Origin of the sequence: Halobacteriovorax sp. GFR8 (assembly GCF_050955245.1) — a bacterium.
In the GTDB taxonomy this organism is placed as follows: domain Bacteria; phylum Bdellovibrionota; class Bacteriovoracia; order Bacteriovoracales; family Bacteriovoracaceae; genus Halobacteriovorax_A.
Genome location: NZ_JBPBLR010000002.1, coordinates 1,671,623 through 1,855,000, shown reverse-complemented (window position 1 = coordinate 1,855,000; position 183,378 = coordinate 1,671,623). Strand labels below are relative to the sequence as shown.

The window sequence follows — 183,378 nt, the reverse complement described above, 5'->3', positions numbered from 1 at the left end:
CCGTAGGGAAACCGAGTCTTAATAGGGCGAATAGTAGCAGGTCGTAGACCCGAAACGGGATGAGCTATCCATGAGCAGGTTGAAGCGAGGGTAACACCTTGTGGAGGACCGAACCCATATAGGTTGAAAACTGTTGGGATGACTTGTGGATAGGGGTGAAAGGCCAATCAAATTCCGTGATAGCTGGTTCTCTTCGAAATGCATTTAGGTGCAGCGTCTGACGAATACTGACGGGGGTACAGCACTGAATTGGCTAGGGGGCTCACCAGCTTACCAAACCATATCAAACTCAGAATACCGTTAAGTAATATCAGGCAGTGAGACTACGGATGCTAAGGTCCGTTGTCGAAAGGGTAAGAGCCCTGACCATCAGCTAAGGTCCCTAAATCGTGTCTAAGTGGGAAAGGTTGTGGAACTACTGTGACATCCAGGAGGTTGGCTTAGAAGCAGCCACCCTTTAAAGAAAGCGTAATAGCTCACTGGACTAGTGGTTCTGCGCCGAAAATGTAACGGGGCTAAAGATACGTACCGAAGCTATGGAATGAACTTTGTTCATTGGTAGAAGAGCATTGTGTTTATCGATGAAGGCGTACCGCGAGGAGCGCTGGAGATCCCACAAGAGCTGATGATGGCATGAGTAGCGATAAGGAGTGTGAGAATCACTCCCGCCGAAAATCTAAGGGTTCCTGGGCCAGGTGACTCCGCCCAGGGTTAGTCGGATCCTAAGGTGAGGCCGAAAGGCGTAATCGATGGGTAACAGGTTAATATTCCTGTACTTGGTTATATTCGTTTGACATGAGGAGTGACGGAGAAAGGTAGCAAATCCCACTGTTGGATGTGGGTTTAAGCGTGTAGGCTGTGTTGTAGGCAAATCCGCAACACGTGAAGGCTGAGGCGTGATGACGAGGGCTTGCCCGAAGTTTGTGATCCTCTGCTTCCCAGAAAAGCTTCGTATGAAGAATGTAATCAATCCGTACCGTAAACCGACACAGGTAGATGAGGAGAGAATCCTCAGGCGCTTGGGAGAACTCTTGTTAAGGAACTCTGCAAATTGGAGCCGTAACTTCGGGATAAGGCTCGCCCCTGTTGGTGACATCGCTTGCCGATGTAGCTGACGGGGGCCGCAGTGAAAAGGGGGTAGCGACTGTTTATCAAAAACATAGGACTCTGCAAACACGCAAGTGGACGTATAGGGTCTGACGCCTGCCCGGTGCTCGAAGGTTAAGAGGAGAGGTTATCCATTAGGAGAAGCTTTGAATCGAAGCCCGAGTAAACGGCGGCCGTAACTATAACGGTCCTAAGGTAGCGAAATTCCTAGTCGGGTAAGTTCCGACCTGCACGAATGGCGTAACGACTTCCCCACTGTCTCAACAAGAGACCCAGCGAAATTGGAGTGCGCGTGAAGATACGCGCTACCCGCGGAAGGACGAAAAGACCCCGTGAACCTTTACTGTAGCTTGACATTGGCTTTTGAATAGTAATGCGTAGGATAGGTGGGAGCTGTTGAGGCGTGCGTTCCGGCGTACGATTAGGCATCCTTGAAATACCACCCTTTGCTATTTGAAATCCTAACCTACCATCGTAATCCGGTGGGGGGACAATGTCTGGTGGGCAGTTTGACTGGGGCGGTCGCCTCCTAAAGAGTAACGGAGGCGCACAAAGGTTCCCTCAGGCCGCATGGAAACCGGCTGTAGAGTGTAAACGCATAAGGGAGCTTGACTGCAACACAAACAAGTGGAGCAGGGTCGAAAGACGGTGTTAGTGATCCGGTGGTTCCGAGTGGAAGGGCCATCGCTCAACGGATAAAAGGTACTCCGGGGATAACAGGCTGATCTCCCCCAAGAGTTCACATCGACGGGGAGGTTTGGCACCTCGATGTCGGCTCATCGCATCCTGGGGCTGGAGCAGGTCCCAAGGGTTAGACTGTTCGTCTATTAAAGCGGTACGCGAGCTGGGTTCAGAACGTCGTGAGACAGTTCGGTCTCTATCCTCCGTGGGCGTAAGAAATTTGAGTGAATCTGACCTTAGTACGAGAGGACCGGGTTGGACGAACCTATGGTGTATCGGTTGTGACGCCAGTTGCATTGCCGAGTAGCTAAGTTCGGAAGGGATAACCGCTGAAAGCATCTAAGTGGGAAGCCCATCATGAGATAAGATTTCTATAAGACAGCTTGTAGACTACGAGCTTGATAGGTCGCATGTGTAAGCGCAGTAATGTGTTGAGCTGAGCGATACTAATTAGTCTTTTTGCTTTATTTAACTTTTACTTTTAAGTTCACTTCTATTTGATATTGTTTTTTAAGTGTGAAAATATCGCTTAATAGACTTGCAAAGGTCGAAAAAAAGAATTAAATATACCAAGAATTAAATTTTTGGTGTGTCGATAGCGGCGGGGAAACACCTGATACCATCCCGAACTCAGCAGTTAAGCCCGCTTGCGCCGAAGGTAGTGCCAGGGTAACTTGGTGTGAGACTAGGAAGATGCACCTTCTATATAAAAAGCCAGGTCAATGATCTGGCTTTTTTTTTGCCTTTTTTTAAGATTAAATTAAATATGATATTGTCGATCCTTACTTTAAGGATTACTCGTTTCTTTTTATTTTGTATGAACTACAGGATAGAAGAAACTTTATCGAAGACTTCTTCAACGCTTATTAAGTTCATCATATCATCTTCTTTTACACGAAAACGCCATGGAACTTCATTTGGAGACTTATGGAAGTACTTTTCTAGAGCTCTAGGATAGGCATTAACACAATTATCTATTTGTCCGAATGGTCCAGTATATTCTGGAGGAACCGCCGTATAGAGACCTATTACTGGCCTATTTAAAGCAGCTGCCATGTGGGCCGGACCTGAGTCTGGTGCGATAACCATTTTTGATTTTAGAAATACATTCTTTAGTCCATTTAAAGATGTTTTTCCGCAAAGATTAATTATGTTAGCTTTTGACTCTTTTTCAATGGAGTCGCAAATATCCTTATCGCTTGGAATACCTGTAAGAACGATAGGAAGCTTTAAGTTTTCCTCAATTCGATTTGTTAACTCGATATAGCTTTTTGTAGGCCATGTTCTCTGAAGAGAAGATGCCTTCGGGTGGATAACGATAAACTTCTCTGAAGGAAGCTGTGAAACCTCTTCTTTTTTATAAGGAAGGTTAAACTCAATTTCTTTTGAATCGATACCTAAATAATCACTGAATCCAAGAAAAGCATTAACAGAGTGTTCTTTTTTGAAAGGGATTGATTCAGAGGTGAAGACTTTTTGGAGGTCACGTCCTCTTTTTGAGTCAAAACCAATCTTTCTCTTTGCTTTTATAAAAGGATAGATAAAGTTAATTCTTAAGTTTGCCTGAGTACAAAGAAGTACATCAAAATTATAAGGAGCAAATACTCTCTTTAATTTGAAGTAATCCTTTAACTTCTTTGGCTTGTCTATTTTTATAAGCTCAATATCTTCAATGCCTTCTATTAGGGGAGCAAAGGTATTGCTTGTAATATAGTAGATTTTAGCATTTGGGTAAGCTTTACGAATACGATTGAGCATTGGCAGGGTCCAAATGATATCCCCGAGGGCCGAAGTTCGCATGATGGCAATTGAGTTAATTTGATCAGATTTCATTTGGTTATTATAGTGATATTTTTTGAAAAAGAAAGGCCCACTTTTTAGCGGGCCTTAAAGTATTTAACTAATTTGAAAAATTAGAATTTTAATTGAACACCAGCTGCTGCCATTGATGCATCATTTTGAGTTGCACCAGCATCAACTTCGTATGTTAGGTAAGTGATATTGAAGTCAATATTCTTATTAAACATATATCTGTAGTGAGCTGCAATTTGAGTGTAGTCATTATTAAGATCTTTCTCGTCACGGTTTTGGTATGTTACTGTGAAAACATTTTTGTTTAGCATATAAGTGATACCAGCAAGAATACGATCGATTTCGTTATCAGCTGCAGTTGTATCATTATTCTCAATACTATAACCAAGGTTGATTTTGAAGCTTCCCATTCCAAGGTTTATACCTGCTAGTGTATAGTTACTATCTTCAGTTGCAGCACTTGCCCATTGGTCATAACCAGCGTAAAGGTCTAGATCAACCTTATCCATCTTTCTTTGGTATCTTAAAAGACCTGAGTAGTGAGTATCACCGTAGTTACCAGTTGGAGTGTTGTCATTACCATTTCCACGATCAGTTGAAAGAGCTATTGTAAGACCACCCATGCTTGGTGTTTCATATGAGAACATATCTGTTCTTGCACGGTATCTGAACCCTAGTCCACCAGATGCAGCACCATCAATTCTTGCACTTGTGTCAGAACCTGCCATTGAAGCTACTGTTGAGCTAAGTGGATCAGACTTAAGCATTACATAATCAAGTGGAGTATATGTTTGCCCCATTTTGAAAGTACCAAATGAAGTCTTCGCTCCAATTGCTGCTTGTCTCATTCTGATTCTGTAGTCATTACCAGCATTTCCCTTAGTTGAGTTAAGACCCATTTCTAGTACGTAAGTACCTTCAATTCCTTCAACTCCCCATTTTCCTTTAGCTCCAAGTCTAGACTCAGAAGAGTCAACGTCAACAAAACCTGAAAAAGAAGTTCTGTTTGAGTTTTCGTTGTCAGTGTAAAGTGCAACTCTGTTTAATTTTCCATAAATTGTTGGCGCATCAATTGTTGCTGTCGCCGCGATTGTTGGAATTGCAACTAGAGAAGCTGCAACTGTCATTAGTTTTTTCATAATTCTCTCCATGAATAAATAATCTAATATAAATATTAAAACGATAGCTAATAAGAATGGCAAGTTAAATACCTGAAAAATATAATGATGATTTAATGAAGAGGTCATGGTATAAGGCATCATGAAGAAAAATTTAGAAAATATGGTTTTACTTGGTACAGCAACTAGGCCCCATGGAATTAAGGGAGCGTTTGTATTCAACCTTGAAAATAAGGTTAATAGCGTTCTTGGAAATGGCTCGACGTTTATGGCCATGCCTCTTAGTGGAAGTAAAATTAGTAAAGATGGTGAAGAAAAAGAAATTAAGACAATCTCTTTTGGTAATAAAGTGATCGCTTATTTAAGTGGTGTTGATAATCGCAATATTACTGAAGAGATGCTTCCTTTTGAAATCTATGTGAGTCGTGATATTTTTCCAGATATTGAAGATGAAGACGAGTTCTATATGTCGGATATTGTGGGCCTAGATGTTTATGACTTAGAGAAAGAAGATATTGTTGGCAAAGTTGTGAAGTACTTCGATAATGGTGCCCATATTGTTCTCGTCACAAAAGTTAATGGAAAGCATGTGGATATCCCATTTGTTGATCATTTTGTTAAATTAGTTAATTTAGAAGAGAATCGTGTGGAATGCTATATTCCACATCTAATGTAATGAATAAAGTTTGGGTTTTAACATTATTTCCACAATTTTTCGCTGCTTTCAAAGATAGTGGCGTAATTGGTAAGTTTCTAGGAAATGAAGTTGAGTTTAATACTCTTTATCTTGGAGACTTCTCGCCTAAGAGTTTTAAAGGCGTTGATGGGGCACCGTATGGTGGAGGCCCTGGTATGGTGATTCGCGCTGATGTATTAGAGCGTGGAATTAATCATATCCTAGAGACGCAGTCGCTTGATAAGTCTCAGTTAGAGATAATATATACTTCTCCTCGTGGGGATGTTTTTGATAACGAAGAAGCAAAACAATTGGCCAAAGGCTTTCAACAGAATAATAAGCAATATGTTTTTATCTGTGGCCGCTATGAGGGAATTGATGAGCGCTTCATATCTCAGTATGTAACAAAAGTGATCTCGCTAGGGGACTATGTTCTATCTGGTGGAGAGTTGGCCGTCATGACTATTGTTGATGCCATGATGAGGTTTTTACCAAAAGCTCTTGGTAATGAAGATAGTGCAATTCTTGATTCTTTTGAGGATGGGCTAATTGAAGGACCGGTTTATACGAGACCGGCCGAGTTTAATGGTATGAAGGTTCCTAATGTCTTGTTAGAGGGAAACCATAAATTGATTGATGAATTTAATCATAGTAAAAAATTAGAATACACTAAGAAGTATAGGCCAGATTTATATAAAGCCTATATGAGAAATAAAGATTAAGGATATACTTAAAGATGAAAGATAATATTTATCTAGGACTAGTACACCACCCAATTAAAAATAAAAGAGATGATATTGTTACGACTTCTGTAACTAATCTTGATATTCACGATATTGCTAGAAGCTGTCGTACATTTGGAATTAAGAACTATTTTATTGTGACGCCACTTGAGGCCCAACATAAGTTAGTTAATCGAATCCTTGGGCACTGGGAAGAAGATGATGCTGGTGTTTATAATCCTGATCGTCAGGATGCACTTGCCATTGCGCGTCTAGTAAACTCAGTTGAAGAAGGGATTAATAAAATCAAGGAGATAGAAGGTGTTGAGCCTTTAGTTTGTGTTACTGGAGCAAATTTTGATTCAAATAACGGTGTAGAAACCGACCTGATCAATAATGCGCGCCTTGACAAAAAGCCTATCTTCCTGTTATTTGGTACAGGATGGGGTCTTCACGCACAAGTACTCGAACGGGCACATTTCGCGCTTGAGCCAATTTTTGGTGGAAGTGCAGATGGATATAATCACTTGTCTGTTCGCTCGGCAGTTGCCATCTATTTAGATCGACTGAATAGTGCCTCTGAGACTTTGAAATAGAACTTGCTTAAGAACAACACTGTGTTGGTCCTCTGAGAAGTTCAAAACGTTATTGTAGGAGTTCGTAATGAATTTAGTAGACGTTGTAAATGAAAATTACAAGAACGCAAATGTAGAGTCTTTCCCAACTTTCAAAACTGGGGATACTGTTGCTGTTCACGCAAGAATCACTGAAGGTCAGAAATCTCGTATTCAGATTTTCCAAGGTGTAGTTATTGCAATGAAAGAAGAAGGTAAACTATCTGGTCACTTCAGAGTTAGAAAAGTTTCTTCTGGAATTGGTGTTGAAAGGGTATTCCCATTCCATTCACCAAACGTAGAAAAGATTGAGATCGTTCAAAGAGGTAAATCTAGAAGATCTAAGCTTTACTACCTAAGAGATCGTTCAGGTAAATCTGCACGTATCGCAATTGACTACGATAGAAAGTAATTTAAAAAACTATTTAAGTCATAAAGAGGCCCGCTTTATAGTGGGCCTTCTTTTTTAAGCTATGTTTGAAAATCAATTTATTACAGATCATAAATTTATCTTAGCAACTGATGAAGTTGGCAGAGGCCCACTTGCTGGACCTGTTGTTACATGTGCAGTTAAGGTATCGATAGCTAACTTAGATACTCTAATTGAAACACTTAAGTCAGTTGGAGTAACAGACTCTAAGAAGTTAACACTCAAGAAGATGGAGAGTATCCTTGATCAATTAGGTGTTCAAAAATTTTTGAAAAAAAATGAACATGAATTATTTGAATATAGTGTTGAGAAAGTTACTCCTAAGAAAATTGATGAACTTAATATTTTTCAGGCAAGCTTACTAGGGATGAAAAAAAGCTGCCATAGTCTTCTTTGTGATTCAAAATCTGTAGTTCTAGTAGATGGGAAGTTTCCATTTTCATCTAAGAGAATTAAAGAGATTCACCCAATCATTAAAGGTGACTCAAAGTCGTCACTAATAGGTCTGGCCTCAATCATTGCGAAAGTATGTCGTGATCACATTATGATTAAAGAAGCTAAGAAGTATCCTCATTACGGATTTGAAAAAAATGCTGGATATCCTACCGCCGTCCATCGCAATGCCATTCAAGAATATGGTATTACCCCGATTCATCGTAAATCATTTAAAGGGGTAAAAGAATTTGTCACGCAAGAAAATTGTTAAAGGTATCTCATTAGAGATTGAAAAGTCTCGCATTGTTCACGGCGAATCTGTTCCTCTTTTGATTTGTCCTACGATGCTGCGTCGTCTGGGATGTGGCCAAGTCGATATTGCTGGGATCTATAAGTATAATGGAGAGTTTTTAATTAGGCTTTTTGAAGTAAAGTCCAGTGGCTTCATGACTAACACTCAGAAGCAAAGATTGTTAAATAGCGCTCATTTTATCTCTTCATACTTTGAAATATCGTGCACAGTGTCGCTAGTTTGAACAACATTTACCTTGCATCGAACGAGGCCTTCTTTTACAATTTTCATATGGTTAAAAAATTATTCTTAATTACTCTTTTTATTTCAACAACTTTTACTAGCTTTCAAGCTAAAGCAGACATGGATCCTCGTGTGAAAATTGTCGCATTAAATGCAGGATATGGAACTGTTGGTGGGGCGCTTCTTGGAACTGCTGCAATGGCATTCGGTTCTTCTGGCCGCTCTGTTGCGATTGGTGCATCTCTTGGACTTTATGCTGGCTTAATCTTTGGTGGTTATATTGTTGGAAGTCATGAGTATAGAAAGAATAATCGTATGCAACCAAGTCAGGAAAATTACTACTACCCTGATACGAATGATAGTCCTTATCAGGATTCTCGCTTCCAAGGCGGTGGTGGTTACAATTATCAAGGCTCAATTAATCAAGATGGCTTCTCTTTAGAAGGCCCGGCCGAAATTGGTTTTAAACAAGAACGTCCAGGCCAAGATTTTTATGTGAATCTTTTAAATTATCAGTTCTGAAAAGTACGCTTCTTCTGACCATAAAATTGTGAAAGTTCAGTATCGTCAGTTTCGAATTCGTTAATTAGGATTTCCATTGCATCAAAATTGTAGATTTTAAATACTTTTAAAAACTCTGGCGCAACATTTGAAAGTCTAACTTGGTCACGTCTTTTATTTAAGGCCTTAATTGTATCTACAAATACACCTATTCCAGACGAGCCAACAAAATTAAGGGCCGTTAGGTCAAGAGTGATTAATGAAGTAGGGTGAGTGTTAGTGATTGTTGCTAACTCCTGCTTAAGAGGAATGATATTTTCATAATCCATTCCACCTTCGATATGAACAGTGATATTTCCTGTTGAATCTGTACGTACTCTTGCTTGCATTGTCATTTAAACTCCTTCTTCTACAAAATAACAGCATCTAATAATTATTGTAACGCATGGCGCATTAAGATTTTAGATGGAAGTTATTTCTTATGTAAGTTATAAATAAAGAGAATCATTAAAAATTAGGATTGAGTTTGAGACTAACACTTGTAACAACACCAATAGGAAACCTTGGAGACATAACCGAGAATATGCGTCAGGCATTTAGAGATTGTGATCTTGTTCTTGCTGAAGATACTCGTGTTTTTCGCTCTCTTTTATCAAAATTGGAGATAGAGCGTTCAGATTTGAAAGTTGTCTCATTCAATGATCACTCTCAAGATAATCTTCCATACTTTCTTGGATTAATTAAAACTGCACAGATGCCAATTCTTGTTTCAGATGCAGGTAGTCCGATTATCTCTGATCCTGGACATATTCTAGTGAAAGAGCTTATTAAAGAAGGTGGTGAAGTAACATCGGTTGCAGGACCAAGTGCTGTTACTGTAGCTCTTGAGTTAAGTGGAATGGCCCCAAATCCATTTTGTTTTTATGGATTCCTACCACGAAAAAAAGGTGAGATTTCAACAAAGTTTCAGCAAGCTTACCAAGCAAATGTAACGTCTCTCTTTTTTGAATCTCCTCATCGTGTTCATGGTACTCTCGAGCAGCTGTCGCAAGAGTTTCCTGAGGCACAAGTAAGTGTTTGTCGTGAGTTGACAAAGAAGTTTGAAGAGTGTGTTCGTTTTTGTGCGAAGGACTTTGAAGAAGAAATGGTTAATGCAAAGGGAGAGTTTGTTCTTGTTATTTCTTGGCCTAAGTTAGAAGGGGCAAATACCGCTTCTAGTGAAGAGTTTGAGAAGTTAGCACAAAACTACCTTGGCAAGCAGACGCCAAAAAATCTTGCAAAATTACTGGCAAAAATAACTAATCGAAAGACACAAGATATATATCAAGAGCTTACTTCTAAATAATCCTTTTTTTCCAGTGTCTTATTACTAGTAAAAATTTCTAATCCAAGTTAAAATTAAATAAATTGGAGTTAGAATGATCGTTAAAGTCATTGGAGGCCACGGTGGGGTCTCTCCACAGTGTCGAGCAACATCGTATTTAGTGGATGATAAATTATTAATTGATGCAGGATCAATTGCAACAGGTATAAGTGTAAAAGAACAAACTGAGATAGATAATATTCTTATTTCACATTCTCACCTTGATCATATTTCTGATTTGGCTTTTCTGGCCGATAATTGTTTTGGTTTAAAAGATAACCCATTTTATATTTGGACTTCCAACGAAGTACAATCAAATATTCAAAAGCATTTATTAAATGACGAGATTTGGCCGGACTTTACAAAACTGCCAACCGAAAGTGATCCTACTTTAAAGTTTTCAAATATTGAATGTGGAGAAACGAAAAAGATTGGTGAGTATACTGTTCATGCGGTCAAGGTTAATCACTTCGCTGGCTCTCTGGGCTTTATTATTGAAAAGAATGACTGTGCCATTATCTTTACACAGGATACAGGTCCAACAGATGCTATTTGGGAAAAGGCCAAGACAATTAATAATATTAAAGCGATCTTTTCAGAAGTGAGCTTTCCTAATTCATACCTTCAACTAGCGACAGATAGTCGTCACCATACTGCTGAGACAATGGGGCTTGAAATCAAAAAGATGCCTAAGGATATTCCTATTTACTTAGGGCATTTAAAGCCAAATTACTTAGATCAGCTAACGAAAGAAATTGATGCTATTAATGGAGATGGCCGAATTAATATTCTTGGTTCTGAAAATAAGAGCTATAAGTTTTAAGAGATTTTTATAGTCAATTTTTTTATTTCGTGAGATATCTCTTGCCGTGAAAAATACAGATACTTTCCATTGTCAAAAACTAGAAAACACGTTTCTTACACGTCTAACTCAACTATGTGGCAAGGAGAGTTTTAGACCAAAGCTTGATCACATCAGAAACTTTCTTATTCATGATAGACGTGTCATTGAGTCGCGATCTAAGGTTATAATTGTCGGTGGGACAAATGGAAAAGGTGAAACTTGCCATAGCTTAAGCTACCTTTATAAGAGAGCTGGTTTCACGAGCTGTTTGTGGACCTCTCCTCATGTTCTTTCAATCACTGAACGATTTAAATTAAATGAAAATAATATTTCAATTGATGAGTTAACTGCATTACTTAATGAGCATGAAGAAGTTATTAAAGATCTCAAGCTATCTTTTTATGAAGCCTTATTTGTACTTTTTATAAAATTTGCTCTTAAGCATGAAACTGATTTTGTTATACTCGAGGTTGGCCTTGGGGGACGTTTTGATGCAACAAATATTTTTACAAGACCTGTTGCTGCAATAACTTCTATCGGTTTAGATCATACAGAAATTTTGGGTAGCACTTTAAAAGAAATTTTATTTGAGAAATACGGTATAACACGTATGGGTGGAAAGCTGTTTGAAAATGTAGAGCAAACTTTTCTAAAAGATATTTTAGCTCAATGGTGTGGACGTGATGATATTGCTTTAACTTCTGTCACTCAACAAAAGGATTTGCCTTACTTTGAGAAGAATAGACAAATGGCAATAGCTCTCTATCAGGAGTCGACTGGGAAAAAGCTCGATGAAGAAGTTATTTCTAAGATTGAGTGGCCTCTAACGCCTGGACGCTGGGATCGCATGAGTGTTGAAGGTAGAGATTTTGTTTTTGTTGGAGCCCACAATCAACTAGGACATAAAGAGTTATTAAAAAGTATTTCAGATTGCCAAGGACAAGAGACATATGATGTTCTCATAAGCTTTTCTTCTGGAAGAGAGGCCCAGATAAAATCCACGCTAAAGCTATACGAAACTTACCCTTGTGTTATTAAGTCCATTAATGTTTTAAGCTATGAGCACGAAAGGGCCCTTAGTAAAGAAACACTTCAACAAAACTTAAAGACAGGCACAAAAGTGTATGAATTGCACAATTTTCTCGATACAATATTAAGTACTAATGAGGAAATTGACGCAAAAAAACAATCAAATATCGAATCTCTTAGATCTGGTTCCAACAAAATACTTGTTGTGGGCTCTTATTACTTTATCGCTTGTATGCAAAAGTATCTTCGTTCTAAGTATTCAAACTAATATCTACGCAGACACTCCAAAGGTTTTGGCCTTTGGTGAAAATGATGAAGTCCAAATTCTTTCTGATAAAGCTTATCGTAAAAGTAGTGATAACTCGTATGAGGCACATGGTAATGTTATTATCAAACTTGGAACTGATACGATCTACGGTGAAAAGGCCAGTATCTCTCTAGCGACAAAAGTTGGAAAAATTTGGGGGAATGTACGTTATGCTGGGCCAAAGTTTAATCTCTATGGAACACAAATTTCATACTCTCTACAAAAGGCAGAGTTTTCTGTTAAGAATGCAAAACTAGTTGATGAAAACTTTGTTTTAAGAGGGAAGGAAATCGTTCGCCATGATAGTGGTGTCTTTAAAGCGATTGAAGCTGAGTTTACAACTTGTAAGGATTGTCCTGAGTCTTGGAGTATTCAAGGTCAAGAAGTGACAGTTGTTCCAGATGATTATATTAGCCTAAAGCATGCTTTTGTGAAAATTAATGGTGTAATCATTGTTTATATTCCATATGTTTCACTGCCAATCAGAAAGGTGAGGGAGTCAGGACTCTTATTTCCAACGATCGGCCTTGATTTTGATGAAGGCTTTTATTTCAAGCAACCAATTTTTTGGGCCATTAATGATAATAGTGACGCTACATTTTCTCCTACTGTTTTTGGAAAGCGTGGAAATGGATTAGCTGTTGAATATAGAAATACTCTTGGTAAATACTCTAATATTGAATTTGATGGAAAAACTGTAAATGATAAAATTTGGCAACCCGGAAAGCTAGATCTTGAGCCTAGTGGAAAAGATGAAATCAGAGGAGCCTACAAGCTTAATTATTTCTATCATCCAAATAATAAGTTATCATTCTGGGCAAACTCTACATACCTAACAGATCTAGATATTCAAAGTGACTATGAAGAGTATTTTGAAAAAAATATCTATATGGGAAGTGAGAAGGGATCACGACTTTCTACTGACTATATGGGAGACTCTGTTATTGCAAACTTATACTCAAGCTTTATGAGTAATAGTATCTTTAGTGACCCCGAAGGTTTTGATACAGACTATGTTCAAAATACAGCAACCCTTGGTGTAGGCCACAGGCCATTTAATATTTTTAATTCGAAAGGTATTCTATCTAAAATTAACTTTTATCAAAATTTAAAATTTGATTATTTTAAACAAGATGTTGTGAATGAAAACTTATATTATAGAAATATTCAGCGTTTCGATTATAATCCATCTTTAGAATTTGTCTTAAGACCTATTTCACATATTAATATAAAAATGGAATCAGGTCTTGATGCTCAATACTATGTCCTTCCAACTGAAAATACTGAGAAACAGAATGGGTACAAGTATGGGAACTACGTCAATACATCAATGTGGGTGGATATTGAAAAAGTTTACGGCCGTGCTTATATTCAAGAAGAGATCGTTAAGCCTGTTCTTATTGAAGATACAGAGAGAAATTTAATTGCTAAAATTCCTCGCTCAGAAAGTGAAGAGTTAGACGTAAGAAAATTATATCGTTCTTCTTATAAGCATAGTCTTAAGTTTGGTATTAATCACTTTTATTATAATGCTCAAAAATATCGTGGTAACGAAAGACTTGGTGATCAGTTCGCTCTTCTTGAGGATAATGGACGTTTTGATGAAAGAGATATTATTAGAGGTCGAAATAATACTCTTCAAGATGTATCTACTCGAACTGACCTGCCTGAGTCTAATACGATTGAATTAGTATTTAATAATAATATATTGAAGAAAACACCTAGGCCCAATTATCAGATGTTTAAGAACTTCAATTATCAACTTGATAATTACGAATATTCAAAGATTGCGTATTTTAATATCTCACAGGGTCTAATCCTTGAAGATAACGAAGAGGCAGCAACAGATACAGATGATAGATTAACAAGGCTTGCCATCTTAAGTGGACTAAATCTTAACAATTTTTCATTGAACCTCTCGGAGTATTACTTCCATACGGAGAGTAAACATATCACTTCATTAAGTATGAGACACGATTTAAAAAGGTTTCAGTATGAGCTTGGGTTTAATTATGATTCATTCTCTGAAGATCGTCGATACTTTACGATTGATGTGGACTTTGAGTTGAACGACATCTTTTCATTTAGAACAGGTTATTATTACGATTTTGAACTTGAAAGAGTTTATGAGTCCTATCTTGGTACTCGATATAATCCTTTAAATAATTGTTGGGTATTTGATATTGAATATAGGCAAAAAGATGAGTTCGTTAATAATAAGCTAAACCTCGATCAGTCGATTTCGTTAAAAATTCTTATCAATTATAACGCTAAGAATTTTGACTCTGTCTTTGGGGTAACTCTGTGAAGCTAGTCTTTATCGACTTTGAAGATAGTTTTACAAATAATATACTTTCTTACTTTAGTGAATTTGACTTTGAAATCGAAGTTATTAACTTTCGAAAACTTTCGCCTTCAAATATCACTCATTATCTTAAAAATAATTTTGTTGTGCTCGGCCCTGGTCCTGGTCATCCTGATGAGTATTTAAAACTGTTTAAAGATACGAAGATTGATTTTAAAGCTGAGCTACAAAAAGCAAGACGACTTATTGGTATATGTCTTGGCCATCAAATAATTCTTCACTTGTTTGATGAGTTAAAAGTTGTGAGAAGCTCTAGGCCGATGCATGGCCAAACAGTTGAGATGGAGATAGGAGAGGGCCAAATTTTATTTGATTGTTTTAGTGAAGTTGATAGGGAGGTTCTCTTGGGAGCTAAGCTTCAGCGATATAACTCTTTAACATTACAAATTGATAGTGGATGTTATTACTCGGGTAGCTGGGGAAGTGAAACTCAGTTTGTCTTTGATAAACACAATGAATTATTAATGGCATATAGGCCTAATCACTTTCTAACAATGCAGTTTCATCCAGAGTCTGTAGGGACTTCATGCAATAATATCCTCTTTCAAGCAATGAATAAGTTTTTCATGTAGAATTATTAAGATGAGATTTGTACTTGAAGGTATATACGATAAAAGAGGTTTTAAATTTGCCAATGAAATGGCAAAGGGAGTCTATGGTTTTGACTTTAGGCCAAGAAGCTTTAACTTCATTCAGGGTTATGTCATTGAAGAGCTTTTAAGAGAGTCTCTGCTTAAACTTGAAGATATTGTTGAACTTCACTTTGAAAACGATTCTCCAGTTATTATTGATTTGGTCATTGAACAAGTCTCAAAAATACATCCTAATATTAGAATAAACTACGGCCAAAGTGGACTGCACTCTAAAGAAGAATTGGAGAGGGCCGGTAGACCATTTTCTATTATTTTCGATATTTCAGATTCTCAAGTTTACGAAAAGATACAATCTCATTTATGTCAAAGTGTTGTTTTCTCATATGAAGATATTCATCGTATGGCAGATCAAGGCCAGCTTAATGCTTTTATTGTGAATTTCTATACAAAAGTGATGGCCACTAAGAATGAGAAGTTTGAGATAGGTGTTAAGTTAAATTGGGACTCAAACCTTTCAATTGGAATTATTGAGCAACTTGATCCTGACTATCTTAAGTATGAGATTTCATCACAAGTTGAACGATGCTATCGTAATATCGATGTTCCTAAGTTATCAGAATACTTTGGCGCTACGATAAAGGCCCTTGCTATTTAATAGCTTTTGATGAATAAATAATCTATGAATATTTTACTCTCAAACGATGATGGATACTCTGCTGAAGGAATTCAGTGTCTTTATGAAAGCCTAAAAGATATTGCCAATGTTGCTATTGTTGCTCCAGATAAAGAGCGCTCAGCGACTTCCCAGGCCCTAACTCTTCACGATCCAATTAGAGTCGAAAAAATAAATGACTATACATTTAGTTGTAATGGTTACCCTGCTGATAGCGTTTTAATTGGAATTAATTCTGTTTTAGACTTTAGGCCAGACCTTGTTATTTCAGGAATTAACCATGGTGCTAATCTTGGACAAGATATCTATTATTCAGGAACTGTCGGTGCCGCAAGGCAGGCCGTATTTCAAGGAATTAGGGCCATTGCTGTTTCAACAGTAATGAGATCAAATGATGAGGTCAGACACTTTCAGACGGCCGCTGAGATCGTTAGAAGCTTAGTAAAAGATAAGTCCGATACGCTTTTAGAAATGCCAGAGTGCTCACTTTTAAATATTAATGTACCAAATATGTCGGCCAATGATGTCGGTGAAATCGTTTGGACAACTCCTCAAATGAGAAGATACAGTGAGGAAGTGTATGAAAGGGTAGATCAAATGGGCCGCCAGTATTTTTGGATTGGTGGATCGCCTTTAGAGATCGATCCTGACACTACTTCAGATCACCATGCGATCATGAACGGAAATATTTCGTTTTCTTTCCTAAACCTTTTGAATTTTTCGTCCGATGTATTCCATGAATGGGCGGCAAAAATTTCCAAGTAATTTCTATTAGTTGATTAAATTTGTCCCCATTCAAGATTTAAACGAATGAGGACAAATGAAGAAGTCATTGCTATTTCTTGCGACATTACTGACGATACTTAGTTGTACGACCCTTAAAAATGGCCGCTATATTAAGCTAACAGATAATTATAATGCTGAGAAACTGGCAGATATTTTTAATATTCCACAATGGCAAATTGAAGAATTTAATAAGGGTGCAGCTTTTAAGAAGGGTGATACTATTTTTCTACCTTATAAAAATGGAATTCTTTATAATCGAGTTGAAGGTAGAACAATCTCTTCAATCAATTATCAAAAACTTCGCAAGAGTTCTCGTTTTCTTTGGCCGGTTCCTTCATCTAATCGTGTAACATCTGGTTATGGACATCGTTGGGGAAGACCACATGAAGGGATTGATATTGCCGCTCGCAAGGGAACCTATGTTGTATCAGCTGATGCAGGTGTTGTAGTCTTCAGTGGACGCAAGTCTGGTTACGGGAATATTACTGTTGTTTCACATGTTGGCGGGTTTTTTACTATCTATGCACATAATCATAAAAATTACACAAGAAAAGGTCAAAAGGTTGCTCGTGGCCAGGTGATTGCAGCAGTAGGTAATACTGGTAAGTCGACAGGTGACCACTTACACTTTGAGATTAGACACGATTCTAAGGCCTTTGACCCATTAGAGTTTTTTCACAAGCACTAGATCTAATAACTTAAAGTACATTAGTGCAGTGTTAACTGCGTCTTCAAGTGCTGTATGGGCAACATCTCCCATATTTAAAAACTTCATAAGCTTTGAGCCCGATTCACATTCAGCAGGTATTAATTCCATATCAATTAGGCCGTAAGCAATACATGAGAGGTCGAGTTGGCGGTGTTCAAAGTATTTTCTCATAAAGTCCCAACCAAGGTCTCTAGTCATGAATGGTAGATCTATTGCACTCATGGACTTACCAAATAATGTAACTTTCTTATTTCCAAAATAATCTTTAACTTCTTCAGACTCAAAATAGTTAATAAGTTCTTGCTTGAACCTTTCGAGTGTTAGGCCGTCAGTGTGGGCCTTATCGATTAATTCTTTATTGTGATCAATGACCCATTGATTTAAATTAGGCTTGAGCTCTTCAAAGCTAGGGCACTTTATATAGAAGTGTTTTTTTAGTTCTTTATTTATTGTTTTTGTTTTTGCACAAAAGGGAACCATTGCAAATTCGATGATTAAGTCTTTTTCTTCTAATCCTGTAGCTTCAATATCGAATGATAAATAACGCATAGTTTTTCCCTTTTTAAAGTTTATAAATATGAAATAGTAATAATTGAATTATACTTTTGAATGATATCTTTGACTAGTAGGGCACAAGCTAATAGGTCATCATTAATGATACAGAGTCTGCACACTTCCTCTCCATTACAGCTTGAGGCCACTGGTATTTCCTTACTTCTTAAGAACTCAAGTACTGTTAAGTTCATGTCAGCTTCATTAACAGGCAATGTCCAAGACTTTTGTGAAGCCTTGCCGTTTAGTGTTACTTGCATGTAAGTTGACCATTTCTAGGATCTTTGTAAGTACTTAATCCATTGTTAAGCTCAAGTATCGTAAGGTTTCCAAGTGCTGGAGTATAGTATTGAGCAGTGCCCTGCTCATTTTGTGTCACTCCATAGATTTCGGAAATTGTTCTTTTTGGATTTTGAAGGACAAGTGATCTTTTTGTATTCATATAGTCTTGAGCATTTGCAACCTGAGGGAAATTATTAATAAGCTCGGTTAAGACTTGAGCATTATAAGTAATGCCATTCATTAAAAGAAGGTATCTTCTACCTTGATTCTGCTCACTTATACATAGTGCTGTGTAATTATCATTTTCAAAATTTGATAAAAGAACATCTCCAATTGAGTCTCCAATTTCTGGGAGGGAACTTGTCACACCAATAACGTAGTTATTCTTATCTTTGTAATGAGAGAATGTATTGTAGTATGACTTTTTAGGCCTCTTTAAAATCGCCATTTTTGAGTCATGTAATTTAGAGTCAAATGAACAGCTATAGTTACCTCTTCTGAACAGATAGTTAGAGTTGTAACTACTGATGCTATTATGATTTTTTGTGTACTTTGTTAGTTTGTTAAGTCTCTTTAGGTAGCTAAGTCTTGCAAATAACTCGTTTTCTCGAACTCCTTGGGCCCCGCGAAAGTACAATCTCTTAAGAGCTTTGTTTTTGAATAGTTCTGCCTGATTATCTTTAATATATTGTTCGAGTGACTTTGAAGCATAGACATATTCACTCAAGTTACTCTCAATTAGTCTTAGTCTTGATCTTATGGATAATGGTTTTTTGTAAAATTTGGCCATTTGAGAAACAGCATTCATAAAGGCAAAATCATTTTGCTTCTGTGGAATACTATTGATAAAAAATTCTTTTCCTGCAACCTTTGCAATGAGTAGGGTGTGAGAGTTTAGTGTCGTCGCATGTGGTGCGAAGTAAAGTTGCGATAGAGTAAAGTTTAATATTTGATTGCGATAACTAGAGTTACTAGATTTAGAACTAATGAGCTTGCTAACTTCTTGTTCATTTTTTTCATTATCTAATAGAATATTATTATTCTTTTCAACAATTGGACATGTGTGGTTGATACTTTGTGAAGTATTGAGTTTCTTTTCAACCTCGGAGCAACTAGTTATTGCAGTCGTTGCTAGTATTAGCAATATCAAATTTTTAAATCTATTCATTTTAAGCTTTGTAATTGTCATCTTTATGAAACTCTTCATTTTCTTCGTAATATATTTCAAGCTCTGGATCATTAGCTCCAATATTATTTGAATTAAATGAATCATTAAGCTCTTGTATTACTTTCGTTACAACTTCTTGTCTTCCAGAGATCTCGACAATAATCCAAAGACCTTTCTCATTAACAGCTGTGTGGGTAATATTATAGGCCATTTCTTTTGAGTTTAAGAATTGAGTTACCTGATCAAATGCTTTTTCTTGATATGGTGTCGTTCTGGCCGGTGGAGAAGGAATAAAATACGTAAAAGTTTGTTTGTTATTTGGCGCTTTATTCCTGTTGAAAATACTCATCTATTCCCCGTAAGTTTTTGTGATTACGTTTAATTATAAACGTCCTTATTGTTAAATGGAAATGTTTACCCATTTATTTTTTTTCTGCTTTTTTCATTATTGTGCGTTATAATTTAATTGATCGACAGGATGTCGTAGCAAGAGATAGGCATGAAGCCGAAAAAATGGAGGGCCAGTTGCAGGGCCCTCTTTTTTTATTCAAAAATTTCGTTATCAAAACTCTTATTTAATTCTTTAATTGTTATTCCATCTGCTAAATTCAAAACTTTAAATTTTTCATTTTCAACTTTAAAACTTCCGCATTCAGTTACAACATAATCAACAACACTCTTTCCTGTAAGTGGCAGACTACATTGTGGTAAAAGTTTTGGCTCACCAGTTTTACTGAAGTGTCTCATCATTACAATGATATTTTTGGCACCATTTACTAGATCCATTGCGCCACCCATTCCGGTTATTTTCTTGCCAGGGATCTTCCAGTTAGCAAGTGATCCTTGCGTATCAACTTCCATGCCTCCAAGGACACAAAAATCGATATGGCCTCCTCTGATCATTCCAAAGCTCATGGAACTATCAAAGAAGCTGGCTCCTTTTTCAACAGTAATCGTTTCTTTACCGGCATTTATTAATGTTGCCGATACTTCAGATTCTGTTGGGTTGTCTCCAACTCCAAGAACGCCATTTTCACTATGAATGATATAACTATGATTCCTTGGTAGCTGTGATGGAATTATTGTAGGTAGGCCAATTCCTAAGTTTATTGTTGAATTCTCTTTGAAAAGAGTCGTTACTTCCTTTGCCATTTGCTCTTTTGTCCACATAACTAAGACTCCCTCGTTTTTAAGAATTCAATAGCATTCTCATAATCAGTACCTTGATAAACACGTTGAACAAAGACGCCTGGGATATGGACATCTTCAGGCCTTATATCACCGAGCTCGACAATCTCCTCAACTTCAACAATTGTTGTCTTTGCGGCCATGGCCATGAGAGGAGAAAAGTTACGTGCAGTTTCCTTAAACCATAGATTTCCATATGGATCAGCTTTTTGGGCCTTGATAATTGCAAAGTCTGCGTAAAGAGCTTCTTCTAGAATACAAGGACGATCAAACTTCTTTACTTCTTTTCCTTCGGCCACTTCGGTTCCGTAGCCTGTCGGTGTGTAGAAGGCACGGATCCCCATTCCTGCTGCTCTAATTCTTTCACTAAGTGTTCCTTGTGGTACGAGTTCGATTTCAATTTCGTTTGCAAACATGGCCGCCTCAAGGTCGGGATTTCCTCCCACATAAGAACAGAAGCCTTTTGAAATCATTTTCTTTTTTAAAAGCTTCACAAGGCCTCGCCCTGAGTTCCCAATATTATTTGAGATGACTTTTAGGTCATTTAATTCCATTTGAGCTAATTGATTAATTGAGTTTTCAGGGATTCCACAAAGGCCAAAGCCTCCACTCATAATTGTTGAACCGCTTGTTACATCCTTAAGCGCCTCTTTGGCACTTGGAAATATTTTACTGTACATGTGAGTCCTCGATTATTTTTAATAATTTATTTAAGCAATTTTCTAACTCAAGAGGAGAGTAGTTTAAGTACGGACAAAGTATAAGTGATCGGTTCGTCATATTAATAAATATGCCATTATCGATTAACTTATTCCATAATTGGTTAGTTTCAATAATATTATCATTAAGATCGATGGCCATAAGAAGACCAATATGCCTTACACCAGAGAAAGATTTTGAATTTTCAACCTGCTGTTTAAATGTACTTAACAATTGAAAGTTCTTATCTCTTGTTTTGATAAAATCTAGATCTGCAATTAATGTTAGAATTTCATCAAGTATACGCAGTCCAATTGGATGGCCTGCATTTGTTAGTCCACAACTTAGAGTATTATCATCAAAGAATGATGCATTCTCTTCACTAACAAAAACTGCTCCAAATGGAAAAAATCCTCCTGAGATATTCTTTGCAAGCGTAATAAAGTCAGGCCTTAGATTTTTGAAGTTTTGAAAACCGAAATTAGTTATTGTACGTCCAAAACCACAAACAACTTCATCTAGGATTAGCTTTATTCCTGTTTCTTGGCAAAGCTTAGAAAGTTCATCATAATAACTTTGCGGTGGGATAAATACGCCGTTTCCACCTGTTATTACTTCAAGGCAGATAGCTGCGATATTAGTGCTTCCTATTTTATTGATCGTTTCTCTTGTTCTAGTTAAGTCTGGGTCATTAAAGAAATTAGGAATGAATGCATGAAAGTTTGATGGGATACCGGCACCGTCGCGGCGCCAATCTCCTGTCAAAGCTAAGGCCCCTAAAGTGGCACCATGGTACGATGTTTCACATGAGAGAATGAATTGTCGACCTGTTATTTGTCTTGCCATTTTTATGGCATTTTCATTTGATTCTGCACCCGAAGTTGTGTAAAAAATTCGCCCATCAATTCCAATGAAGTCTAGAAGTTTTTGAGACACTGAGTTTTTTAAACTATATTGGCACTTAGGAATGGCCATTGGCATATTTTGGATTTGATCGATCATAGCACTTTCTATTTGCTTATTTCGAATACCAAACGATTGGTGGTAACTACCAGAGGAAAGGTCAAAAATTTTCTTTCCTTCAGGTGTGAGGTAGCCCCATTCAAACGTTTTGTAGATGTCGATTTTCTTGGCCTGGTTTTGTTTTGTCCATGTGTGAAAAAAAGGTAGGTGGGCCATAAACTCTCACTTTAAAATCTAATTTTTCATAAAATTAGGGGTAGATGAATTTCTACATATTCAAAATTTGTGTCATATTTTTTACAGCCTCTCCAGGCCTTAAATACTTGAGTCTGATAATTAAATAATGCCCCTCCGCAAGTCTGAGATGGGTCCTTTGCTCCTTCTGGTGCAAAGTGAGAACAGATTGATAAGGGATAGCCGTCGTGGGACATCAGTAGCTTCATAACGGAAGCTTCATCATTTATCTCATTTTTGTATTTATCAACCAGATTAAATCTTGCATGAGTGGTTTTACTAATATTATTTTGATCTTCAACTGTTTTTATCTTTTCACCAAGACAGTGGTTTGTATGAAAGATTAAACCTTTTGGATCAGAATTTAATATTTCTTTTTGCGTTGGTGTAATTTCATAGTTATAGGCAGATTTACCATCACTAATTAAATAGTTGTGTCCAGAAGTAATAGGTGCTTCCATAAGAAGTTTACCAATTTCTTCTAGTTTGTTTTGTTGGGCCACTTTTCTAATAAGTGCAGGCCAAATAATTCCATTAACACCATCAACGACATTAATATTATTAACGCCAATAAATTGCCCGTGATTATTTACCGCCATTAGCCCTAGGCATCCACAAACGGTATAAATTAGCTGACGTGTGCCTTTAGTCTCATCAACGATATCAATCAGCATGAGGTAATTCTTCGCACTTTGGTGCATATCCCATGTCTGAGCAGCAATACTATTAGTCTCATCAATATAAGAGACTGATGTACAGCCTTCATCTTGATTTTCATAATCGAGTTGAATGTCTCTAAAGTCTGTATAATTGTTGAGAATAATAATATCTCTAACTGATGTCTCACTTCCTTTAGCTATTCCTTCAATCTCTTGTGCTAGGGCAGCATCAAACTTCATTGTTTCTTCAAATTGGAGTTGTGCAAATTCATCGAGCTTATCTTTTAAGTGAGGAGATCTTTTTAATAAGAGGTTTGTTCGGATTTCAACTAATTCTTTGATTGCCTCTTTAAAAGCTTCACCATGCTTTAGCCCATTTTCATATGGGCCACTAGCATCGTACTTAAATATTGGTAGATTTAAATCTGTCATTAACATGTAAAATACCACTTCTTACTTGTTTGGTTACCAAAAATATTTGGCGCTTTTAGAGTGAAACTGTAAGAAGAGTCATTGATGATTTTAAACTCTTTGCTTGTCTGTACTGGCGACTTTAGATAGGCCACTGCTTGAGAAAGAGCGTAAGCATCTCCATCCCATGTTGAGATCATCATCAAAGGCCTTGATTCATAAACTTCTTCTTGAAGCATACAGATACCGATCTGTCCTGCAATATGAATATAACTGGCGTCAGGGATAATTCCATGCTCTTTTGAAAAGAGCTTCTTTTTACTGTGGAAGTATACACTCTCATTGAAGACAACTTTAGTTCCATTGTCGTGTGCTACTTTTATAACTTCTTTCAGCTCGTCGTGAGAGAAATTAACTAGAAGATCTCCAATGAAAACCGCTAAGTACTCTTTCGTTGTAAGTTTTTCTTTTAGTTGTCCTAGAGTATCAACTTTTGTATTTGGGTAGAAGTCTAAGACACCAGAAAGAGTAGCAGACATAAAACTTTGCTTACCAAAGTAGTCGTGATTAAAAGAGATTACTTTAGTTCTTTGTTTTTGATTTTTGATTAAAATTGATTTGAAGATTTTTTCAACGCATTCACTATGCCCACTTGCTGTAAAAAAGTGTTGTAGTTCCTTTGGCACAACTTCTTTAAATTCTTTTAGATTTGCCATGAAACTCTCGTCGATAAAGTTTGATAGACATACTTTGTTAACTAGTGTTGGCATACTCTCGAAAGATGCTGTATTTAAAATAGGTGAAGTTGAATATTTTAAGTCTTCACTTTTCCATTTAAGGTTTTGACGGTAGATGATGACGTCTCGATGTTCTTCATCATCCAGATAATTTTCTTTAAGTCTCATCTCAATAATTGCACCTAAAGAACAATTGATTGCAAGCATTGCTCCCGCATGGATGTCACGATTTCTTCCGTAGATATAATCATTCCCATTCGCACTTGCTAGCAGGGTTAACGCATACTTTAAATACTTACCCATTCCTTGAGACTGTTCCATATTTATAATAGTTGTATCCAACATATAAAGTGTTTTAGGGTTGTTGAAATACTTTACGAGCCTTAGTCCACTTTCATGTGGGAAGTGAGAGATTTTACCAGCGAAAGAAATACCTACTAATTGCTTTGTTTCACTTAGTAGAGCAATCGCAATTGAATCCTCGCAATGAGCGATTATCTTAAATTTTTCAATGCTTGTTTGTCTTGTCGGTTCGTAAGTATGACGTTGAATCTCTTCGATTTTATGCTTGTAGTAATCGAAGTTTTCACCATCAATTTTGATAATTTCTAAATTAAATTCTTTATTGAAAAACTCTTGAGCAAAGCTAAATGCATCTTTGTCTTGTACTTGTCCCTTGAAGGCTTCAACAAGTTTATTATGCCATAGATATTCATTTGGAGAGTTAACTTTTGTTTTAGGGTTATATTTAAGTTCAGTTGATTTGCCTTTATAAACACGATTAGCAATTTCATCGATTGCATCAAAGAGATAGTCAATATCTTCATTTGTCCAGGCAGTGTTAAGTCTAAAGCGTAGTGTATTATCTCCAGCTTGATAATAGAGTAGACCTAGATCAAAGCGATTTCCAATAAACGGAGCAATGTCTTTTGAATCTGATAAGTCAAAAGCAAAAGCAACACCAAAGCATCTTGGTGAAGAAAGTTGATCCCACTTGTTTACAAGTTCTGATAGCTTAGTTCTTGTATACTCTTCAATTGCTGCGATTTTGTAACGTAATTGATCAATAGCAATCGCTTGATAGTAACCTCTAATAACAGAGGATGTTTGAAATTCATTATTTTCCCAACATGGATTTTCCGTCAGAACAATTCCACTCTGGGCCTTTTTTGCACAAGTTATATATTCTGGGTTTAGTTGATTTCCTTGTGAGTCTTTAAGGTCAAATGTTCTGTGCCAAAAAAAATCTCGTCCTAGTCCAAAGCCTGTTTGAACCTCGTCATAGATAACTGACACTTTGTATGACTTAACAAGTAGATTAAGTGCCACATGAAAGCGATTTGTTGAGTAGCGGTCGCCACCCTCACATTGCATTGGCTCTACTAGGATTGCAAAGTGTGTATTCTCTTTTAGTACTTCATGAAGCTGTTTTAAAGATGCAATTTCTGATTTTAATAACTCATCTGCATTTTTTTCAAAGTTAGCAAGTTTTGCTTCAAAGTTTTGCGCAAATGGATTTTCCCATAGCTTTGTCCATTCTGAATCGATTTCTATAATGAATTGATCACTTTTGGTTTCTGGGTATTTAATAAATGTCGTTTCGTGACCTTCGATTTGATATGGCTCACGCTTGCTTGGGTTCCAAGTTGAAAAAAGAGTTGAAAGGAAGCGGCCGTGGAAGCTGCCTTCAAACGCAATTATTTGGTTTGCTTCTGTGTGCGCCCTTTTTTTGTAGGCCATAATTAGAGCAACCTCATTTGCTTCTGCACCTGAATTGACAAAAATAGGTGTTAGTTTTTCATTTGCGGCCTTGTCTCTTAGAAGGGCCCTGAATGAGTCAGCTATTTCAATAAATGTAGAATCAAGATAATTACCAGTCCACGCACTTTCATGCATTGTTGTACCAAAGAGTGCTGTCGCATTAAAACCAAGACCAAGTGTTGCAATTTGTGAAGCTGCATCGAGAAGGAATTCTGGCGAGTTTTTGTCGTTTGTCTCCATCGCAAGGTAAGGGCCTTGAGAGAATTTGTGATGTGGAATATATTCCTTCTTCTCAGCTGAAGTAAAGTTATCCTCATACATTGTCGCAAGTTTCTCTTTTGCATGTTCGTGGCTATTTTTTGTAATTAAGTTGATTTCCATATCTGTAACCCTTGAGTATTTTTAATTATCTAACTTCTTTAAGTATCTTCTCTTTTAAAAAATCGCTAAATTTTAGTCCAGTATTTTCCAGCATCTTCGGAAACATCGAAATACTTGTCATACCTGGAAACGTGTTGATTTCATTTAAATAGATATTGCCTTCACTTAAGAAAAAATCGATACGTGAGAGATGTCTTAGTTTGAGACACTTGAATGCTGTCTTTGCAATGATTTGCATTTGAGAGACTTGCTCATTTGTTAAGCCCGGTGCTTCAACAAATGTCTTGGCCTTTGATTGTTCACTATACTTTTGTTCATAGTCATAGAACTCATCATTTGCATTGACGATTTCACCTGGTCTAGAAGCATGGAGATTTCCATCTTGTTCGAATACTGCAATCTCTAATTCACGTCCTTTAAGTGTTCTTTCAATAAGAATGTCGTCGCTATATTCTAGGGCCTTGTTGATAGCATCAGTTAATTTTTCTCTGCTTGTTACATGATAGCAGCCAACTGAAGAGCCCTGACTTGCGGCCTTTATAAAAACGTCGTTATTCGACTTTTCAAAGAAATCGACAACTTCACTTCGCTCATAAGGTAGGTCTTTATGAATTGACATCCATTGTGTGTTTGGAATTCCTAAATGATCAAACCATAATTTAGTTGTTACTTTGTTAAAACAAATACTACTTCCTTCATGGCGAGGCCCAAAGTAGGGTAGTTTATGCATTTCTAAAAAGCATTGTATTTCTCCCGTTTCTCCAGGAGGGCCATGAATAACTGGAATGACATAATTAATATAAGGTCTTTCAGTTGCTGTTTCTAGAATTTGTCCGTTTAGGCTTACTTTTTGACCGTTTAGAGTGAGGTCACCTGACTTTGTCATTTCAACGACAATAGGATTGAGTTCTTGGATGAGGCCCACTTGTTCTTTTACGAAAGCTGCTGAGCGAAGAGAGACCTCATGCTCAGTTGAGCCACCACCACATATGATTAAGATATTTTTCCTTTCCATGGAAACCTTCTTTTAAAAGTGAATATAAAAAACCCTAAAGCTTATGCTTTAGGGTATTTTAAACTATCTAGTGCTGCTAGTTTCTCAAGCATTTCTGCATTCGTCCAATTGAACGAACCTTTCGCACCATGCTTACGTACTGCTACAGCATTATTCTCAATTTCGCGATCACCGATAACAAACATGAATGGAATTTTAGACTTTTGAATTTGGCGAGTCTTATATCCCATTGTTTCATTACGATCATCGACTTTTACACGGTAACCTTGTGCAAATAACTGATCTTTAAGTTTGTGGGCCGCTTCACCATGAGCATCATTATTAACTGGTACAATAACGATTTGTTCAGGCGCTAGCCAGAATGGGAAAACTCCCGCAACGTGCTCAGTGTAAACACCGAAAAATCTTTCAAGTGATCCAAGTAGGGCACGGTGAACAACAACTGGTCTTTCTTCTCCACCATCTGCTGTTGTAAACTTAAGGTCAAAGCGATCTGGTAGTTGAAAGTCTAGTTGAATTGTTCCTAGTTGCCACTTACGTCCAATCGCATCTGCTACTTCAATATCAATTTTTGGGCCATAGAATGCACCGTCACCTTCTTTAATTACATAATCGTGACCTGAAGCCTTTAGCGCTTCCTCAAGTGCGTTTTCTGCAATATCCCAAGTCTTATCATCGCCAGCTTTCTTTTCTGGGCGAGTTGATAAGTTAACTGTAATATTATCAAAACCAAATAGCTCGTAAGCAGTGAAGATCATCTTCATTGTTCTTTGAATTTCTTCTTGAACTTGATCAAGTGCTAGGAAGATGTGGGCGTCATCTTGGCAGAATGAACGTACACGAGTTAGACCTGCTAGTGCACCGGCCTTTTCGTTTCTATGAAGACGTCCAAAGTCTGCATAACGAAGAGGAAGATCACGGTAGCTATATTTATAGTGTTTAAACATTAGCATGTGACATGGGCAGTTCATCGGCTTTACTGCATACTCGCGATCATCAATCTTAGAAAAGAACATATCGTCTTTATAGTGCTCGTAGTGACCAGATGTATGCCAAAGTGAGCTATCTAAGATTTGTGGAGTGATAACTTCGTCGTATTCATAGATACGGTATAGTCTTCTAATATAGTTAACAAGTTCGTTAATAACGATTGTTCCTTTAGGCATGAAGAACGGAGCACCTGGAGCAACAGGCTCAAAGTGGAATAGCTCTAGCTCTTTTCCTAACTTTCTGTGGTCACGCTTTTTTGCTTCTTCAAGCATCATTAGGTGTTGCTTAAGAAGTTTCTTGTCTTGGAATGAGGCCGCGTAAATTCTTTGCATTACTTCACGCTTCTCATCTCCACGCCAGTAAGCGCCAGCGATACTTAGTAGTTTAAATCCTTGTGGAAGGTCATTTGTATTTTCAACGTGTGGCCCACGACAAAGGTCGATAAACTCACCTTGAGAGTAGCAGCTAACTTCTTCCCCCTCTGGGATTGCTTCAATAAGCTCTACTTTAAGTTCCTGACCTTGAGACTTGAAGAAATCAACCGCTTCAGTTCTTGTCATGACTTTTCTTTCAATTGGTAATTTTTCTTTGATGATCGTTTTCATCATATCTTCAATTTTTGGAAGATCTTCCTCGCCCAGGGTTCGATCCATCAGAATGTCGTAGTAGAAGCCATTTTCAATAACAGGTCCAACGCCAAATTGAACGCTCTCATTAGGGTAAAGTCTTGAAATTGCTTGCGCCATTAAGTGGGCGCTCGAGTGTCTGATTGTGTCTAAATCGTACTTGGGCATGTAATCTCCATAAAATTTTGGAATAATTCCTACTTTAAAGGCCCATAATATCAAATAATTAAAGGGTTCATCAATATTTTGAATGTAATTATTTTAGTTATTGTAAAGAGTTTTGACGGGCAGCGTGATGACATGTTATGAACATGTTGTGGTAAGATTCCACAAAATTCTCACAGCAGAATAGAAATAGGGAGTTGATATGCAGATTGTCGGGGGACAAGAATCTGGAAATAAAGTAAATGACGGCTTTAAGACTGAAGTTTTAGGCTTTCTTGGTCATGGGGAAGGGCTTATTCCTTCGCAAGATATTTTGACTAAGTTAGAAGTTGGTAAGGCATATTATCAACTTGGAAAGCTTCATTATGATAAGGCCGATCTTAATAAGGCCGAAGTAAACTTCTTAAAGGCCATCGACTGTGCTGAGTGTCCTCAGGATAATTATCGCGTTTTAAAAATTCTAAGTTTTCTTATTAGGATTGCAGCGGAGAAGTTAGAAGATGAGAAAGCTGCTAAGTATGTAAATCAAAGTGAGAATATCATTAACGATTTACAGATGAATTTAGGAAGTCTTTCAGCTGAGTATTTCTATTACGCTGGTTTGATTAAATCATATAGAAATGACTTTGCTGGTGCGTTTAGCGACTTAGAGCTTTCTTATAATAAATCCAAAGAAGAAAACGATCCAGATCTTCATTCGAAGTGTCTATTGGCCCTTGCTAATAATGCTTATAATAGAGGTGAATTTGATCTATCTCTTGATTATATGGCCCAACTAGATAACTTATTAAAAATCATTAATAAGGAATATCTTGGTGGATCAATGCATATGACTTACGGAAAAATCCTTATTGCTAAGGGTGACGTAGAAGCTTCTTTAAAGCATTTTAATCTTGCAAATATCACTCTTCAAAATAAGAAATGTTGGAACCTTTATGGTTATATCCTTTTAGGGATTGGACAGGTTGAAAAAGTAAAAGGCGACTATGATAGAGCAACACTTTATTACAACCTTGCAAAACAAGCTGTTGATTCAACAACTTTTAAACGTCTAACTAATGTACTTGATGCTGAAATTCATGAAGTAAATGATTCAAGTGTTGATATTTACCTTGATCGTAATAATAGAAAAGTAAAAGAAAAGAATATTGGTGTGATTGACTTTAAGCATCGCTTTGTTCTTCTTGAGATCCTTTTCTTACTTGCTAAGAATCGTGGTTCATTTTATGACAAAGAAGATTTAGCACGTGAGATTTGGAAAGATGAATACAACCCACTTATTCACGACAAGCTTATCTACACGTCAATCTCTCGTTTGAGAAAGCTAATTGAGCCTAAGGATAACAGTAATACGAAAAGAAAGTACATTATTCGTGGTAAAGACGGATATACTTTTAACCCTGATGTTAAGATCCGTTATCAAATGGAAACAAAGCTTACTGCTGGTAAAGCTGTTGCGAACGTTGACATTAGTTCTCCAGTTTAATTAGCATTATACTTAATGCGATTTATTCTTATTTCAATATTTATGATGAATATATGGGCCCTTAAAGATAGGGCCCTTTTCTCTGTTAATGGGCAGATTTATTTTGGCCATAATATCAATGAACTTTTAAAAGCGTATCATCAAAGTCTCTGTTTAATAGGCAAGGATAATTATATCGAAAAGTTGTCTGGATTGAGTTCAAGACTTGAGCAAGTAGAGATTGGCCCACGAAATTTAGTTGCTGGCGAAAAAGACTTGGTTTTAAGAGCATTAGTTTTATCAAAGTCATTAAATCTTGAAAACGAGTACATGGATAATCCTAAGTTAGGAAAATGCAAAATCTCAAAAGATCTGGTTGCTAAAGTATATGAAATCTACAACACCAATAAAGAACTAAAGAAGAGGTATAGTAGTTTTGTTGAATCTAGAAAGTTAGATGAAGCTTCTTCACAAGTCATTGAATATAAAGATTTCGTTTTTAAGAATATTAATGCGAGACTATTTCTATAATCATGAGTGGTTCTAATCAAAATTTACTTTCTAATATTGAACGGCCTAAACTCGAGGAACTGGCGAAGTTTGAGTCAAGTTTCTTTAATTGGCCTTGGACAAAAGAGAGTTGGCTTAGTTTGGCATCGAGTGGACGTGAGATCTCATGCATATGGGCCGGACAAGATGAAATTCAAGGAATTTGTGTTTTTGAAGTGAACGCTCCAGATTTTTGCCATTTATACAAAATAATTGTTCATCCTGACTTTAGAAGACGCTCTATAGCAAAGAAGCTGTTTAAAGACATGATGAGTCATTGCCAGAGAGCTTTTGGTGGCCAAACATTTCAGGTTTACCTTGAGGTTGAAGCTTCAAACGAAGGTGCCATCAGGTTTTATGAAGCTTTGGGACTTTCGAAAATTCATTTAAAGAAGAATTTCTATGCAGATGGAAGCAATGCTGTTATAATGCAGATAGTCGTAAATTGAAGTTGTTTTCATAAGTTATCAATGACAAACCTTGACAAGATTTCAAAATCTTTGATAATTAATAAGTACTTAGAAATTAGAAAAGTTTTTTCAATTTTTGAGTAAATAACGATTAGTTAAATATTTAACAAGATATAATCGGGTAGACTTTTAGGGCTACCCTTTTTTTTTATTTTTATAGGCTTTTTCTTAAAAGCATATGGGATGCGTTTAATGGATTTAGATATCTCTTATTCAGGTATGGAACAAAAGTTTTATGAACTTACTCAAGAAGTAGTAAGTGGCGAAGGTTATCTTCTATACGATATGGAATATATCAAAGGCTCTAAAACTCTACGTGTCTATATTATGAATAAAGAAACTAAGACGGCCGTTATCGAGGACTGTGTAAATGTTGACCGCGCTTTTAGTGAGCCAATGGAAGCACTTGAATGGATTCCTGATGATATCGTTCTAGAGGTGTCTTCACCAGGAATGTTTAGAAAAATAAAAACTAGAGAGCATCTAGAGTTAAGTCTCGGTGAGCGTATTTTAGTTCAATTGAATAAAAAATTTGGTGAACTTTTCCCAGGTGAAAAGTTTGATAAAAAGACAGCAAGTACCAAAAAGATTATTTGTGTTCTAAATAGCTTTGGTGATGACTTTATCGATGTGACTCTCGATAGTGATTTTGATTTAAAATTAAACTTAAATGATATTAATAAGATCGCACTTGAACCAGAAGTGTAATTGTTTGAGGTGAAAAATGAGTTTCTCAGAATTAAGTAAGATTATTGATGTTTTAGGAAAAGACCGTGGGATCGATAAGACAATTATCGTAAACGCTATTGAACAAGCTTTCTTAGTAACAGCAAGAAAGAAGTTTGGTATCCAGGGTGAGTACGAGACTCGTTATAATGAAGATGATGACGATGTAGAGATCTTCCAATATAAGAACGTTGTTGATGAAGTAAGAGATTCAATTATTGAAATCAATCTAGGTGATGCTAGAGAACTTGATGAAGATGTTGAAATTGGTGATCAATTAGGTATTAAGATTGAAAACCCTAATTTTACTCGTGTTGATGTTCAAACTGCACGTCAGATCATCATGCAAAAGGTTCGTGATGCTGAAAGAGAGATTCTATTCTCTGAGTTTAAGCACAGACAAGGTGATCTTGTAACAGGTATTGTAAGAAGATATGAGCGTGGAAATGTAATCGTTGACCTTGGAAAAGCAGACGCTGTTCTTTCAAGAAGAGAGCTGATTCCAGGTGAACAATTCAACCCAGGTGACAGAGTACAAGCATTCTTAACGGAAGTTGTTATGACTAACCGTGGGCCTGAAATTAGACTATCAAGAACTTCTCCTATGTTCCTTGTAAAGCTATTTGAAATAGAAGTACCTGAAATTCAAGACGGTACTATTGAAATCAAATCTGCTGCTAGAGAGCCAGGACAAAGAGCTAAAATTGCTGTTCAGTCAGTAGATAAAGATATTGATCCTGTAGGTGCTTGTGTTGGTATGAAAGGATCACGTGTTCAAAATATTGTAAATGAACTTCAAGGTGAAAAAATTGATATCGTAAGATGGAATGATGATCTGGCAACATTTGCAATCGCTGCTCTTGCACCATCTGAAATTGAAAATATCTCTATCGATCACGATTCTAAATCAATGGACGTTATCGTAGAAGAGGATCAGTTATCACTTGCAATTGGACGTCGTGGACAAAACGTTCGTCTAGCAGCAATGCTATCTGGTTATAATATTAACATTATCTCGAAGTCTAAACTTCAAGAAAAAGTTAATAAAGCAGTTGAAAACCTACTTCAAATCCCATCTGTTACAGATGCTATGGCACAAGTACTTGTTCAAAATAGTATCATGGCAATTGGTGACTTCATGGCAACTCCTGCTGAAGAGATTGCTTCAATGGCCGGTGTTGATGCTGCTGCAGCTCAAGCCGCAATTGATGAAGCTGCTAAGCTAGTTGAAGAAGGGGCAATTGAGCTTCAACCTGAAGGTGAAGAAGAATTAGTATCTGCCTCTGCAGTTCCTAAGTACCTAGGTATTATTAATAAAGAAGGTGCTGATCAGGATGAAGAAGGTGCTGATAAATTTAATGAAGCAGAAAGAAGATTAAGAGAAGAATTAGCTGCATTTAAAATTAAGTAATTTTAAAATAGAAAAGTGTAGTCATACTACGGAGAAAAAATGCCTAAGAAAATATTTGAATTGGCCAATGAACTCGGAAAGAAGCCATTAGACCTCGTAGAAGAGCTGAAGTCTCACGGATTCTCAGTAAGAAACCACATGTCTGTACTATCTGATGAAGATATTACTAAGTGGGAAGAGCTTGCTGGATCAAGTGCTGAAAAAGCATCTGCTGAGAAGGCAACTAAGAAGAAGACGGTCAAAAAGAAAGCTGCGAAAAAGGCGACAGTTAGAAAGAAGTCTGCAGCAAAAGCTGACGGTGAGAGCGAGGAAGATAAGCCTGCTAAGAAAACGGTTACTCGTAAAAAGAAAACTGTTGTACGTCGTAAAGCTTCATCAAAGTCTTCGGAGGCAACTTCTGATGATGAAAACACTGAAGCTGTAATCGAATCTTCTGAAGCTGTTGAAGTGAAAGCTGAAGAGTCTGTAAGTACTCCTGTAATGGAAGAGCCGGAGACTCCTGAGGTAAAAGAAGAAACGATTGAAGTTGAAGCTAAGGAAGTGAAAGAAGAAACTTCTATTGAAGCTAAGACTATAGAAGATGCTCCTAAGGAAAAAGAGGAAAAGAAAGAGTCGACGACTTTAGATGGTAAGCCATTTGGTCTTAGAATTGTTTCTGCTCCAACTAAGGAAGATAAAGAGAAAGCCGCTGCTCGCAAAGCGAAGAAAGCTGCTGGTAAAGACGAAAAAGCTGCAGATGATATTAATGCTAAAGCTGGTCCTGTTGGAAGTGATGAAGATCGTACAGCGAAAAAGGACAAGAATCGTCTAAGTGGTCTTGCTTCAATGTTAAGTGCGAAGAAGACGGTTAATCGTTCGCAAGCTCTTAACGAAGAGCGTGCAACAACCGAGCTTAAATCTTACTCTTCTCTTCAAGGTACTGGACGTCCAATGTACACTCAAGTTAAGAGAAAACGTCAATACTCGGGACCTTCGAAGTCAACTGAAATTACAGAAGTAAAAGAAGCAAAGAGAATCATTAAGCTACACGGTGGTGCTTATGCTGAGCAATTAGCTAAGAAACTTTCGGTAAAGCTTAAGGATATGATTGATAAGTGTCTCGATCTCAATCTACTTGTTAGAAATGGTGATTATATTGGTCTTAAATTAGCTGGGCAAATTGCAGCTTTATATGACTACAGAGTAGAAGATCAATCGTTTGATGAGGATGCAGCACTTGGGAAAGAAGAACTTTCTGAAGAGCAACTTAATAAGCTTCCGCTACGTGCTCCTGTTATCACGATTATGGGTCACGTTGATCACGGTAAGACAACTTTACTTGATTATATTAGAAATGAATCGATTGCTGCTGGCGAAGCTGGTGGGATCACTCAGCATATTGGAGCTTACTCGGTAGACGTTAAGGACTCTAAGCTGACTTTCCTAGATACTCCAGGTCACGCGGCCTTTGGTGCTATGAGACAGCGTGGTGCTGATATTACAGATATCGTAATTCTTATTGTTGCAGCAGATGATGGTGTAATGCCTCAAACTGTTGAATCAATTAAGTATATTCAATCTGCTGGTAAGCCATTGATTGTAGCGGTTAACAAAATGGACCGTGAAGGTGCTAACCCAGATCGTATTAAACAAGCTCTAACTGAGTTTAGTATTACTCCTGAAGAATGGGGTGGGGAAACTCAATTCTGTCACATCTCTGCTCTTAAGGGAGACGGTGTTGATGAGCTTCTAGAGGCAATTGCTCTACAAGCTGAAATTATGGAACTTAGAGCAGATCCGAAAGGTCCTGCCGAAGGTGTTGTTATTGAATCAAGAGTTGAGCATGGACGTGGTCCAGTTGCAACTGTTCTTGTTCAAACAGGAACACTTAAAAAAGGTGACTCAATCGTTGTTGGTGAGACTTACGGACGTGCCAGAAGTCTAACTGATCATAAAGGTAAGCAACATGCGAAAGTTGGTCCTTCAATGCCTGTCCAGATTATTGGTCTAGGTGAAGCTCCTTCTCCAGGTGATGCTCTTAACGTTGTTAAAAACGAAAGAGAAGCTAAGAAAATTGCTCAAAACCGTATTGATGAAAGAATAAGAATTGAAGCAGCTGCTCAAACTCAAGGGCCAAAAGTTTCTCTTGAAGACTTCTTTGCTACTGCTGCTACTGAAGAAGGACAAAAGAAAGATCTTAATCTTATCATTCGTTCAGATGTACAAGGTTCTTTTGAAGCAATCAAGTCTGCTATTGAAACAATTTCAAATCCAGAAGTAGAGGTAAAAGTTATTCGTGGTGGTGTGGGTCAAATCAGTGATTCTGACATTGAACTTGCGAATACTTCAGGTGCCTTCGTTCTTGGGTTTAATATGAGACCATCAACTTCTGCTCGTAAATTATCAGAGCAGTATGGAATTGATGTAAAGACTTACTCAATCATCTATGAACTAATCAATGATGTGAAACTTGCTGTTGAAGGTCTTCTTGATCCTGAGTTTACTGAAGAGTATATCGGGCGTGCAGAAGTACGTGATACATTCTCTGTACCAAAAATTGGAACGATTGCTGGTTCAGTTGTTGTTGACGGTAATATTCAAGTTGGTTGTAATGTTCGTCTTCTTAGAGAAGGTAAGATCATGTTTGATGGTAAGATGTCTTCACTTAAGAGATTTAAAGACGATGTTAAAGAAGTTAAGAATGGTTACGAATGTGGTGTTGGCTTAGAGAACTATGATGACATTAAAGTTGGCGACCTATTCGAAGCATATAAACTGAAAGAAAAGAAACGTAAGCTTGAGGATGTTTTAACAGCAGACTCACCAATTCTTTAATTCGGTTGGAGATGTCATGAGTGGCAATAAGAAAAAACTTCAGTATGAAGAACAAATTAAGAACGAAGTAAACCAATTACTTCGTCGTGGACTAGATAATTCAGCGTTTACTTTTTGTTCGATTACAAAAGTTGAAATAAGCCCAGACTTTTCTACGGCAAAGTTATTTTGGGATACATTTGATCCGGCCAAAAGAGGTGATATTGCTAAGGCGATGGACGCTTCTTTAGGTAAGATCAGAAGTCACCTTGCTAAGACTTTACAGGTAAGGCATACGCCTTCTCTAACTGCAGAGTATGACTCTCAGTTTGAAGATGAGCAGGAGATTGAAAAACTTCTGCAATCTGAAAAAGATAAAGGAAAGTCTTTCTAATGGCTTCAAGAAATAAGAAATTTAAAGGCCCAATCTTTGGGCCTTTCTTTTTTAAAGTGGATAAACCAAAAGGGATGACATCATTTGATGTGATTAGACGCTTTAAAAGAAACCTTCCGAAAAATATTGGAAAGATCGGGCACTTTGGAACTCTTGATCCATTTGCGACAGGTCTTCTCGTTATCGGTATTGGGCCTGCGACAAGACTCAATCAATACACGCAAATTGATTCTAAAGAATATATCGCAACAGGAGTCCTTGGTATCAATTCTCCAACTGGTGACTTTGATACTGAAGAAGGAACGATAGAAGAATTGGACTTCTCTGAAGTAAGTTTTGAGCAAGTAAATAAAGAACTTCAATCATTTGTTGGCCCGTATATGCAAAGCCCTCCGGCTTTTTCTGCTACTAAGCATGAAGGGAAGGCATTACATGAATGGGCCCGTGAAGGTGTCTTTATTGAAAAACCACCAGTAGAAAGAAAAATTCATGAAGTTGAGTTATTAGAAGTTCAAGGACGAAAAGTTACTTTTCGAGTATGTGTTTCTTCTGGAACTTACATACGCGTTCTTTTTGATGATCTTGCTAAAAAGCTTGGAACAAGAGGTGCTCTAGAAGATCTAAGACGAACTAATTCGGCCGGTATTGATTTAGAGAACAGTATTGATTTATCCATATTTGATGATGAAAATTTCAATGCTAACGAGTTTTTATTGAATTATACAAATCCAATTACTGAACTTATTGGCTTTGAAAAATTGGAATTAGATGAGGCCACAGCGCTTCGATTTATAAATGGCCAAACATTAAAAATGGAAGTGGCCGATGGACACTATTGGATAAGATCGCAAAATCAAACACTTGGGCTTGCTGCTGCTAATGGTGGTCTTATTAAAAGCTGTGTAGGTTTTAGTCCTGCCGCGTTAGATAAAATCGATTTAACTATGTGTAATTCCTTAGACGAATAATTTTAATTCGTGCTATACTCTAGGAAATTACAAGTGAAATTTAAGGAGATAAAGTGAATACTACTTTAATTGCATTAGCTATTGCATTATTAGTTGTAACAGGGATGGTTGTCCAACTAGGTGTTTTAAGCCTTCTTTCAGGTTCATTCTTCTTCCTATTTGGGAAGTCGAAGTTTGAAGTTCTAAAGTCTTCAGACGATGAAAGTTTTGCTTTTGGTTACCGTTGGAATAATTCGAGAGAGCCTGCAAAATTCAATCATGTTGTTGTTAGGCTATTCAACCCATTTGGTAAGAAAACACAAGTTACTGTTTCAAGTGACTTTGCTGTTCAAGATTCAGACTTCGGTATCGAAGTTAAGATGGGTCCTGCTTTTAAAGAAATTCTAGAGCTTGAGAATCTTGATTCTTCAACTGTAGAAATTGAACTTAAGTCTAAAGATGGCCTTACGCAATCTCGCACTATGAAGGGACGCAAGTTTATTGAAGCTTTCCGTGGTGCTGAGAATACTGTTGAGTCATTCAATGAGAAATATGGTTATGTAAAACCAAAGATGTTCTATCACCAAACAACTCGTTCATTTATTGCAGATTCAATTCCTCAAGGAGATATTCCTGTAGGTCTTAGAATTTCTGCTAATCCACAATTTGCTGGTGAATTCGCTGGTGCTGCTGGTGCAGGAGCTCCTGCTCAAGAAAACTTTGCAGTTTCTAAAGTGTGGATTGAAGAAGGTTGTATTGTTTGTAATGCTTGTGAAGGTATCTATCCAGAGGTCTTTGAAGTTACGGATACTAACTGTGTAATCCGTCCAGATGCACCTCTTGATAACGGACTCCTGATTCTTGAAGCTGCTGAAGCTTGTCCAACTGAAGTTATTAAATTCGATAAAGCATAATTCAAATTTAAAATTTTCAATTTATATTAGGGCCCTCTTTTGAGGGCCTTTCTGTTATACTTTTCTTATGGATAAGACTAAGTATTGTACTCTTTTAAAATCAGTTGATAATGAGCATTTTAAGCGTAGCTTTTTCTTAACAGAAGAAGCTATTGATGAATCTCTTATAACCAATGTTTTCTTTGTACCAAAGGTTGGTAATGAATGGTTATACCTCGTTAAAGACAATGGTAAGCTTGATTATCCTGGTGGTGAGCTTAAGGATGGTGAAAGTATTATTTTTGGCCTAGAGAGAATGTTAGGTCTTGAACTTGGCATTAGCATGAAAAGTATTAATAAGCTTGGGCACTGGATATTAGAAGATAAATACGAGACGCCTTTACGTGAGTATTTTCCTCATCCTGTCTCAGCTGCCGTCATCTTCACTGGAGATGTTAATTTCGTTAACTCTAATACTTTGAGAACTGCTACTATTGAAGAGGTTTGTCGAGCTTTAAAGTCAGAAGGCCGCCTCTTACAAGCAGATATTTACTTAGCCTGTGCTGAGCTTCTAAAGATGAAGGAGATACATGAATAAAATCACTCTTAGATATTTAACTCATGTGGATAAAGATGAATTCTTTGCTGCCTTACATGAGCATTGGGAAAACAATTTTGACTTTGTCCATTACTGGGAAACTCTAGCTAATAGAGAGTATGAAAAATATGTTTCGATAGCTCCGGATTTTGCAAAGGGGACTCATATTCCAAAAGAGCATGTGCCGGCGGCCTTACTCTTTGCCTTCAATGAAGAGGGGAAAATTGTAGGTCGTACTTCTATTCGCTTTGAATTAAATGATCATCTTTTAAAGGTTGGTGGCCATATTGGTTACGGAGTATGCCCTAGCTTTCGACGTCAAGGTTATGCGACTCAAATCCTTGCCGAGTCTTTAAACTTCGTTAGAGACAATATTAAGGGCCTTAAACGAGTCCTCGTGACTTGTGATGAAGGTAATATTGGTTCAGAGAAGACGATTCGTAAGAATGGTGGAGAGCTTGAGAATATTATTGAAGTTGACGGTGTGAAGAAGATGAGGTTTTGGATCGAGCTGTAGTGAGATTTGCGAAGTTGGTTACCCGAAGGCTCCCGTGGTGGTCGCCTCTGGGTTGAATTGCATCATTTTGCCATCGTGGCTTTAAATTATAACATTCTTTAATTCAATGAGTAGTCGTGAGATTTGCGAAATTGGTTACCCGAAGGCTCCCTTCGTGGTCGCCTCTGGGTTGTTCGGCATCATTTTGCCATCGTGGTTTTACACAATATAATTCTTGAGTTTAAAGAGTGTTCGCGAGGATTGCGAAGTTGGTTACCCGAAGGCTCCCGTGGTGGTCGCCTCTGGGTTGTTCGGCATCATTTTGCCATCGTGGTTTTAAATTATAACATTCTATAATTCAATGAGTAGTAGTGAGATTTGCGAAGTTGGTTACCCGAAGGCTCCCTTCGTGGTCGCCTCTGGGTTGTTCGGCATCATTTTGCCATCGTGGCAAATGACGCCTCCAAAAAGAAACCCGCCTGGACAGGGCGGGTTTCTCATTAAATGACAATTTTATCGGTAGATGGTCTGGATTATTTTCCTTCCATCGGGTTAATCATTCTGAAGTATAATCCAAGAAGTTTTACGTTTCTTTTCATATCTCCATAGAAGCTATCAACGTCTTTAGTAACTTTCATTTTCGTCATAGCTTCACCAACAAGCTGATCCATTTGTTGAATCTGAGCGAAGCTGTTTTCTTGGATATCTCTTAAGAAAACATCTCCTAGCTTGATTTGCTCGTTATTATTAAGACCTTGGATGATCTTAGTAATAACTGGTGCGAATAACTCAACTTGACCTTGCTCATTAACTGAAGGCATTGAGAAGTTATTCAGAAGGTTAGTGATCTTATTATCTAAGTATCTATCCTTATTTCCTGTTTTCGCCATTTGAATCATATCAACTGTTGAACAGTACTGCTCTGAAAGACGACATGCTTCTGCTTCAAAAGCGATTGGTACGATGGCCTGACTTAGCACTTGGTTGATATAGTCTAGTGTTACACCTTCAAGACCAATGTCATTCATCATCGCTGTAAACTGTGCTGATACAAAGTATGAACCAGCTTGCTTAACAAGTGCTCTTTGAGCAAGGAATCCAGCAATCATCTCTTTTTGATCTTGTGAAGCAAGAAGAGCATTGATTTGAGCGAAGTATTTCTGCATCTCAGATTTAATTGTTGCTGCATCTCCAAGAGCGGCTGCCATTTCAAGCTCTGTCTTTTGAGCTTTCATCGTATCTTCAGTTGCACCTTGTGCTGCTGGAGTTTGTGCAAGTTGAAGTCCTTCAATTTGCGCCTTTTCCCATTCTCCAAAGAATGTTGACCAACGCTCATCGTGAGAAATTAACTGCATCATACTTGCTTTCTGGATAACGTTACCAGCTACATATGAGTCTTGTGCATAAGGTACATATGCTTTTCTGATATCAGTTTTCTCAGCTACATAATCCTCTGGGATTTGGTAAGTTTGCCCTTCGTGCTCGAAAGTCTCAGTAAGTAGATCTCTTTGAGAAATATGGTTTACCCAAAATGCACGAGCAGGGTTAGCTGTTTGTTCAAATGTATCAATATTACCGTAAACTAGACCACCGATAGCAGCATAGTTAGTTTCAACTTCACCAACTTCAACTTTAAAAGCTCCGTTAGTTAGTGGGATATTACGTCCTGTTGCTGGGTCATATACTAGTGGAGTAACTTGACCAGAAAGAACCTCTCCAATTGTTGATTGTACAATTGAATCCTTAATATCAATTCCAAATAGGTACTGCTCTAGTAACTGGTATGGAATTCTTAGAGAGTTTGAACGGTACTTGTATGAGTACGACTCAGACTCTGTTAGTGCAATTAGAGCTGCTGCCTTATCATATTCAACACCACGGTTTTTCGCTCTATATGAATCACTATCAAGTGAGATTGCTTCATTCCACTTTGTTTCTACAACCATTGGCTTTTGAGTCGCTACCTGTAGAACTGTTCCATCATCAGCTGTAACTTCAGTTTGAGTTGGTACTAGAGTCGAAACAAATCTCTTATTTCTTTGTGCTTCAGTATCAAGTCCAGCACCTGGAGTGATATCTGGAGTCGCAACTACTGACTGTAGGAAGAATAGTGACTTGATTACACCATTTACTAGGTCGTTAGTTGTTGCATCATGAGTTGCTTGATCTGCTTGAGAGTACAACTCAGGAGTATAAATTAGGTGATAGAATACTTCTTCGTTCATCATTCTTAGCTTATAGAATTTATCCATTAGCCAACCAAATGCTGCTCCACCATAGAACTGCTTACGCTTTCCTGGGAAGTAGATATACTCGTACATCTGGCGGTAGTCTGCAATTTGGTAATCAACGATTTCTTCAAAAGATGAACCAAAGTCGTGTCTGTTACACTGTGGAGAGTTACCTGCGTCCTCATCTGAACAGAATCTAATTCTCTTAAGGCCTGCTTCTGCCATAAGTCTATGCTTAGAGATATTTGCAGGGTTACCGTTTTCTCCAACTAGTGCATCAACGACATCTTTAATTCTTACTAGGTGGTAGTATAGACCTGGTTCAAATTCAGATTCAACAGAAGATACCTTAACGTCAACACCATTGATCTCAATCGATTTCTTTTTCGAGTTAGTGTATCCTTCAAGTTCAACCATTCCTGTATAAGCTGCACGTAGTGCGTATACATCGTATGGAGCTAGACCATCGTAAGTTGCGTGGTCATCAATTGTGTAGTCCATAACTGAAGATGAAGTTCTCTTTGTTTCTTTCTCTCCTGGGAATACCCAGTTCTTCTTATCAAATGAACCAACGAAGTTGTGACGTAGACCAAGGTTGTGTCCGATCTCGTGTGCAAGAGTTGGCATCCAGATATCAATTAGGATGTCATTCTTTCCTTCGTCAGTTTTTGCCATTTCAAGAACATCGTAGTTCTTAGCAAGGTTGCTTAGAGCAAACTCAGCTGTTTCGTGGTTACAAATTGGGTTTTTATTACCCTTAGCATCGTACTCCATTGAATGCTTGATCTTCGCTTGAAGGGCCTCAATTGAGTTGTCACCGTGAATTGCTGCTTGTAGTGCAACGTCATCCTTATTAGCAATTGCTTGCCAAGCAGCATGTACTGCTTTTGCTTGTTTTTGGTTCGCTCTTGTGAAGTTAGATAGAACTTCATCTTTATCAAATGAGCTAGCTCTAAAGTCGTTCTTCATTAGACGATGAGCATCTTTGATTTTCCCCATATGAGAAGCGATATTAGGTCGCTTAATTGTATTAAGTAGATTGCTCTTTAAGTTAGTATGAGCAATACCATGACGGTGAGATTTGATCTCAGCTTTTTTCGTGCTTTGAGTTACTGTTTCACCTTCAATTTCAACTTCTACTTCATCAGAGTCAGCAACTTGAGTATCTTGTCCAGCAGCTTGAGTCTTGGCCTTGTGCTCTGCTAGAGCATCTTCGATTGCTTTCTTATTAAGCTCATCAGCAAGATTTTGAAGTTCTTTAGTAGGAGTAATATTTTTAACAAAGTTCTTCTCTGCGATCGCTTTATCAACCATCCAGTTAATTGAAGACTTCATGTTACCACCGTATAGGTAAACAGAAGCTGATTCAACAACACCGTTTCTTGGGTTGAATGATGGGCCACCAAGACCAATAATTGAGCTTGAAGTCGCTTTTTCTACCCAGTAGATATGGTTACGTTGTAGATCTCCTAAGTGAGTTTTTTCCACAACTTCGATATTTACTGAACGTGACACACCATCAAGATTGTGAGTTAGAGAAAGGTTCTTTGTTCCTGCTGGAATTGAATCATCCTTTTCAATCTTAAGAGTGATGACATCACCACGTCCTTCGTATTGAGTCCCTTTGAATGCACGCTTAAATCCAAGGTTGATATCATCAATAACTTTTTGAGAAGAAACAATAATCTTATTTCTTAGATCAAGTTCTGTTTGAGTTAGTTTTCTAATTAGTTTTCCATCTTTGTCATATTTATTTGATGGGATACCTGTAAGTACGTACTCGATATTCTTACCATTTCTGATATCAAATACCATTGGTAGATCTACAGTTGTATCAAAGTCACGAGTTTGCTCAGTGTATCCTTTTGGAACTAGCTTCGAACCTGTGAATAGACCAAAGTTAAACTTCTTCTGAACTTCGTAAGAAAGGTTTTGTTCTGGCTCTTCGAACTCTTGATTGTACTTCATGAAAGTAGTTCTTTCTTTGAAAGTCATCGTTTCATTCTGTTGTCCCCAGTAGTCTCCACCAAAGTCAGCACAATTAAATAGGTTACCCTTTTTATAAGTTGATTGAGTAGAGAAGTTAAGGAAATCATCCTTTCCATCAACAACCTGTACGATATCTCTTACTTCTGTCAGTCCGTGGGCCTTTCCGCCTCCACAAACACTCATTAGGTAAGGGTCTAGTGATGTAAGAACATCACCAATTTGGTCGTTACCAAGGTTTACAACAGCAATAGCTCTTTCATCATTGTGACTTGCTGGAACGTAAACGATTCCACCTTTGTCATTCTTACTTTCACGGAAGTATTCTGCTTCAAATGCTAGTAAAGGTTCTGTATCAAGATTTGTTGATCCTGTTTTATCAAGAAGCGGTTTTGATCTTTTAACAAGAACACGTCCTGGCTCAAAGTGGAACTTAACGATTTCTACGTGGAAAGTTGCTTTAGAACCAGCAAAGCTATAATTAAAGATGTTTGGAGAGTCTTCTAAAACTCTTCTAAAAGTAAATTCTTGGTTCTTGAATTTTTCAAGTTTTAGCCAAGCAGTTGAGAGTTCATTTCTAATTTCTGTTGGGTAGATCTCTTCAGGTTGAGAATCTTTTTCTAGTTGAATGAATTTTGCATCTTCAGCAACAGTGCTTGAAGAGATTTTTGTTTCAGCTAGAATCTCATCATTATCATCGATATCGTACTTGAATTTGACGTACTTAATCTTTTCAGAAATTTCTGAACGTAGGAAACAGTTATCAAGAGCGATCTTTGCTCTCTTTGCTGTATCAGCGTCACATCTTGAAAAGAGTAAGTTAAATCTTTCTGCACGAGCTAGCTGTTCTTCATTTTCAGTTAGGTCTTCTTTCTTAATAACTCGTGCAAAGTATGCCTTACTTTCATTGTCATCAAGAATAACCTTAATTAGGTCTTTGTTATCAAATACGTGACCATCATGCTTTGAAGTAGTGAAGGCATTTTCGTTATTAAGGATACGATCTTCAAGTTGACCTACTGTGAATAGGTTACTTTCAACCTTATCACGACGGTAGATCGTCGCGATCTCTTTTTGATCCATCCCGAAAACACCAGTATATGTTCTGTTTTCGATTAGGTAATCAACTTTATAGTGAGTTGATTCAGAGCGATCTTTTTCAACGTATCTAATGTGCCTTGTTTTTTCATCAAGGTCGTTTTTAACATTTTCTCTTTGGTAGAAGTCAACACCGTATTGAAATAGTGGAATACGGTCAAGCTTAGAAGCTTTAACAGGAAGAACGTCGCGAATAATTTTGTTTGAAACACTGAATGCTTTTGCACTTTTGTCCGCTGGTGCAATATAAGCTACAAGGTAGTTTGTCGTTAGATCAAATGTAATCTCAAATTTCTGACCTTCTTGTTCTGCGAAAACAAGGAGATCTTTTACAAGAACATTATATGTTTCATCATTAGAGCTAACAATCTTTGTCGAGTAGAGAGTCTTTGCTTCACTTCCAACACTTGTATCGATTAGATCTGTTGAAATATCGTTTTTCGAAAGCTCCTCTTGTGTAGCAATAGCTTTTGCTTCAATGACAAGCTTAGCTGCTGTAACAGAGTTCTTAGTACGGTAAGTTTCTTTGGCAAAATCAGGCTCTTTGTCCGGAAGAGTCTTTGCACAACTTGAAAGAATTGCGGCCAATGCGAATGCATGTGTAAGGCCTCTAAGCATTCCAAATTTGTTTTCATTTTTGATTTTCATTTTTTCTTCTACCTTTGTTCTTTTTGTCATTTGTTCTTCTTTCTCTTTGTCTTCGCTATGTGTGTTCTATATTTTTATTGTTAGTGATGCATAAACTGATGAATCTCTTTCATCAAATAGGTCGATCTCAACCTTTTTCCCATCAGGTGATAGGGGAGTTCCTCCAAATTCATGACCTACCTCTAGGTTGTATTTTGGCCCAAAGCTATATCCAATAGCTTGTGAGAACGAATAAGCATCTTTTGTGTTATTCTGATATGTCCAACCTTTCATATATGTTCCTCCAAGAGATAGGTATAGCTCATCCGACATGCTATAAGTCAGATATGCAACTGATGAAAGACTATATGAAGTGTTCGAGCTTCCAGTCATTGATGATTCATACTCATGGAAGTTCTTGGATGCACCAAGAATAACTAATGCAGATAGGTCCTTAATCCCAGTAACACTATCGGCTATTGATAGGCCTTCACTTAAGCTAATTCCTGCTTGAAGGTTAGAATATTTTCTCGATACCTTACTTGTTGGTAATTTAACTGATGCCGTACCAAAAGAGACAACACCTTCAAATGATTGAGAAGCCTTTCTAGTAAAGGATAGAGACGTATCACTGATTCTACTCTTACGCTCGTCAACAAAGTCTTTTGATATTGTTGTTTTAGCTGCGAAGCTTCCTTTATCTGTAATAATGTTGAAACGAAACGAGTTATACATTCCACTATAATGTCCTGCCTCAGAAGTCTTTAATAAGTCTCTTGAAACTGTCGTATCAATTCTAGCTGACCAATTTCTAGTCGCACCAGGTGCTTTTTTGACACCTTGAATACTACTAGTGCTACTTTGGGCAACAACAGATGTTGTTGTAAGCGCAAGTAAAATTAATGAGATACACTTAAATGGTGTCACTCTGTCTCCTTTTTTCGTTCCTGAAAATGATATTCGTTCAATACTTGATGCAAATAGTATGCCATTTGTTCAGTTTCGGACGAGTTCGCATTTGATGTAAATATATAACAAGACGTGAGGGAAGACGTGGAGTTTGGAAAATCTACAGGGTTGTTTATGGAGTTGACGAAATTGTGTGGAAATATAAAGGGAGGCCGTGGGACGGCCTCCGATTACATCTAGGCCCAAAAGAGAGAGGGATTATGAGGGATATTGGGGCCTAAACGATATTTGTACCAAAATTTAAAACATGGGCGCCGCGATGCAGCACTCTCATTTTTGAATATGCCTTATTAACGGAAGGGATGCTAGCGAAGATAAGTTAATTTTGTTTAAGAAGGGTAAATTAACTTTTAGAGGAATCGTTTCAGAATTCCAGATGTAATCATGTCTTTGAAGCCAGCTTCATTTTCTTGCCATACTTCTTCGACAGTGATTCCTGTGTCGATAGTAGGACATTCAAATGTGAGCACAGGTGCGGCGAGATCGACACTGCCATATGTTCCAAGTGATCCTGGAGTTGGGTAGCCGATATCATCTGCTATAGGATATTTATTGTGCCTGGCCAAAAGTTGCGCAACATCCTTACAGTCACCATTGTAGTTTACGATTGGCTTCCATGAATGAATAGATAAGATAAAGGCCGGTGGATACTCTTTAAAGAGTTTGTCTAGATATTGATTTTCAGGCTCACTTAAAGGTGCCGTTCCTGGGTTGTACTTGGCCTCTTCAAAATCACCCTCCCAACTCTGAGTAGGAAGGTTACGGTTTAGGTCTACGCCGTTGGCATTAACACGTGTGCCAGCATTAACACCATCAATATTAACAATTGGAATTACAACTAAAGGTAGATCAATCTCTACTTCGTTTTTAAGCCACGAAAAAATTTCTTTTAAGCAGTGAACTCCCTCGATTTCATCTCCGTGAACTCCTGCCATGAGGTAGATAAAGCGAGATGAATCAACTTTATTTTTAAAAGCTTCGATTTCAAGATTGTTAACTGTTTTACCTGACTCTAATTTTATAAATTCCATAAAGAAATTGTGGTGGAAGTTTCCTTTTTTGTAAATGAAGATTTATACTTATGACTTTAAAAAGGAATCCTTAAGTAATGAAAAAGAAAAGCATACTAAAAACTTTAGAATATTTGGAAAGCGTTCTCGATACTCAAGATGATCATGATGCAATTGCTCAATTAAGAGAAAGCGTTGAACTTCTTGAAGATATCGACAATGGTGTTGCAAGCGGTAATGGCCACTTCAGCATCCCAATGGAAGCAATGGGTGCATACACTGTTTATAGCGATGGTGGTTGTCGTGGAAACCCTGGGCCAGGTGCATGGGGTGCAATGGGACAAAACCCTGAGGGTGTGGTCTTCTTTGAAAGCTCAGGCTTTGAGTTTCAAACGACTAATAACCGTATGGAGCTTACTGGAGCTATTGAATCACTAAAGTCACTAGAAAATGAGTTAGAGGAAATGGGCCTTGATAATAGTCATGCGGCCTTCCTTTATAGTGATTCGAAGTATGTTGTTGACGGTATCACAAAATGGGCCCCTGGATGGAAGTCACGTGGCTGGAAAAAAGCTGACAAGAAAACTCCAGAAAATATCGATCTATGGCAGAGCTTTGATGAAGTTGTAGGAAGATTTTCAAACCTACAGTTTCGTTGGGTGAAAGGGCACAGTGGCCACCCGCAAAATGAGCATTGCGATATGTTGGCCAATAAGGCAATGGATGAAAATATTTAAGGCTTGAAAAGCGGACTAAAGCACTTTAATCTATTAAGATAAATATTAATTAGTAACTAGACTTCAATAAATTTAGACAAAGGATGTTAAATGAAGAAACTACTAGCAACAGTGGCAATTGCGCCATTACTATTTGTTTCATGTGGTAAGAAAGCTGAAGTAAAGCCTGAGACTGAAAATGATAAGATCTTTTATTCAGTAGGGCATGTTTACGGAAAGAGATTTAAAGACTTTAAACTTACTGAAAGAGAAATGAATAACCTTGTTCAAGGTGTTCGTGATGGTATGACTAAGGATGCAACTGATATTGATACAAGACAATTTGCATTCAAGTTTAGAGATATCGTAAATCAAAGAATGAGTGAAGTGTCTAAGACTGAAAAAGATGCTGGTGCAAAATTTCTTGCTGAATTCGTAGCTAAAGAAGGTGCTAAGAAGACTGAATCAGGTCTAGCTTATAAAATCATTGAAGCTGGTTCTGCAAAGAAGCCTGTGGCAACTGATACTGTAAAAGTTCACTACAAAGGTACTCTAAGAGATGGAACAGAATTTGATTCATCTTATAAGAGAAATAAGCCAATTGAATTCCCACTTAACAGAGTTATCAAAGGTTGGACTGAAGGGATGCAACTTATTGGTGAAGGTGGAAAGATTAAGTTAGTTATTCCATCTGAACTTGCTTATGGAGATCAAGGTGCTCCTCCATCAATTCCTGGTGGCGCGACACTTACTTTTGAAGTTGAACTAATCGAAGTTCTTCCTCCTGCAAAGAAATAATTCTTAAACGAATTTATCAAATAATAGATAGGCCTTCTTAAGATTTCTTAATGAAGGCCTATTTTTTTTCTCACCAAGTGACATTCAATATTCTGTGTGTTTTCCTTTTACTATTGTTTCTAATTAGGGAGGAAAGATGAAAGTAATTCTACTGATTGCCTTATTGTTACAACCTGTTTCAGAAGCTTCTTTCTTTAAGCAAAAAAGAGAGAAAGAATCGTTCTTTGCTTATATCATAAGGATTTTGATCAAGCCTTCAATTCCTCACGATGGAGAAGGCGATACTTAGAAAGCGTAACCAACAGATAGGCCAAACATTGTTTGATCAGTTGATTGTTGAAAACCATCAGCAAATTCTTCATCTGATTGGATAGCATCAAAATTTGCTTTAAAGATAAGTGACTGGGATGTTGAGACTTTATACTCAAGTCCTAAACTTACAGATGGAAGAAGCATTGCACTTCCAACTCTTACAGTGTCTTGGATACTTGTTTCAGAACGACCGAAACCCACACCAAGGGAAACAAAGTAGCTGAAACGGTAGCTCCAATTATTGTCGAATGATATTTTAAGGGCCGCTGTCCCCATCATTCTCTTTGTTTCTTGTTCAACATTTGGATTGAGGAGAGTGAGTAGGTCCAGGTCATAGCGAAATCCAATAATTGTTTGGAATGTCTGGTTGATAGGGATTGCGTAATTGAATTGGAATGTATCCCCAGTTCTTGTACCATCATTATTTGTACTAGAACTTGTTGATTCACTCAGGCCTTGGTTCTTCCCATAGAAGAACTCGAATCGATTATCGTAGCGCTGAAATTGTTTTTCTCTAAGAGACATCTCTTCCTCAGCAAGCATCTTTCTATAATTTTCATCTCCAAGAATTTTTGGAATCTCTAACCAAACTCTTTCAGGAGAGTAGTTAACAGTAACAATTTGTCCTTTCTCAAACGGTACTCTGATATTATTGTCTGTTACAATCCACTGTGAGTATTCTTTTGTTATAGAGATGGCACGAGCTGTAAAAGAGATTTCTTTCGAAGAAAATAGGGACACTTGGCCCTTAACAATATTATCTGTTCTACCTTTACGAATAACAAAAGACATCCCGTCATTGGCAATATTTTGAATAACAATTAAGTTTGTATTGAGATCGTATTTTTCAGCAAGGGCGTGATTGGCCAATGTTAGAATTGTCATAGTGACTAGTAGAGTTTGCAAAAATCTTCGAAAGCTATTCATACAAGTATTTTATAACCAATGACAAGTTAAAGAAATCATTGGCAAATACTCCTTATTTGCTCTTGATAACCTAGCACTTTGATACAGTAATATTAATAGTTTAACTTTATTTATTAATCTCCGATATGAAATTAGGGATTTATGGATATGAAACTTAATAATACTTTTTACATTCTCTTAGTTGTACTTTTTATTGCGTGTAAACCTGTTAGTAATACAGGCCGTGATAACACTAACTCTTCTGATACTTCTGATCTTACAAAAAGACATCAGATTACTCTTATTGAAGTTTCTTCAAACCAACTTATTCTCAATGGGACAAATCTTTCAACGATTAGTGCGGTTAAAACAAAGAATGGCCCACAGGTTATCAATTTAAATATCTTATCAAAGTCTGCAAATATGGTGAGGCTAGGGGTTCCTAATGGTTTAAAGATTGTTGGTGGCTTTATCTATGATCTTATTGTAACAGATGCATTCGGGCAAACTGTAACTTCTGTTAGCTTTGATGTTCAAAATAGTTCAATTTCAACAAGTAAAATTCAAGACGGTGCTATTACAAATTCTAAGTTAAGCTCACTTGGTGCTTCAAGTGCTGGCCAGGTTCTCCAGTATAATGGAGCTTCATGGGTTGCGGTAGATTATCTTGGTGGCTCTAATTATTTAGGACGTCTCATTCTTGATACAGGCGGGGGAGTCACAGCTCCTTCTGTTGCCGGAGTTAATAATGGTGACTTCTATGTTGTTAACGATGCAGCACCTGTTGCTGGTGATTTAAATGGCGATGGTAATATTGAAACTTTCACTGCAGGTGATATTATTCGTTTTAATGAATCAACGAATAAATGGGATCTACAATTAAGTAACGGGAGTTACGCTGGGCCTTGGGATATTAACGGCTCACATATTAGACGTAGTGGTTCTGGTGGAAAGGTAACAATTTCTGATGACCCATATGAAGGGCCATCAAAATTAACTGTAAGTGGAAATATTGCAGGGCCTACAACTGCGGAAGAAAGTATTCTTTTACACGTTGGTGGAAATGTTAGTTCAGGGCTTGCTTCAAGTTGGTCAAGGGCCTTATCATTCGGATTAAGACAAGAACACAATGCTACGATGGGTGTCTATGGTAGTAACACAAGTGTTGGTGGAATGAACTATTTCTTCATCGATGTTGATGGAGATGGTGACAGTTTAGCATCAAACTTCTGGAACTCTGCAGAGTTCTTCATTGATTCAGCTGGACGTACATCAATTGGTGGTGTTCCTGATCCTCTTTATCTTTTCTATGTATATGGAAACTCAGGCATCAACGGGAACTTTAATGTTACTTCCACTGTAACAGCATCGGCCTTTGTTGGAGATGGCTCAGGGATTACAAATATAAACGCTGTTAATATGACTAATTCTGGGACAACGACAATTACTGCTGGTAGTTCTGGTCCAGGTGATATTGCTTTTCAGGCAGAATCATCTGATTTTGCTCTTTACGATGCAAATGGAAATTTGTCATTTGGTCACACTTCGAACTTAGGTACATTTAATGCTACAGCTCAAATTGATGTACGAAGTGACTCAGGGGATGCTAGTGGACAATTCTACTCTTATGGCGGAAATCAGTCATCAATCAATCTAGCAAGTTCTCAAGGTCTAATAACTGCACCGTCAATGACGACAGCAAGTGATATTCTTGGTCTCCTAAACTTTGGTGGAGACACGGGAAGTGGAATTGTAAATACTGCAAGTATTCGTTCAACTGCAACAGAAAATTTTAGTGCAACAAACCTTGGGACTGAATTAAATTTTTATACGACAGCTAATACAACAAATACTCAACAAGAGAATATGAGGCTTTCTCATAATGGAAGGCTACTTGTTGGAAGTACTGCTGTCTCTGATACTTCAGGCTATCAAATGGTCGTTGGGGGTAGTACTCAATTGGCCGGTAACCTAAACGTTACTGGGATTTCACAACTTAGTAATACAATTGTTTCAGGGACTCTTTCACACTCTGGAAATCTTTCAACAACAAACCTAACTGCTAGTGGGACCATTCAAGGTAATGGAATTACTTCTACTGGTGGACTTACTAACACTGGAGCGCTTAATACAACTGGTGCGGCCGTTGTTAATGGGACTCTTCAGGTAACAGGTGATGCAACTTTTGATAGTGACATTACTGTAACTGGTGATGTTGATTTTGGTAATATCTCTGTGAACACTATTGCAGGGGATGCAACCACAAGTTCTGCATTTTTTGGACAGGTGACTTCCGCACAGAAAATTATTTCACAAGGTGGAATTGATAATGTTGTTTTTAAAGGTGGTACGTTAAATAATTTTGAAATTTTAGTTGATAATGGATCAGGTATTAAGCTTGGTAACTTAAATACAGCAGGAGCTGTTGGTTCTAATCTTCCTGTAACAATATCTACTGCAAATACAGACCGTATGACTGTTACTGCTGCAGGACGCGTTGGTGTAGGAACAACAACTCCTTCAGAACAATTTCATGTCGTAGGGAATCTAAGGGTTCAAGGCGCTACAGATTGTACACTTGGAGGCGGGGCGGGAGCAACGAATTGTACTTCTGATGAGAGACTTAAAGATAACGTGACAGAGATTGACCACGCCCTTGAGAAAATTAAGGCCCTTAAAGGTGTTGAATTTAATTGGAATGAAAAATCACTCTCTCCTGGAATGCATTCGATTGGTGTCATTGCTCAAGATGTGAAGGCACAATTTCCAACTGCAGTAATTGAAAATGCTGATGGATGGCTGTCTGTAGATTATGCAGTTCTTGTATCTCCACTAATTGAAGCGGTAAAAGAGCTAGATGAGAATATGGCCATGTATAAGGTAATGAGTGAGGGTGTTGAGGCCCAAGTATCAGCAAATACTCGCGAGATTGCCTCTCTAAAAGAAGAGAATAATAAGCTTAAAGAAGAGAATGAAGAGATGAGAGAAGCTCTTTGCTCACTAAATAAAAGCTTTAAGTTCTGTCAGTAGGTGATCGCTCTTGTCAGCTATTTAAGGCGCTTTCACTACTTATACTATTTCTAAGTATCCAATATCACATCATTTTAGAGGCGATATCAGCTATCTTCTATAATACTGAAATAACGTAAGTGTTTATTTGCGTTTATTTAAAGTTAAGAAATATTTTGGCGATAAGTTATTGGGATACTTGGGAAAGATAATGAATCGTATACTTTTAATTTCAATATTTTTAAGTGCTTTCATCGGCTGTACGCCGCAGATGAATTCTTTAAAGCAGGCAAGCTGTGATGATGGGCACTACTTTGATGAAATCACAAGAAGTTGTGTTCTTGATGTTTCTCCGAAGGCACCGGTGATTACAACAACTTCAGTATCGATGATTGAAGATGCTGCCATGACAAGTTTTCCAATTTCATTTACAGATCAGAATGGGGGAATACCTACTTCATGTACAATTGTTGATAGCTCAACTGGCCTAAACCAAACGATAACAATTGGTTCAATGACATTTGAAAGGGTAAACACTTGGCAAAATGCAATGAACTACTCAGAGCTTTATCTTGAACTTGTTGACAACCCATCTGTATCGGCCGGTTCTGAAGTCGTCTCAATTGCAACAAATACAATTACAGTTCAAATCGATGCAGGCTTTTCAACTTCGCTGCAAATTATTAACGCAATTAACTCAAGCGTAGTAATTAACCCAATCATTGTTGCAACGATTACTGGTCCAAATACGACGGAGAGTCCAACGCCTGGGATTAAAATGTTAGGTGCAACTTGTGAGTGTATTAGTGGTACATGTTCGATGAATATTGAACCTTCGCGCCACACTAATGGATCCTCATATATTGACTTCTATATTAGCGATGATGACGGCGATAGTGCTGTTTCAAGATTATATGTTGATGTGACAAATGTTGATCAAGCACCAAGTGTTGCTGCAACAAGAAGTGCAACTGTAAGTGAAGACTCACTCATTACATTTGAATTTGATAGTGAAGTTAATGAGATTCCTGTCTCTGGCTACTTTGATTATGATGGTGACTTTGCAACTTATTGTATTGCAAGCTCGATTCATGCAAGTGTACAAAACTCAAATATTTCATGTAACTGTTCACTAGGAAAATGTACATTAGCGTTTACTACTAGTGCTGATTATTTCAATGCTACTGCAGAAGATATGGTCGAGTACCAAATCTATGCAAATGGCCAGTACTCAAATACTGGAGTTGCTTCAGTACGAGTTACTGAAGTTGATGATGAGCCAGTTGCTGCAAATATTATCACTGTTACTGTAGACGAAGATAGTACAGGGACGCCTGGGGCCCAAACGGCCGTAGGGCTTTATTTTCCAACAGCATCTGATGATTCTTACATGGGATTTCCAAGTTCTGATCTACGTTATAAATTTAAAAACTTAACAAGCTATCCAGATATTCAAGGTTCTTGTACAGGAGCTCCTGGTGATACATTCCACGCTAATAGTGTGGACGATGCTACTTTTTGTAATCTCTTCTTTGATGGAGATGCAAATGGTGTCTTTACTGTCGAGTATCAAATTTCAGATTCAATACTACCTTTAACAAGTATGGCAGACTTTCATACGACAGGTTATATCAATGTTGTCATCAACGCTAAAAATGATCCACCTGTTGTGGCAGGTGGCCCTTTTTCACACACAATGAATGAGTCTTCAGACTGGAATAGTGTAAGTGAAACAATTACTCTTGGAAGTGTTTCTGATGTCGATAATACAACGTCATCTCTTACGGTTTACTTTATTGATGGAAGTGGAAACCGTATTAACACAATGGCCGGGCAAGGAACTCTTGCTGGAACTGAAGGAACAATTAAGGACTGTGCTATCTCTTCAGGTGGTGCCATCACATGTCTATATGAAACATTAAATGGTAATAGCGCTAACACAATGGGAACACCTGATGATTTCCAATTTGTTGTTAGAGATTCAAGTAATGCGGAATCAGTTGTTCAAACTCTTGATGTTGTTGTTCAAGAAACTTCTGATGCTCCTGTTATTTGTAATTATTCTGTTTATGATCGCCGTGCAGGACGTACTGAATGTGGCGTCAATAATTGTATTGGCCATGGAGCACCTAGCTTCAATCCTACTTCTCACGTAAGTGATAATCCTGTTGTCTATTTTGATCGTACTAATGGGCTATGTTATGAGTCAGTTGATACTGATGACTGGGCCGTCGCTTCTAATAATGGCGTTCAAAATGCAAGCTTTATGAGTGATGTTATTGTCGGTGAAAAGGAAGATGTTATTATTGATAATGTTATTATCAGTGAAGGTGGAAGTATTAATGAAGCTTCTCAAACGGTAACGATTGAAAATGTTGTTTCAACTAATAATGTACTTATACAACCAATGAATATTCAATTTTTAAAAGATACTGACCTAGATGGTGAATATAGTGAAGCAGGGGATCTTGCTGCTGTAAATGGGGCCATGGCCAGTGGAATAATTGACAACGGGATTTCAATCAATGAAGTTCTTAGAATCAAGATGATCCCAACGGCATCACAATACGGTGAAACGACAATTTCGTTTGATCTTGTTGATAATGGTACTGGTGCACCAAGAACATCTGTTTCTTTTAAAGTTAGAGTTGAGCCGCAAACAGTTGCTCACCACGGTTGGGCGGATGTAAAAGCTCTAGGTACTAAAGTTAACCATTTTGGTATTCGCGTGGAGTCTAATTTTACTTGCTCTCATTCTTTAACGAAATGTGACGGTGGGAAAGAGTGTTACGGGACAGTTTCGCCTGCCACTAGTAATGTCGTGCCAGATGCTGCTGGTGCCATTTATCGTACGGCGGCCAATCAGTGTTATTACTCAACAGGGACGACTTCAAATGATTGGGTATTAATTAGTAAATCAGTTGCTTGTAATATTTCAGAAGTTAATCGTGATTTTACAACAAATGGCCTTCTAGAAGATACAACAACGACATGTGATGACCTTAATAGTGCAAGTTGTATCGGTGATGTGACATATGACTCAGGTGATGCATCATCTGTTAGCGTTGTCTTTAACTCTCAAACTGAGACACTACTAGCAAGTGATAACGACGGAAAATTCTTATTTAACACTGGTTACCGTGCAACAACAGGAGAAGATTGTTTCTATTCTGATGGGACAAATTGGATTCCATATCATGGAACTTCAAGAGTAAGTCTTGAGTGGGAAAACTTCACTGTTGGTACATCTGGAGCAATTCAAGGTTATAATGTCTACCGTAAGAAGGCAGGGCCTCTTCATACTTTTAACTATAGTAACCCTTTAAATAGAGATTTAATTACTTCGTCAAATACATATATCGATAATGGTGAGAACTCGCGTTTAGCACCTGTTCCAAACCACACTTATGTCTATGAAGTAAGGCCTGTTCTAAGTTTTACGAATCAACTAGGTGATAATGAATCTTTAGAGATTACAACAAATAATAATGTAGCGAAGCTAACAGTCGTTGCTCCTCAAGAGAACTTCGCTTTTGTTCACCGTTGGATGGTTAATAAGAAAGCTTGTGAGATGATGCATTCAGACTCTTTCATTGATAGTAATTATGTATGTGAGTACAAAGGCTTTGGTGATACTGCTTCCGCTCTTGGGACTATTGGCTCAATCTATGACTTTGGAAAAGACTTACTTGTTCCTCGTTTTGAAATGGGATGTCCATACTCTAAAACAAGTTGTGATACAACAGACGGACAATGTGTTGCCCAGAATTTAGGAGCATATGATGGCCCAGATGGTTCAGTTTTCTATGAAAGATCAACTGGAACTTGTTATGTAAAAAATGGTGTGTGGCAGAATTTCTCTAATCAGACACTTGATTCAGCAGTGGCATTCCAATCATTCTTACCACCGCTAACAAATATTACAAATGCTAATGCTGTAAATGCATGTTCGACACTAACAGGGTCTCCGACTATTGTTGGATATGGAGCGGCGACATCTTATAAGCTGCCTACGCGTGATGAACAGATCGCTTATAGCGCTTGGGATGTAAGAGCAACTTCTGATGCAAATATTGAAGTTGTGGAAAGGGGACTAGCACTTAACTCTTCAAGTAAGTGTAATGCTTCAGGGGCAAGTGGGCTTGAGTCTTCATACATGGATATTGATAATTTAAGTTCATCTGATATTCACACAATTCCTGGAACAAACTCTTCTGGAATTCGCTCTCTTCATACAGGTTCTGTTTTTACACAAGAGTGTACATCGGCTTTTGGAGTACAAGATGCTGTCGGAAATGTTGCAGAAATATCTGATACTGTTTATAGCTTCAACGCTAATATCTATTCTTTCTCTTCAATCGTTTCGACTAAGGCCGATATCTATGGTGGGACAGGGGATTACTTAATGGACTCTTTCATTGGGCCATGTAATGACTCTGATGGTGATAATGATTGTGACCTTGAGCTTGATAGCCATTTATTTGAAAACGTTTCAGATTATAGTGCAAGATACTTTAACTATGTTTTTGGTATTCCTATTTCTAATGCGGCCAAGGCCACAGAAGATGCTATGCCTGGAAGTGTCATTAATGATTATACGCTAAGAATTGGCTCAACTGCAGGAATCACTAACTCTCAACTTCATGATGATGAGATCTTTAGAATCTTTAACAATACAGGTGGAGTTAACGGAAGTATGGTAAGTGGTGGTGATTATGCAAGTCTTTCTGGGGCCGGTGTCTACGCATTTGAATTTCTTCCTGATACTGATGCGAGTAGTAGAATTGGTCTGCGTTGTGTTATCGAACTTGACCCAAATCAGTATGACTAATTGGTGCCAACATCTAAAATTATGATATAATCTCCAAGTATCATGACAATGAATGATTCTTGGGAGAAGGTTATGTTCTTTGGTCGCAATCGTGCTGAAAAATCACAAGACTTAGGGAAGGGAAAAATCATTTCTTTTCTTAACCAAAAAGGCGGGGTTGGTAAAACAACGATGTGTTTTAATACGGCACATGCCTTGGCGCAGAAAGGTCATAAGGTTCTAGTCATTGATATGGATCCTCAGGCCAATATGAGCTACCTTTTTGGACACGAAGAAAGTCGTGATAGCATCAGTATTTTCAACCTGCTTCTTAACTCTGTAAAAGAGCTTAAGCATCTACATACTTCGACTATTTTTGAAAAGGTTGTTTTTAAGTCTGATTTAGGAGTTGATCTTCTTCCGGCTGCTCAGGAACTATCTGGGTTTGAATTATGTGTGGCGGGGATAAGCTCTCCAAGACAAATGATTTTAAAGAAATATGTTGAGCAAGCTGGCATTAGAAAACGCTACGATTATATTCTTATTGATTGTCCACCAACACTTGGACTCTTAGTTGTTAATAGTATTTGTGTGAGTGATGGAGTTATTGTTCCCTTTAGACCAGATGACTTTTCGATGAAAGGATTAGAGCACTTCTATGGAATGTTATCTGATATCGAAGATATGGATATTGTTAAGCTTCCTGAAATTATCACTCACATTCCTAATCTAATGGATACAAGACGCAAGCAAGAAGAGAGTGATCTCGATGAGATTAAAGAACTTATTCGAAAGGTGACTGGAGATGATCGTTTTATCGCTCCCTTTTTTAATAAGGCCCAGATTGTTAAGTCTCAGGCCGCAAAAAAGTCGATTTATGCTTATAATTCTAAAGAATATCAACCGCTTCATGAACAATTTAACAAAATCGCAAATTTAATTGATTCGTGGAATGATTCGACTTTATAACTATAATTAAGAGACAAAAAAAGGAGCTTTCGTGGCCGCTATTAAGAACCCATTATATGTTGTAACTAACGAAGGACGTGACGTGGAAGGAGTCACTACTTATCTTGAGTTATTGGTAAAGAAATTTGGTTTGCAACCATACCTTGATATTCTAGATTCAATGATTGCGATGCTAACAAATCAAGTTGGAAATTACGGATTTTTCATTGCTCTTCAAAACTTTATCGACCACATTGCCGCTCAAATAGAAAAAGTAGTGGAGTTTGCTTCACGCATTATCTAAAAAATGCTAGACTCCGCTACATATTGACTTAAGGAGTTCATTTTGCAAATACAAGAAAGAGTTGACGCACTTATTTCAGAATTCAACGGCTTTGGCGATTGGGAAGATCGCTATATGCACATCATCTCTCGTGGAAAAGAGATGGAATCTCTACCTGAAGATTTACAAAAAGAAGAATATAAAGTGAAAGGATGCCAGTCTCAAGTATGGCTAATTCCAGAGCTTAAAGATGGTAAGGTTTACTTTCGCGCCGATAGTGATGCCGCTATCGTAAAGGGGATTGTTTCAATTCTTGTTGGTGTTTATTCAGATGCCACACCAGATGAGATCCTTGCAACAAAGCCAGATTTTCTCGATACAATTGGACTTCGCCAGCACTTATCAATGTCTCGTGCCAATGGGCTTTCAAGTATGATCAAGCAAATTTCAATGTATGCTCTTGCGTACAAAACAAAGATACAAATGGGATTATAAGAAATGTATTTAAATAATATACGTCCAAGAAGAAATAGAAAGAATCACGCAATGAGATCTCTTATGCGTGAGACGACTCTGACTGTTGATGATTTGATTATGCCTTTATTCGTTATCGATGGGCAAAATCAAACTATACCAGTGACATCAATGCCAGGGATTAATCGCTACTCTCGTGATCTTATTGTTCAAGAAGTAAAAGAGCTTTGGAACTTAGGAATCAAGTGTGTTTCACTTTTTCCTGCCCTTGATGATTCAATTAAGGATCGCTTTGCTACTGAATCAAAGAATCCTAACGGTCTTCTTCAACAGACTATTAAAGACATTAAGAATGCTTGTCCTGATATGCTTATCATGACAGATGTTGCAATGGACCCTTACTCAAGTGACGGCCATGATGGACTTGTTTGCGAAAAGACTGGTGAGATATTAAATGATGAGACACTTGATATACTTGCGGCCATGGCACTTGCACAGGCCCAAGCGGGAAGTGATATCATCGGTCCTTCTGATATGATGGATGGGCGTATTGCGGTTATTCGTGAGGCCCTGGATAGTGATTCATTCACTAATACTCAAATTATGTCTTACACTGCCAAGTATGCTTCGGCATTCTATGGGCCTTTTAGAGATGCTCTTGATAGTGCTCCTAAAGCTGGTGATAAGAAGACTTATCAAATGGATCCGGCCAATACAATTGAGGCCTTGCGTGAAATTGAACTTGATGAAGCAGAAGGAGCAGATATCTTAATGGTTAAGCCAGGTATCAGCTATCTTGATATTATTGCTAAAATGAAAGAGCGAACAAATCTACCAGTTGCTGCTTATAATGTGTCAGGTGAGTATGCAATGGTGAAAGCTGCTGCCCAAAACGGTTGGGTCGACGGTGATGCCGTGGCAATGGAGATGTTAACGAGCTTTAAGCGCGCTGGATGCGATATGATTTTAACGTATTTCGCTAAAGAAGTGGCCGTTCAATTTGCCAAAAATTAAATCTATTTAATCTTTTACTTTAATAGGGATGTAGGCCTTAGCTCTTTTTTCGCGGGCCTGCTTCTCTTTCACTGAAGCAATTCCAACTAAAATACCGACGATGATAACAGGAATCCACATAATCACTCCTTGGTTCCTTTCCTAAGGATATTATAGCATCGTTATCGGATAATATTTGATAAATCTAAGTCAATTTTTTGTGAACTTCTCCTAAATACTTGAATCTACGTAGTCTTTTAAGATCTGGGCCGACTCTTTAGTGCCATCTTTAAACCACTTTGCCTCTGGATAACTGACAATATGGATGCCTTCACGGCATTTTCCAAGGCAGTCACTTGATGTAACCCTAACTACACCTTTTCCATATTTTTCATTGAAATAAGACTTCAATTCGCTCTTTAAGGCCATCGCGTCTTCAAGCATAGGACACTCATTCTTCTTACAGCTCTTGCAAATAAAGATGTGTTTTTTAAAGAGATTCGTGTCGTGTTCTTTTGCCATATAGAGTCCTAAGCTGTTATTATAACTAAAAATATTTAAGGAATTTATACTATGGATTTTTGCCAAATTCTATCAGCAAAACAAAAAGCATTACAAATTAATTTAGATAATAAAGTTTACGGCAGTTTCGCAGAAATTGGTGCAGGACAAGAAGTTGCACGGGAGTTCTTTAGGGCCGGTGGAGCGGCCGGTACTGTTGCTAAGACGATGTCTGCTTATGATATGCAAATCTCTGATGCGATCTACGGTGTAGAAGCGTCAGGACGCTATGTTTCACAAGGTCGTTTGCATACGATGCTAGAGACTGAATTTACAAAGATGTACAAGCGTCTTAAGGAACAAAGAGAAGAGGGAACAAAATTCTTTTGCTTTGCCGATACTGTTGCTGCAAAAAGCTACTCGGGCCGTGGTGAGTGTCATGGTTGGCTTGGTGTTCGCTTTCAACATGAAGCAGGAGCTGCGCCTTCTGATTTAATACTTCACGTAAATATGCTTGATCAAGAAAATCTTCAACAACAAGAGGCCATTGGTTTTCTTGGTGTGAATATGATTCACAGCTGTTTTTATAATACGAGTGATTCTTCTCATTTGGTTTCATCTCTTATGGATAACCTTTCTTCAAGTCGTTTAAGAATCGATATGATTGATGTTAGAGGCCCAGCCTTTGATGGTATTGATCCGCGTATTCTTTCTTTAGAACTTGTTAAGAGAAAGTTTACTTCGGCCGTGATGTTTGATGAGAATGGTAAAGTTGTTCAAATCAAGGATTACTTATACCGCAAACCTCTCGTTGTTCTAAGAGGTTCTTTTAGGCCACCAACAAAAGGAAATGTTGATGCTCTTAAGGTAGGACGAGAGCTATTATGTACAAGTGAGAAATGTGAAAACGTTGTGACTCTTTCAGAGATTTCAATGTCAAAGCTTCTTTCTCGTTCATCATCAATTGATAACGCTGACTTCTTAGCTCGAGTTGATTTGCTTGCAAAGATAAAGCAAAAAGTTTTAATTACAAACTTCGCTTCTTATTTTGAGTTAAATCAATTCTTACAACCAATTGCTAAGAATCAAATAGCCTTTATCACAAACACATATAACTTAAATGAAATTTTAAATATTAAGCACTATGAGAATACATCTTTTGGAATTCTTGGTGGTCTTGGAGAGTTATTTGGTCTTAACACTAAGTTATACCTCTATCCATGTGCAGATGATAATGACTCAAAAAAGCGCTTAAGCTTTGCAGATGTTACTTATGATAACTCGCTTGAATTCCTTGTTAAGTACCTTCGTGAGAATAAATTAATCGTTGACCTTGAAGGTTATGATCATGAAGCGTCAGGAATTTGGTCTCGTACAGTTATTGAGATGATCGAAAAAGATGAGAGTGGCTGGGAAAATATGCTTCCAGAAGAAGTCGTTGAATTAGTTAAAAGTAATAATCTGTTTAAAAATTAAGAGAACATCATGAAAAAGATTCTAAGTATTGCTCTAAGCCTCTTTGTTTTAATAAGCGCTTGTGTTTATTTTATGCTCTTAGGGTCTTTCCCGGTAATGCATGGAAGTCTTAAAATCGATGGCCTAAATGGATTAACAAAGATTTATCGTGACCATGAAGGCGTTGTTCACATCGAAGCGGATTCTCGTCATGATATGAACTACGCTCTTGGTTTTTCAATGGCCAGTGACCGTAGCTTTCAATATGAGCTTATCAGTCGTGCTGGACAGGGAAGGCTTGCCGAAATCTTAGGCCCTGATCTCGTCCCAGTTGATAAGCTATTTCGCACATTAAATTCAAAGTATATCCGTGATGGAATTTTAGCTAGTCTTGATCCTATTGTTAGGAAAGATCTTGAATCATTTATGGCCGGATATAACTACTACCTTGAAAATAATATTAGGCCAATAGAATTTTTCTTATTAGGAATTAAGCCAAAAAAAATTGATATTGAAGATATTTATGGTGTCTTCGTTTATCTTAACTATAGTTTTTCTCCATTTATGAGAAATGAAGTTGCTTATCAAAGTATTATGGCCAAAGTTAAGCATCGTGATTTCAAATACCTATTTGCAAATAATGAAGTTGATTTTTCTAAACGTCTAAGACGTGTTGTTGATACAAGTTTTATCGATTATGAATCACTTCTAAAAGGTATTGGAACTTTCACTGGCTCAAATGCTTGGGCAATCTCTGGAAAGAAGACAAAGTCTGGAAAGCCAATTCTTGCAAGTGATCCACATATTAATTTCTCTGCACCAAATATTTGGTATGAAGCAAATATAAAGAATAAAGAAGAAAGCTTTCATATGTATGGCCACTTCCTGCCACTTATTCCATTTCCGGCAATGGGGCACAATCGTAAACTTGGTTGGGGTCTAACGATTAGTTATACAGATGATGTAGATCTTTATCAGCTAGAAGATGACTACGAAGTAATTCGAATTGAAGATTCAGTTATTAATGTTAAGGGGCAAGACCCAATAGATTTTAAACTTAAGTGGAGTGAAAAAGGGCCAGTGGTGAACGAGATTGTTCAGGCCGTAAATAAAGACGCTAAGAATATTGCTGCTCATTTTAGCTTCTTTCAAGAGGGCAATAAGCCAATTGAAGGATTTTATGGACTAGGTCGTGCAAAGAACTTTGAGGAGATTAAGCAGGCCACAAGTATTGTTAAGTCGCCAGGTCTAAATATCGTTTATGCTGATGCTGACGGTAATGTTGCTAGACTTATTATGGGGGATAGCTATAAGAGGTCACATCCTTTTGAATCGGACCTTGTTCAAACACCTGATCGCAAGATCCTAGGGGCCTACTCATTTGAAGAGAAGCCACATGAGATTAATCCTGAAAGTGGTTTTGTTGTTTCTGCTAATGATGCACCTAAGACCATGAAGAATGGAATTTATCACCGTGGTGGTTGGCATTCTGATAATCGCTACAATACAATCCTAAAGTCACTTGAACTTCGTGATAATTGGGATATGGATTCTCAGAAGATGGTACAAACGGCAAGCTTCAGTACAAATAATCGTAAGATGCAAAAGATCATTCATAATGCTGTAAAAAAATATCCGATGAGTTCTCTAGAAGAAGAGGCCCTAGAAGCTTTCATGGATTGGAAAGGACACTCTCGTAAAGAGCAAGTTGGACCTACAATATTTCATGAAACTAATATGCGTATTCGTAAGCTCTTAATGGATGAGATGGGTGAGGACTATGCTAAATATTGTAAGGCCATCAATTCTTGGATTTTCTATTACCGTTTACTAGATATGCCTGATAATTCTTGGTGGGATATTGAAAAGACAGCTCCTATTGAAGACCGAGATCTTGTCATTTCTATGGCATTTAAAGAATCTGTAGAGTTTCTCAAATCAAATCTAGGAGAAGATATTAGTCAATGGCGTTGGGGACGTGTACATCAGCTTACGATGCCTCACCCATTTTCCAAGAATAAATACTTAGCGAAGTTATTTAACCATGGGCCATATGAGGCAAATGGGTCAATTAATAGTATTAATCATATTCGCCGAGTTGCTTGTGATGCTGGCCATACACCTGTTACTGGGCCTAGTACTCGTCGTTTAGTCGACTTTGCTAATGTTGATATTTCTTACGGAATTCTACCTTTAGGAAATTCTGGACATATGCTTTCTCCTTATTATGATAATCAAAGAGAGCGCTTTATGAATGATGAGTATCGTACTCAGATTTATAACTTTGACCTAATGAAGAAATCAGGCCCTAAAGTTTTAACTCTAAGGCCTTTATAGATTTTATTTTAATCGAAGTTCAGAGGAGCGATTAGGTGCGTTCCACCTATCATTTGCTAGCTCGCCAGCGATTTTCTCTGAGCGGCCAAAGTCGACTTCTTCAGGAGAGTAAGTTACCCCTGGATCTTGCTGTACATGAAGAGTTTGAGTTGGGAAGGCAAAGTTAATTCCGTGCTTCTTTGCTGCTCTTAGAATGTCTAATAAGAATTTATGCTTCTCATTTAATTCATCATCCCAACTTGGAACTTCCCAAAACATATACACTAGAATATTAAGTGAGCTTGCACCCATGCTATTAAAGTAAACCTGAAAATTATCTTTTCTCGTCATTGGATGTGCAACGATAATTTGACGAATACTCTCACAGAAGTTTTCTATCTTTTCTGGAGGAGTCGCATAGTCGATTCCAAGAGTTGTGTTAAAACGACGAAAGCGTCTGCGTCCAAGGTTGTCAATATTAGCGTTGATGAGATTTCCATTTGGAACAGATAGAAGTGAGTTGTGGAAAGTTCTGATTCGAGTCGATCTCATTCCGACTTCTTCAATGATACCCTCAATATCGTTATTAATTTTAACCCAGTCTCCAATTGTAAAAGGGTTATCAAATAGAACCGTAAATGAACCAAAAAGGTTTGAAATAGTATCCTTGGCCGCAAGAGCAAAAGCAATACCACCAATTCCCATACCAGCAAGGATTGATTTCATATCTAGCTCTAGTGCATCGCCAATGAAGATAATACCTACAGCGTAGATAAAGAATCTTGCTGTTTTTCTAATAAGTGGAACAACAATATCATCAAACTTATTTTCTGTTTCACGTGCTTTATCTTCGAGGTAGAGACAGATAACTGTTAAGAGTTGATTTAAGATAAAGACTACTGAAACTGCCATGACAATATCACAGGCCTTAACGACTAGGACAAGTGCATCTGCTGGAAGATCAATCCAAGTCGCTAGAGTTTGAAAGACATAAGCAAAGGCAAGGCTTCCAAATGGTGAAGTTAATCGATTTTGCTGCTTTTCTGTAAAGGTGATATTTCTCTTCTTGAGAATTGAAATTGTTTTTGCCGCAATATAGTGGCGAACAATCCGGTCAATAATAAAACTTAATAGTGTAATGACTAGAAGTAGAATCCAGTGAATATTTAAAAGTAAAAAACGCTGATGAAAAGTCCATGCCGGCAGATACTCTTTTAATCGATCTTTTGGTGACTGACTATAAACAACATCTTTAGCGACTTTCTTACCCTTTAATGAAAGATCATAAAAACGAAGTGAAGACATTGTTTCTTTGGTAAAGAGCCAAACCATTTTATCACCACGTTGTACTTGGCGAATGGAAATTTCCACATTGTGATCTTTATTTTCTACTTGTACGACTTCTTTTCGATAGTACCAGATTCCATCATCCACTTTTCTTGGGATCTTCTTTACATCAATATATTCGATACGATCAAAAACAGTAATAAGAGTTCTTGAGAAATCTTTTAGCTTAAAGTCTTTAACTGTATTTGGAATATGGCGTCCATCTAGTGCAAGTACTGCTTGCTCGAGCCCTTGGTCATTACCAAGCTTATAGGCCTTCATGGACTTCAAGAAATAATTCATGGTCGCACGTGGAGAGCTTAAGTCGAGGGGAGGCAGCTTTTGGGCAAAGGCCTGGGACTTAAGGATTAAAATAATGACAAGGAAAAATTGAAGAAAAAATTTATTCATAATAATCTCATTTATTTCGAAAAAATATTTTGGTTACCTTGACAATTATAAAACACGTCCCATCTTATTAGTAGAAGGGGAAAAATACCTCATGATTTTAGGTGTTTATACCCAAAAATTTGCGTGGAGGAATTTTTATGAATAAGTACGATTCAATCGTTGCAGGCAGTCTCGATATTGCCCAATCACTTCTAATGGAAAAGAAAAACACTCAACTATCTGAGTGGCACTTAGCTTACGGGCTGGTTAAGAATCCTTCTTCTTTCTCATCAAGAGCATTAAAAAATAAATTAAAAGATATAAAGTCAGAAATTGAGCGCTTACCTCAAGCTTCTCAGGAGGTCTCACTTGATAATGTAAGACCAACTGCAGGACTTAGTAAGTGGCTCACATTGGCATCTTCCAATGCTATTCAATCAGGCCGTCAGGAAGTAACAGAAACTGACCTTCTAAAGCATATTGTGACAACCCTCTCCAGTCTCAATATTGATCCGAATGTCTTTAACTCTGCTATGAATGGAGACGATGAAGAGGAGGTTCCTGCCTTCCTGACGAACCTGAATGAAATGGCGGCAGAAGGTAAGCTCGATCCAGTCATTGGACGATCAAAAGAAATTCGCGCGGTTATGGAAATCCTAGGGCGTCGTGGAAAGAATAATCCTGTTTTAGTAGGGCCAGCTGGTGTTGGTAAAACGGCCATTGTTGAAGGTCTTGCTGAAATGATTGTTAAGGGAACGGTAGCGGATGTCCTCGAAGGTAAAACGGTCTACGCACTTGATATGGGTGCACTAATGGCCGGAACTAAATTTCGTGGTGAATTTGAAGAACGCCTACAAAAGCTTCTTAAGTATATTAAGCAAAATGCGGCCACGTCGATTCTCTTTATCGATGAAATTCACCAGTTAGTTGGTGCAGGTAAAACAGATGGTGCTATGGATGCGGCCAATCTTTTAAAGCCTGCCCTAGCAAGAGGTGAGCTAAATTGTATTGGAGCAACAACAGATGAAGAGTATCAAAAGTATATTCTTGGAGATAGTGCTCTAGAGAGACGCTTTCGTGCAGTTCCTGTAAATGAGCCATCAAAAGAAGATGCAATCGAAATCTTAATGGGGATACGTGAGAAGTTGGAAATTCATCACGGAATTAAGATTTCTGATGATGCAATTTTTAACTCTGTGATCTTATCTGACCAATATATTACAGATAAGAATTTACCAGATAAGGCCATCGACCTTGTTGATGAAGCTGCAAGTGCGCTCAAACTTTCGGCAGAAGCAATGCCAGCAAAGCTCGTGGAGTTAGAAGCTGAGATTCGCTCAAAGAAAGTAAATATGCAAATTGATAAGGACAATGAAAAGTTGGCCAAGGAAGTTGAAGAGCTTGAAGAAAGATTTAATGAGCAAAAAAGCACTTGGGAAGAAGAGGTTCTTTCTCTTAAGCGAGTCTCAGAATTAAAGAATCAAAGAGACCGCCTAAACTTCGAATTAGAAGCGGCCGAAAGAAGCCAAGACTATGAGAAGGCATCAATGATTAAATACTCTCAGCTTCCAGAAGTTGAAAAAGAGCTTGAATCTTGTCATCACGACTGGGTACTAGCGACCAAAGATATTGCACTTGTGATCTCAAGACAAAAGGGGATTCCAGTAGAGAAAATTCTTAAGTCAAAACAAGCGCAAATTTTACAACTTGAAGGCTTTTTAAAGTCACGAGTTTACGGACAAGAAGAAGCATTAACTGAAATTGCTGATACAATTGTTTCTGCCCACGCAGGTCTGACAGACCCTTCTCGACCACTAGGTTCGTTCCTCCTAAAAGGTCCTAGTGGTGTGGGGAAGACTGAAACTGCAAAGGCGCTATGCGAGTTCTTGTTTGATACACAAGATAACTTAATACGTTTTGATCTTTCGGAATTTAGTGAAAAGCACTCCGTGAGTAAACTCATTGGTGCGGCCCCTGGTTATGTTGGTTATGAAGAGGGTGGTGTTCTAACTGAAGCGGTAAGGCGTCACCCTTATTCAGTGATTCTCTTTGATGAAATTGAAAAGGCCCATCATGACTTTGGGGATATTCTATTACAAATTCTTGATGATGGTAGGTTAACTGATAATAAAGGACGTACAATTGATTTTAAAAATACGATCATCCTTTTAACTACTAATGCAAAAGTCGTTGAGACGGCCTTTAAGCCTGAAGTTCTAGGAAGACTTGATTCAGTGCTAACTTACAATGCACTTGATCGCTCAATCATGAACTCGCTAATTGATAAGCAGGTACGCTTACTGAACTCGAGACTACTTGGCCGTAAGCTAAAGGTTGATCTATCAGAAAGTGTACGCGCTAGACTTAATGAGCAAGGTTACAGCGAGGCTTACGGAGCAAGACCACTTGCCTCAATCTTTAACCGATTAGTAACGAGACCTTTATCAAAAGAAATTATGGCACATGATCTGGAAGAAAAAGAGTTAAAGATCGATTATAAAGATTCTCACATTACAATAAATTAATCATGACTAAGGGCTACTTTTTAAAAGGAAGTAGCCCTTTTAAATCCTCATGATATTTCTTTACACTTATATTCTGGTTTTTGACATGATTTGCAATAGCATCATGAAGTTGTTGATTCTTTAAATGGTGCCAAGACTCAATTTCAATTGGCCTAAAGCCACGGTAAAGCTTTTGTTCTCCTTGGGCACCGGCCTCAAAAATCTCTAGCTTATTCTCAATACAATACTCCATCGCCATATAGTAACACATTTCAAAATGAAGAAACTCGTACTTGTCTTGATGAAATGGGTGAACTCCCCAGTAGCGTCCATATAGTTTAGTTGTTGATTCAAAAAATAAGGCCATGGCAATAATTGAATCTTCTTTATAGGCAAGGTGAAAAAAACAATTCTCTAGGCCGTTTAATCCAAGAAAGAAGTCGAGTGTAAGGTAGGCATAAGCTGACTTCTTATCTATAGTTGTTAAATATAGGCCGTAGATCTGTTTAAGCTCATCTGTTTTTAGTTCACTTGCACATATTTTTTTGATTTCAATATCATATGAGTGGCAGGCCTTTCGCTCTTTCTTTATGCTTTTTCTCTTGTTCTTTTTAAGCTTTGAAAGATAGTCTTCAAATGAATCGTATTCATTGATGAAATGATACTGTGTTGTGATTTGTTTAAAAAATCCTAAGTCTTGCAGACATTTATAGCTATAGTCAGTAAAGTAATAGTGCTCACTTGATAGCTCTAAATCCTGATACATCTCAAAAGACTTTGTAAGAAGTGTACTATCAAATTCTTGAGTGAATTTACTATTATTTACTGGAGTGAAAGGAATGGCGTGAATAAGCTTAGGGTAATACTCTATGCCCATTCGGTGATAGAGGTCGGCCCAGGCCCAGTCAAATATATACTCACCGTAGCTGTGAGATTTGATATATGAAATGAGTTGATTGTTAGTGGCCGTAAGGTGAGTCGGCTCCCAACCTCTTTCTGGGGATGCACTCCCACTATCTTCAATTAATTTTAGAAAGTGGGAGTTAGCAAAGGTATGCATTCTATTTATTTAGTTCTTCGCGAATCTGTAGTTCTAGCTGTTGATAGCTAAAACGCTCTAATGGTTTTCCATTGATAAAGAATGTAGGTGTTCCACGAACTCCAAGTGTCTTTCCATCTTCTGTGTCTTGCTTAATCCACTCCATAAATTTTGGATCGTGCATATCTTTTTTGATTTGATCAATATCTAGATCTAGTGTTGTTAAGTAATTCCAGATTAGGTCTGGACGTGGGTTGTGGTGATTACCCCATGCTGGTTGACTCTTAAAGAGTAAGTCAAGAGTTTGCCAGTACTGTCCTTGCTTTCTTGCCGCTTCAAGAATTGAAATTGCATAGGCCGAGTTTTTGTGAAAAGCAGCATAGCGAACAACTAGCTTAACTTTTCCTTCATATTTATTCATGATCTCTTTTACATATGGAGAAAATGCGCGACATGATTCACATTCTGGATCTAAGAATTCAACGAGAACGACTTTTGCATTGTCCGGGCCCATTGATGGAGAGTAATCACGGACAAATAATTTGTGATTCTCATTGGCCATAAATCCTAGTTTGGCCGCTTGTTGCTTTTTATAAAATGTTGCACTAATTGCAAAGACTGCAATAACAGTAATAATTGCAGCTATAATTTTATGACTTTTTTGCATTTAAGAAATCCTTGTTGCTATAAACTTCTAATAAGAATAATGAAAATAAAATAGTAAAGGCGAAGAATGCCAACATTGGAATCGAGATAAACCCAAACCAGTTAATCCATTTTTCTGAACATGGGACACCACTTACACAAGGACTCGCACTTTCCGGAATGACCTTTAGTTGAACGAGGTTGTGATAAATTGAAATGGCCCAGCCTGAAATAATAAAAGGTGCGGCGTAGAGAATACTGCGTTTATCATCTTGATAAAAGCCAATCAGTAAAATCGCTGCAAGTGGATACATTGTTATCCTCTGCCACCAACATAGAGTACACGGAACAAATTCCATGATGACACTAAAGAATAGGGAGCCTGCTGCTGCAAGTATGGCAACGATCCACATAATAAATAGGGTGTTATCTTTGACTAGTTTCATGACGAATATCATAACGAAACTTTAAACAGATGACCAAGTAATTCGTCATCTGCTTAAAGCGTTATATTGTCAATTTTTTGTAAAGTAGGCTGGGATTAAAGAGAATACTCTGGATTGAAATCCTGCTGGCCTTCATCTAAAACAACAGTAGGCTCAGAAATAACTTCTTCTGATGTATCTTCTGATGATGTATGATTAGAAGTCGTGCCCATATTAAAGAAGCGCTCAAGATTTTCTTGCATCTTTCTAAGCTCTTTCATTATTGAAGCAGATTCCTTACCTTCGTAAGTAAGTTCTTCTAAAAGAATACGAGTAAGGTTCTTATTCATTCTCTTTGAAAGATTTCTAAGGTGAGCATATTCCGCTGGTAGTGGCTCCATTGTTTCAATTTCTTGTTCTGCCTCTTGAACACCACCACGTTTTGCTGCTGCAACAATTTGTTTTACTTCTTTTACTGTTTTATCTGAAATCATTGGAAGAACACTATCTTGAACTTCTTTATCTAGCTTGATGATCTCGTTGGTAACACTGGCATTAATATGACCAAGTTGACGTGCTTTTTTTACATGCTCTGAAGCAAGAGCGTCTCTTTTAATTGCACCTTTGATCACACTCTTTGAAAGACCTGTCTTTTGCGCCGTAATGGCCGCAAATGAATCTTGATCTTGCTCTTCTTTTGCCTTCTCAAGCTTTTTCTCTTCAGTTGTTGTTGCAATAACATCAACTTCAACCTTAGTTGCTGTCGGGTTTAGCTCTTCAAAGATTTCGCGTCCACGGTTAAGACACTTTTCAAACTCAAGTTTATCTAGAGCTCTTCTAACAAGGTTTTCATCAATTGAAATTAACTCTTGCTCAAGAGACTTTCGATCAACAATATGAACAGGGACATCTTCAATTCCAAGCTCTTTCAGGGCCTGATATCTTCTAGCACCTGCTAGTAATTCATTTTCTTTATTGATTGTTAGAGGATTGATTAAACCAATATTTTCGATACTGATTTTTAATGTCTCAACATCAGTATTAGTTCTTAGGTATTCACTATTTAATTTAATATCATTGATATTAACAGTTGTTGTTTGCATGGTGTCCTCTTAATTTACAATTAATTTGTGTGTTGTGTGTGAGCCCATTTTAATGGGTAATTATATATCTGACTAGAGGTGTAAGGTATTTTTAGTAACCACGCCCTGTGTTGACGCGCTCAATGATTCGAAGCGTAAGCGTGTGGGGGATTGTTGTTAAGAGAGTTTTAAAGATTTTATTAAGAAAACCAGGAACAATATAGAATTTGTTTTTACTTAGTGCGTCCATCGTTTCTTTCACCACTTGCTGTGAAGAGATTCCACTAAAGTGCTGCTTTTCGGCCTTGCCTTGGTTGATGCGAAATTGAGTATAGACAAGCCCCGGGCATACCGAGATGACCTGCTTATTTGTTCCATTGAGGTCTCGTCCTAGGGCCAGGCTAAAGGAGTGAAGCATACTCTTTGAAGCTGCGTAAACACTCTGTCTTGGAACTGGGAAGAACGCATAAAGAGAAGCAATATTGATAACTCTAAGTTCTTCACTTTGTTGTAAAAAGTGATGAGTAAGGCGCATTGGTACTTCCACATGCACCCTTTGCATACTTACTTGTTTTTCAATGTCTGTTTCTGGGTATTTTCCGGCCACTCCAAAACCTGCATTATTCACAAGGTATGTAAGTGGAGCCTTTATTTTTGAAATAACAAATTCACAAGCGTCGTCATCTGCAAGATCCTTGATAATGATTTCACAATCTACTTGATATTTATCACGGTACTCTTTTGCATTTTGATCGAGAAGTGCAAGGTTTCGGCCATGGAGGTAGAGATGGTATCCAAGAGATGCAAAGTAGTCAGCAAAGGCCTTGCCCATACCCGTTGTTGCCCCAGTGATTAAAACACTTTTATGATTTTGATTTTGATTCATGATACCAAATTCCAATATTTCGAGGAGATTCAACTTCGTTAAAGAAGGCCATGAGTTTGGCCTCTTTTCCTCTCTCCTGTAACATGATAGCACGATCATAGAGAAGGTAAAGTTCTAGGGCACGTCCAAATTGCCAACGAACAACATTTGCTAGAAATAATTTTTCTAAGACTTCTTGATGGTCTTCAAAAAATTGATCGAGTTCTTTTGGACTTAGGTTAATTGGAATATTATTTTCAGTCAGTTTTGCAATTGCATATTCACTAAATGAAAGGGCATAGAGTCTCTTGTGAGCATCACCAATAGGGATGATGTCGATTTCTTTTCCGTAAACGGTATCGATATAGAATTGAAGACAGTAGCGATAAAACTTTACTCGCTTTTTTTGGTTGAAGTCTTCAAGTTCCATACTTTGATGGCCTCGTGTTGCCAGTGTTAAGCAATTACTTTCAATTTGAAGAGGATTGTTTTCTTTTGCAAATTGAGAGAGGTTTGTATGCTCTTTTGGGTCTAGTTTATTATAGCAGCAACCAAAATTTAGAAGACCTCTTGTTTGATTTCCACTGGCCACTTGCATATGCTTTACCGCCAAAGGGCCACATGTATGAAGACCTAGCGAGAATGAGTCCTTGCTGAAAATACGAGTATTTTCTTCTCCTTCTAAATCGATGCTAAAATCATGGTTAATGAATCTGACGTCTTTAGCACCTTCAGGTGTTGGATATTTCTTTAGACGACTTCTACCAATTTCTTGAAACTCTGTATTGATATCAAGGCTTATCATCTCCATGCCAAAGTAATGAGCAAGAGTACGGGATAAGTGCCCAACGCCCCCTCCAATATCAACAGTGTGTTTGAAGTCGCCTTCCTTATCTCTAAGCTTAGTTAAGAAGTTTGCAATTGCCAGGATCTCATCCTGCTTCTTTCCCTTAACTTTAAAGAATGCCCAACTTGGAAGTTCATCGACTCCACGAATTAGTGATTCCTCAACCGTCTCATAAACTTCATTTTCTTTTAGTGAGTTTAGGAGGGACTTAAGAGGACCTTCTTCTAGTTTTGAATAGTCTCGCAAGCAGTCAAGCTCATAGAGCTCTTCATGACTAAGTTTTCTTAAGGGAGCGATGAGTTCTTCTGGAATGATTTCATCAATTTCACCAGCACGCCAAGCCTGGAGAACTTCTTTTTGCCATAGCTGACTATATGGCCTTAAAATAGAGGCAAGGTTTAAAAATAATTGCTGGTAATTCATGCACAGCAATGTAGCACTTTTATCCATAATTTGGAAGGTAATAGTCATATGATCATCAATGAATCGCTAAATAAGTATAATAAAATCGCTGTTGTTGGCCTTGGTCTTTCTGGTCTTTCAGCTCTGCGCTTACTGACTTTCCTAGGTAAGGATATTTATTTAGTTAATCAAGGGCCCATTGAGACGTGGCCTGCCATTGAGGATTCTTCTTGTATCAAGGCCAAGGTTTCTCAGGAGGAGGCCACAGAGCTTCTAGGGGAAATGGATCTAATTATATTATCGCCAGGAATATCTAAGAAGCTTCCACTATTTTCCAAAGCGACTTGTCCGATTTGGTGTGAGATTGAGTTGGCCTATAAATTTGCAGATGCTCCAATTCTAGGAGTAACTGGAACGAATGGAAAGACAACTGTTGTCTCTTTCTTGGAGGAATGTGGTAAGCAAGATCCGACAGGGAGTTACTTTGTCGGTGGTAATATTGGAACGCCATTTTGCGATTATATTTATGAGCGCATGAGTGGAGAGCGTGAACCTGCTCAAGGGATCATCTTAGAGCTCTCAAGCTTTCAGCTTAACTTGATTGATGAGTTTCAATGTGATGTTGCTGGGCTTTTAAATCTAACTTTTAGTCACGGTGAACGCTATGATGACTTAAAAACATACGGACAAGATAAGTTCGAAATTTTTAAAAATATGGCCAATGAAGGCATTGCATTTCTTCCTAATGATTTAGAAGTCAAGAATGAGTATGCAATTCGCAATGAGCATCAATTGGACCTTTCAATTGATAAGGTTAAGGAAGAACTTTGTGAAGTTATTGATATTAATAAGCTTAAAATTTACGGTGAACATAATCTTGTGAATACATACTTTGTGTATCTCATGTGGGATGCATTTACTGGTAATATTATGGCCTTCCAAAAGGCCTGTGAGACCTTTAATGGAGTAGAGTACCGCTTGCAAATGATTAAGCAAGATAAAGGGCACTACTTCTTTAATGATGCAAAATCGACAAATTGGGAAGCAACTCTAACGGCATTAAATGGAGTTAAAGATCTTGGCAATGTGGAGCTCATTATTGGTGGTCAACTTCGTGGTCACGGGGATAATCAGTTAGAAAAGCTCTTGCCATTTAAAGATCAGATTAAAAAGATTCTCTTTTTTGGAGAGTCTGGAAAAGTATTAAGCGAATTGAATTTTGAAATTGAATCTGAATATTTTGAAAATTTAGATGAGATATTTAAAGCAGGATTTAGTGCAGATGTTATTTTATTTTCACCGGCATTTCCTTCTTTTGATCAGTACGCAAATTACGTCAAAAGAGGTGAGCATTTTACAAAATTAGCTCTTACTTAAGAACTGAAATTGTAACCTTCTGTGATTTGGAGTCTCTCATATTATCTGCAACAGTAATCTTGAATAAGAATATAATGAGAATTCCAATAATAAATTTACCTGACTTTGATTCCATAATGTGATTATCGGTACTTAGTGACAATACTTTAGTAAAATATTGTCTTTTGTTAATAAATTTTTGCTTGTGCAAATTTCTTAGATGTAACTAAGACCAATAATAGCATGCCCAGACCTGCGATCAAGGCGGCGGAATCCTTTGCTGACGGGCGTTCAGAATATTGCGTACTTATCTTTTTCTCAATTTCCTCATTAATATGACCACCGAGATTGGCACTGTCCTTAACCGGTGCAATTGAGCCACACATTGGGATTTGCTCTTTTGGGTATAGGTATGTGGCCCCGTCCCAATCATCTTGCCCAATTGTTTCTCGGCCAGTGAGGTTTCTAAAGTACATTAGAGAACTTTCTTTTGAAGAGTGCCCAAGGCCAAAAGCGTGGCCGATTTCATGTGCAAAAAGAGCAATCTTTTGTGCTCTTGTTTGGTCGTTGTAGCGAGTACCTGCGATATCATTGAGTCCAATAACAGAGCCCTGGATTTCAGTACCACTTAGATTATTTGGAAGAGTAACAGCTAAAATTCCAGTTGAAGTAAAAACTGTATTATTGCTATTACAGACTATTAGAATTTGCGTATTCGTACTTGGAACCTGACTGACGCATCCTGCTTCTCCAGCGGCACAGATTTGTTCAGTAGTATAATCTGCATCAACCGTTAAAATATTACCGCCCTTAAGATGAAGGCTACTTGTTGCAATTTTGTTCCAGTACTCGCTCGCCGCAATCTCCACCATATCCATGATTTCATCTGCGGAGTCTGTAATATTAGCACAGGCGTTGTCAGCAACATCAACACGAATTTCTGGATTTGAAAAACGAATTGGGATATTCGCATTGATCGTAAAAGCAAATGAATATGTTGATAGAAGTAGGCATAGAATAAGCTTCATTATTTATTCCCAAATGTATAGTTTATCGATAAGGCGTAGCTAAATGCTCGCTCGTCACCATCTTCAATATTGAAGGCACTTAATTGTCCATTTAAAAAGTATGTCTTATTAAAGAGGTAGTCAGCGCCAAGGATGACAATATTATTCACTGCTGTTTGATAATCTTCTGGAGTATAGAATTGTTGCGTTGACATTCCATTTCCTAGGGTTTGAATCTCTCCATCCATGGCCGTGTAAGTAAAGAAAACTCCAAGGCCCGCGTGCATTCTAAAGTTTTGATTAAATGTATGTTCAATGAGGGCATGAATCCAAAAATTCGTTACAGTAACAGCACTATCTTCACTTGATTTAGGGATTGTTAGGCCAGCTTCAAGATTAAGTGCTTTTTGCCATGGAATATCTGTACGATAATTTGCTCTGATAAAGGGGTTGAAAGTGAAGTAGTTTCTACCTCCATCAATATCGGTTTGAATCTTACCGACATACTTCGTCAAGTTCCCAACTCCAAGTGAGAATTCGCCAGGAATATTAAGGTCCTTAGCAACAATGGAGAATGGAAGTATGCATATAATGCATAGAAGTAGGGAACGAGCTATTTTCATGTCATAATTGTTAAGAAGTTTTCAAGGTTTGACAACTTCTTATTTGTTTTCAAATACTAGCATTTTCATTAAAATACCCCTAACAACTTAAAAAGGATTTTAAATATGTTCGAGAATTATAAGGTACCTAGTGAATTAATTCCAAGCGATCCACGATTTGGTGTAGGGCCATCTTTAATACCTACTGAATTTTCAGCACGCCTTGCTGAAACAAAAGCAAATCTTTTGGGAACATCACATCGCAAGCCTGCTGTAAAAAATCTTGTTAAAGAAATTCAAGAAGGATTAGCAGAATTCTATAACTTACCAGAGGGTTATGAAGTTGTTATGGGTAACGGTGGTGCGACTTTTCTTTTTGATATGATTGGACTTGGTCTTGTTCGTAAAAAAAGTGTTCATTATACATGTGGAGAGTTTTCAAATAAATGGTTTAAGTCACACAATGGAATCCCATGGATTGAAGCTCAAGAAGTTGCAAGTGAGTACGGGCAAGGTTGTGAACCACAAGGATCAGATGTACATACTGATGCAGATATGATTTGTTTCACTCTTAATGAAACATCAACGGGTGTTCAGACAACAACTATTCCAAATGTAAATGACGACACTCTTGTTGCCGTTGATGCAACAAGTGGTGCGGGACAGATCCCATTAGATATTTCAAAAATTGACTGTTATTTCTTTTCTCCGCAGAAAGTATTTGCTTCTGAGGGAGGGCTATTTGTTGCCATCATGTCCCCGAAAGCACTTAAGAGAGCATCGGAGATTAATGGAACTGATCGCTATATTCCAGGGATTATGAATTGGCAGACAGCTATTGATAATTCTGTAAAGAATCAAACTTATAATACACCAAGTATCTCAACTCTTTTCTTCCTTAATGAGCAAGTAAAACTTATGAACTCACAAGGTGGGCAGAAGAATGCAGTTGATCTTGCACGCAAGAAAGCTGATATGATCTATGGTTGGGCACAGGAAGAAAGCTTTCTAGAAGCTTATGTTACGGATGAGAAGTATCGTTCAACTTCTGTTGCGACAATCAATGTCGATGATAAGTATGAAGCGGCAGCGCTTATTAAAGTACTTGAAGCACAAGGTGTTGTTAACGGAATCGATTCTTATAGAAAGCTTGGTAAGAACCAATTTAGAATCTCTCTTTTTCACAATGTGAAATTTGAAGACCTACAAAAGCTTACAAAAATTATTTCAAGCGCAATTAATCAAGCATAAGAAAAGGAGCACGAGGTGCTCCTTTTTTATTTCATTTGAATAGTTTTTAAATCAATGGACATTGAAGAGTTTGTATAGAATTCCATAAAGTCTGTACCAAGATTATCCCAAACTTCACTTGAGGATAGGGGATTATTCTTTGTTTGGTCAGCGACGCCAAAAAATAATCCGATGATATCACCTGTGTCACTGTTCATAATTGCACTACCTGAATCTCCTGATTGAGCATCACAGGCCGTAAAGAAGACATCTCGTACCTTGTCTTTGTTGAAAATTAAATCGATATTTCCCGTTAAGTAGACACAATCCTTATCTTGAATAATACTTGCATCATATCTTCTAAGGTTGGCCTTCCCGGCACCAAAACCAACTGATACCAAACGATCTCCTGCTTTAGGTGTGGGGTAGTTTAACTTAATATCACTTATACTTTCTAGAAATGAGATGCGGTTGGTTTTCTTTACTGTAAAGTATGTATAGTCGGAGCCAGACTTTATGCTACCAGAGTCGAGAGTTCTTTCACATTTTCCACGAAACTTCTTAAACTCTTCGTTGATGATGAGGATTTTGGAGTCGTGACATTCTCTCTGGCCTGAAATGACATGATAGTTAGTTAAGAATGTATAAGATGTTTCGTCTTGCTTATAGAGAAAAGCAGTCCCAACTTTCTTTTGCCTTTCATTGACAACTTTCACTGTTCTTAGAATTAATTCTTGAATCGTAGCTTTTTGAGAAAGAAAAACTTCTTGTGTTAGCTTCTGCCTATTCCACTCATCACCACCAATATAGCGTTTGGCCATGGTCAGGTTTGTCGTCATCAAAAATATAAGTAGTAAAACTAAGTAGAACTTCCTCATACGAGGTTTTAGCTTAGAATGTAATATGGGTCTATATATCTGAAAAGTTTATAAGAAAAAGGGACACTAGAGTGTCCCTTATATTGAGTACTTAATTAGTTTTTAGCACCGTCATCTTTATTGTAGCTCTTTAGGAAGTCAGCTTTCCACTCATTGTAGCGATCATTTAAGATTGCCTCACGAGCTTCTTCGGCCATATTCTTATAGAACTCGATATTATGCATAGTTGCTAGAACTTGTCCAAGGATCTCATTTGAGTCAAATAAGTGCTTCACATAAGCACGAGTGAAGTTCTCACAACAGTAACACTTACAATTTGGCTCAATTGGAAAGAAGTCACGACGATAGTTCTTGTGACGAATTCTGATTTTTCCACGTTTTGTAAATAGAGTCCCACCGCGAGCAAATTTCGTAGGAATGATACAGTCACTCATATCGATTCCATGCTCCCAGATCATGCAAAGGTCTTCTGGATTACCAACACCCATTACGTAGCGTGGTTTATCCTTTGGCATCTTAGGCCCTGTGTACTTAACGATTTTTTCCATTAGCTCAGGTCCTTCACCAACAGATACACCACCAATGGCATAACCTGGAAGGTCACGCTTAACAAGCTCGTCAAGACACTCGTCTCTATAGTCATCGTAAGTTGAACCTTGGATAATTCCAAATAGCGCTTGCTTTGGGTTGGTCCAAGCGTCGATACAACGATCTAGCCAACGGTGAGTACGATCAATAGAGTTCTTTGTATACTCACGTGTTGCAGGATATGGAATACACTCATCAAATGCCATCATGATATCTGATCCAAGCTCTTGTTGAATTTGGATTGATGTCTCAGGTGAGAGCATAATTGCCTTACCTTTGTGATCTTTGAACTCTGCTCCTTCTTCCTTGATACTCTTTCTTTGAAGAGAGAATACCTGGAATCCACCAGAGTCTGTAAGAATTGGTCTGTCCCAATTCATAAATTTATGAAGTCCACCTGCTTTTTGAACCAGCTTTGAACCTGGTGATAAGTGAAGGTGGTATGTATTTGAAAGAATAATTTTAGTGTCCAGATCCTTTAGGAAATTTGGTGGTAGTGCTTTAATTGCACCGTGAGTACCAACTGGCATAAAAACTGGAGTTGGGATTTCTCCGTGAGGAGTTGTGATAACGCCTGCTCTTGCTCCTGAATTCTTATCTTCGTGGACAACTTTGAACTTAAAGTGTTCTTTGACTTGATCTTGAATGCGCATAGATCACCCTTTGTCGTAACTCGACTGTTGAAATATTTCTACTAACTTTAATTATTTAAAGTACTTAGCTTTAATATTTCTTTTGCCGCTTCTTGTCCAACAGTATTTGGGCTACCTTGTAAAAATTTGGCCAGATCTTTGGCAAATTTTACGAAAGAGGCGCGATTCTCACCGTTGTCCTTAAGAGAGACGAGTTGGTTGATCTCTTCAAGTTGGCTCATTAAAATTGATTTATTAGTCCCTTGATGGGCCTTCTCAACACTGTCGATATATTCAATTTTAACCTTTGGTCTTGCTAGGAAAGTGAAGCCTTCAAGCTCGCTTGATTTCATATTTCCGCCAACCTTAGCAAATTGCATAACTTGGTCTTGAGCAATATAGAGATAAACTTCATCACTACTTCCTCGATAGAATGAAGTGAATTTATTCAAGTTTCGATACTGCTTATAATCCATTTTAAATTCTGAAAATGCTTTCTTTGATTGGCCAATCGCAAGAAGGTCAACATGGACAAGATCTTTAGTCGATCGGCCTTTAATGATTTCACCGGCCCAAAATAATTTTCCAAAGTCTTCTCTTGTTAAGTAACTCGACTTTTCATCTTTATAAAATGAACTTAGGTAAGGGTAGCGATACTTAAAAAATGGGATTGAGCTAAAGCTATTTTCAAATCTTTCAAATGGCATCGAATCTGTCATTTTTACTACATATGTGTTGGCCGTGTTTTTGTTAATGATAAAATAAGCAGGTCTAGGGCCACCTACTCTAAGTACAATATGCTCTTGTGAGAACTTCTTTGAGATAAGAAGCTCTTTAATCTTTAACGGTCTCTTTCCAAGCTCTTTAGGAACATTGATTTGTGTTGGAGCTGCAGTATTGGAAAAGCCCTCTTGGATAATTGGATAACCAATTACTAGGAGAGTAAAAATAGCTAAGTTAATAAGTGAAATAAACTTGAAGCCTTTTACTCGATAAGTAATACGTCCTCGAGTGATTAGCTCTTTTAGTGAGGGAGTATCAAAAACCACAGGCATCTCAAAAAGAGGAATAAGATGTGCAATTAAGTCTAGTGGTGTTCTAAGTACGGCCTTGGCCCTTTTTGATAAGAATGAACCAGAAGTTGTTGCACCACTAATAAAGAGAGTTGGCGACACGCTAAATATTAAGTTGGAAACAAATAAGATTCCAAAAAGAACGATAAAGATTTTTGCAATATCTGGACTAAGCGAAAACTCAACATATTTTGCTAGTTCTGTATTGGCCAAATCGGCCAGCTTAACACTTAACGACTCGATGGCCTCAACTTCCACTTGTGTTGAAATAATCGTGGTTGCAAAGACTAGTGATAAGGCACTCACAAAGCGAGTAAAAGGCCCTACTAATTTATTTTCATTTTGTTTTGCTTTCTTTTTCTTCTGTTGTGCTTTTCTTATTTTTGCACCTTCATAGTCGCGGGCAGTTCCTAGCTTAAGACCTGAGGCTTTTTCTTTTGATTTAGTTGACTTTTTCTTTGTTTTTTTCTTCTTCTTGTTTTCACCTAGAGGGCGACTGATATGCTCGCTTTGTTTCGCTACCTTCTTTTCTTGTTCAGCTTCCGCATTTTGCAGGCGAGCGACATTTAGAACTTGAGTGATACTAAGAGAGTCTGTATCTTCATCTACTTTTTGTTGTGTTGGTTGATCTTCATTAGTCTCGATAATAAATGAAATATCTTCTTCGTCACTGTCGGAGTCATCATCAGATTCATCTCTTGTAAGCATATCACTACTTGTCATTTCAAATGAAGGAGAGTTGCCTTGAGTGGCGATCTTGATATCTTCAAGTGACTCTTGGTCTTCTTGGTGATGGAAATTTTGTACTTCATCAAGGCCAAGATCGTCTTCATCTTTTTCAGATGTAATTTCAAACTCGTCAGGTGTCTGTTGGGCATGAGAGAGAGTTTTTAATTTGAATTCACTTTTTTTATAGCTAAGTCTCTCTCCAACTTCCATGAAGTAAGTCGAGCCTTCTTGAAGAGGCGTTTCTTGTAATTTCGCATCCTGAATTTTTTGAATTAACTTTAGGACTAAGCAGTCGTCATCAACATGAACCTTGATGCTTCCACCATTTTCAGAAATAATTAATTCATTATTTTCTTCTTTAAAAAAGAACTCTTTAACTGAGATAATAATTTCTTGATTTTCATTAGAATTGCTGTGGATAAAACCAACCTGCATAGTCAACCTTTGTTAAATTCAAATTAAATTCCTTTTTATTTTAAAGGGATTATATAAATTTTCCTACTAATTTTTAGAATTCATTCCGTGTTAATATTGGTTAAGACAATTAAGAAGATTTAACCACGGAAGGGGACAAATAAATGAAAAAATCTTTTTTAGTAAGAGCGACTTTTGCTACGCTCTTAGCAGGACAAATGACTTTTGCGGCCGATGCTAATTATGATGTACAGGATCGTTTTCGCTTAATGGAAGACAAATTTCAAACTCAAGAATTCCTAAGAGAGCCTGGGCATGACTTTCTCGTTGATATGTCAGTTTATGCTAACACTGATCTTATGGAACTAGTTGGAGATGTATCAGATGCTTCTGATGCAGCTGATCCAGATCAAGCGGCAGCGGATGTACTTTCTGCTTATGCTGATACGGAACAAAACCTTAGATTAAATGTAGAGGTTGGAGTGCCTCTTCCATCATTTAACGCTTTCAAAGGACTTATTAGCCCAAGTGTTAGACTTGGTGTAAATATTGGTTCACTAATTGGAATTGGTGAAGAAAATATTGAAACTGATACACTTATTAATGCTATTCCAGTAGATGCAGAAACGAAGACTATTCTTCAAGATAAGCTTACTCAATCAGTTCTCGATGGTGTTCTTGCTGGAACGACTTCTACAGTTTCACAACTGGCCACAGCTTTAGGTTTATCTGGAGCGGAAAAAACTCAATTTGAAGCTGAACTTACTGACGCTCTTGGTGGAACAGCAATTCCATTTGCTGGATCTGGTACAATGGCACCAATTATTGATGCTTATGTAAAAGCAGACGTTACAGCAGGTCTTAACTTTGACTATAAGAATGAAAGACACTTTGGTTCTTTCTCTCTTTACGGTCTATATAGAGCAGACGTAAGACGTGTTCTTGATCAAGACGCAATTGCTGGTGAGGGCGATGTTATCGATACTGAAAACCTTGATCAGAATATGACTCTTTATGCGATGGCCGACATCACTTATGGTTTTCACTGGCTATCAAACTTTAGAACAATGTTTAAGATCCAAGATATCGCTCTTGCGACAGTGATTGAAAATGATGAGGGTTACCTTCCACTATATGAACCAGAAATTGGTTACCGTATGCATACTGATTATAGCTTTAATCTTTCAAATATGAGAGTTCGCCCATTTGTTGGTTTTCACATGAGAGATGGTTATGATTTCGCTGATGGAGTTTACGCTGGTACAGACGTCATGTTCCATGTTTGGAAGGAAAGACTAGCTGTTACTGTAAGAGGGATGGTTGACTCTGAACACCTAACTCTAACTCCAAGACTTAAGCTAGGATTCATGGATTTCATGTATTCTCTTAAGCAACCAATCACTTCAGAAGTACAAGGTGTGAAAATTTCAACAATTCACTCTGTAAACTTCAGACTTCACTTCTAATTTAAGAAACATTGTGTTAAATATCGGGGGATCAAAAGATCCCCCCATTTATTTCTGCGTAGACCAATGCTGGTCGCGAGCGGAGTTGTCTATTTAGGAGAGTACAAAATGGCAAAAAACACAAAAGAATTTGTTGAAATTATCGATATGGACCTGTTTTCAGGTTTCTTAAAAGAAAATAAGCTATCTAAGCCGACAGAAGTTCAGTCTGAAGCAATTCCTGAGTTTCTAGATGGCCACAACCTTCAGGTACAGGCCCAAACAGGTAGCGGAAAGACCCTAAGTTATCTTCTTCCTCTATTTCAAAAGCTAAAAGAAACAGAATCTGAGTTAAAGAACCAAAAAGCAGGTTCTCCTCGTGCCATCATCTTACTTCCAATCAAGGAACTTGCTATGCAGGTCTCTGATGAGTGTAAGAAGATCTCTCACCATGCAAAGATGCGTGTTCGTCTTGCTCTTGGTGGTGAAAAAGGTAAGAAAGTAAGCACGCTTAAAAAGCAAACTTTTGATATTCTTATTGGTGGACCTGGTCGTATTAAGTCGATGCTTGAAAAGAAGGAAATTCGTCTTGATGAGCTTGAGTATCTGATTATTGATGAAGCGGATCAGCTCCTTGATATGGGTTTCATGCGTGAACTTAAGGCAATTCGTCGCCACCTTACTTCTTCGTACCAAGCGTGTCTTGTGTCAGCAACAATGGCCGATGACTTTGACATGCTAAAGGCCGATTTCTTTTCAGGAATGGAGTTTAAGTCAATTAGTTTAGTTGGTTCACATGGACTTTCTCAAACAATTGAAACATTTAATATCGCCTTGGACTATACAGAGAAGAATGCCATGCTAGATGTTTTCGTTAAGAAAGAAGCAAAGGGTAGTGGAATTATCTTTGTTAACCAAAAAGAGAAGGCCGTTGAAGTATATAATTATATGAAGCAGGCCAATCTTGTGAAGAATCTCTATGTTTCTCATGGCGATATTACAGCAAAAGAGAGGAGTGCGAACTTTAAAAAGTTTAAAGCGACAGGTGGTATTCTAATCACAACAGATATGGCCGCTCGTGGAATTGATATTAAGACTCTTCAATGGGTACTTAATTATGACCTACCTTTTGAAGCTGTTTACTATATCCACCGTTCAGGCCGTGTGGGTCGTGCCGGAAGAGCTGGAAGTGTTTACAATTTTGTGACTAAAAAGGATCAGAAATTAATTGGCCAAATCAATGAGGCGATTAAGAATCAGGATACTCTTATGATAGATCCAATCTTTTTAAAGTCTATGGCAAAGAAATCAGGTGCAAAGAAGGCGACAAAGAAAGTTGCTCGAAGAGGGAAGCTTCCTCAAAAGAAGACCACGTCACGTACAAGCACTCGTACACCATCTCGTACATCAAAAAATTCTCGCGGCAGACGCCGTTAAATGATAAAATGCTAATATGTTTAAACGTATTAGCATTTTCTTTTTTCTTTCATCACTCTTTGTAATGTCATCATGTTCTGAAAAGGATATTTATACTCCTTTAGAAATGTTTGATATGGCCTATAAGTTTGACAATACAATTGAAGAAGTTCGCATTGGCCTAAAAGAAGAAGGTCGTCATTTAGACTGTAAGGACTATCCAGAAGGTTGTATTGTCGGCTCTCCAAAACGTTTTAAAGTTAGATTAGTTGAAATGATTGTCGTTCAGTATTTGACGTCACATGAAGCTTGTTTGGCCGCATATAAGCTTAATCAATACTATGCTCGTAATTGGCTATTTGATGATGTTGCTAGTGAGCCTGTTCTTGTCGATTTTGTTAAACAAGTCTATAAGGCCAAAAATCCACAAAAAAAAGAAGATTGTAATTAGTCCATTAGCCACTGATTAATTTCTTCGTGATACTCTTCTAATTTCTTATTTGTTCCAATGATATCACTACTGGTAATAAGAAAGCATTTATTGCTTTTCAAGCGTACTTGAATGGCGTGATTTGATGCTGTGGCACCTCTCGTTCTTAAGAGTTCGACTCTTTCTATTTCATCAAGTCCAAATTGAGTGATTTGTTTTCTAAGAAGGGAGCGGGCAACAAGCCTTGCTGTATTTCTGGGTTTACTCATCTCAAGATGACGATATTTTAGAAGTGATAAAACGATTGTTGGTGTAAAGAGAAAGAGTAGAAGATCTTTTTGACCAAGTTTATTATTGAAGGTCATGTAGCTGCCAAGTCCGACAACAACTAAAAGAATACACAATAGCGCTAGCTTTGATGGAAATGAATTAAGTGTTAAGTTTTGAAAATTCTTTTCAAGTTTTAACATATCGATCTCCTGTTGTGCCTTTCCTGTTTTATTTTTTAAAGAAGTACTTCTTAAATCCTGTTTGAAAAGCATCGATCTTTACTTCCCATGCATTAATGAATTCAGGATTTTCTTGTCTATACTCTTCTAATGTTTCCTTGAATAACATTACCCATCGTCCAAGTTCACCTAAGCGGATATTTAAGTATTCGTGGGCCTCAAGCAAGTGGGCCGCTGGACGTGGAAATTTTATTCCTAATAACTGTGCCTGCCAAAAGGCGTTGATAACCTCTAAATGCTCATTGAAGTCATCTATATTTGCTAGTGGGCCATTATTGGCGGTTATCTTTCTAAAGTGATAACCAATGAAAACATCATTAATGGCCTTGGTGTAAAATGCCCGAGTAACTTTCTCGATTAATCGGATCTTGTAATCGTTGCCTGTCATAAGTTAAGTCTACACTAAATTTTGTTCTTTAAATACCGATGAAAGTTTATGAAGAAAATAATTATATCTTTACTTTCATTACTCCTAGGTAAATTTATCTATGCAGGTCCGTTAATTTCAGTAAATAACGATACATGTTGGTATAAAGAAGACCAAGGTCGTACAAAAATTGCATCCTTTAATGATCAAGTAAGTCTTAATACAAATCGTGATGAAATATTAGGCCAAGTTGTTCAATACCTACATGAGCAAAAATTTGTGGCCGAAAAAATTGATATGATTCACACTTATGGACTGTGTGGCCCTAAGCTTTCAATGGCATTTCGTATCTCTTATGAAAAAGTCGACTACTGTCTTAGGGCAAGTTTTGAAAAAGATCTAGGTCTAAAGTTTTCAGGGGTTGGTCTTGCCCAAGAGAGTAAGGGGGCCTGTCAAAGTATAGCGAGTGATAAGCTAATCGTTTCTGTTGATCAGGGCAATATTGTCGATTTACAAAAGTTTTTAAGCGAGCATGGGCCAAGAGTTAAGAAAGTAGATAAGCTTTCTTCAAAAGTCTATGTTCTGTATTTTGATGTTCAAAAAGATGAGATTAAAGATATTAGAAAGAGTGTCATTGAAAGCGGAATCGCTAATTCAGCGGAGTTCTCAACGGGGCAATATCATATTGCAGATGAGTTTGAATTATTAAGTATTAGTTACTTTAGAAAGTAAGCACAAATAAAAAAGGCCTCTAAAAGAGGCCTTATTTTTTATCTTTTTCCAATTTCAGCAATTGTCTTTCCAAGAGATTTAGAACGCTTTAAATAAACATTCGATTTCTCTTCGTGCTCAGCTTCTTCTTTACATGCAATGCAAAGCTCAGCAGTATTTCTCGCCATAAGACGGTCAAAACCAATTTCAATATCACACTCATCGCAAAGTCCGTATTCACCTTTTTCGATTTTTGTCAGTGCTTTATTGATTTTCTTTACGTAGAAGTTTTCACGATTTCTGAAACGAATTTCCTGCGATGTTTGAACGTTTGCTACTGCCTCATCTAGAGGGTCAAGTAGTTCGTTCTTGTCCATGCAATACTGCTCTTTCTCACTGTTTTTGTTAAGAATTCTTTCTTTGTCAGCAAGTAGCGCATCTTTAAGTGCAGCTATTTGCTTGTCCGATAGATACGAGTTAGCTCTGTTCATTTCGACTCCCTTGTGCCGTGTTTCTTCCAGTGAAACAAGTTGTTTGTAACCTTAGTTTTGCGCTTAGGCAAAACAATTACGCACAACAAATATTGTGTTCGTGTGTTGTAGAAAGAATTTACTGGTCGGGGAGGTGTTAGTAAAAGGTATTTTTCTTACAAAGGATTACTTTGTCATGGAATATCAATAGTTTAGAGCTAATTATTTGGAAACGATGCTCCACAATGAGGACAAAACTTCCAAAATTGCTTATCAACCTCTGTTTTACAGCCTGAACAGGTGATTATTGCACTTAATTCTTCGAATGCTTCGTCATACATATTGGCAAAGAGATCACTTCTCATGGCCGCGATCGTCGTAGGGTGTGCTCTGAAAGTACCAGGCATTGTTGTGTTTGGAATGAATTTTGCGGGAGTTACACTTTTGTCTGGAAAAATTTGAACTTGAACCTCTTGTGAAGGCTGCATCTTATACATTTGCCTATTAGCAATATTGCGCTCGTTCTTTAGTAATTCAAAATTGTCGTTGGCGCTAAACTTTCTATCCATGAGACAAATTATAGCACACTATTGCCAGCGGCGTTCAAGCAGCTCAATAATTTCCACACAGGCCTTCTTGTGTTGATTAAAACGTGCAAAGAAGCCTGGTTTGGCCTCTAGGACGGCCTTTTTAAAATAGATTGACTGTGAACCTAGAGATTCAATCAAGCGTAGGGCCCATTCAAAGACTTCTGGGTCCTGATGACCGACAAGCTTTTCTAGGGCCTCGAGAAACTCAAATGGCAGCCTTTCGCCTCTTTTATGAAATTCATCGATAATCTGTTTTCTGGCCACCCCAAGGCATAGGGTTAGGACTTCTGGGTCGTGGCATAACGCCAAGCAATCCATGATTTCTGGGTAGATAATATGATCGAGAGTAATTGTATTATCGAGTAAACATAGAAGGGGAATAAGTGCCTCCCAATTTTCTTCGCGATTTAGCTCTTTAAAGCGGGCCTTAAAGACACTGAAGTCTTCTTTGGTATAGGTACAATTTGGTCTTTTGCCGGCCTGTAATTCAGCGATGACAGCACGAAATTGTTCATCTATATCAATCATATTTCTTCCTTTGGGCCATTTTTCATGTAGCAATTACTCGATTTACTTTTAAATATATGACATTTTAAGGCCTTATGCTATATAAATACCCTTTAAGAAGGTTTTTCAATGCAACAGTATCTTATTAACGACATTTACCGCGCTACAGAAGGAGAGGGAGTCTTTGTTGGCCGCTCACAGGTCTTCGTACGTTTTCAAGGTTGTGCCGTTGGTTGTATTAATTGTGACTCGATGGATACTTGGAGTTTTGAAATTGAACCGACATCAATTGAGTCGATCTTTGAAAAGGTATTAGAAGAATCTTATCAAGGAAAAATTGATTGGATCTCAATTACAGGTGGAGATCCTCTTCATCCTAAGCATGTTCCAAGTGTTGTGGCCCTTTCAAAGTTTTTAAAAGAGAAAGGTTTTAAGCTTAATATTGAAGCGGCTGGAACACGTGTTGTTGATGAAGTTTTTGAAAATCTCGACTATATTTCATTTGATCTTAAAACTCCTTCTACAGGTGTTCAAACTCGTTTAGCATTAATTGAAAAGCTTGCTCAGAACTATGATGGAAAATTTCAGCTTAAAGCTGTCATTGCTGATCGTAAGGACTTTGATTATACATTACGTGCTTATCGAAAGCTTGAGGAGAGTTTAGGGGCGATTGAGTTTCCTTGGGTACTTACTCCATGCTTTGAACCAAGTGAAGAATTTCCAATGCAAAGATTCATCGATATTCAAGAGTGGAATCAATTAGAAGGTGGACCTTTCAGAGTGATTGGGCAGCAGCATAAATGGATATATGGCGCTGATAAGAAAAGCGTCTAAATAACTAAGCAGCTCTTCGAGTTTTTGCCAAAGTTTCTCGTTGCTTGGCCTCTAGTAAATCAATACCATACTTTTTAATCGTACCTAGGTCAGTGATCGTGTATGAGTTTGAAACTGCTTTTGTACGATCTTCAGCTGAGAAGTTGTCACAGATAACGACAAGTTTAGTATCTTCAGGAAGTTTCTTAAGAGCAATCTTTATAATTCCTTGTACTTTTTCAAGTGAGTTTGTGCAGTAGACGACGTATTTCTTGTCATCTTTAGAGACGCTAAAGTGCCAAAGGTTGGATTTATTCTTAGACTCAACAACATGGTACTCATACGATTTAAAAACCATCGTACATTGAGTGATAAATCCTTTAATAATTTTTTTGGAATTTGCTATCTTCGCCATTAGATCTCCGCTTTACCAGTATCATATCGGTAATTCGCGCAAAATATTAAGAGTTTTTGTAAAGAAAGATGCCTAATTAGATTTTAGTTACTTAGAAGTTTAGTCCCTGATTTTTGCCCAATTCCTTTACCCATTTTAAATTGTTTTCCGGCCTTAGCGCCAAGATTCCATGCATTCGCATCAAAACTTGTTGCCTGACTTGTTTGTGATGATACGCGAGGGTAGACGCGATTTCTGTGGGCCTCTGCTAGGCCTTTAATGTGAATAAGCTCACGGGAGCTAATCTGTTTACTTTGGTGACCTTTTAACTCATTTAGAAACGACTTAGTAAAACTCTTATAGTAGGAGTTGCGTGCTCGAACACCTTTTAAATTTGATGACTTCTTTGCTTGCTTCCATAGGCCTTCCATTGCGTTAGCTGTATAGTCATAAATAAAGTGAGCGGCCTCAACATTTTCCTTGGCACCGATAATTTCAAGATAACCACCACCGCGGCCTGAACTAAAAACAGGAGAGACGGCATATTCTTTGAGAATGTCGTAGAGACAGTCGTGAAGAATATTTCGTCTTTTGAAAGAAGCGACACGTCTGACATATGTGTCTTCAAATTCTTTCATGTCAAAATCTGATCGCGTTAAATGATTAAGTTTTAATTTGTTAAGGTTATGCTTTTGAATGAGGTCGTTGGCCTTTTTCGCAGCAAGCTTGGCCTCAAATTCATTTTCCGACTTGGCAAGCTCAAGAAGTTTTTGAATCTTAGCGGTAATATTGTCGTTTGTTCTTACGAATGCCGTTAGGTTGACTTGAGATTTTGAAAAGTTCTCGTCCCACCCAAAGCGTTTAAATATATTTCTAAACTCCACGCCGTGGGCCTGTTCATGAATGCCACATTCAATATGGACTAAGAAATGGGCCAGCTCATGCTTTAGGACATTTTCTAAAAGCTTGTCGTCGTTAATCGTAAGAAAGCATTTATTAATACCAATTTGGTAGATCAATGGGTCGTAAAACCCCAGGATCTTATCAGAGTCATTTACCACAAATGTAAGTGGGTACATGACGCCTTTAAAATGAAGGCGTGAGCGCTTAAAAGATAGCCCAATGCTCGCAAAGATATCACTTGCCATGAGTCTGATTTTTTTTACAAATAATTGGGTGTTTTCGTTATAAATAAACATTAGTACTTAACACTACATCCATAAGGTTTCGTTCGCGCTGGGCTTACTTTTTTATTTTCTTTTAGCTGTTGTAGTGCGTTTTTAACATAGTTTTGAGCATTTTGAATATCTCTTTTGTCGGCCGAAGGAATGCTATCAATTGCACCCATATAATCGATGAGTCCCTTTTCATTGATTATAAATATTTCTGGTGTCGTCTTAGCATTGTAAAGCTTTCCAACTGTTCCGTCCGTATCAATGAGAAGATGAGTCGCATGAGATTTTTCAACTTGTAGGCGATTCTTCGCAGCTTGTGCATTTTTGATGTATCCCTGCTTACCAATATTAGATGAATTGATGGAAAGCCAGTGGTAACCACTTTGCTTTGCTCGTTTTTGTGTTTGCTGCATATTCATCGAATCATAGTGCTTTCTCACAAAGGGGCACCCTTCGTTATACCATTCAAGGATAACTTTCTTACCTCTATAAGATGACAGAGAAATTTGTTTCCCTTCTTGATTCTCAAGGGTGAAGTTTGGTGCCTTGTCTCCAGGGGACAAAGCAAGTGTAAGCGTTGTTATAAAGAGAGAAACTAATACTTTCATAAATGCTCCTTTCGATAATTCTACGCTGTGAGTTTAGAGCTTACAATAAATAAAGGCCTACATTTGTAGGCCCTTATTTTATCTGAATTTAATTAACTAAATTAAACAGTTGGTGTCGTCTTAGAAGTAACAGCTGCTTTTAGTAGCTCTCTGTTCATACGAGCAATATTTGTGATTTCAATTCCTTTCGGGCATGAAGCTTCACATTCTGCTTCGTTAGTACAGTTACCAAATCCAAGATCATCCATCTTCTTAACCATGTTTTGAACACGTTGAGAAGCTTCAGCTTGTCCTTGTGGGAGAAGTGCCATTTGAGAAACTTTTGCTGATACGAAAAGCATAGCAGAAGCGTTCTTACATGAAGCAACACAAGCTCCACAACCGATACATGCGGCCGCATCCATTGCTAGGTCAGCTTGTTCTTTTGGAACAAGGATTGCGTTAGCATCTTGTGCGTTACCAGTGTTAACTGAAACGAAACCACCAGCTGCGATGATTTCATCAAATGCACTACGATCAACCATAAGGTCTTTTTCAACAGGGAAAGCTCTTGCTCTAAATGGTTCGATTACAATCGTGTCACCATCAGAGAATTTTCTCATGTGAAGCTGACAAGTCGTTGTTTCAGCTTCTGGCCCATGTGCTTGACCATTGATCATTAGAGAACACATACCACAGATACCTTCACGACAGTCGTGGTCGAAAGCTACTGGCTCAACACCTTGTGGGATAAGTTCTTCGTTTAACTGATCTAGCATTTCAAGAAATGAAGCATCCGGAGAAACGTTTTCTAAAGTATAGTCGGCCATTTGACCTTTATCTTCACGATTCTTTTGACGCCAGATTTTTAGATGAAGTGTCATATTATTATTGCTACTCATATCATATACCTCTTATTTGTAACTTCTTTGTGTTAGTGGAACGTTAGGGAAGTCTAATTCTTCCACGTTTCTAATTGGCTCACTAGCTTCACCAGTGTATTCCCATACAGCTGCGTGACAGAAGTCATTGTCATTTCTTAGGGCCTCGTTCTCATCAGTTTGAGACTCTTCTCTGAAGTGACCACCACATGATTCTGGTCTTTCAAGAGCGTCGCGTGCCATTAGCTCACCAAGCTCTAGGAAGTCTGCAAGACGGTTAGCTTTTTCAAGCTCGATATTGATCCCATCTGCTGTTCCTGTAACTTTAACGTCTTTCCAGAATACTTCACGAAGTTTCTTAATCTTTTCAATACCTTCTTTAAGAGTCTTCTCGTCTCTTGCCATACCAACATGGTTCCACATGATTTGACCAAGTTCTTTGTGAATTGACTCAACTGATCTTGTACCGTTGATTGAAAGTAGCTTAGAGAATCTTTCTTTAGATTCTGTTAGTGCCTTGTCAAATTCTGGGTGATCAGTTCCTACTTTATTACCCATAAGTTTTTCAGTTGCTAAGTAGTTAGGAACTGTAAATGGTGCAACAAAGTAACCATCCGCTAGACCTTGCATAAGTGCAGAAGCACCTAGACGGTTTGCACCGTGGTCTGAGAAGTTTGCTTCACCAAGAGCAAATAGTCCTGGAACAGTTGTTTGAAGGTTATAGTCAACCCATAGACCACCCATTGTATAGTGTACAGCTGGGTAAATTCTCATTGGAACTTTATATGGGTTTTCATCAGTAATTCTTTCGTACATATCAAAAAGGTTACCGTAGCGCTCTCTAATTGCGTCTTCACCATCACGTGCGATTGCTGTCGCGAAGTCTAGGTAAACTGCTTCTTCACCAGCACGTACTGACTTACCTTGATCAATTTGTTCTTTTGCGTTTCTAGAAGCAACGTCACGAGGAACAAGGTTACCAAATGAAGGATACTTTCTTTCTAGGTAGTAATCTCTTTCTTCTTCTGGAATATCATTTGGTGCTCTGTGGTCTCCAGCTACTTTTGGAACCCAAACACGTCCGTCGTTTCTTAGAGACTCAGACATTAGAGTAAGTTTCGACTGATTTTCACCGTGTCTTGGAATACAAGTTGGGTGAATTTGAGTGAAACATGGGTTAGCAAACATTGCACCTTTTTTGTAGGCCTTCCATGCTGCTGAACCATTTGAAGTCATTGCATTTGTTGATAGATAGTAAACGTTTCCGTATCCACCTGTACACATTAGAACTGCATCTGCTGCGTGCTTTTCAAATTCACCAGTGATTACATTTCTTGTGATGATACCACGTGCACGGCCATCAACCATAACTAGGTCAACCATCTCACGACGAGTTAGCATTTGAACTTTACCACGACCTACTTCTTTCATTAGAGAAGAGTAAGCACCTAGTAGAAGCTGTTGACCAGTTTGTCCACGAGCATAGAATGTACGTGATACTTGAGCACCACCAAATGAACGGTTAGAAAGAGTTCCACCGTATTCACGAGCAAAAGGAACACCTTGAGCCGCACATTGGTCGATAATATTATTTGAAACTTCAGCTAGACGATAAACGTTAGCTTCACGCGCTCTATAGTCTCCACCTTTTACAGTGTCGTAGAATAGACGCCAGATTGAGTCACCATCATTTGGGTAGTTCTTAGCAGCGTTAACACCACCTTGAGCTGCAATCGAGTGAGCACGTCTTGCAGAGTCTTGAAGACAGAAACACTTAACATTGTAACCTTGCTCTCCAAGAGTTGCTGCCGCAGATGCACCAGCAAGTCCAGAACCAACAACGATTACTTCAAACTTACGTCTGTTGGCAGGGTTAACAAGTTTCATGTTGAATTTATGTTGAGTCCATACCTTAGTGATATCGTCACCAGCAGGAACTTTTCCATCCATTTTTTTGATATTCATATTAGTCATTACATTCCTCCCTTAACGTGACACCAAATTGCGATTGTTGAGTATCCAACAGTTAAGACAACAGCGTATAGTTTTGAAAGAAACTTGATCGCTGGCATATACTTAGGGTGGTTAAATCCAATTGATTGGAATGCTGACCAGAACCCGTGAGATACGTGAATTCCAATAACAATCATGAAAACTACATACATTCCCACATTAAGAGGAGAAGCAAAGTACTCAATTACAGTCTTGTAAAGGTCACGAACTTCCATTCCATTTAATGTTGTCATATATACAGCACCATACTTAAAGTTAATTAAGTGCATGATGATGAAGAAAAGAATTAGCATACCAGTGTATGGCATTGTTGAAGATGCGAAAGTTGCTCCACGTCCTGTTGGTTGCTTCATGTAGTAATTAACCGGACGAGCTGCTTTATTTTCCATCGTAAGTTTCAGGGCCATAAAGAGGTGAGTTAAAAAGATTACAAGAAGACCAGCTTCTGCAACGTAGATTAGTGGGTTAGAAGTAAGCGTGTAAGCGTACTTGTTAAAAGCGTCTGCCCCAACCATTAGTAAAAAGTTACCAAGCATGTGTGATAGTAGAAAACCACACAGAAGTAGTCCCGTAACTCCCATTACTTGCTTTTTAGCAACGGAGTTAGTCAAATAAAAGCGTAATGCTGACATTGATACATTTCCTTTGTCTAATTTAATAAAAATTTTAAAATGTTATTTGATTGGATTATAATCCTTTAATCACCAAAACTTAAGTGAATTTTTAAGTGAATTTCATTTTGTGATGCGCGGTGCAAATATACCCTCAAGGATTAGGAGAATTTTAAATGTTGATCCACTCTTTTTTTGATAAAGACACTAATACTCTGACTTATATCATTTACTCTTTGGTTTCAAAGAGGGCCATTGTAGTCGATCCTGTTTTAAACTTCGACTACGCAAGTGGTTCTGTGTCAACAAAAGAAGTTTTACTGATCGATGAGTTCTTAAAAGAGAAAGATCTTGAGCTTTCATATATTTTTGAAACTCATGTTCACGCGGATCATCTTTCTGGTGCATCAAGCCTAAAGAAATATTACCCTAGTGCGAAGATTGTCATTCATGAAAATATCAAAAAGGTACAAAACGTCTTTAATGAAGCTTTCCGTTCTCAAGTGAAAGAGGACGGCTCTCAATTTGATTTATTAACTCGTGAAGGTGAGGTTTTTAAGGTAGCTGATGATCTTGAAGTCGAAATTATTGAGACACCAGGGCACACTCCTGCTTGTATGAGTCTTTATATAAATAAAGAGGCACTCTTTGTGGGTGATGCTATTTTTATGCCTGATATGGGAACTGGCCGTTGTGACTTTCCAAAAGGAAGTGCAGACGACCTTTATGAATCAATTCAAAAAATTTACTCTCTCGATGATAATTGTAGTATCTACGTCGGCCATGACTACGGCCCTGGTGGGCGTGAGATTATGTTTAAGACAACTGTCGGCAAGCAAAAACGCAATAATATACAATGTAAGGCAAGTACTACTAAAGATGAGTTCTTAGACTTTAGAACATCTCGTGATGCTGTTTTAAGTGCTCCTAGACTTTTGATTCCTAGTATTCAATACAATATGAATGGGGGAGAGTTCATTTTTAGTGAAGAAGATGGCGCGCCATTTTTTAAAGTTCCAATAAAATTGTGATGTGAAAATCTAACTAGCTAATTTTATTTAAGTTTGCACTTGGAATGTCGATTAGTATTTTGTGGGAGCAAATTAAATGACAAATGAAACTCATCCAGAAATTGAGAATACAATGCAATTTACCAAAATTGGTATTGCCTTAAAAGATTGGCCTTCTCTTTCTGAGTCCGAGCGTCTGTCGACTTTTAATAGTATGTCAGAAGAAGAGGCCCAAGACTTCTTTGACTCACTTGATTCGAATTATCAAGCCGATCTTTTTGAACAATTTGACCGGGATCTTAAAAGGCGTTGGGCAAATGATTTGGCCTATGATGACTTGGCCGATATTTTACAGCTTCTTGATCATGAACAAGTTGAAGAGACTCTATCTCTCTTAGCTAAACATGCCCGCGTTGAAGTTATGGCCCTAATGGCCTACGCCGAAGACGTTGCCGGTGGTCTGATGAACTCTAATTATATTCGTCTTCGCGCGAATATGATGGTGGAAGAGGCCATTCGTTATATCCGTACCCAAACACTTAGTAATGTTGAGACGATTTATTATACTTATGTGATTGATACAGCTCAAAAACTTGTTGGAGTGGTTTCTCTGCGTGAGCTTTTTGGTGCTCGTGATGGCCAAAAGATTTCTGAATTAATGACAACAGGTGATGACCTAATTGCTATCCCTGATAATATGGATCAGGAGGAGATTGGTCGAGTTTTCAGTCGTTTCGAACAAGTCGTTCTGCCGGTTGTTGATGAAGAATTCCGAATGAAAGGGATCATCACAATTGACGATATTATTAAAGCGGTCGAAGAAGAGACGACAGAAGATATGCAAAAGATTGCGGCCGTTGAATCTCTTGATGCTCCTTACCTTGAAGTTGGATTCTTTGAAATGACAAAGAAGCGCCTTGGTTGGCTAGTTATACTTTTTATCGGCCAAATGCTTACGGCCACGGCCATGACTCATTTTGAAGCGGCCATTGCTCATACTGTTGCGCTTGTTACTTTTATTCCTCTTATTATTTCATCTGGTGGAAACTCAGGTGCTCAAGCATCAACACTTGTTATTCGCGCCCTTGCCCTTGGTGAGGTTAAAAATAGTGACTCACTTCGTGTCTTTTTTAGAGAGCTTGGATCAGGTCTTTTTATGGGATTTATTCTTGGGATCTTTGGCTTTATGAGAATCTACTTCTGGCCACATGCAAATGAAGCCTATGGTGTAAACTTTGCAAAAATCTCTCTTATTGTTGGATGTAGCATTATTTGTATTGTCATGTGGGGGACACTTGTAGGCTCAATGCTGCCATTTCTACTTAAGAAGCTTCGCTTTGACCCTGCTACGGCCTCAACTCCCTTTGTCGCAACGATTTGTGATGTGACGGGAATCATTATCTATTTCTCAATAGCTCATGCTCTTTTATAAGAAAGGCCCTCAAACGAGGGCCTTGTTTTTTATTTTGATTTTTTCTTTGCAGTTTTCTTAGCCGTTTTCTTAGCCGTTTTCTTAGCTACTTTCTTTGCTGTCTTTTTAGCTACTTTTTTGGCTGCTTTCTTAGGTGCCGCTTTCTTTGCAGTCTTTTTAGCTACCTTCTTTGCAGTCTTTTTGGCCGTTTTTTTAGCTACTTTCTTTGCAGTCTTTTTGGCCGTTTTCTTAGCTACTTTCTTTGCAGTCTTTTTGGCCGTTTTCTTAGCTACTTTCTTTGCTGTCTTCTTTGCCGTTTTCTTAGCCACTTTCTTTGCAGTCTTCTTGGCCGTTTTCTTAGCTACTTTCTTAGCAGTCTTTTTGGCTACTTTCTTTTCTACTTTTTTAGCTACTTTCTTCGTCGCTTTCTTGACGACTTTCTTTGCTTCTTTTTTAGCGTCTTGGGCTTTCTTCGTTAGGTCATTTGCCACTTTCTTCGTTGTTCGCTTAACTTCCTCAACGGCTTCTTCAACATCATCTGAAACCTCTTTTGCGGCTTTTGCCATTCTGTTAATTGCCTTCTTTGTCGACTTCTTAACATTTTGATAAGTTTCAATATGCCCAATGGCCTCAAGCTCTTTTTCGATCAGCTTATCGTATTCTGCTAGAACTTTAATTGGGTCTTTTCCAAGACGATCTAGTTCTTGTTGGAGCTCTTCTAAGAATTTCTCAACTTTATGTTTCTGGACATTTACTTTGTCGTAGCGAAAGCGAAAGAGAGCATATAGCTCGTCGTATTTCTCACTACCTTCATCTTGGATTCTTTCTAACAGGTGTCTACACTTCTTCACAATCTCATCACTTGATGATGTTAGTGCATGCTTGGCCTGTTTGTTCTTCTTTTTTAAAAAATCGTCTAAACCACTCATTTTTTCCCCCTGTAGCAAGATTATCTTGATACACGTAAATAATATTACGTTACAAGTGTATCGTATTAGAAAGTATTTTCAACACTTTAATGATGGTAATTTTTTAATAATTACTTGCTTTGAGTCACAGAATTCTCTATATATACATATATCAATCAATTGGACGCTTATGGACAACAAAATGGAAGAAGTTAAAACAGCTAAATATGATGAATCAGCGGATCGCGCAGGACTGCTCGTTTCTGTCTTATGTTGCCTACATTGCATGGCAATTCCATTACTGATTATCTTTGTTCCGTCCCTTGCCACTTTTTTTGAAAATCCACTGATTCATAGTCTCGCTATTCTCATTATTGTTCCAGTTGGTCTTTATGCTTTTATCAAGAACCTAAAAGTTCACAATGATAAGAGACCACTTTTTATTGGTATTCTTGGGATGGCCGCTATTTTAGTTGGTCACTTTAATCAATACTTCTTGGCCGAACACGCTGGTCATATGCACATGCACAGTCACTCTCATGCAATTGGGACTGTTGAAGTTGTCGCTTCAATCATTGGTGGTCTAGCTCTTATAGCTGCGCACTTACTGAATATTAAGCTTTGCCGTTGTAACCACTGCGAACACTAGTAACGTAGATTCGTTCTTTTCGAAATTTTTAAGGAAGAGTTATTCATATAGAGATCAATAGCATCGCTATATTCTTGCGCGCTTTCTAGTCCAAAAACCTTCTTAGTAAAGCTATGGCCAAAGTTAAGCCATACATGCCCAACTTTCAAAAAGAAGCGAATGCGCTTTAGTGCGGCCTTTGGTTCATAATACTTGAAGCATGCATTGATATAGGCTTTCACAAATTCACCATAGTAGCGAGCATGAAGGTGAGGGTCTTCGCTTAGAAATTGTTTTTGGAATTCATCGAGCTCATATCCTTGATCTGCCGCAAATTGTGTTATTAGCCAAGGCTTCGCCGTTAAAGAGCGTCCTAGCATAACTGCTTGGCAACCTGTTTCATTTAACATTTGAGCAATGTCACCATGATCTTGAATATCTCCATTACCAATAATTGGAAGATCGATACTTTCCTGTAAGAATTTGATTTGCTCCCAATCTGCAACACCCTTTCTTTTTTGGGCCGCTAGTCTTGGGTGTAAGATGAGCCAGTCTGCTCCAGCTTCCTTAAGGGCACAACAAAAGTCCAAAAGAAAGTTCTTATCATTTTGATGACCGGCCCTAAGTTTCACTGAGACAGGAACCGTAGCATGTCTTTTAACCATCTCAACAACACTTGATGCATACTTTGTGTCGCCCATTAAAGAAACACCGTAATTATGCTTTAGGGCCTTCTTCACAGGGCAGCCCATATTGATATCAATAGCGTTGGCTCCCCAGGCCTCTAGCTTTGGGATCGCCTTTTCAATATATCTTTCTTCATTGCAGAGTATTTGTGGGTAGAGTCCATAGTCATTTTCGCTTTTTAACGTTTCTGGTGTCTCCCCAAGAATCTGCTCAGGTAGCCTTCTTGAGTTTAGCATTTCTGTGGCCCACAAGGTTTTTACATCCTTTGGGAAGTATGGCCTGAGGGCATCTCTAAGAGCAACATGTGAAAGGCCAACCATAGGAGCAAGAAGTGCTCTAAACTCGATTAAGTCGTTAAATTTTTGCCAAGAAGGCGTCTGAGGTTGTGCCAAATTTGTTCCTTTAGATCTGCTAAGTCGAGCTCTTGTCTTTTTGCGAATTCTCGATAGATATCTGAAATTTCAAGATCACGACGGTCATCAGTTTCAAAGAAGATATACTCTAAGTCCACTTTATTATTCAAGATGGTGCTGCTAATTTTTGCATTAGACGACTCGTAGAAGCGGGGACCAAGGCCAGTATACACTCTACGCTCATGACAGTCGTTCATATCTTTGATTGTTCCATTAAAATCATGAAGAACCCATGCTGTATGGCCCGGATAAGATTTATGAAGGCGAAATATCTCAGACAGACATCTTACATTATGAATTATAAGAGGCTTGTTTAGTTCATTGGCCAATTCAATATGCCACCTAAAGACTTTTTCTTGTGTCGCTAAATCACTATCGATAGCGCGATCAAGGCCGGCTTCTCCAACCATAAGACATGATTCCATACGACATAGCTTCTTAACTTCCTCAAAGCTATTGAGGGCCTCTTTAAGCCTCCATGGGTGAACTCCAGCGCTAAAGTATTGGCCTTCTTTAGGTAAGTCATTGATTTGCGGTGAATAGGAATAAATGCGCAAATCCTCAATAGGAGCTGTTTTGTTCGGCCCTGAATGGCCGTGAAGGTCGATAAATTTTGCACTTTCGCTTTCTTTGCTTGTCATATGGCATATATTTTAATACATTACGTTTCTAATTAAAAATTTGAAAAAAGATATTGCTTATCTTTTTAAAATCAATTATTTATTTAGGAATTATTTAATATATTTATTATAAGCGTTACAAATTGATGTAGGAGTACTTAATGTTAACAATTAGATTACAACGCGGTGGTAGAACTCACATGCCTATTTACACAATCGTTGCAGCTGACTCAAGAAATGCAAGAGACGGAAAATTCAGCGAGAAATTAGGTCAATATAACCCACAACTTAAAGAAAATAACCTTATCGATATCAAAGCTGAGAGAATCTCTGAGCTAATTGGTAAAGGTGCTACAATTTCTGATACTGTAAGAACACTTCTAAAGAAGAACAAAGTTACTCTTAACTAGTAATTTTTGTTTTTCATTTAAAAAAGCATAAACGGCATTTTTGTAGAAGGAGTTCATGATGAGTGAGTTAAAAGACTTAATCGATACAGTTAGTCGCGCATTAGTTGATATGCCAGAGCAAGTAGAAGTAAACGAGATTGTTGGAGAACAAACAACAGTTATCGAACTTAAGGTTGATAAAACTGACCTTGGTAAAGTTATTGGGAAGCAAGGGAAAACAGCTCGCGCACTAAGAACTATTCTTAATGCTGCTTCAACAAAGTTGAAAAAAAGATCTGTTTTAGAAATTATAGAATAATTTACTTGAATCAACAAATATTGTGTTTTAAAAAGACCTATCGAAAGATAGGTTTTTTTATTTTTGTTTAAACAAAAGAGAGCATATATATGATTGAATCAATGTCTATTTCACCAAATCCAGAAGTAAAACGTATTCTATTGGTAGATGACCAAATTGAAATTTTAGAGCTTTTACAAGATGCTTTACAGATGGAAGGCTACGAGGTCGATGCTTGTGCAAATGCAAGTGCTGCCTTAAGTGCTCTAGGTGAACATACGTATTCGCATGTTATCTCGGATTACCAAATGCCAGAAGTGAATGGGATGGAGCTTGCCTCGCAAGCAAAGGGAGTTCTAAAAGAGAAGATGCCTCCTTTTATTCTTGCAACTGGTGATTGTTCGATTAATTCTGATACGATTAAGGGTAAAGGTGTTAGTGGAATTCTACCAAAACCGTTTACCCTTAAGCAGGTAATAACTGTTCTACAAAATTAGAATCTAGCTATTCTTATTTACGTTCTTTGTTTGGTCTTCGATTTTGCTGGCAGTATTAGTATTGTCCTGCTGATCTTCTTCCTTAAGTCCATGCTTAAAGCCTGTAATGGCCTTTCCTAGAGACTTACCAAGTTCTGGAAGCTTCTTACCTCCAAATAGTAGAATAATGATAGCTAGGATAATTAAACTTTCTGTAATTCCAAGGCTCATATTTTCCTCATTTCAAGCTAAATTAATAAATTTTAGATAAGTCCATTGTATACTTACCTGGAGCATATTCGCTAAATCTTTTTGCACGAATATCCTTATAAATCTTCTTATTGTTGGAATTTGAGGCATATGGGTAGATACAAATCCCACCTCTAGGTGTGAATTCACCAATAACTTCAACGTATTTTGGCTTCATAAGCTTTGTTAAATCGTCACAAATTTTTTGCACACAATCTTCGTGGAAGTCACCGTGATTTCTAAAGCTGAATAGGTATAGCTTTAAAGACTTAGACTCAACCATCTTTTTATCTGCAATATAATTAATGTAGATACGAGCAAAGTCTGGCTGACCTGTTTTTGGGCATAAAGATGTGAACTCTGTGCACACAAATGTCGTCCAAGCATCACTTCCTGGATTCTTATTGTCAAAGGCCTCTAGAACCTCTGGAGCATATGTGTCAGGGTATTCTGTATTTGCTGAACCTAGTGCGAAGGCATCCAGCTCTTTTACATTTCTCCCTTTTGGAGATTGTTTAGCTTTTGATTTTGTTTTGGTTTGTTTAATAGATTTTTTCGATGCTGACATTTATCGACTCTCTTGAATTATTTTGATAGGTTATATTTACTTAATTTAACACTATCAAGGAACAATGGCAATGCGTCATGATCATTTAACATTTCCAGCTGGTAAAAAAGGTGGGCACAAGGTTACTAAAGTTGTTCTTGTTCAACTTGGATCTCCCGAGTCTCCGTCAACATCACATGTACGAAAATACTTAAAAGAATTCTTGGCAGACCCAAGAGTGGTCGATATTGATCCAAGAGTTTGGAAAATAATTTTAAATCTCTTTGTTCTCCCATTTAGGCCAAAGAGGTCAGCTGCATTATATAAAAGAATTTGGGAAGGAAGTGAGTTTCCATTAACGAGAATTACTCGTGAGTTTACTCATCGAGTGAATGAGTTAACTCCTGAGCATATTGAAGTCGAACATGCCTTCTTACTTTGTGGACCTAAGGTTGCTGACGTTTATGCAAAGTGGGAAAAAGAGCTTGATGAGAGAAAAGATCCAGCTCAAAAGTTAATTGTCATACCAATGTTTCCGCAATATTCGGAATCAACAATTGCCAGTGGAATTGATTTCTTTGGAAAACTTTTAGAGACGAAAGTTAGAATTCCAAACTTTGAAGTGATTACAAATTTTCACCGTCTCCATGCTTTTATTGATAACTCAATTGCAAAAATTAATGAGAAACTTGCCAATGAAAGCATTGATGAATTAGTGATCTCTTTTCATGGAATCCCAAAGAGGAGAGTTATCTATAAGAAAGACCCATACTATCAGCACTGCTTTGAAACTTTCGAGCTTATTAAGCAAGGTGTGGTTGGAATTGAGTCAGATAAAATTCACATGACTTACCAATCTCGCTTTGGAAGTGAAGAGTGGTTGACTCCATATACAGATGAATACACTGTGAATCTTGCAAAAGGTGGCGCAAAGAATATTGCCGTTTATTGCCCGGCCTTCGTTGCTGATTGCTTAGAAACTATTGATGAGATTGGAACTGAGCTACAAGAAGAAGTTGAAGAGTATGGTACTCACATTCATGCAATTGAATGCTTGAATGATGATGAAAATTGGGCCAAAGGCTTTGCTAATTACGTTGAAACACTTTGTGAAAACCCAAAAGATGTTGAAAAAATAGAGTATCAATTAGAAGAGGAAAAATACATGGATATGCCAAAGCAAACAATGGAATCGGAGCCATTAAGTGATAATGCTAAGAAGTCGCTTAAGATCGTCTTTTTAACTTTATTCTTAGACCTTGTGGGATTCTCGATTATCTTCCCGCTATTCCCAGCACTTGCTAAGTATTACTTAACTGTTGATGCTGATAATGTTTTCTTAAAAGCTATCTTTGGCTCTATCGATACACTAACTCAAGCTGGAGGAGCAAGTAACTTCTCGGCCATCGTACTCTTTGGTGGTGCGCTTGGAGCACTTTATTCACTATTACAATTTGTTGCCGCACCAATTTGGGGTACAATATCAGATCGTATCGGAAGAAAGCCTGTACTACTAGTTTCAGTCTTTGGTTTGTTTATCAGTTATGTTCTTTGGGCCGTTGCAGGTAATTTTACGATCCTAATTATTGCTCGCTTTATTGGCGGGATCATGGGTGGAAATATCTCGACAGCAACTGCTGTTGTGGCCGATGTGACAACTAATAAGAACCGCTCGAAAGGGATGGCCACTATTGGTATTGCCTTCGCGCTAGGATTCATCATTGGGCCTGCAATGGGTGGGATTTTATCTCTATTTGATCTAACTAAGATCTACCCTGTACTTGCTGATTACGGCGTGAATCCATTTTCGATGGCCGCAATTGTGGCAGGTGTTCTTTCATTATTTAACTTAATCAACTTATTTAATAAATTTGATGAAACACTACCAGAAGAAAAACGTGGAAAACATGAGAGTGAGCGAAGTGCAAATCCAATTACACTTTTTAAGCCACTTCCATATAAAGGTGTTAACCTAACAAACTTTGGTTACTTCTTATTTCTACTAGCATTTAGTGGGATGGAATTTACGCTAACTTTCCTTGCAGCTGAAAGATTAAGTTACTCATCAATGGATAACGCTTATATGTTTATCTTTATTGGACTTATCTTAGCACTTGTTCAAGGTGGATATGTTCGCCGTAAGGCCCATACAGTAGGTGAGAAGCGTATGGCACTTCAAGGTCTTGTGACAATTATTCCAGGCCTTGTTCTCATTGGCCTAGCTGAATCTTCTTGGCTCGTATATGCTGGTCTCTTTTTCTTAGCTGTTGGATCATCTCTAGTAATCCCATGCTTAACTTCACTTGTTTCGATGTATTCACCGGCACAAAGTCAGGGGCATGTTATTGGTGTCTTTAGATCCCTTGGAGCATTAGCAAGAGTTATTGGGCCAATCGTGGCATCTCTTGTCTATTGGCGCTATAGTTCAGCAGCACCATATTATCTGGGAAGTATCTTTTTGATCATTCCAATTCTTATGATTGCTAGACTTCCAAAACCAATCGAAGAAAAAGCGTAGTCTGCTCCGGCTCCTGCCTCCCGCAGACATACCGTACATCCTGTACATAAAAAAAAGCCTCGCTAAGCGAGGCTTTTTTGTCTTTTATTTAAACTAGGGACTAGTGTCCAGTTTTCATTTCAATTTGTGATTGCATGTAATTTTCAATTCCAACCTTCTCAATAAGTGATAGTTGAGTTTCAAGCCAATCAACGTGCTCTTCTTCTGAGTCAAGGATCTTAGATAAAAGATCACGAGAAACATAATCTTGCTTCTTTTCACAAAGCTCAATTGCTTCTTTTAGCAAAGGTACAGTTTCAGCTTCTGTTTCAAGGTCTGCTTCGATGATCTCTTTCACGTTTTGACCAATTCTAATTCTTTCAAGCTTTTGAAGGTTAGGTAGTCCTTCTAAGAATAGAATTCTCTTAATTACTTCATCAGCGTATTTCATCTCATCGATACTTGCTTTGTATTCAAGGTGGCCAATCTTATCGAGTCCCCAGTCCTCAAGCATTCTTGCATGAAGAAAGTATTGATTAATGGCCGTTAATTCTTTTGTAAGAACATTATTTAATGCTTTGATTACGTCTTGATCACCTTTCATGATTAATCCCTTTCAATAATTTACTATGGATTAATGCTATAGAAGATTGGGATGTGTTTCAAGGATTTTATTTTTTGACTGTAGTTAAGTTATTCTTAACTTCACTGGCCAGCTCTTTCTGATTAGCTTTAAGGTTTTTCTTCGCAAGGCCTGCAGAAACTTGTTCTAATAAGCAAACACCACATGAGTTACCGATACCAAGGCTATTGATAACCTCTTTCTCTGTCTGTCCCTGCTTGATTGCATTATCGAGCATATCTTGTGTAATGGCGTTACATATACAAATATACATTAACTTGTCTCCTCATTTGATCTTATCGTCAAAAGTTTTAATAATCAAACAAAAAATTGACACGTGATAAATATATTTGGTTTCTGAAATGTGATTTCAGTTATTTATGACTTTCTTCGTAAAGAGCTGTGCCATGGTCATTTGATACTTTGAGGTGAGGAGTAGTTCGTCACTATGGGCCATTCCAGGGCATCCGTTGACTTCGATTAGACGAAAGCCGCCTACTTGTTCCTCCAAGATATCAATACTGATGAAGTAGAAGTCGAGACTTTCTGCAACTGTGTGTGCGATGGAAAGTACTTGTTGTGGTGTCTTGTCTTCTTGGATAATTTCACAGCTACTAGAAGCAAAATTTAGAATATGAAAATCATTTTGTGAATTCTTTGGTAATTTTCTAATAATGAGTTTTTCTACTTTCTTTGAAGATATGCCCTTGAATAGCAGAACTCGCCATTCAGACTTCAATTCAATATAGGGCTGGATGATATAGTTGAGATCTCCTTTATCAATTAACTTCTTTCGATCATTAATGATATCTGTTGATGGATAGACACCCTTGGCCTGCTGACCTCGCGTTGTTTTGATAATCCATTTATTTTGCTTGCTGGCGTAGGTAGGGGTCTTCTTAAGTGAATAGGTCTCAATTAGTTGAGATAGACCAAGCACCTCTTTAAAGAATAACCACTGTTCAAACTTATCCCTTAGTATACGTGAACAAGTAAGAGGATTAATGATTTTTTGTCTGTCGAGTATGGCCAATTTTTCAAGGTCATCATCATTATAGTTCAATCCTGTGTTACGATTGATTACAACATCGGCCCAGGCCAACTCCTGGTTAGTTACGGAGTAAGGATCAGAGTATCGGCACGAATGAGTCGCTTCTGTGATCGCTGCTTCGAGTTGAGTACAGGCATAAAGCCTTGGGTTGGTTGTCAAAATGAGTAAGTTTTGGCTTTTCATATTGCGTAATATCTCACTAAAATATTGAATATCTATAAATTATATATGATATTATAACACTATATTAATTTGGCCTTAATGGTAGCTATGAATCGATTCTCAAAATTTAATTACACAATTCTATTTTCTTTATTTATCGTTTTACTTTCTTGTTCTGGTGTTGAGGTTATTGAAAATAACCAACATGGACATGAGACATCAAGTGCACCAGAAGTTGGCCAGCAAGGTGAAGTCGCAAGAAAAAGAATTGAGCATCCTAAGAAAGAAGCAGTCAGTAAAAATTTAGATTTCACAGATCACTCTCATAAGAATGAATTTTCAACTGTTGAAAATACAAAGCGTGTTAAGTCATTTTGTGGCGATATTGATAAGAAATTCAATAAGTATGGATGGGGGAAGTCTCACTGTGAGTCTTATAAATGGATTCACGTTAGAGACACGCACCAAGGCCGTCCAATTATGTGGACAGTTTTTGGGGATGAGGAAGAACACAAGCAAGAGCCTAAGAATATGACTTTAGTTCTATGTGGTGTTCATGGTGACGAAATCACTCCTATCAAGTTTTGTTTCGATATTTTACACCACCTTTATCATGAGGTTGCTACGATTGAAGGACAAAAGAAGTTAAAAGATAATCTTGTTGCTGTTGCCCCAATTGTCTCTCCAGACTCGTTCTTTAAGAGAAGGCCAACGAGAACAAACTCGCGTGGGATTGATCCTAATAGAAATTTTCCGACTAGGGATTGGGAGAAGAAGGCCCTACACTTATGGAAGACTCGCTATGGAGCTGCCAAGCGCAGGTATCCTGGAAAGGTTGCAAACTCAGAACAAGAGACGATCTTTCAAGTGAATATTATCTCACGTTATAACCCAAATAAGATTATTACAGTTCACGCCCCATTAACGATTCTCGACTATGATGGGCCAGTGGTTTCTAATCATATTCATGAAGAGGATGGGCTTGCGCTAAAGGCCGAAGAACTTCTTAATACAATGAGTAAGAAGGCCAATGGATATCGTGTGAAGAACTATCCTTTCTTTCCTGGAAGTTTAGGAAACTATGCTGGTAATGAGAGAAAGATACCAACTTATACACTTGAGCTTCCTTCAAGTGATAACCGCAATCATAAGAAGTATTGGAAGATGTTTCGTGAGTCAATTGACTTCGCAGTTTTCCATGCTCCAATGACTCGTACTGAAGTTACGGCCAGAAAGAATCAGATTGATTAAAGTTTAGTCATTTTAGTGACTTAAAAGCAATTTTGGGCCACTTTTTTACACTTTCATATCAATTTAAATTGACTCAAATTCCATTAGGATTTATTAGTAGCCTATGGAAAAGAACTTATGGAAATTAGCGGGCCTAGAGGCCCCACAGACGCCTTACGATATGGCAATTGTTACTGACGAAGTAAGACCTCATAGTGTTAATCTTGTTGGTTTTGGCTTTGATGGAACTGCATGTTTCAGAAAAGGGACACGCTTAGGGCCAGATGCTTTAAGAGAAGTTTCCGATGGTATCGAAACTTATTCACCATATCTTGATCTTTCTACAGAAGATTGCACTTTCTACGATCTTGGAAACCTTCCGGTTGCGGATCAACAGGAGGAGAGTTGGAAGGTTGCGACAGCTTGTTTCGAAGAGAATTTTGATCACATTAATTTAAAAGAAAACGATATTAAAATTATGACTCTTGGTGGAGAGCATTCAATTTCTTATGCTCCAATTAAAAAGTATCTTCATGACTTTGAAGACCTTGTTTTAATTCATCTAGATGCGCATGCTGATCTTCGTGATGGTTATCTTGGTTACCACTACTCACATGCTTCAATTATTAAGCGAAGCCTTGATCACTTTGGGCCAAAGCATAGTCTTATTCAATATGGAATTCGCTCTGGTACGAAAGAAGAATATGAGTATATGAATGAGAATGGAACAATTGCAAAGTCTCGCGCAGAGTTCTTAGACCGAGTTCGTGCGATCCCTGCTGATCGTCCTGTTTATTTAACTCTTGATCTGGACTACTTTGATCCAAGCTTCTTTCCAGGAACTGGAACACCGGAGCCAGGTGGAGAAGACTTTCATTCATTTATTAGTTTTGTAAAAATCCTACTAGAAAAGAATATAGTAGGTTGTGATATTGTTGAGCTAGCTCCAGAGATTGACTCTTCTGGGAATAGTTCTGTTTTTGCTGCGAAAGTTGTAAGGGAGATGATCTTACTTCTAACGAGCAAAACGAAGTCTTAGTAAGAAAAGGAAATTTAAGAAATGACAAATGAGACTTGGACAATTCAAGATTCTGACCGCCTCTACAACGTAAGTAAGTGGAGTAATGGTTATTTTAAGATCGAAGAAAATGGACAACTTAAAGCGACTCCAAACCCTAATAAGAATGTTGGAATCGTTATTAATGACGTTATTGAAGAAGCAAAAGAACAAGGAATTCAACTTCCTTTAGTAATTCGTTTTCATGATATTTTACGCTCACAAGTAAAGCTTTTAAATAATACCTTTCAAAAGGTAATTGATGATGAAGATTATCGTGGGAAGTTCTTTGGTGTTTACCCTGTAAAGGTAAACCAGATGAGAGAAGTAGTCGAAGAAATTGTTGATGCTGGTTCTCGCTACAACTACGGGCTTGAAGCTGGTTCTAAACCTGAACTTCTTTCGGCCCTTGCCTATAATAATAACGCCGACTCTCTTACAGTTTTAAATGGCTATAAAGATCGCGACTATCTAAAGCTTGCCATTCTTGGCGCAAAGCTTGGGCGTAAAGTTTTTGTTGTTATCGAAAAATTCTCTGAGCTTCGTATGCTTGTTGAACTAGGTAAGGAACATGGGGTTATTCCATTTATTGGAATTCGTGGCCGCATGTCTGTTAAGGGCCGCGGGAAATGGGAGTCAAGTGGTGGTGATAAAGCGAAATTTGGTTTAACGACTTCAGAAATTATCCTAGCGATTGAGTTCCTAAAAAAGCATGACCGCTTGGATATGTTAAAGCTTTTTCACTTTCATATTGGATCTCAAATTACTGATATTCGCTCGATTAAAGAAGCAATTGAAGAGGGCTCTCGTATCTATTGTAAGATGCAAAAGATTGGAGCTCCTCTGCAGTACTTTGATGTTGGTGGTGGACTTGGTGTTGACTACGACGGGACGAATTCGACAAACGATTCATCAATTAATTATTCAATTACAGATTATATTACAGATATCGTTTACGGACTAAAGTCTGTATGTGATTTAGAGGGTGTTGAGCATCCACATATTATCACTGAGAGTGGGCGCGCAATCACGGCACACCACAGTTGTGTTATCACTAATATTATTGGTGAAATTGATAATACAAAGATTGAGTTTTCAACTAAGCAAGAAACCGGCGAACATAATCTTGTTACAGAAATGAGACAAGTTGGTGAGGTTTTAGAGAAAACGAAGAACTGGCAAGAAGCATACAATGACGCTTTAAAAATTAAGACTGATTCAATTCATGCTTTTAAGCTTGGGATTCTTGAGCTTGAGGAACGTGCGAAAATTGAGACAATGCACCTGCGTATTCTTAAAGAAATTAATTCACTAGTTCCTGAAGAAGATTTTCAATCGGAACTAATGCAGGACCTTGAAAATACGCTAAGTGGACAATACCTTTGTAACTTTTCAGTTTTCCAATCTGCATGTGATAGTTGGGCCATTGAACAGGTACTTCCTGTTGTTCCACTAACACGTCTTAATGAAAAACCCCTTAAGAGATCAACTCTTGCAGATATCACTTGTGATAGTGATGGTAAGATTGACCGCTTCTATGATCCAGATGAAGGTTTCAAAAAGACAATTGCTGTTCATCAACTTAATGAAGGTGAGGAGTATCGCATTGGAATTTTCCTAACTGGAGCCTATCAAGATGTAATGGGTGATATGCATAATCTCTTTGGACGTGTTAACGAAGTTCACGTTTATGCAGATAGTGACGATCCAAAGGGCTTTTATATTGAAGAGACTGTTGAAGGAAATTCTGCACGTCAGGTTCTTTCAACAATGCAGTACAACCCGGAGTTTATGGCATTCAAGGTAAAACGCTATATTGACCGCCAGGTATCGCGTGGAAGAATCCGTCCTCGTGATGGTGTGTCTCTTGTAGACTTCTATGAAGATTGTCTCAAAAGCTATACTTACTTAAAATAAAACTGTCATAAGTTGTTAAAAATTATCGGTCTCTGATAATTGACTTACTTACTTTAGTGTTTGATAATTATTGTATTATTAAAAGAAAGTTTGTCAGGGATCGATAACATGTCTTTAAAAATTGAAAAGAATTCAATCAAACCACCAAAACAACCAAAATCACCAACTTCAAAATCGAATTACATCATTATATGCGCACTATCTTTAATGACACATGGTGTTCTTATCTATAATTGGCTAATTACAAGAAGCTTATACAATCTTATTTTTATGGTTGTAGCAGGTGTTCTTGCTATCGTTGCTATCATTCCTATGATTAAAGAGTATTACGCAAAAATGCGTCTTTTTAATGATAGTGAATTATTTCGCCTGGAAGTTGAAAGGCTGACAAATGAAATTAAAGAATTAAAAGATAGTAAGAAGTCACTTCAAATCAAGCTCTCACAAGAAATGGAAGCCGTTGAGAGTCAAAAAGAGCAAATCTCTCAATTTGAATTAATAAATATTGAACTTCAAAATACGATGGAAGATATTAAGGACCAACTTCTTGTGATCAATGATGGGCACAAGGGAATGGGGCCTATTGTTGATTCAGTTAATGAGTTAAGAGAAAGAGCTCTTGAGTTCATTAAGGAGCTGCCAAAGCAAAGTGATGCTAAGATTGAAACAGAAGAAGGGGATTCTAAATTTCAGGAAACTTTTGAAAAGTTTATGAATGAATTCCAAGATATGAAAGATATTATCTTTCAACTTAAGACACTAAGCTTTCGTGTTGATGTTCAAGCAAGCTTACTCAATGATTCTGAAATGACTCAGAGTAGTAGTGAACTCGAAGGACTAAGCCGTAATCTTGCAAAATTCTTCAATAATGTAATTGGCCTACTTTCAAATCTTGAAGAAACTTACCGTGGAAATCAGGATCAACTAATTGAAAAACTATCTATGTGCCGTGATGAGATTGATTCTTACTTAGATTCAAAACAAGATATTGCTTGTGAGATTGAAGAAGTTAGAGGACAAATTGAGGCGGCAAGTGAAATTATGGCAACTAAAATGGATTTAGTTGAAGAAACAATTGGCCGTGATGATGACTCTGAACTAATTGAAGAAAATACTGTAATTTCAGCTACTAATCACATATCTCAAGAATCTCAGATTATTCAATAATCGAAATATTAAAATAATTTAAGCATTTACCGATACTCTTCATATCAGCGGACAAAGCTGGTGTGAGGAGTTGTGGGAAATGCCAATTCAGGACCTATCTGATGTCGATTTAAATACATCTGAAGACACACAAGGTGGCGGTGTTCAGGAGTATAAATTTGGTGGTGTTCATGGACATAATGATCTCTCACATCTGTCTCTTTATTATAAACAGCCGATTAAGGCACTTATAGGGCGCACCGGCCTTGTTATACTAAGCTTTTTTACAATTGGACTTGTCTTGTCCTTTGTGACTTTATTTCTTAGTTATACAACTTTCGGGCGCGAGTTTTTACAAACTCTAGTCTTTAAAATTTTCTAAGAAATATCTTTTAAAATTGTTGCCGCTATCTTTTTAGGGATTGGCATAATGGATAGGCGAGAGCCTTTCTTAACTAAAGGCATCTCATCGTAGCGACTATCTACTTTCATTTCTTTTAGCGTTAATGCTTTAGAAAATTTTTCTAGAAATTTGATATCAACAAGAAACCAGCGTGGAGTTTCTTTTGTGGCCTTTGGGTCAAAGTATTTCGATTTCTCATCAAATTGTGTCTTATCTGGATGAGATTCTTTAACGACTTCAGCAAGGCCTACGATAGCTGGCTCCTTACAACTTGAGTGATAGAAGAAGACCTTGTCGCCAAGTTTCATTTCATCTCTCATGAAGTTACGTGCCTGATAGTTTCTCACTCCATCCCAAGATTCCGTTTGTTTTGGACGTCTTGCGAGATCATCAATTGAGAAAGCATCAGGTTCGCTTTTAAAGAGCCAGTATTGCATTTTAGGTCCTTCGTTTCCTAAGGGTTTTGGATTAGCCCTTCAAGGTTTTTCTTCATAAATGTTGGCAGGTAAAAAGCTGCTTTATGAAGGCCAGCGTTGTAGTAAGAGAACTCAAGTCCACTTGCTGCTACCGCTTCTTCTCTAAAGTCATTGATTGGGTGAGTGTCACCTTTTGTTGCAAAGGTAAATGACCACAGTCCACCTGGGTAAGTTAGGTTAGAGAAGTTATAGATAAATGTATTTTTGAAAATACCATTTAGAACACCTAGCATGCTCTTTTGAATTTCTGCTTCAAACCAAGGAGATTCCCCTTGAGAAACAACGATACCGTTATCGGCAAGGCACTTGTTCACATTTGTGTAAAACTCAGGGCCAAATAGAGGGGCCGCAGGTCCGATTGGATCTGTTGAGTCGATGATGATAACATCAAATTTCTCTGTCGTTTCTTGAACAAATTTAACACCGTCACCGATGATTAGATCTAGTTTTGGGTGGCCTTTAAGAACTTCGGCAGTTTGTGGAATGAACTCCATACATGCTTCACAAACGGCACCATCAATTTCAACCATTGTACATTTTTCAACTGAAGAGTGGCGAAGAACTTCTCTTGCTGTTCCACCGTCACCACCACCGATAACAAGTACGTTTTTTGGATTTGGGTGAACGAAAAGCGGCACGTGCGAAATCATATCGTGATAAGCGATCTCATCTCTTTCTGTTACCATTACTAGTCCGTCGTTCAGAAGCATTTTTCCATGCCCCTTTGTTTCGACAACATCTACTGTTTGGAATTCAGTTTTCTTTGAGTAAAGAACATTCTCTACTTTATATCTCATTCCGTAAAAATCTTTATATCTTTCTTCGATCCATAGGTTACTGTGCATAACTGTCTCCTGATTTTATTTTTTAAAGTAATTTATATGGTGTTAAGCGGTTTGTACGTAATTTGTAAAAGTGTGAAAAGTACATGATATAGCCGCATTTTAAATAGCTTTCAACTTGAGTCTTGGCCTTGTATTCCCCAGGGTTTACATTGAGTCCACAATTTCCATCTTGATTTGGACAAAACTCAATGAAGTCATAAGAGATTGGTTCCATTGCATCAATAAGAGCTCCTGCAATTTCTTTCATGTCGATATCAGTTTCAAAACTAATATATGGACACTCTTCTTGTGGAGTGATGTGACAAGTGAAGTAGTTATCATCCTTGATGGCATTTAAAGAATAGCCGTATGGATTGAAAACAAAATCATCAAGCTCAAAACCTGGTAAGATTTCATCTAATTTTAATAAGTTTCTAATTTGATCTTTTGTTACATTTTCATCTGTAAGAAGTTTTCTTGCTTCGCAAGAGATTTCATACATTAGAAGTTCGAAAGTGTGATCATCTGCAGATGGAGTGTATTCTTGGTCAAGAAAATAAATATAGTTGTGATGATCATCAATATTTCCAAAACGAAATGCTGTTCCATTAAATTTATTTTCAAGAAGTTTTATATCATCCATAAAAGTTGAGTGCTGCATATGAGAGAAGTACTCATTCTTTCTTTGAAAGATAAGTTGTTTAATCGAGTCCTTTCCATACTCACTAGTAAAGAAGTCAATGGCCTGAATTAATGTTGTTTGGCCACAAGTGATAATAAGCATCCTGTCTTCCCAAACAAAGAGAGAGGACTCCGAAAGTAGAAATGCTTTCAACTTGTCATTTTTAACACTTGAAAGGATTGTCGCTTTCGCTTTTTCAACTAGCTGGGCCCAAAAAGTATCAGGGATTTCTAGTAAGTTAAGGCCATCTTTAACGATGATTTCGGCCTTCTTTTCTGAACCTTCAAAAATCATATTTCATCCAATTTTTAAATGCGTGAGAACCTGCCCCGCATGGTGCAAGTATCCAATATTACAACTAATTTTAATATCACATCTTATTGCTTGTGAGCTCATCAGGCAAGCAATAAGGGCATAATGAGGCCCATCGTATAGAATTTATAGCCAATAATTTTGGGCATCACCCTAAAGTTTTAACCAAATTTTACCGATTAATAACCGTAAAGCATTAATGAGGGGATTATCATGCTCGCCAGTTTTTCAGAATTTAAGTTCTTTCAATCATTTAGAATTCCAGTCGAGGAAGCGGATAACTTACGTTTTCTCGTTCAGAAAGAAGATGAAGTAGGGCATCTCGAGTATATCGATGACGCTAAACTTGTTGATATTTCTGTCACTGGTTTTGGTTTTAAGACACATGAGAGGATTTCTGTTGGAACAGAATTAGAGGTTTCTCTACAGTTTAAAAAGAAACATCTTGATCTAACAGGGCGAGTTGTTCGTGCCTTTTCAAATGTTTTAGAAGATGAAGAGATTATCTACGGTGTTGAGCTTGATGTTGAAAAAGGAATTAATAAATTTCTTGAATCATATATCATGAGCTTCTCATCAGAAAGACTAAAAGATTGCCTGATTCAATCAGCATTAAAAGAGCGCTATACAGATCCAAATGAAGGATTTGAAATGTTCTCTCTTTTACTTTCTCTATTCAAGGATATTACGCACTTTGGTGATAAAGAAGGATTTCTTGATACAATGCTTGAAGAGGTGATTCGTATTTTGAATGCGCAACGCTCTTCAATCTTTCTAATCAACCCAGATACTAACGAGCTTGAGGCCATTGCCGCTTTAGGGCTTGATAAGACGGGGTTAAAATTTGATTATCGCTTAGGTGTTGCAGGTTCTGTTTTCACAACAGGTGTCGCTTTAAATATTTGTACTGAAAGTGATGAGTCTCGATTTAATAATGCCTTTGATGAGCAAAATGGATTCACGACAAAGTCTATTATTTGTTATCCAATTTATAACCGTGAAGATAAGATCATTGGTGTAATCGAGGTTATTAATAAGCGAAATGAAAACCGTTTTACAATTGAAGATGAAAAAACAATGAAAGTTTTAGCTCTTGTTTTCTCATCAGTATTCCATAGCTTTAACCCAATTTCGAATAATTCAAAGATTCGTCGTTTCTCAGCTCCATATGATCGCCAGTATGCAATCATTGGAAACACTGCTGGTGTTAAGTCCATGAGAAGTTCAATCTCTAAGCTTAAGGACCTTGATGGCCCTGTTCTTATTACAGGTGAGAAAGGTGTTGGTAAGAATCTTTATGCAACTGTTCTTCACTTTGAAGGTAAGCGCGGACTACATGAAGTTAATACTGTAAATTGTAAACTACAAGATATAAATAAATTAGAGGCCCAGCTATTTGGCCCTGATGAAGATCAGTGTGTTTTCTCGAAAACACAGGGTGGAACTGTCGTTCTTAATCATATTGAAAATCTCTCATACGAATGGCAAGAGAGATTATTTGAAGTTATTTCAAATAGAGGTACACCTGGTGGTATTGTAAGTATCGATTGTCGTATTATGGCAACTTCGATTAAGGATCTTGGAATCTTAACTGATGAAGGCCTATTCCACCGTGATCTTTTTGAGTTCTTATCACAAGCACAAATTAATATTGATCCACTTAGACGCCGTGAAGATGACATTGAAATGCTTGTTGAGTACTTCTTGAAAGTTGAGTGTAAGAGACAAGGCTTACTTCTTAAGAGTTTTTCTAAGAAGGTTATGGAACAAATCCTACAGTATGACTGGCCAGGAAATATTTATGAATTAAAGAAGTGCATTGAAAGAGCTGTGCTTTATCATCCAAAGTCACATATTATTTCTGATATTGAAATTAACGACGGAGTATCTCCTCTAGTTGATATTTCAATGAAACAAAAGCAGTTTGGACAGATTGATCACGTCACTGATTTCACGCTTCCGCTAAAAGATCGTCTTGCTCTTGTTGAGCGTGAAATGATTCTTAATGAGATTAAAAGAAACTTTGGAAACAAGTCTAAGGCCGCAAAAGAGATGGGAATCTCTCGTGAGGCACTTCGTAAGAAGTTAATTTACTCTCAAGAAGTTCTTGATAATCTTGGCGCACCTGAGGTGGAAAAAGATAAGAAAGTCGCTTAATAATTTATTCGATATAGATGAAAAGGCCTCGCGATGCGAGGCTTTTTTTATGTTTATAATTCTATAATTGGTTTCCATTCTAGCCATTCACTATTGGCCTTCTTGTGAATCTTAAAGTAGTTCTTTTTTCTCTGTGAGAATCTCTCTGGCGTTGCAAATTCAACTCCTCCTGAAAGGAGAGTCTCTAGTGATTGAGTGCTTATCTTTGCTCCTGAAAAAAGTCCAAATTCTACATCGACACCACTAATATTCCAAAACTTCGTCTCTTCTTTTAGAAGTCTGTGATAAGGTGAGTTTACAAAGATTTCAGCAATTACATTCTTTGCACGAGTGTTGAGTCTAACATCTGTGATAACACCAACTTGAATTCCACGATAGTAAACGCCTTGTCCCTTTGCAAGAGAGTTTCTGTGATCACTATAAAGGCTAAGCCTTTGTCCAAATTTATTGTGTACTTCTTTTAGAGGGGCCTGTCTTAGCGCCTTAAATCGATCTGTTTGCTTGCCTTTATTATATCTCGAACGACTGATATCCACAGCAATATAATTTCCTGTAAGAGCATCGATTGACTCAATACCGCTAAGAGAAATCTTAGGCTTTACTTCCCAAAACTTTGCTCCCTTAACTACAACATTCTCAAACTCTTTCTTTATTGTCGCCTGTACCGTAAGGGTCGACTTATTGCGATCAATTTTTGAACCAGTTACATATCCAATAACAATACTTCTAAATTTAATTGGAGTTTTAACTTTCGATACTGCGCTGCCTAGAGGAAATTCGATTTCAATCTCCTTTCCAGGGATAGTTTCCTCATAAGAAGAGTAGAGTTTATAGCTCTTTTCAAAATTTTCTTTGAGAATCGTTTCGTCGTCATTTTCAAAGTTTACAAATGAGATACCACCTTTGACTAATGAGGCCAGTGATTCTGTACGTACTTTTACTCCTGCAAGAGAAGCATCAATTTGCATTCCACTGACATTGTAAAATCTTGAAGTCGAATGAATCAGGTTTTGATAACGGCTTTCAATGAAAACTGTAATATCAACTCCATCTCTTTCTATGTCGAGGTCGTAACTTGTGACTTCTCCGACTTGAATCTTATTGTAGTAAATCGGGGAGCCATTTGAAATTGAGCCAAGTTTGTTAGCATTGAGTTTGATATAAATCCCGTCATTTCTAAGACTGCGAGGAGTTTCATTAAGAGCATCAAAATTCCTAACAAATTTTCCTTTTGCTGGGTGCATATTAATGAACTTACCACTAATAATAGTACTTAGACCTGAGATACCTGATAGGTTTACAGTTGGGCTTACGAGCCAAAATTTTGTATCTTTTGATAAGTAATCACGCATACGAGGATTCATTTCTACATGAACAGCAACGCTTGTGAGATTTTTATTAAGCTCAGTATCCTTTACACGGCCAACAACTGTTCCCTTATAGATAATTGTTGTCTTGCCTGGAATAATTCCATCTGCATTTCTAAAATTGATTGTAATATATGAGGCACGTGCCATTAAGTTTGTGTATAAAAGCCAGATCCCAATTGATACAGCAGCTACGGGAAAAAACCAAATTGGATTAATTCCTTTTTTGCTAACAACTTGAGGTTTACCGTTACTCATATCTTTCCTTATCATCCCAGATTAATCTTGTGTCCACTTCATTTGACGCCAGGATGGTTAGTATTACGACTGCTGTAAAGTAGAGCACTGCAGGCTCTGCCTTTATTTGAGAAATGAATTCAACATTAACAAGTATAACAAGGAGGGCAATAACAAAGATATCAAGCATAGACCATTTTCCAACGATATGAACAACTCGATAAAGCTTTGTTAACTTCTTCTTTTTTCTCTCATCTAAAGTATTTATATTATCAATGATATACCAAAGTGAAATGATTTTAAATATTGGGACAATTATACTGGCCGCAAAGACAATCATGGCAATAGGGTACATTTTTAATGTGATTAGGTTTAGAACACCACCTAGAATTGTTCTTGGTGTCCCTCTGTTAAACGTTAGGACCGTCATTATCGGAAGTAGATTTGCCGGTATATAGAGGGCAATGGCAGCTATGAGATAGGCCTTACAACGAGAAATACCTTCGTAATTTCTAAGCTCAATCTTAGCACCACATCTCGTACAGGTAAGAATTGAGTTTACTTTTTGGCACTTAGGACACAGTGCCTTTTGATGATCAATTCCTCTCATAAAGCTTCTTCCATAATTCATCAAAGTGAGTAACTGATTGAAGTAGAATGTTATTAACCATAAGCAAGATCAGGCTAAGAGTTCCAATAGTAAGTTCAACATCAGAGCGATCTACCATTTTTGCAACCGTAACAATAATACCCATAAAGTAGACATCAACCATAGACCATTCATGTGATGGCGCAAGGTACTTCAGAAGAGGCCTTCCGATATTTTGATTGATAAACTTATTTTTGAATACGATTGATAAATAAATGAGAAGTCTAAAGAGGGGAATTAAAATAGCAAAGAGTATAACAGATATGGCAATTGGCCAATAAGCACTCGTCGTAAAAGCAAAAACTGATTGATAAGTAGATGTTTCTAAATTGTTTCCGGCCATATGGATTTTTAAAACAGGTAAGAAAAATGCTGGGTAGAATAATAAAAGTCCGGAGATTGTTAGAACTTTTACCATGCGAAGTGTGCTATCGCCACGGTAGAGAGTATATCCACAACACTTACAAACGGCCTTTTGTCTTGGGGCAATAAGTTCAAACAAATAGAGTTCATCACACTGCGGACAAAGCAGTAGCTTTGAGTTATCCTTGAGGGTTTCCTCATCAATGGGAAGAGACGCTTTTTGTGTGTCGTCAGTGTGGTCTAGAACGTTGGCCATACTAATATTAGGCCATAAATTACCGTTATTTTTAAGAGAGCAAACCTTGCACTATAGACTAAAAGGCCTTGTGAGTATCAATTAGTTTACCATTTTGGTAGTGGCGACAATTTCCATCTGTACGCAGTTCAATATAGCCATGGATAAGTTTAGGCTTATCGACAGGATCTTCTGACTTAGTTGTCTCATCACTACTTCCAAGAGCAGCAGTTCGAACTCCAGCAGTCATCGCTGTTGCATTATCATAGAGGTTTTGAATTGTTTTTGAGTCGTAGAAACTTAAGGACCTCTTCTTTTCTCCACCACCTAATTGTGGATACATGATGGACTCTACTGATCTTGAATTGGTATGCTTAAGCCCAATTAAGTGGCCAAGCTCATGGAGAATGACAGAGGGCATGTCATAGAAAGAAGAAGTGTCATTGGTCTTATCAAAAGTGAACCAATAGTCTTGTAAATTGACAATAATATCACCGTGAACCATTCTTAGGTAATCGCCCTTATGTTCTGCAAAATAAGAGGTGATGGCAAGAACCCCAAAGCCAACATCCGCATACCAATCTTGGGTAATATAGATTCCGATTTCTCCATCATAATAATCATCAAGATCTGAGGCCGGATCGCGAGAAGCCGCTTGGCCATGGCCTAAGACAAAGTAGTCTCTAGCATCATCGGCATCATTCCATGCCTTTTGCATCTCTTCCATCATGTCGTATTCTAGGTAATCCCCGTCATCTTCGTCGGCAAGAGGCATGTTATCAGACCCGTTATCAAGATCATTGATAATATTAAAGTCATTGTGGACTTTGACTGTTAAAGGCAAGGCCGAAGAATTCCAGCGCAGTGGGAGTGTGCTAAGTGAAGGCCCCTTATCTGGTTCTGCAACGCAGGAGATAGCCGCTGCACAAAAACACGCTAATAGAAAAGTTGATTTAATAAATTTCATCCCAAACCTTTACCAATAAAAGAGCGAAACGCTCGGATATGTGCTGGTAAGCACTATTTTAATGGATATCGGTCTTTGGAATATTAAATTTAGAAAAAATAAAGAACGGGGGCCGTAAGCCCCCGTAATTATAAATACTATTTACATTTATTCTTTAGATGTGACAAATGTTGACTACTTTTGTGACTTCGCGTGATCGGCCAGAAATTGTGCCAGTCCCTTCTCTGTTAGAGGGTGACCAAAAAGTGACTTAATTACACCAAATGGCATTGTTGCAACGTCTGCACCAACCATTGAACAGTGTTTCACGTGATCTGCGTGACGAACTGAAGCTGCAAGAACTTCTGTTTCAAAGCCGTAGATATCATACATATGACGAATTTCTTGGATTAGAGTCATTCCGTCTGCACCAATATCATCTAATCTTCCAATGAATGGAGAGATGTAAGTCGCACCATTCTTAGCTGCTAATAGAGCTTGATTAGAGCTGAAACATAGAGTTACATTTGTTTTGATTCCGTTTTCGCTAAACCACTTACATGCAGCGATTCCGTCTTCTGTTAATGGAAGCTTAATAACGATATTGCTGTGAATTTTTGCAAGTTCACTTCCTTCTTTAATCATACCATCTTTGTCAGTTGCAATAACTTCTGCAGAGATTGGCCCATCGATGATTTCACAAATATCCTTGATAACTTCAACTTGTGAGCGACCTGTTTTAGCAATGATTGATGGGTTTGTTGTCACACCATCAATGATGCCCCATTTCGCTGCTTCTTTGATTTCGTTGATATCACCTGTATCGATAAAAAATTGCATTCTTTGCTCCTAAGGGAAATATAAAAATTTACTAAAGAAATTTAACATGGGCAGGGGTAATGGACAAGTTTTCTACCTCTTTTAGTAAAGACGTTTTGCGCTATAATGAACATATGAGATTAATACTTCTAGTATTTTCATTGATTATGGCCCAAGGCCAGGTGCATGCCAATGCTGATGGTTTTATCATCAAGAAGGATGATGTTCGCAATAAGAATATTAAGAAAGATTATAATGCCTATGAAAATTATATTAATGATCATGGCTTTGATACTTTCTATGATCCAAGTATCGACTATTCAAAGTTTTCTGGTCGTGTTACCGATAAAGATCCTTCTTCAACAGTTTTTAAAATTCAGGTTGAGTCACGCAATGTGAAGTTTCTTAAGCCATCTGATGTTGTCTTCTTCAATGTCGCAAGAAATATGGATAATGATCGTTGTAAGGGCCATGTTCGCGCCAGTGAAGACAAGTACATAACTATTTATGCTAAGGATCTTGAGGACTGTTGGGGTGAAAACTCAACATTAAGAAGAGGAACGATTCTTGTCTTTGATAGCAAGATGCTAGCGGCCAGAATTAAAGAGGCCTCTCGCTACCGTTTATCACTGCTTGCAAAAAAGAGAGATTTTACATTTCAGTTAAATGACGTGAATAAATTTGTATGGGGCTTTTCACAAAAACAAGTTGAAGTGGCAGCCGATTACGACAAACAAATTCTAGAACTTCAAAGAAAAAAAGATGAGGCATTGAACCTTCTTCTTTCTAAAAAGAACGATCAGGTTCGCCTACAAGCTGAACTTATTTATAAGTTAGATAAGCTTGATCAAGACCTTGACTTCTATCGAATTGAGAAAGATGAACTCTATACTGATCGCTGGCACCTTGATAAGGATGCGGGCCTGCCTGTATATGACAGACCTGTTCCAATTAAGAATTCTTACTAATCTTAAATGAGCTTGTCTTCATTCATGGCAAGTTCAATAAATTGATCATTGTAGAAATGCTTATCCATATGTTCTTTATATGGTTTTAGAGAGTATGCAGGAGAGACTCCTAGCCATTCCTTCATTGTCGTCTCATTAACTCCATTATGAAGCCAAGTGAAGATACAAGACTGACGTAGAGACTTTGGTGTAATTTGAATCATTAGCTGACTTCGCCACTCTTCAAATAATAACTCCATTCCACGGGCCGAGAGTCCACCTGAAAGAATCTTATGGGCATTGGCATTAAAGAGAAGATGAGGAAAATTGTGACCTTGCTCTTTTTTTACTTTTTCAAGTAACTCGATATATTCATAGAATAGTCGTCCAAAAATAGCAGGAAAGGTAACCGTATAGGGGTCACGCTTTTCATGCGTGATAACGGCTTTAATCTCATCTCTAAAAGAGAAGCTAGAGACTTTAATTTTTGAAAGCTCACTTACTTTAAGTCCGCCAAGATAGATGGCACTAAAAATAATTCCATTTCGCTTGGCCTTAAGTTTTTCAAGATCGTTCTTGGCCGTACGTTGATCATTTAAGAGTGTATGCCACAAACTCTTGATATGAGAGAAAGTTGCAGGCCTTGGAATGTCCAAAAACTTTGGTGAGGTTGGGATTTTTCGAACAGGGTTGGCATTAAAAACACCTTCTTCTACCAAGTGATCGAAGAAAATTCTTAAGGCCTGAACACGGCGGCGGCGTGAGTTATCAGAGCTATACTTGGCCTCAAGATATTTTCCATACTCTAGAATCTCTGGGATTGAGTAGTGTTCAATACTTGTTTGTTTTGCACTCTCAGTAACATATTGATTAAAACAGGCCAGGTCTGTTCGATAATTTTTAATTGTATTTAGGCTTCGGCCTTTGGCCTCAATCTTCTTGAAGAAGGCCTTTTGCCATTTTTCTAATTTATTTTTATTGGCAGTTGCGATTTCCATATCCATCCTTAAACTACGTATATTACTGAATATATTAACGAACCTGTTATTATTTCACAAGAAGAAGCTTAAGCTTGCAAATGGTGGCATAAAGCATTATAAATGGCCTTAACAATTCAATATTAGGTGATTTATGCTCGAGACGACCTCACTCGGCCCGAAAGGGAAGAGTAATCCATTTGCCCATGCATTTTATGTGCACACGATTGCAAATTTTAAGCAATCAGGTGACACAACTGCTAGTGGTATAATAGAGCAAAATCACAAATTCTTAATTGATACATTCCTTAAATATTCAAATATTGAAGAGAAGCTTTTAGCTACTTTCAATTTAAATTTTAAAGATAACGCACTTCTTATGCGTGCCTTTACACATAGCTCATATGCTCATGAGGCCAAGGTAAAAGTAAAAAGCTATGAGAGGCTAGAGTTTTACGGTGACTCTGTTCTTGGTGCATTTGTAACAAAGAATCTCTTTTTAAATTTTGATGAGATGAATGAAGGTCAACTTTCAAAGCTTCGTAGTGCTCTTGTTAATGAAGAGAGCCTTAGCGGCCTATCTAATTTCTTAGGCCTATCTTCTTTCCTAATCGTTGGAAAGGGAGAGTTAGAGGAAGAAGTTAATAGTGGGATTCTTTGTGACCTATTCGAATCTCTTCTTGGAGCAATTGCGATTGATCAAGGTGTTGACCGTGCTGACGAGTATTTAAATACAGTGTTGGCCATGTATGAGAAGGAAGTTGGGGAGAAGTTCTTTTGCGAAAAGAAGCTAATAGACTTCGATCCAAAGACAAAACTACAAGAGGAAACACTGGCCCGTTTTAAAAGTCTCCCTGAATATCGTGCCACAAAGATTGGACAAGAATTTAAAATTGAGCTCTATGTAAATGAGCAATATATCTGTGAGCTAATGTCTCATAGTAAAAAAAATGGAACAAAAGAAATTGCAAAGAAATGCTTAAAAAATAATTTATTAGATCGACTTTAATTTTACGGAGAAGTTATGTTATTAGAAAATCAACACCCAGACAACAAATCACTTATGGCCGCTATCGTTGGAGCTCCAAACGTAGGAAAGAGTTCACTTGTAAACTACTTACTTGGTATGGACCTTTCAATTGTAACGAGCAAGCCACAAACAACTCGTAATAAGTTTCACGCAGTATTTACAGTTGATCATACTGAAGTTGTATTAGTAGACACTCCAGGTCTACACAAGGCAAGTCAGGAACTAAATAAAAGAATTAATCAACAAGCAGTTGAAGGTGTTGATGGTGTTGATGTAAACCTTCTTCTTATTGATCTAACAAAAGATATCCTTGGGCAAATCAAGGATTTTAAAGAATATATTGGTGGCAAAGAGCTATCAAAAACTTGGCTAGTTTTCACGAAGTCAGATCGTGTTGAAAACGCAGAGGCGCTTCCTCTTGATAAAGTATTTGAACAAGCTAAAGAAGTTATTCCATCAATTGAGAAATTTTTCTGTATCTCAACTAAGGCGGGAGATAATGTTCACTTACTAACGGCTGCTCTATGTGACGAAGCGAAGCCAGGTTCTCACTACTACTTAGATGGTGCAATCTCTAATAAGTCTCAACGATTCTTTGCAACAGAGTATATCCGTGAGCAAGCTTTTGAATTATTAAAAGATGAGCTTCCATATGAAATGGCCGTTGTTATTGATGAGTACAAAGATTTTAAAGATAAGACAGGTGCATTTGCTGCTCACATTTCGGCATCAATCCTTGTAAACCGCCCGTCTCAACGTGCAATCGTTGTTGGATCAAAAGGAACAATGATTAAAGAAATTGGTATGCGTGCTCGTAAGAAAATTGCTGCCATGACTGATGGAACAGTTCACTTAAATCTACACGTAAAGGTTTCTCCTAAATGGTTTAAGAATAATTTTGTTCTAGAAGAGCTTGGTCTTCCTAGAGCAACAAACTCTGCACGTGTTTGGAAAAAAAGATAATTTAAATTTATAAAAAAAATAGGACTTTAATATGCAAAAACGATCAATGATCATTTCATTAATTGGAAGACCGAATGTTGGAAAGAGTTCCGTATTCAACCGATTAATGAAGAAACAATTTAAGGCCATTACACATGATATGCCAGGTGTTACTCGTGATCGTCACTATGGAATTACTACTTTCAGTGATGCAGACGAGGATCGCCCATTAGATGCAATTCTTGTTGATACAGGTGGATTCTATCCAACTCAAGTTGATGAGAAAGGAAAGAACGAGCAAGAGATTAATGCAAATAAATTCTTTAATATCATGACGGATCACGCTCATCAGGCAATTGAAGAGTCTGACCTTGTTCTCTTTGTTGTTGATGTAAGAGAAGGTGTACTGCCATTTGATAAGACAATTGCTAACTTCATTAGAAAACAAAAGAAGAAGATGTGGCTTATCGTAAATAAATTTGACTCTAGTGCTCAAGACGGTGATGAGTATGCATTCTATGAGCTTGGTGTAAATAATGACGAAATGTTTGTTACTTCTGCGGCCCATGGCCTAGGAATGGAAAACCTTCGTGAAAATATCCACCGTGAGATGATGGCATTTTCAGAATCAAATGATGTAATGAATATCTCAGCTTTACAAAGAGGAGTTACTCCACGTGAAAATGTTGTGGCAAAGCTTGCTCTTATTGGAGCACCTAATGCTGGTAAATCAACTCTTTTAAATCAGCTTCTAGGAAGTGAGCGTGCCCTTGTTTCTGATATTGCTGGAACAACAGTTGACCCAATTGATGGCTACTTTGATCTTTTCCTTGGAGATGATGCTAAGAAGCTTGATGAGGCAAAGGCCTTCTTCAAAAATGATAATCTTCTACGTACACAGTACGAAGATTTTAAAAAGAATAACCCTGATCTCTATAACGAGCTAATTTCATCTTATGATCTAGAAGAAGAGATTGAGACTGAATTAGATGAGTATGAACTCGAGGGCCTTGAAGATGTAATACTTGAACAAGACGAAGAGTTAGATGAAACATCTGCTACTCGTATGGAAGCTCAAGTTTTCGGTGATGAAAACACTGATGCTAACTCTGAAGAAGAGTCAAGTGAAGGCGAAGCCGAAGCGCTACTCGAAGCAGAAGCAGAAGCAGAAGGCAGCCACTGGCGCTCAATCCACATCGTCGACACTGCTGGTATTAGAAAGCAGAAGAAGATTGATGACTTTGTTGAATCTCAATCAGTATACCGCTCTCTAAGAAGTATTGCAGATAGTGATGTGTGTATCTATATGATCGATGCGGTTAAAGGTGTTTCTCACCAAGACAAGCGTCTTCTTGATATCGCTATTGAAAAGGGTGCTTCAGTTATTGTATGTCTTAATAAAGTTGATCTGATGGGAGACACTTTTAAGGATCAAGAAGCTCGTAAAGAGTGGCTTTTAAATATTCGCGATAAGATGCCTTGGCTAAACTACTGCGATATCATTCCTATCTCTGCAAAACATAAGAGAGGGCTTAAGCGTCTTAAGAAAATCCTTGCTAAGACAATCTTTATTAGAAGACAGTCAATTGCAACAGGTGCTCTAAACCGCTTCGTATTCGAACTAATTGAGAGACACCCAATTATTCTTAAGGGTTCACGTGGTAAGAGATTCCGTGTTAAGTACGCATCTCAAATTAAGGCCGATCCACCAACATTCCTATTCTATACGAATAAGTCTAAGGGGATCCCTGAAAACTACCGTCGTTATCTAAAGAATGGCCTTCGTGGTGCATTCCCTCTGGATAACACGCCAATCCACCTGATTTTCAGAACAGGAACGGATTTACAAAATCGCATGAAGAAAGTTTCAAAATAAATAGAAGGGCCCTTATTAAAGGGCCTTTTTTTTTAAGTTTTATAAAATTCCCTCTTAATTTATCTTAATTTGAAAAAGATGGCGTGTACCTTATCGATACTTTCCGATAAAGGAAGGTATGAGTAATGACTTTCCTTTTTCTCTCTTAAAAAAGCTTCCAGTAATGGATAAGAATGCCAATAAGTATAGCTTTGGCCATGTTGTTGTTATCGGTGGCAACCTAGGATATGCCGGAGCTGCACGGCTTGCGGCTGAAGGAGCTCTACGCGCCGGCGCAGGAATGGTAAGTGTGCTTACTCGAAAGGCGAACGTCTCAGGTATTCTAGCTGGACGTCCTGAACTTATGGTTCGAGGAATTGATGCCAATGAGAGAGGACTTAATCATGCAAGTCTCATTTTAGAAAAGGCGACAAGTGTTGTTCTAGGCCCAGGCCTTGGCCGAGATGAATGGGGCAAGTTCATGTGGGATCACTTCTGTCATCTCACTCATAAGAAAGTTGTGGATGCCGATGCTCTATGGTTCTTATCACAGGCCCAGAGTACAATGAAGTTGGTGAATACTGTTATCACACCACACGAAGGTGAGGCGGCTAGATTACTTAATGTCCCTCGAGAAGAAGTTTCAAAACATCGCTTATCATCAGTAAAAAAAATCATGAAATTTTCAAGCACCTGTGTTCTAAAAGGTCATAAGACTTTGGTGTCTTCACAGAATCTTGTCTATGAGAATAAAACTGGTAACCCTGTCCTTGCAATGGCCGGAACAGGGGATATCTTGGCCGGAATAATAGGAAGCTTTATAGCACAGGGCCTTAGTTTAGAGGAAGCTGCTTGTCTTGGGGTTTGGGTGCATGGCCGGGCCGCTGATTTATTATATGAAAATGAAGAAGGGGTTAGGGGAAGTGTGGCCAGTGACCTCTTCCCCTATATTAGAAAGGTTATGCTTTAACTGAGTACTTTCCACCATTTGAAAAGAAGATAGCAATATAAGCTACGGCGTAGAGTAGTGCTTTTTCTTTTGAAGCAAATGGATCATTTCCGTGAATAACAAAAGCCGCAACTAGCATCGTAATAGCAGAGATTGCTGCAAACCAACGAGTTTTAAATCCTACGATAATGAAGGCCTGACAAAAGACTTCTGCAAAAACTGTTGCAGTTAGTGAAAATGGTATCCCTAGTCCAATTGGGTCTGGAAATTTTGTAAGAAGTGTTGTGAAGTTAGCAAGCTTGCCCCAACCGTGAGCTAATAGCATCATTAGTGCTGTTGAAACTCTAAGTACTAGCCAACCTAGGTCTGAATTTAATCTGTTCATTTAACTATCCTTGTTGTGTTATCTATTTCTTTTTTTTGCGCTACCAATTCCAAACATACCCAACCATAAGAGTGAATGCGAAACCAGTCAGGTCACTCACACCTGGCCCGCCCTTTGTGGCAGGAGCATACTTAATAGTACGTACATCTTGAAGGGCAACAGAGTGAACCAATGCCTCAACATTGACGTAAGATTCTTTTATTTTTATAGGGAATTCAAGACCACCACCAAGAGCAATTCCAACTCCTCCATAAGAGTCTTCTACTTCTCCGTCTTGGTTTGTGATTTTTTCTTGTTCATACCAATATTCAAACCTTGCTGTTAAATAAGGGTTTGAGTAAGTGATGGCCGTTCCAAGGTTTGATGTATCGATATAGTAGCGATAACCAAAGTAGAATCTTAGCATGGAGATATCAACAGATGTCGGGAACTGTTGGATCCCTTGAGTTGGATAGGTAAGCGTAATGTTATGCTTAGAGTATGCAAAACCTATATTCCAAGCTGATTGAAAATCTGAAAAGTACTGAATTGTTAGGCCAAAAGTAGGTGGTAGGTCTTCATATAGCATTCCTCGATTTCCCGACCACGTCGTGTAACCAATTGCCATTGAAAACGAGAAAAAGCGGCCGTACTTATAATAGCGCTCATCTTCATAGATTTGAGATTCTTCAAGATCTTCGTTGAAGTCAGAAAAGATATCGCCACCGATATTGAGGTCATCATCTGCACCGACCATTCCTTCTTGGGCCAAAGAAAGACCTTGAAGGCATAGTAGTGTAATGAAGAATATAATTTTATTTTTAAACATTAATTTGTCCGTAATTTAATCTAGTCTTATAGATAGAAGTGGAAACCTGCTGTAATAAAGTGCTCACCCATTGTTGTCACTTCAAATTCATCAATATTCTCAAAACGAATACCAAACTCAGTACTGAAGCCAATACTGTCGACTCCTTGAAATGAGAATTCTGTTCCAAATCCTAGATCTCCTTGAAATCCTGAGTCTGAGTCTTGGCCAGGGTTCTTATTATTTAGTAAAACTGCGGCCCCTACCGCATAGAAAGTTAGATATGGTTCATCGAAAATATTGCGATAGAGGCGAACTCCACCATGCCAGCCACCGTTGTCAGCAGTGTTTACACCAAATATTGCACCATATGCAAACGTTGTGCTGCGTTGAACTTTAATTGAAAGTGATGGAATATTATTATTAACAGTATTTGAGAAGCCTATTCCTAGGCGTCCAACACGTTCCAGTGCAAGAGTGTTAAAAGAGATAATAAAAGCTGCTATTACTAGAGAAATCCTTTTCATGGTGCGTAATTTTCCTTTTTCCTAATTATGAGTAAATATATTTTAACAATACTCATGTATTTTTGACAACTTTCAATGTTCTTTATTAAAATGATAAAAATTTTTAACCAGAGGGTAATGGATGACAACACAGGTAGCGCCAAATGAAGGCCTAAATTCTGAATTAAATTCAACTGAGCTTGGAGCGTTTATCGCTCAAAACAAAGCTTTATTTCTAGGACTGATTCTCTTAATTGTAGCTGCCATTGGTGGATACGGAATCTTTTCTTACACAAAAGCACAAACTAATGAAAAAGCTGCAACTGCTTTCTATCAATTTGAGCAAGGGGCCTTAAAGAAATATCAAGAAGGTGGACTAGATGCTGCGGCAATGAGTGCAGAGCTAGGACTTCTTTTAAATGACTACGCAAGTACTTCAGCTTCATTTGCAACAAGCTTACTAGCTGTTGATTACCTTACTAATAAGGGTGAAAACAAAATTGCACTAGATATTCTTACTAAGATGCAGCCAGGAACTTCTCTACAGTCTTACTTTGTTAATTTAAGAAAGGCCGTGGTTCAAGAAGATCTTAATGATATTGATGGTGCTATTGCATCTTTAACTGAACTTAAGAATAATGAAAATAATCTAACAATGGGGCGTATAGAGCTTGATCTAGGACGTATGTACTTTCAAAAAGGTGACATGGCAAAGGCGAAAACTCACTTTGATAAAGTTCTGACTCTTACAACTCAAAACGTCTACAAATCACTAGCTAAGAGCTATTTAGCAAAAATTAAGTAATCTTATGATAAAAATTCTAACGGCCACGATTGTGGCCATTCTTCTTACTTCTTGTTCAACACTAAACAGTGTGACGACTAAGTTATCAGCAGATAAATTAGAGAAGAAACCTCTTACACTAGCTTGGGCAAAGAATTTAGAACCTAGTTACGAGAGCGGTAATCTTCCTATCTCACTGGCCTCTCCTTTAATTCACGATGGCCAATTATTTGCAGCTGATGGCCGTGGGCACTTTAATGCTTACAATGTTGAAACTGGCAGACTTCTGTGGTCTTTAAATATTAAAGGTCAGATGACAAGTGCTCCAATTGTTTATGAAAACCTATTGATCTTCGGAGACAATACAGGTCGCGTCTATGCTTACGACTTTAATAAGGGGGAGCTAGCATATGAGTTTGATTTGGATGCAGGTGTTGACTCAACTCCTGTTGTTCACAATGGTAGACTTTTTGTTCATACAAGAAATCATAAACTCTTCAATATCGACGCCTACACAGGAAGAGTCATTTGGTCATATAAGAGATCTGTTCCTTATTACTCAACAGTTCAACGAACATCAACTGCTTTAATCTCTGGTAATAAAGTCTATGCTGGCTTTGCTGATGGCTACTTCATATGCTTCTCTCTTGAAGAGGGCCAAGTCCTTTGGGAAAGACGCATGAGTGCTGGTCAGAAGTTTGTTGACGTCGACATGAGACCGACAATCTTTAACTCTAAACTAATCGTTGGCTCAGTTGATGATAAAATGGAAGTTATTGATCTGAAGTCAGGTGTTCTTTATAAGAAACTTGCTTTTCAATCAAACCGTAAAGGTGTTCTTGTTGATGGTGGTAAGCTTGCTGCATTTGGTAGTGTAAACGGTGAAGTTGTCTATATTGATTCGTCGTTTAATGAAGTAAAGCGTATTAAAGTTGATGAGCTTGCAGTTTCTTCACTGGCCGTTTGGAAAGATGGGCTTGTTGTGACAACTGTTGGCAAGACTGTTTACTATATTGATTCACGTGGGCAAATTACGCAACGATTTGATCTGGGCTCAGCATACTCTGCTGTGTTTGGGAGTATGACACAGGACGAAGATTTTCTCGCTTTTATTTCATCGAGATTTCGTCTGTATACCTTCAAGTAGATCCTAAGTATAAACTCTAAAAATTACCTTGTGCGTGTTATTTCGACAATGTTATTATTTCGTCGTTATAACGCACACAAGTTTCTAGATTTAGGGGAGATTAATGGATTTAACATTCAAAGCAAATGGTATTCTTAGTCGTGGTAAAGGCTTAACTTTTGACGATGTTTTATTAGTTCCGAGATATTCAGAGATCTCTTCTCGTCGTCATACTGATCTTAAAACAAAAATTACGAAGAATCATTCAATTGATATCCCTATTATTGCTGCCAATATGGACACGGTAACAGGCCCTGAAATGGCAATGGAGATGGGACGCTTAGGTGGTGTTGGTATCCTTCACCGTTTTATGTCTCCTGAGCAACAAGTTGAAGACGTTAAAGCAATCCAAAACTATTTTAAAGAACATTCAATCAATCTTCCAATTGCTGCGTCCGTTGGCGTTAAAGAAGAAGGTAAGAAAAGAGCAGATCTTCTTGCAGCTCTTGGTGTAGAAATTCTTACTGTTGATATCGCACATGGCGACTCAATCATGATGATGGAAGTTCTTGAGTATATTAAAAAGAACTACCCACAAATTGATGTGATCGCGGGCAATGTTGCAACTCCTGATGGGGTAAAGCGCATGATTGATAAAGGTGCAGATGCTGTTAAGGTTGGAATTGGACCTGGAAGTATGTGTACCACTCGAATTATTACAGGACACGGTGTTCCTCAGTTAACGGCCATTGCAATGTGTGTTGCTGAAGCACAGAAAGCAGGTGTCCCTGTAATTGCCGATGGAGGCCTTAAGAACTCTGGTGATATGGTAAAAGCACTTAGTGCTGGAGCTAGTTCTTGTATGGCAGGCTCACTATTGTCTGGAGCACTTGAAACTCCAGGTGAAGTCAAGGGTGGTATGAAAGAATACCGTGGGATGGCATCAAAGGCCGCACAAGTTTCTTGGCGTGGAGAGCTTCCAAAAGGTATGGCCGCTGAAGGTGTTGATACAATGATTCCATGTAAAGGACCAACTGAAGGAATTATCAATGAATTAACTGGTGGTATCCGTTCTGGAATGACTTACCTTGGTGTTGATAAACTTGTAAATATGAGTGAAGCAGCACTATTTATGGAAATGTCTTCATCAGGAATGGCCGAAAGTAAGCCACACGGAAAAAGATAAGAAAGGCCTTAGAATATGGGAAATAGTGTTCTTGACGATTTATTAAGTTATCCAAAACTTATAAAAAGAATTGAAGAAAGTGATAATCCAGCTCAAACAAAAAAGAAGGTTGTCGCCAACTTCAATGAAATGAAGGCCGACTATTCTCCATCTTATCTAAAATCGATGGCAAAATTCTTTGATGCTACTCTTCCTCGTCTATATGATGGAGTTAGCTTTAATGAAAATGAAACAGACCTCAATGCTCTTTTAGAAGAGGCCAGCGTGGTTCTTGTTCCAAACCACCAATCTCATGCTGACTATATTGCAATTAACTATAAGTTCTTTAAGCAATATAAGCGTATGCTCTACGTTGCTGGTGGTGATAACTTAAATATTTTTCCAATTGGTAAAATTTTTAGAAAGTCAGGCTGCTTCTTTATTCGAAGAAGTTTTCAAAATGATATTCTTTATAAATTTACAATGGAAGCTTATCTCTTTGCTCTTTTAAAGCGCAAGGAACCAATCGAGTTCTTCTTTGAAGGTGGAAGAACAAGGTCTGGGAAACTTAGACCCCCTAAGTACGGCCTCTATCAAATGTTACTTGAGGCCCATTCTCATCTACCTGACGCTAAAGAGCGTGGACTTGCTTTTGTTCCTGTTAGTATTGCGCATGAGTATGTTCCTGAGCAGAAGGCACTGGCAAAAGAGATGATGGGTGGAAAGAAAGTGAAGGAGTCAACAGGACAACTGTTTGGCCTCTTTAAGCTCATGGCCTATCAATTTGGAAAGATTCACATCTCTCTTGGTAAGCCACAATATGCTCATAAACTTGATGACCCTGAAAAAAATAAGGTAAATGTAAGAGAGCTTGCTTTTAAATGCTTTAGAAGTGTTGGTGATCAAATGGTAATCACACCAACAAATCTCTTAGTTTTAATTCTATTAGATGAGCCTAGTGGTGCATTGAAGTGGAATGATATTATTTTAAAAGCACAGGCGATTTTAGAATACTGTCAGCAATATGACATACCTTTTACCGAAGGCTTAAAGGCAAGTAAATTAGAGGATTCCATCGGACGTGCTATGGATATTCTCATTGGTAATAACAAAGTGGATGTTATTGGCCAAAGTGAAGGAACTTCACTTTTTTACGCAATTAAGAAAAACTGCCGCGGCGAACTTCTATTCTTTAAGAATACTATTGTTCACCACTTCATCATCCCTTGGACAATCTCACTAGCTTGGTTCAATGTCTTTAGTGGTGAGATTGATAATGTCGACGATCTTAAAACATTCTTTGTTAAGCAAAGAGATATGCTTAAGATGGAGTTCTATCTTCCAACTGTAAAAGAGTACTATGCCAAGACACTTCGTATTTTAAGTAATGCTGTTGGAAGAGAAATTACGAATCTACAAGATGCTATCGAATTTACTAATAAAGACTTATATGAAGTCGCTTCGAAACTGAGTCTTTTTGCACGTAGCTTAACATATATAAACGAAGCTTACTTCGTTTCAGCACTTACTCTTGAGAGCTTTCAAAAGGATGGTGTTGATCACTTCAAAGCGGCCGACTATATGAAACGCTTTGTTGACGTTTTTAAGGCCGAAATTCTTAGTCAGCGCATTATCCGTTTTGCTGAAAGTCAGAATGTTGAGCTTATGAAGACGGCACTTACTTACTTTGAACAAATTGGAGTTCTTGGTTACGAGGATAATTCGTATGTCATTGCAAATAGAGCGAAACTAGACGAGTTTATCCAATCGACTGAAAAAACTTTAAAAGATCAACTGAAGTTAAACTTCAAAGTTGTCTAAATAGGAGATCTTTTGCATTTAGAGTTATCTAAGAGAGAAAAAGAAATCAAGAAAGTTTTAATTATTACTTTCTTTTTAAATTTAGCTGTAGCTCTTATAAAGATTTTTGCAGGTATCGAATTTAATTTCATTTCACTTCGTTCCTCTGGTATTGAATCTGTTTTTGATGGAACCTCAAACCTACTCGGTATTGTTACAATCGCTCTTGCTTCAAAGCCACGTGATCGTAGGCATAATTATGGCCATCATAAATTTGAAAACCTTGGTGCCCTTATTATTGCCTTTATGCTCTTTGGTTCGGCAATCAAGCTAGGTCTTGATTATCATGACCTCATTATGGGAACGCAGACAAAGTATGGCCAATTTGGTCCAATCCCTGTTCTCTCAATTATTATTTCAATGATTATGAGTTTTTGGGTCTCTTCTTATGAAGGACGCAAAGGGCGCGAGCTTAACTCTCAAATTTTAACTGCTGATAGCAATCACACCTTTGGCGATATGATTATTAGCTTTGGTGTTCTTATCTCAATTGTTGCTGCTTACTTTCAGGTTTACTTAATTGATTATATTGTTGGTGGCTTAATTATTCTATATTTGATCTATCTAGGGATTCAGATTACTCTAGAAAATTTAAACGATCTTTTAGATGTGGCCCCTATTTTAAAAGATAAGTATATTTCATCTCTTGAAGATATAAAGCATGTTCGTGATATTCATAATTTTCGTGCACGTGGAAATTCGACTTGGATGCAAATTGATTTTCATCTACTTCTTGAGCCAGATCTCTCTCTAGGGGAGGCACATGATATCGCACATACTGTTGAAGACCGTCTAAGAGTCATGTTAAAAGACTATTGTCGTGATGTTGATATCTTGATTCATATGGAGCCAGATGATGAAGGACATAAGGATTAGATGATGGAGACGAAGATAGTAAAGCGCCAAATTGGAAATATCAGGTTGGCCGTAGGCCCATGGGAAGAGGACTTTTCTAAACTCTTTGCTAACGCTGCTCGATTGATGTCTGAGATTGTTCATGGTCAGCTTATTCATTTTAAAAGCGATGAGCTCTTTGTTTTTGCCGATGATACTCTAGAAAATTATAGAGTCGGTGTTCCAATGATTGGTAATCTTCAAAACAAACACCTTGAGAGTTTTGACCTTCACGCTGGTGAACTTGAGAGTTGTGAATTTGGAGTTGAAAAACTAAAAGACTATACGAGAATTAAGAATATATATACTGATCTTTGCTTATCTGAGGAGTATTTTATAAGAATTACGTCTCATGGCGGGCAATATCTGTCATTTTATGAGAAATATCTCATTCAATAATGTATACTGTGGGTATATTTTTTGTTATGTTTGCAATCCTAGTGGGCAGCCATTAGAATTGTAATTATTGAAAATAACTGATTCGCTAATAATTGGTTTATTTCCGGAGGTGATTTATTAGCAACAATTTTAGAGGTGGAAGGCCAAGAAAAGAAAGAGGCCCAAGAATTAACGAGCAAATTAGAGTTTCAGAATGTCGACTAATGAGTGATGAGGAGCAATACGGAGTTGTATCAATTGATAGAGCACGCGAAATTGCAGATGAGCTTGGTGTTGATCTAATTGAGATTGCTCCAACAGCTAAACCACCAGTTGTAAAGCTAATGGACTACGGGAAGTATAAGTATGCTCTTCAAAAGAAAGCTGCTGAAGCTAAGAAGAAGCAGGCCAAGGTTCAGCTAAAAGAAATTCAATTACGTCCAAATATTGAAGCACACGATCTTGAAACTAAACTTAAAAGAGCCTACAAGTTCTTAGAGGGTGGTGACAAGGTTAAGTTTGTTATGCAATTTAGAGGTCGTGAAATGGCCTATAAAGATATGGGGAAAGAGAAATTCGAAGCAATCCTAAATGGGGTTTGTGAAGAAGCTGGTGCAGCAATCGAGTCTCCGATCAAAATGATGGGGAATCGCATTATTACAATCGTTGCCCCTGTAAAGAAAGCTAAGTAACTAAATCTTGTAAGTGTCTGATTTTACATTGGGCACTTGTTTTTCTTTTCATCCTAAGTCCTTGATATTTTTTTTCAATTTATCGATTATTCTTTGCATTAAGTGATTAAACCTGATAAAAATATGCACTTATAGTTTTGTTGTATTTTGTTGAATTCTCGACTTACCTTAAGGTGAGTAAAATTCAAGGAGTATAAAATGCCAAAAATGAAGACTAGAAGAGCTGTTGCTAAAAGATTTAAGCCAGTAGGTAACGGAAAGTTCAAAAGAAAAAGAGCTAACCTAAGACACATTCTTGAAAAGAAGCCAACTGATGCGAAGAAAAGAGCAGGTAAAACTGACTACGTTCACGCTTCAGATGTTGCTCGTGTAAAGAGATGTCTACCTTACGCTTAATTTTCTAAGCGCAAGCGATTCAAAAAAAGAGTGAGTTGGTCGAAACTTTAAATCGACAAAATTGTTTTTTTAACCTGATTTTTGGGAAAGAACGAAAGAACCATTCACTTGGTCCCCAAACGTCAAAAAAATGGAGTAAATTATGTCTAGAGTTAGAAGAGGTTTTAAAGCAAGAGCGAGAAGAAATAAGGTTCTTAAATTAGCGAAAGGTTTTCACTTTTCAAGAAGAACTAAATACTATCACGCTTCTGAAACAGTAAAAAGAGCATTACACTACAGATACATCGGTAGAAGACTTCTTAAAAGAGATATGAGAAGACTTTGGATCGTACGTATTTCTGCAGCTGCTAAGCTTCTTGGTACTTCTTATTCAAAGTTCATGGGACAGCTTAAGAAGAACAATGTTGAAATCAACAGAAAGATGCTTGCTGAAATCGCTGCAAGAGATTTCGACGGATTCAAAGCAATCTACGAATCAACAAAATAATTCATTAAACTATTTGATTTAATAAAACACAAACAAAACTATATAGTGCTTGGGCCTCATTTTTGAGGCCCTTGTATTTTATCCCTGCATAAACTTCACTTTTACTTTCCTCGTATGAGGGGCATCTCGAAATTCACAAAGATAAATCCCTGACCAACGACCGATATCAAGTTCACCATTTTCAACGATTAATGTGAGTGACGTTTGCATAAGTATAGACTTCATATGAGAAGGAGAGTCATCAGGACCTTCAGCTGTATGAGTGATAAAAGGGAGGTTTCTTGGGGCCAGATGTTTTAGAAAGTTCTCCAGATCTAGCTTGGCGCTGGGGTCAAATGCCTCATTGATGCACAACGCGGCACTGGTGTGCTGAATTTGACACACTAGGATACCATCTGTGCTTTGTGGATCCAGATCTCTAAGACATTGTCGGATCTCTTTAGTTATGTCGTAAAAGCCTTCACCTGATGTGTTTACTATCTGCGTTTTTATAGGCATCATTAAACTCCAAACATTTTAAATATTTAGCAACTTATATATTATGACATTATTTTCAACGCTACTAAAGCAATTAAGCATTAAAGATTTTTTCGACATGGGCATTGTCGCTCTTATGATCTATCAGGTTTTAAAGATCGTAAAAGGGACGAGGGCCATTCAAGTTCTACTTGGAATGGTTTTTCTCGCTGTCCTTTATACTCTGGGGATTAAATACAATCTCTACACAGTAAATTGGATTCTCGAACATTTCTTTGATTATATCTTCATTATTTTCATTGTTATCTTTCAAGATCAGTTACGAGCAGCTCTTGCTACTGTTGGGACAGGAAGGAAGATGTTTAACTTCTTTGATCGTTCTCCAGTAAATTATGATATTGAAGAAGTTATAAAAAGTGTAACGGCCCTTTCAAAAGAGAGAACCGGCGCTCTTATTGTTATTGAAAGAAAGAATGGACTCCAAAATTATATCGATACTGGAACGATTATCGATGCGACCATTCACTCTGATCTTATCTACTCGATCTTTCAAACAATCTCACCACTGCACGATGGTGCAATTATCTTGAGAGATGGAAAGATCTTAGCAGCAGGCTGCTTCTTGCCACTTTCAAAGAATATTGAAATTGATCGTCACTTCGGGACTCGCCACCGTGCGGCCCTTGGGGTTTCTGAAGTCTCAGATGCTATCGTTATCATCGTTAGTGAAGAGACAGGTAAGATTAAATTATGTATCAATGGCCAATTTTTCTATTCACATAATGAAAATGAGCTACGCATGATGCTTAAAAAGGCGTGGGCCGGAAAGAGACTTGATCTACAATCTCAAATCGTAGGGCAGGCATAAGATGTTAAAAAAAATTAAAAGTAATAACTTATTTGAACTAATTCAAAATCAACTACTAACTCTACTGAGTATTATCTTGGCCATCTTCCTATGGTTCTATGTTGTAAACTCTGAACCTATAACAACTGAGAGAATATACAACCTAGAGGTTCTTCCTGCCACTAGTATGGATGTTACTTCTGTATCGGCAAATGAAATTCATGTTACGTTGAAAGGTGCCCGTGCATTTTTAAAAGACTTTCATGGTGATGATCATTTAAAGCTACAAGTTGATTTAAAGAAGATGAAGGTTGATCGCTCCACAAAACAAGTTAAGTACTCAATTAGTGAGACTGACTTGATTGTTCCATTTGGTGTTGAAGTCGTCGATATTAAGCCAAAACACTTAACGATAAAATTAGATAAGCTAATTTATAAAAATGTTCCAATTAAGATAAATTATATGAATAATCTCCCAAAGGAACTTAAGCTTATTTCTTCTTCAATTAATCGCTCTAAGATTAAAATTGAAGGTGCGCGTGATATCATGAGAACTGTTGGACAAGTTAAGACACGTCTTATCGACCTCTCTGAGTTATCTGGTCAAGGAGAAGTTCCAATTCAACTTGAAGACCTTCCTGAGTTTCTTCGTTACGGTGAAAGTGATACAATTAACTTCAAGTATGATATTAGACCTCAAAAGGCGAATTTAACTCTTAAGAATATTCCAATACTATTTGTTGCGCCTAATATAAAGTTTCGTTCTCGCATTAGAAAAGTCTCTTTAGATGTACTAACGACAGGCCGAGATGATATAAAGGCGAGCGAAGTTAAGGTATATGCAGAGATTCCTTCTGATATGGGAAGAAGTGCAGATATTCGCCTAAGGGCAGAGCTGCCAGAGGACGTTCATTTATTAAAAATACACCCAGAAATAATTAAAGTGAGTAGATAATGACAGAAAGAAAATTATTTGGAACAGACGGAATTAGAGGTAAGGCAAATATTTATCCAATGGTTCCAGAGATCGCGACGGCCCTTGGCCGTGCTGTAACATTTTATTTCCAAAAGAAGAATAAAAATAAGAAAACACCATTAATCATCGTAGGAAAAGACACTAGACTTAGTTGTTATATGATTGAACAAGCTTTCTCAGCTGGTGTTCTTTCACAAGGTGGACGAGTGATTTTTACAGGACCTCTTCCAACACCAGGTGTTGCTTTTGTGACAACTTCAATGCGTGCAGATGCAGGTGTTATGATCTCAGCTTCACATAATGATTACGATGATAATGGAATTAAACTTTTTGACGCTCATGGATTTAAGCTCCCTGATGAAGTAGAACTTGAACTTGAAGAGCTTGTTCTAAATCCTAAGTTGATCCCACCTAAGGTCGGGGCCGAAATTGGCCGTGCTAAAAGACTTGAGGGTGTTGAAGGACGCTATGTTGTTCACGTTAAGTCTGCAATTGATGAGGAATGCGATCTAAGTGGTATGCGTGTTGTTGTTGATTGTGCAAACGGTGCCAGCTACAAAGTTGCTCCGCTTGTGATGAGTGAGCTTGGAGCTGAAGTATTTCCACTAGGCGTAAATCCTAATGGACAAAATATCAATTTAAATTGTGGAAGCTTACACCCAACACTTGCAAGTCAAGAGGTTGTAAAGCTTCGTGCTGATATGGGCTTCTGTCTTGATGGAGATGCTGATCGAATTCAAGTAATAGATAAAGATGGCGGTCTCATCAAAGGCGATAAACTTATTGGTATTTTCGCTAAGCTCTTACTTGAGCAAGGTAAGCTTAAAAAAGGTGACACTGTCGTTGGGACAATTATGTCAAACCTTGGCCTTGAAAATTACCTAAAAAAACTTGGACTTAAGTTTCACCGTACCGCAGTTGGTGATCGCTATATTATGGAATATATGAGAAGTGAAAATGCTCTACTTGGAGGAGAACCTTCTGGTCATATTATCTTCCTTGAACACGCGACTACTGGTGATGGGACACTTGCGGCCCTTAAGTCAATTGAAGCGACTTACTTCTTTAAGAAGTCGATCAATGAATTATCTCAAGAAGTTGAATTATACCCACAAGTTTTAAAGAACGTTTCTGTTTCACAAAAGAAAAAGGTAGAAGAGATGCCAACTTTTGCTGCAGAACTTAAGGCATGTGAAGAAGAATTAGGTGAAGAAGGGCGTGTGATTTTCCGATACTCAGGAACTGAGCCTCTTGCTCGTGTTATGGTTGAAGGACGTTGTGAAGACAAAATTAATGCTGTTTGTGATCGTCTTGTAAGCGCTCTTAAAAAGGAAATTGCATAATGACTGATAAAATGATTCCAAGACTTGGTGTAAATATTGACCACGTAGCAACTCTTAGACAACAAAGAGATGAAGGCTACCCAAGTGTTGCAAATGCCGCCCAAGATGTTTTAATGGCCGGTGCTGATCAAATTACAATTCACTTACGTGAAGATAGAAGACATATTCAAGATACGGACTTAACAAGTGTTATGGCCGTAACAAAGCGTTTTGAAAAACCACTTAATCTTGAAATTGGTTGTGCTAAAGAAATTGTTGAAATAGCAGCAGATTTTAAACCAGATTGGATTTGTCTTGTTCCTGAAAAGAGAGAAGAGAAGACCACTGAAGGTGGCCTAGACTTGTCTCCTGCTAATTATGACAAGGTTTCTCAAACAATGTCATACCTAAGAGAGCATTCACCTAAAACGAAGATTTCTCTTTTTGTTGAAGCCTCGACAGAGGTAATGAAGAAGGCCATTGAACTTAAGGCCGATGCTGTTGAAATCCATACTGGTGCCTTTGCGATTGATTTCCTTAAAGAAGGGGATCTAAACCCTCACTTAAATAGTTATGTAGAGTGTTTTAAAACTCTTGAAGGTTCTGGCGTTGCATTTCATGCAGGCCATGGACTAACAATGGAGAGTGTTAGACCACTTTTAGAACAAGGACTATTTGCTGAATACAATATTGGACACTGGATTGTGTCTCAGGCCGTATTTAGTGGAATCTCAAATGTTACTAAGGATATGTTAAATTTATTTAGAAACCATCCAGTTAAGTAAGGTATGGTTTGCCTTTGATTGCGTATTGATCTTTATCGTGGAAAATAAATATCTAAGCAATTAATTCTAAGGAGCACCTGTTGTTTGACTATCAAGATGTTAGGCATTGGAAAAAAGTTTACCAAAGTGATATTTCAAATATTATTGTCGAGTTAAAAGAATCATTAAATGAGCCATCGGTTGTTATTCTTGATGGCCCAGTTGGTGCTGGTAAAACGACATTTACTAATGTCTTCCTTGGTGAAGACAAGTCAGGTTCTCCAACGTATTCCCTTATCAATGACTGTGGTGATATTGTCCATGCCGACTTCTACCGTCTTGATTCAGCTGAAGAAATCATCCACCTTGAATTAGCAATGTACCTAGATGAGAAAAAATACTTTCTTGTTGAGTGGGGTAAGGATTACATCAGAGATATCTACCGCGAGCTTTCTGATGATTTCAATTATTTTCAATTAAGTATTGAAACCAACGACAAAAAAGATGATGAAGAAAACGCTTCTCGAAACTATTTTTTAAAGAAAATTATTTTTTAACATCTTCTAACAAGTGGGCAGAAATAACCGATTAACTCTGTTTGGCATATCTAGTCATCTCATTCGAAATATCTTCTAACATATAGATATTATTGACTTTTTCTTGTGTTCCATGAACTCTAGTAAAGAAAAAATATTTTTTTATAATAATTGATTAAATCAAGTTGACTTTAAGACTTGTGGGCTGACATAATATTTAGGAGAAAGATTTTAACGGAATAAATCTTTCACTTGAAAGGATAGCACGGAATGCGAGTCCTTAATTAGCACACAATTTATTTGCTTAAAGTTTAAAAACTATTTTTTTATTTAACATTTGGATTTATGGAGGAAGACCAATGAGACTCACTTCGAAAGGACGCTACGCAGTTAGAGCAATGCTTGACCTAACTACTCACAGCAACGGAAACCCTGTAAGACTTCAGGAAATTTCAGAAAGACAAAACATTTCACTACACTACCTAGAGCAACTTTTCAGAAAGCTAAGAAATGGCCAAGCTGTTAAGTCTGTAAGAGGACCAGGTGGTGGTTATGTTCTTGCTCGTTCAATGGAAGAAATCACAATTAAAGATGTTCTTGAATGTGTTGGAGAAAATATCAACCCAGCTAAAGACATCCTTGGAACAGAGGCAGAGCAAGCAAGCACTGTTGAATTCCACCTGTCTAAGAACTACTTTCAAAATCTTGGTTTCATTATGAGCGAATACCTAACGACAACTTCTTTAGGTGACCTTGTAAGAAAATCAGGTGAGGTTGAGTCAGAAGTTAGAGGTGAAGAAGCTTCTAATGAGCAAACTACTCAAACTGTAGAAGCTGCTACTCAGAACACTTCAACTGAAAGTGCATTTAGCGAGTACGCTTCAGGAATTAGATCAGGTTTAGGTGAAATTAATCAATAATTATCTCTACTTAGATTATAATGCTACGGCCCCCTTAGTTAAACCAGTCCAAGACTGGCTTTGCGAGGGGGCCGTCTACTTTGGTAATCCAGCTTCGATTCACCAAGTAGGAAAGAAATCAAAATCCTTAATCAATCAAACCATTAAAAAAATTCAAGATACTTTCAATGCGACAAAGTATGATGTCTTCTTTCACTCTGGTGCAACAGAGGCCATCAATAGTGTTGTAAAGGGTTTTTGCTTTAATGCTTTAAAAGCAAAAGAAAGTTTTCATGTCTTCTGCTTTGATGTTGATCACTCGAGTATGGTTAATCAAAAGGAGCACGTCGAGCTTCTTGGTGGTACTTTTCACGTGTTGAAAACACATGGTGGTGACTTTGATAGACAAGAAGTCGTTGAGGCCTTAAACAAATTTGAAGGTGAGAAACTCATTAACTTCACATATGTGAATAATGAGAATGGTGTCGTATGGGATCTTGATGAGGTTCTAAAAGTTAAAGAAGAAACTGGCGCTTGTGTTCATGTCGATTGTGTACAAGTTGTTGGAAAAATCAAAGACTGGGACCAATTAACTCTTGGCCTTGATTATTATACTTTCTCTGGTCATAAATTTGGCGCGCTTAAAGGTGTCGGCTTTACTCTTGTTTCAAAAGAGGCAAGTTGGACCCCATTAATTCGTGGTGGTGGCCAACAAAAGGCCATGCGATCAGGAACAGAGAATGCCTTTGGTGTTTATACAATCAATCTTGCTCTCGACTATAATCTTTCAAATTCAAATATTGAAAGAACTCAAGGCGTAAAAGATGAAATTGAAAATTGGTTAGTTGAAAACTTTGGCCAAAAAATTACTATAATTGGTGCTAAGGCAAAAATGAGAAATGCCACTACCATTTTCTTCAGTGTGCATGACAAGAATATTAATACTGTTATGATGGCCTTAGATATGGCCGGAATTTGTGCTTCAAGTGGTTCTGCTTGTGCATCTGGTATTATCAAGCCTTCACGTATTGCAAAGGCCTATGACCTTAGTGATGAAGCTGCTACGAATGTGATTCGATTTTCACTTTCTCCATTCTCTGAAGATGCACTACCTATTATTTCAAAATTAGATCCTGTTTTATCTAAATTCTTATCATAGTAACTCATAAGATATACGAACGATGCACTGCGGTGTGCACTTTGAACCCTTTCTTTAAGTTAGAAAACGAGTTCATTTTGACCTCAGTGACCTTTTTGCTCCAGTACTAAGTTGTTGATATTATTATGAGCAACCTTGGTTTGGTCATATAAAAAGTTGGCACGGTCATTGCTTTATTAATAGTATCAATGGTTGGACGGCCTTGGTTCTTTAATAAGAGTCCCAATATCACTTCTACCGGCCATGCTGAAAAACAGGAATCTGTTTTTTTCTCTTGTTCTAAAATCCTATCTTTTCTTCTTAAAGTAAAAACCAAGGCCCAATTTTCTTTTTAGTTTAAACCGGCCTCACTCAAAATTTTAATACACTCAGGACTACCGTTTCTTCTTGCATAGTCCATTGCATTTTTACCGTGCGTATCTTTAAGTTGGAGATTGGCACCTGCTTTAATTAATGCTCTTAAGACGTTTGGATTACAGTTTAAGCTCTTGTCCATGGCCATGGTGAAATGTCTATTGTTAAAGATGAGATTGGGATTAGCGCCACTTTTCAGAGCTTGGATAACGAGATCCTCGCGTTCGTCTGCCAGGGCCCCTAAGAGTTTGTGGTTGGCCTCATCTTTTTTAGAAATAATTTTTTTAGGCTTTTTTAGTGCCGCTTGCTTTTGTGCAATTGATGATTCAATTGCATTAATTGGAGTAGGTTCCTGAAATTTCTCTTGTACCGTTTTTGTACTTTCATTAGAGATATAAGTGGCAAGTCCGATTAGTAAGATGACGATTGGGATTACAGTTTTATTCATTTAGATTTCTTCTACCGTACCTTCTAGTGGTATAAAATGTCTTGGTTTCATATAATTCTTGATTTTTTTTGCACCACCAAATTCTTCAATCATAAACTCGGTCATTAGGTCTTGAACGATCTTCGCATTGTATTGGTCTTGGCCATTTGACTTAAAGACATGATGAAAGTGGCCAAAAAAGATTGGACCTTGTTGCGTTGAAATTTTTCCTGCTAAAGACTTTGTATTCATGAGGGTTCCAGTTTTTGCTAGAATGGCACCGCGATTTCTTTGTGAGTTTAGCCTCTTTGAAAGAGTTCCAATATCAATACCTGCAACAGGGAGAACATGTTCAAGAGAATTGCCTGTTTGGTGTAAGCTGTTTTCAAGTTCGAGATACGCGCTTAAGACGATGGCACATGTAGCATGGTTATCAACTCTTTTGCCGTCGACTTTAGAATCAAGGCCAGAGCCCGTATATAGCTTAATGTTCTTTTCATTCTCTTTGAACCCAACTCTCTTTTGATAGTAGTCGTTTCCGAGTTTCTCTTCGACTAAGTTTTGTAAAAACCAGCTCGAGTATTTCTCTGCTCCATAGCTCTTATAAGTAATATCAGAAAGCCAATTATGTGAGACAGAGTTTTGAAACTTTAAATAAGTAAGTAAGCCTGGAGACTTTATTAGATAAGTCCTGTTAATATTGTTGAGTGGATTTGATTTGGCATAGAGAATTCTTTTAACGCTCATTTGATATGCGGAAGCTTTAAGTGGGAGCCCTAATTCTCTTAGTCTGTCTTCTCCTGTTTTTTCTAAAAACTCATTAAGTCTTGTTCTGATTTTCTTATTACTACTCAGGTTAAAGTATTCTTGCAATTGTTCAATATTATACTCTTTTGAATACCAAGCTTCACTCATGCTCATATATGGCCTTAAAGCGATGGCAAAAATAGGAGTGTTGTCATCAAAGCTAATTGTATCGAGTTTCGTGATCCCATTTGCATTTAGTGCTGCAATTAAATAGAAGATTTTCTCTTCACTAAACATCCCATCATTTGAACCCTCTAGGTGAATGCTATTTCCATTAGAGTAGACTTTTGTTTCATAATGAAAGTTTGGGCCTAATGTTTCAAGTGCCATTAGTGAGGTAATTGGCTTACTCGTTGAGGCCAGACGGCTTTTTAAGTGTGCGTTTCTACCAAAGACTTGACCTTGATAAATATAGCAGAAGCCGTGCTCGCTCGGGTCTAAGTTAAATTCTTTTGAAAGGGATAACCACTTCGCCTCAATTGCTTGATGGTTAGACGCATGAGCAAGTGATAGTGTGATAAATATAGTAACTAGGATCTTTAAAATAAACATGAAGCCTAATTCTAAAGAATATAAATTCTTCGGTCAAGAAAGGCGTACGCAGTGTGTTGAGCTTTAAAGCTTTGCTTTCAGAATCGGTAGAATTGAAGCAAGGCCATTTGTTATCATTTCAACTGACATGGCCAAGAGGAAAAGACCCATGACTCGTGTTGTGACATTTACTCCTAATTGACCAACTTTTTCACTAATACGATTAGCGTTAATAAGGGCAATATAAATACAAAGAACGGCCAGGAAGATAATTGGAATACTTAGGGCCCAATCAAGTGGTGAGGTCAAATTCTGAGCATAGATGATGGTTGTTGAAATTGCTCCAGGGCCAGCTAATAGGGGAATGGCAAGTGGTACAATCCCGACTTCTCGAATTGAGTCATCATCCATCTCTTCTTGAGTCAGCTTAGACTCAACGTCCTTAGCATTGATCATGGAAGTTGCCATTGAGAAGATTAGTATTCCTCCTCCTACAGTGAAGGCACCAATAGAGATCCCAAAGAAGGACAAGATTTTTTTTCCAATAAATAGAGAAATGATTAAGGTAACAAATACTGCAATTGAGCAGACTCGTACCATGCTTCTTCTTTGGGTTTTTGAAAGGTTCTTCGTAAGCCCCATAAACATTGGAAGTGCACCAATTGGGTTTACGACTGATAATAATGCGACAAAGAAAGAGACCATGATACTAAATTCCATGAATTTATTATGACGACTTTCAAAGATTATTCAAGTTAGTTTTTTGTTAGCGTCATCTGCAGGAGCAGATGACGCTATTCAACCCAGCGAGTCCCAGGAAGGGACGAGTCGGGTACAGTTCTTTGAAGAGTTAAATAATTTTATATTGAATGAATATCTACGCACAACAGGGCAGGAGCAGATGACGCTATTCAACCCAGCGAGTCCCAGGAAGGGACGAGTCGGGTACAGTTCTTTGAAGAGTTAAATAATTTTATATTGAATGAATATCTACGCACAACGGGGCAGGAGCAGATGACGCTATTCAACCCAGCGAGTCCCAGGAAGGGACGAGTCGGGTACAGTTCTTTGAAGAGTTAAATAATTTTATATTGAATGAATATCTACGCACAACAGGGCAGGAGCCGGAGCTGACTGACTCAAGAATCAAAGAGCGCAGCTCGCGTGATTCGGTTACCAACCTAAAAGTGACCTTAATAAACTCTCTTAAGCTAAAGTATAGATTTGTACCTCAACCATTTAATAGTACATAAGCGATGGAAATAATTAATGTTTTTCAGGCATGTCGTAATGAAAAAAGTTTAGATTTTCTTCAAGTGTTTTTATTTTAGTTCGATAAAGAAATAACATGTTTATCTGCTGAGGTATCTATTAAGTATTTAATTTTTATTTTGTCTGTCCTTCTTTTAACTTCATGTGTTTCTCATGTCGATTTTGATTTTGAGGATGAATCTGGTTCTTCCTCAGGTGATGGAGAAGGAAAGGTTGTTACAACAACAAATTTCTCGTTCTTAATGATCAACAACACAGGGGCCGGCAACGAAGTTTATCTAAGTGAAGGCTTAGCTGCTGACACGGTTCAAATCCCTAATGCTAGTTTTTCCTATTCGAAGATGTCTAATACTGATACGCAGGCATCCGATTCAATAGGGAACCACTACACATTTTCTAATGGTATTATTGTAGCAGGTTTTAATTCTCCAAATTACGACATCATTCTTATTGATAAGAATAATAACTTTAATGTTCTGGCAACTATTCCTGGTTTTGGTGATACCCAATCAGATCCAATTTTTTTAAATCGAGCTGGAAATCAATTATTCTTTATTATTAAATCTGCTGCTTCAACTTATGATCTATGGGTGACTGATACGACAGTTGCAGGAACTAAAATGCTGAAAACTGTTACGGATACATATTACAGCTCTCCAGTCATGAAGGATCGAAATGTTTCCTTCAATGGTAAGCTGTATTTTAGAGGAGGCGATGCTGTAAATGGGCCTGAGCTATGGGTGACGGATGGCACAGTTAGTGGAACAAGAATTGTTGATGATTATATACCTGGAGCCGCGGGACTTGATCCGCGAAAGTTTATGGTTGTTAATAATTCTCTCTATATTTATTCATCTACTAATCGAACGATTTATCATATGGGAGAAGACGAAGTTATAACAGAAGTTTCGTCTTTACCTGGTACTGTTTCTAATGTGAGATTTAATGAAAATGAGTTAGCATTTAATGATTCATATTTTTGTTTTCAATTATCTGCTTCGACGGGGGGCCATCTCACTTGTGTCAATACTGACACTCAAGTTGCAGAGTCAAGATTTTATACATCAAATGCACATTTTTTAGGTGAGGAAAATGGAACGTTTTACTTTGTAGAAGATTACGATATAAATCCGGATCCGATGGTGACGGATTTAAGAAGCAGAATTTATGAAACAAGTGGAGAGATAACTTCGCAAGCACCTATTCAAATTCACGAAATGAACGCACAAGTAAACGGTATCAACTATAGTCAGACTAATTATGAAAATACCAATGGGATTATTAGCCATATAAGGTACATAGAAGATGGAGTCGGCACTAAGCATATGTTTGTCAAAATCAAGGATTCTGTCGTTACTGAAATTGATAATTTAATTTACCCATACATTACAGATCCAACGATTAATCAAATAACTCTCTATACGTCTTATCGTTCATTTAGAACAAATAATCCTGGAACCTTTGTGTATATGGTCAATGATGGTGCTCAAGTTGTAACGGTTTTGCAATCTGACGCAACAGCTGCTGGTACTCAAATTGTTAAACAAGTTGACATGGCCGATATCATTGCAAATATTTCAAGCGGCAATGCAGCTCAAGGATACGCTAAGTTTTTAGTTGGACTACTTGATGGGATGTCGATTGTGCGCCCTTATGATTTTAGTGTGGATCAGTACTTTCATGCCAATACTAGTGTGTTAAACTAATATCAGTAAAAAGGCCGGAATTATCCGGCCCATATAATATCTCAATTTAATCAGTCGTCGATATTATCCCAATCAAGATCTTTCGATATTGTGACACCAGAGATTGTTTTCTGGATCTCTTTCTTGATGAAAGGGAAGTTGATTGCTTCGAAGTTATACTCGTTTAATAGACCTTCTTCCATAACCTCATCAAACGCAATAAGGATATTCTTAGGCGCGGCCTCAACAAGGTGAGTGAAGTAGAAATCTTCTGGCAGTTCTGGAATATCAATTTGAGCGTCTTCTTGTCCTTCCAGAATTGCTTCATTCATAGCAGCTTCAGCTTGTAGTGCCATAATTTGCTTAACTGGAGACTCTTCACTTGTATCACGTACGATAAGAGAACCCTTGATGTTGGCAGGGTTTATATCTCTAGTGATATTCCAGCTGGCAATATTAAAAAAATCTAAATAGAAAGTTGATTTTCCATACTTAATTTTTCTTGGAATTTGCAGTTGTGTAAGGAACTTACGCGTTGACTCATCTTTTGACTTACGTGCAAGTTTTTGGGCAAGCTTTGCGTCTTGAACACGAATAATATAAGCACCGGCCTCTTTTGTTGACTTAAATAACATATATTGGAAGGCCACACTGAAGAGTGTGTATAATTTATGTTGTCCAAGGTGGATTCGTGACGCGTCGCTTTCGACAAGGGTTTTAACAGACTCATAAAGGTCTTGTTTACTAAGTTGAGAAGACATTCAGTTTATTCCTTTTAATTTGTGCGAAAGATTTTTTAAGAATTAGGTCATTTTTTGTCAACACGTTTGTCAAAAATAAATACTTAAATATTCTTTATTTTAAGCTCAAAAAAGCCTTATAACTCGTTGACTTGAATGGCATTTTTCACTAATATGCAACACTGATTATTATAACTTATGAACGATACTATATAAATTTGGTCATCCATTTTTATTTGGACTCAATTAAATATTAACAACCTCAAAACGGAGTTAAGAATGATTAACAACAAGCTGATGGCGAAAACGAGAAACATCGGTATTTCGGCGCACATCGACTCTGGTAAGACTACTCTTTCAGAGCGTATCCTTTTTTATTGTGACATGATCCACAAGATCGAAGATGTTCGTGGTGGTGGTGCTGGTGCAACTATGGACCACATGGAACTAGAGAAGGAAAAAGGGATTACAATTACATCTGCTGCTACGACAGCACACTGGAAAGGTATTAGCGGTAAAGGGACAACTTTTGCTGACGGTGTTGAAAAAGACACTCGTATTAACCTAATCGATACTCCGGGTCACGTTGACTTCACTGTTGAGGTTGAAAGATCACTACGTGTACTAGATGGTGCAATCCTAGTTCTTTGTTCAGTATCTGGTGTTCAGTCTCAGTCAATCACTGTTGATAGACAGATGAAAAGATATAACGTTCCAAGAATGGCTTTCTTAAACAAGATGGACCGTATGGGAGCAAACCCATTTAATGGACGTGACGCACTTAAAGAAAAACTAAACCACAATGCTGTTCTTATGCAAATCCCTATTGGTGCAGAAGATCAGTTCACAGGTGTTGTTGACTTAGTAACTAAGCAAGCAATGTACTTTGATGGTGATAACGGTGAAAACGTAAGAATCGAAGAATGTCCAGCTGAACTTGTTGAGCAAATGGAAGAACTAAGATCTGAAATGGTTGACGCTGTAGCTGAATACGATGATGAAGTAATGGAAGCATACCTAGAAGGTAATGAGCCAACTGAAGAACAACTTCACATGTGTATTAAGAAAGGTGTTCAATCTCTTCAACTTACTCCAGTTTTCATGGGGTCTGCATTCAAGAATAAAGGTGTTCAGGCACTTCTTGAAGCTGTTGCAAGATACCTTCCTTCACCACTTACTTGTGCACTACCAACTGCTGTTGATTCAGATACAGATGAGACTGTTACAATTAATCCAGATCCAGCAGAAGATCTACTTGCTATGGCATTCAAGATCACTGATGAGCAATTTGGTCAGCTGACTTATACAAGAATTTATAGAGGTACACTAAATAAAGGTGATACTGTTTATAATACAAGAACTGGTAAGAAAGTACGTATCGGACGTATGGTTCGTATGAACTCTAACGATAGAGAAAATATCGATTCAGCTCACGCTGGTGATATCATTGCTATCGTAGGTATCGACTGTGCATCAGGGGATACATTCGTAGGTAACGACGATAACTTAAACCTTTCTCTTGAAGGTATCCACGTTCCAATCCCAGTTATCGAGCTTTCGATTTCTTGTAAGGATAAGAACGAGCAAGCGAAGATGTCTAAAGGTCTTGCAAAATTCATTAAAGAAGACCCGACATTCCACGTATACACTGATGAAGAGTCAGGTGAGACACGTATCGCTGGTATGGGTGAGCTACACCTTGAAATTTACGTAGAAAGACTAAAGCGTGAGTTCGGTGCAGAAGTACAAGTTGGTGCTCCTCAGGTTAACTACCGTGAAACAATCAGAACTGAAGCTACTTTTGATTACACTCACAAGAAGCAAACAGGTGGTTCTGGTCAATTTGGTCAAGTTGTTGGTCTACTTAAGCCACTTGCTGAAGAAGACAAGGATAAAGAAGATCAAGTATTTAAATTCAATAACGAAATTAAAGGTGGATCGATTCCTAACGAATTCATCGGTGCCTGTGAAAAAGGTTTCCAAGATGTTATGGATAAAGGTCCTCTTGCTGCATTCCCAGTTATTAACTGTGAAGTATTCTTAAGAGACGGTAAGTCACACGACGTTGACTCTTCTGATATGGCATTCCGTATTGCTGCAAGACAAGCGATGAGACAAGCTATCAACAAAGCACAACCAGTTCTTATGGAACCAGTTATGAAAGTTGAAGTTACAACTCCAGATGAATTCCAAGGTTCTGTAATTGGTGACCTTTCTTCAAGAAGAGGGATGATCCAAGGTTCAGAAACTGATCCAGGTGGAGAAGTTATCATCAATGCTGAAGTACCACTTTCAGAAATGTTTGGTTACTCAAATGACCTAAGATCTATGTCTCAAGGTAAAGCATCATACACGATGGAATTCGCAAGATACGTAGACTGTCCTTCAAATATCCAAGAGACAGTTATGAAAGAACGTAAAGAAAAACTTGCTAATGAAGATTAAAAATTAATATGCCCAAAGGCATATTGAATTTTTAATCTGCTCCCAGAGCTTGAAATTCAGATTTACAATAAAGACGGCCGGTTTATACCGGTCGTTCTTTTTTCAGGAGCAATGGGAAGGTTATCGCAACGGAAGGGACGCTAGTCTAGCGCCCACCGTTTGAAATTCAAAAAAAAACCTTTAATCTCCAAACCACTTCTTTCGTTTAAAATATTTGTATATCCCGATACCAGTAGTCGCTAGTACGAGGAGGGTAAGATGATAGGCGTACTTATACTCCAGCTCTGGCATATTTTTGAAATTCATACCATAGATACCAGTGATGAAGGTTAGGGGGATGAAGATTGTTGAGAAGATCGTAAGGAAGATCATGACTTCATTTGTTTTTTTATTAATGTTACTTAAGTAGTGATCATAGAAGCTAGATACGAGCTCTAGATTTAAGCCTACTGCTTCATTAATTTGTGTACAGTGATCGCGTGTATCCTGAAAATAAAAAAGAACATCCTTGCTTAACAGATGATTATTAGTTGCAATAAGATTTTTTAAAATATCACTAATCGGGTATATTGCTTTTTTTAGATAGAGTAGTTCCTTTTTTAGCCAATATACATCATCAACGATATTTATATTTTCCTGACTTAATCCATTTTCGATATTTGAAATTTCATCATCTAGCTTTTCGATAATTATAAAGTAACTATCAATGATTATATCAATTAAGCAATAGAATAGTAGGTCCGCTTCATTGTTTCGAATTAAGCTTTCTTTATTAGTTAACTGTACTTTGATTCTCTCGAATATATCATTAGGTGATTCACTAAATAAGATCACAAGGCCATCTTTCAAAATGATACTAATTTGTTCTTTAGAAAAAGTTTCTTTACTCGCGTTGAATTCAATTGTTTTTAGACTCACATATATGTAGTCGTCGTGTACTTCTATTTTTGGACGTTGTTTAGCGTTGAGTATGTCTTCGAGTGTGAGGCCATGGATACCTACGCTTTTCGCAATAGATTTTGCAATTGCCGTATCGTGAATACCATCAATCTCTATCCAATGTATTTGAGTTTTATTCAACTTATCAAATAGTAACTCTTTAATATCAAAGAAGTGTCGTTCATTGAGTTTCTCTTTATTGAAACTAAATACATTAATTGTAACACTTTGATCAGTTGACGTATTTCCAACGTAATTAGTCTTCCATGGAGTTATGACTCTTTTTTCCATGTTTCAATTCTTGCATAGAAACTGATGGACGACGTTGTAAATTATTATTAAATAAAAGTTATCCTTTTATTTTGCATGAATGACTTTTAAGACACTACTTGAAAGAGTCTTTGCATCTACCCAAATTTGTCCCTTCTCATCAACTTCCCAGGCCGGATCATAGTTTCTATAATCGCCCCAGCTATTTCTAACAAGGTATTGACATGAGTTGTCCTTGGCCTTTCTTTGGCCAATAACAAGCACAGAATGATTACTACAGCTTCCATTCATCGCAGGTAGTGAGCGCTTAAAACTCTTTTCTTTTTCTGTTAAGACTTCGGCACAGATATCGACGATCACTGGTAGCTGGTTTCCTGACTCAAGGCTTGAACTAATATTTTGGATAATTTGTGGGTTTACTTCAGCAACTTGAAAACGTTGCTTAAACTCTTCATCGGTTTCACTATAACCAATATCACTAGGAGAGTAATCAAGATATTCAAGCTCTGGAAGGTTAAGTTCAACTTTATTGTTTTCGCATACTTTCTCAAAAATAACTTGTTCTCTTAAGTAGAAGCCTTTTTTGGAAACAGCTTCTCCTATCGTTTTATCGTCGACTATATTAAAAAACTCTTCAGTAACTCCACGAAGTTTTAATTCGTTCTTCACTGTTTCGACTTTTTCTTCAATTGATTTATTTGCATAAAATTCATAGACGAATGGTTCCCAGAATGTATTTGGATCTTTAATACCTATTGATGTCAAAAAGTTCTGATCACAGCTGTAGCCCTGTTTTAATTGTTTAAAGAGAATATTAATTTGGCCTACTCCAAGTCCTGAGCGGCCAGCGCCTCTAGAGATATTAGAGAGTAGATTTACACTGCTGCCATTTGCTCTTGTCGGAGATAGCTTTGTTTGAAGTGCTGTTGTAATCGCTGATGTAATATGTCCTCTTGCTTTTAAGTCATTTTGTATAACGGCATCGATAAATTGCGAACCTGCAAAAGCGTAACACATTTGTGAATCTTTCTTCTTTCCATACATTTGGTCATGAATTGGCAAATTCTTAAAAGGGGCATTGTCTCCCTGATCAAGACGAATTTCTTGACAGTCATTTGCATAGATAGATGTTGAAAGTAGTGTAAGTGTTGTGACGAATAATTTTTGAAGTTTGATCATCTGATAAATATACAATGGATAGTATAGAGTTTTTCATTTGATGTAGAAATTCCTTTAGTGTTCATATTTAATACAGCACTAACTTATTTTCAAAATCACAAAAGAAATTATCTTGATTTGCTATTGTAAAAAAAAAACTAACAAAGGAATCTTATGAAGCTCGCATCGACTCTTTTACTAATCACTTCATTAAACTCATTTGCACTAAGTGGACAAATTAGGGATATAAAGGCGGTCAATCAATATGATGATAATGCTAAGAGAGCTCTCGTTATAGAGGGGAGTCATGCTCATTCTAAGGTTTCTCTGGGTGTTAGCAACTTTGGTGTTAAAGATGATGAATCATTAAGTGTGCGTGTGATTGATATTTCGGGGGTCGATGGATCAATTCCTGACGACTTCTATGTACGAGTTGCCATAGATGCCTATAGCCCTGAACACATTGGAAATGAAAGTATCGTTTATATACTGCCTGACTTTATTACTGAACATGGTGATGTAAGTGAAGAGCTCGTAACTGGTGATGAGATCACTTTAGAGGGGCGTGACTTAAATAATATTGAAATTGATAAAGGATATGGAAATCGTGTTATTCGTCTAGAGCTTGGTAGGGAGCGTTTTACAAAAGATTCTGTCTTTGGCACTTACGCGCTAAATCCAGCACAACTTGAAATGGTTGAGCGTGGAGAAACTCTTCGGTTAACTCTAGAAGACACGAGAAGGCATAAGAGAACACTTGCTACTGCGATAATTGAAATATCTAAAAAATAAACCTTTCTATCGTGGCCGACTAAAAGTGACCAAACTTTAAACTGATCTGTTAAATCTGTTCACTTTTTAGACGGCCTAAGTCTTTGAATACCCTTAAAAAAATTGGCACTATCATTGCTTCATCTATTCATGTGAAGAAACTTATAATCGCTCTATTCTTGATGGCCGCAAATGCACAGGCAATAAACCTTACATATATTTATGGAGGGATTACGCCACATATACAAAAGCCTACAGGTCCAAATGCTAGGCCTCTTTGTAATGAGTTATCAGAGGGAAGCGGAGTCATTTACAATGAATTGCACTCAGTACGATTCAACTATGCTTATGACTGGTCCACTGGACTACTTGTAGGGGAGAATTCGTACTGTGAGCCCATTTGGGGTGTAACCCAAAGTTATAACTTTTATCGCAATAAGTATGTTGAGATTAATGGTACAGCAGGCTTCTATCATTTTGATGAAAATGGTTTTGATTTTAGTGAAGGAGCGTACTTTGCAAATATTGGTGACTTCTACTTTGTTCCAATCATTGGTGCAGAAGTAAACTTTAGTCTTTACAAAGATAAAGACTTTCAAATATCTTTCATGAACCTGCTTACTCCAGTTATTACAAACCATTCCTTTGGAGTAACGTTTTTCTTCTAATTTACAATTATTTGACAGAGTTGTTATTTACAAATGTTCATTTTTGGTATAAGGTATAACTTATACTTAAGATAAGGTTAAAATTATGTTAGAAACAAGCCAATTACAAACACTCGTGGCCGTGGCCCGTGCAGAAAGCTTCTCTCGTGCAGCTGAGGACTTAAATGTAACTCAATCTGCCATCTCGCAATCAGTTAAGAACTTAGAGACAAAAATAGGTGTTAAGGCCTTTAAGAGGACTGGCAAGAAGGTTGTTCTAACTCAAGAAGGTGAAAAGCTTTATGAGCTTGCTACAAATTTTCTAAACGATATGGATGAGACTCTTGTCCAAATCAAAGATAATAAGGATGAGATGAAGGGGAAGATACGCATCGGTACTCTTACTGGTGTTGGGAAGTCTTGGCTTGCTAATGAACTCTTAACTTTTGCTGAGAATGAAAAAGACCTTTCAATTCATATTTCTCTAGGCTTTCAAGAAGATCTAATTAAGAGTTTTGAAGAAAATAAGATCGACTTTCTTGTACTCCCTGAAGGTGCACTACCTAAGGCCGGTGAAAAACTTCTTCTAAGTGAAGAGGCGGTAACTCTCGTTTATCCAAAGGGTAACCCTTTTAATATTACAGAACAAACATCTCTAGATGAATTAACTAAGATGCCTACGGTACTTTTCGAGCAAGGTGATCGTCTTTACTACAATTGGTGTGTGGCAAAGTATGGTAAGAAGCCTAAGAAGGTAAATGTTCGTTACTCAATTAACTCTCATGGAAATATGCTACAGGCCGTAAAGAGCGGGCTTGGTATTGCAGTTGTTCCAAATCATGTACTAAAGCGTTGGTACTATAGCGATGAAATCGAAACTCTAGGAAAGGCGTTTGAAGTTTCTAATGACCGTTTCTACATTGTCTACCACAAGGAATCGACAGAGCTAGTTCGAATTAGAAAGACCATTGAAATGCTTACTAAAGAGGCCAATCCATTTCTTTAAATCACATCATGAAGAAATATGACCTTTCAAATATTCCTAACTCAATTCAACTTTTTATTAGAAAGAGTTGGGAGAAAGGTTTTAGACTATGCCTCGTTGGAGGTAATGTTAGAGATTGGTATCTAAGAAAAAAATCGACAGACTTTGATTTTGAAATCAGACATCTTCAAAAATACGAAGGTGAAGAATGGATTAATTATCTAACAGAGAATTTCCCTGAGGCCAAGTATATTGGGATGGGAGTCTTCCGTATCAATCTTGGGGAAGCCGAAATTGAGTTTTCTTCTGCACGTTTAGAAGAATTTAATGATGATATAGGCCATAAGAATTTTACACCTAAGTTTTCAAGCTTCTTATCTTACGAGCAGTCATTCAAGCGAAGAGATATAAGAATTAATGCTATCGGTGCACAGTTCAGTGTAGTTGATGATAGGATCGAAATTGATATCATTGATCCTTTTGGGGGCCTAAAAGATATAGAAAATAAAAAAATTAATTATATCAATAAGGACTTCTTTAACGATCCCGTAAGACTTCTTAGAACAATTCGCTTTAGTATCAATACAGGCTTTGAAATAAATGAAGATCAAAATTTTAATAAGTTTGATCTGCGAAAAATTTCTCTTCATTACCTAAAGTATGAATCTTCAAAGTGTAAGGACTGTCAGCTATTTGTAGAAACATTTGTCTCTCTTGTAAAGCGCCATCATATCAAGCTACCACAGGCCTTAAGTGAAATAGTGCTACTTGATGAAAATTATCTCATTAGTGATATGAATTCAATTGAAGAAGTTGTTCTTTATAATAATGCTGGCTTTAGTGAAGAACTTTATTCTTTTTTTGCTATTAAAAAAAACCAATATAAGAAGATTCTAAATTTTATAAATGCTAGGAATGCTCTTATTGAAAAAGATTGTATCGAATTACGAATTGAATTAATCAATTCGATTAGTCGTCTCGAGGACGATAGTCGACTGAAGAACTATGACTTGTTCACAAAGATAAGAAATGAATTAGCTGAACATCGTTCTAAGGTCTCTAGGAATAAGGCGATTAAGGCCTTGGCCGAAAAAGAGCTAGGCAAAAATCTCCTAAATAAATAACGCACTAGATTTCTACCCAAATTTCATGCCATAATGTAAGAAGGAAAATCCTTCTTGGAGGAATTATGGTTGACATACATTCAATAATTGCAACTCATAAAAAGAGAGAAGTTGATTCAAGTAAGATCGATGCGAACTCTTATCCTACTCCTACGTTCTCAGATATACCTGATATATTTTTTGATGAGATTCTTGTTAATTATCGCTTAACAAGAGTTGAAATAGTTATCTTGATGTATCTTTATCGTCGTGTATGGACGAAAGCAAATCCATATCGTGAACATGGTATCTCTCAACTAATGTCGATGTCTGAAATAGTTGAAAAGCTTCAAATTTCACTCGAAGAAATCCACCAAGCAATTCTTAAACTTGAAAACTTTGGATTCATTTCTACAATTAGAGTTGGCCAATATTTTGTCAGAAGATTCTTTACCAAGGAAAATGACGAGTATCATGGTCAATATTATGATGACTTTGATGTTTAGTTTTTGTGTCAAACTTAAAAGCCCTGTAAAACCAATATGTTGTGTATTCCTTTTTTAAATCATGATATTATGTAGATAAGATCAATTGAATGGAGACAAATTGTGTCAAAGAAGATTGCTTATCTCGGTAAGGACCTCGGTTATTGGGATGACCTACAAAAAGTGTATATCAAAACATATCCAACTGAAGAAAAAAGTTTTCATCAGATTTCTTATCATGCAAATAATATCAATGAATGTATTTTTGATCTCTTCGAATTAGCTCCGTCGATTATCTATATAGATATTAAAGAAGATGAAATTCATGGCCATAACTTAGGAATGGTTTTAAAAAGAATTCATTTCTTTAAAAATACACCAGTCGTTGCAATCGTAAGTAGTGTAGCGGATGTAAAAAAGTTGATTTCAGTTCATTTTGATTTTGTTTTTGTTAAAGGGATTGAAATTCATGATGTGGTTTATCATCCTTATAAGCAACGCTTTCCTGCAGATGCTGTTTCTGCTGAGTTTGCACTTGCAAAACTAGAGGCCGCAATTAAGCTTAAAGAAATTGCTCGTGTTGGTTTCTATGGTTTAAGTTCAATGCATATTGAATGTAATAATAAGCTTGAAGAAGGTAGGATTGTTGAAGTAGAGCATGCCCTTGATAAGAAGCAAATGGACACAAATTACTTTGTTGCTCGCAAGCACGGCCTTGATAATATCTACTATGGGGCCAATGGGTGGTCAGAGCTAGAGTATCTCTTTGTTGATCCTGCTAAGCGTGAGGATGGAAGTTTTAGTTTAAATGTAGAAGACTTAAATGAGGATGAGTTAAATAGAAAGCTAAAAATTGGAAAGACTCTAAAACATTGGGTTAATGATAATTCTTCTTATGGATCACAAAAGCGCACTAAGCTTTTTATGGTTGATCCTCAAATGCATTATTTTAAAACAAATGAAAAACTTATTGATTCTTATGACTTTGTTTTTAGAATTAATGAAAACTTTGATGAAGATTACACATATATATCACGACTAAATCCGGACATTGTTGTTTACTGTTACCCTGAGTTTATTAGTGAGGAAGGCGAGCTTGATGAGGCAAAAGAAAATCATGATGTCGATCAGATGGCCAATATCGCAAAAAGTGTTGAAGAATTTCATCAAAAGCAAGATGAAATTTTAAAGAATGCAGTAAGCAATATAAAAAAACTAGGGGATAATAGTCCTTACTTTATTGTTATCAATTGTGACAGATATACTTCTAAAGAGTTTCAGGAGAGGTTTAACTATCAATTCGCTCTTGTGAATCCGACAATGATAGGGATGAATGTACTTTCTCAAATGGTGCACCAATTAGAAGAAAAACGCCTAACGAAAGAAGAACAAGAATTAAATACGAAGATTGCTGCTTTAAGAAAGAAAGATCCTATTAAGTATGCAAAACTTAATAAAAGCTACTTTAACCCTCCAAAATACTTTGTTAGTAAGAAGTCACCACTAAGTCATGCTTTAATTATTAGGGGTGCTAAATTAGTAGAAATTTCTGAATCGACTTGTTTCTTTTCTTTAGATGAAGAACTTGTACTAGGGAATTACTACTTAACTCATCCTTTTAATTTTGCAGTAAAGATCATTCCTCAAGAAGGGAATATATATAAAAAAGAAGGCAATACTTATAAGTATCAAGGGCTAATTCATGCCATTGGTGAAAAAGAGAAAATGCGCCTTCGCCAATATGTGAATGATATCTATACTCAGCATAAGAAAGAGATTCGTGAAAAAGAGGCCCAGGTAATGAAAGAGGCCAATGAAAGATTCTTAGAAGAGCAAAGAGTTGCTGCTTTATCTGAAGAGGAAGCCGCTGCTGAGGCAGAAGCACAGGCCCAGGCCCTTGAAGAAGAAAAGCTTAAGAATACCGCCCCTGAGAATATGGATCTTTTAAATGATCTTGATGCTGCTATCACGAAAAAGTCAGGTCAGTAGTCTGAGTAATTTGTTCAATTAAACTGCTAAACATTCTCTTCTTTTCTTACATCTTGTGATTTATTTTCCAACTGCCATTAAAATGAAAGGATATTTTCATGGAGGAAGATAATGAGAAATCTAATGCTAGCATTGATGCTATTAGTGTCGAGCAATGTTCTTGCTGCAAACCCAGATCGAATAAATGAAAAATTTAATAACAGATTTTCTTTTGAAAGAGATGATTCTGGAAAACTTATTGCCGTAAGAGATCGTACTATACGTACAAAATTCAAGTTCAAGGACTATGTTGAGTATATTAAAAACTCAATTTTAAATGAACAGGCCTTGATGTCACAAAGTGGACTTACCGGAAATTATGAAGCTGAGGTAGAAGGACTATTTGAAACAGGTCATAATTTTTTAGGTAATGATTTTCAAACACAGAAGAATGTTAAAAGAGTGGTGACTTCAATGCGTGCATTTGAAGGTGTTGATTTTAACGCTATTTTTGCTGATAAAGAGTTTAATAACTTAATTGAAGAGTTTGGTTCAAAGATTAAGGATTCTTTCTATTATATCGACCCAACTATTATTGCAAAGCCAGATAATGCAACATTTTTCTACCGCAAAAATGTTACTTATAAAGTCGTAAATTGGGCATTAAATCAAGCTCGTAAACGTTTATCGACAGTTCCTGCTTTAAATACAGCTTTTTATGTTATTACAGAAACTGAGAAGTTATTTAGAACAAGACGTTTCTATCACCAAAACCTACTTTTACACTATCTTGAATTTGCAGCTCCTGTGGATCTTGGCCTAACAAAAGAAGAAGTGGATCTTGTCTATTCTTCAATTTATGAGTCAAGAATTGATTGGATTGCATTTTGGGAATCGAATAGTGCTAAGCTAAACTGGCCAAGATACGGTACAGCAAGTTTCTACTCAAAATTTAGAACGGCAACAAATCGTTTTAGATCTTATAAGTCAAAGTATTCAGAAATTGGGGATCGAATCAACTACGGTTTTCAAGAAGTAACTCTTGATGGTGAGAGAGTGATTGTTAACCTATTTGATGGTAATCACACTTTTGATAAGTCGCCTGCCATCGCATACTCTTATGACCGTCCAAATCGTGTCAAGAGACTTAGAAGTGTTCTGACGTTAGCAAGCTTAGGTTTAAGCTTTGTTCCACTTCCTTCAATTATTAAGGATAATGTTGATGGCTTCATTAAGTCTTATTACAAGCAACAACAGATTACTGAAGGGGCCTTAATCGGATACTTCGAAATGAATGATGACGATTATATGCTTAGAGAAATTAGATCTCAATATATCAATCCATTTATGTAATAAAAAGGGCCTCTTAGAAGGCCCTTTTTTTTATGCTGCTTTATGATTTGATTTTATAACTGTTAAGATTAGGAAGATTGTTTGAACCGCAAAGAATGTTCCTAAGAAGTATGCTCCACCTTGAGAGAAACCGTAAGAGTGAAGTCCTGTTGCAAGGATGTAGTTAACCCCAAACCATGCCATCATAACACTCATAAAGGCTCCTGCTACTAGTACAGAAAAGCTCTTATTCGTGATCCAATTTGTATACTTTCCGTGAAGGATTGCCATATAGATACATAGAACAATTAGTGACCACGTCTCTTTCGGATCCCAACCCCAGAATCTTCCCCAAGAATAATCGGCCCAAACACCACCAAGGATAATTCCTGCTGCTAGCATGATGATACCGTATTTAAGAGTTGTGTAGATTAGATCATTGTAATATGTCTCATCTTCTACTTTGAAGTCTGTAAACGCTCTTTTGAATAGAATTGTATTTGCTAAAATCCAGCTTAGGGCCAGGGCACCGTAAGACATAATGATTGTCGTTACGTGAGTACTTAGCCAGAAGTTATCTCTTAGTACTGGAACAAGAGGACTAATTGATGGTGAAACCATATTTGTCGCAAATGTAATCATCATAAGAGTACATAGGTTGTATGCAAGTCCCATGTAGAGATATGTCTTTTCCTTCTTAAAGTGTCCAATAATCATTGAAAGAAGAAGAGCACCGTATCCAGAGAAGATAACAGTTTCATACATATTTGTAATTGGTGCACGTCCTGAAATATAGACTCTTAAAGTGATATAAACTGTTTGTACGATAATTGTTAGTGCTGAAAGAGCAAGTGCGACGCCAAACTTCTTAAAAAGAACCAGTGCTGCTAGTCCAATTAGAGTTAAAGCAAAGGCAATCTTCGTCAGTTGTAACTTGTCGAATAAGAATTCTGTTAGGTACTTATCTCCACTTACTTCGATGTAGTCTTTCTTCGCCTTAGCAAATACATCTTTAAAAGGTGTTGAAGAAACTTGTGCAAGTGCATCGACTTTCTCTTTTGTTAAAAAGCTTGTAACTGGCTCCCAAGAAATTTCATTACCCATTTTAACTGGTAGCTGCCAGTTACTTCCATTGATGATGTCTTGATAAAGAGCAATCTTATTAAGAAGCTTATTTAGTTCTTTCTTATAACCTGACTCAACCTTTTCTTTCTGATAGGCCATTCTAATTGTGACGTTTTCATCAATTAAGTCATCAAGTGCCATTGAGCTTTTTCCACCAAGAAGAGCTTTTGTATTCTTGTGCTCAATCTTTGTTTCTAGTTTAAAAGGTGCTTCTAGGCCAAAGGCCTTTGAGCTAAGAAGACAAAAAGTACCTACTGATGAGTGACCTTTGGCCTTGTACTTTCCTGTCAGGTGATGAATTACTTCCTTTGCATGTACTGTAAGCGGTTTAATACGCCCATCTTGAAGAATAGGCAGTTTTCCTAATTCGTCATTACAAAAATTAACGTTAGCAAGTGTACTTGTTGCGATAAGTAGACTTAGTAGAATCTTAATCATTTCTTGTCTCCTAATTGGTCACTATCTGCTACTTCAAGACCTAATAGGTCCTTAGTCTTTCTCTTAGGGCGGTAGTTTAGGTAGTAGTGCCATAGAGAACCTAAGACGAGTAGGAGTGAGCCTAGGTATTTAATCCAGCGACCTTGATCTAGGTTTACTGATAGGGTTGAACTATATTGTCCTGTTTCAGGATCTTGAGAGTATGAAGCCTGATAAAAAGTGAAGCCATCATACTTAAGAGGGTTATTCATATAGACATGATATGGAGTTGTAGCACCATCTGTGAATAAATTTACAAAACTCTCATAACTTGCTGGGCGATTCGTTCCGGGATCTTTATCCATTTTGAAACGAGTAAGTGTGAACTCAAATGGTAGAAGAAACGATCTTTTTGTTAAGTAGACATTTGTCTTTACACCATCAATTAGTACGGAAACTGGCTTGTCATCTGTTAACCAATACTCTTTATCTCTTACATGGATTTTAGCTGCTCTTGTCATACCTTTAACGAGTCCACCGTTTTGTTGAATTGGTAGAGTTGACTCTGGTACCATTGTTGGGACAAGGTTTTTTTCGTTGCGAACTAATTTTAGAGTGAAGCCCATCCAAGGAAGTGACATTAGACCTTGGTTATCAAAATTCTGGCTAATCCATTTGTCAGCATCTTTATCAAAGAAAGAAGCTGAGTCTCCAAATAGAAATAGGTTTGGCTTTTCTTTGAAAAGATTCTTAGAGAATACTCGGATTGGTGCATTCATTGCAGGCTTTAGATTTTGGTCAAGCGCCCAAGGGCTTAAGTCAGGGAGAAATGAATATACATTCTCACCGTCTTTAATAACAAAGAATCGTTTATTAGTTGCCGTCTCTTCAACCTTAATATTTTTCTCTTCTGCTGTGTAACACTGTGAAGTTCTTGAATCCCAAAGGATTAGGCCACTATCACTAGGTGTTGAAAAACATGGGGCAAGAGTTTTAGGTAGGTAAGTAATACTTAAAAGTCCCATGCTAAGAGAAGCTTGAAAATCAAATGCTTCAGGGTGAAGGCTTAAAGTGAAGTCTTGGGCCACGTTATCATTTGAAATGATATAGCTTGAAGAGTGCATATTATCTGAATCATTAACACTATCTTTGGCCGGGAGCCACTGCATAACTTTATCAGCAAATGGAATATATTCTTTAATTTCAATTTCTTTGTAAGTGACGTCAATACTACTATCAAATGCACTATAAGGAAGAGGTAGAACTGCTCTAGTATTTTCATCTGGACGCGTGATCTCAATAACATCTTCGTTAAGTACAACCTGTCTTGTTGGAGTCATTGGCTGCAGGTGGATGGTTCCATCTATTCCAGCAATATATGTGACAAATGAACCAATCCCGATAATGATAAGGCCAGCGTGAATTGTGTAGAAACCGTAGAGCCTTTTCTTTAACGGGAGCCTTATAAGTGCTGCAAAAAGAATACTTAGTCCCATAAAGAATTGAATGGCCATAAACCACCAAGTCTTATAGATAAGCCTTCCTACGAAGTCTGTTCCGTAATAACTTTCAACGAATGTTCCTACAATCATTGCAAGTGAGAATAGTGAAATTATAAAAACTGCGAATTTCATTGAGCCAATTGAACGCTCAAAGTACTTGTAATTGAACTTGTTACTTACCATTGCTTTTTAGCCTTTTTCCTTTGCTAAATTAAATAGCATAGTTGGTAAAGAGAGGCTATGGATTTCAAAAAGTTTTCAAAAACCTTACAAAAGTGGCGCACCTTTTATGATCTTGTACGCAATATAAACAATTGAGTAGAGAAATAGTTGATGAGTAACATAGATAAGAAATGAATGCTTCCCTAAGAACTGTGTAAATCGTATAAGACGCCACTGTGGGTAATCAATCTTATGCCAGCCAAGATGAAAGAAGGTTATTCCTAGCATTGAAATAGCGGCCCATGGAAAGACTGCGATAAAGTCTAGCGATGCGTGACTCATCTCTGGAAACGGTATGGCGTATGGGGTCATTTCAAGTACTAGAATGAGAATGGCCAATATTGCGCTGGGCCATGGTCTTTTTCTTAAGGGCGTGATTAGTAATGTTGTGAAGAAGATACAATGTAGTGTTCCAAAGTAGATCCAATTTTTTGGAAACATAAAATATGTTGAGACACTAATGATAATGGCCGCAATACCAATTTTTGCTTGGCGAATTAGATATGGACGAGGGTGAATCTTTCCAGGATGGGCCATGCATATTGATACACCTACTGAGAACATAAAAAGAGTTACTATAAGGCGCGGGAGGTAGTACCAAAACCCTGGCCTAAAGAATTCAACATCCACAAATCCAAAGACATCAAGATCATATGTGAAATGAAAGATAATCATTAAAATGACTGCTATGCCTCTCGTGAGGTCGATTAGATGATATCTTTTTTTTACTGTTTGCGAATCTTGTGTCATTTCTAAATGATAGCATAATCTCTTAATTTATGGTCAAAAGTATTCAAAGCTGTTATTTTGATTCCTATAAAAGGTGGATGATGACTATATCAAATAAAGCACAAGAGCTTCTTCGTGATCTCGATACTGCACAATATTCTCAATATATTTCAGCAAGCTTCTTTGATGAAAGCTTTATGGCAAATGAAGAAGATGCGCTAAGAAAGAAGGCCCTTATTTATAGTGCCTTGACGATTGTAAAAAAAGTTGGGCCTAGTGCCTTATTTGTTATGACATTCAGAGAAGCGGAAAGTTTCCTAAGAGATAGTACTGCCCAACATAGTTGGCCAGGAGTTTTAGATTTAAAAAAGTGGTTTGAAACGATCTTGCAAGAAATTCAAAAAGAATTTTTTGAAAATGCACTGATGAATAATAAAATAGAAGTTCTTAATTGGGAAAATTTGGCGCTAAAAGAGCGTCTTTTGAAAATGGTCTCACTTATTGAAAATGTGAACGCGACTCTGGAGAGTTATAACTTAGGTCAAATTCAATTATTTAGCATCGAAGAAAATGAGGTTTGCGTTGATGATGGCCTAGTATTTGGTGGGCTGCGTCAGCTACAGGCCGATAGCTTAAAAGAGATGATCTATGATTGTATTGCTAAGTATATGAACTTTAGCTTTCAATCTCAGCGTATAAAATTAGTTGCGCAGTGATGTATAAGCAGTTAATATTAGATAGCTATACGGTAAAGAAAATTAACAAAAAATAGATTTTATAAAAGAGGAACTAGAATGAAGTTAACGGCCCTTGCACTTATCACACTAGGTATTTTTTCAATGAATACTGTTCACGCTCAAAGCGCGGCCAAAGGTAAGACTCTATACTCACGTTGTATTTCATGTCACGGTGATAATGGAGAAGGAAAGAAGTCGATGAACGCTCCTCGTATTGCGGGACAATACGACTGGTATATTTACTCATCACTTGTTCAATTTAAAACTGGTGAAAGAAAGAACCCAGATATGTTACCATTTATTAAAGGTCTGAACGATTCAGACTTTAAGGATCTTGCTGCTTATATCTCTACGCTATAATTGTAGAAAGATCTCAGTTTTTTACAATATTATTTACTAGGAAGGAATCATGGTAAAGGCCATTCAATTAGGCGAACTAAGTTTTGAGTCAGTTACATCTCAAAAGAAAGTAAAAGACGTTTACGATTATAACGTTGAGGCATTCTCTGATAGTCCAGATTTTAAATGGACATTAGATGATATTAAGAAAGAGTTGTCAGATGGTTGGCAACTTTATTCAGTAAAATTATCTGACGAGATTATCGCTGCTGCTTTCGTTAAGAAAGAAGGTGATAAGCTTCTTTGCAAGAATACATCAATTAAGATGCAACATAGTGGAAGTGGTTTTTCTCATCGAATTATGGACTTCTTTGAACAAGCTGCCAAAGAATTTGATGTGAAAGAGATTGTACACTTTTGTTCAATTGATAACTTCAGACAATATTCACTAAATGAAAGCCATGGTTATGAGAAGACGGCACGTCGTCTTGGAAATAACGGTCACACAACAGAGTGGATCAAGCAAGTTAGTAAGTAGTTGCTGGGTAATGTCTGGTGCTTAGGGGAGACTCGTAGCGAGTCTTTCCCCAACTCTTTTCAATTCTTCCCGTTTTATTATCAATAATTGCCGTAAATGATTGCGGCATACCGTTCACGTCTCGATTGACGATATAAATACTCTTATCTGTAATCTTAAGTCTTTTTACAATTTCAAATTCACTATTCGTAAGAATTGGTAGGTTCTTTTTCACCTTATTAATAACAGCGATATCTTCTTTCGTTAGCTCTTTTGTGACATCTGCTAAGGAGTCATTTGGAGCAGAGTCATCTTTAGGGAAATCTGCTGTTGGAACAGAGGCAATCTTTCGAGAGTGTTGTTTGTGTCCATGATGGTGCTTTCGTGCTTTATAGCGCTTCTGGTTGTTACTACCTGTGGAAGAGTATTCTTTAGAATTTGATTTTCCTTCATTCTGGTATGAAGAAATAATAAAAAGTGCTGCTAAAGAGATACTACAAAATAGTAAAAACTTTTTCATCTATGCCTTCTTTTTATTGAACTTATTGTTCAATCGTAAAGTTAATATTTAAAATGCTAAATGGTTCTTCACCCGCAAATTCAAAGTCTTTAAAGTCATCATAATTGGTACTCGTTAGATCGTGGTAACAATCTTCACAATTTGCAAATGTCATACGTAGACGACATGATACTTCTGTTCCTAGAGGGATATTCTTATTGATCTCAAAGAACATAATATTTGAGTCTGTAAATAGAGGAGCTCCTTGCTCAGCTTGCATTGTTTCTTGCCAATTAGATTTAGGGGCCATGAATGGAATGTTTTGAACATTCGTACTTGGGATGGCCTTAACGAAACAATTATTTAAGTCATCTTGAGTGCGGTCTTCACCTTGACCTAGACAGTCTTTTTCGAGGAGCCCAATATCGGACTTCATTCTCTTTAAGAACTCATGTTGATTAAGAAGCTTTGTGCTTGTACCGTCATTATATGTAAGCATACATACAGGCATGATTCTTCCTGTGTCATTATAATTTGTCTCAGTTAATGGATCACAAGTCTTACCGCCTTGTGAAATAGAAGGGTATCCATCACTTAAATTTGAACAAGGTACACCGTCTTGCATGTGGGCCCAGTCTGATGCTAGCACTCTTGTTCCTGCCATGATAGAGCTTGAATTGTTATAGACACTAACAAATAGACCTACGATCTCTCCTGGTGAAACCTTACCGTTTCCGTTGTTATATCTGGCATCGACTGTTGTTACTTCTCCCACATCCATTTGATTTTGAATTGTTTGATAAACTGACGAGCGGATATCAAATACACTTAATGATGAGTATGAAGAACGTGTGTCTTTTACAAGAAGGTTTTTATTAATAAGCTCTGTTTTCTTACGATTAAGTGGATTAACTGTGATATTCGTCGTTGAAATAGAGTTGAAGTTATTATTATAAGTTCTAAAAAGTAGTAATCCGTATGAATCAAATAATTGCTCTAAGTTGTCCTTAGAAAAGTTTTGGTATGTACAAAGGTTGTACTGGCTATTCGTGATATTGTAGACATTTCTGGCCAGTGATTGAGAAAAGCGTCTGAAGTTAATTGGGTTTACCGATTTAAGCCATTCTTTCGCATAGTCTTGATCTAGGTTGATCTGACCTGTTAGTCCATCTTTTGCCTGTGCTGAAAGGTCACCAAGTTCGCCTAGTGACTCGACAAGTGCGTAGAAGACAAGCTTCTTGGCATCATCAATATTTCCTGTACAACGATTACTAAGTTCTTTTGTTAAAGCAACAAGAAGGTGACTAATGATTTGTCCATCAACGTGGATATCGTCAACACGAGCTTCTTTACTATAAACATCGTAACCAAGGTATTCTGGGTAACTCAGTCTTGAGTCTTCATCTGTTGAGATCCCTGCGATATGCATTGAATCGTTTTCTGAGATAGGGCGTGAAGCATTTGCGAATTTTCCTAATCCCCATTCTCCCATATGTTCTCTGTCATTAGTGAAGTAAGAGAAGTAATCGGCAATACCTTCATTAATCGAGTAGGCTTCATCATGGCCAAAATAACCAAGAGCTGACTCTTCAAGGCAAATCGGATTTTGTGTATTTAAACAAAATGCTGCATTAAAGGCCCTATTTCTATGGTTCATTAAGCGATCAACAATTGCATGGCCAAATTCGTGATAAATAACAGAAGGATCTTGGGCCATCTTGATATTTTGATAGCCAGGAATATAACCTAATTTGATTAGGAAGTTACTTGGATCAAAACTAGCGTTCTTTCTTAGACTTGCATCTGCATGAACGACAAGCTTTGCCTTATTTGAAGCATTCCAATAGGCCTTGTGTAAATCTGTATTTGTTGGCACAGCTGTGTCGTATGAGACCTGATTAAGGCGATCAAAGACATATGTTGTAACATCACCTAGGTATGTATCGATAACTTTTGCCGTATGATAAAAAGCATTGATTTGTAAAAACTCTGTTGTTGTAACAGGGAAGGCCCACTTTCTTGATTCATTTTGAAATGCTGAAACACCGGCATCTTCTGTCACTTCTAGACAGTCACCAATCAGTGAACAAGATTTTGTTAAATACTCATTACTTGTAATATAAACAGGTGAGCGAGTAATGAGAGTTGAGAGGTCTGTATTCTCGTCAGCAGTGTAATCGCTAAGAACGAGGGGATTTGCTGTTAAGACACGTCCATAATTTGCTGATACAGTATCTTGAGTATTGCTTAGGGCCGAACCACCTGAGCCTTCTCGTGATGAAGAGGCTTGATCGACCACACATGAAGTTGCAAGGATACTGATACACCCTAAAGTCCCTAGTGTATGAAGTAGTTCTTTTTTATTTTTAACTATACGTACCGCAAATTTCAATTAGGCCTCCCATGCCCTTGAATCAATATATTCTATTCTATCGAGTTACTGAATCATTCCATCTGACGCTAGGTCACGATCGATCTTTTCAATAAGCCCTGGAATAAATCCTTTTTGTCCATATTGAGATCCATTAATGGCCGCACAAGCTGTTCCACTATACTTCTCACCAATACGGTTCCATTCACTTTGAAGTCCTGGAGAGCTAATTTGAGTAATAATTTTCGCCTCGTAAGCAACTCCTAAAGCAACTAGCTTATCTTTTTCAAAGTCTTTTCTTTCTCTAGTGATACACTCTTCTTTTGCTGTATCGGCCTTTTTATCACATAGCTTACCAACATATTGGTCACGCCCTGATGAAAGCATCTTACAAAGACCTTTTCCATCATAGTCTCCACTAATCTCAGCTGCTCTGTTTTTAAGAGACTTAATTTGCTGAGCGATAATGATATTCTTATCAGAGATCGCCTTAAGTGCATCATCTCCAATCTGAGTGTCATTGTTAATGAAGTTTTCAATATCTTCTTTGTACTTACTTCCTTCCTCTGAAAGGTTGTCTGTAAGTTTCGTTGTTAGAGAAGTGATCAGCTGCTCATCATTTTGCCCACTGTTAGAGCAAGCACTTTGAAGTTGAGCAAGAGATTTTCCACTGTTTGATGAGTCTTTTGATTCACCATCAGAAGGAATACTTCCTTCTGCAGATGCACTTGCACATAGTTTCTTATACTCAGAAATCTGTTCAAAAATTAGAGTACTTGAAGAACCACCATTCATTGCCATTTGAAGAGGTGACTGTCCTCCTGATTGTGCTTGAAGGATGGAAGCAATTTCTGTTGCATCTGAGTATAGATCACTTGCATTATTGTCTCCTGTACAACCAGGGCCTGGACTTGAGTCCTGTAGTCCTTTTAGTTTGTAGCAGAACTCAACTTGTTGTTGTGATGCTTCTGCGGCTTTTTCTGCACCTTCTTTCGCTGCTTTTTGTGCCGCTTGGTTTCTGTCATTAATAGCTGTTGCACAATTTGAAACGAATTCTTGCCATTTCCCTCTTTCTTCTTGAAGGCTTTGGTTAATCTTTTCAACTTGTGAAGCTAGGTGAGTGTTCTGATTCTCAAACCATTTGTTAAGATCAGCTCTCATGCTTGCACTATTACCATTCATTCCTGCTAGTAGGTCACGCATAAAGGCTTCAGGATCTTTTTCTAGTAAGATACCTTTTGTTTCAGCTTCATCCATTGGTTGATCAAGGTCTTGAAGTTTACCAAAAGTAAGACCAGAAGAAGCTGGGATACCATATGCTCTTGCCATTTCTGGTGTTAGGTTAGGGAACATATTCTTATATGCGTGATCAGAAACTTGTTTCATATGAGCTTGCATTTGTGCCATTAAGGCCTTTGCTTTGTTTTCATACTGTTGCATTTGAGCATTGTAAGTATCTGCTTTTTGCTTAAGTTCTGCTGTCTTTGCATTAACTAATGTTTCTGTAAAAGTAGCACATGTATTTACATTGTCTGAACAAGCTGCTGCTTGAGTTACACAAAATGATTTGCTTGATGTTTCATATACATCTGGCCCACACTTGCTAAGCTCAACTGCATTTCCATTACAATTGTAAATTAGCTCATCAATTTCCGCCATGATACTTCCGTTACCCTCTGAGGCAAGTGTTCTCTTTGTTAGAGACTGAAGTTTTTTAGCTTCAGCTTTTAGAGCTTTTGCTTCTGCACGGTATGTTTCAAGATTTGCCACATCACCAGCTGGTTTTAGGTCACCATTGTAGATAGCAACACATTCATTCTTGATATCGCTATAGTATTCCTTAGCTGATTTTGTCACACTATTTCCACTGCTGTTAGAAACTGTGATTCTAATATCATTGTTGTTAAATGAGTTAGCAACACTGTCTAGAGAAGATAGAGATGTTGGATCAGAGAATGCATTAGATGCAGCTCTTTTAAATGATGAAAGAGTGTCACCTTGATTTCCAAGTTTTACGTTATCAAATGAGTTAACTGCTTGGTTAATTGGAGTCGAGTAGGCAGCAGCATTTTTACCAGTCATACAATCGATAATGAATTTCTCTTTGTATGAATCTTCTGATTTTGAAGCTAGGCGATCAACTTTTATTAAGAAGCTTGGATCATCAAATTTTGGAAGGTCTGCATCACTTACTCCAAGACTTGAAAGCATTGTTTGCACTTTCTTAAGTTTCGCTGTTGTATTTTGAGCTGCAAAAGTTCTTGCTGATGAAAATAGGTTCGCAAATTGAGTTCCTTTAAAAAGGTCTTCTCTTAGTGCTTCATCGTAACCACCTGTCGCAAGTCTTTGAGCAACTTTTTTCTTATCAGATTCAATTTGATTTCTCATTGTGATAAGAGAGCTTCCTCTAAAGCGTTTTGCCTTACGGTCATCACTGCTCATTCTATCTTTTAGGCCAACAAGCCCACCTTGCTTCTTAATGATTTTATTCACATCATATGCTTCCACACATGAAGCTGGCATAATTTTATTAAAGTCAGTATTAATGAAGTCCTGGCTTACATTATTTCCACCACCGTTAAGTAGAGCGTGAACTTCTTTGATCTTAATTCTATTTTTCTTTTGAATCTCTGCTACTTTCTTAAGTTCTGCTTCGAATTGCTCAATCATGCGATCATACTGAGAAGTCATTGAAGCAAAGTTATCTTGAATACTCTTCATTCCATCCTCAATACATTGAGAACCAACATATGGTGGAGTATTTCTTGGTTTCAGAAAGCTTGTGTATTCATTTAAAATATTTTGTCCAAATTCTAGTGCTTGCTCAGGGATCTTAAGATTCCCACCAATACTACAGGCTCCATTTGGTGCAAGAATTGGCTCTGGAGCAAGAGGGCAGTTAAAAGCAGGGTGCATTCTTCTTGATTGAAGCTTTTGTTGAGCATCGGCCTTTGACTTATTGAAGGCCTGAAGTGCTTGGATCTCAGTGTTTGATAGGCGTCCTTGGTTGTACATTTGTTGAGAAATATCCCCAATCATGTTTAGCCCACCAATAACAGTTTTCATTCCTGAGCCGGCCGTGAACTCTGCCCAAGACTCACCATTTTTCTTAAAAGCGAATGCGCTCATCGGAATAGATGAGTGAATAAGTGTTAACGCCATTACGCTGACTTTAACTTTTTTGAAAGAGGAACCAGTTCCTTTCTTTCTTAAGTTATTTTGCTCTTTGGCCTTCGTTAATCTTTTCACTTTACTTCCCCTGTCAATTCAATGCTTTATACTTATCGACATTTTAGTAATTTTCTTTATTTTATTAATGAATTGATGCTTGACCTAATAAATTGGTTAAATAAATACACAAGGGTGCAAATAAGTCGCTGATTTTATGTAATGGAACATGAGATTTCATGGTGTTAAAATACTTCTATAATTGAGAATATTTAAAATTTGAGTGCCAAAAATAGTGGCCGTTGGTTGAATTATCTATGACATTTTATACAAATCGCTACCTAAGAATTACTGCTACCATTATCGATTTATGTCTTTGCTTATTTATAAGCTATGGGCTCTTAGGTAGTGAGTTTATTTTATCTATCACAAATGCAATTTTTAATATTAAAAATCTTGGCGCTTCAATTCAGCATCTCTATGTCTACTTGATTACATACTTTCTCTATGTATTCTATTGCTCACTATTCTTTAGTATTACACTCGGTCAATATGTTTGTGGTGTTAGACTTACGGCGGCTTCGGCCATACAAAAAAGATTATGTGCGATCATGCGTTTGATCTTATTACCAGTACGTCTCATTTTGGATATCTTCGCAAGAGGGGTTGAGTCACCAATAAGCGTGAAGCTTACGGCCTCAAGAATTACTTATAGGTCAAAAGTCTTATCTTACTTAGTCGCTACAATAATATGTGTTGTCTCAATTGGCCTCACTCCATTTAGTGCCCTAATGTATAAGCAGCAATTATTTAGTAATCAATTTGTGGATTTTGGCCTAAAAACTTTTGTTGAAGGAGAGATCACTGACTTTGAATCTTTTTCTGAAATTGGTTCTACAGTCCTCGGATTTTCAAGTTTCACAAATTTAGATAATTCAAGGTTTACCATAAGACCTAGCTTTGAAATTAGAAAAGTTGATTCAAAAACGATCTTTCGTCCACTAATATCGATTTGGGATACGAAACTTGAAAATAAAGGTATCTTTAAAATTTCATCACGATTTGATCTCTATTCTCTTGTAAAGATCGCGCGCGATAATTTGTTTCTTTTTGATCTCTATTATCCAGAGTTAAGTAAGGTGCTAGAATTGTCAAAAAGGGGAGATGATGATCTATATTACCTTAGCAGTAGAGCAAGCCTTGAGCTTTTTGAACTCATCTCAAATGCATTTCTTGTAAATTATAAGAGTATTCCAAAGCTTATTTTAAAAGGACATTTTCAATTTCTACCTTATCTTCAGCTTAAAATTGAGTTAGAGAAATTACTTGAAATTACCAATGATAACTATATTGATTTTATCAAAAGCGGTGAAAATATTCTTATTAGAAAAAAAGACTATTCAGGTGAAAATATCATTTATCGTGAAACATTCTTTAGTCTTTCTTTGTTGAAGCCTGTTGTCTACAAAAGTATTTGGGATCGAAATCTTGATAATGATAAGGCCCAAACAGCTTTCTCAAATACGCTTTTCTTTAAAGCGAGATGGGGAGAAAAAGTAAATGAACGTCTACAAACTTGGGTAAAAGATAAGATCTTTAATCCACTTGCTGGTTTTGACCTTATTTCAAATAAAACAGATATTAAATTTACTCGCGACTACACAAGAGGACTTGAAAATTACCTTGTTGAATACTATAAGATGGATGCAAAAAGGGCACTAGAGTCAAATAATGAAGATTATATTTCTAGTGTTCGTTCGGCCTTACAGCGTTTTAGTCTTGTTTTTCAATTGGCCATGGACAAAAACAAAAATTCTTATTCGAAGGCCACAATTAAAGGTTTTAATGACATCCTTCTTGCTCTAAAATTAAAAGATATTAAATTGCTTTCACAAGTCAATGTGAAGAAGGCATTAGAGAAGTCTCCAAGAAAGGGGACACGCACTAAAAAGAGTAAGCGCCAACGCAAGCGTTAAAAGTAACAAAGGAAGTTGAGAGATGACATTATGGATGGCAGTCGTCTATGGAATAATTCAAGGTCTAACAGAGTTTTTACCTGTTTCTAGCTCTGGGCATCTCGCACTTCTACCTTTTATCTATGATTTTAAAGATCCTGGAATTTTCTTTGATCTTGCCATGCACGTTGGTACGGCATTGGCCGTAGGGATTTATTTCTTTAATGATGTGAAAAGAATTGTGAAAAATGCTGTGCTCTTTCTTATTCCCGGTAAGAGCTGTGATAACTTCACTAAAAACTTTCTTATTGCAACATTCTTTACAGGATTCTTTGCACTGATTCTAAAATCAACGGCCGAAAACTATGGACGTAACGAAGTCTTTATTGCCTTTAACTTGGCCTTTTTTGGTATTCTCCTCTTTATCTCAGACCGAATTGGAAAAACAAATAAGAATATGGAAGGCTTTAGGGCCTCTTCTTCAATTGTGATAGGTCTCTCTCAAGTTCTTGCTATTTTTCCAGGAGTTTCGCGTTCCGGAATTACGATTACAGCTGCGAGGTTTTTAGGGCTATCAAAAGAAGACGCTTCTTCTTTCTCTTTTCTACTTTCACTACCATTAATCTTTGCTGCTTTCTTGTTAAAAACATATAACCTTATGGGGAACCCTCAGGGAGCACAATTTGATATGCTAAGTTGTGTAGTGGGCGTTATTGTTTCATTTGTTGTAGGACTTGCTACAATTCACTTCTTTATGAAGCTAATTAAGCGAATCCAATTTGGATACTTTTTAATATATCGACTAGTTTTAAGTGCTTTAGTTTTTTATCTTCTCAATTGATTCTTCAATTGAAATTTTTGGAGAGTAACCAAAGTCTTTTAGTGCGTTGTGGTGCTTAAAATAATGTGAGGTTCCCATTTGTAGGGCCACAAATCGTGTCATGGCAGGTTGTCCCTCATACTTGCCAATCAATTTGTAAATGAACTCACAAATTGCTCCAATATGATAAACTAGCTTTAATGAAACTTTCTTTGTTAATGGTGCAACACCCTTTGCCATTAGAATTTCATTAATAAAGTGCCATAGATTCACTGGTCGTTCTTGACCGATAAAGTAGGCCTTCCCTTGATTCTTCGCTTCTGCTACAAGTTCCTTGAGGGCCATAACGTGTGCTAATGAAGCATTTTCAACATAGTTGATGTCCACTAGATTATTGCCTTTTCCTATAATTTTTAAACGGCCACTCTTTGCTCTTTCTACCAGGGTAGGGATGATATTCTTATCCCTTTCGCCGTAAATGAGGTGTGGCCTAATTGCAGTTGTTAAAAGATTCGTCGAATTTGCTTCTAAGACAAGCCTTTCTGCAACAGATTTTGTTCTGGCATACTCATTTAAATAGACCTCTGGGTAAGCGAGGGACTCATCACCATTTTTGATCTCTTCTTTTCCAAAGACAACACTAGGTGTACTTGTATAAACGAGGTATTTAACGCCAGCTTCCTTTATTGCTTTTAGAAGGTTTCTTGTCCCGTCAATATTGATTCTCTCAAAATCCTCTTTTCTTCCCCACATTCCAACTTTACCAGCTACATGAAAAACAGCATCAATACCTTTAAGGGCATCTTTGATATCTTGAAAATTTGTTAAGTCACCTTGATGTGTTCTTATTCCAAGCTCTTGGACTTCACTTGTGTGACGTCTTGAGAAATTGATGACCTCATGGCCCTCGCTCAAAAGATCTTTCGCAATATGATGGCCAAGAAAGCCTGTTACACCAGTGACGAGAATTTTCATGTTATTACCTAAGCTTTCCTTGTTGGGCCATTTGCGCCAGGGCCTTACGATCAATTTTAATATTATGCCTAATATCGACTGGAAATTTAGAGCAAATAAAAATCTCATCGATATCTTTAGTGTGACTGTATTTATTGGCCATAATTTTTAGCTCTTGCTTAAGCCTCGACTTATTCATAACTCTGCCTGTTGGCTCAATTGTTAGCGCTGGACGGACACGGTTATTTCTTAGGATCCAAATTAGAGCAGATTTATTAACTTGGGGGTGCTTGTTAAAAATGGCCTCTGTTGAAATAGGGTAATATGTTGTTGCATGGGCCTTAACCTGATGGGCCTTTCTACCAAAGAACCAAACTCGTCCATTGGCATCGATTTTTCCAAGGTCACCCATACGATGCCAAAAAGTGTCACCATCATAAATTTTAGCTTCTCTCGTTTTATCAGGAAGCTCATGGTAGGCAGCAGTTGCAGTTTTTGAACGAACGATGATCTCACCGACCATACCAGTAGCTAGTTGCTTTGTATCTTTAATGTCTTTGATCACGCCATCGACATCCTTAATAATTCTAATCTCAACTCCTGGGCAAGCTTGACCAATGCAAGTACCACCACCTTGGGCCGTTTCAAATTGAGTGTTCGTTAAGACTTCTCGTCCATTAAAACAACTAACTGGTAAACACTCTGTTGCCCCATATGGCGTATACGTATCGGCATCTTCTCTTTCGAGGCGTGCTATTAGTTTCTCATGAACTTCATTTCTAACAGGAGCGCCAAACATCACAATATGCTTTACGCTTTTAAGAGTCTGATTGGTTTTTTCTAGATAGTCTCCAACGCGTTCCCAAATAGCAGGTGAGCCAGCAATAAATGTGGCACCATTGTCATTGATATTTTTAACAAGTGCTTCTGGGTTACACTTTGCAGGTTTACTAGGATTCATATCAGGAATCACACTAGTCATACCCATGGACATTGTAAAAAAAGAAAAGAGTGGGAAACCTGGTACATCGACATCTTCAGGTGTTAAGTTAAACAACTCTTGTAACACATCTGTTTGTCGATTAAAGATCTCATGAGTGTATTCGACACCCTTAGGTCGTCCTGTTCCTCCTGAAGTAAAGAGGATGGCCGCAAGCTCATTACCTTCTACTTTTTGTGTTTCAAAATTAAGTTGATCTCTTTCCTTTAGTGACTTGATTGTTGTTAAGTGGGGAAAGATCTTACTTTCTGTTGTGAAGAACTTCTTAATTGTTTTAAAGCTGTCCTTTTTAAACATTCTAAGAATATGAACAATATTAACAGCAATTAAGTAATCAGGCCTTGCATCTTTAATTGCTTTGAAAAGATTTTTTAATCCCATTCCCGGATCAATTAAGATAGGAATTGCACCAATTTTAAATAGAGCAAAGGTAAGGGCCGGGAAATCAAATGACGGCCTAACAAAGAGAAGAACTTTATCTCCTTTTTGGATCCCTTCTAGATTCAAAGCAGCGCTGTAGTGTGAGCTTAGGTCATTAAACTCTTTAAAAGTAAGTTCATCATAATGATAGCCGCTACCTGTTTTCCTTGGAAACTTTATACAAACCTTATCTGGTGTTTTCTGTGCCCAGTTTTCAATCCTATGCGCGATATTCATTTAAGAAACCTTTTATTTCCTTTAGACAATTTTCTTTTTCATCTTCAATAACGTAGTGGCCGGCATCTTGATACACGACATACTTCGTTTCAGCACTTTCTGGTGGATAGAAGTCTTTCCAGCGTTTTAGAAACTTCATGTTGAAGCAAAAGTCCTGTGCTCCCCAAAGAAACATCTTAGGGCATGTTACATTTTTAAGATTATCTTCAATTTGAGACAGTCTCGCATAAGTTGGGTGACTACTTGATAAAGGAATATCTTTAACAAAGCGAGCTGTAGCAATTCGGTTAGCATAATTATTATACGGGTGAAGGTAGCCTTCCTTGATATGCTTTTCTAGTGGCCTTGTTGTTGTCATAAATGTAGCAGGCCATGCAAAGGCATTAAAGGCCCTTACCATTGGCTCACCAATAACTGGAAGCTTGCAAAGTGCGATACGCTTTGGAATATCAAGAGATTTAAAGGCCGCAGTATTAAGAAGGATGACTCCTGTTACGCACTCTGGACGACTTGTCGCTACACCCATTCCAATAGCTCCTCCCCAGTCGTGAACAAGAAGCTTGAATTTCTTAATCTCTAATTGGTCGATAAGCATAAGCACATTGTTAATATGATTTTCTAATGTGTACTCATAGTCCTGAGGTTTGTCAGAAAGTCCACAACCGAAATGATCTGGAACGATACAGCGATAGTCTTGTTGTAATTCTTTTACAATATTACGATAGTAGAATGACCACGTTGGATTACCATGAAGCATGATAATAACTTCACCTTCTGGATTTCCTTCGTCTAAATAGTGATATTTCTTTCCATCAATTTCAAGAAAGTTATTTCTAAAAGGGTATTCATGTTGCCATGTATTTACTGTCATATTCATTACCATGTTACTCCTAGGACAGAGCATGAAAGCCCTGAACCTATACCCACTAGGGCGATTTTTTTACCTTTTTCAATCCCTTGAACATCACTCATTTTTGCTAATGTAATTGGAAGGGCCGCAGAGCCAGTGTTTCCAAGAGTGTCAAATGTATCAAAGGTTTCATGCTTATTAAGACCTAGTTTTCCAAGGACAACTTCTTTATGGGCCTTACCTACTTGGTGGCCAATAACAATATCGATCTCTTTAGGATCAAGTTTCGAATCATCAAAAGTTTTCTTTGCTAGGGCCTTACCATATTTTAATAGTTCTTCAGAGTCAGTTTCCATGACAAGTGACTCTGGATTGCCGTCACCTTGGCATAGCTTATTTGCTTTTGAATCACTACGATTAGTAATTGAAGTGATTTGTGGTGCGTTTGGTGCCTCACTTTTGTGAGCAAGGCAGTATGCTACACCAGCAGAACCAATAGTGAGATTTGCAAAGAATTTCTTTACAGACTTTCTCGTAATACTTTGGTCTTCATTCAATGTCTTAATTGTGTTCTCTAGTAGAGGAGCACTATTTTCACCTGAAACAATTATGGCACGTTTGATGGCACCAGTTTCAATCATATTAGCAACAATCTCCCATGCGCTAACCATTCCAAGACATGCATTTGAAATATCAAAGAGCATACATTCACTTGGCATTTCAAGATTTGCATGAATAACTGAAGCCGTTGAAGGCTCTAGGAAGTCACGGCAAACACTTGAGCTAATCAGAAGATTTACATCTGATTTTTTAATTCCTTTTTTTGAAAGCTTGTCTAAGAGAATATTACCAGCTTCAGTCGCAATAGAGCTTGGCCTAGTTGAGTTTGGCCAAAAACCTCGCGATTTTATACCTGTCATAAGCTCAAGTCTTCCATGAGGGAGTTTGAGTCTAGTATATATTGGTTCAAGAAGTTCTTCTAGTTTATCACTTGTTAGAACTTCTGGAGGTTCTATATAGGCATAGTCTTCGATAACGACATTATTATATTCCATTCGAATCTTTCCTTTTTATTCCATTAGTCCATGTAGGTTTGCCATGGAGATTCCACTTAACATAGAGCCAATAATTCCTAAGAATCCTTGGTCTGTTCCACATAAGTAAAGGCCCTCTACTGGAGTTCTTCCATCTCTTAACTTGTTTGTTGAGCCATATACACATCCACGAAGATGGCCAGTGTAGCGCTCAATTGTATGTGGCGTGAAGACATCTTTAAATTTCACATCAAGAGATGAATTTGGATAAAGTGTTTTAAGTGTTTGAAGTGATTGTTCATAGACTTCGTTCTTCATGGCCAGGTAGGCCTTGCGATCAGTGCTTACCAACTCTTTCCACTTCTCA

174 protein-coding genes and 2 rRNA genes (2 of these 176 only partly in view) are annotated in these 183,378 nt (G+C 37.6%); 95 read left to right on the top strand and 81 right to left on the bottom strand.

The annotated features are described in order from the left end of the window. A 23S ribosomal RNA gene (locus ACRXC1_RS09305) occupies positions 1–2,259 on the top strand; it begins 666 nt to the left of the window's first position. A 114-nt stretch (positions 2,260–2,373) separates the two neighbouring features. Next, a 5S ribosomal RNA gene (rrf, locus tag ACRXC1_RS09300) occupies positions 2,374–2,490 on the top strand. Positions 2,491–2,610: 120 nt separating this feature from the next. Here the strand turns inward: rrf and ACRXC1_RS09295 are convergent. Together ACRXC1_RS09295 and ACRXC1_RS09290 are read right to left on the bottom strand one after the other, a co-directional pair. Further along, positions 2,611–3,621 carry a glycosyltransferase family 9 protein gene (locus ACRXC1_RS09295; RefSeq protein WP_433658257.1) on the bottom strand — a complete coding sequence of 337 codons (1,011 nt, stop codon included), beginning with the start codon at positions 3,619–3,621 and terminating at the stop codon, positions 2,611–2,613. An 80-nt stretch (positions 3,622–3,701) separates the two neighbouring features. Then, positions 3,702–4,739, bottom strand: coding sequence for a porin (locus ACRXC1_RS09290; protein WP_433658255.1), 1,038 nt, complete (start codon positions 4,737–4,739; stop codon positions 3,702–3,704). Positions 4,740–4,860: 121 nt separating this feature from the next. On the opposite strand from ACRXC1_RS09290, the gene rimM reads away from it, so the two are divergent. The 7 genes from rimM (at position 4,861) to ACRXC1_RS09255 (ending at position 8,652) form a co-directional block, all read left to right on the top strand. After that, on the top strand, positions 4,861–5,394 hold the full coding sequence (rimM, locus tag ACRXC1_RS09285) for a ribosome maturation factor RimM (RefSeq protein ID WP_392860237.1): 534 nt from the start codon (positions 4,861–4,863) through the stop codon (positions 5,392–5,394). Next, positions 5,394–6,116 carry a tRNA (guanosine(37)-N1)-methyltransferase TrmD gene (gene trmD, locus ACRXC1_RS09280; protein WP_392912034.1) on the top strand — a complete coding sequence of 241 codons (723 nt, stop codon included), beginning with the start codon at positions 5,394–5,396 and terminating at the stop codon, positions 6,114–6,116. The genes rimM and trmD overlap by 1 nt, the downstream gene beginning before the upstream one ends. Before the next feature lie 14 nt (positions 6,117–6,130). Continuing rightward, positions 6,131–6,712: an RNA methyltransferase gene (locus tag ACRXC1_RS09275; RefSeq protein WP_392912032.1), complete on the top strand. Its 582-nt coding sequence runs from the start codon at positions 6,131–6,133 to the stop codon at positions 6,710–6,712. Between the two features lie 67 nt (positions 6,713–6,779). Beyond that, on the top strand, positions 6,780–7,142 hold the full coding sequence (gene rplS, locus ACRXC1_RS09270) for a 50S ribosomal protein L19 (RefSeq protein ID WP_392860242.1): 363 nt from the start codon (positions 6,780–6,782) through the stop codon (positions 7,140–7,142). Positions 7,143–7,203: 61 nt separating this feature from the next. After that, positions 7,204–7,866, top strand: coding sequence for a ribonuclease HII (locus ACRXC1_RS09265; RefSeq protein WP_392912030.1), 663 nt, complete (start codon positions 7,204–7,206; stop codon positions 7,864–7,866). After that, complete coding sequence (locus ACRXC1_RS09260; protein ID WP_392912028.1) at positions 7,844–8,131, top strand: hypothetical protein; 288 nt, start codon at positions 7,844–7,846, stop codon at positions 8,129–8,131. Before ACRXC1_RS09265 ends, ACRXC1_RS09260 begins: the two co-directional genes overlap by 23 nt. A 47-nt stretch (positions 8,132–8,178) precedes the next feature. Then, positions 8,179–8,652, top strand: a complete 474-nt coding sequence (locus ACRXC1_RS09255; protein ID WP_392912026.1) for a hypothetical protein — start codon at positions 8,179–8,181, stop codon at positions 8,650–8,652. On the opposite strand, the gene ACRXC1_RS09250 is transcribed toward ACRXC1_RS09255, so the two are convergent. Then, positions 8,643–9,026 carry an STAS domain-containing protein gene (locus ACRXC1_RS09250; RefSeq protein ID WP_021267371.1) on the bottom strand — a complete coding sequence of 128 codons (384 nt, stop codon included), beginning with the start codon at positions 9,024–9,026 and terminating at the stop codon, positions 8,643–8,645. The two genes, ACRXC1_RS09255 and ACRXC1_RS09250, sit on opposite strands and share 10 nt — an antisense overlap. A 131-nt stretch (positions 9,027–9,157) precedes the next feature. On the opposite strand from ACRXC1_RS09250, the gene rsmI reads away from it, so the two are divergent. The 8 genes from rsmI (at position 9,158) to ACRXC1_RS09210 (ending at position 17,279) form a co-directional block, all read left to right on the top strand. After that, positions 9,158–9,976, top strand: a complete 819-nt coding sequence (rsmI, locus tag ACRXC1_RS09245) for a 16S rRNA (cytidine(1402)-2'-O)-methyltransferase (RefSeq protein WP_392912024.1) — start codon at positions 9,158–9,160, stop codon at positions 9,974–9,976. A 73-nt stretch (positions 9,977–10,049) separates the two neighbouring features. Then, complete coding sequence (locus ACRXC1_RS09240; protein WP_433658249.1) at positions 10,050–10,817, top strand: MBL fold metallo-hydrolase; 768 nt, start codon at positions 10,050–10,052, stop codon at positions 10,815–10,817. 46 nt (positions 10,818–10,863) lie between these two features. Further along, positions 10,864–12,135, top strand: a complete 1,272-nt coding sequence (locus tag ACRXC1_RS09235; RefSeq protein WP_433658247.1) for a hypothetical protein — start codon at positions 10,864–10,866, stop codon at positions 12,133–12,135. After that, a complete protein-coding gene (locus ACRXC1_RS09230; RefSeq protein ID WP_433658245.1) occupies positions 12,071–14,482 on the top strand; it encodes an LPS-assembly protein LptD in 2,412 nt (803 codons plus the stop codon). The genes ACRXC1_RS09235 and ACRXC1_RS09230 overlap by 65 nt, the downstream gene beginning before the upstream one ends. After that, positions 14,479–15,111 (top strand): aminodeoxychorismate/anthranilate synthase component II, encoded by a 633-nt coding sequence (locus ACRXC1_RS09225; protein ID WP_433658244.1) that lies wholly within the window; start codon positions 14,479–14,481, stop codon positions 15,109–15,111. The genes ACRXC1_RS09230 and ACRXC1_RS09225 overlap by 4 nt, the downstream gene beginning before the upstream one ends. 10 nt (positions 15,112–15,121) lie before the next feature. Beyond that, positions 15,122–15,787 carry a hypothetical protein gene (locus ACRXC1_RS09220; protein WP_433658242.1) on the top strand — a complete coding sequence of 222 codons (666 nt, stop codon included), beginning with the start codon at positions 15,122–15,124 and terminating at the stop codon, positions 15,785–15,787. A gap of 24 nt (positions 15,788–15,811) precedes the next feature. Next, positions 15,812–16,570 (top strand): 5'/3'-nucleotidase SurE, encoded by a 759-nt coding sequence (surE, locus tag ACRXC1_RS09215; RefSeq protein ID WP_433658240.1) that lies wholly within the window; start codon positions 15,812–15,814, stop codon positions 16,568–16,570. A 55-nt stretch (positions 16,571–16,625) separates the two neighbouring features. Then, positions 16,626–17,279, top strand: coding sequence for a M23 family metallopeptidase (locus ACRXC1_RS09210; protein WP_392912010.1), 654 nt, complete (start codon positions 16,626–16,628; stop codon positions 17,277–17,279). Here the strand turns inward: ACRXC1_RS09210 and ACRXC1_RS09205 are convergent. The 11 genes from ACRXC1_RS09205 to thrS form a co-directional block, all read right to left on the bottom strand. Beyond that, entirely contained in the window at positions 17,256–17,849 is a 594-nt protein-coding gene (locus ACRXC1_RS09205) for an exonuclease domain-containing protein (RefSeq protein ID WP_433658237.1), read from the bottom strand. The two genes, ACRXC1_RS09210 and ACRXC1_RS09205, sit on opposite strands and share 24 nt — an antisense overlap. Positions 17,850–17,869: 20 nt before the next feature. Next, positions 17,870–18,112 (bottom strand): hypothetical protein, encoded by a 243-nt coding sequence (locus tag ACRXC1_RS09200; RefSeq protein ID WP_392912006.1) that lies wholly within the window; start codon positions 18,110–18,112, stop codon positions 17,870–17,872. Further along, on the bottom strand, positions 18,103–19,302 hold the full coding sequence (locus ACRXC1_RS09195; RefSeq protein ID WP_433658235.1) for a hypothetical protein: 1,200 nt from the start codon (positions 19,300–19,302) through the stop codon (positions 18,103–18,105). The genes ACRXC1_RS09200 and ACRXC1_RS09195 overlap by 10 nt, the downstream gene beginning before the upstream one ends. Position 19,303: 1 nt before the next feature. Continuing rightward, a complete protein-coding gene (locus ACRXC1_RS09190) occupies positions 19,304–19,651 on the bottom strand; it encodes a hypothetical protein (RefSeq protein WP_433658233.1) in 348 nt (115 codons plus the stop codon). Between the two features lie 194 nt (positions 19,652–19,845). Further along, complete coding sequence (locus tag ACRXC1_RS09185) at positions 19,846–20,472, bottom strand: 3-oxoacid CoA-transferase subunit B (protein ID WP_392912001.1); 627 nt, start codon at positions 20,470–20,472, stop codon at positions 19,846–19,848. Positions 20,473–20,474: 2 nt separating this feature from the next. Then, entirely contained in the window at positions 20,475–21,170 is a 696-nt protein-coding gene (locus ACRXC1_RS09180; RefSeq protein ID WP_392911999.1) for a CoA transferase subunit A, read from the bottom strand. Continuing rightward, positions 21,160–22,368 carry an aminotransferase class III-fold pyridoxal phosphate-dependent enzyme gene (locus ACRXC1_RS09175; RefSeq protein ID WP_433658230.1) on the bottom strand — a complete coding sequence of 403 codons (1,209 nt, stop codon included), beginning with the start codon at positions 22,366–22,368 and terminating at the stop codon, positions 21,160–21,162. Before ACRXC1_RS09175 ends, ACRXC1_RS09180 begins: the two co-directional genes overlap by 11 nt. Before the next feature lie 26 nt (positions 22,369–22,394). Next, positions 22,395–23,477, bottom strand: coding sequence for a C45 family autoproteolytic acyltransferase/hydolase (locus tag ACRXC1_RS09170; protein ID WP_433658228.1), 1,083 nt, complete (start codon positions 23,475–23,477; stop codon positions 22,395–22,397). After that, positions 23,477–26,335: an aminotransferase class III-fold pyridoxal phosphate-dependent enzyme gene (locus tag ACRXC1_RS09165; RefSeq protein WP_433658226.1), complete on the bottom strand. Its 2,859-nt coding sequence runs from the start codon at positions 26,333–26,335 to the stop codon at positions 23,477–23,479. Before ACRXC1_RS09165 ends, ACRXC1_RS09170 begins: the two co-directional genes overlap by 1 nt. 25 nt (positions 26,336–26,360) lie before the next feature. Continuing rightward, entirely contained in the window at positions 26,361–27,350 is a 990-nt protein-coding gene (locus tag ACRXC1_RS09160; RefSeq protein ID WP_433658224.1) for a D-alanine--D-alanine ligase, read from the bottom strand. Between the two features lie 41 nt (positions 27,351–27,391). Beyond that, entirely contained in the window at positions 27,392–29,134 is a 1,743-nt protein-coding gene (gene thrS / locus ACRXC1_RS09155; protein ID WP_433658222.1) for a threonine--tRNA ligase, read from the bottom strand. Between the two features lie 199 nt (positions 29,135–29,333). Between thrS and ACRXC1_RS09150 the strand changes: the two genes are divergently transcribed. From ACRXC1_RS09150 to ACRXC1_RS09100, 11 genes are all read left to right on the top strand, one after another. Next, positions 29,334–30,617: a winged helix-turn-helix domain-containing protein gene (locus ACRXC1_RS09150; protein WP_392860280.1), complete on the top strand. Its 1,284-nt coding sequence runs from the start codon at positions 29,334–29,336 to the stop codon at positions 30,615–30,617. Positions 30,618–30,659: 42 nt separating this feature from the next. Further along, a complete protein-coding gene (locus tag ACRXC1_RS09145; RefSeq protein ID WP_392911987.1) occupies positions 30,660–31,127 on the top strand; it encodes a hypothetical protein in 468 nt (155 codons plus the stop codon). Between the two features lie 2 nt (positions 31,128–31,129). Then, positions 31,130–31,594: a GNAT family N-acetyltransferase gene (locus tag ACRXC1_RS09140; protein WP_433658219.1), complete on the top strand. Its 465-nt coding sequence runs from the start codon at positions 31,130–31,132 to the stop codon at positions 31,592–31,594. 213 nt (positions 31,595–31,807) lie between these two features. Next, the gene (gene rimP / locus ACRXC1_RS09135) at positions 31,808–32,323 is read left to right on the top strand and encodes a ribosome maturation factor RimP (RefSeq protein WP_392911983.1); all 516 of its coding nucleotides are present in this window, start codon (positions 31,808–31,810) and stop codon (positions 32,321–32,323) included. Positions 32,324–32,339: 16 nt separating this feature from the next. After that, positions 32,340–33,752, top strand: coding sequence for a transcription termination factor NusA (nusA, locus tag ACRXC1_RS09130; protein ID WP_392911981.1), 1,413 nt, complete (start codon positions 32,340–32,342; stop codon positions 33,750–33,752). A 39-nt stretch (positions 33,753–33,791) separates the two neighbouring features. Further along, positions 33,792–36,566, top strand: a complete 2,775-nt coding sequence (infB, locus tag ACRXC1_RS09125) for a translation initiation factor IF-2 (protein ID WP_433658216.1) — start codon at positions 33,792–33,794, stop codon at positions 36,564–36,566. A 16-nt stretch (positions 36,567–36,582) separates the two neighbouring features. After that, positions 36,583–36,939, top strand: coding sequence for a 30S ribosome-binding factor RbfA (gene rbfA, locus ACRXC1_RS09120; RefSeq protein ID WP_392911977.1), 357 nt, complete (start codon positions 36,583–36,585; stop codon positions 36,937–36,939). Continuing rightward, positions 36,939–37,907, top strand: coding sequence for a tRNA pseudouridine(55) synthase TruB (gene truB, locus ACRXC1_RS09115; protein WP_433658214.1), 969 nt, complete (start codon positions 36,939–36,941; stop codon positions 37,905–37,907). The genes rbfA and truB overlap by 1 nt, the downstream gene beginning before the upstream one ends. A gap of 53 nt (positions 37,908–37,960) precedes the next feature. Beyond that, on the top strand, positions 37,961–38,800 hold the full coding sequence (locus ACRXC1_RS09110; protein WP_433658212.1) for a ferredoxin: 840 nt from the start codon (positions 37,961–37,963) through the stop codon (positions 38,798–38,800). Positions 38,801–38,867: 67 nt separating this feature from the next. Further along, positions 38,868–39,377, top strand: coding sequence for a hypothetical protein (locus ACRXC1_RS09105; RefSeq protein WP_433658210.1), 510 nt, complete (start codon positions 38,868–38,870; stop codon positions 39,375–39,377). Beyond that, entirely contained in the window at positions 39,370–39,894 is a 525-nt protein-coding gene (locus ACRXC1_RS09100) for a GNAT family N-acetyltransferase (RefSeq protein ID WP_433658208.1), read from the top strand. The genes ACRXC1_RS09105 and ACRXC1_RS09100 overlap by 8 nt, the downstream gene beginning before the upstream one ends. Positions 39,895–40,406: 512 nt before the next feature. Here ACRXC1_RS09100 and ACRXC1_RS09095 read toward each other — a convergent pair. The 3 genes from ACRXC1_RS09095 to ACRXC1_RS09085 form a co-directional block, all read right to left on the bottom strand. Beyond that, a complete protein-coding gene (locus ACRXC1_RS09095; protein WP_433658206.1) occupies positions 40,407–45,866 on the bottom strand; it encodes a zinc-dependent metalloprotease in 5,460 nt (1,819 codons plus the stop codon). A gap of 36 nt (positions 45,867–45,902) precedes the next feature. Further along, entirely contained in the window at positions 45,903–46,742 is an 840-nt protein-coding gene (locus tag ACRXC1_RS09090) for a hypothetical protein (RefSeq protein WP_433658204.1), read from the bottom strand. Positions 46,743–47,134: 392 nt separating this feature from the next. Then, positions 47,135–47,815: a M14 family murein peptide amidase A gene (locus ACRXC1_RS09085; RefSeq protein WP_433658202.1), complete on the bottom strand. Its 681-nt coding sequence runs from the start codon at positions 47,813–47,815 to the stop codon at positions 47,135–47,137. A gap of 77 nt (positions 47,816–47,892) precedes the next feature. Here ACRXC1_RS09085 and ACRXC1_RS09080 point away from each other — a divergent pair, with 77 nt between their 5' ends. The 3 genes from ACRXC1_RS09080 (at position 47,893) to ACRXC1_RS09070 (ending at position 49,597) form a co-directional block, all read left to right on the top strand. Further along, complete coding sequence (locus ACRXC1_RS09080; RefSeq protein WP_433658200.1) at positions 47,893–48,531, top strand: ribonuclease H family protein; 639 nt, start codon at positions 47,893–47,895, stop codon at positions 48,529–48,531. 90 nt (positions 48,532–48,621) lie between these two features. Beyond that, on the top strand, positions 48,622–49,308 hold the full coding sequence (locus ACRXC1_RS09075; RefSeq protein WP_392911959.1) for an FKBP-type peptidyl-prolyl cis-trans isomerase: 687 nt from the start codon (positions 48,622–48,624) through the stop codon (positions 49,306–49,308). Between the two features lie 136 nt (positions 49,309–49,444). Next, complete coding sequence (locus tag ACRXC1_RS09070) at positions 49,445–49,597, top strand: hypothetical protein (protein ID WP_433658197.1); 153 nt, start codon at positions 49,445–49,447, stop codon at positions 49,595–49,597. Here ACRXC1_RS09070 and ACRXC1_RS09065 read toward each other — a convergent pair. Continuing rightward, positions 49,594–50,547 carry a hypothetical protein gene (locus ACRXC1_RS09065; RefSeq protein WP_433658195.1) on the bottom strand — a complete coding sequence of 318 codons (954 nt, stop codon included), beginning with the start codon at positions 50,545–50,547 and terminating at the stop codon, positions 49,594–49,596. The two genes, ACRXC1_RS09070 and ACRXC1_RS09065, sit on opposite strands and share 4 nt — an antisense overlap. Before the next feature lie 147 nt (positions 50,548–50,694). Here ACRXC1_RS09065 and ACRXC1_RS09060 point away from each other — a divergent pair, with 147 nt between their 5' ends. The 6 genes from ACRXC1_RS09060 (at position 50,695) to hemB (ending at position 61,064) form a co-directional block, all read left to right on the top strand. Then, positions 50,695–53,556, top strand: coding sequence for a tail fiber domain-containing protein (locus ACRXC1_RS09060; protein WP_433658193.1), 2,862 nt, complete (start codon positions 50,695–50,697; stop codon positions 53,554–53,556). A gap of 190 nt (positions 53,557–53,746) precedes the next feature. Then, a complete protein-coding gene (locus tag ACRXC1_RS09055) occupies positions 53,747–58,366 on the top strand; it encodes a hypothetical protein (protein ID WP_433658191.1) in 4,620 nt (1,539 codons plus the stop codon). 42 nt (positions 58,367–58,408) lie between these two features. Beyond that, the gene (locus ACRXC1_RS09050; RefSeq protein ID WP_433658189.1) at positions 58,409–59,314 is read left to right on the top strand and encodes a ParA family protein; all 906 of its coding nucleotides are present in this window, start codon (positions 58,409–58,411) and stop codon (positions 59,312–59,314) included. Between the two features lie 31 nt (positions 59,315–59,345). Then, the gene (locus ACRXC1_RS09045; RefSeq protein ID WP_392911947.1) at positions 59,346–59,597 is read left to right on the top strand and encodes a hypothetical protein; all 252 of its coding nucleotides are present in this window, start codon (positions 59,346–59,348) and stop codon (positions 59,595–59,597) included. Positions 59,598–59,639: 42 nt separating this feature from the next. Beyond that, a complete protein-coding gene (locus tag ACRXC1_RS09040; protein ID WP_433658187.1) occupies positions 59,640–60,071 on the top strand; it encodes a SufE family protein in 432 nt (143 codons plus the stop codon). A 3-nt stretch (positions 60,072–60,074) separates the two neighbouring features. Next, complete coding sequence (gene hemB / locus ACRXC1_RS09035; RefSeq protein WP_392911943.1) at positions 60,075–61,064, top strand: porphobilinogen synthase; 990 nt, start codon at positions 60,075–60,077, stop codon at positions 61,062–61,064. Between the two features lie 210 nt (positions 61,065–61,274). Here hemB and ACRXC1_RS09030 read toward each other — a convergent pair whose 3' ends face one another. Next, a complete protein-coding gene (locus tag ACRXC1_RS09030) occupies positions 61,275–61,565 on the bottom strand; it encodes a hypothetical protein (RefSeq protein WP_433658185.1) in 291 nt (96 codons plus the stop codon). Positions 61,566–61,616: 51 nt separating this feature from the next. On the opposite strand from ACRXC1_RS09030, the gene ACRXC1_RS09025 reads away from it, so the two are divergent. Together ACRXC1_RS09025 and ACRXC1_RS09020 are read left to right on the top strand one after the other, a co-directional pair. Beyond that, complete coding sequence (locus ACRXC1_RS09025; RefSeq protein ID WP_433658183.1) at positions 61,617–63,020, top strand: TonB-dependent receptor; 1,404 nt, start codon at positions 61,617–61,619, stop codon at positions 63,018–63,020. Positions 63,021–63,029: 9 nt separating this feature from the next. Further along, complete coding sequence (locus ACRXC1_RS09020) at positions 63,030–65,336, top strand: penicillin acylase family protein (RefSeq protein ID WP_433658181.1); 2,307 nt, start codon at positions 63,030–63,032, stop codon at positions 65,334–65,336. Between the two features lie 3 nt (positions 65,337–65,339). Here ACRXC1_RS09020 and ACRXC1_RS09015 read toward each other — a convergent pair whose 3' ends face one another. Next, positions 65,340–67,052 carry a mechanosensitive ion channel family protein gene (locus ACRXC1_RS09015; RefSeq protein ID WP_392911936.1) on the bottom strand — a complete coding sequence of 571 codons (1,713 nt, stop codon included), beginning with the start codon at positions 67,050–67,052 and terminating at the stop codon, positions 65,340–65,342. A 137-nt stretch (positions 67,053–67,189) separates the two neighbouring features. Here ACRXC1_RS09015 and ACRXC1_RS09010 point away from each other — a divergent pair, with 137 nt between their 5' ends. Then, on the top strand, positions 67,190–69,556 hold the full coding sequence (locus tag ACRXC1_RS09010; RefSeq protein WP_433658178.1) for an ATP-dependent Clp protease ATP-binding subunit: 2,367 nt from the start codon (positions 67,190–67,192) through the stop codon (positions 69,554–69,556). Positions 69,557–69,569: 13 nt separating this feature from the next. On the opposite strand, the gene ACRXC1_RS09005 is transcribed toward ACRXC1_RS09010, so the two are convergent. The 6 genes from ACRXC1_RS09005 to ACRXC1_RS08980 form a co-directional block, all read right to left on the bottom strand. Beyond that, positions 69,570–70,595 (bottom strand): peptidogalycan biosysnthesis protein, encoded by a 1,026-nt coding sequence (locus tag ACRXC1_RS09005; protein ID WP_433658176.1) that lies wholly within the window; start codon positions 70,593–70,595, stop codon positions 69,570–69,572. A 1-nt stretch (position 70,596) separates the two neighbouring features. Next, on the bottom strand, positions 70,597–71,241 hold the full coding sequence (locus tag ACRXC1_RS09000; RefSeq protein ID WP_433658174.1) for a DsbA family protein: 645 nt from the start codon (positions 71,239–71,241) through the stop codon (positions 70,597–70,599). After that, positions 71,225–71,665, bottom strand: coding sequence for a disulfide oxidoreductase (locus tag ACRXC1_RS08995; RefSeq protein WP_392911929.1), 441 nt, complete (start codon positions 71,663–71,665; stop codon positions 71,225–71,227). Before ACRXC1_RS08995 ends, ACRXC1_RS09000 begins: the two co-directional genes overlap by 17 nt. A 95-nt stretch (positions 71,666–71,760) precedes the next feature. Then, positions 71,761–72,747 carry a ParB/RepB/Spo0J family partition protein gene (locus ACRXC1_RS08990; RefSeq protein WP_392911927.1) on the bottom strand — a complete coding sequence of 329 codons (987 nt, stop codon included), beginning with the start codon at positions 72,745–72,747 and terminating at the stop codon, positions 71,761–71,763. Between the two features lie 91 nt (positions 72,748–72,838). Then, complete coding sequence (locus tag ACRXC1_RS08985) at positions 72,839–73,612, bottom strand: SDR family NAD(P)-dependent oxidoreductase (RefSeq protein ID WP_433658171.1); 774 nt, start codon at positions 73,610–73,612, stop codon at positions 72,839–72,841. Further along, a complete protein-coding gene (locus ACRXC1_RS08980; RefSeq protein WP_392911924.1) occupies positions 73,590–74,861 on the bottom strand; it encodes a methyltransferase in 1,272 nt (423 codons plus the stop codon). The genes ACRXC1_RS08985 and ACRXC1_RS08980 overlap by 23 nt, the downstream gene beginning before the upstream one ends. Positions 74,862–74,909: 48 nt before the next feature. Between ACRXC1_RS08980 and murD the strand changes: the two genes are divergently transcribed. Then, a complete protein-coding gene (gene murD, locus ACRXC1_RS08975) occupies positions 74,910–76,217 on the top strand; it encodes a UDP-N-acetylmuramoyl-L-alanine--D-glutamate ligase (RefSeq protein ID WP_433658169.1) in 1,308 nt (435 codons plus the stop codon). On the opposite strand, the gene ACRXC1_RS08970 is transcribed toward murD, so the two are convergent. From ACRXC1_RS08970 to ACRXC1_RS08960, 3 genes are read right to left on the bottom strand one after another with little or no spacing between them, the layout of a single operon-like run. Further along, positions 76,210–76,332, bottom strand: a complete 123-nt coding sequence (locus ACRXC1_RS08970) for a hypothetical protein (protein ID WP_021267166.1) — start codon at positions 76,330–76,332, stop codon at positions 76,210–76,212. The two genes, murD and ACRXC1_RS08970, sit on opposite strands and share 8 nt — an antisense overlap. Before the next feature lie 52 nt (positions 76,333–76,384). Beyond that, on the bottom strand, positions 76,385–77,224 hold the full coding sequence (locus ACRXC1_RS08965) for a matrixin family metalloprotease (RefSeq protein ID WP_433658166.1): 840 nt from the start codon (positions 77,222–77,224) through the stop codon (positions 76,385–76,387). Continuing rightward, complete coding sequence (locus ACRXC1_RS08960; RefSeq protein WP_433658164.1) at positions 77,224–77,826, bottom strand: hypothetical protein; 603 nt, start codon at positions 77,824–77,826, stop codon at positions 77,224–77,226. The genes ACRXC1_RS08965 and ACRXC1_RS08960 overlap by 1 nt, the downstream gene beginning before the upstream one ends. A gap of 105 nt (positions 77,827–77,931) precedes the next feature. On the opposite strand from ACRXC1_RS08960, the gene ACRXC1_RS08955 reads away from it, so the two are divergent. After that, positions 77,932–79,056 carry an aminotransferase class V-fold PLP-dependent enzyme gene (locus ACRXC1_RS08955; RefSeq protein WP_433658162.1) on the top strand — a complete coding sequence of 375 codons (1,125 nt, stop codon included), beginning with the start codon at positions 77,932–77,934 and terminating at the stop codon, positions 79,054–79,056. Positions 79,057–79,082: 26 nt separating this feature from the next. Here ACRXC1_RS08955 and ACRXC1_RS08950 read toward each other — a convergent pair whose 3' ends face one another. The 3 genes from ACRXC1_RS08950 to ACRXC1_RS08940 all read right to left on the bottom strand — a co-directional run bounded on the left by ACRXC1_RS08950 (position 79,083) and on the right by ACRXC1_RS08940 (position 83,370). Continuing rightward, positions 79,083–79,874, bottom strand: coding sequence for a S1 family peptidase (locus ACRXC1_RS08950; RefSeq protein ID WP_392911914.1), 792 nt, complete (start codon positions 79,872–79,874; stop codon positions 79,083–79,085). Positions 79,875–80,008: 134 nt separating this feature from the next. Then, positions 80,009–81,154, bottom strand: a complete 1,146-nt coding sequence (gene tgt, locus ACRXC1_RS08945; protein WP_392911912.1) for a tRNA guanosine(34) transglycosylase Tgt — start codon at positions 81,152–81,154, stop codon at positions 80,009–80,011. 47 nt (positions 81,155–81,201) lie between these two features. Then, positions 81,202–83,370: a hypothetical protein gene (locus ACRXC1_RS08940; RefSeq protein ID WP_433658159.1), complete on the bottom strand. Its 2,169-nt coding sequence runs from the start codon at positions 83,368–83,370 to the stop codon at positions 81,202–81,204. 143 nt (positions 83,371–83,513) lie between these two features. Here ACRXC1_RS08940 and ACRXC1_RS08935 point away from each other — a divergent pair, with 143 nt between their 5' ends. The 3 genes from ACRXC1_RS08935 (at position 83,514) to ACRXC1_RS08925 (ending at position 86,661) form a co-directional block, all read left to right on the top strand. Further along, complete coding sequence (locus ACRXC1_RS08935; protein ID WP_433658157.1) at positions 83,514–84,815, top strand: hypothetical protein; 1,302 nt, start codon at positions 83,514–83,516, stop codon at positions 84,813–84,815. Between the two features lie 108 nt (positions 84,816–84,923). After that, positions 84,924–86,231 carry a DEAD/DEAH box helicase gene (locus tag ACRXC1_RS08930; protein WP_433658155.1) on the top strand — a complete coding sequence of 436 codons (1,308 nt, stop codon included), beginning with the start codon at positions 84,924–84,926 and terminating at the stop codon, positions 86,229–86,231. Between the two features lie 16 nt (positions 86,232–86,247). Beyond that, positions 86,248–86,661, top strand: a complete 414-nt coding sequence (locus tag ACRXC1_RS08925) for a hypothetical protein (protein ID WP_433658153.1) — start codon at positions 86,248–86,250, stop codon at positions 86,659–86,661. Here ACRXC1_RS08925 and ACRXC1_RS08920 read toward each other — a convergent pair. Next, the gene (locus ACRXC1_RS08920; protein ID WP_433658151.1) at positions 86,658–87,110 is read right to left on the bottom strand and encodes a hypothetical protein; all 453 of its coding nucleotides are present in this window, start codon (positions 87,108–87,110) and stop codon (positions 86,658–86,660) included. The two genes, ACRXC1_RS08925 and ACRXC1_RS08920, sit on opposite strands and share 4 nt — an antisense overlap. Positions 87,111–87,138: 28 nt before the next feature. After that, on the bottom strand, positions 87,139–87,537 hold the full coding sequence (locus tag ACRXC1_RS08915) for a hypothetical protein (RefSeq protein ID WP_433658149.1): 399 nt from the start codon (positions 87,535–87,537) through the stop codon (positions 87,139–87,141). Between the two features lie 48 nt (positions 87,538–87,585). On the opposite strand from ACRXC1_RS08915, the gene ACRXC1_RS08910 reads away from it, so the two are divergent. Beyond that, a complete protein-coding gene (locus ACRXC1_RS08910) occupies positions 87,586–88,248 on the top strand; it encodes a hypothetical protein (RefSeq protein WP_392911900.1) in 663 nt (220 codons plus the stop codon). 38 nt (positions 88,249–88,286) lie between these two features. On the opposite strand, the gene ACRXC1_RS08905 is transcribed toward ACRXC1_RS08910, so the two are convergent. From ACRXC1_RS08905 to ACRXC1_RS08895, 3 genes are all read right to left on the bottom strand, one after another. Then, positions 88,287–88,718: a TraR/DksA family transcriptional regulator gene (locus ACRXC1_RS08905; protein WP_021267338.1), complete on the bottom strand. Its 432-nt coding sequence runs from the start codon at positions 88,716–88,718 to the stop codon at positions 88,287–88,289. Positions 88,719–88,915: 197 nt separating this feature from the next. Further along, positions 88,916–89,266: a hypothetical protein gene (locus ACRXC1_RS08900; RefSeq protein ID WP_433658147.1), complete on the bottom strand. Its 351-nt coding sequence runs from the start codon at positions 89,264–89,266 to the stop codon at positions 88,916–88,918. A gap of 18 nt (positions 89,267–89,284) precedes the next feature. Then, positions 89,285–89,815 carry a hypothetical protein gene (locus ACRXC1_RS08895; protein ID WP_433658145.1) on the bottom strand — a complete coding sequence of 177 codons (531 nt, stop codon included), beginning with the start codon at positions 89,813–89,815 and terminating at the stop codon, positions 89,285–89,287. Positions 89,816–89,923: 108 nt separating this feature from the next. On the opposite strand from ACRXC1_RS08895, the gene ACRXC1_RS08890 reads away from it, so the two are divergent. Then, positions 89,924–90,628 (top strand): 4Fe-4S cluster-binding domain-containing protein, encoded by a 705-nt coding sequence (locus ACRXC1_RS08890; protein WP_433658143.1) that lies wholly within the window; start codon positions 89,924–89,926, stop codon positions 90,626–90,628. 4 nt (positions 90,629–90,632) lie between these two features. On the opposite strand, the gene ACRXC1_RS08885 is transcribed toward ACRXC1_RS08890, so the two are convergent. The 6 genes from ACRXC1_RS08885 to ACRXC1_RS08860 form a co-directional block, all read right to left on the bottom strand. Then, positions 90,633–91,022 carry a hypothetical protein gene (locus ACRXC1_RS08885; RefSeq protein ID WP_433658141.1) on the bottom strand — a complete coding sequence of 130 codons (390 nt, stop codon included), beginning with the start codon at positions 91,020–91,022 and terminating at the stop codon, positions 90,633–90,635. 83 nt (positions 91,023–91,105) lie between these two features. Next, positions 91,106–92,200 (bottom strand): SprT-like domain-containing protein, encoded by a 1,095-nt coding sequence (locus ACRXC1_RS08880; protein ID WP_433658139.1) that lies wholly within the window; start codon positions 92,198–92,200, stop codon positions 91,106–91,108. Then, positions 92,200–92,784, bottom strand: a complete 585-nt coding sequence (locus ACRXC1_RS08875; RefSeq protein ID WP_433658137.1) for a redoxin domain-containing protein — start codon at positions 92,782–92,784, stop codon at positions 92,200–92,202. Before ACRXC1_RS08875 ends, ACRXC1_RS08880 begins: the two co-directional genes overlap by 1 nt. Before the next feature lie 101 nt (positions 92,785–92,885). After that, a complete protein-coding gene (locus ACRXC1_RS08870) occupies positions 92,886–93,647 on the bottom strand; it encodes a succinate dehydrogenase/fumarate reductase iron-sulfur subunit (protein WP_040314528.1) in 762 nt (253 codons plus the stop codon). Between the two features lie 30 nt (positions 93,648–93,677). Continuing rightward, the gene (locus tag ACRXC1_RS08865) at positions 93,678–95,618 is read right to left on the bottom strand and encodes a fumarate reductase/succinate dehydrogenase flavoprotein subunit (RefSeq protein WP_392911886.1); all 1,941 of its coding nucleotides are present in this window, start codon (positions 95,616–95,618) and stop codon (positions 93,678–93,680) included. Beyond that, positions 95,618–96,289, bottom strand: coding sequence for a succinate dehydrogenase cytochrome b subunit (locus tag ACRXC1_RS08860; RefSeq protein WP_392860362.1), 672 nt, complete (start codon positions 96,287–96,289; stop codon positions 95,618–95,620). The genes ACRXC1_RS08865 and ACRXC1_RS08860 overlap by 1 nt, the downstream gene beginning before the upstream one ends. Positions 96,290–96,444: 155 nt before the next feature. Here ACRXC1_RS08860 and ACRXC1_RS08855 point away from each other — a divergent pair, with 155 nt between their 5' ends. Together ACRXC1_RS08855 and mgtE are read left to right on the top strand one after the other, a co-directional pair. Further along, a complete protein-coding gene (locus ACRXC1_RS08855; protein ID WP_433658134.1) occupies positions 96,445–97,299 on the top strand; it encodes an MBL fold metallo-hydrolase in 855 nt (284 codons plus the stop codon). Positions 97,300–97,375: 76 nt separating this feature from the next. Then, positions 97,376–98,710: a magnesium transporter gene (mgtE, locus tag ACRXC1_RS08850; protein WP_393061845.1), complete on the top strand. Its 1,335-nt coding sequence runs from the start codon at positions 97,376–97,378 to the stop codon at positions 98,708–98,710. A gap of 29 nt (positions 98,711–98,739) precedes the next feature. Here the strand turns inward: mgtE and ACRXC1_RS08845 are convergent, their stop codons facing one another. Further along, on the bottom strand, positions 98,740–99,618 hold the full coding sequence (locus tag ACRXC1_RS08845; RefSeq protein ID WP_433658132.1) for a hypothetical protein: 879 nt from the start codon (positions 99,616–99,618) through the stop codon (positions 98,740–98,742). A 181-nt stretch (positions 99,619–99,799) separates the two neighbouring features. On the opposite strand from ACRXC1_RS08845, the gene ACRXC1_RS08840 reads away from it, so the two are divergent. After that, positions 99,800–100,246, top strand: a complete 447-nt coding sequence (locus ACRXC1_RS08840) for a MerC domain-containing protein (RefSeq protein WP_392957784.1) — start codon at positions 99,800–99,802, stop codon at positions 100,244–100,246. Here ACRXC1_RS08840 and ACRXC1_RS08835 read toward each other — a convergent pair. Together ACRXC1_RS08835 and ACRXC1_RS08830 are read right to left on the bottom strand one after the other, a co-directional pair. After that, complete coding sequence (locus ACRXC1_RS08835; protein ID WP_433658130.1) at positions 100,243–101,304, bottom strand: tRNA-dihydrouridine synthase family protein; 1,062 nt, start codon at positions 101,302–101,304, stop codon at positions 100,243–100,245. The genes ACRXC1_RS08840 and ACRXC1_RS08835 overlap by 4 nt on opposite strands. After that, on the bottom strand, positions 101,259–101,966 hold the full coding sequence (locus ACRXC1_RS08830) for a TatD family hydrolase (protein WP_433658128.1): 708 nt from the start codon (positions 101,964–101,966) through the stop codon (positions 101,259–101,261). Before ACRXC1_RS08830 ends, ACRXC1_RS08835 begins: the two co-directional genes overlap by 46 nt. 140 nt (positions 101,967–102,106) lie before the next feature. On the opposite strand from ACRXC1_RS08830, the gene rpsP reads away from it, so the two are divergent. The 3 genes from rpsP to ACRXC1_RS08815 all read left to right on the top strand — a co-directional run bounded on the left by rpsP (position 102,107) and on the right by ACRXC1_RS08815 (position 103,129). Continuing rightward, positions 102,107–102,355 carry a 30S ribosomal protein S16 gene (gene rpsP, locus ACRXC1_RS08825; RefSeq protein ID WP_103217036.1) on the top strand — a complete coding sequence of 83 codons (249 nt, stop codon included), beginning with the start codon at positions 102,107–102,109 and terminating at the stop codon, positions 102,353–102,355. A gap of 58 nt (positions 102,356–102,413) precedes the next feature. Further along, positions 102,414–102,653, top strand: a complete 240-nt coding sequence (locus ACRXC1_RS08820) for a KH domain-containing protein (RefSeq protein WP_021267274.1) — start codon at positions 102,414–102,416, stop codon at positions 102,651–102,653. A gap of 89 nt (positions 102,654–102,742) precedes the next feature. Then, a complete protein-coding gene (locus tag ACRXC1_RS08815; RefSeq protein WP_392911872.1) occupies positions 102,743–103,129 on the top strand; it encodes a response regulator in 387 nt (128 codons plus the stop codon). A gap of 3 nt (positions 103,130–103,132) precedes the next feature. Here the strand turns inward: ACRXC1_RS08815 and ACRXC1_RS08810 are convergent, their stop codons facing one another. Beyond that, positions 103,133–103,339, bottom strand: a complete 207-nt coding sequence (locus ACRXC1_RS08810; RefSeq protein ID WP_392911870.1) for a twin-arginine translocase TatA/TatE family subunit — start codon at positions 103,337–103,339, stop codon at positions 103,133–103,135. A gap of 22 nt (positions 103,340–103,361) precedes the next feature. Beyond that, complete coding sequence (gene queF / locus ACRXC1_RS08805) at positions 103,362–103,925, bottom strand: preQ(1) synthase (protein WP_433658124.1); 564 nt, start codon at positions 103,923–103,925, stop codon at positions 103,362–103,364. 70 nt (positions 103,926–103,995) lie between these two features. On the opposite strand from queF, the gene hemH reads away from it, so the two are divergent. Beyond that, on the top strand, positions 103,996–106,422 hold the full coding sequence (hemH, locus tag ACRXC1_RS08800) for a ferrochelatase (RefSeq protein WP_433658122.1): 2,427 nt from the start codon (positions 103,996–103,998) through the stop codon (positions 106,420–106,422). Positions 106,423–106,522: 100 nt separating this feature from the next. Here hemH and bfr read toward each other — a convergent pair whose 3' ends face one another. From bfr to ACRXC1_RS08785, 3 genes are all read right to left on the bottom strand, one after another. Continuing rightward, positions 106,523–107,005, bottom strand: coding sequence for a bacterioferritin (gene bfr, locus ACRXC1_RS08795; RefSeq protein ID WP_103217041.1), 483 nt, complete (start codon positions 107,003–107,005; stop codon positions 106,523–106,525). Positions 107,006–107,072: 67 nt separating this feature from the next. Next, the gene (locus ACRXC1_RS08790) at positions 107,073–107,297 is read right to left on the bottom strand and encodes a (2Fe-2S)-binding protein (protein ID WP_433658120.1); all 225 of its coding nucleotides are present in this window, start codon (positions 107,295–107,297) and stop codon (positions 107,073–107,075) included. Between the two features lie 96 nt (positions 107,298–107,393). Beyond that, positions 107,394–108,257: an ATP-grasp domain-containing protein gene (locus ACRXC1_RS08785; RefSeq protein WP_433658118.1), complete on the bottom strand. Its 864-nt coding sequence runs from the start codon at positions 108,255–108,257 to the stop codon at positions 107,394–107,396. Between the two features lie 87 nt (positions 108,258–108,344). On the opposite strand from ACRXC1_RS08785, the gene ACRXC1_RS08780 reads away from it, so the two are divergent. The 5 genes from ACRXC1_RS08780 (at position 108,345) to ACRXC1_RS08760 (ending at position 113,968) form a co-directional block, all read left to right on the top strand. Beyond that, positions 108,345–109,487 carry a M14 family zinc carboxypeptidase gene (locus ACRXC1_RS08780; RefSeq protein WP_392957781.1) on the top strand — a complete coding sequence of 381 codons (1,143 nt, stop codon included), beginning with the start codon at positions 108,345–108,347 and terminating at the stop codon, positions 109,485–109,487. A 103-nt stretch (positions 109,488–109,590) separates the two neighbouring features. Beyond that, complete coding sequence (gene speB / locus ACRXC1_RS08775; protein ID WP_433658115.1) at positions 109,591–110,505, top strand: agmatinase; 915 nt, start codon at positions 109,591–109,593, stop codon at positions 110,503–110,505. Positions 110,506–110,526: 21 nt separating this feature from the next. Next, positions 110,527–112,440: a biosynthetic arginine decarboxylase gene (gene speA, locus ACRXC1_RS08770; RefSeq protein ID WP_392911858.1), complete on the top strand. Its 1,914-nt coding sequence runs from the start codon at positions 110,527–110,529 to the stop codon at positions 112,438–112,440. A gap of 108 nt (positions 112,441–112,548) precedes the next feature. Then, positions 112,549–113,607: a hypothetical protein gene (locus tag ACRXC1_RS08765; RefSeq protein WP_433658113.1), complete on the top strand. Its 1,059-nt coding sequence runs from the start codon at positions 112,549–112,551 to the stop codon at positions 113,605–113,607. A gap of 79 nt (positions 113,608–113,686) precedes the next feature. Then, the gene (locus tag ACRXC1_RS08760) at positions 113,687–113,968 is read left to right on the top strand and encodes a hypothetical protein (protein WP_392911854.1); all 282 of its coding nucleotides are present in this window, start codon (positions 113,687–113,689) and stop codon (positions 113,966–113,968) included. Here ACRXC1_RS08760 and ACRXC1_RS08755 read toward each other — a convergent pair. The 3 genes from ACRXC1_RS08755 to ACRXC1_RS08745 are packed head-to-tail and all read right to left on the bottom strand — an operon-like array spanning position 113,965 to position 116,265. Next, on the bottom strand, positions 113,965–114,426 hold the full coding sequence (locus ACRXC1_RS08755) for an EVE domain-containing protein (RefSeq protein WP_392911852.1): 462 nt from the start codon (positions 114,424–114,426) through the stop codon (positions 113,965–113,967). The two genes, ACRXC1_RS08760 and ACRXC1_RS08755, sit on opposite strands and share 4 nt — an antisense overlap. Positions 114,427–114,443: 17 nt before the next feature. Further along, the gene (speE, locus tag ACRXC1_RS08750) at positions 114,444–115,310 is read right to left on the bottom strand and encodes a polyamine aminopropyltransferase (RefSeq protein WP_392911850.1); all 867 of its coding nucleotides are present in this window, start codon (positions 115,308–115,310) and stop codon (positions 114,444–114,446) included. 22 nt (positions 115,311–115,332) lie between these two features. Next, entirely contained in the window at positions 115,333–116,265 is a 933-nt protein-coding gene (locus tag ACRXC1_RS08745) for an adenosylmethionine decarboxylase (RefSeq protein WP_433658110.1), read from the bottom strand. Between the two features lie 231 nt (positions 116,266–116,496). Here ACRXC1_RS08745 and ACRXC1_RS08740 point away from each other — a divergent pair, with 231 nt between their 5' ends. Then, the gene (locus ACRXC1_RS08740; RefSeq protein ID WP_392911846.1) at positions 116,497–118,440 is read left to right on the top strand and encodes a sigma 54-interacting transcriptional regulator; all 1,944 of its coding nucleotides are present in this window, start codon (positions 116,497–116,499) and stop codon (positions 118,438–118,440) included. 53 nt (positions 118,441–118,493) lie between these two features. Here the strand turns inward: ACRXC1_RS08740 and ACRXC1_RS08735 are convergent, their stop codons facing one another. The 5 genes from ACRXC1_RS08735 to fsa all read right to left on the bottom strand — a co-directional run bounded on the left by ACRXC1_RS08735 (position 118,494) and on the right by fsa (position 123,077). Continuing rightward, a complete protein-coding gene (locus ACRXC1_RS08735; protein ID WP_433658107.1) occupies positions 118,494–120,065 on the bottom strand; it encodes an intermembrane transport protein PqiB in 1,572 nt (523 codons plus the stop codon). Further along, the gene (locus tag ACRXC1_RS08730; RefSeq protein WP_392860401.1) at positions 120,058–120,654 is read right to left on the bottom strand and encodes a paraquat-inducible protein A; all 597 of its coding nucleotides are present in this window, start codon (positions 120,652–120,654) and stop codon (positions 120,058–120,060) included. The genes ACRXC1_RS08735 and ACRXC1_RS08730 overlap by 8 nt, the downstream gene beginning before the upstream one ends. Then, complete coding sequence (locus ACRXC1_RS08725; protein ID WP_433658105.1) at positions 120,641–121,312, bottom strand: paraquat-inducible protein A; 672 nt, start codon at positions 121,310–121,312, stop codon at positions 120,641–120,643. Before ACRXC1_RS08725 ends, ACRXC1_RS08730 begins: the two co-directional genes overlap by 14 nt. A 58-nt stretch (positions 121,313–121,370) precedes the next feature. Beyond that, entirely contained in the window at positions 121,371–122,258 is an 888-nt protein-coding gene (locus ACRXC1_RS08720) for a matrixin family metalloprotease (RefSeq protein ID WP_433658103.1), read from the bottom strand. 174 nt (positions 122,259–122,432) lie between these two features. Continuing rightward, on the bottom strand, positions 122,433–123,077 hold the full coding sequence (fsa, locus tag ACRXC1_RS08715) for a fructose-6-phosphate aldolase (RefSeq protein WP_021267224.1): 645 nt from the start codon (positions 123,075–123,077) through the stop codon (positions 122,433–122,435). A 113-nt stretch (positions 123,078–123,190) separates the two neighbouring features. Between fsa and ACRXC1_RS08710 the strand changes: the two genes are divergently transcribed. After that, a complete protein-coding gene (locus ACRXC1_RS08710; RefSeq protein WP_433658101.1) occupies positions 123,191–124,024 on the top strand; it encodes a hypothetical protein in 834 nt (277 codons plus the stop codon). Positions 124,025–124,026: 2 nt separating this feature from the next. On the opposite strand, the gene ACRXC1_RS08705 is transcribed toward ACRXC1_RS08710, so the two are convergent. After that, positions 124,027–125,001, bottom strand: a complete 975-nt coding sequence (locus tag ACRXC1_RS08705; RefSeq protein WP_392911836.1) for a tyrosine-type recombinase/integrase — start codon at positions 124,999–125,001, stop codon at positions 124,027–124,029. Between the two features lie 133 nt (positions 125,002–125,134). Between ACRXC1_RS08705 and rnc the strand changes: the two genes are divergently transcribed. The 4 genes from rnc to ACRXC1_RS08685 all read left to right on the top strand — a co-directional run bounded on the left by rnc (position 125,135) and on the right by ACRXC1_RS08685 (position 129,777). Next, on the top strand, positions 125,135–125,989 hold the full coding sequence (gene rnc / locus ACRXC1_RS08700) for a ribonuclease III (RefSeq protein ID WP_433658099.1): 855 nt from the start codon (positions 125,135–125,137) through the stop codon (positions 125,987–125,989). Between the two features lie 15 nt (positions 125,990–126,004). Next, entirely contained in the window at positions 126,005–126,973 is a 969-nt protein-coding gene (gene era, locus ACRXC1_RS08695; protein ID WP_392860410.1) for a GTPase Era, read from the top strand. Positions 126,974–127,004: 31 nt separating this feature from the next. Then, positions 127,005–128,828: a ribosome biogenesis GTPase Der gene (locus tag ACRXC1_RS08690; RefSeq protein WP_433658096.1), complete on the top strand. Its 1,824-nt coding sequence runs from the start codon at positions 127,005–127,007 to the stop codon at positions 128,826–128,828. Positions 128,829–128,946: 118 nt separating this feature from the next. Next, positions 128,947–129,777 (top strand): NAD(P)H-hydrate dehydratase, encoded by an 831-nt coding sequence (locus ACRXC1_RS08685; RefSeq protein ID WP_433658094.1) that lies wholly within the window; start codon positions 128,947–128,949, stop codon positions 129,775–129,777. Here ACRXC1_RS08685 and ACRXC1_RS08680 read toward each other — a convergent pair. The 3 genes from ACRXC1_RS08680 to ACRXC1_RS08670 are packed head-to-tail and all read right to left on the bottom strand — an operon-like array spanning position 129,767 to position 131,455. Beyond that, a complete protein-coding gene (locus ACRXC1_RS08680) occupies positions 129,767–130,141 on the bottom strand; it encodes a DoxX family protein (RefSeq protein WP_392911828.1) in 375 nt (124 codons plus the stop codon). The two genes, ACRXC1_RS08685 and ACRXC1_RS08680, sit on opposite strands and share 11 nt — an antisense overlap. A gap of 40 nt (positions 130,142–130,181) precedes the next feature. Next, a complete protein-coding gene (locus ACRXC1_RS08675) occupies positions 130,182–130,949 on the bottom strand; it encodes a hypothetical protein (protein WP_433658092.1) in 768 nt (255 codons plus the stop codon). A 26-nt stretch (positions 130,950–130,975) separates the two neighbouring features. Next, a complete protein-coding gene (locus ACRXC1_RS08670; protein WP_433658090.1) occupies positions 130,976–131,455 on the bottom strand; it encodes a hypothetical protein in 480 nt (159 codons plus the stop codon). Positions 131,456–131,576: 121 nt separating this feature from the next. Here ACRXC1_RS08670 and ACRXC1_RS08665 point away from each other — a divergent pair, with 121 nt between their 5' ends. From ACRXC1_RS08665 to rplT, 9 genes are all read left to right on the top strand, one after another. Beyond that, on the top strand, positions 131,577–132,239 hold the full coding sequence (locus ACRXC1_RS08665) for a YfgM family protein (protein WP_393061823.1): 663 nt from the start codon (positions 131,577–131,579) through the stop codon (positions 132,237–132,239). 4 nt (positions 132,240–132,243) lie between these two features. Continuing rightward, positions 132,244–133,365 (top strand): PQQ-binding-like beta-propeller repeat protein, encoded by a 1,122-nt coding sequence (locus tag ACRXC1_RS08660; protein ID WP_393098777.1) that lies wholly within the window; start codon positions 132,244–132,246, stop codon positions 133,363–133,365. 103 nt (positions 133,366–133,468) lie between these two features. After that, complete coding sequence (locus ACRXC1_RS08655; protein ID WP_392911821.1) at positions 133,469–134,530, top strand: guanosine monophosphate reductase; 1,062 nt, start codon at positions 133,469–133,471, stop codon at positions 134,528–134,530. Between the two features lie 15 nt (positions 134,531–134,545). Then, entirely contained in the window at positions 134,546–136,330 is a 1,785-nt protein-coding gene (locus ACRXC1_RS08650) for a 1-acyl-sn-glycerol-3-phosphate acyltransferase (protein WP_392911819.1), read from the top strand. Positions 136,331–136,342: 12 nt separating this feature from the next. After that, entirely contained in the window at positions 136,343–137,245 is a 903-nt protein-coding gene (locus ACRXC1_RS08645; protein ID WP_433658086.1) for a cation diffusion facilitator family transporter, read from the top strand. Between the two features lie 3 nt (positions 137,246–137,248). Next, positions 137,249–137,662, top strand: a complete 414-nt coding sequence (locus tag ACRXC1_RS08640; RefSeq protein ID WP_433658084.1) for a hypothetical protein — start codon at positions 137,249–137,251, stop codon at positions 137,660–137,662. Positions 137,663–137,778: 116 nt separating this feature from the next. Continuing rightward, positions 137,779–138,333 (top strand): translation initiation factor IF-3, encoded by a 555-nt coding sequence (infC, locus tag ACRXC1_RS08635; RefSeq protein WP_392912042.1) that lies wholly within the window; start codon positions 137,779–137,781, stop codon positions 138,331–138,333. A 198-nt stretch (positions 138,334–138,531) separates the two neighbouring features. Further along, positions 138,532–138,729: a 50S ribosomal protein L35 gene (gene rpmI / locus ACRXC1_RS08630; RefSeq protein WP_021267185.1), complete on the top strand. Its 198-nt coding sequence runs from the start codon at positions 138,532–138,534 to the stop codon at positions 138,727–138,729. 142 nt (positions 138,730–138,871) lie between these two features. Next, on the top strand, positions 138,872–139,216 hold the full coding sequence (gene rplT / locus ACRXC1_RS08625) for a 50S ribosomal protein L20 (protein ID WP_021267308.1): 345 nt from the start codon (positions 138,872–138,874) through the stop codon (positions 139,214–139,216). 78 nt (positions 139,217–139,294) lie between these two features. On the opposite strand, the gene ACRXC1_RS08620 is transcribed toward rplT, so the two are convergent. Then, complete coding sequence (locus tag ACRXC1_RS08620; protein WP_392912040.1) at positions 139,295–139,714, bottom strand: secondary thiamine-phosphate synthase enzyme YjbQ; 420 nt, start codon at positions 139,712–139,714, stop codon at positions 139,295–139,297. Between the two features lie 43 nt (positions 139,715–139,757). Between ACRXC1_RS08620 and cdaA the strand changes: the two genes are divergently transcribed. The 7 genes from cdaA to ACRXC1_RS08585 all read left to right on the top strand — a co-directional run bounded on the left by cdaA (position 139,758) and on the right by ACRXC1_RS08585 (position 146,196). Further along, positions 139,758–140,561 carry a diadenylate cyclase CdaA gene (gene cdaA, locus ACRXC1_RS08615; protein ID WP_392911813.1) on the top strand — a complete coding sequence of 268 codons (804 nt, stop codon included), beginning with the start codon at positions 139,758–139,760 and terminating at the stop codon, positions 140,559–140,561. 1 nt (position 140,562) lies between these two features. Then, complete coding sequence (locus ACRXC1_RS08610; protein WP_393098782.1) at positions 140,563–141,495, top strand: CdaR family protein; 933 nt, start codon at positions 140,563–140,565, stop codon at positions 141,493–141,495. Next, a complete protein-coding gene (gene glmM / locus ACRXC1_RS08605; RefSeq protein WP_433658080.1) occupies positions 141,495–142,859 on the top strand; it encodes a phosphoglucosamine mutase in 1,365 nt (454 codons plus the stop codon). The genes ACRXC1_RS08610 and glmM overlap by 1 nt, the downstream gene beginning before the upstream one ends. After that, positions 142,859–143,623 carry a pyridoxine 5'-phosphate synthase gene (locus ACRXC1_RS08600; RefSeq protein ID WP_392911807.1) on the top strand — a complete coding sequence of 255 codons (765 nt, stop codon included), beginning with the start codon at positions 142,859–142,861 and terminating at the stop codon, positions 143,621–143,623. Before glmM ends, ACRXC1_RS08600 begins: the two co-directional genes overlap by 1 nt. 80 nt (positions 143,624–143,703) lie before the next feature. Continuing rightward, a complete protein-coding gene (gene tsaE, locus ACRXC1_RS08595) occupies positions 143,704–144,159 on the top strand; it encodes a tRNA (adenosine(37)-N6)-threonylcarbamoyltransferase complex ATPase subunit type 1 TsaE (RefSeq protein WP_433658078.1) in 456 nt (151 codons plus the stop codon). 338 nt (positions 144,160–144,497) lie between these two features. Beyond that, on the top strand, positions 144,498–145,058 hold the full coding sequence (locus ACRXC1_RS08590; protein ID WP_392911804.1) for an Rrf2 family transcriptional regulator: 561 nt from the start codon (positions 144,498–144,500) through the stop codon (positions 145,056–145,058). Continuing rightward, a complete protein-coding gene (locus ACRXC1_RS08585) occupies positions 145,042–146,196 on the top strand; it encodes a cysteine desulfurase family protein (RefSeq protein WP_433658075.1) in 1,155 nt (384 codons plus the stop codon). Before ACRXC1_RS08590 ends, ACRXC1_RS08585 begins: the two co-directional genes overlap by 17 nt. A gap of 331 nt (positions 146,197–146,527) precedes the next feature. Here the strand turns inward: ACRXC1_RS08585 and ACRXC1_RS08580 are convergent, their stop codons facing one another. The 3 genes from ACRXC1_RS08580 to ACRXC1_RS08570 form a co-directional block, all read right to left on the bottom strand. Beyond that, positions 146,528–146,998, bottom strand: a complete 471-nt coding sequence (locus ACRXC1_RS08580) for an ankyrin repeat domain-containing protein (protein ID WP_433658073.1) — start codon at positions 146,996–146,998, stop codon at positions 146,528–146,530. Beyond that, positions 146,999–148,336 (bottom strand): D-alanyl-D-alanine carboxypeptidase, encoded by a 1,338-nt coding sequence (locus ACRXC1_RS08575; protein ID WP_433658071.1) that lies wholly within the window; start codon positions 148,334–148,336, stop codon positions 146,999–147,001. Positions 148,337–148,399: 63 nt separating this feature from the next. After that, positions 148,400–149,035, bottom strand: coding sequence for a MarC family protein (locus ACRXC1_RS08570; protein WP_392911793.1), 636 nt, complete (start codon positions 149,033–149,035; stop codon positions 148,400–148,402). Between the two features lie 671 nt (positions 149,036–149,706). On the opposite strand from ACRXC1_RS08570, the gene ACRXC1_RS08565 reads away from it, so the two are divergent. Beyond that, positions 149,707–151,293 carry a hypothetical protein gene (locus tag ACRXC1_RS08565; RefSeq protein ID WP_433658069.1) on the top strand — a complete coding sequence of 529 codons (1,587 nt, stop codon included), beginning with the start codon at positions 149,707–149,709 and terminating at the stop codon, positions 151,291–151,293. A 50-nt stretch (positions 151,294–151,343) separates the two neighbouring features. On the opposite strand, the gene ACRXC1_RS08560 is transcribed toward ACRXC1_RS08565, so the two are convergent. Next, positions 151,344–152,033 carry a hypothetical protein gene (locus ACRXC1_RS08560; protein ID WP_392911788.1) on the bottom strand — a complete coding sequence of 230 codons (690 nt, stop codon included), beginning with the start codon at positions 152,031–152,033 and terminating at the stop codon, positions 151,344–151,346. 258 nt (positions 152,034–152,291) lie between these two features. Between ACRXC1_RS08560 and fusA the strand changes: the two genes are divergently transcribed. Beyond that, positions 152,292–154,457 (top strand): elongation factor G, encoded by a 2,166-nt coding sequence (fusA, locus tag ACRXC1_RS08555; RefSeq protein ID WP_433658066.1) that lies wholly within the window; start codon positions 152,292–152,294, stop codon positions 154,455–154,457. Between the two features lie 180 nt (positions 154,458–154,637). On the opposite strand, the gene corA is transcribed toward fusA, so the two are convergent. Then, the gene (gene corA, locus ACRXC1_RS08550; RefSeq protein WP_433658064.1) at positions 154,638–155,687 is read right to left on the bottom strand and encodes a magnesium/cobalt transporter CorA; all 1,050 of its coding nucleotides are present in this window, start codon (positions 155,685–155,687) and stop codon (positions 154,638–154,640) included. 66 nt (positions 155,688–155,753) lie between these two features. Continuing rightward, positions 155,754–156,845: a hypothetical protein gene (locus ACRXC1_RS08545; RefSeq protein WP_433658062.1), complete on the bottom strand. Its 1,092-nt coding sequence runs from the start codon at positions 156,843–156,845 to the stop codon at positions 155,754–155,756. A 153-nt stretch (positions 156,846–156,998) separates the two neighbouring features. Here ACRXC1_RS08545 and ACRXC1_RS08540 point away from each other — a divergent pair, with 153 nt between their 5' ends. The 7 genes from ACRXC1_RS08540 to ACRXC1_RS08510 all read left to right on the top strand — a co-directional run bounded on the left by ACRXC1_RS08540 (position 156,999) and on the right by ACRXC1_RS08510 (position 164,136). Then, positions 156,999–157,616, top strand: coding sequence for a hypothetical protein (locus ACRXC1_RS08540; RefSeq protein ID WP_433658060.1), 618 nt, complete (start codon positions 156,999–157,001; stop codon positions 157,614–157,616). 131 nt (positions 157,617–157,747) lie between these two features. After that, positions 157,748–158,263, top strand: a complete 516-nt coding sequence (locus ACRXC1_RS08535; RefSeq protein WP_392911780.1) for a hypothetical protein — start codon at positions 157,748–157,750, stop codon at positions 158,261–158,263. An 85-nt stretch (positions 158,264–158,348) separates the two neighbouring features. Next, entirely contained in the window at positions 158,349–159,248 is a 900-nt protein-coding gene (locus ACRXC1_RS08530; protein ID WP_392860459.1) for a LysR family transcriptional regulator, read from the top strand. Positions 159,249–159,256: 8 nt separating this feature from the next. After that, positions 159,257–160,351, top strand: a complete 1,095-nt coding sequence (locus ACRXC1_RS08525; protein WP_433658057.1) for a hypothetical protein — start codon at positions 159,257–159,259, stop codon at positions 160,349–160,351. Between the two features lie 65 nt (positions 160,352–160,416). Continuing rightward, positions 160,417–160,836 (top strand): hypothetical protein, encoded by a 420-nt coding sequence (locus ACRXC1_RS08520; protein WP_392911777.1) that lies wholly within the window; start codon positions 160,417–160,419, stop codon positions 160,834–160,836. Between the two features lie 102 nt (positions 160,837–160,938). Further along, positions 160,939–162,804, top strand: coding sequence for a hypothetical protein (locus ACRXC1_RS08515; RefSeq protein WP_433658055.1), 1,866 nt, complete (start codon positions 160,939–160,941; stop codon positions 162,802–162,804). Positions 162,805–162,915: 111 nt separating this feature from the next. Beyond that, a complete protein-coding gene (locus ACRXC1_RS08510; RefSeq protein WP_433658053.1) occupies positions 162,916–164,136 on the top strand; it encodes a hypothetical protein in 1,221 nt (406 codons plus the stop codon). A gap of 30 nt (positions 164,137–164,166) precedes the next feature. On the opposite strand, the gene ACRXC1_RS08505 is transcribed toward ACRXC1_RS08510, so the two are convergent. The 3 genes from ACRXC1_RS08505 to ACRXC1_RS08495 all read right to left on the bottom strand — a co-directional run bounded on the left by ACRXC1_RS08505 (position 164,167) and on the right by ACRXC1_RS08495 (position 168,131). Next, a complete protein-coding gene (locus ACRXC1_RS08505) occupies positions 164,167–165,678 on the bottom strand; it encodes a cytochrome c biogenesis protein (protein WP_433658051.1) in 1,512 nt (503 codons plus the stop codon). Further along, positions 165,675–167,342, bottom strand: a complete 1,668-nt coding sequence (locus ACRXC1_RS08500) for a cytochrome c biogenesis protein ResB (protein WP_433658049.1) — start codon at positions 167,340–167,342, stop codon at positions 165,675–165,677. Before ACRXC1_RS08500 ends, ACRXC1_RS08505 begins: the two co-directional genes overlap by 4 nt. Positions 167,343–167,426: 84 nt before the next feature. Next, positions 167,427–168,131 (bottom strand): heparan-alpha-glucosaminide N-acetyltransferase, encoded by a 705-nt coding sequence (locus ACRXC1_RS08495; RefSeq protein ID WP_433658046.1) that lies wholly within the window; start codon positions 168,129–168,131, stop codon positions 167,427–167,429. A gap of 77 nt (positions 168,132–168,208) precedes the next feature. On the opposite strand from ACRXC1_RS08495, the gene ACRXC1_RS08490 reads away from it, so the two are divergent. The 3 genes from ACRXC1_RS08490 (at position 168,209) to ACRXC1_RS08480 (ending at position 169,724) form a co-directional block, all read left to right on the top strand. Then, the gene (locus tag ACRXC1_RS08490; RefSeq protein WP_433658044.1) at positions 168,209–168,826 is read left to right on the top strand and encodes a hypothetical protein; all 618 of its coding nucleotides are present in this window, start codon (positions 168,209–168,211) and stop codon (positions 168,824–168,826) included. 78 nt (positions 168,827–168,904) lie between these two features. After that, positions 168,905–169,207: a c-type cytochrome gene (locus tag ACRXC1_RS08485; RefSeq protein ID WP_392911762.1), complete on the top strand. Its 303-nt coding sequence runs from the start codon at positions 168,905–168,907 to the stop codon at positions 169,205–169,207. Positions 169,208–169,256: 49 nt separating this feature from the next. Beyond that, a complete protein-coding gene (locus tag ACRXC1_RS08480; RefSeq protein ID WP_433658042.1) occupies positions 169,257–169,724 on the top strand; it encodes a hypothetical protein in 468 nt (155 codons plus the stop codon). Here the strand turns inward: ACRXC1_RS08480 and ACRXC1_RS08475 are convergent. Genes ACRXC1_RS08475 through ACRXC1_RS08465 form a run of 3 tightly spaced genes read right to left on the bottom strand, consistent with a single transcriptional unit; the run spans position 169,714 to position 175,822 of the window. Next, positions 169,714–170,223 carry a hypothetical protein gene (locus tag ACRXC1_RS08475; RefSeq protein ID WP_433658040.1) on the bottom strand — a complete coding sequence of 170 codons (510 nt, stop codon included), beginning with the start codon at positions 170,221–170,223 and terminating at the stop codon, positions 169,714–169,716. The genes ACRXC1_RS08480 and ACRXC1_RS08475 overlap by 11 nt on opposite strands. Before the next feature lie 22 nt (positions 170,224–170,245). Further along, positions 170,246–172,594 carry a hypothetical protein gene (locus ACRXC1_RS08470; RefSeq protein ID WP_433658038.1) on the bottom strand — a complete coding sequence of 783 codons (2,349 nt, stop codon included), beginning with the start codon at positions 172,592–172,594 and terminating at the stop codon, positions 170,246–170,248. A 45-nt stretch (positions 172,595–172,639) separates the two neighbouring features. Beyond that, positions 172,640–175,822, bottom strand: a complete 3,183-nt coding sequence (locus tag ACRXC1_RS08465; RefSeq protein ID WP_433658036.1) for a hypothetical protein — start codon at positions 175,820–175,822, stop codon at positions 172,640–172,642. A gap of 236 nt (positions 175,823–176,058) precedes the next feature. Between ACRXC1_RS08465 and ACRXC1_RS08460 the strand changes: the two genes are divergently transcribed. Both ACRXC1_RS08460 and ACRXC1_RS08455 read left to right on the top strand, forming a co-directional pair. Beyond that, positions 176,059–177,717, top strand: a complete 1,659-nt coding sequence (locus ACRXC1_RS08460; RefSeq protein WP_433658034.1) for a hypothetical protein — start codon at positions 176,059–176,061, stop codon at positions 177,715–177,717. 22 nt (positions 177,718–177,739) lie between these two features. Then, the gene (locus ACRXC1_RS08455) at positions 177,740–178,537 is read left to right on the top strand and encodes an undecaprenyl-diphosphate phosphatase (protein WP_392911749.1); all 798 of its coding nucleotides are present in this window, start codon (positions 177,740–177,742) and stop codon (positions 178,535–178,537) included. Here ACRXC1_RS08455 and ACRXC1_RS08450 read toward each other — a convergent pair. The 5 genes in view from ACRXC1_RS08450 to ACRXC1_RS08430 are tightly spaced (at most 15 nt apart) and all read right to left on the bottom strand, a layout consistent with a single transcriptional unit that may run on beyond the window. Beyond that, on the bottom strand, positions 178,514–179,491 hold the full coding sequence (locus ACRXC1_RS08450) for an NAD-dependent epimerase/dehydratase family protein (protein WP_433658031.1): 978 nt from the start codon (positions 179,489–179,491) through the stop codon (positions 178,514–178,516). The two genes, ACRXC1_RS08455 and ACRXC1_RS08450, sit on opposite strands and share 24 nt — an antisense overlap. Positions 179,492–179,495: 4 nt before the next feature. Further along, entirely contained in the window at positions 179,496–181,127 is a 1,632-nt protein-coding gene (locus ACRXC1_RS08445; protein ID WP_433658029.1) for a fatty acid CoA ligase family protein, read from the bottom strand. After that, the gene (locus ACRXC1_RS08440) at positions 181,111–182,004 is read right to left on the bottom strand and encodes an alpha/beta fold hydrolase (RefSeq protein WP_433658027.1); all 894 of its coding nucleotides are present in this window, start codon (positions 182,002–182,004) and stop codon (positions 181,111–181,113) included. The genes ACRXC1_RS08445 and ACRXC1_RS08440 overlap by 17 nt, the downstream gene beginning before the upstream one ends. Then, entirely contained in the window at positions 182,004–183,032 is a 1,029-nt protein-coding gene (locus ACRXC1_RS08435) for a 3-oxoacyl-ACP synthase III (RefSeq protein WP_433658025.1), read from the bottom strand. The genes ACRXC1_RS08440 and ACRXC1_RS08435 overlap by 1 nt, the downstream gene beginning before the upstream one ends. A 15-nt stretch (positions 183,033–183,047) precedes the next feature. Then, a protein-coding gene (locus tag ACRXC1_RS08430; RefSeq protein WP_433658023.1) for a phytoene desaturase family protein crosses the window boundary here: on the bottom strand, positions 183,048–183,378 show its final stretch. 1,058 nt of this gene lie beyond the right edge of the window; 331 of the gene's 1,389 nt are visible here — the last part of the coding sequence; its start codon lies beyond the right edge, outside the window; it ends in the stop codon at positions 183,048–183,050.

Coding starts and splice junctions, on each gene's coding strand:
- ACRXC1_RS09295 (WP_433658257.1), bottom strand. CDS start 3,621: ATGAAATCTGATCAAATTAACTCAATTGCCATCATGCGAACTTCGGCC.
- ACRXC1_RS09290 (WP_433658255.1), bottom strand. CDS start 4,739: ATGAAAAAACTAATGACAGTTGCAGCTTCTCTAGTTGCAATTCCAACA.
- rimM (WP_392860237.1), top strand. CDS start 4,861: ATGAAGAAAAATTTAGAAAATATGGTTTTACTTGGTACAGCAACTAGG.
- trmD (WP_392912034.1), top strand. CDS start 5,394: ATGAATAAAGTTTGGGTTTTAACATTATTTCCACAATTTTTCGCTGCT.
- ACRXC1_RS09275 (WP_392912032.1), top strand. CDS start 6,131: ATGAAAGATAATATTTATCTAGGACTAGTACACCACCCAATTAAAAAT.
- rplS (WP_392860242.1), top strand. CDS start 6,780: ATGAATTTAGTAGACGTTGTAAATGAAAATTACAAGAACGCAAATGTA.
- ACRXC1_RS09265 (WP_392912030.1), top strand. CDS start 7,204: ATGTTTGAAAATCAATTTATTACAGATCATAAATTTATCTTAGCAACT.
- ACRXC1_RS09255 (WP_392912026.1), top strand. CDS start 8,179: ATGGTTAAAAAATTATTCTTAATTACTCTTTTTATTTCAACAACTTTT.
- ACRXC1_RS09250 (WP_021267371.1), bottom strand. CDS start 9,026: ATGACAATGCAAGCAAGAGTACGTACAGATTCAACAGGAAATATCACT.
- ACRXC1_RS09240 (WP_433658249.1), top strand. CDS start 10,050: ATGATCGTTAAAGTCATTGGAGGCCACGGTGGGGTCTCTCCACAGTGT.
- ACRXC1_RS09220 (WP_433658242.1), top strand. CDS start 15,122: ATGAGATTTGTACTTGAAGGTATATACGATAAAAGAGGTTTTAAATTT.
- surE (WP_433658240.1), top strand. CDS start 15,812: ATGAATATTTTACTCTCAAACGATGATGGATACTCTGCTGAAGGAATT.
- ACRXC1_RS09210 (WP_392912010.1), top strand. CDS start 16,626: ATGAAGAAGTCATTGCTATTTCTTGCGACATTACTGACGATACTTAGT.
- ACRXC1_RS09205 (WP_433658237.1), bottom strand. CDS start 17,849: ATGCGTTATTTATCATTCGATATTGAAGCTACAGGATTAGAAGAAAAA.
- ACRXC1_RS09200 (WP_392912006.1), bottom strand. CDS start 18,112: ATGCAAGTAACACTAAACGGCAAGGCTTCACAAAAGTCTTGGACATTG.
- ACRXC1_RS09195 (WP_433658235.1), bottom strand. CDS start 19,302: ATGAATAGATTTAAAAATTTGATATTGCTAATACTAGCAACGACTGCA.
- ACRXC1_RS09190 (WP_433658233.1), bottom strand. CDS start 19,651: ATGAGTATTTTCAACAGGAATAAAGCGCCAAATAACAAACAAACTTTT.
- ACRXC1_RS09185 (WP_392912001.1), bottom strand. CDS start 20,472: ATGTGGACAAAAGAGCAAATGGCAAAGGAAGTAACGACTCTTTTCAAA.
- ACRXC1_RS09180 (WP_392911999.1), bottom strand. CDS start 21,170: ATGTACAGTAAAATATTTCCAAGTGCCAAAGAGGCGCTTAAGGATGTA.
- ACRXC1_RS09175 (WP_433658230.1), bottom strand. CDS start 22,368: ATGGCCCACCTACCTTTTTTTCACACATGGACAAAACAAAACCAGGCC.
- ACRXC1_RS09170 (WP_433658228.1), bottom strand. CDS start 23,477: ATGACAGATTTAAATCTACCAATATTTAAGTACGATGCTAGTGGCCCA.
- ACRXC1_RS09165 (WP_433658226.1), bottom strand. CDS start 26,335: ATGGAAATCAACTTAATTACAAAAAATAGCCACGAACATGCAAAAGAG.
- ACRXC1_RS09160 (WP_433658224.1), bottom strand. CDS start 27,350: ATGGAAAGGAAAAATATCTTAATCATATGTGGTGGTGGCTCAACTGAG.
- thrS (WP_433658222.1), bottom strand. CDS start 29,134: ATGCCCAAGTACGATTTAGACACAATCAGACACTCGAGCGCCCACTTA.
- ACRXC1_RS09150 (WP_392860280.1), top strand. CDS start 29,334: ATGCAGATTGTCGGGGGACAAGAATCTGGAAATAAAGTAAATGACGGC.
- ACRXC1_RS09145 (WP_392911987.1), top strand. CDS start 30,660: ATGATGAATATATGGGCCCTTAAAGATAGGGCCCTTTTCTCTGTTAAT.
- ACRXC1_RS09140 (WP_433658219.1), top strand. CDS start 31,130: ATGAGTGGTTCTAATCAAAATTTACTTTCTAATATTGAACGGCCTAAA.
- rimP (WP_392911983.1), top strand. CDS start 31,808: ATGGATTTAGATATCTCTTATTCAGGTATGGAACAAAAGTTTTATGAA.
- nusA (WP_392911981.1), top strand. CDS start 32,340: ATGAGTTTCTCAGAATTAAGTAAGATTATTGATGTTTTAGGAAAAGAC.
- infB (WP_433658216.1), top strand. CDS start 33,792: ATGCCTAAGAAAATATTTGAATTGGCCAATGAACTCGGAAAGAAGCCA.
- rbfA (WP_392911977.1), top strand. CDS start 36,583: ATGAGTGGCAATAAGAAAAAACTTCAGTATGAAGAACAAATTAAGAAC.
- truB (WP_433658214.1), top strand. CDS start 36,939: ATGGCTTCAAGAAATAAGAAATTTAAAGGCCCAATCTTTGGGCCTTTC.
- ACRXC1_RS09105 (WP_433658210.1), top strand. CDS start 38,868: ATGGATAAGACTAAGTATTGTACTCTTTTAAAATCAGTTGATAATGAG.
- ACRXC1_RS09100 (WP_433658208.1), top strand. CDS start 39,370: ATGAATAAAATCACTCTTAGATATTTAACTCATGTGGATAAAGATGAA.
- ACRXC1_RS09095 (WP_433658206.1), bottom strand. CDS start 45,866: ATGACAAAAAGAACAAAGGTAGAAGAAAAAATGAAAATCAAAAATGAA.
- ACRXC1_RS09085 (WP_433658202.1), bottom strand. CDS start 47,815: ATGGAATTTATAAAATTAGAGTCAGGTAAAACAGTTAACAATCTTGAA.
- ACRXC1_RS09080 (WP_433658200.1), top strand. CDS start 47,893: ATGAAAAAGAAAAGCATACTAAAAACTTTAGAATATTTGGAAAGCGTT.
- ACRXC1_RS09075 (WP_392911959.1), top strand. CDS start 48,622: ATGAAGAAACTACTAGCAACAGTGGCAATTGCGCCATTACTATTTGTT.
- ACRXC1_RS09070 (WP_433658197.1), top strand. CDS start 49,445: ATGAAAGTAATTCTACTGATTGCCTTATTGTTACAACCTGTTTCAGAA.
- ACRXC1_RS09065 (WP_433658195.1), bottom strand. CDS start 50,547: ATGAATAGCTTTCGAAGATTTTTGCAAACTCTACTAGTCACTATGACA.
- ACRXC1_RS09060 (WP_433658193.1), top strand. CDS start 50,695: ATGAAACTTAATAATACTTTTTACATTCTCTTAGTTGTACTTTTTATT.
- ACRXC1_RS09055 (WP_433658191.1), top strand. CDS start 53,747: ATGAATCGTATACTTTTAATTTCAATATTTTTAAGTGCTTTCATCGGC.
- ACRXC1_RS09050 (WP_433658189.1), top strand. CDS start 58,409: ATGACAATGAATGATTCTTGGGAGAAGGTTATGTTCTTTGGTCGCAAT.
- hemB (WP_392911943.1), top strand. CDS start 60,075: ATGTATTTAAATAATATACGTCCAAGAAGAAATAGAAAGAATCACGCA.
- ACRXC1_RS09030 (WP_433658185.1), bottom strand. CDS start 61,565: ATGGCAAAAGAACACGACACGAATCTCTTTAAAAAACACATCTTTATT.
- ACRXC1_RS09025 (WP_433658183.1), top strand. CDS start 61,617: ATGGATTTTTGCCAAATTCTATCAGCAAAACAAAAAGCATTACAAATT.
- ACRXC1_RS09020 (WP_433658181.1), top strand. CDS start 63,030: ATGAAAAAGATTCTAAGTATTGCTCTAAGCCTCTTTGTTTTAATAAGC.
- ACRXC1_RS09015 (WP_392911936.1), bottom strand. CDS start 67,052: ATGAATAAATTTTTTCTTCAATTTTTCCTTGTCATTATTTTAATCCTT.
- ACRXC1_RS09010 (WP_433658178.1), top strand. CDS start 67,190: ATGAATAAGTACGATTCAATCGTTGCAGGCAGTCTCGATATTGCCCAA.
- ACRXC1_RS09005 (WP_433658176.1), bottom strand. CDS start 70,595: ATGCATACCTTTGCTAACTCCCACTTTCTAAAATTAATTGAAGATAGT.
- ACRXC1_RS09000 (WP_433658174.1), bottom strand. CDS start 71,241: ATGCAAAAAAGTCATAAAATTATAGCTGCAATTATTACTGTTATTGCA.
- ACRXC1_RS08995 (WP_392911929.1), bottom strand. CDS start 71,665: ATGAAACTAGTCAAAGATAACACCCTATTTATTATGTGGATCGTTGCC.
- ACRXC1_RS08990 (WP_392911927.1), bottom strand. CDS start 72,747: ATGCAAACAACAACTGTTAATATCAATGATATTAAATTAAATAGTGAA.
- ACRXC1_RS08985 (WP_433658171.1), bottom strand. CDS start 73,612: ATGAATCAAAATCAAAATCATAAAAGTGTTTTAATCACTGGGGCAACA.
- ACRXC1_RS08980 (WP_392911924.1), bottom strand. CDS start 74,861: ATGAATTACCAGCAATTATTTTTAAACCTTGCCTCTATTTTAAGGCCA.
- murD (WP_433658169.1), top strand. CDS start 74,910: ATGATCATCAATGAATCGCTAAATAAGTATAATAAAATCGCTGTTGTT.
- ACRXC1_RS08970 (WP_021267166.1), bottom strand. CDS start 76,332: ATGGAATCAAAGTCAGGTAAATTTATTATTGGAATTCTCATTATATTC.
- ACRXC1_RS08965 (WP_433658166.1), bottom strand. CDS start 77,224: ATGAAGCTTATTCTATGCCTACTTCTATCAACATATTCATTTGCTTTT.
- ACRXC1_RS08960 (WP_433658164.1), bottom strand. CDS start 77,826: ATGAAAATAGCTCGTTCCCTACTTCTATGCATTATATGCATACTTCCA.
- ACRXC1_RS08955 (WP_433658162.1), top strand. CDS start 77,932: ATGTTCGAGAATTATAAGGTACCTAGTGAATTAATTCCAAGCGATCCA.
- ACRXC1_RS08950 (WP_392911914.1), bottom strand. CDS start 79,874: ATGACGACAAACCTGACCATGGCCAAACGCTATATTGGTGGTGATGAG.
- tgt (WP_392911912.1), bottom strand. CDS start 81,154: ATGCGCATTCAAGATCAAGTCAAAGAACACTTTAAGTTCAAAGTTGTC.
- ACRXC1_RS08940 (WP_433658159.1), bottom strand. CDS start 83,370: ATGCAGGTTGGTTTTATCCACAGCAATTCTAATGAAAATCAAGAAATT.
- ACRXC1_RS08935 (WP_433658157.1), top strand. CDS start 83,514: ATGAAAAAATCTTTTTTAGTAAGAGCGACTTTTGCTACGCTCTTAGCA.
- ACRXC1_RS08930 (WP_433658155.1), top strand. CDS start 84,924: ATGGCAAAAAACACAAAAGAATTTGTTGAAATTATCGATATGGACCTG.
- ACRXC1_RS08925 (WP_433658153.1), top strand. CDS start 86,248: ATGTTTAAACGTATTAGCATTTTCTTTTTTCTTTCATCACTCTTTGTA.
- ACRXC1_RS08920 (WP_433658151.1), bottom strand. CDS start 87,110: ATGTTAAAACTTGAAAAGAATTTTCAAAACTTAACACTTAATTCATTT.
- ACRXC1_RS08915 (WP_433658149.1), bottom strand. CDS start 87,537: ATGACAGGCAACGATTACAAGATCCGATTAATCGAGAAAGTTACTCGG.
- ACRXC1_RS08910 (WP_392911900.1), top strand. CDS start 87,586: ATGAAGAAAATAATTATATCTTTACTTTCATTACTCCTAGGTAAATTT.
- ACRXC1_RS08905 (WP_021267338.1), bottom strand. CDS start 88,718: ATGAACAGAGCTAACTCGTATCTATCGGACAAGCAAATAGCTGCACTT.
- ACRXC1_RS08900 (WP_433658147.1), bottom strand. CDS start 89,266: ATGGATAGAAAGTTTAGCGCCAACGACAATTTTGAATTACTAAAGAAC.
- ACRXC1_RS08895 (WP_433658145.1), bottom strand. CDS start 89,815: ATGATTGATATAGATGAACAATTTCGTGCTGTCATCGCTGAATTACAG.
- ACRXC1_RS08890 (WP_433658143.1), top strand. CDS start 89,924: ATGCAACAGTATCTTATTAACGACATTTACCGCGCTACAGAAGGAGAG.
- ACRXC1_RS08885 (WP_433658141.1), bottom strand. CDS start 91,022: ATGGCGAAGATAGCAAATTCCAAAAAAATTATTAAAGGATTTATCACT.
- ACRXC1_RS08880 (WP_433658139.1), bottom strand. CDS start 92,200: ATGTTTATTTATAACGAAAACACCCAATTATTTGTAAAAAAAATCAGA.
- ACRXC1_RS08875 (WP_433658137.1), bottom strand. CDS start 92,784: ATGAAAGTATTAGTTTCTCTCTTTATAACAACGCTTACACTTGCTTTG.
- ACRXC1_RS08870 (WP_040314528.1), bottom strand. CDS start 93,647: ATGACACTTCATCTAAAAATCTGGCGTCAAAAGAATCGTGAAGATAAA.
- ACRXC1_RS08865 (WP_392911886.1), bottom strand. CDS start 95,618: ATGACTAATATGAATATCAAAAAAATGGATGGAAAAGTTCCTGCTGGT.
- ACRXC1_RS08860 (WP_392860362.1), bottom strand. CDS start 96,289: ATGTCAGCATTACGCTTTTATTTGACTAACTCCGTTGCTAAAAAGCAA.
- ACRXC1_RS08855 (WP_433658134.1), top strand. CDS start 96,445: ATGTTGATCCACTCTTTTTTTGATAAAGACACTAATACTCTGACTTAT.
- mgtE (WP_393061845.1), top strand. CDS start 97,376: ATGACAAATGAAACTCATCCAGAAATTGAGAATACAATGCAATTTACC.
- ACRXC1_RS08845 (WP_433658132.1), bottom strand. CDS start 99,618: ATGAGTGGTTTAGACGATTTTTTAAAAAAGAAGAACAAACAGGCCAAG.
- ACRXC1_RS08840 (WP_392957784.1), top strand. CDS start 99,800: ATGGAAGAAGTTAAAACAGCTAAATATGATGAATCAGCGGATCGCGCA.
- ACRXC1_RS08830 (WP_433658128.1), bottom strand. CDS start 101,966: ATGACAAGCAAAGAAAGCGAAAGTGCAAAATTTATCGACCTTCACGGC.
- rpsP (WP_103217036.1), top strand. CDS start 102,107: ATGTTAACAATTAGATTACAACGCGGTGGTAGAACTCACATGCCTATT.
- ACRXC1_RS08820 (WP_021267274.1), top strand. CDS start 102,414: ATGAGTGAGTTAAAAGACTTAATCGATACAGTTAGTCGCGCATTAGTT.
- ACRXC1_RS08815 (WP_392911872.1), top strand. CDS start 102,743: ATGATTGAATCAATGTCTATTTCACCAAATCCAGAAGTAAAACGTATT.
- ACRXC1_RS08810 (WP_392911870.1), bottom strand. CDS start 103,339: ATGAGCCTTGGAATTACAGAAAGTTTAATTATCCTAGCTATCATTATT.
- queF (WP_433658124.1), bottom strand. CDS start 103,925: ATGTCAGCATCGAAAAAATCTATTAAACAAACCAAAACAAAATCAAAA.
- hemH (WP_433658122.1), top strand. CDS start 103,996: ATGCGTCATGATCATTTAACATTTCCAGCTGGTAAAAAAGGTGGGCAC.
- bfr (WP_103217041.1), bottom strand. CDS start 107,005: ATGAAAGGTGATCAAGACGTAATCAAAGCATTAAATAATGTTCTTACA.
- ACRXC1_RS08790 (WP_433658120.1), bottom strand. CDS start 107,297: ATGTATATTTGTATATGTAACGCCATTACACAAGATATGCTCGATAAT.
- ACRXC1_RS08785 (WP_433658118.1), bottom strand. CDS start 108,257: ATGAAAAGCCAAAACTTACTCATTTTGACAACCAACCCAAGGCTTTAT.
- ACRXC1_RS08780 (WP_392957781.1), top strand. CDS start 108,345: ATGAATCGATTCTCAAAATTTAATTACACAATTCTATTTTCTTTATTT.
- speB (WP_433658115.1), top strand. CDS start 109,591: ATGGAAAAGAACTTATGGAAATTAGCGGGCCTAGAGGCCCCACAGACG.
- speA (WP_392911858.1), top strand. CDS start 110,527: ATGACAAATGAGACTTGGACAATTCAAGATTCTGACCGCCTCTACAAC.
- ACRXC1_RS08765 (WP_433658113.1), top strand. CDS start 112,549: ATGTCTTTAAAAATTGAAAAGAATTCAATCAAACCACCAAAACAACCA.
- ACRXC1_RS08760 (WP_392911854.1), top strand. CDS start 113,687: ATGCCAATTCAGGACCTATCTGATGTCGATTTAAATACATCTGAAGAC.
- ACRXC1_RS08755 (WP_392911852.1), bottom strand. CDS start 114,426: ATGCAATACTGGCTCTTTAAAAGCGAACCTGATGCTTTCTCAATTGAT.
- speE (WP_392911850.1), bottom strand. CDS start 115,310: ATGCACAGTAACCTATGGATCGAAGAAAGATATAAAGATTTTTACGGA.
- ACRXC1_RS08745 (WP_433658110.1), bottom strand. CDS start 116,265: ATGATTTTTGAAGGTTCAGAAAAGAAGGCCGAAATCATCGTTAAAGAT.
- ACRXC1_RS08740 (WP_392911846.1), top strand. CDS start 116,497: ATGCTCGCCAGTTTTTCAGAATTTAAGTTCTTTCAATCATTTAGAATT.
- ACRXC1_RS08735 (WP_433658107.1), bottom strand. CDS start 120,065: ATGAGTAACGGTAAACCTCAAGTTGTTAGCAAAAAAGGAATTAATCCA.
- ACRXC1_RS08730 (WP_392860401.1), bottom strand. CDS start 120,654: ATGAGAGGAATTGATCATCAAAAGGCACTGTGTCCTAAGTGCCAAAAA.
- ACRXC1_RS08725 (WP_433658105.1), bottom strand. CDS start 121,312: ATGGCCAACGTTCTAGACCACACTGACGACACACAAAAAGCGTCTCTT.
- ACRXC1_RS08720 (WP_433658103.1), bottom strand. CDS start 122,258: ATGAAATTTATTAAATCAACTTTTCTATTAGCGTGTTTTTGTGCAGCG.
- fsa (WP_021267224.1), bottom strand. CDS start 123,077: ATGCAATTTTTTATCGATACAGGTGATATCAACGAAATCAAAGAAGCA.
- ACRXC1_RS08710 (WP_433658101.1), top strand. CDS start 123,191: ATGAGATTAATACTTCTAGTATTTTCATTGATTATGGCCCAAGGCCAG.
- ACRXC1_RS08705 (WP_392911836.1), bottom strand. CDS start 125,001: ATGGAAATCGCAACTGCCAATAAAAATAAATTAGAAAAATGGCAAAAG.
- rnc (WP_433658099.1), top strand. CDS start 125,135: ATGCTCGAGACGACCTCACTCGGCCCGAAAGGGAAGAGTAATCCATTT.
- era (WP_392860410.1), top strand. CDS start 126,005: ATGTTATTAGAAAATCAACACCCAGACAACAAATCACTTATGGCCGCT.
- ACRXC1_RS08690 (WP_433658096.1), top strand. CDS start 127,005: ATGCAAAAACGATCAATGATCATTTCATTAATTGGAAGACCGAATGTT.
- ACRXC1_RS08685 (WP_433658094.1), top strand. CDS start 128,947: ATGAGTAATGACTTTCCTTTTTCTCTCTTAAAAAAGCTTCCAGTAATG.
- ACRXC1_RS08680 (WP_392911828.1), bottom strand. CDS start 130,141: ATGAACAGATTAAATTCAGACCTAGGTTGGCTAGTACTTAGAGTTTCA.
- ACRXC1_RS08675 (WP_433658092.1), bottom strand. CDS start 130,949: ATGTTTAAAAATAAAATTATATTCTTCATTACACTACTATGCCTTCAA.
- ACRXC1_RS08670 (WP_433658090.1), bottom strand. CDS start 131,455: ATGAAAAGGATTTCTCTAGTAATAGCAGCTTTTATTATCTCTTTTAAC.
- ACRXC1_RS08665 (WP_393061823.1), top strand. CDS start 131,577: ATGACAACACAGGTAGCGCCAAATGAAGGCCTAAATTCTGAATTAAAT.
- ACRXC1_RS08660 (WP_393098777.1), top strand. CDS start 132,244: ATGATAAAAATTCTAACGGCCACGATTGTGGCCATTCTTCTTACTTCT.
- ACRXC1_RS08655 (WP_392911821.1), top strand. CDS start 133,469: ATGGATTTAACATTCAAAGCAAATGGTATTCTTAGTCGTGGTAAAGGC.
- ACRXC1_RS08650 (WP_392911819.1), top strand. CDS start 134,546: ATGGGAAATAGTGTTCTTGACGATTTATTAAGTTATCCAAAACTTATA.
- ACRXC1_RS08640 (WP_433658084.1), top strand. CDS start 137,249: ATGGAGACGAAGATAGTAAAGCGCCAAATTGGAAATATCAGGTTGGCC.
- rpmI (WP_021267185.1), top strand. CDS start 138,532: ATGCCAAAAATGAAGACTAGAAGAGCTGTTGCTAAAAGATTTAAGCCA.
- rplT (WP_021267308.1), top strand. CDS start 138,872: ATGTCTAGAGTTAGAAGAGGTTTTAAAGCAAGAGCGAGAAGAAATAAG.
- ACRXC1_RS08620 (WP_392912040.1), bottom strand. CDS start 139,714: ATGCCTATAAAAACGCAGATAGTAAACACATCAGGTGAAGGCTTTTAC.
- cdaA (WP_392911813.1), top strand. CDS start 139,758: ATGACATTATTTTCAACGCTACTAAAGCAATTAAGCATTAAAGATTTT.
- ACRXC1_RS08610 (WP_393098782.1), top strand. CDS start 140,563: ATGTTAAAAAAAATTAAAAGTAATAACTTATTTGAACTAATTCAAAAT.
- glmM (WP_433658080.1), top strand. CDS start 141,495: ATGACAGAAAGAAAATTATTTGGAACAGACGGAATTAGAGGTAAGGCA.
- ACRXC1_RS08600 (WP_392911807.1), top strand. CDS start 142,859: ATGACTGATAAAATGATTCCAAGACTTGGTGTAAATATTGACCACGTA.
- ACRXC1_RS08590 (WP_392911804.1), top strand. CDS start 144,498: ATGAGACTCACTTCGAAAGGACGCTACGCAGTTAGAGCAATGCTTGAC.
- ACRXC1_RS08580 (WP_433658073.1), bottom strand. CDS start 146,998: ATGAATAAAACTGTAATCCCAATCGTCATCTTACTAATCGGACTTGCC.
- ACRXC1_RS08575 (WP_433658071.1), bottom strand. CDS start 148,336: ATGTTTATTTTAAAGATCCTAGTTACTATATTTATCACACTATCACTT.
- ACRXC1_RS08570 (WP_392911793.1), bottom strand. CDS start 149,035: ATGGAATTTAGTATCATGGTCTCTTTCTTTGTCGCATTATTATCAGTC.
- ACRXC1_RS08560 (WP_392911788.1), bottom strand. CDS start 152,033: ATGTCTTCTCAACTTAGTAAACAAGACCTTTATGAGTCTGTTAAAACC.
- fusA (WP_433658066.1), top strand. CDS start 152,292: ATGATTAACAACAAGCTGATGGCGAAAACGAGAAACATCGGTATTTCG.
- corA (WP_433658064.1), bottom strand. CDS start 155,687: ATGGAAAAAAGAGTCATAACTCCATGGAAGACTAATTACGTTGGAAAT.
- ACRXC1_RS08545 (WP_433658062.1), bottom strand. CDS start 156,845: ATGATCAAACTTCAAAAATTATTCGTCACAACACTTACACTACTTTCA.
- ACRXC1_RS08540 (WP_433658060.1), top strand. CDS start 156,999: ATGAAGCTCGCATCGACTCTTTTACTAATCACTTCATTAAACTCATTT.
- ACRXC1_RS08530 (WP_392860459.1), top strand. CDS start 158,349: ATGTTAGAAACAAGCCAATTACAAACACTCGTGGCCGTGGCCCGTGCA.
- ACRXC1_RS08525 (WP_433658057.1), top strand. CDS start 159,257: ATGAAGAAATATGACCTTTCAAATATTCCTAACTCAATTCAACTTTTT.
- ACRXC1_RS08520 (WP_392911777.1), top strand. CDS start 160,417: ATGGTTGACATACATTCAATAATTGCAACTCATAAAAAGAGAGAAGTT.
- ACRXC1_RS08510 (WP_433658053.1), top strand. CDS start 162,916: ATGAGAAATCTAATGCTAGCATTGATGCTATTAGTGTCGAGCAATGTT.
- ACRXC1_RS08505 (WP_433658051.1), bottom strand. CDS start 165,678: ATGATTAAGATTCTACTAAGTCTACTTATCGCAACAAGTACACTTGCT.
- ACRXC1_RS08500 (WP_433658049.1), bottom strand. CDS start 167,342: ATGGTAAGTAACAAGTTCAATTACAAGTACTTTGAGCGTTCAATTGGC.
- ACRXC1_RS08495 (WP_433658046.1), bottom strand. CDS start 168,131: ATGACACAAGATTCGCAAACAGTAAAAAAAAGATATCATCTAATCGAC.
- ACRXC1_RS08490 (WP_433658044.1), top strand. CDS start 168,209: ATGATGACTATATCAAATAAAGCACAAGAGCTTCTTCGTGATCTCGAT.
- ACRXC1_RS08485 (WP_392911762.1), top strand. CDS start 168,905: ATGAAGTTAACGGCCCTTGCACTTATCACACTAGGTATTTTTTCAATG.
- ACRXC1_RS08480 (WP_433658042.1), top strand. CDS start 169,257: ATGGTAAAGGCCATTCAATTAGGCGAACTAAGTTTTGAGTCAGTTACA.
- ACRXC1_RS08475 (WP_433658040.1), bottom strand. CDS start 170,223: ATGAAAAAGTTTTTACTATTTTGTAGTATCTCTTTAGCAGCACTTTTT.
- ACRXC1_RS08460 (WP_433658034.1), top strand. CDS start 176,059: ATGACATTTTATACAAATCGCTACCTAAGAATTACTGCTACCATTATC.
- ACRXC1_RS08455 (WP_392911749.1), top strand. CDS start 177,740: ATGACATTATGGATGGCAGTCGTCTATGGAATAATTCAAGGTCTAACA.
- ACRXC1_RS08450 (WP_433658031.1), bottom strand. CDS start 179,491: ATGAAAATTCTCGTCACTGGTGTAACAGGCTTTCTTGGCCATCATATT.
- ACRXC1_RS08445 (WP_433658029.1), bottom strand. CDS start 181,127: ATGAATATCGCGCATAGGATTGAAAACTGGGCACAGAAAACACCAGAT.
- ACRXC1_RS08440 (WP_433658027.1), bottom strand. CDS start 182,004: ATGAATATGACAGTAAATACATGGCAACATGAATACCCTTTTAGAAAT.
- ACRXC1_RS08435 (WP_433658025.1), bottom strand. CDS start 183,032: ATGGAATATAATAATGTCGTTATCGAAGACTATGCCTATATAGAACCT.